The 225377-nt window shown below is 60.9% G+C and carries 225 protein-coding genes, 6 tRNA genes, 1 other RNA gene and 1 pseudogene (2 of these 233 only partly in view); 127 read left to right on the top strand and 106 right to left on the bottom strand.

The genetic code is table 11. The features are described from left to right. Window positions 1–225, bottom strand: the 5' end (the start) of a protein-coding gene (locus AB7828_RS06425; protein ID WP_441232200.1) for an alpha/beta hydrolase family protein. The gene continues 615 nt to the left of window position 1, outside the view; 225 of the gene's 840 nt are visible here — the first part of the coding sequence; the start codon lies at window positions 223–225; its stop codon lies beyond the left edge, outside the window. A gap of 215 nt (window positions 226–440) precedes the next feature. Here AB7828_RS06425 and AB7828_RS06420 point away from each other — a divergent pair, with 215 nt between their 5' ends. The 3 genes from AB7828_RS06420 to AB7828_RS06410 all read left to right on the top strand — a co-directional run bounded on the left by AB7828_RS06420 (window position 441) and on the right by AB7828_RS06410 (window position 3524). After that, window positions 441–1094, top strand: a complete 654-nt coding sequence (locus AB7828_RS06420) for a YoaK family protein (protein WP_441229713.1) — start codon at window positions 441–443, stop codon at window positions 1092–1094. 68 nt (window positions 1095–1162) lie between these two features. Beyond that, window positions 1163–2755 carry a SulP family inorganic anion transporter gene (locus AB7828_RS06415; protein WP_441229712.1) on the top strand — a complete coding sequence of 531 codons (1593 nt, stop codon included), beginning with the start codon at window positions 1163–1165 and terminating at the stop codon, window positions 2753–2755. 334 nt (window positions 2756–3089) lie between these two features. Continuing rightward, window positions 3090–3524: a hypothetical protein gene (locus tag AB7828_RS06410; RefSeq protein WP_089264210.1), complete on the top strand. Its 435-nt coding sequence runs from the start codon at window positions 3090–3092 to the stop codon at window positions 3522–3524. A 43-nt stretch (window positions 3525–3567) separates the two neighbouring features. On the opposite strand, the gene ppk2 is transcribed toward AB7828_RS06410, so the two are convergent. Both ppk2 and AB7828_RS06400 read right to left on the bottom strand, forming a co-directional pair. Continuing rightward, the gene (gene ppk2, locus AB7828_RS06405; protein ID WP_089264211.1) at window positions 3568–4368 is read right to left on the bottom strand and encodes a polyphosphate kinase 2; all 801 of its coding nucleotides are present in this window, start codon (window positions 4366–4368) and stop codon (window positions 3568–3570) included. 36 nt (window positions 4369–4404) lie between these two features. Then, on the bottom strand, window positions 4405–4860 hold the full coding sequence (locus AB7828_RS06400) for a hypothetical protein (RefSeq protein ID WP_089264212.1): 456 nt from the start codon (window positions 4858–4860) through the stop codon (window positions 4405–4407). A 158-nt stretch (window positions 4861–5018) separates the two neighbouring features. On the opposite strand from AB7828_RS06400, the gene AB7828_RS06395 reads away from it, so the two are divergent. The 9 genes from AB7828_RS06395 (at window position 5019) to AB7828_RS06355 (ending at window position 13401) form a co-directional block, all read left to right on the top strand. Beyond that, on the top strand, window positions 5019–5462 hold the full coding sequence (locus tag AB7828_RS06395; protein ID WP_441229711.1) for a hypothetical protein: 444 nt from the start codon (window positions 5019–5021) through the stop codon (window positions 5460–5462). Further along, window positions 5455–6687, top strand: coding sequence for an HlyD family secretion protein (locus AB7828_RS06390; protein WP_441229710.1), 1233 nt, complete (start codon window positions 5455–5457; stop codon window positions 6685–6687). The genes AB7828_RS06395 and AB7828_RS06390 overlap by 8 nt, the downstream gene beginning before the upstream one ends. Window positions 6688–6698: 11 nt before the next feature. Continuing rightward, entirely contained in the window at window positions 6699–7118 is a 420-nt protein-coding gene (locus AB7828_RS06385; protein WP_441229709.1) for a hypothetical protein, read from the top strand. Between the two features lie 87 nt (window positions 7119–7205). Next, on the top strand, window positions 7206–8009 hold the full coding sequence (locus AB7828_RS06380) for a DUF2092 domain-containing protein (protein WP_120289536.1): 804 nt from the start codon (window positions 7206–7208) through the stop codon (window positions 8007–8009). Window positions 8010–8047: 38 nt separating this feature from the next. Beyond that, complete coding sequence (locus AB7828_RS06375; protein WP_439073021.1) at window positions 8048–8287, top strand: hypothetical protein; 240 nt, start codon at window positions 8048–8050, stop codon at window positions 8285–8287. A 96-nt stretch (window positions 8288–8383) separates the two neighbouring features. Next, window positions 8384–10285 (top strand): sensor histidine kinase, encoded by a 1902-nt coding sequence (locus tag AB7828_RS06370; protein ID WP_441229708.1) that lies wholly within the window; start codon window positions 8384–8386, stop codon window positions 10283–10285. Between the two features lie 116 nt (window positions 10286–10401). After that, window positions 10402–12027: a DUF3300 domain-containing protein gene (locus AB7828_RS06365; RefSeq protein WP_441229707.1), complete on the top strand. Its 1626-nt coding sequence runs from the start codon at window positions 10402–10404 to the stop codon at window positions 12025–12027. Further along, window positions 12024–12947 carry a DUF2950 domain-containing protein gene (locus tag AB7828_RS06360; RefSeq protein ID WP_441229706.1) on the top strand — a complete coding sequence of 308 codons (924 nt, stop codon included), beginning with the start codon at window positions 12024–12026 and terminating at the stop codon, window positions 12945–12947. The genes AB7828_RS06365 and AB7828_RS06360 overlap by 4 nt, the downstream gene beginning before the upstream one ends. Continuing rightward, window positions 12931–13401 (top strand): hypothetical protein, encoded by a 471-nt coding sequence (locus AB7828_RS06355; RefSeq protein ID WP_441229705.1) that lies wholly within the window; start codon window positions 12931–12933, stop codon window positions 13399–13401. Before AB7828_RS06360 ends, AB7828_RS06355 begins: the two co-directional genes overlap by 17 nt. Window positions 13402–13886: 485 nt before the next feature. On the opposite strand, the gene AB7828_RS06350 is transcribed toward AB7828_RS06355, so the two are convergent. The 3 genes from AB7828_RS06350 to AB7828_RS06340 all read right to left on the bottom strand — a co-directional run bounded on the left by AB7828_RS06350 (window position 13887) and on the right by AB7828_RS06340 (window position 16006). Beyond that, on the bottom strand, window positions 13887–14747 hold the full coding sequence (locus AB7828_RS06350) for a DUF4344 domain-containing metallopeptidase (RefSeq protein WP_441229704.1): 861 nt from the start codon (window positions 14745–14747) through the stop codon (window positions 13887–13889). Window positions 14748–15167: 420 nt separating this feature from the next. After that, window positions 15168–15431 (bottom strand): hypothetical protein, encoded by a 264-nt coding sequence (locus AB7828_RS06345; RefSeq protein WP_120289550.1) that lies wholly within the window; start codon window positions 15429–15431, stop codon window positions 15168–15170. A gap of 374 nt (window positions 15432–15805) precedes the next feature. Further along, complete coding sequence (locus tag AB7828_RS06340) at window positions 15806–16006, bottom strand: hypothetical protein (protein ID WP_441229703.1); 201 nt, start codon at window positions 16004–16006, stop codon at window positions 15806–15808. On the opposite strand from AB7828_RS06340, the gene AB7828_RS06335 reads away from it, so the two are divergent. Then, window positions 15996–16391, top strand: a complete 396-nt coding sequence (locus AB7828_RS06335) for a hypothetical protein (RefSeq protein ID WP_441229702.1) — start codon at window positions 15996–15998, stop codon at window positions 16389–16391. The genes AB7828_RS06340 and AB7828_RS06335 overlap by 11 nt on opposite strands. 152 nt (window positions 16392–16543) lie before the next feature. Here the strand turns inward: AB7828_RS06335 and AB7828_RS06330 are convergent, their stop codons facing one another. Genes AB7828_RS06330 through pflB form a run of 4 tightly spaced genes read right to left on the bottom strand, consistent with a single transcriptional unit; the run spans window position 16544 to window position 22196 of the window. Further along, on the bottom strand, window positions 16544–17413 hold the full coding sequence (locus tag AB7828_RS06330; protein WP_441229701.1) for a formate/nitrite transporter family protein: 870 nt from the start codon (window positions 17411–17413) through the stop codon (window positions 16544–16546). A 31-nt stretch (window positions 17414–17444) separates the two neighbouring features. After that, window positions 17445–19049: a TrkA C-terminal domain-containing protein gene (locus AB7828_RS06325; protein ID WP_120289558.1), complete on the bottom strand. Its 1605-nt coding sequence runs from the start codon at window positions 19047–19049 to the stop codon at window positions 17445–17447. 36 nt (window positions 19050–19085) lie between these two features. Next, window positions 19086–19913 carry a pyruvate formate-lyase-activating protein gene (gene pflA / locus AB7828_RS06320; protein ID WP_441229700.1) on the bottom strand — a complete coding sequence of 276 codons (828 nt, stop codon included), beginning with the start codon at window positions 19911–19913 and terminating at the stop codon, window positions 19086–19088. Between the two features lie 12 nt (window positions 19914–19925). Further along, on the bottom strand, window positions 19926–22196 hold the full coding sequence (gene pflB / locus AB7828_RS06315; protein WP_441229699.1) for a formate C-acetyltransferase: 2271 nt from the start codon (window positions 22194–22196) through the stop codon (window positions 19926–19928). A gap of 294 nt (window positions 22197–22490) precedes the next feature. Here pflB and AB7828_RS06310 point away from each other — a divergent pair, with 294 nt between their 5' ends. The 3 genes from AB7828_RS06310 to AB7828_RS06300 all read left to right on the top strand — a co-directional run bounded on the left by AB7828_RS06310 (window position 22491) and on the right by AB7828_RS06300 (window position 23735). Then, on the top strand, window positions 22491–22664 hold the full coding sequence (locus AB7828_RS06310; protein WP_441229698.1) for a hypothetical protein: 174 nt from the start codon (window positions 22491–22493) through the stop codon (window positions 22662–22664). A 49-nt stretch (window positions 22665–22713) separates the two neighbouring features. Further along, complete coding sequence (locus AB7828_RS06305; RefSeq protein ID WP_441229697.1) at window positions 22714–23397, top strand: hypothetical protein; 684 nt, start codon at window positions 22714–22716, stop codon at window positions 23395–23397. Window positions 23398–23471: 74 nt separating this feature from the next. Beyond that, window positions 23472–23735 (top strand): hypothetical protein, encoded by a 264-nt coding sequence (locus tag AB7828_RS06300; protein WP_120290313.1) that lies wholly within the window; start codon window positions 23472–23474, stop codon window positions 23733–23735. 147 nt (window positions 23736–23882) lie between these two features. On the opposite strand, the gene AB7828_RS06295 is transcribed toward AB7828_RS06300, so the two are convergent. Beyond that, entirely contained in the window at window positions 23883–24197 is a 315-nt protein-coding gene (locus tag AB7828_RS06295) for an HdeA/HdeB family chaperone (RefSeq protein WP_441229696.1), read from the bottom strand. A 214-nt stretch (window positions 24198–24411) separates the two neighbouring features. Between AB7828_RS06295 and AB7828_RS06290 the strand changes: the two genes are divergently transcribed. After that, window positions 24412–25743 (top strand): TAXI family TRAP transporter solute-binding subunit, encoded by a 1332-nt coding sequence (locus AB7828_RS06290; RefSeq protein WP_441229695.1) that lies wholly within the window; start codon window positions 24412–24414, stop codon window positions 25741–25743. A gap of 376 nt (window positions 25744–26119) precedes the next feature. Next, complete coding sequence (locus AB7828_RS06285; protein WP_441229694.1) at window positions 26120–28045, top strand: HWE histidine kinase domain-containing protein; 1926 nt, start codon at window positions 26120–26122, stop codon at window positions 28043–28045. Between the two features lie 9 nt (window positions 28046–28054). On the opposite strand, the gene AB7828_RS06280 is transcribed toward AB7828_RS06285, so the two are convergent. From AB7828_RS06280 to AB7828_RS06260, 5 genes are all read right to left on the bottom strand, one after another. Beyond that, window positions 28055–28465, bottom strand: a complete 411-nt coding sequence (locus AB7828_RS06280) for a response regulator (RefSeq protein WP_439058434.1) — start codon at window positions 28463–28465, stop codon at window positions 28055–28057. 214 nt (window positions 28466–28679) lie between these two features. After that, on the bottom strand, window positions 28680–29294 hold the full coding sequence (locus AB7828_RS06275; protein WP_441229693.1) for a hypothetical protein: 615 nt from the start codon (window positions 29292–29294) through the stop codon (window positions 28680–28682). A 466-nt stretch (window positions 29295–29760) separates the two neighbouring features. Further along, the gene (locus AB7828_RS06270; RefSeq protein WP_441229692.1) at window positions 29761–30207 is read right to left on the bottom strand and encodes a DnaA N-terminal domain-containing protein; all 447 of its coding nucleotides are present in this window, start codon (window positions 30205–30207) and stop codon (window positions 29761–29763) included. Further along, window positions 30204–30908, bottom strand: coding sequence for a hypothetical protein (locus tag AB7828_RS06265; protein WP_441229691.1), 705 nt, complete (start codon window positions 30906–30908; stop codon window positions 30204–30206). Before AB7828_RS06265 ends, AB7828_RS06270 begins: the two co-directional genes overlap by 4 nt. A gap of 1311 nt (window positions 30909–32219) precedes the next feature. Next, a tRNA-Glu gene (locus AB7828_RS06260) sits at window positions 32220–32294 on the bottom strand. Between the two features lie 329 nt (window positions 32295–32623). Between AB7828_RS06260 and AB7828_RS06255 the strand changes: the two genes are divergently transcribed. Then, window positions 32624–32878: a PilZ domain-containing protein gene (locus tag AB7828_RS06255; protein ID WP_175368958.1), complete on the top strand. Its 255-nt coding sequence runs from the start codon at window positions 32624–32626 to the stop codon at window positions 32876–32878. A 12-nt stretch (window positions 32879–32890) separates the two neighbouring features. Continuing rightward, window positions 32891–33043, top strand: a complete 153-nt coding sequence (locus tag AB7828_RS06250) for a hypothetical protein (protein WP_158005731.1) — start codon at window positions 32891–32893, stop codon at window positions 33041–33043. A gap of 21 nt (window positions 33044–33064) precedes the next feature. Here AB7828_RS06250 and AB7828_RS06245 read toward each other — a convergent pair whose 3' ends face one another. The 4 genes from AB7828_RS06245 to AB7828_RS06230 all read right to left on the bottom strand — a co-directional run bounded on the left by AB7828_RS06245 (window position 33065) and on the right by AB7828_RS06230 (window position 35486). Next, the gene (locus AB7828_RS06245; RefSeq protein ID WP_441229690.1) at window positions 33065–33712 is read right to left on the bottom strand and encodes a glutathione S-transferase family protein; all 648 of its coding nucleotides are present in this window, start codon (window positions 33710–33712) and stop codon (window positions 33065–33067) included. Window positions 33713–34042: 330 nt separating this feature from the next. Beyond that, on the bottom strand, window positions 34043–34492 hold the full coding sequence (locus tag AB7828_RS06240) for a VOC family protein (RefSeq protein ID WP_089264233.1): 450 nt from the start codon (window positions 34490–34492) through the stop codon (window positions 34043–34045). Between the two features lie 138 nt (window positions 34493–34630). After that, complete coding sequence (locus AB7828_RS06235; RefSeq protein WP_244628521.1) at window positions 34631–34798, bottom strand: hypothetical protein; 168 nt, start codon at window positions 34796–34798, stop codon at window positions 34631–34633. A gap of 163 nt (window positions 34799–34961) precedes the next feature. After that, window positions 34962–35486: a PAS domain-containing protein gene (locus tag AB7828_RS06230; RefSeq protein WP_441229689.1), complete on the bottom strand. Its 525-nt coding sequence runs from the start codon at window positions 35484–35486 to the stop codon at window positions 34962–34964. A gap of 484 nt (window positions 35487–35970) precedes the next feature. Between AB7828_RS06230 and AB7828_RS06225 the strand changes: the two genes are divergently transcribed. Beyond that, window positions 35971–36156 carry a hypothetical protein gene (locus AB7828_RS06225; RefSeq protein ID WP_441229688.1) on the top strand — a complete coding sequence of 62 codons (186 nt, stop codon included), beginning with the start codon at window positions 35971–35973 and terminating at the stop codon, window positions 36154–36156. Between the two features lie 548 nt (window positions 36157–36704). On the opposite strand, the gene AB7828_RS06220 is transcribed toward AB7828_RS06225, so the two are convergent. Further along, window positions 36705–36872 carry a hypothetical protein gene (locus tag AB7828_RS06220; RefSeq protein ID WP_441229687.1) on the bottom strand — a complete coding sequence of 56 codons (168 nt, stop codon included), beginning with the start codon at window positions 36870–36872 and terminating at the stop codon, window positions 36705–36707. A gap of 255 nt (window positions 36873–37127) precedes the next feature. Here AB7828_RS06220 and AB7828_RS06215 point away from each other — a divergent pair, with 255 nt between their 5' ends. After that, window positions 37128–37301: a DUF3606 domain-containing protein gene (locus AB7828_RS06215; RefSeq protein WP_089264239.1), complete on the top strand. Its 174-nt coding sequence runs from the start codon at window positions 37128–37130 to the stop codon at window positions 37299–37301. 80 nt (window positions 37302–37381) lie between these two features. On the opposite strand, the gene AB7828_RS06210 is transcribed toward AB7828_RS06215, so the two are convergent. Both AB7828_RS06210 and AB7828_RS06205 read right to left on the bottom strand, forming a co-directional pair. Next, on the bottom strand, window positions 37382–37747 hold the full coding sequence (locus AB7828_RS06210) for a PRC-barrel domain-containing protein (RefSeq protein WP_089264240.1): 366 nt from the start codon (window positions 37745–37747) through the stop codon (window positions 37382–37384). 96 nt (window positions 37748–37843) lie between these two features. Further along, the gene (locus tag AB7828_RS06205; RefSeq protein WP_081422011.1) at window positions 37844–38089 is read right to left on the bottom strand and encodes a hypothetical protein; all 246 of its coding nucleotides are present in this window, start codon (window positions 38087–38089) and stop codon (window positions 37844–37846) included. A gap of 467 nt (window positions 38090–38556) precedes the next feature. Here AB7828_RS06205 and AB7828_RS06200 point away from each other — a divergent pair, with 467 nt between their 5' ends. Further along, a complete protein-coding gene (locus AB7828_RS06200) occupies window positions 38557–38886 on the top strand; it encodes a hypothetical protein (protein ID WP_184516805.1) in 330 nt (109 codons plus the stop codon). A gap of 133 nt (window positions 38887–39019) precedes the next feature. Here AB7828_RS06200 and AB7828_RS06195 read toward each other — a convergent pair whose 3' ends face one another. Continuing rightward, window positions 39020–39205 (bottom strand): hypothetical protein, encoded by a 186-nt coding sequence (locus AB7828_RS06195; RefSeq protein ID WP_184516802.1) that lies wholly within the window; start codon window positions 39203–39205, stop codon window positions 39020–39022. Between the two features lie 223 nt (window positions 39206–39428). Beyond that, on the bottom strand, window positions 39429–39596 hold the full coding sequence (locus AB7828_RS06190; RefSeq protein ID WP_158550333.1) for a hypothetical protein: 168 nt from the start codon (window positions 39594–39596) through the stop codon (window positions 39429–39431). A 282-nt stretch (window positions 39597–39878) separates the two neighbouring features. Here AB7828_RS06190 and AB7828_RS06185 point away from each other — a divergent pair, with 282 nt between their 5' ends. The 3 genes from AB7828_RS06185 (at window position 39879) to AB7828_RS06175 (ending at window position 40809) form a co-directional block, all read left to right on the top strand. After that, a complete protein-coding gene (locus tag AB7828_RS06185; RefSeq protein WP_089264246.1) occupies window positions 39879–40085 on the top strand; it encodes a hypothetical protein in 207 nt (68 codons plus the stop codon). 161 nt (window positions 40086–40246) lie between these two features. After that, entirely contained in the window at window positions 40247–40495 is a 249-nt protein-coding gene (locus AB7828_RS06180) for a DUF6719 family protein (RefSeq protein WP_139212548.1), read from the top strand. A gap of 116 nt (window positions 40496–40611) precedes the next feature. Next, on the top strand, window positions 40612–40809 hold the full coding sequence (locus tag AB7828_RS06175; RefSeq protein WP_089264248.1) for a DUF3606 domain-containing protein: 198 nt from the start codon (window positions 40612–40614) through the stop codon (window positions 40807–40809). A 123-nt stretch (window positions 40810–40932) separates the two neighbouring features. Here the strand turns inward: AB7828_RS06175 and AB7828_RS06170 are convergent, their stop codons facing one another. Beyond that, complete coding sequence (locus tag AB7828_RS06170) at window positions 40933–41421, bottom strand: hypothetical protein (RefSeq protein WP_441229686.1); 489 nt, start codon at window positions 41419–41421, stop codon at window positions 40933–40935. Between the two features lie 138 nt (window positions 41422–41559). Between AB7828_RS06170 and AB7828_RS06165 the strand changes: the two genes are divergently transcribed. The 5 genes from AB7828_RS06165 to AB7828_RS06145 all read left to right on the top strand — a co-directional run bounded on the left by AB7828_RS06165 (window position 41560) and on the right by AB7828_RS06145 (window position 44654). Then, entirely contained in the window at window positions 41560–41799 is a 240-nt protein-coding gene (locus AB7828_RS06165; RefSeq protein WP_093758515.1) for a hypothetical protein, read from the top strand. 129 nt (window positions 41800–41928) lie between these two features. Beyond that, window positions 41929–42291 carry an H-NS histone family protein gene (locus AB7828_RS06160; RefSeq protein ID WP_441229685.1) on the top strand — a complete coding sequence of 121 codons (363 nt, stop codon included), beginning with the start codon at window positions 41929–41931 and terminating at the stop codon, window positions 42289–42291. A gap of 104 nt (window positions 42292–42395) precedes the next feature. Next, window positions 42396–43157 carry an SIR2 family NAD-dependent protein deacylase gene (locus AB7828_RS06155; RefSeq protein ID WP_441229684.1) on the top strand — a complete coding sequence of 254 codons (762 nt, stop codon included), beginning with the start codon at window positions 42396–42398 and terminating at the stop codon, window positions 43155–43157. 193 nt (window positions 43158–43350) lie between these two features. Continuing rightward, entirely contained in the window at window positions 43351–44010 is a 660-nt protein-coding gene (locus tag AB7828_RS06150; protein WP_170849667.1) for a cold-shock protein, read from the top strand. A 164-nt stretch (window positions 44011–44174) separates the two neighbouring features. Beyond that, complete coding sequence (locus AB7828_RS06145) at window positions 44175–44654, top strand: DUF192 domain-containing protein (RefSeq protein WP_093758517.1); 480 nt, start codon at window positions 44175–44177, stop codon at window positions 44652–44654. A 21-nt stretch (window positions 44655–44675) separates the two neighbouring features. Here the strand turns inward: AB7828_RS06145 and AB7828_RS06140 are convergent. Beyond that, window positions 44676–44752, bottom strand: a tRNA-Pro gene (locus AB7828_RS06140). A gap of 91 nt (window positions 44753–44843) precedes the next feature. Then, window positions 44844–46028: an OpgC domain-containing protein gene (locus AB7828_RS06135; protein ID WP_093758518.1), complete on the bottom strand. Its 1185-nt coding sequence runs from the start codon at window positions 46026–46028 to the stop codon at window positions 44844–44846. Window positions 46029–46277: 249 nt separating this feature from the next. Here AB7828_RS06135 and AB7828_RS06130 point away from each other — a divergent pair, with 249 nt between their 5' ends. The 4 genes from AB7828_RS06130 to AB7828_RS06115 all read left to right on the top strand — a co-directional run bounded on the left by AB7828_RS06130 (window position 46278) and on the right by AB7828_RS06115 (window position 51297). Then, on the top strand, window positions 46278–46583 hold the full coding sequence (locus tag AB7828_RS06130) for an ETC complex I subunit (protein ID WP_089264254.1): 306 nt from the start codon (window positions 46278–46280) through the stop codon (window positions 46581–46583). A gap of 165 nt (window positions 46584–46748) precedes the next feature. After that, window positions 46749–48353, top strand: coding sequence for a carboxyl transferase domain-containing protein (locus tag AB7828_RS06125; protein WP_441229683.1), 1605 nt, complete (start codon window positions 46749–46751; stop codon window positions 48351–48353). Window positions 48354–48355: 2 nt separating this feature from the next. Beyond that, on the top strand, window positions 48356–50368 hold the full coding sequence (locus tag AB7828_RS06120) for an acetyl/propionyl/methylcrotonyl-CoA carboxylase subunit alpha (protein WP_441229682.1): 2013 nt from the start codon (window positions 48356–48358) through the stop codon (window positions 50366–50368). A gap of 32 nt (window positions 50369–50400) precedes the next feature. Continuing rightward, window positions 50401–51297, top strand: a complete 897-nt coding sequence (locus tag AB7828_RS06115; RefSeq protein WP_439058422.1) for a hydroxymethylglutaryl-CoA lyase — start codon at window positions 50401–50403, stop codon at window positions 51295–51297. Between the two features lie 27 nt (window positions 51298–51324). Here AB7828_RS06115 and dctP read toward each other — a convergent pair whose 3' ends face one another. Beyond that, window positions 51325–52347, bottom strand: a complete 1023-nt coding sequence (gene dctP / locus AB7828_RS06110) for a TRAP transporter substrate-binding protein DctP (RefSeq protein ID WP_093758520.1) — start codon at window positions 52345–52347, stop codon at window positions 51325–51327. 250 nt (window positions 52348–52597) lie between these two features. On the opposite strand from dctP, the gene AB7828_RS06105 reads away from it, so the two are divergent. Beyond that, window positions 52598–52840: a pentapeptide MXKDX repeat protein gene (locus tag AB7828_RS06105; protein ID WP_309946173.1), complete on the top strand. Its 243-nt coding sequence runs from the start codon at window positions 52598–52600 to the stop codon at window positions 52838–52840. A gap of 125 nt (window positions 52841–52965) precedes the next feature. Continuing rightward, on the top strand, window positions 52966–53454 hold the full coding sequence (locus AB7828_RS06100) for a cupin domain-containing protein (protein WP_175368972.1): 489 nt from the start codon (window positions 52966–52968) through the stop codon (window positions 53452–53454). A 57-nt stretch (window positions 53455–53511) separates the two neighbouring features. On the opposite strand, the gene AB7828_RS06095 is transcribed toward AB7828_RS06100, so the two are convergent. Next, complete coding sequence (locus AB7828_RS06095; RefSeq protein WP_093758522.1) at window positions 53512–53853, bottom strand: DUF6481 family protein; 342 nt, start codon at window positions 53851–53853, stop codon at window positions 53512–53514. A 309-nt stretch (window positions 53854–54162) separates the two neighbouring features. Here AB7828_RS06095 and AB7828_RS06090 point away from each other — a divergent pair, with 309 nt between their 5' ends. The 3 genes from AB7828_RS06090 (at window position 54163) to AB7828_RS06080 (ending at window position 55278) form a co-directional block, all read left to right on the top strand. After that, a complete protein-coding gene (locus AB7828_RS06090; protein WP_170849668.1) occupies window positions 54163–54324 on the top strand; it encodes a hypothetical protein in 162 nt (53 codons plus the stop codon). A 137-nt stretch (window positions 54325–54461) separates the two neighbouring features. Next, a complete protein-coding gene (locus AB7828_RS06085; RefSeq protein WP_441229681.1) occupies window positions 54462–54641 on the top strand; it encodes a hypothetical protein in 180 nt (59 codons plus the stop codon). Window positions 54642–54777: 136 nt separating this feature from the next. Further along, entirely contained in the window at window positions 54778–55278 is a 501-nt protein-coding gene (locus AB7828_RS06080) for an FKBP-type peptidyl-prolyl cis-trans isomerase (protein WP_244558298.1), read from the top strand. Window positions 55279–55293: 15 nt separating this feature from the next. Here the strand turns inward: AB7828_RS06080 and AB7828_RS06075 are convergent, their stop codons facing one another. Both AB7828_RS06075 and AB7828_RS06070 read right to left on the bottom strand, forming a co-directional pair. Beyond that, window positions 55294–56229 (bottom strand): TRAP transporter substrate-binding protein, encoded by a 936-nt coding sequence (locus AB7828_RS06075; protein WP_441229680.1) that lies wholly within the window; start codon window positions 56227–56229, stop codon window positions 55294–55296. Window positions 56230–56355: 126 nt separating this feature from the next. Then, window positions 56356–57186: an FkbM family methyltransferase gene (locus AB7828_RS06070; protein ID WP_441229679.1), complete on the bottom strand. Its 831-nt coding sequence runs from the start codon at window positions 57184–57186 to the stop codon at window positions 56356–56358. A 182-nt stretch (window positions 57187–57368) separates the two neighbouring features. Here AB7828_RS06070 and AB7828_RS06065 point away from each other — a divergent pair, with 182 nt between their 5' ends. Further along, entirely contained in the window at window positions 57369–57512 is a 144-nt protein-coding gene (locus tag AB7828_RS06065) for a hypothetical protein (RefSeq protein WP_309946185.1), read from the top strand. A 6-nt stretch (window positions 57513–57518) separates the two neighbouring features. Here the strand turns inward: AB7828_RS06065 and AB7828_RS06060 are convergent, their stop codons facing one another. Then, the gene (locus tag AB7828_RS06060; protein ID WP_441229678.1) at window positions 57519–57947 is read right to left on the bottom strand and encodes a DUF1801 domain-containing protein; all 429 of its coding nucleotides are present in this window, start codon (window positions 57945–57947) and stop codon (window positions 57519–57521) included. 386 nt (window positions 57948–58333) lie between these two features. Here AB7828_RS06060 and AB7828_RS06055 point away from each other — a divergent pair, with 386 nt between their 5' ends. The 6 genes from AB7828_RS06055 to AB7828_RS06030 all read left to right on the top strand — a co-directional run bounded on the left by AB7828_RS06055 (window position 58334) and on the right by AB7828_RS06030 (window position 64106). Next, on the top strand, window positions 58334–59422 hold the full coding sequence (locus AB7828_RS06055) for a hypothetical protein (RefSeq protein WP_441229677.1): 1089 nt from the start codon (window positions 58334–58336) through the stop codon (window positions 59420–59422). Between the two features lie 40 nt (window positions 59423–59462). Continuing rightward, window positions 59463–62237 carry a xanthine dehydrogenase family protein molybdopterin-binding subunit gene (locus tag AB7828_RS06050; RefSeq protein WP_441229676.1) on the top strand — a complete coding sequence of 925 codons (2775 nt, stop codon included), beginning with the start codon at window positions 59463–59465 and terminating at the stop codon, window positions 62235–62237. Then, the gene (locus AB7828_RS06045; RefSeq protein ID WP_184516750.1) at window positions 62234–62764 is read left to right on the top strand and encodes a (2Fe-2S)-binding protein; all 531 of its coding nucleotides are present in this window, start codon (window positions 62234–62236) and stop codon (window positions 62762–62764) included. The genes AB7828_RS06050 and AB7828_RS06045 overlap by 4 nt, the downstream gene beginning before the upstream one ends. Beyond that, window positions 62761–63375, top strand: a complete 615-nt coding sequence (locus AB7828_RS06040; RefSeq protein ID WP_231080643.1) for an Isoquinoline 1-oxidoreductase subunit — start codon at window positions 62761–62763, stop codon at window positions 63373–63375. The genes AB7828_RS06045 and AB7828_RS06040 overlap by 4 nt, the downstream gene beginning before the upstream one ends. Before the next feature lie 134 nt (window positions 63376–63509). Beyond that, a complete protein-coding gene (locus AB7828_RS06035; RefSeq protein WP_441229675.1) occupies window positions 63510–63686 on the top strand; it encodes a hypothetical protein in 177 nt (58 codons plus the stop codon). 66 nt (window positions 63687–63752) lie between these two features. Then, window positions 63753–64106, top strand: coding sequence for a response regulator (locus tag AB7828_RS06030; protein WP_175368981.1), 354 nt, complete (start codon window positions 63753–63755; stop codon window positions 64104–64106). 65 nt (window positions 64107–64171) lie between these two features. Here AB7828_RS06030 and AB7828_RS06025 read toward each other — a convergent pair whose 3' ends face one another. The 4 genes from AB7828_RS06025 to AB7828_RS06010 form a co-directional block, all read right to left on the bottom strand. Beyond that, the gene (locus AB7828_RS06025; protein ID WP_089264272.1) at window positions 64172–64366 is read right to left on the bottom strand and encodes a hypothetical protein; all 195 of its coding nucleotides are present in this window, start codon (window positions 64364–64366) and stop codon (window positions 64172–64174) included. Between the two features lie 1849 nt (window positions 64367–66215). Then, on the bottom strand, window positions 66216–68123 hold the full coding sequence (locus AB7828_RS06020) for a PAS domain S-box protein (RefSeq protein WP_441229674.1): 1908 nt from the start codon (window positions 68121–68123) through the stop codon (window positions 66216–66218). A gap of 402 nt (window positions 68124–68525) precedes the next feature. Further along, a tRNA-Arg gene (locus AB7828_RS06015) sits at window positions 68526–68602 on the bottom strand. A 270-nt stretch (window positions 68603–68872) separates the two neighbouring features. Continuing rightward, window positions 68873–69226, bottom strand: a complete 354-nt coding sequence (locus AB7828_RS06010) for a hypothetical protein (RefSeq protein WP_441229673.1) — start codon at window positions 69224–69226, stop codon at window positions 68873–68875. A gap of 509 nt (window positions 69227–69735) precedes the next feature. On the opposite strand from AB7828_RS06010, the gene AB7828_RS06005 reads away from it, so the two are divergent. The 6 genes from AB7828_RS06005 to AB7828_RS05980 all read left to right on the top strand — a co-directional run bounded on the left by AB7828_RS06005 (window position 69736) and on the right by AB7828_RS05980 (window position 80945). After that, window positions 69736–74955, top strand: coding sequence for an alpha-2-macroglobulin family protein (locus tag AB7828_RS06005; protein ID WP_441229672.1), 5220 nt, complete (start codon window positions 69736–69738; stop codon window positions 74953–74955). Beyond that, window positions 74952–77159, top strand: coding sequence for a penicillin-binding protein 1C (gene pbpC, locus AB7828_RS06000; RefSeq protein WP_441229671.1), 2208 nt, complete (start codon window positions 74952–74954; stop codon window positions 77157–77159). The genes AB7828_RS06005 and pbpC overlap by 4 nt, the downstream gene beginning before the upstream one ends. Before the next feature lie 50 nt (window positions 77160–77209). Continuing rightward, window positions 77210–78952, top strand: coding sequence for an ArnT family glycosyltransferase (locus AB7828_RS05995; protein ID WP_441229670.1), 1743 nt, complete (start codon window positions 77210–77212; stop codon window positions 78950–78952). Further along, window positions 78952–79794 carry a phosphatase PAP2 family protein gene (locus AB7828_RS05990; RefSeq protein WP_175368988.1) on the top strand — a complete coding sequence of 281 codons (843 nt, stop codon included), beginning with the start codon at window positions 78952–78954 and terminating at the stop codon, window positions 79792–79794. The genes AB7828_RS05995 and AB7828_RS05990 overlap by 1 nt, the downstream gene beginning before the upstream one ends. Before the next feature lie 68 nt (window positions 79795–79862). Then, window positions 79863–80606 carry a glycosyltransferase family 2 protein gene (locus AB7828_RS05985; protein WP_184516724.1) on the top strand — a complete coding sequence of 248 codons (744 nt, stop codon included), beginning with the start codon at window positions 79863–79865 and terminating at the stop codon, window positions 80604–80606. Then, window positions 80607–80945 carry a lipid-A-disaccharide synthase N-terminal domain-containing protein gene (locus AB7828_RS05980; RefSeq protein ID WP_089264280.1) on the top strand — a complete coding sequence of 113 codons (339 nt, stop codon included), beginning with the start codon at window positions 80607–80609 and terminating at the stop codon, window positions 80943–80945. A 26-nt stretch (window positions 80946–80971) separates the two neighbouring features. Here the strand turns inward: AB7828_RS05980 and metC are convergent, their stop codons facing one another. Continuing rightward, window positions 80972–82168 (bottom strand): cystathionine beta-lyase, encoded by a 1197-nt coding sequence (metC, locus tag AB7828_RS05975; protein WP_441232199.1) that lies wholly within the window; start codon window positions 82166–82168, stop codon window positions 80972–80974. A gap of 337 nt (window positions 82169–82505) precedes the next feature. On the opposite strand from metC, the gene AB7828_RS05970 reads away from it, so the two are divergent. The 4 genes from AB7828_RS05970 to AB7828_RS05955 are packed head-to-tail and all read left to right on the top strand — an operon-like array spanning window position 82506 to window position 87018. Beyond that, on the top strand, window positions 82506–83522 hold the full coding sequence (locus AB7828_RS05970) for an amino acid ABC transporter substrate-binding protein (RefSeq protein ID WP_093758538.1): 1017 nt from the start codon (window positions 82506–82508) through the stop codon (window positions 83520–83522). 14 nt (window positions 83523–83536) lie between these two features. Beyond that, window positions 83537–84748 carry an amino acid ABC transporter permease gene (locus AB7828_RS05965; protein ID WP_441229669.1) on the top strand — a complete coding sequence of 404 codons (1212 nt, stop codon included), beginning with the start codon at window positions 83537–83539 and terminating at the stop codon, window positions 84746–84748. Next, a complete protein-coding gene (locus tag AB7828_RS05960) occupies window positions 84745–86265 on the top strand; it encodes an amino acid ABC transporter permease (RefSeq protein WP_441229668.1) in 1521 nt (506 codons plus the stop codon). The genes AB7828_RS05965 and AB7828_RS05960 overlap by 4 nt, the downstream gene beginning before the upstream one ends. 6 nt (window positions 86266–86271) lie before the next feature. Further along, complete coding sequence (locus AB7828_RS05955) at window positions 86272–87018, top strand: amino acid ABC transporter ATP-binding protein (RefSeq protein WP_120289657.1); 747 nt, start codon at window positions 86272–86274, stop codon at window positions 87016–87018. A gap of 9 nt (window positions 87019–87027) precedes the next feature. Here the strand turns inward: AB7828_RS05955 and AB7828_RS05950 are convergent, their stop codons facing one another. From AB7828_RS05950 to AB7828_RS05940, 3 genes are all read right to left on the bottom strand, one after another. Beyond that, on the bottom strand, window positions 87028–88068 hold the full coding sequence (locus AB7828_RS05950) for a cysteine synthase A (protein ID WP_309949045.1): 1041 nt from the start codon (window positions 88066–88068) through the stop codon (window positions 87028–87030). Window positions 88069–88193: 125 nt separating this feature from the next. Then, window positions 88194–89423: an SAM-dependent methyltransferase gene (locus AB7828_RS05945; protein ID WP_093758543.1), complete on the bottom strand. Its 1230-nt coding sequence runs from the start codon at window positions 89421–89423 to the stop codon at window positions 88194–88196. A 128-nt stretch (window positions 89424–89551) separates the two neighbouring features. After that, window positions 89552–89773: a hypothetical protein gene (locus tag AB7828_RS05940; RefSeq protein WP_184516712.1), complete on the bottom strand. Its 222-nt coding sequence runs from the start codon at window positions 89771–89773 to the stop codon at window positions 89552–89554. 377 nt (window positions 89774–90150) lie between these two features. Between AB7828_RS05940 and AB7828_RS05935 the strand changes: the two genes are divergently transcribed. From AB7828_RS05935 to AB7828_RS05915, 5 genes are all read left to right on the top strand, one after another. Continuing rightward, window positions 90151–91587 (top strand): efflux transporter outer membrane subunit, encoded by a 1437-nt coding sequence (locus AB7828_RS05935; RefSeq protein WP_441229667.1) that lies wholly within the window; start codon window positions 90151–90153, stop codon window positions 91585–91587. Then, window positions 91577–92965 carry an efflux RND transporter periplasmic adaptor subunit gene (locus AB7828_RS05930; protein ID WP_184516709.1) on the top strand — a complete coding sequence of 463 codons (1389 nt, stop codon included), beginning with the start codon at window positions 91577–91579 and terminating at the stop codon, window positions 92963–92965. The genes AB7828_RS05935 and AB7828_RS05930 overlap by 11 nt, the downstream gene beginning before the upstream one ends. Window positions 92966–93027: 62 nt before the next feature. Continuing rightward, a complete protein-coding gene (locus tag AB7828_RS05925) occupies window positions 93028–96150 on the top strand; it encodes an efflux RND transporter permease subunit (RefSeq protein WP_175368995.1) in 3123 nt (1040 codons plus the stop codon). 32 nt (window positions 96151–96182) lie between these two features. Then, window positions 96183–99260, top strand: a complete 3078-nt coding sequence (locus tag AB7828_RS05920) for an efflux RND transporter permease subunit (protein WP_305801706.1) — start codon at window positions 96183–96185, stop codon at window positions 99258–99260. Window positions 99261–99317: 57 nt separating this feature from the next. After that, the gene (locus AB7828_RS05915) at window positions 99318–100052 is read left to right on the top strand and encodes a tRNA-uridine aminocarboxypropyltransferase (RefSeq protein ID WP_089264291.1); all 735 of its coding nucleotides are present in this window, start codon (window positions 99318–99320) and stop codon (window positions 100050–100052) included. Window positions 100053–100079: 27 nt separating this feature from the next. Here the strand turns inward: AB7828_RS05915 and AB7828_RS05910 are convergent, their stop codons facing one another. The 4 genes from AB7828_RS05910 to AB7828_RS05895 all read right to left on the bottom strand — a co-directional run bounded on the left by AB7828_RS05910 (window position 100080) and on the right by AB7828_RS05895 (window position 102020). After that, window positions 100080–100403, bottom strand: coding sequence for a hypothetical protein (locus tag AB7828_RS05910; RefSeq protein ID WP_441229666.1), 324 nt, complete (start codon window positions 100401–100403; stop codon window positions 100080–100082). Between the two features lie 131 nt (window positions 100404–100534). After that, window positions 100535–100608: transfer RNA gene (locus AB7828_RS05905), tRNA-Cys, on the bottom strand. An 85-nt stretch (window positions 100609–100693) separates the two neighbouring features. Further along, window positions 100694–100873 (bottom strand): hypothetical protein, encoded by a 180-nt coding sequence (locus tag AB7828_RS05900; protein ID WP_068736432.1) that lies wholly within the window; start codon window positions 100871–100873, stop codon window positions 100694–100696. 175 nt (window positions 100874–101048) lie between these two features. Beyond that, window positions 101049–102020, bottom strand: coding sequence for a LysR family transcriptional regulator (locus tag AB7828_RS05895; RefSeq protein ID WP_441229665.1), 972 nt, complete (start codon window positions 102018–102020; stop codon window positions 101049–101051). Between the two features lie 344 nt (window positions 102021–102364). On the opposite strand from AB7828_RS05895, the gene AB7828_RS05890 reads away from it, so the two are divergent. Genes AB7828_RS05890 through AB7828_RS05875 form a run of 4 tightly spaced genes read left to right on the top strand, consistent with a single transcriptional unit; the run spans window position 102365 to window position 107133 of the window. Further along, on the top strand, window positions 102365–103681 hold the full coding sequence (locus tag AB7828_RS05890; RefSeq protein ID WP_093759099.1) for an ABC transporter substrate-binding protein: 1317 nt from the start codon (window positions 102365–102367) through the stop codon (window positions 103679–103681). Window positions 103682–103689: 8 nt separating this feature from the next. Then, window positions 103690–104565 carry a branched-chain amino acid ABC transporter permease gene (locus tag AB7828_RS05885; RefSeq protein ID WP_175368999.1) on the top strand — a complete coding sequence of 292 codons (876 nt, stop codon included), beginning with the start codon at window positions 103690–103692 and terminating at the stop codon, window positions 104563–104565. Further along, the gene (locus AB7828_RS05880; protein ID WP_441229664.1) at window positions 104562–106442 is read left to right on the top strand and encodes a branched-chain amino acid ABC transporter ATP-binding protein/permease; all 1881 of its coding nucleotides are present in this window, start codon (window positions 104562–104564) and stop codon (window positions 106440–106442) included. Before AB7828_RS05885 ends, AB7828_RS05880 begins: the two co-directional genes overlap by 4 nt. Continuing rightward, window positions 106429–107133 carry an ABC transporter ATP-binding protein gene (locus AB7828_RS05875; RefSeq protein ID WP_441229663.1) on the top strand — a complete coding sequence of 235 codons (705 nt, stop codon included), beginning with the start codon at window positions 106429–106431 and terminating at the stop codon, window positions 107131–107133. The genes AB7828_RS05880 and AB7828_RS05875 overlap by 14 nt, the downstream gene beginning before the upstream one ends. Window positions 107134–107181: 48 nt before the next feature. On the opposite strand, the gene AB7828_RS05870 is transcribed toward AB7828_RS05875, so the two are convergent. Next, window positions 107182–107355, bottom strand: coding sequence for a hypothetical protein (locus tag AB7828_RS05870; protein WP_170849674.1), 174 nt, complete (start codon window positions 107353–107355; stop codon window positions 107182–107184). A 276-nt stretch (window positions 107356–107631) separates the two neighbouring features. Here AB7828_RS05870 and AB7828_RS05865 point away from each other — a divergent pair. From AB7828_RS05865 to AB7828_RS05845, 5 genes are all read left to right on the top strand, one after another. After that, window positions 107632–107706 (top strand) — tRNA-Asn (locus tag AB7828_RS05865). A gap of 151 nt (window positions 107707–107857) precedes the next feature. Continuing rightward, complete coding sequence (locus AB7828_RS05860; RefSeq protein WP_441229662.1) at window positions 107858–108436, top strand: protein-L-isoaspartate O-methyltransferase family protein; 579 nt, start codon at window positions 107858–107860, stop codon at window positions 108434–108436. A 232-nt stretch (window positions 108437–108668) separates the two neighbouring features. Beyond that, window positions 108669–110060, top strand: coding sequence for a TolC family outer membrane protein (locus AB7828_RS05855; protein WP_093758553.1), 1392 nt, complete (start codon window positions 108669–108671; stop codon window positions 110058–110060). Window positions 110061–110351: 291 nt separating this feature from the next. Next, window positions 110352–111095 carry a PopZ family protein gene (locus AB7828_RS05850; RefSeq protein WP_441229661.1) on the top strand — a complete coding sequence of 248 codons (744 nt, stop codon included), beginning with the start codon at window positions 110352–110354 and terminating at the stop codon, window positions 111093–111095. 176 nt (window positions 111096–111271) lie between these two features. After that, on the top strand, window positions 111272–114145 hold the full coding sequence (locus AB7828_RS05845) for a valine--tRNA ligase (RefSeq protein WP_441229660.1): 2874 nt from the start codon (window positions 111272–111274) through the stop codon (window positions 114143–114145). Window positions 114146–114284: 139 nt separating this feature from the next. Here the strand turns inward: AB7828_RS05845 and AB7828_RS05840 are convergent, their stop codons facing one another. Continuing rightward, a complete protein-coding gene (locus AB7828_RS05840) occupies window positions 114285–114887 on the bottom strand; it encodes a DNA-3-methyladenine glycosylase (protein ID WP_441229659.1) in 603 nt (200 codons plus the stop codon). 100 nt (window positions 114888–114987) lie between these two features. Here AB7828_RS05840 and lipA point away from each other — a divergent pair, with 100 nt between their 5' ends. Together lipA and AB7828_RS05830 are read left to right on the top strand one after the other, a co-directional pair. Further along, on the top strand, window positions 114988–115947 hold the full coding sequence (gene lipA / locus AB7828_RS05835) for a lipoyl synthase (RefSeq protein WP_231080670.1): 960 nt from the start codon (window positions 114988–114990) through the stop codon (window positions 115945–115947). Between the two features lie 10 nt (window positions 115948–115957). Continuing rightward, window positions 115958–116443 (top strand): type II toxin-antitoxin system RatA family toxin, encoded by a 486-nt coding sequence (locus tag AB7828_RS05830; protein WP_231080671.1) that lies wholly within the window; start codon window positions 115958–115960, stop codon window positions 116441–116443. Here AB7828_RS05830 and AB7828_RS05825 read toward each other — a convergent pair. Together AB7828_RS05825 and AB7828_RS05820 are read right to left on the bottom strand one after the other, a co-directional pair. Next, the gene (locus AB7828_RS05825) at window positions 116433–117056 is read right to left on the bottom strand and encodes a CinA family protein (RefSeq protein WP_093758557.1); all 624 of its coding nucleotides are present in this window, start codon (window positions 117054–117056) and stop codon (window positions 116433–116435) included. The two genes, AB7828_RS05830 and AB7828_RS05825, sit on opposite strands and share 11 nt — an antisense overlap. A 1-nt stretch (window position 117057) precedes the next feature. Continuing rightward, complete coding sequence (locus AB7828_RS05820; RefSeq protein WP_441229658.1) at window positions 117058–118254, bottom strand: bifunctional 2-C-methyl-D-erythritol 4-phosphate cytidylyltransferase/2-C-methyl-D-erythritol 2,4-cyclodiphosphate synthase; 1197 nt, start codon at window positions 118252–118254, stop codon at window positions 117058–117060. Between the two features lie 232 nt (window positions 118255–118486). Between AB7828_RS05820 and dusB the strand changes: the two genes are divergently transcribed. The 8 genes from dusB to hflX all read left to right on the top strand — a co-directional run bounded on the left by dusB (window position 118487) and on the right by hflX (window position 128785). Next, window positions 118487–119521 carry a tRNA dihydrouridine synthase DusB gene (gene dusB / locus AB7828_RS05815; RefSeq protein ID WP_441229657.1) on the top strand — a complete coding sequence of 345 codons (1035 nt, stop codon included), beginning with the start codon at window positions 118487–118489 and terminating at the stop codon, window positions 119519–119521. Beyond that, window positions 119518–120696 carry a two-component system sensor histidine kinase NtrB gene (locus AB7828_RS05810; RefSeq protein WP_231080673.1) on the top strand — a complete coding sequence of 393 codons (1179 nt, stop codon included), beginning with the start codon at window positions 119518–119520 and terminating at the stop codon, window positions 120694–120696. The genes dusB and AB7828_RS05810 overlap by 4 nt, the downstream gene beginning before the upstream one ends. Before the next feature lie 14 nt (window positions 120697–120710). Beyond that, window positions 120711–122153 (top strand): nitrogen regulation protein NR(I), encoded by a 1443-nt coding sequence (ntrC, locus tag AB7828_RS05805; RefSeq protein WP_068731842.1) that lies wholly within the window; start codon window positions 120711–120713, stop codon window positions 122151–122153. 192 nt (window positions 122154–122345) lie between these two features. Beyond that, complete coding sequence (locus AB7828_RS05800) at window positions 122346–124631, top strand: ATP-binding protein (protein ID WP_441229656.1); 2286 nt, start codon at window positions 122346–122348, stop codon at window positions 124629–124631. Between the two features lie 32 nt (window positions 124632–124663). Continuing rightward, window positions 124664–126034 (top strand): nitrogen assimilation response regulator NtrX, encoded by a 1371-nt coding sequence (ntrX, locus tag AB7828_RS05795; RefSeq protein ID WP_089264305.1) that lies wholly within the window; start codon window positions 124664–124666, stop codon window positions 126032–126034. A 45-nt stretch (window positions 126035–126079) separates the two neighbouring features. After that, window positions 126080–126937: a D-amino-acid transaminase gene (locus AB7828_RS05790; RefSeq protein ID WP_441229655.1), complete on the top strand. Its 858-nt coding sequence runs from the start codon at window positions 126080–126082 to the stop codon at window positions 126935–126937. A 187-nt stretch (window positions 126938–127124) separates the two neighbouring features. Next, a complete protein-coding gene (gene hfq, locus AB7828_RS05785; protein WP_068731834.1) occupies window positions 127125–127370 on the top strand; it encodes an RNA chaperone Hfq in 246 nt (81 codons plus the stop codon). Between the two features lie 23 nt (window positions 127371–127393). Next, the gene (gene hflX, locus AB7828_RS05780) at window positions 127394–128785 is read left to right on the top strand and encodes a GTPase HflX (protein ID WP_441229654.1); all 1392 of its coding nucleotides are present in this window, start codon (window positions 127394–127396) and stop codon (window positions 128783–128785) included. A 17-nt stretch (window positions 128786–128802) separates the two neighbouring features. Here hflX and AB7828_RS05775 read toward each other — a convergent pair whose 3' ends face one another. Further along, window positions 128803–129588, bottom strand: a complete 786-nt coding sequence (locus tag AB7828_RS05775) for a sulfite exporter TauE/SafE family protein (RefSeq protein WP_441229653.1) — start codon at window positions 129586–129588, stop codon at window positions 128803–128805. A 31-nt stretch (window positions 129589–129619) separates the two neighbouring features. Beyond that, window positions 129620–130444 (bottom strand): nucleoside triphosphate pyrophosphohydrolase, encoded by an 825-nt coding sequence (mazG, locus tag AB7828_RS05770; protein WP_441229652.1) that lies wholly within the window; start codon window positions 130442–130444, stop codon window positions 129620–129622. Between the two features lie 120 nt (window positions 130445–130564). On the opposite strand from mazG, the gene queC reads away from it, so the two are divergent. Continuing rightward, a complete protein-coding gene (gene queC, locus AB7828_RS05765; RefSeq protein ID WP_115028808.1) occupies window positions 130565–131281 on the top strand; it encodes a 7-cyano-7-deazaguanine synthase QueC in 717 nt (238 codons plus the stop codon). Here the strand turns inward: queC and AB7828_RS05760 are convergent. Both AB7828_RS05760 and AB7828_RS05755 read right to left on the bottom strand, forming a co-directional pair. Beyond that, window positions 131278–132177, bottom strand: a complete 900-nt coding sequence (locus AB7828_RS05760) for a dihydrodipicolinate synthase family protein (RefSeq protein ID WP_089264311.1) — start codon at window positions 132175–132177, stop codon at window positions 131278–131280. The genes queC and AB7828_RS05760 overlap by 4 nt on opposite strands. An 89-nt stretch (window positions 132178–132266) precedes the next feature. Then, window positions 132267–133031, bottom strand: coding sequence for an SDR family NAD(P)-dependent oxidoreductase (locus AB7828_RS05755; RefSeq protein ID WP_441229651.1), 765 nt, complete (start codon window positions 133029–133031; stop codon window positions 132267–132269). 305 nt (window positions 133032–133336) lie between these two features. Between AB7828_RS05755 and AB7828_RS05750 the strand changes: the two genes are divergently transcribed. From AB7828_RS05750 to AB7828_RS05735, 4 genes are all read left to right on the top strand, one after another. Beyond that, a complete protein-coding gene (locus tag AB7828_RS05750) occupies window positions 133337–134086 on the top strand; it encodes a FadR/GntR family transcriptional regulator (protein WP_441229650.1) in 750 nt (249 codons plus the stop codon). A gap of 13 nt (window positions 134087–134099) precedes the next feature. Then, complete coding sequence (locus AB7828_RS05745; protein WP_441229649.1) at window positions 134100–135533, top strand: FAD-binding oxidoreductase; 1434 nt, start codon at window positions 134100–134102, stop codon at window positions 135531–135533. Between the two features lie 53 nt (window positions 135534–135586). Beyond that, on the top strand, window positions 135587–136564 hold the full coding sequence (locus AB7828_RS05740) for a Bug family tripartite tricarboxylate transporter substrate binding protein (protein WP_439077143.1): 978 nt from the start codon (window positions 135587–135589) through the stop codon (window positions 136562–136564). 108 nt (window positions 136565–136672) lie between these two features. Beyond that, on the top strand, window positions 136673–137650 hold the full coding sequence (locus AB7828_RS05735) for a Bug family tripartite tricarboxylate transporter substrate binding protein (protein ID WP_441229648.1): 978 nt from the start codon (window positions 136673–136675) through the stop codon (window positions 137648–137650). 37 nt (window positions 137651–137687) lie between these two features. Here AB7828_RS05735 and AB7828_RS05730 read toward each other — a convergent pair whose 3' ends face one another. From AB7828_RS05730 to AB7828_RS05710, 5 genes are read right to left on the bottom strand one after another with little or no spacing between them, the layout of a single operon-like run. Continuing rightward, window positions 137688–138383 carry a NapC/NirT family cytochrome c gene (locus tag AB7828_RS05730; RefSeq protein ID WP_089264317.1) on the bottom strand — a complete coding sequence of 232 codons (696 nt, stop codon included), beginning with the start codon at window positions 138381–138383 and terminating at the stop codon, window positions 137688–137690. A gap of 5 nt (window positions 138384–138388) precedes the next feature. Further along, window positions 138389–138883: a nitrate reductase cytochrome c-type subunit gene (locus AB7828_RS05725; RefSeq protein WP_175369017.1), complete on the bottom strand. Its 495-nt coding sequence runs from the start codon at window positions 138881–138883 to the stop codon at window positions 138389–138391. Continuing rightward, on the bottom strand, window positions 138856–141351 hold the full coding sequence (gene napA / locus AB7828_RS05720) for a periplasmic nitrate reductase subunit alpha (protein WP_441229647.1): 2496 nt from the start codon (window positions 141349–141351) through the stop codon (window positions 138856–138858). The genes AB7828_RS05725 and napA overlap by 28 nt, the downstream gene beginning before the upstream one ends. 12 nt (window positions 141352–141363) lie before the next feature. Beyond that, window positions 141364–141660: a chaperone NapD gene (locus AB7828_RS05715; RefSeq protein WP_441229646.1), complete on the bottom strand. Its 297-nt coding sequence runs from the start codon at window positions 141658–141660 to the stop codon at window positions 141364–141366. Between the two features lie 9 nt (window positions 141661–141669). Then, window positions 141670–141867 carry a nitrate reductase gene (locus AB7828_RS05710; RefSeq protein ID WP_120289715.1) on the bottom strand — a complete coding sequence of 66 codons (198 nt, stop codon included), beginning with the start codon at window positions 141865–141867 and terminating at the stop codon, window positions 141670–141672. 68 nt (window positions 141868–141935) lie between these two features. Here AB7828_RS05710 and AB7828_RS05705 point away from each other — a divergent pair, with 68 nt between their 5' ends. Both AB7828_RS05705 and AB7828_RS05700 read left to right on the top strand, forming a co-directional pair. Continuing rightward, a complete protein-coding gene (locus tag AB7828_RS05705) occupies window positions 141936–142076 on the top strand; it encodes a hypothetical protein (RefSeq protein WP_441229645.1) in 141 nt (46 codons plus the stop codon). A 45-nt stretch (window positions 142077–142121) separates the two neighbouring features. Further along, entirely contained in the window at window positions 142122–142820 is a 699-nt protein-coding gene (locus tag AB7828_RS05700; protein WP_441229644.1) for a Crp/Fnr family transcriptional regulator, read from the top strand. A gap of 5 nt (window positions 142821–142825) precedes the next feature. Here the strand turns inward: AB7828_RS05700 and nthB are convergent, their stop codons facing one another. Continuing rightward, the gene (gene nthB, locus AB7828_RS05695) at window positions 142826–143485 is read right to left on the bottom strand and encodes a nitrile hydratase subunit beta (protein WP_441229643.1); all 660 of its coding nucleotides are present in this window, start codon (window positions 143483–143485) and stop codon (window positions 142826–142828) included. Continuing rightward, window positions 143482–144108, bottom strand: a complete 627-nt coding sequence (gene nthA, locus AB7828_RS05690) for a nitrile hydratase subunit alpha (RefSeq protein WP_439058383.1) — start codon at window positions 144106–144108, stop codon at window positions 143482–143484. Before nthA ends, nthB begins: the two co-directional genes overlap by 4 nt. 66 nt (window positions 144109–144174) lie before the next feature. On the opposite strand from nthA, the gene AB7828_RS05685 reads away from it, so the two are divergent. The 3 genes from AB7828_RS05685 to AB7828_RS05675 all read left to right on the top strand — a co-directional run bounded on the left by AB7828_RS05685 (window position 144175) and on the right by AB7828_RS05675 (window position 147421). After that, window positions 144175–144933, top strand: a complete 759-nt coding sequence (locus AB7828_RS05685) for a hypothetical protein (RefSeq protein ID WP_441229642.1) — start codon at window positions 144175–144177, stop codon at window positions 144931–144933. Window positions 144934–145057: 124 nt separating this feature from the next. Next, the gene (locus AB7828_RS05680; RefSeq protein WP_439075238.1) at window positions 145058–146344 is read left to right on the top strand and encodes a serine hydrolase domain-containing protein; all 1287 of its coding nucleotides are present in this window, start codon (window positions 145058–145060) and stop codon (window positions 146342–146344) included. Between the two features lie 351 nt (window positions 146345–146695). After that, window positions 146696–147421, top strand: coding sequence for a hypothetical protein (locus AB7828_RS05675; RefSeq protein WP_439085192.1), 726 nt, complete (start codon window positions 146696–146698; stop codon window positions 147419–147421). Here the strand turns inward: AB7828_RS05675 and AB7828_RS05670 are convergent. From AB7828_RS05670 to AB7828_RS05625, 10 genes are all read right to left on the bottom strand, one after another. Further along, on the bottom strand, window positions 147409–147786 hold the full coding sequence (locus tag AB7828_RS05670; RefSeq protein WP_439085193.1) for a hypothetical protein: 378 nt from the start codon (window positions 147784–147786) through the stop codon (window positions 147409–147411). The two genes, AB7828_RS05675 and AB7828_RS05670, sit on opposite strands and share 13 nt — an antisense overlap. Window positions 147787–147828: 42 nt before the next feature. Next, window positions 147829–148761: a tyrosine-type recombinase/integrase gene (locus AB7828_RS05665; protein ID WP_441229641.1), complete on the bottom strand. Its 933-nt coding sequence runs from the start codon at window positions 148759–148761 to the stop codon at window positions 147829–147831. Window positions 148762–148772: 11 nt separating this feature from the next. Continuing rightward, window positions 148773–149747, bottom strand: coding sequence for a TniQ family protein (locus AB7828_RS05660; protein WP_441229640.1), 975 nt, complete (start codon window positions 149745–149747; stop codon window positions 148773–148775). 2 nt (window positions 149748–149749) lie between these two features. After that, window positions 149750–150832, bottom strand: a complete 1083-nt coding sequence (locus AB7828_RS05655; RefSeq protein ID WP_441229639.1) for an ATP-binding protein — start codon at window positions 150830–150832, stop codon at window positions 149750–149752. Window positions 150833–150846: 14 nt separating this feature from the next. Then, window positions 150847–153078 carry an integrase catalytic domain-containing protein gene (locus tag AB7828_RS05650; protein ID WP_441229638.1) on the bottom strand — a complete coding sequence of 744 codons (2232 nt, stop codon included), beginning with the start codon at window positions 153076–153078 and terminating at the stop codon, window positions 150847–150849. 17 nt (window positions 153079–153095) lie between these two features. Next, the gene (locus tag AB7828_RS05645) at window positions 153096–153647 is read right to left on the bottom strand and encodes a hypothetical protein (protein ID WP_441229637.1); all 552 of its coding nucleotides are present in this window, start codon (window positions 153645–153647) and stop codon (window positions 153096–153098) included. A 332-nt stretch (window positions 153648–153979) separates the two neighbouring features. Beyond that, complete coding sequence (locus AB7828_RS05640) at window positions 153980–154117, bottom strand: hypothetical protein (protein WP_441229636.1); 138 nt, start codon at window positions 154115–154117, stop codon at window positions 153980–153982. 395 nt (window positions 154118–154512) lie between these two features. Next, a complete protein-coding gene (locus AB7828_RS05635) occupies window positions 154513–156408 on the bottom strand; it encodes an AAA family ATPase (RefSeq protein ID WP_441229635.1) in 1896 nt (631 codons plus the stop codon). 106 nt (window positions 156409–156514) lie between these two features. Next, window positions 156515–157159 carry a hypothetical protein gene (locus AB7828_RS05630; protein ID WP_441229634.1) on the bottom strand — a complete coding sequence of 215 codons (645 nt, stop codon included), beginning with the start codon at window positions 157157–157159 and terminating at the stop codon, window positions 156515–156517. Window positions 157160–157600: 441 nt separating this feature from the next. Next, window positions 157601–158593: a SphA family protein gene (locus AB7828_RS05625; RefSeq protein WP_441229633.1), complete on the bottom strand. Its 993-nt coding sequence runs from the start codon at window positions 158591–158593 to the stop codon at window positions 157601–157603. An 861-nt stretch (window positions 158594–159454) separates the two neighbouring features. Here AB7828_RS05625 and AB7828_RS05620 point away from each other — a divergent pair. The 11 genes and pseudogenes from AB7828_RS05620 to AB7828_RS05570 all read left to right on the top strand — a co-directional run bounded on the left by AB7828_RS05620 (window position 159455) and on the right by AB7828_RS05570 (window position 167511). Further along, window positions 159455–160429 (top strand): formylglycine-generating enzyme family protein, encoded by a 975-nt coding sequence (locus AB7828_RS05620; RefSeq protein WP_441229632.1) that lies wholly within the window; start codon window positions 159455–159457, stop codon window positions 160427–160429. Beyond that, entirely contained in the window at window positions 160426–160935 is a 510-nt protein-coding gene (locus AB7828_RS05615) for a hypothetical protein (protein ID WP_441229631.1), read from the top strand. Before AB7828_RS05620 ends, AB7828_RS05615 begins: the two co-directional genes overlap by 4 nt. 26 nt (window positions 160936–160961) lie before the next feature. Next, window positions 160962–161411, top strand: a complete 450-nt coding sequence (locus AB7828_RS05610) for a YidH family protein (RefSeq protein ID WP_441229630.1) — start codon at window positions 160962–160964, stop codon at window positions 161409–161411. Window positions 161412–161503: 92 nt separating this feature from the next. Next, window positions 161504–163048 carry an arylsulfatase gene (locus tag AB7828_RS05605; protein WP_441229629.1) on the top strand — a complete coding sequence of 515 codons (1545 nt, stop codon included), beginning with the start codon at window positions 161504–161506 and terminating at the stop codon, window positions 163046–163048. A 105-nt stretch (window positions 163049–163153) separates the two neighbouring features. Further along, window positions 163154–163531, top strand: coding sequence for a DUF1622 domain-containing protein (locus AB7828_RS05600; RefSeq protein WP_439065972.1), 378 nt, complete (start codon window positions 163154–163156; stop codon window positions 163529–163531). A gap of 2 nt (window positions 163532–163533) precedes the next feature. Continuing rightward, window positions 163534–164523 carry an HAD family hydrolase gene (locus AB7828_RS05595; protein WP_441229628.1) on the top strand — a complete coding sequence of 330 codons (990 nt, stop codon included), beginning with the start codon at window positions 163534–163536 and terminating at the stop codon, window positions 164521–164523. A gap of 30 nt (window positions 164524–164553) precedes the next feature. Then, window positions 164554–164871, top strand: coding sequence for a hypothetical protein (locus tag AB7828_RS05590; RefSeq protein ID WP_441229627.1), 318 nt, complete (start codon window positions 164554–164556; stop codon window positions 164869–164871). Window positions 164872–165005: 134 nt separating this feature from the next. Next, window positions 165006–165203: pseudogene (locus tag AB7828_RS05585) on the top strand (phenol degradation protein meta); the annotation flags it as partial. Between the two features lie 63 nt (window positions 165204–165266). Further along, a complete protein-coding gene (locus AB7828_RS05580; RefSeq protein WP_441229626.1) occupies window positions 165267–166298 on the top strand; it encodes a DUF1254 domain-containing protein in 1032 nt (343 codons plus the stop codon). A gap of 27 nt (window positions 166299–166325) precedes the next feature. Then, window positions 166326–167255 (top strand): HlyD family secretion protein, encoded by a 930-nt coding sequence (locus AB7828_RS05575; RefSeq protein ID WP_441229625.1) that lies wholly within the window; start codon window positions 166326–166328, stop codon window positions 167253–167255. 130 nt (window positions 167256–167385) lie between these two features. Further along, window positions 167386–167511, top strand: coding sequence for a hypothetical protein (locus AB7828_RS05570; protein ID WP_441229624.1), 126 nt, complete (start codon window positions 167386–167388; stop codon window positions 167509–167511). A 1063-nt stretch (window positions 167512–168574) separates the two neighbouring features. Here the strand turns inward: AB7828_RS05570 and AB7828_RS05565 are convergent. Both AB7828_RS05565 and AB7828_RS05560 read right to left on the bottom strand, forming a co-directional pair. Next, entirely contained in the window at window positions 168575–169024 is a 450-nt protein-coding gene (locus tag AB7828_RS05565) for a hypothetical protein (RefSeq protein ID WP_441229623.1), read from the bottom strand. Between the two features lie 78 nt (window positions 169025–169102). Then, window positions 169103–172708: a PIN domain-containing protein gene (locus tag AB7828_RS05560; protein ID WP_441229622.1), complete on the bottom strand. Its 3606-nt coding sequence runs from the start codon at window positions 172706–172708 to the stop codon at window positions 169103–169105. 72 nt (window positions 172709–172780) lie between these two features. Between AB7828_RS05560 and AB7828_RS05555 the strand changes: the two genes are divergently transcribed. From AB7828_RS05555 to AB7828_RS05545, 3 genes are all read left to right on the top strand, one after another. Next, the gene (locus tag AB7828_RS05555) at window positions 172781–173020 is read left to right on the top strand and encodes a hypothetical protein (RefSeq protein WP_441229621.1); all 240 of its coding nucleotides are present in this window, start codon (window positions 172781–172783) and stop codon (window positions 173018–173020) included. Between the two features lie 315 nt (window positions 173021–173335). Beyond that, window positions 173336–173776, top strand: coding sequence for an antitoxin Xre-like helix-turn-helix domain-containing protein (locus AB7828_RS05550; RefSeq protein WP_441229620.1), 441 nt, complete (start codon window positions 173336–173338; stop codon window positions 173774–173776). A gap of 3 nt (window positions 173777–173779) precedes the next feature. Beyond that, window positions 173780–174469 carry an RES family NAD+ phosphorylase gene (locus AB7828_RS05545; protein ID WP_441229619.1) on the top strand — a complete coding sequence of 230 codons (690 nt, stop codon included), beginning with the start codon at window positions 173780–173782 and terminating at the stop codon, window positions 174467–174469. Window positions 174470–174819: 350 nt separating this feature from the next. Here AB7828_RS05545 and AB7828_RS05540 read toward each other — a convergent pair whose 3' ends face one another. Next, complete coding sequence (locus AB7828_RS05540) at window positions 174820–175710, bottom strand: SDR family oxidoreductase (protein WP_441229618.1); 891 nt, start codon at window positions 175708–175710, stop codon at window positions 174820–174822. Window positions 175711–175806: 96 nt separating this feature from the next. Between AB7828_RS05540 and AB7828_RS05535 the strand changes: the two genes are divergently transcribed. After that, entirely contained in the window at window positions 175807–176655 is an 849-nt protein-coding gene (locus tag AB7828_RS05535; protein ID WP_441229617.1) for a helix-turn-helix transcriptional regulator, read from the top strand. A 128-nt stretch (window positions 176656–176783) separates the two neighbouring features. Here the strand turns inward: AB7828_RS05535 and AB7828_RS05530 are convergent, their stop codons facing one another. After that, the gene (locus AB7828_RS05530) at window positions 176784–177557 is read right to left on the bottom strand and encodes an SDR family NAD(P)-dependent oxidoreductase (protein ID WP_441229616.1); all 774 of its coding nucleotides are present in this window, start codon (window positions 177555–177557) and stop codon (window positions 176784–176786) included. Between the two features lie 230 nt (window positions 177558–177787). On the opposite strand from AB7828_RS05530, the gene AB7828_RS05525 reads away from it, so the two are divergent. The 4 genes from AB7828_RS05525 (at window position 177788) to AB7828_RS05510 (ending at window position 183356) form a co-directional block, all read left to right on the top strand. Beyond that, window positions 177788–178807, top strand: coding sequence for a TRAP transporter substrate-binding protein (locus AB7828_RS05525; RefSeq protein WP_175369049.1), 1020 nt, complete (start codon window positions 177788–177790; stop codon window positions 178805–178807). A gap of 11 nt (window positions 178808–178818) precedes the next feature. Beyond that, on the top strand, window positions 178819–180714 hold the full coding sequence (locus tag AB7828_RS05520) for a TRAP transporter large permease (protein ID WP_441229615.1): 1896 nt from the start codon (window positions 178819–178821) through the stop codon (window positions 180712–180714). Between the two features lie 121 nt (window positions 180715–180835). Next, window positions 180836–182485 carry an acyl-CoA synthetase gene (locus tag AB7828_RS05515; protein ID WP_441229614.1) on the top strand — a complete coding sequence of 550 codons (1650 nt, stop codon included), beginning with the start codon at window positions 180836–180838 and terminating at the stop codon, window positions 182483–182485. Window positions 182486–182669: 184 nt separating this feature from the next. Next, window positions 182670–183356 (top strand): hypothetical protein, encoded by a 687-nt coding sequence (locus AB7828_RS05510; RefSeq protein ID WP_441229613.1) that lies wholly within the window; start codon window positions 182670–182672, stop codon window positions 183354–183356. Here AB7828_RS05510 and AB7828_RS05505 read toward each other — a convergent pair. The 7 genes from AB7828_RS05505 to AB7828_RS05475 all read right to left on the bottom strand — a co-directional run bounded on the left by AB7828_RS05505 (window position 183337) and on the right by AB7828_RS05475 (window position 190632). Next, window positions 183337–184134: an MBL fold metallo-hydrolase gene (locus AB7828_RS05505; protein ID WP_441229612.1), complete on the bottom strand. Its 798-nt coding sequence runs from the start codon at window positions 184132–184134 to the stop codon at window positions 183337–183339. The genes AB7828_RS05510 and AB7828_RS05505 overlap by 20 nt on opposite strands. Next, window positions 184131–184937, bottom strand: coding sequence for a TatD family hydrolase (locus AB7828_RS05500; protein WP_441229611.1), 807 nt, complete (start codon window positions 184935–184937; stop codon window positions 184131–184133). The genes AB7828_RS05505 and AB7828_RS05500 overlap by 4 nt, the downstream gene beginning before the upstream one ends. A gap of 8 nt (window positions 184938–184945) precedes the next feature. Beyond that, the gene (gene metG / locus AB7828_RS05495) at window positions 184946–186511 is read right to left on the bottom strand and encodes a methionine--tRNA ligase (RefSeq protein WP_441229610.1); all 1566 of its coding nucleotides are present in this window, start codon (window positions 186509–186511) and stop codon (window positions 184946–184948) included. Between the two features lie 72 nt (window positions 186512–186583). Beyond that, window positions 186584–187630, bottom strand: coding sequence for a DNA polymerase III subunit delta' (locus tag AB7828_RS05490; protein WP_441229609.1), 1047 nt, complete (start codon window positions 187628–187630; stop codon window positions 186584–186586). Further along, on the bottom strand, window positions 187627–188313 hold the full coding sequence (gene tmk, locus AB7828_RS05485) for a dTMP kinase (RefSeq protein ID WP_441229608.1): 687 nt from the start codon (window positions 188311–188313) through the stop codon (window positions 187627–187629). Before tmk ends, AB7828_RS05490 begins: the two co-directional genes overlap by 4 nt. Before the next feature lies 1 nt (window position 188314). After that, a complete protein-coding gene (locus tag AB7828_RS05480) occupies window positions 188315–189574 on the bottom strand; it encodes a D-alanyl-D-alanine carboxypeptidase family protein (RefSeq protein ID WP_441229607.1) in 1260 nt (419 codons plus the stop codon). A 122-nt stretch (window positions 189575–189696) separates the two neighbouring features. Then, complete coding sequence (locus tag AB7828_RS05475; protein WP_231081137.1) at window positions 189697–190632, bottom strand: septal ring lytic transglycosylase RlpA family protein; 936 nt, start codon at window positions 190630–190632, stop codon at window positions 189697–189699. A gap of 337 nt (window positions 190633–190969) precedes the next feature. On the opposite strand from AB7828_RS05475, the gene AB7828_RS05470 reads away from it, so the two are divergent. After that, a complete protein-coding gene (locus tag AB7828_RS05470; protein WP_089264337.1) occupies window positions 190970–191134 on the top strand; it encodes a Flp family type IVb pilin in 165 nt (54 codons plus the stop codon). A gap of 75 nt (window positions 191135–191209) precedes the next feature. On the opposite strand, the gene AB7828_RS05465 is transcribed toward AB7828_RS05470, so the two are convergent. Beyond that, the gene (locus AB7828_RS05465) at window positions 191210–191332 is read right to left on the bottom strand and encodes a hypothetical protein (protein ID WP_441229606.1); all 123 of its coding nucleotides are present in this window, start codon (window positions 191330–191332) and stop codon (window positions 191210–191212) included. A gap of 230 nt (window positions 191333–191562) precedes the next feature. On the opposite strand from AB7828_RS05465, the gene AB7828_RS05460 reads away from it, so the two are divergent. Together AB7828_RS05460 and AB7828_RS05455 are read left to right on the top strand one after the other, a co-directional pair. Beyond that, window positions 191563–191823, top strand: coding sequence for a hypothetical protein (locus AB7828_RS05460; protein ID WP_441229605.1), 261 nt, complete (start codon window positions 191563–191565; stop codon window positions 191821–191823). A gap of 381 nt (window positions 191824–192204) precedes the next feature. Further along, the gene (locus AB7828_RS05455; RefSeq protein WP_068731765.1) at window positions 192205–192444 is read left to right on the top strand and encodes a hypothetical protein; all 240 of its coding nucleotides are present in this window, start codon (window positions 192205–192207) and stop codon (window positions 192442–192444) included. A gap of 43 nt (window positions 192445–192487) precedes the next feature. Here AB7828_RS05455 and ssrA read toward each other — a convergent pair. Both ssrA and AB7828_RS05445 read right to left on the bottom strand, forming a co-directional pair. After that, window positions 192488–192840, bottom strand: a transfer-messenger RNA (tmRNA) gene (ssrA, locus tag AB7828_RS05450). A gap of 38 nt (window positions 192841–192878) precedes the next feature. Beyond that, the gene (locus AB7828_RS05445; protein ID WP_441229604.1) at window positions 192879–193241 is read right to left on the bottom strand and encodes a histone; all 363 of its coding nucleotides are present in this window, start codon (window positions 193239–193241) and stop codon (window positions 192879–192881) included. Window positions 193242–193409: 168 nt separating this feature from the next. Between AB7828_RS05445 and AB7828_RS05440 the strand changes: the two genes are divergently transcribed. Beyond that, window positions 193410–193499 (top strand) — tRNA-Ser (locus AB7828_RS05440). A gap of 290 nt (window positions 193500–193789) precedes the next feature. On the opposite strand, the gene AB7828_RS05435 is transcribed toward AB7828_RS05440, so the two are convergent. Next, entirely contained in the window at window positions 193790–194380 is a 591-nt protein-coding gene (locus AB7828_RS05435) for a hypothetical protein (protein WP_441229603.1), read from the bottom strand. 692 nt (window positions 194381–195072) lie between these two features. Between AB7828_RS05435 and AB7828_RS05430 the strand changes: the two genes are divergently transcribed. Both AB7828_RS05430 and AB7828_RS05425 read left to right on the top strand, forming a co-directional pair. Beyond that, entirely contained in the window at window positions 195073–195327 is a 255-nt protein-coding gene (locus tag AB7828_RS05430; protein ID WP_175369082.1) for a hypothetical protein, read from the top strand. A gap of 167 nt (window positions 195328–195494) precedes the next feature. Further along, entirely contained in the window at window positions 195495–196298 is an 804-nt protein-coding gene (locus AB7828_RS05425) for an outer membrane protein (RefSeq protein WP_441229602.1), read from the top strand. Window positions 196299–196368: 70 nt separating this feature from the next. Here the strand turns inward: AB7828_RS05425 and AB7828_RS05420 are convergent, their stop codons facing one another. Then, a complete protein-coding gene (locus AB7828_RS05420; RefSeq protein WP_441229601.1) occupies window positions 196369–196593 on the bottom strand; it encodes a hypothetical protein in 225 nt (74 codons plus the stop codon). A gap of 201 nt (window positions 196594–196794) precedes the next feature. On the opposite strand from AB7828_RS05420, the gene AB7828_RS05415 reads away from it, so the two are divergent. After that, window positions 196795–196983 carry a hypothetical protein gene (locus AB7828_RS05415; protein WP_092142869.1) on the top strand — a complete coding sequence of 63 codons (189 nt, stop codon included), beginning with the start codon at window positions 196795–196797 and terminating at the stop codon, window positions 196981–196983. 8 nt (window positions 196984–196991) lie between these two features. Here the strand turns inward: AB7828_RS05415 and AB7828_RS05410 are convergent, their stop codons facing one another. Next, window positions 196992–197222: a hypothetical protein gene (locus tag AB7828_RS05410; protein WP_441229600.1), complete on the bottom strand. Its 231-nt coding sequence runs from the start codon at window positions 197220–197222 to the stop codon at window positions 196992–196994. Between the two features lie 287 nt (window positions 197223–197509). On the opposite strand from AB7828_RS05410, the gene AB7828_RS05405 reads away from it, so the two are divergent. Beyond that, complete coding sequence (locus tag AB7828_RS05405) at window positions 197510–198397, top strand: LysR family transcriptional regulator (RefSeq protein WP_441229599.1); 888 nt, start codon at window positions 197510–197512, stop codon at window positions 198395–198397. Window positions 198398–198428: 31 nt separating this feature from the next. On the opposite strand, the gene AB7828_RS05400 is transcribed toward AB7828_RS05405, so the two are convergent. The 4 genes from AB7828_RS05400 to AB7828_RS05385 all read right to left on the bottom strand — a co-directional run bounded on the left by AB7828_RS05400 (window position 198429) and on the right by AB7828_RS05385 (window position 200256). Further along, on the bottom strand, window positions 198429–198812 hold the full coding sequence (locus tag AB7828_RS05400) for a DUF930 domain-containing protein (RefSeq protein ID WP_244558305.1): 384 nt from the start codon (window positions 198810–198812) through the stop codon (window positions 198429–198431). A 128-nt stretch (window positions 198813–198940) separates the two neighbouring features. Beyond that, window positions 198941–199198, bottom strand: a complete 258-nt coding sequence (locus tag AB7828_RS05395) for a hypothetical protein (RefSeq protein ID WP_089264353.1) — start codon at window positions 199196–199198, stop codon at window positions 198941–198943. Window positions 199199–199279: 81 nt separating this feature from the next. Then, on the bottom strand, window positions 199280–199501 hold the full coding sequence (locus AB7828_RS05390; RefSeq protein ID WP_441229598.1) for a hypothetical protein: 222 nt from the start codon (window positions 199499–199501) through the stop codon (window positions 199280–199282). Between the two features lie 65 nt (window positions 199502–199566). Further along, a complete protein-coding gene (locus AB7828_RS05385; RefSeq protein ID WP_439063856.1) occupies window positions 199567–200256 on the bottom strand; it encodes a Spy/CpxP family protein refolding chaperone in 690 nt (229 codons plus the stop codon). Window positions 200257–200450: 194 nt separating this feature from the next. Between AB7828_RS05385 and AB7828_RS05380 the strand changes: the two genes are divergently transcribed. The 5 genes from AB7828_RS05380 to AB7828_RS05360 all read left to right on the top strand — a co-directional run bounded on the left by AB7828_RS05380 (window position 200451) and on the right by AB7828_RS05360 (window position 205393). After that, window positions 200451–201440, top strand: coding sequence for a hydroxyacid dehydrogenase (locus AB7828_RS05380; protein WP_441229597.1), 990 nt, complete (start codon window positions 200451–200453; stop codon window positions 201438–201440). 70 nt (window positions 201441–201510) lie between these two features. Continuing rightward, a complete protein-coding gene (locus AB7828_RS05375) occupies window positions 201511–202935 on the top strand; it encodes an amidase (RefSeq protein WP_441229596.1) in 1425 nt (474 codons plus the stop codon). 92 nt (window positions 202936–203027) lie between these two features. Next, on the top strand, window positions 203028–203513 hold the full coding sequence (locus AB7828_RS05370; RefSeq protein ID WP_231080703.1) for a hypothetical protein: 486 nt from the start codon (window positions 203028–203030) through the stop codon (window positions 203511–203513). A gap of 217 nt (window positions 203514–203730) precedes the next feature. Then, the gene (locus tag AB7828_RS05365) at window positions 203731–204489 is read left to right on the top strand and encodes a DUF2147 domain-containing protein (RefSeq protein ID WP_441229595.1); all 759 of its coding nucleotides are present in this window, start codon (window positions 203731–203733) and stop codon (window positions 204487–204489) included. 109 nt (window positions 204490–204598) lie between these two features. Further along, window positions 204599–205393 (top strand): transporter substrate-binding domain-containing protein, encoded by a 795-nt coding sequence (locus AB7828_RS05360; RefSeq protein ID WP_441229594.1) that lies wholly within the window; start codon window positions 204599–204601, stop codon window positions 205391–205393. A 54-nt stretch (window positions 205394–205447) separates the two neighbouring features. Here AB7828_RS05360 and AB7828_RS05355 read toward each other — a convergent pair whose 3' ends face one another. Further along, window positions 205448–206461 carry a 1-aminocyclopropane-1-carboxylate deaminase gene (locus tag AB7828_RS05355; RefSeq protein WP_231080706.1) on the bottom strand — a complete coding sequence of 338 codons (1014 nt, stop codon included), beginning with the start codon at window positions 206459–206461 and terminating at the stop codon, window positions 205448–205450. A gap of 156 nt (window positions 206462–206617) precedes the next feature. On the opposite strand from AB7828_RS05355, the gene AB7828_RS05350 reads away from it, so the two are divergent. Then, window positions 206618–207082 carry an Lrp/AsnC family transcriptional regulator gene (locus AB7828_RS05350; protein WP_320444130.1) on the top strand — a complete coding sequence of 155 codons (465 nt, stop codon included), beginning with the start codon at window positions 206618–206620 and terminating at the stop codon, window positions 207080–207082. A gap of 39 nt (window positions 207083–207121) precedes the next feature. On the opposite strand, the gene AB7828_RS05345 is transcribed toward AB7828_RS05350, so the two are convergent. Together AB7828_RS05345 and AB7828_RS05340 are read right to left on the bottom strand one after the other, a co-directional pair. Further along, window positions 207122–207526, bottom strand: a complete 405-nt coding sequence (locus tag AB7828_RS05345; protein WP_089264362.1) for a (R)-mandelonitrile lyase — start codon at window positions 207524–207526, stop codon at window positions 207122–207124. Window positions 207527–207664: 138 nt separating this feature from the next. Beyond that, entirely contained in the window at window positions 207665–208363 is a 699-nt protein-coding gene (locus AB7828_RS05340) for a ribonuclease activity regulator RraA (protein WP_089264363.1), read from the bottom strand. A 252-nt stretch (window positions 208364–208615) separates the two neighbouring features. Between AB7828_RS05340 and pxpB the strand changes: the two genes are divergently transcribed. Genes pxpB through AB7828_RS05325 form a run of 3 tightly spaced genes read left to right on the top strand, consistent with a single transcriptional unit; the run spans window position 208616 to window position 211192 of the window. Beyond that, complete coding sequence (gene pxpB, locus AB7828_RS05335) at window positions 208616–209347, top strand: 5-oxoprolinase subunit PxpB (protein ID WP_441229593.1); 732 nt, start codon at window positions 208616–208618, stop codon at window positions 209345–209347. After that, on the top strand, window positions 209344–210390 hold the full coding sequence (locus AB7828_RS05330) for a biotin-dependent carboxyltransferase family protein (protein ID WP_441229592.1): 1047 nt from the start codon (window positions 209344–209346) through the stop codon (window positions 210388–210390). The genes pxpB and AB7828_RS05330 overlap by 4 nt, the downstream gene beginning before the upstream one ends. A 31-nt stretch (window positions 210391–210421) precedes the next feature. Next, window positions 210422–211192 (top strand): LamB/YcsF family protein, encoded by a 771-nt coding sequence (locus tag AB7828_RS05325; protein WP_068731711.1) that lies wholly within the window; start codon window positions 210422–210424, stop codon window positions 211190–211192. 128 nt (window positions 211193–211320) lie between these two features. On the opposite strand, the gene AB7828_RS05320 is transcribed toward AB7828_RS05325, so the two are convergent. From AB7828_RS05320 to AB7828_RS05265, 12 genes are all read right to left on the bottom strand, one after another. Continuing rightward, window positions 211321–212361, bottom strand: coding sequence for an aliphatic amidase (locus tag AB7828_RS05320; protein WP_093758599.1), 1041 nt, complete (start codon window positions 212359–212361; stop codon window positions 211321–211323). 241 nt (window positions 212362–212602) lie between these two features. Next, entirely contained in the window at window positions 212603–213547 is a 945-nt protein-coding gene (locus AB7828_RS05315; protein WP_441229591.1) for an ABC transporter substrate-binding protein, read from the bottom strand. Next, window positions 213544–214638 (bottom strand): LLM class flavin-dependent oxidoreductase, encoded by a 1095-nt coding sequence (locus AB7828_RS05310; RefSeq protein ID WP_441229590.1) that lies wholly within the window; start codon window positions 214636–214638, stop codon window positions 213544–213546. Before AB7828_RS05310 ends, AB7828_RS05315 begins: the two co-directional genes overlap by 4 nt. 25 nt (window positions 214639–214663) lie before the next feature. Next, window positions 214664–215806 (bottom strand): acyl-CoA dehydrogenase family protein, encoded by a 1143-nt coding sequence (locus AB7828_RS05305; RefSeq protein ID WP_441229589.1) that lies wholly within the window; start codon window positions 215804–215806, stop codon window positions 214664–214666. A gap of 168 nt (window positions 215807–215974) precedes the next feature. Further along, window positions 215975–216781, bottom strand: coding sequence for an ABC transporter ATP-binding protein (locus AB7828_RS05300; protein ID WP_441229588.1), 807 nt, complete (start codon window positions 216779–216781; stop codon window positions 215975–215977). Next, complete coding sequence (locus AB7828_RS05295; protein WP_441229587.1) at window positions 216774–217643, bottom strand: ABC transporter permease; 870 nt, start codon at window positions 217641–217643, stop codon at window positions 216774–216776. The genes AB7828_RS05300 and AB7828_RS05295 overlap by 8 nt, the downstream gene beginning before the upstream one ends. Window positions 217644–217665: 22 nt before the next feature. Beyond that, on the bottom strand, window positions 217666–218622 hold the full coding sequence (locus AB7828_RS05290) for an ABC transporter substrate-binding protein (protein WP_441229586.1): 957 nt from the start codon (window positions 218620–218622) through the stop codon (window positions 217666–217668). 116 nt (window positions 218623–218738) lie between these two features. Then, window positions 218739–219530, bottom strand: coding sequence for an ABC transporter ATP-binding protein (locus AB7828_RS05285; RefSeq protein ID WP_441229585.1), 792 nt, complete (start codon window positions 219528–219530; stop codon window positions 218739–218741). Continuing rightward, a complete protein-coding gene (locus AB7828_RS05280; protein WP_441229584.1) occupies window positions 219524–220564 on the bottom strand; it encodes an ABC transporter permease in 1041 nt (346 codons plus the stop codon). Before AB7828_RS05280 ends, AB7828_RS05285 begins: the two co-directional genes overlap by 7 nt. After that, the gene (locus AB7828_RS05275; protein ID WP_441229583.1) at window positions 220542–221639 is read right to left on the bottom strand and encodes an ABC transporter substrate-binding protein; all 1098 of its coding nucleotides are present in this window, start codon (window positions 221637–221639) and stop codon (window positions 220542–220544) included. The genes AB7828_RS05280 and AB7828_RS05275 overlap by 23 nt, the downstream gene beginning before the upstream one ends. Before the next feature lie 438 nt (window positions 221640–222077). Next, the gene (locus AB7828_RS05270; RefSeq protein ID WP_441229582.1) at window positions 222078–223682 is read right to left on the bottom strand and encodes a sulfite reductase subunit alpha; all 1605 of its coding nucleotides are present in this window, start codon (window positions 223680–223682) and stop codon (window positions 222078–222080) included. After that, window positions 223679–225377, bottom strand: the 3' portion of a protein-coding gene (locus tag AB7828_RS05265; protein WP_441229581.1) for a NirA family protein. Its footprint extends 89 nt past the window's final position; only the last 1699 of its 1788 coding nucleotides appear in the window; the start codon falls outside the window, past its right edge; it ends in the stop codon at window positions 223679–223681. The genes AB7828_RS05270 and AB7828_RS05265 overlap by 4 nt, the downstream gene beginning before the upstream one ends.

Genomic DNA, 225377 nt, shown 5'->3' with positions numbered 1-225377 from the left:
AAACCATTTGGCCGCATCGCGGAATTCAACCAGGGGAAAGAAGCCGCGGTCAGTCGGATTGAGCGAGACGCCGTGGTTCATGATAACCAGCGGGAAGGGGCCGTTGCCTATCGGGCGCACCAGATAGGCAAACATTGGCAACGGCAGCGGCAGCACCCAGAGCTCTTCCTGGATGCGCGCAGCATCGGGCTTGTCGGCCGCTTGCATCGGCGCGGCAGGGGCCATGGATATAAGAAGCGCCGCCGTGACGAACGCGTGAATGGCATGCATGGTGGGTGCCTTTCCGGATCGCCTCATGTCGCGATCCGACAGCCAAAATTCTGAAGGCAGTTGATTCAGATCAATCCTCATTGCCGGAGCCAGCGCCTGTTGGCCCGATGAGCTCGAATATTTCTGCGATACGTGTGGTTAATGTGCCGATGCGCCACGAAGAGACCCTGATGGTCGCGTTGCTGCTGGGCTTCGCAGGCGGCTATCTCGATGCCTATACGTGGATTACGCATGGCGTTCTGGCGAATGCGCAGACCGCCAACTTGGTATTCTTATGGGTAAAAGCGACGGCCGGGAAGTGGACGGAGGCATTTCACTTCGTGCCATCGCTCTTCGCTTTCGTCGTCGGCGTGGTGATCGCCTCATGGCTGCGGCGTGCAGTCGGTGATCGAGTCGGCCCGATCAGCATTCTCGTAGAAGCTGGCGTTCTGATCCTTGTCGGTGTGCTGCACAATCGCGTGCCTGACGTTGCGGGCACGCTGGGCGTCTCGATGGTGGCCGCAATGCAGACTTCGATTTTCACCAAGGTTGAGGGTTCAAACTACAGCTCTGTGATGATCACAGGAAACTTTCGCCAGGCGATTGAGGGAGCGGTCGCACTGGTTGCTGGAGATATCCAGGTCGGTCTGTTGCGTAAGTCCTGTATATTCATGGGGGTTTGCGCCGCATTTGGCACAGGCGCCGCTGTCGGTGCTTTCATTACAGAGCGGGCGCCAGCACTCACTCTAACCGTTCCTGTCGGTGCGTTGCTGCTGGTTCTTCTATGCTGCGGCGGATTCCGCGGCGTGATGCGGGATCGCGTTGATCGAAGGGAGCAGGCATGAGGTCGCACGGGATCTTTCCGCCGACGCGCTGGCTTGCCGAATATCGCGCTGACTGGCTTCGCTGTGACATGATCGCTGGAGTCACGCTGGCCGCCTATGCGATCCCGGTGTCGTTGGCCTATGCTGCGCTCGCCGGCATGCCGCCCCAGATCGGGATCTATGGCTACATGCTGGGCGGCATTGGCTATGCCCTGTTGGGCTCTTCGCGGCAACTTGCTGTCGGCCCGACTTCGGCGATTTCGCTGATGATCGCCGCTTCGGTCGGGGGTCTAGCGGCAGGCGATGCGCTTCGCTATGCGCAGATTGCGAGTGCAGCAGCCCTTGGCGTTGCGGCTCTCTGCCTGATTGCCTGGATCTTTCGACTAAGCATGCTGGTACGCTTGATCAGCGACACCATTCTGGTTGGCTTCAAGGCTGGCGCGGGTCTCACCATTATCATGACGCAGCTGCCGAGCCTATTTGGCGTTGCTGGTGGCGGGCGAAATTTCTTCGATCGCCTTGTCGTGCTTGTTGGGCAGCTCGGTGGTGTTCACTGGATCGTGCTTGCGATCGGACTTGTTGCGATCATGCTGCTCCAGGGCGAGCGTCTATTGCCCGGCAGGCCGGTAGGACTTGCAGTCGTCATCCTATCGATCGTTGTCGCGACAGCGCTCGGCTTGCCGGCGCTTGGCATTCCCGTCACCGGCGAAATTCCGAAGGGCTTGCCGAGCATTGCCATGCCGACCTTCGGGCTTCTTGAGTTTGATGAACTATTTCCTCTCGCTGCCGGCATCATGTTGCTCGCCTATGTCGAAGGCGTCGCAGGTGCGCGAAGTTTTGCGGCGAGGCACGACTATCCCATCGACGTGCGGCAGGAGTTTCTGGGGTTGGGCGCCGCCAATCTGGCGGTAGCGCTCGGCCATGGTTACCCTGTTGCGGGAGGCTTGTCACAATCCGCCGTTAATGATCAGGCCGGCGCGAGAACGCCGCTCGCTCTGATCATTTGTTCAGCCACGTTGGCGATCTGTCTACTTTTCCTCACGGGGATATTGACCAATCTGCCTAAGGCAGTACTTGCTGCGATCGTTTGCACGGCTGTCTACAAACTAGTTGACATCGCCGCGCTCATGCGGATGTGGCGTATCAGTCGGATCGACTTCTATGCTGCAGCGATCGCCCTTGTCTCCGTGCTGATGCTGGGCATCCTTCAGGGCATCCTGCTGGCTACGCTAGCGTCCATATTTCTGTTACTGGCGCGTGCCTCGCAGCCAAACGTCGCGATTCTCGGGCGCTTACCAGGAACAGGCCGATATGCCGATAGTGCGCGATACCCTGACGTAGAGCCCCTTGCTGGTGTTCTCGCTTTCCGCCCAGAGGCCTCGTTACTTTACATCAATGCGGAAACGGCGATGGAGAATGTGATGGCAAAGGTTCGCGCATCACCGGACACCAAGGTTGTGGTCTGCGGGCTCTCTTCCTCACCCTTTATCGATCTTGCGGGCGTGAAAATGCTTCACGACCTCCATGGCGAACTTGTCTCGCGCGGCATCGTTTTTCAGATCGTCGGCGCCCGCGGGCAAGTCCGGGATGTTTTGCAGGCTGATGGCCTCGCGGAGAAGACCGACAGCGCCAACTGGACCCGAAGGATGGATAGTGTACTCGACGATCTGAGGAAAGGTTGACCGTGTTGCGGTGCCAAGCGAAGCGTCGTTCACAACATCACGTTGCATTGACTTGGATCAACAGGCGCCACTGGGAACGGCTTCAGCATTGGCTACACGCCATCAACATCCTGGATTTGTTACATGTCCAAGGACGGCAACGCCGCAACAACCGATCTGCTGACATTGGCCGCGGGAACGATTATCGGCTTCCTCGGCACGAGATCCAGAGTTCGGTACCGAGGATGGCTTCCCGGTCGGCCATGCCATGTCCGGCCTACTTTTCACCGTGTTCGGATAGTTCGCGATGATCTTGGCCCAAGAAGTCAGTTTCACAACCAGAAGGGAATTAACCATGCGAAAATTTAGCGTCTTTGCCGTTGCAGTCGCGGTGCTTGCTGGGGTCGTCGGCTTCGCCACGCCATCAAGCGCGGATATGGGCCAGGTTGCTGTGATATTTACCAAGGGTGGCTTTATTGTCGGGGTCGGCGGCGGCGAGGGCGTGTTGAGGTACCGCGGAAAAACCTATCCCTTTACCGTCTCGGGCATGAGCGTGGGTTTCACGATTGGTGCATCTACCACCAAGCTTATCGGTCGCGCGATCAATTTGAAGGGGCCCACATCAATTGAAGGCACCTATGGAGTGGTCGGAGCGGGTGGAGCGGTGGTGGGTGGCGCTGGAGGCGTGCAATTGCAGAATGGCAATGGCGTGATCCTGCAGCTCAGCGGCCCCAAAGTTGGTGCTGAACTATCCGCCGCTGTTGGCGGCGTCACGATACGGTTGAAGTAAGCCGGCGTCGAACGGGGCTGCGCACTGCGCGGCCTCGTTTCTTTTAGTAACGATTTTCGACGAACTTCATCCGACGGAGGCTGACCTGATCGTTGTAGCGGCCCTTGTTGGAACGCTTCGACAGCCTAATTTTCTTTCGCGCAATCTTCTTGTATGGGATCGTCTTGAGGATATGCGATATAATGTTGAGCCGAGCCCGCCGCTTGTCGTCGGAGCGGACCAATCGCCATGGCGCATGCCTTGTATCGGTCGCCTTGAACATCATGTCGCGCGCTCGGGAATAGTCATACCAGCGCCCAAATGACTCGGTGTCCATCGGGCTTAACTTCCATTGACGGAGAGGATCCTCGATGCGTGCCTTGAAGCGCAGCTCCTGCTCCTTCATACCGACTTCAAGCCACAGCTTGATTAGGATGATCCCAGCATCCACAGCGAATTTCTCGACCAGCGGGCACAATTCCAAGAAGCGTTTGTGTTCAGCCGGGCTGCAGAAACCCATCACATACTCGACGCCAGCGCGGTTGTACCAGCTTCGGTCGAAGATCACGATCTCGCCACTTGCCGGGAACTGCTCGATGTAGCGTTGAAGGAATAGCTGAGACTTTTGGCGGTCAGACGGTGCTGGCAGGGCGCAGACGCGGAAGACCCGCGGACTCACCTTTTCGGTGAGGGCTTTGATGGCGCCCCCCTTGCCAGCGGCATCGCGTCCTTCGAACAGAACGATGACTTTTAAATTATTGGCTTTAACCCAGTCCTGCAAATGGCAGAGTTCGACCTGGAGCTTTCCCAGCTCCTTCTCGTAGTCCTTGCGCTTTAATCGCTCCCTTGGCACGTCAGCTGACATCTCACAGCTCCAGCATGAATCCGATGCGAACCACGTTCAATCTCCCCAAGAAATTGTGATGGCAATGTCGCCGGGTATTCCTCCCGGATAATCGATGGTCTGGTAACCGATGCGATAGCCGCGTGGCTGCAAGTAGTCGCTCCAAAGCTGAAATATCTCACTTGGAATTCCCGTTAGTGTTTTCTCCCATCCCTTTTCCTGCTGATTGATCGCGCGACCCTTGTCGGTGCACAGCGAGTTGGGAAAGCGATAGACCTGAACTTCCGTCAAACCGTTTCGTACCGCCCGCTGGATTATGGTCGACGCAAGCTGGACCTTTTCGGCTTCGCTCTTGCCGGACGGTTGGCTGAGCCGCTCGATCAGCGCGCGCTTCTCGGCCTCAGCCGCCGCGGCAAGACGTGCGTACTTTTCCACCGCCTCGGCCTCCTTGAGGGCGGCCTCTTTACGGATCTGCGTGGCGTTGGGAATGAGATCATCGATGCTACGAGACATGATTGATGGCTCCTGGTGATTGTCGGCTTCGGCGCTGCCACAAGGTTATGTACGGCCGATCGTGTTTTATTGATCCAAATCAAGCAAACCGCACCGTGGGGAGGCACGGTACAGCGTATGGCTGCAGAGCGCCCGGGCGTCCGGAAGGGAGAGAAGACTTGAGCGAACAGTTGCACGCCGCAGCTCCTCATCATCTGCCATTCTTCGTTCCCGGTGCCGACGGAGCGGATACCCTGATGGTAGTGATGGGCGTTTTTCTCGTAGCGACGCTGCTATGGGCGGGTACGCTATACTGGAAACTGCACAGCCTGCCCGAACGCATGGCGCACAAAAGCCAGAAACTACAGATGGAGATCGTCGCTGTCCTCGGTCTGATCTCGCTGTTCACTCACATGCATATTTTTTGGATCGCGGGCTTGTTGCTCGCCATGATCGACCTGCCGGATTTCGGTACGCCGATGCGCAGCATTGCGGATTCCGTGGAGCGAATCGCAAATACGACGCCGGGCACGCTTTCCGCTGAAGCCAAGGTTGAGTCTGTAACTGGCGCCAAGGCCGATGTTCAGCCCTCGATAAGGCAAGGGGTGCACGACCATGCTTGAACTCATGATCTGTTCGCTGGTTACCATCCTTCCCGATTATCTCTATCGCCGCTATCGGCAGGGAAAACGGTTCGGCAAAGAGATTACTTTCTTCTCTGTCTGGTATGAACTGAGATGGGGGATCACCGGCTGCCTGATGCTGACGCTCGGGCTAATCACGATGATCTTCTATTTTCATCCGTCCACAACGTCGGCGGCCATCTACTTCCGGACGGTACCAATTTTGCCTGAAGGCTCGGGCCGTGTCGCGGAGGTGAATGTCGGATTCACGGCTGATGTTAAAAAGGGCGACGTTCTTTTCCGGCTGGATAGTTCGAAGCAGGACGCAGCGCTGGAGACCGCCAAGCGAAAGATCGCCGAGGTCGAGGCATCCCTCGTCTCGGCGCGAACCGACATTGCTAAGGCGGACGCCCAGATCGGAGAAGCGAGAGCATCTCACCAGCAGGCCAAGGATGAGCTGGAGGTCAAGACCGAACTGCAACGTCGGAATCCGGGGATCGTGCCGCAGCGCGATATCGAGAAGCTGCAAGTGCTGGTCGATCAGCGGCAGTCCGGTATCGATGTGGCGACCGCCACGAGGGAATCTTCGCTACTGCGTGTTTCTACGCTCTTGCCGGCCGAGAGAGCGAGCGCCGAGGCTGCGCGGGCGCAAGCGCAGGTGGATGTCGACAAGACCTATGTGCGTGCCGGCGTCGATGGCCGTGTTGAGCAATTTCTCATTCGCACCGGCGACGTCGTCAATCAACTTATGCGGCCGGCCGGAGTGTTGATACCCGACGGAGCAGGTCGGCGTAGCTTACAGGCCGGATTTGGCCAGATCGAAGCCCAGGTCATGAAGCCCGGCATGGTCGCGGAAGCAACCTGTATCTCGAAGCCGTGGACCATCATTCCGTTAGTCGTCACAAGCGTGCAGGATTTTATCGCCGCGGGGCAATTCCGTAGCGGCGAGCTGTTGATTGATCCGCAGAACCTGCAAAGACCCGGTTCGATTCTCGTCTTCCTGGAGCCGCTTTATAAAGGCGGCTTGGAGGGAGTCACGCCGGGCAGTGCGTGTATCGTTAATGCGTACACCAGCAACCATGACGTAATTGCCGATCCAAAAACTGGTGCGTTGAAGGGGTTTGCCCTGCATGCCGTAGATGCGACCGGACTTGTGCATGCATTGCTGCTGCGGATCCAGGCGCTGCTGTTGCCAATCAAGACACTGGTATTGAGCGGTCATTGAGAGGAAAGAATATGGCTATGCTTCAAAGATTTGTCGTTATTGCCCTGATTGCGGCTTCCTCTGCAATGTTGTCACCGCGGAGCGCAAAGGCGATCGATCTTGCTGGTGCGTGGGCGACAAGTGCGGACCAATGCAACAAAGTGTTTACCCGCAAGGGGCGTGCGAAACAGATCGCGTTTACGAATTTCTCCGGCGTATACGGCGGCGGTTTCATCGCCGAAGCAGATCGTCTGAGGGGAAAACACGAGATCTGCAAGATCAAGTCGAAGAAGGAAAGTAAGGAAACGATCAACCTGATCGCGGCCTGCGCATCGAGCATTATGCTTTCACACGTCCAGTTCATCCTGAACGTGGTTGATGAAAATACGATCTCTCGAGAGTTTCCGGGAATGGTGGATATGAAGGTGTCCTACCATCGTTGCGATATATAGCGGATTAGCATCCGATGATGCGATTGACCTGGATCACAGAAAGTGCGCGCGGGGTGGCTGGATAGAGTTGACCAAGGGAGTTACGCTATGAACGAGAGAAATTCAGTTAACAGTAAGCCAAAACACCTTGTAGATGTGGCGCTGGTCGCTGCCGCCATCGCATTTTCTGCACAGCCGGCGAGTGCGGACGATCCAGCGAAATTGCTCAAGGCGATGGCTGAATACACGGCCGCGCAAAAGTCGATCTCTGCGACATTCGAAAGTGATATCGAGGTCGTGACGCCTGAGCTGGAGAAGATCCAGTTTACGAGTTCCGGAAGAATGCAGCTCTCGCGACCGGACAAGCTTCGGATTAGCCGAACGGGAGGCTATACCGACGTCGACTTTATCTACGACGGAAAGACTGCGTCGATCTATGGCAACAATGCCAAGGCCTATGTGCAGGCCGACCTTGTGGGGTCCATCGATCAGCTTGTCGATCTGATCCAAGCGAAATCGGGCGCTGCGATGCCAGGCACGGACTTGCTGCTTACAAATACCTATGACGTGTTGATGTCCAATGTCGTCCAGGCTCAACACATTGGGCAAGGTATGATCGACGGCGTCGAATGCGAACATCTGGCGTTTCGTGGCGCGGATATCGATTGGCAGATCTGGATCGAGAGTGGAGCACGGCCTGTTCCTCGGAAATATGTGATCACCAGCAAGACGGTGACCGGGGCACCGCAATACACGCTCAGGATCAGGGACTGGAAGAATGACGCCGTCGTGGAGGCCGACACATTTGTATTCAAGCCACCGGCCGGTGCGACGAAGGTCGATCTGGATTCCGGCGCAATGGCAGAGTTCGACGAAATTCCCCCCGGTACGCCATCAGGAGCAAAAAAATGAAATCAGTGCGAAAGGTGATCATGGTAGCAGTCGCGCTCATGTCCTTTGTAGCGGGATGGTGCTGGAGCGGCGGAGACGTCACAATACATGGGGTGTTCTCCGTCGCTGAAGCGAGGGTTGGGCGGCCGCTGACACCGATGAGCTATGCCGGGGTAGCGCGCCGGACCACCCGCCGAGCCGTTGCAGTGGGTGCTGCGGCCGGCGCCGCGGGCGTCTATTATGGCTCATCGTGCAGGCAAGTCGTGGACGCCTATGGGCGAGTCACGACGGTCTGTTGACGTCAGCGCTGCCTAGCCCGGCTGTTGCGGAAATGCGCACACGCTGACACTGTGTCATAGCGACTGTTCGCGAGTCTCAGACGGTTGGGGAAGACGATGAACCGCTGCATCCCCGTTGCTGTCACGGATCGACTACGCCTAGTCGTACGTCTGTGTGTCTGCGCGCTGCTGTGGGCGTCCATTCCGTTCGACATTGCCGGAGCTACTGAGCGTAGTGACATTAAGCGCGTGCTGGTACTTCATTCATTCGGTCGGGAATTTCGCCCCTGGAGCGAGCATGCAAGGAGCATCAAGGCAACGCTCGAGCGGCTTTCGCCGTGGCCGCTGGACATCCAGGAACATGCGCTGCTCACGGCGAGGTTCAATAACCCAGGTCCGGAAGCACCGTTCGTTGACTATTTGAACTCGCTCTACCATGGCCGTCCACCTGATATCGTGTTGAGCATCGGAGCGCCGGCGGCAAGGTTCGTTCAGAAGTATCGCGAGCAGCTTTTTCCCGGAACGCCAATGGTTCTGACGGTGGTGGAGCAGCGGCTGGTGAACCGCGTGAACCTCACGGACAACGACACCGTCATTTCGGTCCGCAATGATTTTCTGGCCGCGTTCAAGAATATTCTTCAGGTCATGCCGGAAACTCAGACGATTGCCGTTGTGATCGGTGCCTCAGCATTGGAGAAATTTTGGCTTGAGGAGCTAAAAAGGGAATTGAAGCCGCTAGAGAACCGTGTCGCCTTTGTCTATTATACCGATCTTCCGTTTACGGAAATTCTCAAGAGAGCGTCTGCGCTTCCGCCGTACACCGTCCTGTTCTGGGGCTTGATGTCTATCGACGCTGCCGGTGTCAGCCATGAAGGCGACCTTGCCTTGCGTAGCCTTCATGCAGTCGCCAATGCGCCGATCTTCTCCTACCAGGAAGCCTTTTTCGATCCAGAAACCGTTGGTGGCCCGATGCATTCGATCGCCGAAACCAGCAAGCAGACTGTCAACGCAGCGGTTCGAATCCTTGGCGGCGAGAAGCCGGGGAACATCAAAGTCGAGCCGATTGAATTCGCTGCGCCGAAATTCGATTGGCGGCAAATGCAACGCTGGGGCATCAACCAGAGCAATCTGCCGCCGGGCAGCGAGATCCTGTTTCGCGAGCCCGATATTTGGGCGCAGTATCGCTGGCAGATTCAGCTGATTGCAGCCGTCATTCTGATCCAAACGGGGTTGATCAGCGGCTTATTGCACGAACGTCGCCGGCGACGCCTTGCCGAGATCGAGTCACGACAGCGGCTGGCGGAACTTGCGCACGTCAACCGCTATTCGGCCGCCGGAGAGTTGACGACCTCCATTGCGCATGAGCTGAATCAGCCGCTTGGCTCCATTCTTACGAATACAGAGACAGCGGAGCTTTTGCTGAAGGGGGCCTCTCCGGATCTCGCCGAAGTTAGGGAAATCCTTGCGGACATCAGGCGTGACGATCAACGGGCCAGCGAAGTGATCCGCCGACTTCGCAGCGTACTGAAGAAAACGCCGTTCGAGGTCCGGGACATCGATTTGAACAATACGGTGCGGGAGGCGATCGGGCTTGTAGAAGCAGTGACTGATCGACGCGGCATTGCGCTAAGGTTCGCTGCCGCTTCGGGCGATTTGTACGTCAAGGGCGATCCGGTTCAGCTGCAACAGGTCATTCTCAACCTGATCATTAATGCAATGGACGCAATCTCCGATGCCGACGATAAAGAGCGCGAAGTCAACATATCGACGGCCCGGCTGAACGCGCACGCCGAAATCAAGATTAGCGACACCGGTCCAGGAATCGTGGTCGCGGATATCCGGAGCATCTTCAACCCATTCTTCACGACCAAGGCGCAAGGCTTGGGTATGGGACTCGCCATCGCCCGTACTATCGTAGAGGCGCACCAAGGGGAGATTTCTGCTGCAAATCAAGTATCAGGCGGCGCGCTGTTCGTGATCAAAATCCCACTCGCTCTCGCGCAGTCGTCCACCGCATGAAGTCAGAGATCCTCCAACGTCGCGGTCATTGGAAATTTGGCTTTCCTTGATCTTGATCAAAGGACCTTCCTCCCTTCCGTCGATGCTTGCTGCAGGGAACCCCGAAGGAGGGTGTGATGTTCTGCTGCCGCAAGATTCTGTTCGCGCTTGCACTGGTGATGGCGATCCCTGTCGCTGTCTCGGCTCAGACGGTTGATAAGGCAGCCGCTCCAGACGTTCCGGCGAGCCGACCAACGCCGAGCGTCGAGCTGCTAAAGCCAGAGCAACTTGAGGCGCTGGTCGCACCCATTGCGCTTTATCCCGACGAACTGCTCGCGAATGTCCTGGCAGCATCGACCTACCCGCTGGAGGTAGTGCAGGCGGATCGTTGGGCCAAGGAACGCAAGTCGCTCAAGGGTGACGCGCTGAAGGATGCGGTCGACAAGCAGGCGTGGGACGACAGCGTCAAGGCTCTGGTCAGCACTCCGGACGTCCTGGCGATGATGAGCGACAAGGTCGATTGGACAAAGAGCCTCGGCGATGCGGTGCTCGCTCAACAGCCGGATGTCATGGATGCGATCCAGCGGCTGCGGGTGAAAGCCTATGACAACAAAAAGCTCGTGACCACCAAGCAGCAAAAGGTCAGCGTTAAGACCCAAGAAAGCAAGCAGGTGGTCGTGATCGAACAGGCGGATCCTGCGGCGGTTTATGTACCGTATTACGATCCGGCAACGGTGTACGGGACCTGGCCCTATGCGGAATATCCACCGTATTACTTCGGATACCCGTCCTATATCGGCGCGGGTGTTGTCGCGGCGGGTGTCGCCTTCGGCACCGCATGGGCAATCGGGCGTTGGGGCAACTACTGGGGCGGTGGCTTCAACTGGGGTAACCGCAACGTCTATGTCAACCATCGCACGACCAATGTTGGAAACGGTTGGCAGCACAATCCGGCCCACCGCCAGGGCGTGCGCTACAACAACGCCAACGTTCAGCAGCGCTTCAGCAACAACAATCTAAAGGCGGGCGCCTCCAACCGGATGGATTTCCGTGGTCGCGACGGGCAGCAGGTGCTGCGTCCGAACCAGGGCGCTGGCGATCGCGCGGGAGATCGAGGCGGCGTTGGCGCCGGCACACGGGATCGGCCGGGAGGTGGAGATCGTGCCGGCGTTGCGGACCGGACCAAAGGCGGCGCCGATCGCGCGAAGGCTGGCAATCGCGCCAAAGGCGGCGGTGATCGTGCGAAGACCGCCAACCGCGCGGGGGCCGGCGCGGCCGGGCGTGGCGGTGGAAATCGTGGCGGCGCAATGAATGTGTCGTCCGGCCGCGCGGCGGCGGCAGCGTCTGCACGCGGGCGGGCCAGCATGGCGAGCATGCCGCGCGCCGGCGGCACAAGCTTCGCTGGTGCCCGCGGAGGCGGCGGCTTTCATGGTGGTGGCGGTGGTGGTTTCCGTGGTGGTGGCGGCGGTGGTTTCCGTGGCGGTGGCGGCGGGCGGCGGTCTGACATCGCTCTGAAACATGACGTTGTCCTGCTCGGCCATCTCGCCAACGGTCTTGGCTACTATCGCTTCAGCTATCTCGGCGGCCAGAAGGCCTATGTCGGCGTGATCGCGCAGGAAGTCGAAAACGTGGTGCCAGATGCCGTGAGGCGGGGCAGCGACGGCTACCTACGGGTGAAGTACGAGGCGCTCGGTCTGACGTTCCGCACCTATCGGGATTGGCTTGCAAATGGCGCAAAAATCCCTTCGGAGGTGTCGCCATGATCGTTTGGACGTCAATCCATCGCGCTGCATCGACAACTGCGGCGGCTGTCGTGGCACTGGCTCTTATGGGCTCGGTGTCGGAAGCGCAGCAATCCTTTCCAACACCGGAGGCTGCTGCAGGGGCGCTCGCCGTCGCGGTCAAGGGTGGCGCTAGCGATATTCTAAAGGTCCTCGGCAAGGCAGCCGATGACATCGTGTTGTCCGGTGACGAGGTGGCCGACGCTGACACGCGTCTGCGCTTCACGTCCATGTATGACGCCAAGCATGCGATCAAGACGGAGGGCAACAAGAGAGCTACCTTGATGCTCGGCACGGACGACTTTCCGTTCCCGATTCCACTCATCAACACCAAGACAGGTTGGGAGTTCGATACTGAAGAGGGCCGCATCGAGGTCCTGTATCGCCGGATCGGCCGTAACGAACTTGATGCGATCCAGACCAGCCTCGCCTTTGTCGACGCCCAGAACGAATATGCCGAGAAGGATCGCGGCGAGGGCGCTGGCGTTTATGCACAGCGGATTGTATCGACGCCGGGCAAGAAGGACGGGCTGTTTTGGCGTGATGATGGCGATCCGAGCCCGATGGGTGCGTTGGTCGCAGAAGCTTCAACTGAAGGCTACCAGGTCGGTGAAAAGCCGCAGCCGTATCACGGCTACTACTTCCGCATACTGAAAGGACAGGGGGCCAATGCTCCCGGCGGCGCGCTGATCTATTTGATGAAAGGCAAGATGATCGGCGGCTATGGACTAATCGCCTGGCCTGCCGAATACGGAAATTCCGGCGTCAAGACGTTCGTGGTCAATCATGCCGGGACGGTTTACGAAAAGGATCTCGGACCGCAGACCGACCGGATCGTGAAGCGCATGTCCTTGTTCGATCCGGACCAGACCTGGAAGAAAGTCGATGCAGAAAAGCCCTGAGCACAGGTGGTCTGCGCTGCGTCTGTTCGCAATGCACATGACGGCGGTTGTACTGCTCACATTGACCGTTCCGGTGACGCCTTCCCGGGCTCAGGCATCTGGCTATGTTCGGGTGAAGTTGGTGAAGGCGGGACTGATCCTGGGAGCCGGCGGGGGAAATGGCATCGTGACATATCGCGGCCGCGACTATCCATTCAGGGTATTCGGCCTGAGTCTCGGCTTTGCAGCGGGAGTGTCCGTAATTCGACTGACAGGATGGGCCTCGGGCATAAGGCAGATCAGGGACTTTGCCGGCACCTATAGCTCTGTTGGGGGCGGGGGCGCCTTCGTTGGTGGGATGGGCGGCGTTCAACTAACGAATGGGCAGGGTGTAAGGATTGCCTTGCGCGGCCCCCGCGCGGGAGTGGAGCTTGCTGGAAATATCGGCCAGATCACGATTTCCCTGAAGGAGTGACGAGCGGATAGTCACGACGTAATCGGTTTGATTTCGTATGAGGTGCGCACTCAGCATGAATTTATCGAAAGCGCCTGAAAGGCCTTATCCATTCTTGGGGTGGTCCGCAGAAATTGGCTGGGGATTAGTGCGGTCACGTAAACTATCCACTATTCGCGGCAAGGCCTTGATCTGCCGACAGTGCCCCTGGGTGTTCGCATTTCTGCTGTTCGCGCCGTCTGCTGTCACTGCTCTCCCGCTTACTTCGTTTCGCTATGAGACGCAGGCGCGGGAGCATTGCCATGAAGATACTGTTGTTTGGCTCGATTATCGCGACGAGGTCTATTACCTCAAGCGGCAGAAAAAATACGGGCGAGGCATGACGGGAAGTTTCGGTTGCGAGAAAGAAGCTCGGGGTAGTGGTTTTCGACGATCGCTTCTTGGGAGACGGTGAACGCCGATGCGCCGGGATGACCGACTACAGCGGGACGAGGATAAAATCTATCCTACTGGCGATTCAGACGCGTACGGCGGGCGCTGACGGTTCTCGTCCAAACCTCATGAAATTTCCTGGCTGAAGTCTTGTCGATATGCGGACCGATCAAGGCCGTCATAGCGAATGTGAGATCGTCGTAGTCGATCTCGCAGGTTTCGGCTCGCTGCTTGGGCAAGATGTCGTTCGCGACGATATCGGCAAACAGCTTCTTGTCCGCGCCGTAAGCGATACACAAAACATTGAAAGCTCGCTGGGCCGGCATCGAATGCTCGTCCGAGAACTTATCGCGAGAGGACAGGGGCTCCGCTTCCGGAAGCTCCTTTGCGCGAAGATAGGCTGCGCCGAGGATCATTCTGCGGGCCTCGGCTTTGCTGAGCCGGAGCATGACGTAAGCGGAGAACTGGTCGGCCGCATCCTCCTCCCGGCCGAGGACAGGGATTTGCAGCATGTCGAAAACGGCATGTCCGGTCTCGTGGAGGAAAACGTCGAGTGCTGGACCGAGAATTGTGTCGGCTTTGGAGACCCCAGCAGGGAGATCGCGCGTCGTCGCATTCTTCAGAATCTCTGCCAGCAGTTCGTAGCACAACGTGACAACCTCATCTCCGTACCAGGCATCGGGAACGCCGTCGCAACTCGCGACTTTGAGTGTGAGCGGATGGGGAAGGCGGAGAGGGCTCAGCAATTGCTGCAGGAGTTCAAGGGCTCGGCCTTGCTTGATCTGATCGTAGATCGCTTGGTGCGACGGATCTGTTGGCCGAACATACTTGTATCGGATCTGGTCAGGCTTGGCTCGCGGCGCAGCATCTACGCTGCCGATGGCGGCCATGGCGCCGAGGAGTATTGCGGTCACTGCGGCAAGCGATCGGCTCAACAAGCCGCTCCGTACTACATCCGAAACGGTCGTCCGATGAGATTGCCGATGGTCGAGCTGTGGCGACATGTTCGACCTGCTTTTAAGGGGTCTCTTCGCTCTTCGAGCAGCTCTCTCGTTCGCTTGATGCGGGCGGAGACGTTCGCCAGCCTTGCATACGACTTACGGCTTGCGAGTACAGGACTATCCGCAGGGCTCGGGCAACAGGGATTTGATTTTCAAGAATGGCGCGTTGAATTTGATCTATCATCTCAGTCGTTAGAAGTGCGCCCGCGAGCAAGCGGCAGCCGCAAGCGCTTTACTTGCCGGCCCGCCGGGTGCCAGCGCGTGCTGGCATGCAGGTCGCGGTGGCCTGGAAGCTCCGCGACCGCAATTATGAGAATGGCGACAACGAGCCGGGCAGCCGCGGCATACCGACCTCTACCGTCTCACCCCGACGCGATTGACGCCTCCATTCATGTTGCCACCGGCGTTATGACGAACCGCAGCGCGCGCCACCGGACGTGCCCTAAGCGCGACGCCCGCGCGGGCAACACAACCTGAAGGATAGCTGACGTACTGGCAATAAACGACCGCGTTGGCTGGCGCCGGATTGAGAGTGAGACCTGCAGACCCCAACAGGGCGCTCGCAATAATACCGGCAATAGTCGCCGACTTGATTGATGGACTTTTCCTCGGGTGCATGGCCGCACTCCCTCTTTCGCGCTTGCGTCACCGAAGGGTGACTGGTGGAGACGCCTGTGGGGCGCGTTACTATAGCGTGAATGCTTGAAGCTCGCAGACGTTGACCTAGATCAAAGGTTTTGTCTCCGACCCGACCGGCGGCACCGTTGCCAAAGATGACGCGCTGTGGCGCTACTGCTGAGAGTCGGGAACGCGATTTATCGTCATGGGTCCGCAGGTTCTGTGGAGTGGACTGAGTTGGGACTGTGCGACCGCAACTGTTGACGATATCTGGTTTGAGAAAGGCCGTGGTTTTAATGCAAGGATAATACGCTGCCATGGCGACTGATCCAGCAGCCAAGCAAAATGACATGTACAGCAAACATGGAAAGCGGTCACTGATTTTTCCATGACTTCGGTGCTTCTGCGCGAAGCGCCGGCGGCACGCTCAGACCGAGTTGCTTGGCGCTATTGACGTCGATGGATAATTCATACTTCGGTGCTAACGGGTTTGCGGATGCTGGCGCCGAGCAGTAGCTGAGTTTTTCGACCGCCGTAGGGAGGACCGAGACGATGAAAATCACTTTGGCGACCATCGTACTGCTCCCGATAATCGTGACGGTGCAGATGCAGACGCTGACGGACGCCGAATCGACGTTCCTAGACCAACTTGCTACCGCAGCCGCGGTGCTCGAACAACGGTGCACCGGCTACGAGGCCAATGGCGTCGGCGGCGTCCAACGAGGGGCCAAGCTTCTCGGGAGCGCTGATGCGGCGATGGCAATGATCGAGGCTTATGACGCTGCTATAAAGGCCCACGATGGCAAGGATTACGACCGAAGTAAATTCCGTCCTGAAGTATCAGAGGCGGCTGGAAAAACGACCAATCGAGTGCTCGCGGCCTTGAGGAGAAGTCCTAAAGCGGCGTGCGCTGATTACGGCGACATAAGCGTGGAACACGGCATGCTAAGGAGGTATTGAACTGCCGCGCCGACGCCGTGACAAGAATTGTGTCGGCTTTGGAGACCCCAGCAGAGAGATCGCGCGTCCGAGGCGGTCGTCCGATAGGATTGCCGATGGTTGGGCTGTGGCGACATGTTGGTAAGCCGATTCGAGCGTGGAGATTGCGCCTGTTATTTCTGATCTCGGTCCGATGGGCCGAACGCCGCACGATAGATTGCCCAGTAGGCAGCACCGACAAAGCCGGCGCCGCCTATGATGTTGCCGAGCGTTACCGGCAACAGATTGTGGAATATCCCGGACATTGTGATGGATGAAGTGTCGAAATTCGCTGGCGCGTGACCGGTCTGGACTAGCAGCCACGCCAGGGGGAGGAAATACATATTGGCAACGCAGTGTTCGAACCCGGCTGCTATGAAAGCAGACACCGGCAGGATGACTGCAACGATCTTGTCGGTAACTGACCGGCCAGCATAAGCAAGCCACACCGCCGCGCAAACGAGCACGTTGCAAAGGATGCCTTTGAAGAACAGTGTCATCATATCGGGGCGAGTTTTTCCGGCGGCCGTATTCAGTATCGAAAGGCCGATGCGGCCATCATTCATGTCCGGGTGATGAGAGAGAAAGACCAGCACAACCAGTCCAAGTGATCCGAGGAAATTTCCGAGATAGACGGTGGCCCAGTTGCGGAGCATCGCCGCCGTAGATACCTTTCCGCTCGCCCACGCCATCACGATAAGGTTGTTGCCCGTGAACAACTCGGCGCCTCCAACTAGAACAAGCGCAAGTCCGAGGGAGAACACTAACCCGCCGACGACGCGCACAGTGGCGAAGCTGAGATCTGCGTCGCTGGCAATGATCGTGTAGTAAAGGGCGCCGAAGCCGACGCTACCGCCCGCGATGACCGCCAGCATGAAGGAGGCCAGGAACGGTAGCGTTGCCTTCTTTATACCGACCTTTTCTACAGCTTCCTTGATTTCTGCGGGGCTGTAAGCCTGCAGATTGAAGATAGCCGGTTGCGGCGCGGGGATCCGATCGGGCATTCCTGCTTCTCCTCGATCGTCGTCACTGGCGCTATTGCCCGCCTGTACTGCCTATCGTCAAAAGCCCGACGATCTGCGCCGCGATCACTTTCAAAAGTGTCATCGATGGGAAGATCATGGCGTAGCCGATGTCTGGGCGTTCGGTCGGCGCCATTTTCGTTGAATAGACCAGGATGGCGGGGTTTCCAGTTGCGCCGGATGCCACGCCGACCAGGTCATCGTATGGGATCTTCAGAATGTAGTGGCCGACAACGAGGACGATGAACACTGTCGTCAGAAGTATGGCAACGCCAATGAACAGCATTGTGAATCCCGATTCCGCTACGGTGCGGACGAAGGGCTGTCCGGAATTCACCCCAACAGTTGCGAGAAAAATCGCGAGACCGAAATTCCGAAGAACGATGTTCGCTGGCAGAGGCATGGTCCAAAGCATCGGTCCGGTGCGGCGGAGCTTGCCGAGAACGAGCGCAACGATTAGCGGGCCGCCGCCGATGCCGAGCGTCACAGTACCCACGCCCGGAATCGGAATAGGGATCAGACCGAGAAGGACGCCCATCACCATGCCGAGACCGAGCGAAACATAGCTGAAGTCAGCAGTCGCCTTGATGGAGTCACCAAAATGTTTGCGGATGTCTTCTTTCTTGTCCGGCGGCGTCAGCACTCCGACGCGGTCGCCAAACTCTAGCATGAGGTCGGGAGATGGAACGAGGTCAGCATCGTAGCGCCGCACGTGCAAGATGTGCGCTGGCACGCCGGGCGGCATCGGCAGCTTCGAAAGCGGTACGCCGACCGTGCTGGCTTTGCCAACGAAGACCCGGATGTAATCGAGGTCGGCGCGGTCGCTCGCGAGCCGGCCCGGTTCGAGTCGGCCAAGACGTTCAGCCGCCAGTGCGATTTCCTCTTTGCGATCGGCGACGACGAGCAGGGCGTCTCCCGCATTCAGGATGGTGCCGTCGGTCGGAACGACGTTGCGGCCGTTCTGGCGGACCATCGTGATCTGCAGCTCGGCGAGAGAGTCAGTGGCGAGGTCTCCAAGCGTGACACCGGAAAAGTTCTCGCCGATAGTGATTTCGCCCATATGAAAATGCTGGGCCTTGGCCGGGAACTTGGGCTTAACGAGCCTGGTCATGAAATAGATGCAGAGAATTGGACCGATGACGCCAAACGGATATGCGATTGAATATCCGATCGACGGGTCCTTGTTCTTCATGACGTCGAGCGCGGCTTGTAGTGATGCCGTGCTTGTCATCGATCCCGCATAAAGCCCAAGGGTATGACCAATTTTGATGTTAAATATGTGCCCGAGCCCGAGCGCTACGGCCAAGCCGGTCAGGCACGCAACGAGGGCGAGCAGATTGTATTTCTGCCCAACTCCGCTCATGCCTTCGAAAAACTGACGGCCGTAGAGGATGCCGATCCCGTAGAGGAACATGATTAGACCGGTCAGTCCGATCGGACCAATGATCTGGGCTTTTGGCGCAAAGGCCCCGATCCCGAGGCCGACAAAAAGAACGGCTCCGACGCCCATGGAAAATCCGGCGATGCTGATCTGGCCGACGAGGTAGCCTAATCCAATCGCCAGAAAAGCCGTCAAGATTGGCTGGCTGCCGATGATGTCGCGCGCAAAATCCATCATGTGTCTCACTCCCAAATCTGCCGAACAATTGTTTGATCAGCGTGCTTGACATCCCGCAGCACGGAACTGTCCGAGCACCCGGTTCACCAGATCCGGACTGGGCGGTAGCGTGTCAGCAAGTTTGTATTCGAGACCCATCGCTTTCCACTTGAACGCGCCCATCTGGTGGAAAGGTTGTACTTCCACCCATTCGACATTCTTCATCGGCGCGACAAATTGCGCGATGCCATCGACATTCGCCGGATCGTCATTCTCGCCGGGAACGAGGGTGAAGCGGACCCAGACCGGCTTCGACATCGACGCCAAGCGCTCGGCAAAACGAAGCGTTGGCGCGATGTCGCGGCCGGTAGTTCGACGATATGTTTCGGGATCCGAACTCTTGATGTCGAGAAGAACGAGGTCGATCTCGGACAGATAGGTATCGTCCGCGTGATCGCCGAGGAAGCCGGAGGTCTGCACAGCCGTGTGCAGGCCCATCTTCTTGGCGCCGGCAAATATTTGCTGGGTAAACGCGCGCTGTACCATCGGCTCGCCACCCGAGATGGTTAGCCCGCCGCCAAGTGCCCGAAGGGAGGGCGCGAAATCGGCAAGGCGGCGGAGCACGTGGGCGGCCGAGACGTAGGTGCCGTCCTTAAGGTGCCAAGTGTCCGGATTGTGACAATAGGTGCATCGCAGAAGGCAGCCCGAGACGAACAGCACGGTGCGCAAGCCGGGCCCGTCGTAGCGAGAGGACGTCTCATAGGAATGGCAGTATCCGAACGTGCCTTCCTGGTCCTTGAATTTGTCCTCATCGGGCGCGTCGGGTGAAATCCCGACCCGAAGGTCATGACGACTTCCCGGCTCCAGTGTCTGCACCGTTGACATGGTGCACCTCGCTCAGATCTGGCCGTGGAAGGTGCGGCTGATCACGTCGCGTTGCTGCTCTGGCGTCAGTCGGACGAAATTCACGGCATAACCCGAGACCCGGATCGTAAGTTGTGGATACTTGTCGGGGTTTTTCATCGCGTCCTCGAGCGTTTCCCTGTCGATGACGTTCAGGTTCATATGGAACCCGCCTCGATCGAAGTACACGTCGAATGCCTTGACTGCTTCATCCACGAGTTGGTCTTCCGACAGATGAGCCTTCTGGGGAGCGACCGAAACTGTGTAGCTGATGCCGTCCTGCGCATCCTTGTAGGGTAGCTTTGCGACCGAGAGGCAGGACGCGAGCCAACCGTGGCTATCGCGTCCATGCATTGGGTTCGCGCCAGGTCCGAACGGCTCTCCTTTCCGCCGTCCGTCCGGGGTGTTTCCGGTGGCTTTGCCGTAGACGACGTTGGACGTAATCGTGAGCACGCTCTGGGTGTGTGTCGCGTTCCGGTAGGTCGGATGCTTACGGATTTTCTCCATGAAACGCGTGACGAGGCTAGAGGCGATCTGATCGACCCGGTCGTCGTTGTTACCGAACTGCGGCGTCGACTTGTTACCCTCGTTCTGGTAGTCAACCACAAGTCCCGTCGCGTCTCGCACGACGCGTACTTTCCCGTACTTCATAGCGCTGAGACTGTCGGCAACCACCGAGAGGCCTGCTATGCCGAACGCCATCGTCCGCAGGATGTCGCGGTCGTGAAGCGCCATCTCCAGACGCTCATAGAAGTACTTGTCGTGCATATAGTGGATGCAGTTCATGGCGTGGACGTAAATCTTGGCGAGCCACTCCATCGTCGTATCGAACTTGCCCATCACATCGTCGTAGTCGAGGAAATCACCCGCAACGGGCTGCGACTGAGGCGCGACCTGCTCGCCAGATACTTCGTCTCGGCCGCCGTTGATGGCATAGAGCAGTGCTTTCGCCAGATTGACCCGCGCTCCAAAGAACTGCATCTGCTTTCCGAGGCGCATTGCCGAAACACAGCAGGCAATGCCGTAATCGTCCCCCCAGAAAGGTCGCATCAAATCGTCATTCTCGTACTGAAGTGAAGAGGTGTCCTTGCTGACTCTCACGCAGTATCGCTTGAAGGGCGCGGGCATCTTGGTCGACCAGAGCACCGTAATATTCGGCTCGGGCGCCGGACCGAGATTGTAGAGCGTGTGCAGCATCCGGTAGCTGCTTCGGGTCACCAGAGCCCGCCCGTCCAAATCCATGCCGCCAACGCATTCGGTCGCCCAGTAGGGGTCGCCGCTGAACAACGCATCATAGTCAGGGGTACGGAGGAAGCGGACGATGCGGAGCTTCTGGACAAGCTGGTCCCAGAGCTCCTGGGCCCCGGTTTCGTCCAGAATGCCGCCTTTCAGGTCGCGCTCGATGAAGATATCGAGGAAGCTCGATATACGGCCGATCGACATCGCGGCGCCGTTTGCCTCCTTGATCGCGCCAAGATAGGCGAAATACGTCCACTGGAATGCTTCATGTGCATTCGCTGCTGGCTTGGATACGTCGCTCCCGTAGAGCTTCGCCATGGCAGCCAGATCGCCGAGCGCACGCATCTGCTCCGAGAGTTCTTCGCGCATCCGAATGATTTCGTCGGTTGGCCACATGTCGTCGATCTGGGCGCGTTCTGCCTGCTTGACCTCAACGAGACGGTCGATCCCGTAAAGAGCCAAACGGCGATAATCACCAATGATGCGGCCGCGCCCGTAAGAGTCGGGCAGACCGGTAACGATCCCGGATCTCCGACAGTTCATGATCTCGGGCGTATAGGCGTCGAACACGCCGTCATTGTGCGACTTACGATATTTCGTGAATGCCTCGTGCACGCGCGCGTCAGGTTCGAAGCCGGCAGCTTGCAAACCGTTCTCAACCATCCTCAAGCCGCCAAACGGGAAGATCGCTCGCTTGAAGGGCTCATCCGTCTGCAGGCCGACAATGACTTCGTTGTCGCGATCGATATAGCCAGCTTTGTGTGCCAGCATAGTGGAAGGAGAGGCCGCATCTACCGCAAGCACGCCCTTCTTTCTCTCATCCGAAAAGTAAGGCTGCAGTTTCGCCCATACCGCCTTTGTGCGCTGCGATGGAGCTGCCAGGAAAGTCTCGCTACCGGTATAAGGCGTAACGTTCCGGACAATAAAATCGCGCACATTGATCGAAGTCTGCCAGTCTCCTGTCCGGAACCCCTTCCAGCAATCTTTGGTGTCAGCTTCCTTCCTGAGTGCAGCACTTGCTTTCATGGTTTCCTCCGGTGCTTCCTCGGTCGCTGTGCCGATGGGGTGATTTTGCGCGAGCAAGTGTCTCGGATGTTGGTCCAGCCGAACTACCGATGCTTGATCTAGATCAAGCCAACGCTGAGCCAAGCGCAGTTGTATCCACAGAGTTCTTGCCTCTCCGTCGTCTTACCCGCCCGAGCGGTCACTCAGTTTAGGGGGGCTGGTCTTGCAGCGATGCGGCGGGACCGCCTGATATGTGCTGCGAACTTGTAGGGGAGAAAGGCTCTTGGCGTTGTGTGAATTGAAAGAGGGTTCCGAATGGCTGAAACACCCAAACTCTCCGTAGAGAAAGCGTTGAGTAAACTGCGTGAGAACGATGCAAAATCGGATAGCGCAGTACGCGACGAAAAGAGCGATGCGCTGAATGAAGAAATAAAACGAATGAGAGCGCAGCGCATGCGGCTAGGTCAGCAGCCGCCCAAGCGCGACTAGTGCCTGCGAGACAAAGACTTTCGATCTCTTCCTTCTCGGGAGCTTCGCTGTGATTCCGAGCGAGCCGCCTTTAACGGACGCCTATCTGAGAACGCCAAAGGCCGCGGCGTTCGCCGGGATCATATTCTCGGTCCTGTTGTTTGCAGTGTTTGGGCTCATGCGGCTCTCAGTCCCCTCCGATCCTTTCGAGCGGGGAGCTTGGCTTGCGGGAGACACCGGTTATGTCACGCTGGCCATGAACCTAGTGCCATTCGCCGGGATAGCTTTTCTATGGTTCGTGGGAGTTCTTCGCGATCGACTCGGGGCACGGGAAGATCGTTTTTTTGCTACGGTCTTCTTAGGAAGCGGATTTTTGATGTTGGCCATGCTCTTCGCCGCGGCCGCGGTTGTTGGTGCGATCATCATTGCGTTCCACGCGGCGCCCGAGTTGCTCATTCACTCTGCGACGTTTCACTTCGGGCGCGGCTTAGCCTACGGGATGGTCAACATCTATTTGGCGAAGACGGCGGCCGTCTTCATGATCACGACATCGACTATTGCTATCTATACCCGTTTGACGCCGCGTTGGCTGGCGGTCGGCGGATATGTCATCGCAGCTGTTCTTCTGCTTGGAAGCAATTACTTCGATGGAAGCTTGCTCGTTTTCCCACTGTGGGTCTTGGTCGTCAGCGCGTCGGTCTTGTACGACAGGCGGCCCGTTCCTAGTTCGGAGGCGCTGCCGCCGCAAAATTAAGGCGTATTGGGTTTATTGATGGTAGCACAGACGCAAGGTCATCATCGCTATCACATCATAGATGGAGCATGTCGATGTGGATTCTGATGTACGTCTTTTCCTACTCGGTGAGCCCTGCGGTGACAAACGACAGATCGGAATGGAGACTTCTTCCAACTGTCGTGTTTCAGGAGTTCTCCAACGAGGAACGATGCAAGAAGGCCAAGCTGATGCTTGAAGGCAGCTTAAAGGAGGCGGGAGCCAAGTTGAAAAGTGGGCTTGAAGACCTTAAGAGTGTCGGTAAGGCCGACCCTGCGCAGATCATCATTGCATTTAATGTGGAATGCCTTCCGAAATAGATTGTGCCGCTACGATATCGCTATTGTCTTACTCGACAGCCAGCACCGGCGATGAATAGATGACAGCTCCACGAAATCCCAACGTGCCTAAAGTGGTCACTCGATGCTGACTTCTTGTCCGTGCATAGCTGTTAGCAGCGATACTCTCTACCGCGGTCGTGGCATCTTGATGCCGAGCGCCCGTTCAACGCCGGACACCACCGTTGCGCGCGGGTTTGCCGAACAGTAATCTTTCACCACCTTAGCGGCCTGCGCGAATTGATAGAGGTCGATGGTGGTATTTCGAACGCTCGCATTGTGGTAGCCACTCAGCCACATGGCGATGCCGGAGAAATCCTGGAAGCCGAGCTTGGTCAATTCATTGCAGCTCATCTTGCTCATGTCGACGACCATCTTGTCTTCTGCAGCGGCTGGCGCCGCCAATGATGATATGACCGTGGTCGCAACGAGTAATTTATGCATGCCGCCCTCTGCGTTGTTTCATACGCAACCAAGCGGCCGCGCTATGCCTCGGCGGGCAGATTCCGCTGGTTGCGGCTACCCGGACTTGATCTGAATCAATGGGCGGTCTGGTCAGGAGTCCATTAGTGTCGGTCATTTCCTGGCAGCAGGCTGACGCTCCTCTTTTTACGGTCACAGAGCCGCAGCGGAGGAGTTTTTGTGCGAGACACGCAGCATGGACGCGATCAAGCTACCCATCTGGCTGCGGATCACGTTGGTCGCAGGCGCTGTCGTTCTGATGACGAGCGCCGGGCTATTTGCCTGGCACTGGCATGCCCGGCCTACAACCCTCTCCATCGCGGCGGGGTCACTGGATGGCGAGGCGAGCAGGTTGGTCGCTGCATTGGCTAGCAGGCTGGCGCAGCAGAAGGCGCCGGTGCGGCTCAACATCGTTGAGGCAGCAGGCGCTACCGAAGCGGCCGATGCATTTTCTTCCGGCACGGTGGATCTTGCCGTGGTCAGGGGTGACGTTGGCGACCTCTCGCAGGCGCAAGCGGTCGCCGTTGTGACGTATACGGTGGCTCTGCTGGTCGCTCCACCGGGCTCTCCTATTACTGATATTGCAAGCCTGAAGCGCGCCAACGTTGGCGTAGTCGGCGGCGATATCAATCAGCGGCTCGTAAAAGTCTTGATCGACGAGTATGACCTCACGCGATCTGGGGTCGTCTTCAAGAATATTGGGCTGGCTGACACGCGACGCATGATCGACTCCAAGGAAGTGCGCGCGATACTGATCGTGATGCCACTTGCGGAAAAGTATCTGTCGCTTCTGCGCAGTCTGTTCCCGCAGGCCGGGAAATCCGGCCCAACACTGATCCCGATCGAATCGGCTCCGGCTATTGCCCAGAAGGAGCGGGCGTATGAGTCCTTCGAAATCCCAAAAGGTACGTTGCGAGGCTCTCCGCCCAATCCGGCGGAGGACGTCACTACGCTGCGGACCGCATTCTATCTGGTTGCCCAAAAGACGTTGAGCAGCGATCTCGTGGCGGACCTCACGGAATCCGTGATGAAAGCGCGGCGCGACTTATTGGCCGAATTGCCGATCTTGGCTCAGGTCTCGGCGGCCGATACAGACGCGTCTGCCTATCTGCCGGCGCACCCGGGGGCGGCGGTATTCTACAACGGCACGCAGGTGAGTTTTCTGGACAAATGGGGCAACATAATCTTTTTGGTGCCTATGATCGTGGGCGCGCTTGCGTCCGTGTTCGCTGCATCCTGGAAGTTCCTGTGGGCGAAGCCGCCGCTGACCCAAGAGGAGGCGCTGGATGTACTCTATGCACTCGGACGGCGTATCCGTGGCAGCAGCGATGAGGCTGAACTCGACGAAATCGAGCGCGAGATCGACGGAGTGCTTCAGACGCAACAATTAAAGCGCGCGTCGAGCGATGAGGAGGCCCGCGATGTTGTTGCGCTAAACGTGGCAGCCCATCGGCTGGAAAACCTGATCCATGATCGCAAGCTGTTGGTTGGGGCGCAGCGAACTGGCGCGTCTGGAAAACAGGCTTAATGCAATTCCTCCCGCGTTGCCCGAGCGCACGCCGCTCTGGAGGTTGCCTGCCGTGTGCGGCGTACCGCTCGTAGCTTCGGTCGACCGAACGCAATCGGGCAAAATTGCTAGTAGGGCGAAAGGTAGTCGACTTCCATCGTTTCAAGAACAGGACAATGCGGGGTGTTGCTGGCATCACCTCAGCCAGACCCCGTGGGATTTCGTGGCTCCGGTTTCAGAATTCGGGAACGTCTCGGGCAGCGCCGTAACTGCCCTCGGCCCGGTCGAGAATGATCCAGAACGAATGTCGCAACGTATTTGTAACTGCCGCTCTAGCTGGGGATTGCCTCCCATGCTTTGATGTTGGGGCAGGGATCATTCCAGGGCGGAGGCACTCTTGACTGGCAATGGCGTGGGGCGGCTAGGGGCAGTTGATCCGACCCGGCAATGGGTCACCGCGATTGGCGTGACCGTGGCGGTTGGCTTCGCGTTTTTTCTAGCGGCGCGGCTCGGTCTTACTCTGCTGACAAAGCCTGATGGCGTGGCCGTGTTCTGGCCGGCTTCCGGTGTTGCCACCGGAGCCCTGATAGCGCTTGGTCCCCGTGCCAAATTGCCAGTTGCGATCGGGACCGCCGCGGCAACGATTGCAGCCAATATGTCAGGAGACAGAACCTTGGCAGGCTCTGTCATCTTCGCTCTGTGCAATGCCGGTGAGGCATTGCTTGCCGCTGGCCTTATTGAGCACAGATTTGGTCCGGGTTTCGCTCTCGACCGGTTGCGACATGTCCTCGAATTGCTCGCGGCAGCGGTTTTCGCGAGCGCTATCTCGGGGATCGGCGGGATCTTGGGGTTCAAATTATTCCAGGGTTCGACAGCACCGATCTTGACCATTTGGGAGCACTGGTTCGCGTCAGCCGCGCTTGGCATCGTAACCTTTGCGCCGTTGCTGATCGGAACTGGCGCGGCCGTGCGCAACCCGCCGTCGGCAAACGAGGCTGTGGAAGGATCATTACTGCTCTTGGCAATAACTGTGCTGGGCGCCCTTGTTGTCTTTCCGCCGCACGGATCATGGACGCATGTGGTTCCCATCGCGCTGCTGTTCCCGCTATTGCTGCTGCTGACGGCCCGTTGCCAACCGATGTTCGCCGCGGCAGCAGCATTCATCTTTGCGCTGACAATCGTGTGGACTATAGCCTTTGACATTGGGTATTTCGGCACCCCTTATCTGCCGATAGACGAACGCGTCGTGGGCGCGCAAGCCGCCATCCTGACAACGTCGCTCTGCGCGCTGGTTCTTGCCTCTCTGTTCGCAGAGCGGCGTGAGCACGAGGCAGCGGTTAGCGAGGTTGCGGCCCGGTTGGAAGAGGCGTTGGAGGCCGGTGCGGTAATGGCCTTCGAATGGGACGCTCGCACCGGCTTGTCGCGACATAGTGAAAACGCTGCGAACGTACTTGGCTGCGACACACTAGTTCCGTTAACAACAATTCGCTTTTTTGCGCTGGTTCACCCTGATGACCGCGCTAGCTTCAAGTCGCAGGTGAAAAATGTCCGGCCGGACAAACCTTCGTATGCAATCACCTTTCGAGTGATGCACCCCGACGGTCGGGAAATGTGGCTTGAAGAAACGGCAACGGCCGAGTTCGACCAAGCCGGGGAATGCATATGCATCAGGGGCCTGACCCGCGATATAACGGAACGCAAGCGAGCTGAGGAGCATCAACGGTTGCTGGTGGCAGAGCTTGATCACCGCGTCAAAAATGTGCTTGCGCGGGTCGGGGCGGTCGCCATGTGCACGAGACAGGGCAGCAGTACGATGGACGAATTTGTCCAATCCCTCGATCAGCGCATTCAAAGCATGGCAATTGCCCATGAGTTGTTAAGCCAGAATAAGTGGGAGCGAGTTCGCGTCGCGGATATTGTCCGCCTCCAGTTGGCGCCCTATGCGACGAAAGCAAACACGACGACTTGCGGACCCGATATCGCGCTCAACGCCGTGGCAGTTGAGGCGCTGGGGATGGTGTTGCACGAGCTTGTGACGAATGCATCCAAATATGGCGCACTGTCGATCCCGGAAGGCCGGGTGTCCGTAAGCTGGGGCTCCCGCAGTAATGGAGGCGCCGCGAAAGTTTTGAACATCGTGTGGCGCGAGACAGGGGGTCCACCGGTAGAGGCGGCTCCGCCTCAGCAAGGATACGGAACAAGCCTCATTTGCAGTCTCATCCCGCATGAGCTCGGTGGTACGGTCAACCTTGCATTTTCGTCTGAGGGTATATCCTGTACAATCGAGATACCACTCAAAACAGGCATAGCCGATGCCACGTGAAAGGACCTCTCATCGTTCCTTCTGTCTGTTAAGGATAGGGCGCAACATCGCGAGAAGTGTTTCCGCTCTTACGGGTTTCGTCAGAATGGCCTCGGCCTTGCCGGGAGGTAGAGAGACGGACGAGTAACCTGTGACGACGAGAACGGGAATACAAAGTTCGTGCAGGCGATCAATCAAGTCGTTAGACCGCTCGCCGTCTCGGAGATTGATATCGATGATGCCTACATCGGGGGCATCTTCGGCAATCAGGCGCTCGGCGTCGGCTATGGTAGCAGCTGGACCGGATACATCCGCTCCCAATAAGCGAAGCAGTCGTTTCATAGCATTGCCGAGTTGCCAAGAGTCTTCAACCAATAGGATATGTGTGCCTTTCAGTTCCGATGGTCCGCTTGCAATGGGTTGGTGACCGATCAGCGCCATGTTGGATCCCTGCGCAATGGTATCTGTTGTGACCTGTCTTCATTGCTGCCACGCCAGCGATTATCGGAACGCTAACGCTCAAATCCGTGCCTGTTCCGGAAGCGGGAAAGCCTATGCCGACGAATGCCCTTTCTGAGGCCCACAACCTTGTCGCTGCAATCGTAAAGTGGAAAATCCCCGCCAGTTTCAACTGTTCACCAGCAGATTTCCGAGTTCAGAGCCTCGTGGAAGGAACGCTATTCAGTGTCATGTTCCTTACAATGTATAACGGTGTTCTGAAGGTCAATTGATAAGAAGGCTTCGGCACCCAGGAGACCTGTAACGAGGCGCCGAACAAATGGTTATCACTGTCATCTAACTGGTCTAGGTCTATACGGAGTAGTGGCTGAGTGAACGATGCAATTGGATTAAAATTGAGGAGCCGTGCGCCTCCGAAAGACTGAACCCCGACGCGACCGGTGAGCTTCCAATTGTTGTCCCACTGGTAGTAGCCGCCGACGTAGCCGATCAGGTTTGCATTGACGGTGGCCAAGACAGTACCGGCTGCCACCTTTGTGTATTGAAAGGCGGCCAGCATTCCACACGTCTCGTCATCGTTCAGAGCGTAATCCGCTTCGATGACGTTGTTGAAAGATGTCGTCGCCAGTGAAGCGTCGGGCACGGAGCGCGTTAAAGTCTCCTGTATCGTAATCGTCGGGATCAGGCCGCCGTTCTGGCGGTATATGTCAGCCTGGAGCCCGACGTTCCAGCTATTGTTCGTGAATGCGCTCCAGGCGTCAGCGCCTGCATGGATGGCGGCCGCGCACCGCACCAGGCGCTTCCGAGTCACGTCACGGTCACGAACAAGAGAAGCGGGCGATCGGCCCGAGCCCGGATCACGGACTGGGGGCAGTTTATGAAGGGGCGCTGCATTTATCTGTCTCGAGCAGCCGCCAGCGCAAATCGGCTGGCGGCATCGCCAAGGTGACCGTCCTGCGGGAGGTCACGGGGAGGCTCGGCCAGAGTTATACGTGGAAACACACGTGTGAATGCGTGCACGCGTGTACCGCTTGCGAGGTGATCTACTGACAAAATGCTAGGGGCTGCGACCCCGTGTAACACGAAAAACCGGGCATACGGTCCCTACACCGGGGGGGCGTCTGCGCAACATGCTGGCAGGCTCTGTCCAGTCGCGCGATGCGGGAGCGGTGGAAGCCCACGTTCGACATCAGAAGGGGTGTGGAACCGACCAGTTCGCTGATGCGCTAGCGCTCATGTTCCGCCCAATCGCCTACTTCGTCAGCGCCCGTCGGTCGCTACGGATCGGGTCGGGCAGGACGAACCACCACCCGCATGACGGTTGACTTTTCCGCTTGCCACGCATCGAGCAGCGTCAGACCGAACTGAGCATTGACGTGGTCAGCGATGAAGCTGGTCGGTGCAGTCAGCGTGACAACATCCGCCCTCTCGCCTTGGAAATTCAGCTTCGCGATCCACGCGCGGCACACCTCATCGCCAAGCCTCTTCCGTAGACGCGCCACCACTGCGGCCAGCAGTGGATGCATGTCCGGCCGATGGAAAGGATTGGGTTGAGCGGCGGGCGCCGCGTCTGACTGGGCCGGGTTGGATGAGCGCACGGCATCGTCGATGACGTGCACGAAACCCTTGATCAACCTCGCCAAGAACTTCGCATCGGCATCATCGACCTTGTGAAGCGTGTCTGCCAGGCGCGATAGTCGATCCATTGAAATGCTACCCTTCATGCCGGTGTCCGACTCATCAGTTCGAGACGCACCCTTGCGAGGCTTTCTTCGGAAAGGCTGCCAGATCGCTGTTGTGCGGTCAGTTGGTCCAACCGGCTTGGAGCGAGTTCGCCGAGCAATTCCCAGCCAAGGGCAACGTCACCGCGACCCAGACGGCCAGCAATTTGAGACTGCAGCGCCTCAGATCGGACAGGAGGCGGTGTTGAAGGAGGTCGCGCGCGCGCAGCAGTAGAGCTCTCGGTATGAGAAGAAGGTTTAGTATAATCAGTATTTAGTATCTTCATTCCTTTATATGCAGCCGCCCTAGCCGGCGCCGGGTCGGCCGGAGCCGGGTATTCAGGCTGCGGTAGAAATGCCACAGCGTGTCTTGCAATATCGCCTGCGTCATCATCGGCGTCCGTCACGGGTGCGGGCTCGTCACGGATCACATACTCGAGGGCGACGAACGAACCATTTTCATTGCGGATCGTTTCGCGCGTGACGTAACCGGCAGCAATCAGGGTGCGAAAGATTCGCTGCATGCGATCCTTGCCAACACCCATGACCCGTCCGACCTGCGACAGATGCACACTCCAATTCGGAGGTCGTGACAGCAGATATCCCAGGACGCCTTTTTCATCGACGCCGATCCTGCCGTCTTCCCAGATCGAATTTGGAAACGACGCGTAGCGGGAACTGTGCTTTCTTCTGATTATAGTCATCGACGCTCGTTCCGATTGAGCAGTTTTTTGGGATTTCCGGCCGTTGCGTGACGCATTCAGAGGCGGCGCTCGTAATAGGGGCCGCGACGTCCACGCAGGAATGACCGAGAAGCGTGGAACAGAGCCCACACACCATGCTCTAGAAACGCGAAAGCCCGGCGATGAGCCGGGCTTGAGCGAAATGCATTTTGTTTCGCCAAGCTCATGGAGCCTTGGCGTTGCGCCTGGATCTTTATCTGATCCACGTTGACCTGTCCTTCGTACCGGTCGGCACGTCTTCCAGCTCAACCTGACTCTCTTCCAGTTGGAAAAGGCGTCTCGCGCGAGAATGCGTGGATGAAAATACTGAGTCCGTCCTTCGTGTCAACGCTGTTGATGCTGCCATTGAACGGGGCGAATTTGCCGCCTGTTGATAGCAGCAGCTGAACGACATGCGTGACCAGCACGCTTCACAATGAAGTTGCATTCTGCAGGAGAATTCACGGCGCGCTTCGCGCGTCTCATTGCCTCCGCGAGGCCGATGAGTGCGCCGAAGCCGTATGGCTCCTCACGATCCGTTCCGACATCCGTGGGATGTAAGACCGGATAGATCTGCTCCTCGGTGACGATGACCGGTTGCAGGCGTCCGAAGTCGGATGAAAACACTGATTCGGCGCTTTTTGTCGAGCGCCGTAATACCTAAAGGTTCATTGGCAGATTGCCGTCATGCGCATCGAAAGGGCCGCCCGAGATGCTCGCTAATGAATTTTGGCAGCTAGTCCTGGCCGGAGAAAAGAATTGTTCAATTGAGGAACATTTCTTCGAGCGATAGCGAGCGACATCGGCAGAAACTGTTCCGGGAGGAGTTTTATTGCGTGAATCCGGGCAGGGCGGCGGTTCAGTAGTGTGCTCTATTCTAAGCTGCAAAACCAATGCGGCCTGTCACCTCTGCGGGAAAGCAAAAGGCCCGGCACGAAGAGGCGCACGGATCATCCCGGTCGGCCGTTCACTCGGACCTAGAGAAGGGCAATTATGACAGGCCGTTGTCGTGCTTCGAATAACGCGAAGAACTGATCGGGGGTGCAGGAACTGCGCGGCCATCGCCACCCTGCATTACGACAAGATCGGCTTTTACCCGTTCCGCAACGGAACAGGTAACTTAGGAAATCGAGAGGGCGGCGAGCTGCGACCTGGCCGTCACTCGACCATAATAGACCGTGAACGGATCAAGAACAAAGTTCGCTGAAAACGTCCAACAAAACGTCCAACATGGCAAACGGGTGTCAGCTGCGTGCTTGATTTTGTTGGGGAATTTCTTAGGAACAAGAGCTTTGGCGCTCCCTAGCGGAATCGAACCGCTCTCTCCACCGTGAAAGGGTGGCGTCCTAACCGATAGACGAAGGGAGCAAAAAACCCCGGCCGATCCAGCGGCCCGAAATCAGGCCAAGGATACCGCGGTTCTGCACGGCTATTTCTAAAATCGCCGCAACATCAAAGCTTTAGGGCTGATCTATCGCGGGCGGCACCGACCGAAAGCAAATCAGTTTGGTGCCAGCGGCCGAACGTATAGTGACGTTTGTTCGGGTCGGCAAGTGGGCGGTGAGGGATCAGGTGGATGATCCCCATGCGCGGCGCACGGACCTTGTGCACAGGACATTTCGAACTCTTCTGCACCTCTCAACGGTTCTTAAAGCATGCGGGCTTAAGGCTCTCTCCCGGGGGCGTGGAGTGATGCGATGGCAGTGACGAAAAAACGCGACACACGCCGGTCCGTACACCAGGCCGCATGGATCACGCTGGACGGTGGATTCGCGGCCCGGCAATGCAATGTACTGGATCTCTCGGCCTCCGGCGCGAAAGTCGTCGTCGACGATCCCACGTCGGTCCCCAACAAGATGAAGCTGGCCTTCTCGCGCGACGCACGCACCGGGCGTACGTGTGAAGTGGTCTGGCGCCGCGGCAAGACGCTGGGCGTTCGCTTCATCGCGTAGGGCCCCACGATCGTGCGCCCCGATATCGTCATTCCCGTATTGATGGGCTGCGCGCTGCTGTGGTGGATCGGCCGCGGCATGAACTGGACCATGCGCCTGGTCGTGGCCGCGATCACGCTGGTGGTGATCATGGGCATCCTGCTGCTCGAACGTTCGTTGAACTAACGTTCAAGCGAACGCCTGCGTTCAGGAGAGCGGTGGCGCGACATAGGTCTGGAAGCCCGGCCGCGCGGAAATCGCCTGATACCAGCGTTGCAGATGCGGAAGTGCAGGGCGGATGACGCCCTCGACGCCGAACCATCGCCGCGCATAGCAACCGATGGCGATATCGGCGAGGCTGAAATCGTCGCCTTCCATCCAGGTCTGACGGGAAAGTTGCCGGTCGACCATCTCCCACAGCGCCGCATTGGCATCCGCGGCCTTCTGCAGCGCGGCCATGTCGCGGTCGGCAACGGGCGTCCGCACCAGTCCCCAGAACAACGGGCGTTCGGCCGGCTGCAATGTCGTCAGTGTCCAGTCGAGCCAGCGCTCTATCCCGGCGCGCACCTTTGGCGTGGATGGGTAGAGGCGCGATGTAGCGCCATAGGCCAGGGCGACATAGCGCATGATGGAATTGGATTCCCACAGCACGAAATCGCCTTGCACCAAGGTGGGCACGCGGCCGTTGGGATTCATCGCCAGATAGTCGGCCTCGCTGTTGCGGCCAAATTGCATGCCGGCATCGATGCGCTCATAGGCGACGTCGAGTTCATGGCAGCACCACAGAACCTTTTGCACATTGACCGAATTGGCGCGGCCCCAGATCTGCAGGGATGGAGTGGGAGTCTGCGGCACGATGAACCTCGCTGGTGGATAAGCGCCGCAGGTTTAGCCAGCAACGCGCCGCCATCGCAAGGCCGGTCTCGCGCCGACCTCTCACAAAGAAGCGAGCCCGCAAACGAAACAGGCCCCGCGTGAGCGAGGCCTGTTCATGGGTTCAGCTTGGGAGGCGTCAGCGACCGAAGAAGAGCCACAGCAGAATGATCACCGGAATCGGTACACCCAGCAGCCAGAGCAGAATTCCACGTCCCATTGTCTCAGCCTCCATGAAATCAGTATCGCATCAACAACGCGGCACTGCTCATGGCGTTCCACCGCTGCACCTGCAGCGATGCGTTTTCTGAGTTACCAATGTCCGGTGTTGGGCATTGACGACCATGGCTCCTGCGGCGGCAGTGCGTCGCCTTTCTGCAGAAGCTCGATGGAATGCAGATCGGGCGATCGCACGAAGGCCATCTGGCCATCGCGCGGCGGACGATTGATGGTGATACCGAGCTTCATCAACCGGTCGCAGGTCGCATAGATGTCGTCGACCTCATAAGCGAGATGACCGAAATAGCGATCCTCGCCATATTTCTCTTCGTCCCAGTTGTAAGTGAGTTCGACCAGCGGCGCGCCTCGTCCCTTGGTCTTGGCAAGTAACGCCTCGTCTTCGGCGGCGCACAAGAACACCAGAGTGAATTTCGCCTTGTCGTTGTCGACCCGGCGGACTTCCTTGAGCCCGAGCGCATCGGCATAGAATTTCAGGGCCGCATCCAGATTGCGGACGCGCAGCATGGTGTGAAGGTAGCGCATTGGGATTGTCTCCATGGGATCGACACAAGCGTGCAACCACTAGGGCAGCGGCGCTTGCCATAGCAGCTAAACAAGACAAATGGCAGATGTCGTCTTGAGAAAGAGGGCGCACCATCTGAATTGTGAAGAGCGTTGCCCTCAGGCGCTGACATCCACGATGGCGGGCGTATCGATTTCCCGCTTGTGCCAGACGGTCAAATCCTTGCGCGGCTTCTCCCACGCATATTCGTCACCGCTTTTTTGCAAATGCTGAATGGCCGCCACATGGGCGTCATCGGCGCTCTTGGCCTCCACGACGATCTCCACGGATTCCTCGACGGAGCGAACGACGACGACGCTAAAAAATTTCCTTGCCATGCGGGCATAACCGGCAGCACAAGGCTACGTTCCCGGCGACGATGTATTAAGCCGTGACCGCAGCATTTTATCGGCAACGCTGTCGTAAAGGGCAATCTCGAACCGTACGGGACTAGGTCGGGACGATGCTGAAATGATGGTCATCGATCTTCTCCCGCGTGATGTCGACGATGGCGCCGGGAAACCGAACCGCCTTGCCCGACGAATCGAGCGTGCACTTGCCGCGCGCATAGACCCAATGCGTGTCGCCGTGAGAGACGACGCGATATTCACGGGAGAACACCTGACCGGTCGTCAGTGAGCGATTGATAGCGGCGGCGACATCATCGATGTCGTCCGGATGAATGGCATCCAGCCAGTCTTGTAATGGCGTGCCCCGCGAGGCCAAATCCGCATTGACGCCGAACAGACGGGCGAATTTGCTGTCTGCATAGACGCGGTCATTGGCGATGTCCCAGTCCCAGGTGCCGACCAATCGATCCTGGATACTGGAATCGCCTTCATGATGACGCACGCCGCTCTGGGCGGCTTCGAGCGAAGCCATCCGCAGGATCTGCGCGAGAACTGTGTGATGGCCCGCCTGCGCCGAGACGGCGAGCTCCCTGCAGATCTCCGAGATGGGCCGACCGACAATCATCACCGCTCCCGGAACTTATTGGCCAACTGACCGTAATATTGCGTATATTGATGGGCATTCAATTCAACGTACAGGGAAAAGGTTCCGAAACCTTTCTGTACAACTTGGGAGTGTTACTCGTGTGGCGGTTTGGAAGGGCTTCGGACGAGGAGGCCTTAAAAATGGTTGTGACTTACCTCACCATTAACGAGCCGGAGCGCCGTCGCGAAATATTCGAACTCGCTGAGAAGTATGCGAAGGAGACTTGCACTCCGCCGATTTCGCAGGACAACGTCGATAAGAAGTAACAGGCCGAGGAAGTAACGAACCAGGTAGGATGCGGTTCTGTAGTTTAGTTTGATCGCGGGAGCGCCGGAAATTAACAGTCCACAACGGCTTCGTTAAAATCCGATCGGCCAAGTAACCTTCATCGGTTAGGTTAAAACCAGAGTATGATTGCGCGGAAATAAGAGTGAGCTATTCATTTCCCATCGAGGGAGTGACCATGTCCGCTTCGTTTCACAATGCCGACAAGCCGACGCATCGACGGGTGATGCTGGTAGGATTTTTGTTCTGCGCAGCCTTTATCGCCGTGAGCTTCTTTGCACGGCCGCAGCCGGCAACGGACCATGTCCTGCTGAAAGCTGACAAGCTCACTCGCACCGCCGGCCAGCCCGTGACTGCCAACTAGCCAAGCAAACCGTCAACGCTGGCTTGGCGTGGTGTTTGGGGTGAAGGGTACGATCACGCGTACAGGCTCTGGCAATGCGGGTCGCTCATAGGCGACATGCTGGGCGCCTTTATCGGCAACAGCGGGTGTCGGCTTGAGGAGCCACGGTACGAAGGCGATCATTCCGCAGACAAGCGCGACCGCGCTGAGCAGGAATACACTATTATCTTCTTCTCTCGGTCCCATGCCATGGAAACACCGCGCTGCGGCGTTCGTTCCAATGAGCTATGCGACCGCATGCAAGCGGCGAGGGAAGACCATGAGAATTGTCGCTGTTGGACTGCTGATCGCTGTCATACCGCTGCAGGCCTTCGCTGCGGCGTCGAAGAAGCCAGTGGCAACGAAGCAGAGCATGACGCCGGCACCACGAAAACCAGATCCGTGTAAGCAATACGGCGCGGGCTTCGTCCAGGTTGAGGGGACGTCGACCTGCATCAGGGTCGGCGGGAGCGTCGGCATTGGTGGGGGCGTTTCGCAATAGCGTGGATCGCCGCGGACTGGTGGCTACCTCAGACCTTCTTGTCGAGCTCGACCGGCGCCTCGGGCAGCTCGTGATGGTCGTCATAGGCCCGTTTCGCCTGCAACTGGTCCCATGCCCCCTTGCGCAATGACAGCCGACCGTAAGGCGGCGGGTTCGGCCTCAGTTCGACGGTTTGAACGACAAGGGCTGTGGACATCATCTCCCATAATGCCGCGGGTGCGATTGGGTTCTCCGAGCTCTGGAAGTGCAGTTAAAGCCGGGTTGGCGGAATCTCCGGCATTTGAACGATTGCTTGTGTGGCAGGTGAGCGGCGCCCGGAACAAGTCACAGTCGTGCATGTTTTGCACTCACCAAACGGCATATGGGACACCTTGCGTGGACGAAGATTTCAATGACGCCGGCGAGCAGCTCGCCATTTATATCAACCAGTTAATTGAAGAGGCCGACGACGATGGACGACCGGAAGAACAAGGGTCAGCCGGATCGCAGCAAGATCAACATGCACGAGGCGCATGAGGTGAAATACTGGACCCATCAGCTCGGTGTGTCCCGCGAGAAGCTGCAGGCAACAGTAGAGAAAGTCGGCAATGCGGCTGCGGCAGTGCGCAAGGAACTGGCGCACTAGAGCCGATGCATCGGACTGGGTGAACAAACAAGAACGGCACCCGATCGGGTGCCGTTCTGCTGTGTGGTATATCCCGGGCGTCAGATGCCCATGGGAACGCCGTAGTAATCGTTCACCGCGCGGGCCCGCGATGTGTCTGCCCAATTCCAACTATTGTCGTTGCCGTATTTGGGAGCGTTCTCCAGCTGCTGCTGCGTTACGCCAGTGCGATAACCGCCCAGTGCGGTATCATATTTCAGTGACTGCCAGGGCAGGGGATAGTGATCGTCGCCGATGCCGAGAAAGCCGCCAAAGCTGAGCACAGCGTAGGACACTCGGCCACTCTTCTTGTCGATCATCACGCGTTCGATTGAACCGATCTTCTGGTCGTCAGCGCCGAACACTGCGGTGCCTTCGACCTTGTCGCTGCCAATCAGGTTACCTTGTTCACTTGCTTCGATGGGCATGTAGAGCCTCCCTTTTGGTTGTGTCTGGCCAACAGGTAAAAGGGAGAAACGTTCCTACGTCGTTGCCCCGCAAATGTTTTGGGACGCCCAGCGTCGTCAGCGACTGGCCACGAGACGCAGGCGCGGCTTCAGCGTATTTTGCAAGTCGTCAGCAAGCTTGAGGACCCGCGGATCGCTGGAGCGGGCTGCGCAGGTTGAGAACTGATTGACTGAGCGGACAAGAGCCTCGCGTTCCTCGCGCGTACGCGTGACATGCGGACTCGATAGGCGCAGCACCATCTGGCCAAGGCCGACGAGCAATTCATCGAGCGCCTTGTCGATCTTTGCGATCTGTTCAATCATCGCCATTACTCCACTGCTCGCACGTGTGTCCGTGCGACACCGCGTACATTCATGGAGAGGAAAGCGTCGGCTTTGCGAGCCGTTCCGATAACCGGCCCCTCATGGTGAATGAAACGTGAAGGCGATATGGGGCGCGTTAAGGCTTCACCCCGAGCTAATCGGCGCCTTGTCGCGGGGGAGCGCAGCCAAGCGACGCGTATAGGGTGACGGTTTCATTTTGCGATGCGTCACGGGAATCATCTTGTCGCGTCCGTTGTGTTCGTCGAAAGCGCGAAGCCGCTCTCGGATGAATTCGGGGTGCGCCGCGTGAAAGGCCTGAAGCTGGCGTGCGAGCTGCGCACGGCGATAGCGAATGGGCATCATGACGCACCTCCGGTCTGGAACCCGAGCGGTGAAATCTTACAGGCCCTGAAACCAACAAAAAAGCTTGGCGTTATTTGGCCGGTGGTGAACAGAAAGGGTATCACATGAAAAAAGCAGCATTGATCCTGGCCACTGTCGCAGCCATCGGCACGACCGCCATGACGGCGCCGGCTGAAGCGCGCGGATGGGGTAGAGGTTGGGGACCGGGTCCCGCAATCGGCTTTGGTATTGCCGCAGGTGCGCTGGCCGCGGGGGCCTATGGTGCGTACGGACCGTACGGATACGGATATGGCCCACGCTATTATGGCTACGGTCCCGGCTACGGCTATTACCGACCGCGCTATTACCGTCCGGCCTATTATGGCGGTTACTATGGTCCCGGCCCCTATGCCTATGGTGGGCCGCGCTACTATCGTAGCTACGGCTATTGGTAGAGGCTGAACAATATCAGGGCCCGGAGCATTGCTTCGGGCCTTGTGCGTTGCACTCGCTGTGACTCCCGACCAATAAAAAGCCCGCCAGATAATGGCGGGCTTTTTATTGGTCGCTGCTGCGAGCAGATCGTAGCTAGTGCCGCACGCGGCGGTCCTGACGGGGCGTCACGAACTCGTTCCAGTCGGTGGCCCGTACCTTTTCGATCGTGGTCTCGTAATAGTCTTCACGTTCGCGCTGAAACTTCGCCTGTTTCTCGCGAAATTCTGCCACCCGGCGTTCCATGTCGGCGCGTGCCGCTGAAATTCTTTCTTCGTTCATTCTCTTCTCTTCGTTTCGCTCCCCAAGGAGAGCATCGATGCCGAATGCGGCATCAATCCGATCTTTGCAAGGCGACCGGTGGATAAGTCGCAGCGCGCGACACTCACGCAAGCTTAGATCTCCTGCACCGAATCGCCGGCAAAACAAAACCTCGCATCACCGCTGTGAAGCGAGGTTGGGTATTCCAGCGCAGACGTAACGCCGTCGACGCCAAAGGGTTCCGTTATTCAGCACTCTCCAACGCAAGCGCCTGTTCGAAATCCCGCATCCGGGCGTTGACCCAGTCTTCGTCCTGACAACTCAACAGCAACATTTCTCGTTCTGCCTTGCGGCAGAATTCCGGATCCGGATCGATGCTTTTCCAAAGGTCGATACGTGCCTGCAAATCCATGTCAGTCTCCCTGTTTTCCAGCCGCGTATGCCCCGCCAACCCGGCGATTCCTGTGACATCCCGATAAAACATTGGCGAATGATGTTCTCTATTTGTTCTAGTTCAGGTCAGCCATTCTGTCCATCGGGATCTCGCTGCGGCAGATTGGAATGCACGGAAATTCTGCAGGGGAATGGTGCGATCCGGGGTCCCGATTTTGATCGCGATGGAGAGTGTCATCGTCATCGGCTATAAGGCCGCTCGCTCGGGGCCTTTTGCTTCGGCGTCTGTCAGGAGAGCTGCATGAGCAAGCAGGCAATGCGCGAAGAGGCCGAGCGTCTGATCCGCGAGACCATGGAGCGCAAGGCGTTGGTAGTGAAGCAGGGCGACACACGGATTATGACGACCTGCGGCAAGTGCGGCGCGGCGAACAAGGTCTCGGCGCCAAAGGGTGTCGCGCGGGTGTCTTTCACCTGCAAGGAGTGCGGTCACGAGCAGGTCACGCTCTGACCCTATGCTGAAACCGGAAATCGGCGCGAAAATTGCTTTGTGTTTCGCGGTGGTCCGGGGCAATAATTGCGGTAACGGCTCGGGGAGAGCCGGCTGCAAAAATTGAAGGGCGTGAACGATTACCCTTGGACCGGTGCGTATTTGCTGTGTTGGGGACGACCATGCGTTTTTGGGTTTTGGGGACTTTCGGAATTTCTCTGGTGGCGTTGGCCACACCTTCCGCAGCTCAGTCCATTCGGACAGCTGAACCGCTCATCCTGGCGCCTTACGAGAGCGCGCTGGTCCAGGACGGGTCATGTGCCGCTGGCAAGATCTTGAAGGTCACCGGCGCCATTCGTGGCCTGCGCCGCAAGAAGCTGTGCATCCCGCTCAATGAGATCCAGGCCTCGCTGGGCTCGGTGGTTCAGTAACCGCTCGCGGCAAGGCTTGCTTGGGCTGGACGACTTTCCGAGATCGCATCAATCGCCTGTTAACGTTGGAGCGAGCGCTCGCTTGGGCTGTACGGGCGACGTGTTACCCTGCCGGCATGATCAGTCTCGTCCCAGTCGCCGTCGTCCTGGCGTCCGAACGCGGCGTCCGGCCGGCGCCGGTGATCGATTCCAGTGACGCTACCCAGCGCGACTATTGGGCCTATCGGCTAAGCGTCTCGCCGACCGAATTGAACGCCGCGATCGAAAAGGTCGGCTCTTCGGTTGCCGCCGTGCGGCGACACCTCGGCAAATAACCCGAACCGACAGGTCGTCCCCTCGCGTTGAAGCTCCAGCAAGTTGAAGCCCGCAAGGTGAAAGCCCCGCCGGGGGAGGACGGGGCTTTCTGAAAACAGAGCATCGGGGAAACTGCTCCGGCTTTACAACCGGTCGCGCCCGGAATCGTTCCGCAGCGTTGTTCGGATACGCGTCTGCATGGCTTCGTAGTAGACGTCGCGCTCATGGATCATCTGGGCCTGGCGAGCCTTGAACGACGCAACGCGCTTGAGGATCTCGGCCCGTTCAGATGGGCCCGAATAGAGCGGATCTTTCCGGACAGGAGATGGCACGTTGGTTGGACCTGCAACAGGAAGGTCCTGCGAACTACGCTCCGAGGTTTCAATTGCTGCGTTCGCCGCATGTACAATCAGAGCAGGAGCCATCAAACGATCTGCGTCCACGGTGGCAGGCGAGGTGACGGTTTGCGTTGAAACGGACGCTTGCGATGGCGCGTGGCTCGGCGGTTGCCAGATGTTCAGTCGCTGGGCCGCGACCGGATGCGCGGCGGCGACCTCCTGTACGAATGCGAGCGTCTGCGCGACCAGTCGGTCACGCTCTTCTTTCCAAGATGCCATGACGCGTTTCCCCAATCCCGCATCCATTCTCTGCGAAGCGTGAGCTCGACGTCAATTGAATTGCATCCATCATGATGTCTTCGGTGGATGATCGCTCTGCCGCGCTTGCGGCGCATGGATGTTACCGCTAGTTCGGAACAAACGGAGATTTCCATGGCCAAGATCGATCTGGACTCACTGAGCATCGAGGAACTTGCGGCACTGCGCGATCATGCATCCGACAAGCTGGCGGAAAAAGTTGCTGCGCGTCAGGCTGAGCTCGAAGCCGAGCTGGATAAGCTCGCGCAGTACGGCAAGTCCGTGAAAAAGTCTCAGGCGACACCAGTGGCAAAGCCGAAGAAGGACGATCTGCCGAAGAGCGAGCTCTCCGCCGATGTCTCGCGGGCTGCATAAAGATTTCGCAAATCGGTATTTGATTACTTAAGGGCGGAGCTCATTTCAGCTTCGCCCCGATATTTGATTTTGATGTGGTGTTTTGACACCGCCCGCATTTCATTTAATTGACGCACGCTGGCGCGTATTTTGCGCGCCTTGGGAAGGAGTGCGGACGTATTTGATCGGAGCTTGTTTATGCCGGCCCTTGATATCAAATCTCTTTCGGTTCCCGAACTCCTCGCATTGCGGGAGGATATCGACAAGCAGCTGCAAGCGCACCGCGCCGAATTGCAGGCGCAACTCGCACAGATCAGAAATGTCGACGGCAGAACCAGCCACGTCAAAGGCATCAAGGTTCCGGCGAAGTATCGCCATCCCAAAACGGGAGAGACCTGGACCGGGCGCGGCGGTGTTGCGGGCTGGCTCGCGAAGGAGATCGCCGCCGGTCGCAAGCGGGAAGACTTTTTGATCGACAAGCCCGCCAGGAACGGACGCGCCAAAGCGAAATAGATCCAGGAAACGTGGCGACGAAGCAAAACATGCGTTGATCCCGGCATGGCACCGGATCCCGGTCTGCGGCATTGTCGTCGGATCACTTCCTCTCGGACCTTCCAATGATTGCAACTGACCTTCGCACTGGCGTGGATCGTCTTGGCGAGATGATCGCCGAAGCCAGAACCATCGTGCCGTTCACCGGCGCGGGGATCTCGACCGAAACGGGCATTCCCGATTTCCGTTCGCCTGCTGGTTTGTGGACCCGCAATCAACCAATCCCGTTCGACGAATTCGTCGCCAGCCAGGACGCGCGCGATGAAGCCTGGCGCCGGCGCTTTGCGATGGAAGAGACATTCGCTGCGGCCAAGCCTGGTCGCGGGCATCGCGCACTCGCCTCGCTCTACAAGGCCGGCAAGATTCCCGCTGTGATCACCCAGAACATCGACAACCTGCATCAGGCGTCCGGCTTCAAGGCTGACGCTGTGATCGAGCTGCACGGCAATACGACCTATGCGCGCTGCATCGGTTGCGCGAGGCGCTATGAGCTCGATTGGGTGAAGAGCAGATTCGATTCCGAAAGACAGGCGCCAGACTGCACGGTATGCGGCGCGCCCGTGAAGGCTGCGACGATCTCATTCGGCCAAGCGATGCCTGAAGACGAGATGCGTCGCGCAGCCGAGCTATCGCAGCACTGCGATCTGTTCATTGCGATTGGATCGTCGCTCGTCGTGTGGCCCGCAGCGGGATTCCCGATGATGGCGAAACATGCCGGTGCACGTCTTGTCATCATCAACAATGAGGCGACCGAGCAGGACGATCACGCTGACCTTGTCATTCGCCATGATATCGGCGAAACGCTCGGACCATTCGTCGGAAATTGATGCGCATCTGATTCGTTTGAGCGCAAGCTGTTCATAGCTGTCACTGTGTTCGTTTTTTGTCTTTGCTGATCAGGCGACAGTGTTATCTTCGAATCGAAAGATTCGCACCGCGCCATCGTGAATTAGCTTCGATGGGGCATGTGAGATGGCGCTGACAGGGCTGACAGCGCAAATGATAGTGGGATCCGGGGCCATGGGGTCGGACGCATTTGAGTCCAAGCGGTTGGGGGGACTGATTCCCGGAGCGGGTGGTCCGCGACCAGGGAATGAGCTTTCAGGCAACGCAAGCCGCGACGCACTCGACCCCTTTGCGGGTGTCGGCGAAGGCAACGCCGTCGATCTCGTCGAGATCAGCGGTGTTATCAAGTGGTTCGATGCTTCCAAGGGTTATGGCTTCATCATTCCTGACAATGGCGCAGCCGACGTGCTCCTGCATGTGACCGTGCTTCGCCGCGACGGCTACCAGACGGCCTATGAAGGTGCCCGTGTGGTCGTTGAATGCACCCAGCGGTCCAAGGGCTATCAGGCTTTCCGCGTTGTCTCGATGGACGAGTCGACTGCCATCCATCCGGCGCAGATGTTGCCGCCGCGCACCCATGTCAGCGTGACGCCCACCAGTGGCCTCGAGCGGGCGCAGGTGAAGTGGTTCAACCGGCTGCGTGGCTTCGGCTTCCTCAGCTGCGGCGAAGGCACGCCGGATATCTTCGTCCACATGGAAACCCTGCGCCGCTTCGGCATGACCGAGCTGCGTCCCGGCCAGTATGTGCTGGTGCGCTTCGGGCCCGGCTCCAAGGGCATGATGGCTGCCGAGATCCAGCCCGAAGGCGGTACGCCGGGTCTTTCGTCGCACTAAGCCGTCTACGGTTTTCCAAGTTTCTTGCGGGTTTCCTGCCAGCCTTACGGTCTGAGGGCTATCACGCGGCTGTGCATCACGACCGTCTGGCGCTGGCACGCGTCGTCAGGCTAGGGTCGCGCCGCCCGGCGTCCTGACCGGGCTCTTTGCGTGGATTGCCCTTCATGAGTCTGTTTCGCTTCGCCGCCCGCTGCCGCCTCTCGATGCTGGCGGTGATCGCCGCTCTGGCCCTTGTCGGCCCTTACAAGCCAGCCGCAGCCGCCGAATTCCAGCCGCTCGAAATCGTCACCAAGTCAGGTGTGCGGATGTTCTCCGTCGAAATCGCCAAGACCGACGAGGAGCGGGCGACCGGTCTGATGTACCGCAAGGAGCTCGCGGACGGCCGCGGCATGCTGTTCGACTTCACGCCGGAGCAGCAGGTCTCCATGTGGATGAAGAACACCTTCGTTTCGCTCGACATGGTCTTCATTACCGGCGACGGCCGGGTGCTCCGGATCGCGGAGAATACCGAGCCACAATCCCTCAAGATCATTTCATCGGGAGGCCCCGCACGGGCTGTTCTCGAAGTGGTTGCAGGCACCGCCAAAAAATACGGAATCGCGCCGGGAGACCAAGTGGTCCATCCGCTGTTCAAGAAGCGCTAAGTCATTGAATATTATGGGGGATGGTCGGGGCACTAGGATTCGAACCTAGGACCTGCGGTACCCAAAACCGCCGCGCTACCAGGCTGCGCTATACCCCGACGATGCGGTGTCGATACACGCTTAGGCCGGGGGCAGCAAGGCATCTGCCGGCGATTTCTCGCCTGTCCCGCACCATGTTCGACAACGGGTCTATTCTGCGGCTTTCGACGGCGATGCCTGCTGTTCTGACGTTGCGGGAGCTGCCGGCTTCGGCAACGGCTTGTCCTGCTTCTTCGACCACGAGATGTAATAGGCCACGCCGGTCATGATGCCGATGCCGGCGGCGCTGACGAATATTTGCGCCAGCAGCGAGCCCGACGACATCATCAGCTGGAAGTGGCCGACGAAGGACAGGAACACGCCGACGCAGAATACGGCGAGCGACTGCTGGCCGCATTTGATGAGCGGCTGAAACACCGGCCACTCCAGGCCTTTCCATTCCTTCGGCACGAAGCGGGTGACGAAGAAGGCGATGATCACGAAATGCAGCACGCGATAGGGCGCAAGGTTGGTCTTGTCGTTCGGATTGAACGCGTCGAACAACCAGTCCGGCATGATCATGTGGCCGGTGTCCGGGAAGCGACCGGCCATGGTCATGACAAGCGAGAACAAGAGATAGGCGATACCGAAATACAGCAGCACCTTGGAGCGGATCACCGAGCGTGACTCGAGGGCGCCGCCGAGCGCGAACCAGGCGCCGAACACAAACAGTAATTGCCAGGTGAACGGGTTAAAGTACCAGACGCCGTAGGGATAGGCGGGCAGATTCCAGCCGAACTGGCGTGCCGCGAAATACAGCGCCAGCGACGCCAGCATCGTCAGATCCGGCTTGCGCAGCATCATCCACAGCACCGGCGGGAACAGGCCCATCAGCACAATATAGAGTGGCAGCACGTCGAGATTGAGCGGCTTGAACTTGAGCAGCAGACCTTGCGTCAGTGTCTGGATCGGATTGTCGACCAGACCGGCAACGTTGAACTCGTTGATGATGTCGGGGTCGTTATAGCGCTGCGCCACATAGCCGATGGCGGCGATGTAGATCACGAACAGGATAACGTGGGCGACATAGAGCTGCCAGACCCGCTTGGTGAGGCGCGTAGCGCCGACGATAAAGCCGCGCTCCAGCATCATCTTGGCGTAGACGAAGGACGCCGTGTAGCCGGAGATGAAGACGAACAGGTCGGCGGCGTCGGAGAAGCCATAGTTCCGGGTGGTGACCCAGTTCACCACATTGTCGGGGATGTGATCGAGGTAGATCGCCCAGTTGGCGATGCCGCGGAACAGGTCCAGCCGAAGGTCTCGGCCTTTGGGGGGAAGGATGGCGTGAATATCCATGGGTGCCGCTTCAGGAGCCCTTCATGATGCCGAATTGCGAGATCAGATAGACCGCTTCGTGCCCCGATTGTCACGACGCCGTGGAACGAATATACACAATAACGAAGCCGCCAAACGACGGAATCACGGATCAAATTCGTGACAAATGGATATACCAGCCCCGCCGTTTTCACCAATTTGTCGCAGTGTCGCAGCTGACCAAGGCCGATCCCGAGACGAAGGCCCATCCTTAAAAGGCTATCGCATTCCATGACCGCACGTATCTTCAAAGCCCCCAAGAATGCCATGCAGGCAGGCCTCGCGAAGACCAAGGACTGGCAGCTCGATTATGAGCCGGAGCAGGCGCGGGTGATCGAGCCCCTGATGGGCTGGACGTCGTCCGGTGACATGAAGCAGCAGCTGTCCATCCACTTCGACAGTAAGGAAGAGGCGGTCGCCTACTGCGAGCGCGAAGGCATTGCCTATCAGGTGATCGAGCCCAAGGTGCGTGCGCCCCGGACCATTGCCTATGCCGACAATTTTGCGTTCCGCCGCTCGGAGCCATGGTCGCACTGACGACCGGTTTGCGGGCAAATCAGCCCCGTAACGCTTCAAATCTCACCCTGACCAGCACCGAAAGTTAGGGTTGCGTCCCGCCACGACGGGGTGACACCATCATGGCAGGCCCGTTGCCGGGCCGCCGTGCAAACAAGAAACAGACCCTGCAGGAAACGGAAGCCGATGTCGCTTCGCTCCACGATCGATCCCACCTCGGCCGAGTTCAAACGCAATGTCGATGTGATGAAGGCGCAGGTTGCCGAGCTCAAGGACAAGCTCGGTGCGGTCGCCGGGGGCGGCGGCAAGGCGTCCCGCGCCAAGCACACCGCGCGCGGCAAGATGCTGGCCCGCGAGCGTGTCGATCTGATGATCGATCCCGGCACGGCCTTCCTCGAACTCTCGCCATTGGCCGCCAACGGCCTCTATGGCGGCGATGTCCATTCCGCCAGCGTTATCACTGGCGTCGGCCGGGTGTCGGGCAGGGAGTGCATGATCGTCGCCAATGATGCGACCATCAAGGGCGGCACTTACTATCCGATGACGGTGAAGAAGCATCTGCGCGCGCAGGACATCGCACGGCAGAACAATCTGCCGTGTATCTATATGGTGGACTCCGGCGGTGCGTTCTTGCCGCAGCAGGACGACATCTTTCCGGATGAGCGCCATTTCGGCCGCATCTTCTACAATCAGGCGCAGATGTCGGCGCAGGGCATTCCGCAGATTGCTGTCGTGATGGGCTCTTGCACCGCCGGCGGCGCCTATATGCCGGCGATGTCCGACGAGAGCATCATCGTGCGCAATCAGGGCACGATCTTTCTCGGTGGTCCGCCGTTGGTGAAAGCAGCAACCGGGGAGGTGGTCACCGCGGAAGAGCTCGGCGGTGCCGACGTCCATTCACGACAATCGGGCGTCACCGATCACTATGCGCAGAACGATGGTCACGCCATCGGCATCGCGCGAAAAATCGTCGCGACGCTGAAGCCACCACAGCGGGCCACACTGAACATGCAGGCGCCCCGCGATCCTGTATACGCGGCTGAAGAACTCTACGGCGTCATTCCAGCCGACGCGCGCAAGCCGTTCGACATGCACGACATCATCGCGCGCATTGTCGACGGCTCCGAATTCGACGAATTCAAGAAGCTCTACGGCACGACGCTAATCTGCGGCTTCGCGCATATCTGGGGCTTCCCGGTCGGCATCATCGCTAACAACGGCATCCTGTTCAGCGAGAGCTCGCTGAAGGGCGCGCATTTCATCGAGCTCTGCTGCCAGCGCAACATCCCGCTGGTGTTCCTGCAGAACATCACCGGCTTCATGGTCGGCAAGAAATACGAAGCCGGCGGCATTGCGCGCGATGGCGCCAAGCTGGTGACAGCTGTCGCCACGGCCAACGTCCCGAAATTCACTGTGGTGGTCGGCGGCTCCTACGGCGCCGGCAATTACGGCATGTGCGGCCGCGCCTACAGCCCGCGCTTTCTGTGGATGTGGCCCAATGCCCGTATCTCGGTGATGGGCGGCGAGCAGGCAGCGATGGTGCTGAGTCAGCTGCGCCGCGACAATATCGAAGCCAAGGGCGGCACCTGGTCGACCGAAGAGGAGGAAGCGTTTCGTAAGCCGACACGCGAACAGTTCGAGACCCAGGGCAGCCCATATTACGCAACGGCGCGCCTCTGGGATGATGGCGTGATCGATCCCGCAGATACGCGCCTGGTGCTCGGACTTGGTTTGTCAGCGTCGGCCAATGCGCCGATCGAGCCGACGCGCTTCGGCCTGTTCAGGATGTGATGATGGCCAAAGCCGAAATCTCAAAAGCTTTATATCGCCGCTTTCGCACGCTCTTGATCGCCAATCGCGGCGAGATAGCCTGCCGCGTCATCCGTACCGCGCGGGCCATGGGCTTGCGCACCGTCGCGGTCTATTCCGAGGCAGATGCCAATGCGCTGCATGTCGCGGAAGCCGACGAGGCCGTGTTGATCGGCCCGGCGCGTGCGCGCGACAGCTATCTCAATATCGAGCGCATTCTCGAAGCTGCAAAGAAGACCGGCGCCGAGGCGATCCATCCCGGCTACGGCTTTCTCTCCGAGAGCGCCGAGTTCGCGCAGGCTTGTGCCGATGCCGGCCTGATCTTCGTTGGACCTACTGCGGAGATGATCACTGCGATGGGCTCGAAGTCGGGCTCCAAGGCGCTGATGGAGAAGGCTGGCGTGCCGCTGGTGCCGGGCTTCCATGGCGAAGCGCAGGACGACGCGACATTGGCCAAGGCAGCCGACAAGATCGGCTTCCCGGTTCTGGTGAAGGCCTCAGCGGGCGGCGGCGGGCGTGGCATGCGCGTGGTGCGCTCGGCTGTTGAACTGGCTCCGGCCATCGTCAGCGCCAAGCGCGAAGCCAAAGCAGCGTTCGGCGACGACCGCATGCTGATCGAGAAGTATGTCGACAATCCCCGCCACATCGAGGTGCAGATCGTCGGCGACAGCCACGGCAATCTGGTCTCGCTGTTCGAGCGCGAATGTACGTTGCAGCGACGGCATCAGAAGGTGATCGAAGAGGCGCCGTCGCCGACGTTGAACGGCGCGCAGCGTGAGGCGGTTTGCGCGGCTGCACGCAAGGCCGCAGGCGCGGTGAACTATGTCGGCGCCGGCACTATCGAATTCGTCTCTGACGGCAAGGACGTGTTCTTCATTGAGATGAACACGCGCCTGCAGGTCGAGCATCCCGTCACTGAACTGATCACCGGCGTTGATCTGGTCGAATGGCAGCTCCGCGTGGCGTTCGGCGAAAAGCTGCCGCTGTCGCAGGACCAGATCAAACTCAACGGCCACGCCATCGAGGCGCGGGTGTACGCCGAGAACCCGCACAAGAATTTCATGCCGTCGGTCGGCAGGATCCGCACCTGGCGCACGCCCGCTGAGACGAATGGCTTGCGCATCGATGCTGGCTATCGCGAGGGTGATGCGGTGTCGCCGAACTACGACGCCATGCTCGCCAAGGTAATCGCCTGGGCGCCGACGCGCGATGCAGCGATCAACCGGCTCAACCGTGGGCTGGAAGAGACCGATATTCGGGGTATCGTCACCAACACGCCGTTCCTGTCGGCGCTTGTGACGCATCCGGATGTGCGTGCCAACACCATCGACACCGGCTTTATCGAGCGTGAATTAAAAGTGTTGACGCCGGACTCGGCGGCGCCTGGCGATCTCGAACTATGCGCGGCCGTCGCCGCCATCGTCGCAAGCGAAGAGCAGGCAGCACGGGCTACCGGTACCTCGCCCTGGCTGACGGCTGGTTGGATGCCGGTCGGGCGTCGCCAGCGGGTGTTCAAATTCAAGCATGGTTCGGACGAGCAGCGCGTGACGTTGAATTACGGCAGCGGTCCTGCAACGATTTCGATCGGCACTCGCGAACTGGGGTTTGAGACGGCTGCGGCCGATGACGGGCATTTCGATCTGACGCTGGACGGAGCGCGCTCGCACATTGTTTCGGTGATCGAGGGCCACGAACTCTACCTGCGTACGCGTCACGGCCGTTTCGACATGCATTGGGTCGATCCGTTCGGCGGCGACGATGAAGAGCAAGTCGGCGAGGACAAGATCGTTGCGCCGTTGCCCGGCACCGTGGTGGCGCTGCTGGCCGAGGAGGGCGCGACCCTTGAGAAGGGCGCTGCTATCCTGACCTTGGAAGTCATGAAGATGGAGCAGACCCTGCGCGCGCCGTTCGCCGGCGTACTCAAGCGCATCAAGTGCAAGGTCGGCGATATCGTTGGAGAAGGCGTCGAGCTTGCGGAAGTCGAGCCGAGCGCCTGATCTTCTGAAAGACACGTGAGATTGAAACAAGCATGAGTGATCAGGTTCGTATCGTCGAGGTCGGCCCGCGCGACGGTTTGCAGAATGAAAAGACGCCGGTGTCGGTCGAAGACCGCATCGCCTTCGTGAAGGCGTTGGTCGGGGCTGGCCTGCATACGGTTGAGGTCGGCTCGTTCGTGTCGCCCAAGGCGATCCCGAAAATGATGGGTTCGGATCAGGTATTTCTCGGCGTGCGCGATTTGCCCGGTGAATTCCATGTGCTGGTGCCGAACGAGAAGGGCTATGAGGGCGCGAAGGCGGTCGGCGCGAAAGTCATCGCGGTGTTCGCCTCGGCCTCGGAAGGCTTTTCGCGTGCCAACATCAATTGCTCGGTCGCCGAATCCATCGAGCGCTTCAAGCCGGTGATCGAGCGCGCCAAGGCCGACGGCATCCGCGTGCGGGGTTACGTGTCCTGCGTTCTCGGTTGTCCCTATGACGGCGACGTCGCGCCGCAGGCGGTCGTCGATGTCTCAAAGACGCTGTTTGATCTCGGCTGCTACGAAGTCTCACTCGGCGACACGATCGGTGTCGGGACGCCGTCGAAGGCGCGGCAGATGCTGCGCGCCGTTGCTGGCTCGGTTCCCATGCCGAAGCTCGCGATGCACTTCCACGACACTTATGGTCAGGCGCTGGCCAATCTCTATGCCGGGATGGAAGAAGGCTGTCGCGTTGTCGACAGCGCTGCCGGCGGTCTCGGCGGCTGTCCCTACGCGCCTGGTGCGACCGGCAATGTCGGTACCGAAGATGTGGTCTACATGCTGGAAGGCATGGGGATTGCCACAGGCGTCGATATGAACAAGCTGCTCGCTGCGACTAACACCATCAGTGCTCTGATCGGCCGCCCGCCGGTCAGCCGTGTCGCTTCGGCACTCAACGCGAAGACGCGCTGAGAGCCAGCTGGCGGACGACAGGATAGGTCAGGCCGGAACGTCCAGCGCGAGCTTGAGGAGGTTCGCGGTGAGCGGCGTCTTGGCGACATAGTCCTTCCACGCCGTATCGCGCGCGATATCGCGCCACTTGCCGACGGTCGCAGCGTCGAGCGCGCTGACCTGGGCGCCGGCCTTCTCATAGACCCTGGACACTTCGACATCGTCTTGCTGCGCGCCCGCCTTGCCGAAGGCTTCCATCTCGGCGCCGACCGAGACCAGAATATCCTGGTGTGCTTTCGGCAATTTGTCGAACACAGCCTTGGACATCATCAGCGGCTCAAGCATGAACCAGTAGGACGCACCCGCGCCGGAGGTCAGATGCTTGGCGACTTCGCTCAGCTTGAATGAGATGAGGCTGGTCGATGAGGTGATGCCGGCATCGCAGGCGCCGCTCTTCATCGCCGCGTAAATTTCGTTGGACGGCATTGAGAGCACGCGTGCGCCGGCAGTCTGCAGCATCATGTTCATCTCGCGCGAACCGCCGCGTACCGTGAGACCCTTGGCGTCCTCAGGAACAACCAGCGGGCGCGAGCGGCTAGCCACACCGCCGGCCTGCCAGACCCAGGTCAGCAGCACGATGCCCTTGTCGGCGAGAATGTCGCTCAGTGCCTTGCCGATCGGCAGGTTCTTCCAGCGCAAGCCCTGATCGTAGGTCGAGACCAGACCGGGCATTAGACCGATATTCGCTTCCGGCAATTCATTGCCGGCATAAGGCAAGGGATAAAGGCTGAGATCGAGAGTCCCTTTGCGCATGGCGGAAAATTGCGCATCTGCCTTGATCAGCGACGAATCCGGATAAACCTCGGCAACGAGGTCGCCGCCACTCTGCTTGGCGATGGCGGCGGCGAAAGTCCGGACCAGACGGTCGCGGAAGTCGCCGTTATCGATGGTGCCGCCGGGAAACTGGTGCGAGATCTTCAATGTAGTCGCTGCCTGCGCCGTACCGATACCGCAACGAAGGATCGCAGGCACGGCGAGGGCCGATCCAAGGATGTGGCGGCGAGTCAGCATGCGTAACTCCTGAAAGTGTTCGTCTGGTGCCGGGCGGGACAAAATGCGCCCGCGTCCTGTTGCTCCGTCACCGCGCGTCCCTTCGTTTATACAATCCGAACCGGCGGGCAAGTGATGTTGCGTCGCACGCAATGGCTATCGGATGCATCATCAAGACTTTTTTGATGCGACGTAACAAACCGCGACCTCCGTACGTCTGGTTCATAGCGACAGACGTCGCGCTTCAGAAATGGATCCGAGGAAAAACATCATGACCATCTCCACCAGGTTTGCGCTCGGCGTGTCCGCCGCGCTCGTCTCGCTCAGCCTCGCGCTGGCACCTGCTGCGTTCGCTCAGGACAAGATGAGCAAGGATGACGGCATGAAAAAGGACACTATGTCGAAGGGCGACGGTATGAAGAAGGATGCCATGTCTCACGACGGTATGAAGAAGGACGATGGCATGAAGAAAGACGGCATGATGAAGAAGGAAGACGGAATGATGAAGAAGTAACGTCTTCACACGCATCGCTGTGACGGGCCCGTCCGCGCGACGGGCTTGTCATGTTGCGCTGCTCGTTGCTGGACCTGAAAACTCGGCATAGCCTCCGCGCACAAGAAAATGCTTGGGAGGCCATGATGAAAAAAGAACGACGCGTCGTCGTTGCGGCGACTTGTCTGATCGCAGCAACACTGTTTCCAAGCGTGACGACATGGAGCGCCACCGATGAGATGGGCTTCGTGCGCATTAATCAGGGCGAGGAAGTCTGGAAGAACCCGTTCGGTGTTGGCGTCGAAGTCGCGACACTTTACGGAGATCCCTCAAAGCAAGGCATCTATGTTCTGCGGATCAAGTGGCCGCCCGGCATCATGAGCAAGCCGCACAAGCATCCGGAAGATCGTCACGTCGTGGTGCTGTCGGGCACCTGGTACACCGGCACGGGCGAAGCCTTCGTGCCCGAGAAATCGATCCCGATGAAGACCGGCGGCTACATGGTGCATCCCGCTGGCGCGGTGCATTGGGACGGCACACGGGAAGAGGGCGCCGTGATTCAGATCACCGGTTACGGCCCGAGCGGCAACAATTTCGTCAAACCCGACGAGCCGCAATTCGGCAAAACGAACTGACCTCGGACAATCAATTCAGGCAGCGTGCCATCAGATGATGGCACGCTGATTTCGTGCTTATTTACGCTTCTTGCGGGCGGCGTAGCGGGCGTCGCGGGCAGCTTTCTGCTGGGCTTCCAGCGCGGCCTGGGCAAGCGCGGCTTCTTCCTTCTCGCGCGCAGCCTGGACTAGAGCAGCGGCGGCTTCCTCGGCTTCGCGGGCCTTCTGGACGGCCTTCTCAGCGTCGCGGATGGCCTTGGCTTCCGCGCGTGCGACGGCAGCGGCTTCGCGCTCGGCGGCGCGCGCCTTCACGGCAGGATCATCGGGCCCCGGTGCTGCCTTGAATTTGTTCAGAATGTTCTTCTTGGCTTCGATCGCAGCCTTCTGGCGATCCGCGAAGCTGGGTTCCTTAAATGACATGAACGAGGCCTTGTCGCTTTCTTTGGTTTGGGGTGGGTCATCGTCGGGTGCGGCAGCCGGGCAAACACCCAGGCAATGGCCGAAACTCCGCTGCGGTTTACAGCCGACAGCGCGGCAACGCATCAACTATCTGCGATTTACGGCAATCTTACGCATGATTTGCCGGCAAGGAGGCCTGCGCGAGGCTGGGGCGGAGCTTGGGCCGGGGTGATCCGCGTATATCCGCAAATCCCGGGAATCGGGCATGTTTTGGTCATCCGGCGATTTGGAGCGCGCGGAGCAAGCCGCCTGTGCGGCGCGAGGACCGATATGGATGCCCAGAAGACAGCCGTCGATGCCGTGGTCATTCTGACCGGCTGTGATCGCGACATGGTGACCCACTTCATTCGCGGCCTGTATCTGGCGGGCGTTCGCGACCCCAAGCGACTGACTTTCAAAGGGCTGCAATTCGCAGCAGAAGCAGGCGCTTAGCAACATTTGTAGCCAAAATGGCCATGTTGCGGCTTTGCAGCGGCCGTGCTGCTGCCTTGAACCTGCGGTGCCCTCCGGCTGACTGATCAGGAACTTTCCGCGAAACGCGGAGTTCCTGTCGCCATCGGGAGTTATCCATGCAAGCAGCCATTGATCGCGTCATCCGCTCGTTCAGCTTCAAACATCCGGCCTCGCTCGTAGAGCCGATGTCGGACAGACGCTCAATCCAGGCAAGCGATGAGGCGACAGAGTTGGCGACCCGGTTGCTTGAAAATTACAAGGGTCAGCTGGCCCGACGCAGCTCCAAGCCTGACTGAGGACCGATTCAAGCATCCTCATTGACCGATCTTCATGGATCGCGGCTTCGGGATTCGGCATTGCCAGGACTTGCGTTGCGGTGCGATGACGGGGCATGACTGCGCCGCTCGCAGACCCAACCATCCAGGAGACATGATGCGAAACTCCCAGCGTGCCGTTAGAGCCACGGCCGTCGCGCTCAGCGCGGCCATGATCGTGGCCGTGTCCGACGTCTCCCTTTCTTCCGCCATGGCGCAAGCGCCTCAAAAACAAGCGCCTCAGAAAATGGCGCCAGCCGCAGGAAAAACCATGACCACAGCTTCAGGCCTCCAGATCGAAGACACCACCGTTGGCACCGGCGCAACGCCGGCCAAGGGACAGACCTGCGTGATGCATTACACCGGCTGGCTCTATGAGAACGGCGTCAAGGGCAAGAAATTCGACTCGTCAGTCGATCGCAACGAGCCGTTCGAATTCCCGATCGGCATGTCGCGCGTCATCAAGGGCTGGGACGAAGGCGTTGCCACCATGAAGGTGGGCGGCAAGCGCACGCTGATCATTCCGCCGGATCTCGGCTATGGCGCGCGTGGTGCCGGCGGCGTGATCCCGCCAAATGCGACGTTGATCTTCGACGTCGAACTGCTCGGCGTCAAATAAGCCCGATCAAACGACCTATGCCTGCGCGATTCTGCGCAGCAACGTCCGTGACGCTTCCTCGCCGGCATAGATGTCGGCGAGGGGCGCTGCCTTTGCGATGAAGGGGGCCTTGTCCGGCGTGACAAATGTCACGCCCATCGCTTCGACCTGCAGGCGTGTTTGCGCCTCGAATGCGGTCCACAGCTTGTTCATGTGATGATAGGACAGGGCGGCGGCTTCGCGGATGATCTCCCGCTGTTTCGCCGTCATGCTGTTGAGCCGGCCGGCGCCAACCAGCAGTACATCCGGGATCATGGTGTGTTCGTCGAACGAGTAGTGCGTCGCGACTTCGGCATGTTTGCCGACGATCAGCGCCACCACGCTGTTCTCCGCGCCATCAACGAGTCCCGACTTCAGCGCGACATAGACATTGCTCCATGACAGCTCGATGCCTTCGGCGCCGAACAGCTGCATCAGCTTGACCATGGTCTCCGACGGTTGGATGCGGATCTTCATGCCCTTGAGATCGTCGGGATGCAGAATCGGTTTTCGGCCATAGAAGCTGCGCGCGCCGGCATCGTAGAAGGTCAGGCCGGTGAGACCCGCCGATGTGGTTGAGGCCAGAACGTCGCTGCCGATCTCGTTGCTCGTCACTTTCAGCCAATGGGAGCGATCGCGGAACGTGAAAGGCAGGTTGAGAACCTTGTAGGCCGGATGGACGCGTTCGAGCACGCTGGCGCTGACTTTCAGGAAATCCAGCTTGCCGGCCTGCACCTGCGACAGCAGGTCGACTTCCTGACCGAGCTGCCCGTCCGCAAACAGCGCGATGTCGAGTTCGCCCTGCGAACGCTCGCGCGCCAGATCGGCAAAGTGCTGCATGGCCGGGTGGACGGGATGGGTGGTCGGCAGGCTATGAGCGAGGCGCATCTTCAGCGGTTCGGCGCGCAGGACTGCAGGGCAGGCGATCGCCATTCCCGCAGTCAGCAAAAGGCGGCGCCGTGAAAGCATGGTCTGACCCGTGGTTCTGGCTGGAAAGATGATGCACGCATCGGCGCGGTCTCTGCGCCGGACGCCATGTTACGTCGGAACCGGAGAAGTTTAAAGTCTGCCGCCAGCTACTTTGGGGCGATTGGCCTGGAGCAGGGCGACATAGCGGTTCTTGGCATCGGGCGCGACGGCACCGCGGCTGGCGAGATGATGCACGCAATTCAGCGCCAGATCGAACGAGCCGTAGCAATGATGCGCGATCAGTGCGAGGTGCTTGAGCTGCTCGCTATCCATCGCCTCGGCCTGGATGAAATCCCGGACATAGACGACGTCGGCCTCGACGAGTTGATTGATGGCAGCAGCAGGATTCGGCCCCATCATGGGCGCGATCATCTTCTTGTTGATGGCCGCGAACATGTGCGGAATGAAGCCGAGGCTGCGCAGTTCGAGATCGATGTCGCCGAACACCGGCTGCTTCTCATAGAGCGGCACGAAGGAGACTTCGGTCTGAATGGCGACGGCCTTTGCCAGTTTGCTGCGACCGTTCCTGAACACCGACAGTTCGCCACCCTGAATGTCGATCTTCAAGAGATCGATGTGGTCGATCTCGGCGATATCGTCGAGCCGCTGTGTATCGAGCGGGAGCCTGTCGACGACACGTCCGAGCTCGGTAAAATTCGGAAAGTGCGTGAGTGTTTTCGGCTCAGGCTGCAGCAGGCTGGCAAAGCCGATGCCGCGGCAGATGTTCAGCGTATGGCTGCCGCCATCGCCGACGGCATAGGGAAGATAGGTCTCAAACGCGCCCTTGCGTGCCTGCAGTTGCGCCAATGCCTGCGGATGCGGATCGAAACCGGTAACGCGGCAAAGTCCGCTTTGCAGCATCGGCTTATAGGGCGGATCGCCATCGATGGGATTGGCGCCAATGTCGACGACATCGGTCATCCGTGCTGGCTGGAGCAGCGCGGATAAACCATCATCGTTGCGTCGAATCGCGCCGTGCCGCATGCGTACCTTTCCTGCGAATGGTGCGACAATGCGTGCTTCAGTGGGCGTAGGCAGCGTGTCAGAGTGTCGCGCGACAATTCGAGCGATTGAGGTACTTGGCGCCGAAAATGGGGGACGGAATGAAGCACGAACAGAGAGACGACGCCGCGCGCCGCCGCCCCATTCATCATTCGCCACTGTTCTGGATTGGCGTGGTTCTGTGCCTGGCTGCGATCGTCATCTACGTGATGTCCTACGACCTGTCGTGGCCGGTCGCCAGATAACGACGCTCACGCTTTCTTTGGCTTCTTCTTTGTCGAGGTGTTCAGCGCCACCGCAGCGCGGATGAGCGCCTTCAGCGCCTTTTCGTCCAGCTTATCGCCTTCGTGAATATCGATGGCGCGGCGGGTGTTGCCGTCGAGGCTGGAGTTGAACAGGCCTGACGGATCATCGAGCGATGCGCCCTTCGCGAAGGTCATCTTGACGACCGCTTTATAGGTCTCGCCGGTGCAGATGATGCCCGCGTATTCCCAGACCGGAACGCCGCGCCACTTCCATTCCTCGACCACGTCGGGGACGGCCTGCCTGATGATCTTTCGGACGGAAGCGAGCATCTCACCGCGCCAGTCACCCAGCTCCTTGATCTTCGTGTCGATCTGCGCGGAGGGAGAACCTGCCTCGTTGATCTCCGTCGATTTGCTGGACGTCTTTTTTGCCATGCGCTCCCCCTCAGACGTCCGGCGCCATATAGCCGTGTTGGTGGTGCTTATCTACGTGTCGTGAAAATAACCCCGGCCTGTTTCCGGCGTCCAGCCTTCCACCACAGGCGGACGAGAAATCGCTGCGTATTGCGTATTCCGGATCGCGAACCAATTCCGGTGTCACGAAATTGCGTATAGCCTTGAGTCACCGGCGCTTTGCGTGATTCGTAGCGTTTTTCTTTATCCAGTTCAGTCGCGTTCGAGAGCATTCCGCCCGTCACGGCGTGTTTGCTGTCGTCAACTATGTCGCGACCATTTCTGCTGAATGGAAAGGCAGATTTTTAAGATGTGCTGCGTTAGTCGTGACAGTAGCAGTCGCCAAGATGACGCGGAGGAGTCCGGATATGACGTATCGCCACGCTGTCGCTCTCGCAGCTGTCCTGTTGGGGGGCGTCGGCGCCGCCCATGCCCAGACGCTGCCATCCTATATGGCGCCGATTTCCGGGCTCACCGCGACAACGCCTGCCGAGACCGCCACCAAGGACATGCTCGCGCTCAACACCGGCATGTTCGAACTCTACGGCGATGCAGCGAAAGTCTTCCGCACCAATATTCTAGCCAAGCATCCCGTGATCCTCGGTCTGTTCTCCGGCGCCGGCGGCAAGTTCACGCTGTACCAGCCCGGCAAACCGCCGCTCGACGCGCCCTCGGTGCCGATGGTCTATCAGCTGCTCAAGTCGGTCGGGCACAGCACCATGGCGCTGGCCGAGGTGGTCGGCCCCTATGTGAACAATCCCGATAACAAATCCTGGCTCGGTTCGATGAAGGCCTATCGCAGCCGCATGCAGTCGGCGCTGGATAGCCTCGATCTCACGCCGATGCAGGCCGACTGGCGCGACAACAACCGTACCATCCTGCAGAACAACCTGGCTTTCATGGACGAGTGCATCGCCAAGGGCGTCATCCCCTTCGATGTGCTGGAGACATTTGGCAAGAAACAGGCGCCGTTCCTTGCGAAGAACGTGACTTGGGCCGCGCAGACCCAGGTCAATCACTGGATGACCGTGCTGGGCGACTGGAAGAAGATGCTGGGTCCCGATTGGGACAAGGCCTATGCCGCGAGCAACACGATTTACGTGGCACGGCAGAACAACGTGCTGTTCAGCGTGCTGGCGCAGTTCTTCCCGCCGGAGGCCATCAACGATCGTCTGCTGCTGATCGAGACCGTGTCGTTCACCACCACGCAAGCCGACATGCTGGAGTCGCTGACCCGCATCATCGCCGATCGCTCGGTGGGCTCGCTGTTCTTCGGCAACTATCACCTGATGGATTATGAATTGATGGGGGGCGACGCCCGCGCTGCCATCATCGCCGAGAGCGCCAAGCGCGGCATGACGCCGTTCCTGCCGCCCGTGGTGCCGTTCGGCTCCAACCAGTGGCCGACGCTGATCACCACTGGACCGGGGCCGGCCACCATCGCCGATCTCAAGTAATCGGCGCGGCGGCGGACGACTGTCGATCAGGGGTGGAAGTATGCGGACTTCGCGTCGCGAGTTTATGAAGTGGGTATCGGCTGGCGGTATTTCGCTCAGCCTGTCGCATCTGGCTGCGGCGGAGCCGGTGGCGTTCCCGGCACGCGAGACACTGCCGGGGCGGGGCAAGCTCAATCCCGCTATCGGCGGTGCCGGTCGTGTCGATGGCGTTGCCAAGGTCACCGGCTCGAAACTCTATGCGTCGGATTTCCGGGCGAATGACCTGCCGGGCTGGCCGGAAAAGACTTCGCACGCGATTTTGGTGCGCGCGCCTGATGCCACTCATGTCTATCTTGGCATGGACCTCGCGCGGCTGAGCGGGGCGCTGAAGCCTACGGTGATCGTCACCGCGGCGGATCTCGCCAGGATCAACGCCCGCGTTCCCGCCTACTATGAAGGCGATCTGTTCTGTCCCGTCGGCAAGACGCCGCTCTATATGGGCCAGCCCGTTGCGCTGCTGATCTTTGAGCAGTTCGACACCTATGACCGCGCGCGGATCGCCTTGCGCGACGGCACCTTCGTGCAGTTTGGCGAGGAGACCGGCCCGATCGTAATGCCGAATTATGCGGCGTATCGTTTCACCCGCGTTGCCGGCGCCACGCCCGATGCGCCCGATGTCTACTCGCCGGTCCTTGCCGGCTGGGTCACGCCCGGCCGTACCCAGGCGTCCGCGCTGCCGGTATGGTCCTCGACCGCGCACAAGAACGAGGCCGGTTACGAGAAGGCTGCGGTCTATGGCGACCAGATCCGTGCCGAGATCGCCGCCAGCGAGTCTTCGGCTCTGGTGCTGGACCGCACCTTCGATACGCAGTCTGTCGATCCGATGTTTATGGAGCCGGAATGCGGGCTGGGCTGGTACAGCGCAAAAGACAAGGCGCTCGAACTGGTGCTGGGCGTGCAGTCGCCCTATGAAGCGGCGGAATCAATCGCGTTTCTGCTTGGCGAAACCAAGGCGCCGTTCAGGCCGAGTGCGATCAACGCGCAATTCGCCTATGTGGGGGGCGGTTTCGGCGGCCGCGACCATACGCCATTCATTTTCTATGTGACGCTGGCGGCGATATTCTTCCCGGACCGTCCGGTGCGGCTGGCGCACGATCGGTATCAGCAATTTCAGGCTGGCATCAAACGCCACGCCATCAAGATGCGCTCGCGCATGTCTGTCGATCGCGCCTCTGGCAAGATCACGGCCTTCGCCGCCGATCACGTGCTCGATGGCGGTGGTCTCGCCAATTTCTCGGCCAATGTCGCCACCTGCGCCGCAACGGCCGCGATTGGTATCTATGACGTGCCGAAGGTCGATGTGACGACTGTGGCAGAGCATACCCGCGGCGTGACCGCGGGCTCGATGCGCGGCTACGGTTCGCTGCAGACCATGACCGCGCTGGAAGTTCTGATCGACGAGGCGGCGCTTGCGTTGAAGCTCGATCCCATCGACTTCCGGCGACGCAATGCCCTGAAGCAGGATGGCCGCACCATGACCGGCAATCCCTATATCGTCTCGGTGCGGAGCTTAGAGGTTCTCGACAAGCTCGAGCAGCACGCGATCTGGAAGCAACGAGCTGCAGAGAAGGCGCGCGCGACCAGTGGCATACTGGTCGGCACCGGCGTCGCCTGCGTGACCAAGGACTACGGCACCGGCGGCGATAGTTCGAACGGTCGCGTTGAACTCAGCCCCGACGGCAGGATCGCGATCTTCTGCGACCATGTGGAGATGGGCAATGGTATCGGCACGGCGCTGGCCAATCGCGTCGCATTGCACCTCGGCAGCATTGCTGACGAAGTGGCGGTGTCGCAGGTCGGCGTGTTCGATGCGCTGGAGCTGGTGACCTCCGGCGATTGCTACACCATGGACCAGAAGACCCAGGACAAGGCCGAGAAGGATCCGCGCTGGGTGCCGTCGATCAGTTCGGCCACGTCAGCCTCCATCGGCGCCCATGTCGGTACCCATGCCGCGGCGGAAGCTGCGCGGGTGATCTTCCGCTTCGGTCTGTGGCCGGCGGCGCTGGCGCTATGGAATATCGGCCCGCGCGATCCACGCGCCAAGGATTTCGCCAAGGCGCAGTGGAAGGACGGGCAGCTCACAATGGTGGGCTTGCCGTCGCTGCCCCTAGCGAAACTCGCCGCGACCGCCCATGCGCGCAATCTTGTCACCGGCGCCGTGGCGCACGGGTTCTCGCGCTGGTCGTGGGCACGCGCACGTTTCCCCATTAACGGCGAGCAGTATCGCGCCGAGATCGACGGGCTCGCGCTGCGTCGTGGCGCCGGCAAATTCACGCGCATCAACCGTGCCAGCGTGTTGTTCCCGCCAACCGATAACAACCGGATGGGCACGGCCTATACAGCGGCATGCGGTGCAACAGTCCGGGTCGAGATCGAGAAAGCGACCGGCGTGCTGCGCATCGCCAAAGCCTATACCGCATTCGAATGCGGGCAGGCGCTGGTGCCGGAGGTCGTGATTGGCCAGGCACAAGGCGGCTTCGCCATGGGCGTCGGTTACGCACTTTTGGAAACGCTGCCGCCGTTTGAGGGCGGACCCGGCAACGGGCAATGGAATCTCGGTCAATATCTGGTGGCGCGAGGATCGGATCTGTCGCTGCGCGACGTCGAGATTGAGCTGATGCCGCCGCTGACACCGGACGAATTGCCGAAGGGCATGGCCGAGGTAGTGATGATCCCCATCGTGCCGGCATTGCTCAACGCCATCCATGACGCCATCGGACACCGCTTCGCGGCGCTGCCGGTGACACAGGCCATGCTCAAGGGAGCGCTCGCGTGACGACACTGGGCATCACCATCAACGGACAGGTCCATGCGCCCACGGAGGTCCGCGACGATCTCTCCATGAACGACTTCCTGCGTGAATATTTGGGCATGACCGGCACCAAGTTCGGCTGCGGTGCCGCCCAGTGCCTGAGCTGTGTCGTGATCGTCGACGAGCCCGACGGCACCTGCCACACCAATCCGACCTGCGTGACCTCGGCGGCAAGCTTCCACGGCAAGACCATCCGCACGGTCGAGGGCCACGCCAAGAACGGCGAGCTGTCGCCGTTGCAGAAGGCCTTCATCAGGCATTTCGCGTTCCAGTGCGGTTACTGTACCGCCGGTTTTCTCAATGAAGGGCAGGTGCTGCTCGAGCAGATGGCCAGGACGCCTGTGCCGCGCGCGGGCCTTGAAGAGAGGATCGCCGAGGCGCTTGACGGGCATCTGTGTCGCTGCACCGGCTACTTCAAGTATCATGAGGCCGTGCTCGATGTGATCCTCAGCGACGCGAAGCGCTATCTCATTCAGGAGCCGCGCGGATGAGAGCCGAGACACGCGTCAAAACTCTGGTTGTCGTCGCGACGCTCGGGATGAGCATGCTCACGGCCTATGCGGCCGGGCAGGGCGCGTCAAAAGGGCTGGCGAGCCCGGAGAGTTTCAATGGCATCGCCGATACCAGTGCGCGCTCCGCGGCGATCTTCACCGAACTCGGCAAGGTGTTGACGCATCCGCGCTGCGTGAACTGCCATCCCGCCGGCGACATGCCGCGGCAGGGCGATGCGCGCCGTTTGCATCAGCCGCCGGTGACGCGTGGGTCCGATGGCCACGGCACCGCGGCGATGCGCTGCAACTCCTGTCACAAGGATGCCAATTTCGAACCCGGCCGCATCCCCGGTCATCACGAATGGCATCTCGCGCCGCGAGAGATGGCATGGGAAGGCAAGACCGTCGCCGAGATATGCGCGCAGATCAAAGACCCCGCGCGCAATGGCGGCCGCAAGGTCGAGGATCTCATCGATCATATCGGCAAGGACACGCTGGTCGGCTGGGCCTGGGCGCCGGGTTACGGACGTGCGCCTGCGCCGGGTACGCAGGCCGAGGCGGGCGCTCTCGTCGAAGCCTGGGCGAAAACAGGCGCAGCCTGTCCGGGCTGATGCCACGACGCCATTTCTGACCAGTCCCGTTTGTCTCTGTAGACTGGCCCGGCGCCAACAGATTGTATGTTCGTTACGCGGGAACTCTCTCAACAGAAATCCATTATCCGGTCTGAAAAAACCGGAGGTGTGTCATGAAGCAAGTGCCCGACGCTGAAGAAAGCCGCCGGCTGGGGAAAATCCAGTCTGACAAGGCCGGCAAGCTCCCCGAGGGCGATGCCAAGCAGGCTCACTTGAAGAAAGCTCGAGACTACGATGCGGATGCTCGTTCGAGGGCTTGGCGGGACTCCAATCTCAAGTCTCCGAAGTAATGATCGGGAACGATTGTACGCTGACTAACTTAGGAGGAGTGCCATGTTGGCTCTCGAGGTTTCGGAATGCCGACAGTGCTGGTTGTTGAGGATGAAGCCCTCATTCGGGATTTGATCAGCGAAGAATTGGTCGAAGCAGGATTCGACGTTTTGCAGGTCGGCGACGCCAATCAGGCAATTGCCGTCCTAGAGGCCCGCCAGGATATCCACCTCGTATTCACGGATATCGATATGCCCGGCTCCATGGATGGCCTCAAGCTAGCTGCTGCTGTTCGTGACAGGTGGCCACCGATCCACATCATTATCACAACTGGGAAAGCGAGGCCCATGACGATTCCGGCCAACGCGCTTTTCATTCCGAAGCCCTACCTGACCACGGCGGTGATATCTGCGATGCGGACGTTCGAGAACATGCGCTAGGTGGTTGGCGTCGGCAATTTCGATTCCGGTACCGCAGCGTCTGCTGCGCTGGTGGAAGCCTCTGCCTAGATCATACGGATAACCTTCTCGGCATCCGTATAAGCCTCTTCTTCTGATGGGAAATCCTCAGACGTGACAACGCTTTTCAATGCAACGCCATTCATGGTCAGGACGGCTCCATCTTTGCGGGAAATAGCTGCACGCCAGAATCCTGGCCGTCGCTGGTAAGCGAGAATGGAGAACTGAGCTTTATTTGCCATTGCAATGTTCGGCGCCTCAAAGGCGGCCGTGTCAAGGCCGGCAAATTTGGCGAAGTCGCGCGCGCCGCAGCTGGGCTTGATGTGAGCTAAGTGAACTCTCTTAAGGGATACGATCGTGCGGAAAAGCGACGCATCTGGCGCGTCAAGAAGGTATCCGCGGCCTCAGTTTCCGAGCGAGTTCGGAACTTGGCGTCATCGGGCCGGTTAAGGCAAAGGCCGGCATCCTCGCGAGGGCGTGGCTATGCCGGCCTTACCCAAGGGAGAGGCAGATGAAAGTAACACGCCAAGTTGTACTAGTTTGTGCAGCCACGCTGGGTCTCGGTAGCGCGTCGGTCCAAGCGGGTCCATGCAACACCAGCAAAACGACTGAAATGCGCGACGCTGGTTCCGGCCCGACTCCAGGCAACACCGGCTCGACTGTCGGTGCAAATTCCAAAACTGATCAGCACCCGCCGACGAGCGCCATGAACCAGCAGTCCGGGAATATTCCTGCTTCATCTGAGGACGCCCAGAAGCAAATGCAAGGGAAGCCAACTGCGGCGCAGCAGGCCGACGGGGCGAAGGCTCAAGGGAGCGACTGCTGATGTTCATGACGAACCGGCCTTCAGCACGCGGGACATTCATCGCTTAGGCTGTCGAGGACGTTCTACTCTTGCCTAAGAACGTGCGGTGTTCCGCGAGCGACAGAGCGTAATCTACTGCATGGTGCTGTATCGCGGCCGCGTATACCGGCTCGTCGCATGGCGCGATCGCTTGGGCTTCCATCAGTAAATCGGCGGCCGGCATTCCAGGCCATGGTCAGACCTTCTTAGCGCGCTTTGGCTTCGGAGCAAGCGCCGCAGGCGTTGATCGAAATATCACATCGCCGATGACGCGCCTGAAACTTATCGGCTCGAGGGCTCGTCGGGATCCCCTCCGTTCAAGTGCAGTCCAGCGCGTTCCTCAACCTGCCAAGCTTCTTCCTGGTATTTCGCCGCCAAAGCATTCAGCCGATCTGATACTGACCGAAATCCGACGAATTTGGCGAACTCTTTGCACCTTCGAGACATGGCCCTCAGTTGAACTGCTGTTGCGATCGCTTTTCGTTGGAGCTTTGTGGGAGCCATCGACGTCCTAGGTTTCACCGCGCGACAAACACTCCACCATTTCGCAAAACAGCGGGCGCGTTGAACCAACGACAAGAAGATGAGTGTAGTTCCATGAGACAAAGTATCGCAAGGCCGGCGAAGAGCGGGCCTATCGATATCGGGCCATCAGCTTTCGCGTGCTAGTTCGAAAGATGCGGCGCAGCTCGCATCGCGAATAAAAGTTCCAGCGTTGCCGAAATGAAAAGACCTAGCGTGACGCGTGAATGTGAGAAGGTTCAGCAGCATCTGGCAGAGTTGGCTGGTTACAGTCAACGTGATGGTCGCTGATCAAATCAAGCGCCCGATGCTTCCACCTTTCGGCTTCGGCTAGAAATTTCCAACTTTCCTCGGGAAAAAACGAGGCGCGCTGTCGACACATGCTCTCCATTGCTCGTGCATGTAGAAGCTCTTTCATCGCTTCCTCCCCACTTCAGAACAGACCTCATTCTGCGCTCAACAAATCAGACGTAAAGAGCCTCGGAGAAATAAATCGCCCGAAATACCGTAGGGATCTGCATCGGGAGCGCTGCTTCCGTGCGGGTATGCGATCAATCTCAGTCATCGAATATCGTTCCGAGCCGATTCCGGCGCCATAGGTCGCTCTGCGGCGCAACAAATTCGCGGTTGTGAAGGTGGTCACCTCCGAAACCGGTTTGGCACAGAAAGCGGTGCCAGAGCCGGTCCGACCGGCGCGCTTCAAGATGGATGGTCAGAGGATGCTGTCAAGCGACACTGCTGCGAGCGGTCTCTAATGCATTGCTGAGCTCGTGAAGCTCATAGGGTTTGCGCAATAGCAGAAACTCTGAACCTGATTTCCGGGAGGCGTCACTATAGCCCGTCGCAAGCACCACCGGCATGTGCGGGTGACTCCGTCTGAGATTGCGAGCGAGGCCGAGACCATCCAACTTTCCGGGCATCACAATATCACTAAATACAATGTCGATGCCGTCGCGTTCAATCTCGCGCATTGCGGATTCTGCGTCCGTTACCCATTTCACGCGATATCCCAGCTCTTCCAAAAGAACGGTGCTGGAGGTTGCGACATCTGGATTGTCTTCAACGAGAAGAACGGTGCCGGCACCTTCGGCCAGAACCTCTGCTTCATGCACGCCAGCATGGCCCTCTCCGCGCGGGAGCCGAATGACGATTTCCGTGCCTGCGCCGAGCTTGCTTTTGATTTCTACACTGCCGCCAGCCTGGTTGACAAAGCCATGGACTTGCGAGAGCCCCAATCCCGTTCCCTTGCCGACAGGCTTGGTCGTGAAAAAGGGATCGAACACCTTCGCAATGACATCCTCAGGAATACCAGCGCCGGTATCGATCACTTTGATATTCACATGCTCGCCTATATCTTCTCCGTCCGCGACACGATGATTTTCTGCTGTGATCGTCAACGTGCCCCCGTCGGGCATGGCATCACGAGAGTTGATGCCGAGATTGATGATTGCGGTCTCGAGCTCGGTTGGATCCGCGAAGACCGGCCAGACTCCGGCGGGTACGGAGATTTCGAGCTTTATCGCGCTGCCTAGGACTGTGGCCAAGACTTCGCGTACAGCTTGCACAGTCTCTCCAACGTCAAGCAGCACCGGGTCGACTTGTTGGCGCCGCGCAAAAGTCAGCAGTTGGCGCGTCAGTGCTGCCCCGCGGCGAACGCTTGCCTCAATCGCTTCTGCTGCCTTGACCACGCGATGGTCAATGGCGTGGCGCTTGATAAGCCGAGCGTTACCGGTAACCGCCATAAGCAGGTTATTAAAGTCATGTGCCACTCCACCGGTCAGCTGACCGAGCGCATCCATCTTCTGTGATTCAGCCAGCTGCCTTTGCATATTTTCAAGTTGCTGCACCGCCAGGCGTCGTTCTGTGATGTCGCGCGTAATCTTGGCAAAGCCGATCAACTCGCCTACATCATTGCGGACGGGATCGATGACCACACTCGCCCAGAAAAACGTGCCGTCTTTGCGAACGCGTAAGCCTTCCTCCTCGTAACGGCCGTTCTTACGGGCAGTCTCCAGAGCACGCGCCGGCTTTCCCGCTTCGCGATCACCAGGGGTGTAAAATCGCGAGAAGTGCTGTCCGATAATTTCTTCGGGAAGATAGCCCTTGATTCGCTGGCCGCCCAAGTTCCAGCTGGTGATCCGACCTTCCGGATCAAGCATATACAAAGCGTAGTCGGTGACATTTCCCACCAGCAGGCGAAAATGGTTCTCGCTCTCGTTTAATGCGAAGCGCGCCTGCATCCGCTCGGTGATGTCCCGCGTGATTTTCGCGAAACCGACAAGCACACCATCTTCATAAATGGCATCAATGACGACGGAAGCGAAAAATCGCGAACCGTCCTTACGCATCCGCCAGCCTTCCGCTTCGAAGCGCTTGTCCCGCCGCGCGGCCTCTAGCGCAGCAGCGGGAAGTCCGGCTTCGCGATCCTCCGGGGGGTAGAAAACCGAAAAATGCTGACCCACGATTTCATCTGCGGAATATCCTTTGATCTTCTCGGCGCCTGTATTCCAATTTGATACAATGCCGTTCAGGTCCAGCAGATAGATCGCATAATCTGTGACGCCTTGAACGAGGAGCCGAAAGGCGCGCTCGCTTTCGAAAAGACCGCGTCCAGCGTTATTTGTCTCTGCCATCGTTCACTTCCCGCGAAACTACTAACGCGTGTCCAGTTTGGCGGTGCCCACAAGGCTGCACCGCTGTCGGCACGGCGACGGAGAGATCCGCAAGGTCTTCAGCGTAAGCCGTCATGCGCGGGACACAAGAAGACAGTTTTTGGCGGAGGCGGAACTAACGAAGTGCCAAGGAGTTAAGCGTTGTTTAGGCGAAGTCGACGCGGCGCCGAAGAAGGCCGCAGCTTTGAAAAATTCGTCGCGATCTGTCCAATCCACGATCCGTATATGATCAGTGCGATCACAACCGCCAATCCTGCAAAGACCCACGACTGCGCCTCTGATTGAGGCACGTTGACCGTGAAAAAAGTTACCGCGTTATAATGTACGTCAAGTCGTTGAAAGTATTGGAATCGGAAAATGACGTGGCGATCCCAGCAGGATTCGAACCTGCAACCCACGGAGTAGAAATCCGTTACTCTATCCAGTTGAGCTATGGGACCGGCGCGTCGTCATATCATCGTCGGTATGGCTTGGACAGACCGGGTAAATTGGCCGGATTCGGACACGGTTTTCAAGCGTTTGGGCGGTTGGTGAGCTGGCCTTTCTCTTGCTGATTGAGCGGTGAACCCGCGATTTCAGCCAGAAAGTGTGCCGACTTGACCCGCTTTTCGTCCCAAAACCGAACGTCCGTCTGTGCCTTTGACGTCGCTTCGATTCCTGTCCCATTCGGGGATGCCTACGCAGCTTCGGGGCTGGCAGACTGGCGGGCCCTAAGGCTCCGACGGCGGGGGCCGCGATGGTGGCTTGCCGTCCTTGTTATTGTCACTGGAGATGCCGCGCTGGCCGGGATCGCCTGGTTCGCCGTCGATGTCGTCCTCAAATAGCTGTTCCGGGAAGCCGTATTGCCTGGTCACGAAACGGCCGGCCATATAGGAGATCTGGCACGCGATCAGACATCCCGTCGTGACCGCGACGCCGCCCAGCGCCGAAAATCCCTGGCCCCATGTCACGGCGGCGGACAGGACAGCGACCAGCACGGTCGTCACGACAATGACCCAGACGGGGCCGACGAGTCCGACGGCGAGGCCCGCCAGTGAACTTGTCGCCAAAAGAAGTTCGATCATGATGCGATGCGCCCAGAACGACCGAACGGTCGGGCGATCGCCGTGATCGTCCTATGCCGCAAGGCGCACCCATCTGACCGCAGCTGGAAGACTTGGGTACCCGTGATCTCCGGTCGTCCCCAACAGGCTGCTTTTAGTCTTAACGTGTCGCGTTTGATTAAAACGCGTAGGGGGCGATCGCGGGCCGGGCCGGTCGTTCATGCGCGTATGACCCGTTGTAAAACTGTCACCAAAATCGTCGGCGCGTGCTCGAACCGTTTCCCACACAGGGGCGACCAATCGGCGGTGACGTGGCTTTGCTTTCGGCAGGGCCCGCCGCCATGATGCCCGCGGCTTGCGCGTGGGGCTGCGATTTGAGTTACCCGGGTTCGTCACATGATGTTGCCAGCAATCGTCGTGTCTCGCGTTGCGCCGGTCGAGAGACTCGCGAACAAGCTGGCCATGAGTCCGTCACCGTTTTTACGCACATTTGAATCCAGGCGGCATTCGTCCGTGCAGGGGAGTTGTCCATGATTGGTCTGGTTCGCGCCGTCACTGTCTGCGCCACGCTGGCGTTCGGCTTCGTCTCGGCTCACGCGGCCGACAAGGCTTTCCGACGGGATGAGCTGGCGGATTCCGCGATCAAGCTCGAGGCGCAGATCAAGAGCGAGGCAGGGCCTGTCGCCAAGAGCGCGGCAACTTTGCGCACCGACGCGGACGCCGCGTTCAAACGCTCGGATTTCCGGGCCGGTCTGCAGACGCTGGGCCAGATCGTGGCGATTGCGCCCGATGACAGCGCCAACTGGCTGCGGCTCGCCAAGACGATCTTCCAGATCCGTCCGGCAACCTCGTCCGAAACCACCTTCCTGCGCGAGCGCGCTGCGACAGCGGCCTATATCGCCTATCAGCGCGCCGGCAATGCCGGCGAGGAGGCCGAGGCGCTGGCCGTGCTCGGCCGGGCCATGGAAGAACGCAAGCTGTGGCGCCCGGCACTGGACGCGCTGCGCCTGTCGCTCGAGATGCGCGAGGTCGCCGACGTCCGTGGCCAGTATGAAAAACTACGCGACGATCACGGCTTCCGGTTGCTCGATTACACCGTGGACTCGGATTCCGCTTCGCCGCGCGCCTGTTTCCAGTTCTCGGAAGAACTCGCCAAGCGGGTCGATTTCGCGCCGTTCCTAGCGCTCGCCGGCAGCGACAAGCCGGCATTGACCTCCGAGGAGAAGCAGCTCTGCGTCGAGGGCCTCAAGCATGGCGAGCGCTACAATATCAACCTGCGCGCCGGTCTGCCGTCGACGGTGAAAGAGAGCCTGCCGAAATCGGCCGAGTTCAACATCTATGTGCGCGACCGCAAGCCGTTCGTGCGTTTCACCGGCCGCGCCTATGTGCTGCCGCGCACCGGCCAGCAGGGCATCCCCGTGGTCTCGGTCAATACCCAGGCGGTCACCGTCAATGTGTTCCGGATCGGCGACCGCAATCTGATCAACACCGTCATCGGCAGCGACTTCCAGACGGCACTGAGCAAGTACCAGCTCGAGAGCCTCGGCGACGAGCGCGGCATGAAGGTCTGGACCGGCGAGCTGGCCACGGCGTCGACGCTCAATGCCGACGTCACCACGGCATTCCCTGTCGATCAGGCCATCGGCGAGCTGCAGCCAGGCGTCTATGTGATGACCGCGGCGGCCAAGGGGCCGGGCTCGGGCGGTGGCGATGACGACGGCTCGCTGGCGACCCAGTGGTTCATCGTGTCGGATCTTGGTCTCACCGCCTTCTCGGGCAATGACGGCATCCATGTCTTCGTCAATTCGCTCGCTTCGACCGATCCGATGGCCAAGGCCGACGTCCGGCTGGTCGCGCGCAACAACGAGATTCTTGCGACCAGGAAGACCGACGACTCCGGCCATGTGCTGTTCGAGGCGGGGCTCGCCAAGGGCGAGGGCGGTCTGTCGCCGGCACTGCTGACGGTGACATCAGACAAGAACGACTATGCGTTCCTGAGTCTCAAATCGAACGCCTTCGATCTCAGCGATCGTGGCGTCTCCGGCCGTGCGGTTCCTGCCGGTGCCGATGCCTTCGTCTATGCCGAGCGCGGCGTCTATCGTTCCGGCGAGACGGTCTATCTCACCGCGCTGTTACGTGACGGACAGGGCAATGCCGTCACCTCGGGCCCAATGACCCTTGTCGTCGAGCGTCCGGATGGCGTCGAGTTTCGCCGCGCTGTCCTGCAGGACCAAGGCGCAGGCGGTCGCAGCCTGACGCTGCCGCTGAACTCCGCGGTCCCGACCGGCACCTGGCGTGTCCGTGCCTTCACCGATCCGAAGGCGTCATCGGTCGGCGAGACCACTTTCATGGTCGAAGATTACGTCCCGGATCGGATTGAATTTGATATATCTTCCAGGGACAAGCTGATCAAAGCTGATGCTCCTGTAGAACTTAAAGTGGATGGTCGCTTCCTCTATGGCGCGCCCGCGTCGGGCCTGCAGCTCGAAGGCGATATGCTTGTCACGTCCGCGGCGAACCGTCCGGGATTCGTCGGCTATCAGTTCGGCGTTGCCGATGAGGAAAGCGCCAGCAACGAACGCACGCCGATCGAAGGCCTGCCGGAAGCCGATGCCAATGGCGTCGCGACGTTCCCGGTCAGCCTCGCCAAGCCGCCGTCCTCGACCCGGCCGCAGGAAGCCCAGATCTTCATCCGCATGACCGAAGCCGGCGGCCGCGCCGTCGAGCGCAAGTTCGTGCTGCCGGTTGCCCCCAGTGCACCAATGATCGGCGTGAAGCCGCTGTTCAAGGACAAGAACGTCGCCGAGGGGGATAACGCCGCCTTCGACGTCGTGGTCGTATCGCCGGAGGGAACCTCGCTGGCCCGCAGCGGGCTGCGTTACGAATTGCTGAAGATGGAATCCCGCTACCAGTGGTACCGGCAAAATTCGTCCTGGGATTACGAGCCGGTCAAGTCGACCAAGCGCGTTGCCGATGGCGATCTCACCGTTGCCGCCAATGCTCCGGCCCGTATCTCGCTGCAGCCGCAGCCCGGCCGCTATCGGCTCGACGTGAAATCGAATGAAGCCGATGGTCCGATCACCTCGGTGCAGTTCGATGTCGGCTGGTATTCCGACGGCAGCGCCGATACGCCGGACCTGCTGGAGACCTCTATCGACAAGCCGGAATATCTGTCGGGCGACACCATGACCGTTTCGGTGAATGCACGCACCGGCGGCCTTCTGACAATCAATGTGCTCGGCGACCGCCTGCTGACGACCCAGAGCATCGCCGTCAAGGAAGGCCAGTCGCAGATCAAGATCCCGGTCGGCAAGGACTGGGGCACAGGCGCCTATGTGGTGGCCACGCTGCGCCGACCTCTCGACGCCGCCGCCAAGCGGATGCCCGGCCGCGCCATCGGGTTGAAGTGGTTCGGTATCGACAAAAAAGCACGCACGCTCGACGTCGCACTGTCGCCGCCGGCGCTGATCCGGCCCAGCACGACGCTGAAGCTGCCGGTGAAACTCGGCGGCCTCAATCCCGGCGAGGACGCCAAGATCGTGGTGGCCGCGGTCGATGTCGGCATTCTCAACTTGACCAATTACAAGCCGCCGGCGCCGGATGACTATTATCTCGGCCAGCGCCGCATGACATCGGAAATTCGCGACATCTACGGGCAGTTGATCGACGGCATGCAGGGCACCCGCGGCCAGTTGCGCACTGGTGGCGATAGTGCCGGCGCTCAGATCGAGGGCTCGCCGCCCACGCAGAAACCGATGGCGCTGTATTCTGGCATCGTCACTGTGGCAGCCGATGGCACCGCGCAGATCGAATTCGAGATTCCCGAATTCGCCGGCACCGCCCGCGTGATGGCCGTGGCCTGGACCGCGACAAAGCTCGGCCGCGCCACAGTGGATGTCACGGTGCGCGATCCCGTGGTGCTGACGGCGACGCTGCCACGGTTCCTGTTGTCCGGCGACAAGGGCACCATGAGCTTTGACCTCGACAATGTCGAAGGCGCACCGGGCGACTACACCATCGCTGTAAAGACCTCCGGCCCCGTCAAGGTGACCGGCAATCCGGCGACGACGATCAAGCTCGCGGCCAAACAGCGGACCTCGATGGCGCTGGCCATCGATGCATCCGGTGCGGGCACGGCCCAGTTCGATGTCGATATCAAGGGACCGAACGGGCTGACGCTGGCACGGCACTATGTGCTCGACGTCAAGGCGGCCACGCAGGTCTTGGCGCGGCGCTCGATCCGCACGCTGGCGAAGGGCGAGAGCCTGACGCTGACATCGGACATGTTCTCCGATCTCGTATCGGGCACCGGCGGCGTCTCGCTGTCGGTCAGCCTGTCCACAGCGCTCGATGCAGCGACCATCCTGAAGGCGCTGGATCGCTATCCCTATGGCTGCTCCGAGCAGATCACCAGCCGCGCGATGCCGCTCCTCTATGTGAACGATCTCGCGGCCGGCGCGCATCTGGCGATGGATACCGGTGTCGATCAGCGCATCAAGGACTCGATCGACAGACTGCTGGCGCGTCAGGGCTCGAACGGCTCGTTCGGCCTGTGGTCGGCGGGCGGCGACGATGCCTGGCTCGACGCTTACGTGACGGACTTCCTGACCCGCGCCCGCGAAAAAGGTTTTGTGGTGCCGGACGTGCTGTTCCGTGCCGCGCTCGACCGCGTGCGCAATTCGGTCGTCAATGCTGACGAACCGGAGAAGGATGGCGGCCGCGATCTTGCTTACGGGCTTTACGTGCTGGCCAAGAACGGCACTGCGCCAATCGGCGATCTGCGCTATCTCGCCGACACCAAGCTGAAGAACCTGGCGACGCCCATCGCCAAGTCACAGCTGGCGGCGGCACTGGCGCTGGTCGGTGACCGTGCCCGTGCAGAACGCGTCTACGCGGCAGCGGTTGAGAGCCTCGCGCCGAAGCCGATCATCGAGTTCGGCCGCGTCGACTACGGCTCCGCGCTGCGCGATGCTGCGGCGCTGGTCTCGCTTGCCAGCGAAGGCAATGCGCCGCGTGCAACGCTGACGCAGGCGGTCCAGCGTGTCGAGGCCGCGCGCGGCCTGACGCCCTTCACCTCGACGCAAGAGAATGCGTGGCTGGTGCTTGCATCGCGTGCGCTGGCCAAGGAAGCCAACACGCTGGCGCTGGACGTCAACGGCTCGGCTGTGAAGACCGCTCTCTATCGCAGCTACAAGGCGGCGGAGATGTCCGGGCAACCGATCAAGATCACCAACACTGGCGATACGCCAGTGCAGGCGGTCGTCTCGGTGTCCGGTTCACCGATCACGCCGGAGCCCGCTGCGTCCAACGGCTTCAAGATCGAGCGCAATTATTTCACGCTCGACGGCAAGCCCGCAGATGTCACCAAGGCGAAACAGAATGATCGCTTCGCCGTGGTGCTGAAGATTACCGAAGCCAAGCCGGAGTATGGGCACATCATGGTGGCCGACTATCTGCCGGCCGGTTTCGAGATCGACAATCCGCATCTGGTGTCGTCGGGCGACAGCGGCACGCTGGACTGGATCGAGGATGGCGAAGAACCTGAGAACACCGAATTCCGCGACGACCGCTTCACAGCGGCGATCGACCGGAAGAGCGACGACAAGGCGGTGTTCACCGTCGCCTATATCGTGCGTGCGGTGTCGCCCGGCAAATACGTGCTGCCGCAAGCCTATGTGGAAGACATGTATAATCCGTCGCGCTACGGGCGGACGGGGACGGGCAGTGTCGAGGTCGCGAAGGCGAAATGAGCGAGGGCACGTCCACACCACACACTCCGTCATCCCCGGGCTTGTCCCGGGGATCCATGTATTCTTGTGTGGATCGTGGGCAAGACGTGGATGGCCGGGACAAGCCCGGCCACGACGTGAGGAGAGGCTGGTGGCTTATCCGAAAGGCTGTCGCCGCTGCCACCGTAGTTGTGGTCCTGACTGGTGCAGCGACCGCCGCGTGGGTGGCCTCCCTCGGCCCTTTGCCGCTCGACCAGGCTCGCAAAATCTCCACCACCGTCATCGACCGCAACGGCAAACTCTTGCGCGCCTATGCCATGACAGACGGACGCTGGCGGCTGCCGGTCGACGCGAAGACATCCGTCGACCCCGGTTATCTCAACATACTACTCGGCTATGAGGACAAGCGCTTCTACAACCATCACGGCGTCGATCCGCTGGCGCTCGGCCGCGCGGCACTACAGCTCGTCACCCGCGGCGAGATCGTGTCGGGCGGCTCGACCATCACCATGCAACTCGCACGGCTGATCGAGCCGCGGCAGCAACGCTCGATATCGGCTAAAATCAGGCAAGCCGTCCGTGCGCTGCAGATCGAGCGGCAGATGAGCAAGGATCAGATCCTCGCTCTCTATCTGGCGCTGGCGCCGTTCGGCGGCAATCTCGAAGGTCTTCGCGCCGCCTCGATCGCCTATTTCGGCAAGGAGCCCAAACGGCTGTCGCTGGCGGAATCTGCATTGCTCGTAGCGCTGCCGCAATCGCCGGAACACCGCCGGCTTGATCGCCGTCCCGGCAATGCCCGCGTGGCGCGCGACCGCGTGCTCGAACGTATGGTCGGCGAGGGCAGGGTGTCGGCTGCCGATGCCATGCAGGCAAAATCCGTCAGCGTGCCGAAGCTGCGCAAGCCGATGCCGATCCTGGCGCCGCATTCCGCGGATCAGGCCATGTCGCTGCACAGAGATCGCCCCATCATCAAGCTGGCGCTCGATGCCGGGATCCAGCGTGCGCTTGAAGGCCTCGCGCGTGATCGCGCGGCGACGCTGGGCAACACTATCTCCATCGGCCTCATCGCTGTCGATAACGAGAGCGGCGACGTGCTCGCCCATGTCGGTTCGCCCGACTATTTCGACGATCGCCGCGCCGGGCAGGTCGATATGACCCGCGCGGTGCGCTCGCCCGGCTCGACGTTGAAGCCGTTCATCTATGGCCTCGCCTTTGAAGATGGCTTCGTGCATCCGGAAAGCCTGATCGAGGATCGGCCGGTGCGCTTCGGCAGCTACGCGCCGGAGAATTTCGACATGAGCTTTCAGGGCACCGTGCCGGTGCGCAAGGCGCTGCAGCTTTCGTTGAATGTCCCAGCCATTGCGCTGCTCGATCGCGTAGGGGCATCGCGGCTGTCGTCGCGTCTGAAACAGGCGGGCGGCAATCTGGTGCTGCCACCGGGTGAGGCGCCCGGTCTCGCCATGGGCCTCGGCGGCGTCGGCATTACGCTGCAGGATCTCGTCCAGCTCTATACAGGCGTGGCGCGGCTCGGCAGTTCCAAGCCGCTGCGGGAGATCATGCAGGCCAATGGCGGCGACGATCGCGAGCCGTTGCGGTTGATGGACCCGGTTGCAGCCTGGCAGGTTGGCAATGTTCTGATCGGCACACCGCCGCCGGAGAATGCCGCGCATAACCGGATCGCCTTCAAGACCGGTACCAGCTACGGCTATCGCGACGCCTGGTCGGTCGGTTTCGACGGACGGATGACCATCGGCGTCTGGGTCGGCCGGCCCGATGGCGCGCCGGTGCCCGGCCTGGTCGGTCGCACGGCCGCGGCTCCGATCCTGTTCGATGCCTTTGCCCGCACCGGCAAGCTGCCGGCTTCGTTGCCGAAGGCGCCCAAGGGCGTGCTGATGGCCAGTAATGCAAAATTGCCGCTGCCGCTGCGCCGGTTCCGCCCGGTCGGCGAGTTGATCCGTACCGGCAGCGATCAGGCCCTGCACATCCAGTTCCCGCTGAACGGTTCCCGGATCGATGCCAGTGGCGGCGAGGGGCAGCTTTCGGCCGTACCGGTCAAGGTGGCCGGCGGGGTGCTGCCCATGACCGTTCTGGTCAACGGCATGGCCGCCGGGGAACTCGACAGCCGGCGCCAGCGGCTGGTCGATCCGCCTGGTCCGGGTTTCGTCCGGCTGACGGTCATGGACGCCATGGGCACCGCAGACACAGTTGTGGTCAGAATCCAATAAGCACGGGCTAACTGGTTGTCCGGTCGGCGGTTTCAGCGTATGCGACAGGCATGGCCGAGACCTATCCAAGACCCCGATTTGGCGCCCCGCGCGAGCCGAAAACCCGTGTCGATCCAGGCAGCAGACTGGTGCGCGTGCTTGATTTCGTCAGCTCCGGCCATGCCCGCGCGGTCGCGTTCCTGACCATTTGCGGGTTCCTGTTCTTCCTGCCGGGCTTCTTCACCATCCCGCCGATCGACCGCGACGAAGCGCGTTTTGCGCAGGCGACCAAGCAGATGGTCGAGACCGGCGATTTCGTCGACATCCGGTTCCAGGACGAGGTCCGCTACAAGAAGCCGGTCGGCATCTACTGGATGCAGGCGGCCGTGGTCGAGACCGCCGAGGCGCTGGGCTTGCAGAACGCCGAAGTCCGCATCTGGCTCTATCGGGTGCCATCGCTGTTCGGTGCCATTGGTGCAGTGCTGCTGACCTATTGGACCGCGCTGGCCTTCCTGGCGCGGCGCGGCGCTGTGCTGGCTGCGTTGATCATGTGCAGTTCGGTCTTGCTCAACGTCGAGGCGCGGCTCGCCAAGACCGATGCCATGCTGCTGCTGACCGTCATTGCCGTGATGGGTGCGATGGCGCGGATTTACCTGGCGTGGCAGCGCGGCGAGGAGGCCGACAAGTCACGCTGGCAGGAGCCGGCGGTGTTCTGGACGGCCATGGCGATCAGCATTCTGGTAAAGGGCCCGCTGATCCTGATGTTCGTCGGGCTGACGATCATTGCGCTGGCGATCATGGATCGCTCGGTCGCATGGCTGTGGCGATTACGGCCGCTGGTCGGCGTCGTCTGGATGCTGTTCCTGGTGCTGCCGTGGTTCGTCGCCATCTTCCTGAAGTCGGGGCAAGCGTTCTTCTCCAATTCGCTCGGTGGCGACATGCTGAGCAAACTGGCTGCACAAGAATCCCACGGCGCGCCTCCGGGCATGTATTTCCTGCTGTTCTGGATTACCTTCTGGCCCGGGGCACCGCTGGCCGGTATGGCCACGCCGGCGATCTGGCGCGCGCGCCGCGAGCCCGGCGCACAATATCTGCTGGCCTGGCTGATCCCATCCTGGATCGTGTTCGAAGTCGTGATGACCAAGCTGCCGCATTACGTGCTGCCGCTCTATCCGGCGATCGCCATCCTCGTCATCGGCGCGCTTGAACGCCAGGTGCTGGCGCGCAATTGGCTGGCGCGCGGCGCGGCTTGGTGGTTCGCGATCCCGGCGCTAACCGCTGTGGTCGCCGAGATCGGTGCCGTCGCGATCGTCCGCCACCCGGTGTTTCTGGCCTGGCCATTTGCCGCCGCAGCACTGGTGTTCGGCCTGTTTGCCTGGTGGCTGTATGATAACGCCCGCGCAGAACGCTCGTTGCTGAATGCGGTTGTGGCCTCATTGTTCATGAGCGCCGCCTTTTATGGCGTGCTGCTGCCGTCGCTCCGACCGCTGTTTCCGAGTGTGCAGATCGCACGTGCGCTGCGTAACGTGGTCTGCGTCGGTCCCAAGGCTGCGGCAGCGGGATATCACGAGCCGAGCCTGGTGTTCATGACCGGCACATCCACACAACTCACTGATGGTGCCGGCGCGGCGGATTTCCTCGGGCAGGGCAGCTGTCGCTTCGCGCTTGTCGAATTGCGTTCAGAACGCCAGTTCGCGATGCGCGCCGAGGCCATCGGCTTGCGTTACAACATGGCAACCCGCATCGACGGCTATAACTTCTCGCAGGGTAAAGCGATTTCGGTGGCGATCTATCGCTCCGAAGGGACCGAGTAATGGTAGCCCCGGACAAATCGCAGCCACAGACCTATCTGTCGCAACTCGTTGCGCTTGTCTGGCAGTCATTCGCACAGCTTGTTCGCGCACCGTCGCATTCGCGGCGTGCCGAAGCTGCTCGTTATTGGGCGCGCCGTTCGCTGGCGCTTGGCGCCGTGACAGCCGTGATCATCATCGCGCTCATGTTCATCGTCGATGCCACCGAGATCGGACTGATGCCGGCGCGGGGCACGGCCGGCCTGTGGCCGCTGCGTATCTTCACTGACTTCGGCAAGGACGAATATGTCCTGCTGGCGTTGTTCGCGTTTATGATCGTTCTGGCCCTGCTGGCGCCGCTGCGGCACGGCACGTCGCGCGCCGTACTTGTCAGCTTCGGCACGCGCATTCAGTACATCTTCCTGTCGGTCGCGCTGTCGGTCTTCGTGGCTGAAATCATCAAAGGTATGCTCGGCCGTGGCCGGCCTTTCGTCAGTGGCGCGGCAGACCCCTTTCACTTTTCGCATTTCGCCTGGACGCCGGCCTATGCCAGTTTCCCGTCGGGTCATGCGACCACGAGTTTCGCATTGGCTTTCGCGGTCGCCGCGCTTTGGCCGCGGCTGCGCACGGTGATGATCGTCTACGCCGTCGCCATCTGTGCCAGTCGGCTCGTCCTGCTGGCGCATCATGCCAGTGACGTGGTCGGCGGCGGGCTGGTCGGCTGGATTGGCGCCATGACGGTGCGATACTGGTTTGCGGCCCGGCATCTGGCTTTCACCATCCACCAGGACGGCACGATCGACCCGCTGCCAGGGCCGTCCGCAGGCCATCTCAAAAGGGTTGCCCGCGGGACCGCGGCCCCATAATAAGCGGTCTTCGCCGGGCCGGCTGCGACAAGTTCCCGCAGGACCGTCCTCCAACCAAGAGCTCCGATTTGTCCGCTCCCGAAGCTGCCCCCGTCGATGTCTCCATTGTCGTGCCCGTGCGCAACGAGCAGGACAATGTCGCGCCTTTGATCGCCGAGATCACCGCTGCGCTCGACGGCCGCTGGCCCTATGAGATTATCTACGTCAATGACGGCTCGACCGACGCCACGCCGGCTCGGCTGGCCGAGCTGATGCAGACGCGCAGCAATCTGCGCCGTATCGACCACGCCGCATCATCGGGCCAGTCGGCCGCCGTGCGTACTGGCGTGCGCAACGCCCGTGGCGCCATCGTGGCCACGCTGGATGGCGATGGTCAGAACAATCCGGCATTCCTGCCCAACTTGATTTCGGCCATTCAGGATGGCGGCGGCCGTGTTGGTCTCGCCGCCGGGCAGCGCGTTGGCCGCAAGGATACCGGCTTCAAGAAAGCGCAATCGAAGATCGCCAATGCTGTCCGCAACGCGATCCTGAAGGACGGCACCCGCGATACCGGCTGCGGCCTGAAGGCGTTCCGCCGAGATGTATTCTTGTCGATGCCTTATTTCGATGGTCTGCATCGCTTCCTTCCGGCCCTGGTGCGCCGCGAGGGCTTCGACATCGCCTATGTCGATGTCACCGATCGGCCGCGCCATTCCGGTGTGTCCAATTACGGATTTTTCGATCGACTCTGGATAGGCATCATGGATCTTGCCGGCGTCTGGTGGCTGATCCGCCGCAAGCGTACGACGCCGGTCGCAACCGAGTTCAAATAAATGCTGATTCAATACGGTCAGGCGCTTGGCGACTATATCTACGACGTCTTCGTCGCGAAGTTCGATTTCTGGCTCGCCTTTGGTTTGATCGCCCAGCTGCTGTTTACCGCGCGCTTTCTCGTGCAATGGATTTCCAGCGAACGCGCCGGACAGAGCGTGGTGCCGATGGCCTTCTGGTTCTTCTCCATGGCCGGCGGGTTCATGACACTGATCTACGGCATAGCCAAGCGCGAGCCGGTGATCATCCTCGGCCAGGCCTTCGCCACGGTGATCTATGTCCGCAACATCATGCTGATCATCAAGAACCGCGGCAGCGGATCGAAGACGCTCGAGAGCTGAGCGTCTTCGTCTGGCGTCCTCACCGATCAAAGCGCCGCATTGAACGCCGCCAGGCCTCGCTCCAGATCGGCCTTCAGATCATCGACACTTTCCAGCCCGATATGAAACCGCAGGGCCGGACCGCCGGGTGCCCATGTCGTCGCGCTCCGATAATCCGAGCAGTCGAACGGGATGACGAGACTCTCGAAGCCACCCCAGGAGTAGCCCATGCCGAACAGCTTGACGGTATCGAGCAGGGCATCGACGGCTTTTTGCGAAGACGGCTTCAGGATGATGCTGAACAGGCCGGATGCGCCTGTAAAGTCGCGCTTCCAGATGGCGTGGCCGGGATGGCTGGGCAAAGCGGGATGCAGCACCTTCAGCACTTCGGGGCGGGTCTCCAGCCACCGGGCCATCTCCAGCGCCGAGCGCTGATGATGCGCGAGCCGGACGGACATTGTGCGTAGCCCGCGCAGCGCGAGGAAGACGTCGTCCGGGCCGGCGCATGTCCCGAGCAGCCTGATGCCTTCGCTGATCAGCGGCCAGGCTGCGTCATTGGCGGAGATGGTGCCGAACATGATGTCCGAGTGGCCGCCGATATATTTGGTCGCCGCCTGGATACTGATATCGACGCCCTGTTCGAGCGAGCGATGATAGAGCGGCGTGGCCCAGGTGTTGTCGTCGAGCACCAGCGCGCCGCGCGCATGCGCAATGCCGGCAATGAGAGGCACATCCGGCATTTCGAAGGATTGTGAGCCCGGCGCTTCGACCAGGACGGCGCGGGTATTCGATTTGAACAGCGCTTCAATGCCGGCGCCGATCAGCGGATCGAAATAGGTGGTCTCGATGCCGTAGCGTGCCAGCATGCCGTTGCAGAAATTGCGTGTCGGCCGATAGGCGCTGTCGCTAACGAGGAGATGATCGCCGGCCTTGAGCACCGAGAGCAGGGCGGTCGAGATCGCGGCGAGGCCCGATGGCACGAGCCCCACGCCGGCACATTTCGGGCCTTCCAGTGCCATCAGCGCTTCCTGCAAAGCCCTGGTGGTCGGCGTGCCGTGGCGGCCATACTGAAACTCGCCGCGATGCGCGTGGAGGTCGTCGGCGGTCGGATACAGCACCGTGGAGCCGCGCACGACCGGTGGATTGACGAAGCCCCGCTGCGATTTGGTGTCGCGGCCGGCGGTGACGATCACGGTGTCCGTGTCGAGCGAGGTGGTGCCGTGATTATCGTTCGAAGCTGTCATAATGGGGCCGCCGGTCTGCAGGTGTTGCAAGGCCATTGGCATCTGGGTTGCCGAATGGCTGGTTCCGTCACTAAGAGGACACGGCGGATGGCCGTCAACCCCTTGACCCGGCTGGCTGATCGTTCTCTGTTGCGGACCTCGCGATCCCCCCGCGGCACGTTGAGGGGCCTGCCGCGAAATCTGCGATTTCCTGCTGATTCGTACGGTCTTTTTAGATCGTCTCTGCTGTCGTTCGCCTTTCCGGTCGGCCCATTCACGGCTATGGAACTGATCCGTAGGCTCGTCATTCAATTCTTTGCGTCGACCGAGCGTCCTGACGTCCCCAAAGAGGCCTTACATGAAACGCGCAACCTTGATGTTCTCTCTCGCTCTTGCCGCCAGTCTGACCGCGCAAGGCGCATCTGCGCAGACGCTCAAGACCGTGAAGGACCGCGGCATGCTGTCCTGCGGCGTCACCCAGGGCCTGCCGGGTTTCTCGGCGCCGGATGACAAGGGCAACTGGGTGGGCTTCGACGTCGACCTGTGCCGCGGCATTGCGGCGGCGATCTTCAATGATGCCACCAAGGTGAAATATGTGCCGCTCTCGGCGAAGGATCGCTTTACTGCCTTGCAGTCCGGCGAGATCGACGTGCTGTCGCGCAATACGACCTGGACGCTGTCGCGCGATACGTCGCTTGGCGTGAACTTCGCCGGCATCAACTACTATGACGGCCAGGGCTTCCTGGTTCGCAAGGCGCTCAAGGTGAACTCGGCGCTCGAACTCAACAGCGCCTCGATCTGCCTGCAGACCGGCACCACCAACGAGCAGAATGTTGCCGACTACTTCAAGGGCAACAACATGAAGTATGAAGTCATCGCGTTCTCGACTGCAGACGAGACCATCAAGGCCTATGAATCCGGCCGTTGCGACGTGTTCACGGCTGATCTCTCGCAACTTTATGCAGAACGCCTGAAGCTCACAGTGCCTGCAGATCATGCCGTGCTCCCTGAGGTGATTTCCAAGGAGCCGCTTGGCCCATTGGTGCGTCATGGCGACGATCAGTGGCTCGATGTGGTGCGCTGGACGCTGTTCGCGATGGTCAATGCCGAAGAGCTCGGGATTACCCAGAAGAACGTCGACGACCAGGCGAAATCCGACAAGCCGGAGCTGAAGCGTATCTTTGGCACCGACGGCAATCTCGGCGAAACGCTGGGCCTCACCAAGGACTGGTTCGCGCGCATCATCAAGGCGACCGGCAATTACGGCGAGGTATTCGACCGTAATGTCGGCGCAGGCTCCAAGCTCGGGATCTCGCGCGGACTGAACCAGCTCTGGAACAAGGGCGGCATCCAATACGCGCCGCCGATCCGCTGAGCGCATCATCGCCTGTGGCGACATCGACCGAAGCCAGAAAACCGCCGCTGCAACTCGCTGCAAAATTGCGGCGCGCGCTGGGCGGGCAGGCGGGCTGGAGCGGCTTTGTGCTCCAGATCGTGTTTGTCGCGGCGCTGGTCTGGATCGGCTATGAGATCGTCGAGAATGCACGCAGCAATCTGGCCGCGCAGAAGATCGCATCCGGCTTCGGATTCCTGTCAAACACTGCGGGCTTTGCGGTCAGTCAGGCGCTGATCCCGTATTCGGAGTCCGACACCTATCTGCAGGTGTTCTTTGTCGGCCTCGTGAACACGCTGGTCGTGTCGCTGATTGGCATATTCTTTGCGACCATCATCGGCTTCATCGTCGGGCTCGGCCGGATGTCGCCGAACTGGCTGCTGGCGCGGATCGCAGGCAGCTATGTTGAACTGATCCGTAACCTGCCGCTGCTGTTCCAGATCCTGTTCTGGTATCTCGCCGTGCTCGCGACACTGCCGCAGCCGCGGCAGAGCATCTCGTTGCTGGACAGTTTTTTTCTCAGCAATCGCGGCTTTGGATTGCCGAAGCCGATCGGGACGGAGGCTTTCACGGCGTTCGCGGTCGCTGTGATCGTTGCGATCATCGCCGCGCTGGTGTTGCGCGTTTATGCGCGACAGCAGCTCTTCGCCAAGGGGCGTGTAATAGCCGTCTGGCCGATCACCTTGGGCTTGCTGATCGGTTTGCCGTTGCTGACGGTGCTCGTGCTCGGCAAGCCCGTGACATTCGAGTATCCGGTATTGAGAGGTTTTAATTTTTCGGGCGGCCTGCGTGTGCTGCCGGAATTCGTCGCGCTGACACTAGCGCTCTCGACCTACACCGCCGCCTTCATCGCCGAGATCGTGCGCGCGGGCGTCCAGTCGGTGCATAAGGGACAGGCCGAAGCGGGCGCATCGCTTGGACTTAGCCGGGGTGCAACGCTCCGACTGATCGTGGTGCCGCAGGCGATGCGCGTGATCCTGCCACCGCTGACCAACCAGTATCTCAACCTCACCAAGAATTCGTCGCTGGCTGTTGCCATCGGCTATCCCGATCTGGTCTCGGTCTTTGCCGGGACGACCATGAGCCAGACCGGGCAGGCCATCGAGATCATCGCCATCACCATGGCGGTCTATCTCGTGATCTCGCTGGTCACGAGCGCGCTCATGAGCGTCTATGGCTGGCGGATCTCGCGGAGCATGGGCGCATGAGCGATACCAGCTTCGTTGCAAGAGAACTGGTTGCAGAGCGCGCCGCTCCGGTGCGCAGCACGGGTTTCGTCGGCTTTGTGCAGACACGGCTGCTGAATTCACCGACCAATATTCTGCTGACTGTCATCAGCCTGTTGCTGCTGTGGTTCACCATTGCCCCCACGGTCAAATTCCTGCTGATCGACGCCGTCTGGCAGGGGCAAGACCGCACAGCGTGCCTGCCGGAAAACGTTGGCCACGCCGTTGGCGCCTGCTGGCCGTTCGTGCAGGCCAAGTTCACGCAGTTTATCTACGGCTTTTATCCTGAGTCGGAACGCTGGCGCGTCAATCTCACTTTCCTGCTGGGCGCGCTATTGCTGTTGCCGCTGCTGATCCCGCGTCTGCCCGCGAAGAGCGTGAATGCCGGACTGTTCTTCCTTGCCTTCCCTGTCGTGGCGTTCTTCCTGCTGTATGGCGGTGGCATCAATGGCTTCGGAATCAATTGGGCCACGGATTTTCTGTCGACCGTCGCGGTCCACATCACGGATGTCGGTCGCCGGCTCAGGGGCATCGGCCTTCTGTCCGATATTGCTGTCATCGGTTATCCGCTTACGCTGATAGGCGACGGCGTCGTAGCATTCGGCGACGGCCTGCAACTCGTCGCGCTGCCGTTTGAGTGGTTACGCAACGAAGGCGTCAATCATGGCAAACCTGTCTGGTTCGAACTGACGACAACCGCCATCATTGTCTCGCTGCTTATGTTCTTGTTGAACGGCCACTTCCGCAGCGGCTGGCGTGCGCTGGCCAACAGTATCTCCGTCTTCGCTGGCATCGCCGTCGTCATCGCCCTGCTGCGGCTTGATCGTGGCGGATTGCCGATCGTCGATACGCGGCTCTGGGGCGGATTGCTGGTGACGCTGGTGGTGTCGATCACAGGCATCGTCACGTCGATGCCGGTTGGCATCGCGCTGGCACTTGGCCGACGCTCGACCATTCCGTTGATCCGGCTGTTCTCGATTGCCTTCATCGAATTCTGGCGCGGCGTGCCGCTGATCACCGTATTGTTCTTTGCGACCTATATGCTGCCGCTGTTCCTGCCGGGCAATTTCACTGTTGATGGGCTGGTGCGCGCGCTGATCGGCATAGCGCTATTCGCTGGTGCCTATAATGCCGAGGTGATCCGCGGCGGGTTGCAGGCGATCCCGCGCGGTCAGGCGGAGGCGGCAAGTGCGCTAGGCCTGTCCTGGTGGAAGACCACGCGTCTGGTGGTGATGCCGCAGGCGCTGCGCCATGTTATTCCCGGCCTCGTCAATAGCTTCATCGCGCTTTTGAAGGATACGTCACTGGTGTCGATCGTGGCGCTGTTCGATTTGCTCGGCCAACTCCGCGCGGCGTTCGCAGATCCGAACTGGTCGACGCCGACGACCTTGTTCACCGGTTTTGCCTTTACCGGCATCATGTATTTCGTGATGTGCTTCGGCATCTCGCGCTATTCGCTATTCGTGGAGCACCGGCTCAATGTGCATCGACGGAGTTGAGGTGACATGTCCGTATCCGTGAATCCCATCGTCTCGGTTGCCGGCCTCAACAAATGGTTCGGCGATTTCCACGTGCTGCGCGACATCGATCTTGCGGTCGGCCGCAGCGAGCGCATCGTGATCTGCGGGCCGTCGGGCTCGGGCAAATCGACGCTGATCCGCTGCATCAATGCGCTGGAGGAGTTTCAGGAAGGCCGCATCACGGTCGACGGCATCGAACTCGGTCCCAACCTGCGCCGCGTCGACGATATCAGGCGTGATGTCGGGATGGTGTTCCAGAGCTTCAACCTGTTTCCGCATCTGACGGTGCTTGAGAACTGCACGTTGGCGCCGATCTGGGTACGGCATATGCCGAAGAAGGACGCCGATGCTGCGGCGATGAAGTATCTGGAGCGGGTGCGCATTCCAGACAAGGCCAATGCCTATCCCGGTCAGCTCTCCGGCGGCCAGCAGCAGCGTGTGGCGATCGCCCGGGCGCTGACGATGACGCCGAAGGTGATGCTGTTCGACGAGCCGACATCGGCGCTGGACCCGGAAATGGTCAAGGAAGTGCTCGACACCATGGTCGATCTTGCCGGCGAGGGCATGACCATGCTTGTGGTCACGCACGAGATGGGCTTTGCCAGGGAAGTCGCCAGCCGCGTCGTATTCATGGATGCCGGGCAAATCATCGAGGCGAATACACCGGACAAGTTCTTCGCCAATCCGCAGCATGCGCGGACGAAGCTGTTTCTGAGCCAGATTCTCCGCTGAGGCTTTGCCTCAGACTTTCTCGAACGGCACCGAGATATTGTTCTTCGTCTCCAGCCATGCCGGCACCGGCAGGTTCTTGCTGCGCATGAAGTCGGGATTGAACAGCTTCGACTGATAGCGGCCGCCGGAGTCGCAGAGAAGGGTGACGATGGTCTTGCCTGGGCCCAAGTCCTTCGCGAGACGGATCGCGCCGGCGATGTTAATTCCGGTCGAGCCGCCGAGACAGAGGCCTTCGTGCTGGAGCAGGTCGTAGATGACGGCGACGGCTTCCTCGTCAGGGATCAAGAAGGCGGTATCGACCTTCGCGGTCTCGATGACCGGCGTCACGCGGCCAATCCCGATGCCTTCCGTGATGGAATCGCCGGGCGTGGACTTGGCTTCGCCATGCTTGAACCAGTTATACATCGCAAAGCCATTTGGATCGGCGCAGGCCGTAACAATGTTGTTGTTCTTTTCCTTCAGGTAGCGGGTCGTGCCGGCTAGCGTGCCGCCGGTACCGACTGCCGAAATGAAGCCGTCCACCTTGCCGGCAGTCTGCTCCCAGATCTCGGGGCCCGTCGATTCATAATGGGCTTTGGCATTGTCGAGATTGTTCCACTGGTCGGCAAACAGAACGCCGTTCGGTTCGGTCTTGCGCAGCTGATCTGCGAGCCGTCGTCCGACATGTTGATAGTTGTTCGGATTGGCGAACGGCAGCGCGGGCACTTCGATCAGCTCGGCGCCGTTGAGCCGCAGCATATCTTTCTTTTCCTGGCTCTGCGTCTCCGGGATCACGATCAGCGTGCGATAGCCGCGCGCGCTCGCCACCACGGCGAGACCGATACCGGTATTGCCCGCAGTCGACTCGACAATGAGACCGCCGGGCTTCAGATCGCCGCGCTTCTCGGCTTCAAGGATCATCCATTTGCCCGCGCGGTCCTTCACCGACTGGCCGGGATTCATGAATTCGGCCTTGCCGAGAATGGTGCAGCCGGTCAGTTCGGATGCGCGCTTCAGCTTGATCAGAGGCGTGTTGCCGATCGCCTCGACGACGTCTTTGTTGAAGGTCATGGTGCTGAAATTCTTCGCTCGGGTTGTCGATCTCGCGGCGACCCTAGTGGAGGCCGCCGGGCCAGACAAGGGAAGGGTCTGGCCTCAAGATCTGGTGCCGCAGTGCGGAAAGTCCAGAGCGCGGACTATGGGGCTTTTGCGAATACGACCTGGCGAACGTCGATATTCCCCGACAGGAAACCGGCCTCGCAATAGGCCAGGTAGTATTCCCAGAGCCGCCGGAACCGGTCGTCGAAACCGAGCGGCGTCAGGCTTGGCCAGGCCGCGCGGAAACTATCTCTCCAGGTCGCCAGCGTCTTGGCATAATCCAGTCCGAATATGCGTTCCTTGATGACAGGAACGCCGTATCTGGCCCCGAGGGATTTCAGGATTTCCGGCGACGGCAGCATGCCGCCGGGAAAGACGTAGCGCTGAATGAAGTCGACCTCGCGCCGATAGGTCTGGAAGAACTTGTCTTGGATCGTGATGGCCTGGATACCGATCAATCCGCCGGGCAGCAGCCGGTCGCGCAATTGTGAGAAATACTGCGGCCAGAACTGTTCGCCGACGGCCTCGATCATCTCGATCGAAGCGATGCGGTCATACTGTCCACGTTCGTCGCGATAGTCCTGAAACTTGATCTCGACCTTGTCGCCAAGGCCCGCGTCCTGCATCCGCTTACGTGCGAAATCGCGCTGCTCGGTCGAGATGGTGAGACCGGTGACATGCGCGCCGTAGTTTTTCGCGGCATATTCGGCAAAGCCACCCCAGCCGCAGCCGATCTCCAACACCTTCTGGCCGGGCTTCAGATCGATTGCTTCTGCAAGCCGGCGATATTTGTTGTTTTGCGCGGCCGTGAGATCCTGCGTACCGTCTTCGAAAATCGCGGACGAATAGGTCATGCTCGGATCGAGCCACGCAGAATAGAACGCGTTGCCGATGTCGTAGTGCGCGTAGATGTTCTTGCGAGCTTGCCGCTTGGTGTTGCGATTGAACCAGTGACGAACGATCTGCACGAAGCGCATCAGCGGATTGTTGCCGAGCATCACCTGAATGAGATCGTGATTGACGCAGAACAGATAAAGGAATTGCGTGAGATCCGGCGTGTCCCATTCGCGGTGTAGATAGGCTTCCGCGATGCCGATATCGCCGCCATTCACAAGACGCGACGCGAACGCATAGCTGGTGATCGTCATCTCTGCGGCGGGACCAGGTTCCATGCCGCCGAGGCGGACACGCCGGCCATCGGGGAGTGTCACATCAAGTGTACCGCGGCGCAGACGTGAGCCGAAGCCCAATGCCAGCCGGACGATGCGCGGCAGATCGGGCAGCGCCTTGTCGACATTTTCCGGAGTGAGAACGATCAAGTCAGACATGCGCAGATCCAGGGGAGTTCGTGGTTCTGTGTTCGCATTCAAGTCGCATGGATAGATGTGGCCGCCGTTCTTTTGTCGGACAGGACCGCCCTTGTGCGTTGCAAAATCCGATCAACGCGCGGGCGATTTTACGGGAGTATAAGCGCGGCTTTGTTTGCTCGCCAAGCCGGTATTTCTCGCATGGCTTGCTTCACGCGACACCAGGCGTATGCACCCTTGATCCAATAACCAGTCCATGCGTCGCAGAACCTGGTGCGGTGCTCGCCCTGAATCTGGTCGAGGCGCTTTCGCGCCGCGAGCGCCCTGGCGTCATCGTCGGCAATGCCCTGCAAACGGTTCATCCAGGTCACGGTTGGCATCCCCAGCGGTTTTCAAAATGGCGCCGACGGCGCAGGTGAACGCAATCCGGATGTCAGCAACAAATGAACACATGAAATCTTCGTAAGCCTGACCTGCCGGCGCTTCTGTGAGGGACCAAAAAACCCCACAAAATCGGGAGAATCTGTGCAAATCCACTCATTTGCGGGCATCTAGCATTCGTGTCGCTTGCACGTTGCGATACGTAAGAACACTGTCCGCAGGATGATTGAGCCGCTAGAATGCGGGCTCGCTTCATTGACCAGCATCACCCGGTGAACGTGTCTCAGGCTGCATACTCCAACGCCCCGAATCTCGGCGCAAAGCGCGCGCGGCGGAGCCTTGTCCGGATGTTCGTGCGGTGAATCTCGTGTTCGCGAAAAAGATTGGGCGTTCGGTCGTCGCCTTTGCCGTTGCTGCCAGTTCGGCAGGCTGCATTTTGACCAAGGATCTGCCTGATCCGGCCCTCGATATTCCCGAGGGCTATAAGGCGGCACGGCTGGCCAATCCGAACGGCGCCACGCCGACACTGGACTGGTGGCGCGGCTTTCGCTCCAGGGAACTGACGCAGCTGATGGAGGAGGCCCAGACGGTCAACCTCGATATCGCTGCGGCAACATCGCGAATCATGCAGGCCGATGCGCAGGCACGAATCACCGGCGCAGCGCTGCTGCCCAGCGTGAGCGGCGGCGGGCAGGAGACCTATTCGCGGACCTCGGGCTCAAGCTCTAGCGGCCTAACCAATGGCGGCCGCGAGGTGGTGACCTATTCTGCCTCGCTCTCGGCCAGCTATGAGATCGACTTCTGGGGCAAGAACCGCGACGCGGCGCTGGCTGCGGAAGAAACCTCGACGGCCAATCGCTTTGACCGCGACGTGGTGGCGCTAACCACTATGGCGGCTGTCGCCAATGCCTATTTCCAGGTGCTGACCTCGCAGGACCGCATTCGCACAGCGGAGCGCAACATCGCCAGCGCGCAGCGTATCCTTGATGCGATCAAACAGCGCTTCAGTGCCGGCACCGGCACCGATCTCGATGTCGCGCAGCAGGAAAGCGTGCTGGCCAATCAGCGCGCTGCGGTGCCGCCGCTGCGGACCACGCTGGCGCAGAACGTCAATGCGCTCGCGACGCTAGTGTCCCGCCCCCCTGAAAGCGTGCTCGTGGCCGGCGGGTCGCTGAACAATATCGCAGCCCCGCGCGTCACGCCCGGCCTGCCGTCAGAGCTGTTAACCCAGCGGCCGGATATCCGCCGGCAGGAGGCGCAATTGGCCTCGGCCACGGCCAATGTCGGCAGCGCCCGGGCGCAGTTCTTTCCGAGTATCCAGTTGACCGGCTCGGGCGGTTATCAGAGCGCAGCGCTGGCCTCGCTGTTCCAACCCAATGCCGCCTTCTTCAGCCTCGTCGGCGGCCTGACACAGCCGATCTTCGATGGCGGGCGCATCCAGGGCAATTTCGAGCTGACCCAGGCACGGCAGGACGAGCTCCTGCAGACCTATCGCAAGACGGTCGTGCAGTCCTTTGCCGACGTGGACAACGCGCTGGTCGCGATTCGCCAGACCACCGAGCGGCTGCGGCTGCAGCGTGAGGTGGTCCGGGCGTCCCGGCGGGCCTTCGAGCTGTCCGAGCAGCAATTGCGCGCCGGAACCGCTGACATCGTAACTGTGCTAAACACCCAGCTGACGCTGTTCCAGGCGGAAGATGTCCTGTCGCAGGCGCAACTGGCGCGACTGCAGGCGATCATCAGCCTCTATCAGGCGCTGGGGGGCGGCTGGGAGCCGAAAATGGAAAGACCGGTCAATGCTCTTTAAGCCGGAGTTGAAAGAGGCCGCGAAAGCGACGGGCGATGGTGTCGCCAAGGTCGCCGGCAAGGCGCGCCGCCGTACTGTGTCGATCGCCGTGACGCTGCTGATCCTCGGCGGGCTCGGCTATATCGGCTGGAACGCCTTCCAGCAGCGTCAGACCGCCAACCGCGGCGGTTTCCGGCCGGACATGATGACGGTGCCGGTGCTTGCGGCGATGCCGAAGATCCAGGACGTGCCGGTCTATCTCGATGGCGTCGGCTCGGTGAAGGCCTTGAACAACGTCACCGTGCGCGCGCAGGTCGACGGCAAACTGATCAAGGTCAATTTCAAGGAAGGTCAGGACGTCAAGGCTGGCGATGTGCTCGGCGAGATTGACCCGGTGCTCTACAAGGCACTGTACGATCAGGCTGTTGCGAAGAAGGCGCAGGACGAGGCGACGCTTGCCAATGCGCGGCTCGACCTGATCCGCTACCAGCAGCTCGCAACGTCAAACGCCGGCTCCAAGCAGCAGGCCGACACCCAGAAGTCTCTCGTTGCCCAGCAGGAGGCTCTGGTGAATGCCGATCAGGCTGCCATCGACAATGCCGCCGCAACGCTGAGCTACACCAAGATCATCGCGCCGCTCTCTGGCCGGGCCGGCCTGCGTCAGGTCGATCAGGGCAACATCATCCACGCGTCCGATACCACGGGCCTCGTGGTGATCACGCAACTGCAGCCTATCGCAGTACTGTTCAGCCTGCCGCAGCAGCAAATCGTTCGCGCCAACGCCGCTGCTGCCAAGGGCACGCTGATGGTCGATGTGTTCGGCAATGACGGCGTGACCGTCATCGACACCGGTACGCTCACCGGCATCGACAATCAGGTCGATACAACCACCGGCACAGTGAAGCTGAAGGCCGAATTCCCGAACCCGAATTATCAGCTCTGGCCCGGTCAGTTCGTCAATGTGCGGCTGAAGGTCGAGACCCTGAAGGATGCGATGGTGGTGCCGACCTCGGCCGTACAACGCGGTCCCGCCGGTACGTTCAGTTACGTGATCGAGGAGGGCGACATCGTCAAGGCGGTGCCGGTCACCGTAACGCAGCAGAACGAGACCACGGCCGTCATCGCCAAGGGCCTGTCGGCGACCGAGCGTGTTGTCACCACGGGCTTTGCCAATCTCGCAGAAGGATCGAAGGTGTCTGTCGGCACCAACGATCAGGAGCCGACCGCCGACTTGGCACCACGTAAGCGTGGCGGGGGCAAGGGCAATGATGCTGGCGAGCGTCGTGGCAAGCGCGGCCAGAATTCAGGTGGTGCGGGTGGCCAAGGCAATCCGCAGGCACCGATTGGCCAGACGCCGCCTCCAGCCAGCCCGAGCGCTGCGCCATCGGGAGCGAAGTAGCCATGATGTTCGCACGATCGATCGCCTGAGTTGATGACTTCTATACCAAAGAGCGCACAGTCATGAGCGTCTCGGAACCCTTCATCCGCCGGCCCATCGCGACGTCGTTGCTTGGCATCGCGTTGTTGATCGGTGGCGCGCTTGGCTATTTCGGGCTTCCGGTGTCGGCGCTGCCGCAGGTCGATTTCCCGACCGTGCAGGTCTCGACGCAATTGCCGGGCGCGAGCCCCGAAGTGACAGCGTCGCTGATCACCGCGCCTCTGGAGCGTCAGCTCGGACAGATTCCGTCGCTGTCATCGATGACCTCGACGAGCTCGTTCGGCGTCAGCCAGATATCACTGCAATTCGATCTCAACCGCGATATCGATGGCGCGACCCAGGACGTGCAGGCGGCGATTAATGCCGCCGCCGGTGTGCTGCCGAAGAACCTGCCATACCCGCCGGTCTACGCGAAGGTCAATCCGGCCGACGCGCCGGTGATGACATTGGCGCTGACCTCGGACACCATCTCGCTGCGATCGATGAGCGACCTGTCCGATACATTGCTGGCGCAGCGGCTCAGCCAGATTTCGGGTGTCGGCAAGGTTGCCGTGCTTGGCGGCTTGAAGCCAGCGGTGCGGGTGCAGGCGGATCTGGCGCGGCTCGCTGCCTACGGCATCGCGATGGAAGATCTGCGCGCAGCGATCGCCGGCGCCAATGTGTCGGGTCCCAAGGGCTCGCTCGACGGAGCGCAGCAAGCTTACACCATCGCAGCGAACGACCAGATCGCGGCGGCGGATCAGTATCGGCCGATCATTATCGCTTATCGCAACGGATCCCCTGTCACCATCGGCGACATTGCGCAGATCGTCGACGGGCTGGAAAACGACCGTACTGGCGGTTGGTATCAAGGCACGCCAGCGGTGATCATCGAGATCCAGCGCCAGCCCGGCGCCAATGTTATCGAGGTCGTTCGCCAGATCCGCGAGGAAATTCCGAAGGTTCAGCGGTCCATGCCCGCCGGCGTCAAGCTAACCATTGTCAGCGATCGCACTGTGACGATCCGCGCCTCCGTGCATGACGTGCAATTCACGCTGGTCCTGTCCGTCATCTTGGTGACGCTGGTGGTGCTGCTGTTCCTCCGGTCGCTGCGTGCAACGCTGATTGCCGGCGTGGCGCTGCCGCTGTCGCTGATCACCTCCTTCGGCGTGATGTATTTCGCCGGCTTCAGTCTCGACAATCTCAGCCTGATGGCGCTGACCATCGGCACCGGCTTTGTCGTCGACGACGCCATCGTGATGATCGAGAACATCGTCCGCCACATGGAAGAGGGCGAAAGCCCGATGGAAGCGGCGCTGGCGGGCGCGAAGGAAATCGGCTTCACGGTGATCTCGCTGACGGTGTCGCTGATCGCTGTCTTCATCCCGCTGCTATTCATGTCCGGCCTCGTTGGCCGCATGTTCCGCGAATTCGCGATGACGCTGACCATTGCCGTGGTGATGTCCGCCGTGGTCTCGCTGACGTTGACGCCGATGATGTGCTCGCGGCTTTTGAAGCACACCAAGGATGAATGGCAGGTGCCCGGTCTCGGCGCCGTCAGCCGCGGTATCGACCGGATGGTGGCGTTTTATCATCGCACGCTGCTGTGGGTGCTGCAGCATCAGCCGGCGACGCTGGTCGTCACGTTCCTGACCATCGTCGCAACGCTGGGTCTCTATGTCATCGCCCCCAAGGGCTTCCTGCCGCTGCAGGACACGGCCTCGATTACTGCGGTGACAGAAGCCGGCGCCGACGTGTCCTTCACGGAAATGCAGAGCCGGCAGGGCGCGGCAGCCGCAGCAATCCAGAGCGATCCGGATGTTACCGGCATCATCTCTGTGATCGGCGGCGGCTCGGTCAATCCGACCACCAATGTCGGCCGGCTGGTGATGACCCTGAAGCCGCGCGGCGAGCGCAAGGACGACATGAACGCCGTGATCGCGCGGCTCAAGGATCGCGTCGCCGCGATCCCTGGCATGACCGTGTATTTCCAGCCCGTCCAGGACATCCAGATCAGTACGCAGAGTAGTCGCTCGCAATATCAATATACGTTGACCGGGACTGATGCGGCCCAGGTGACCGAGTGGTCACAGAAGCTGGTTGCTGAATTGCGCCGCGATCCGATGTTTCGAGACGTATCCTCGGAAGCCCAGACCGGTGGATTGCGAGCCTCGCTCGACATCAACCGGCAGCGTGCCGGTCAGCTCGGCGTCAATCTACAGGGCGTCACCGACACGCTGAATGACGCCTTCGCGCAGCGCCAGATTTCGACCATCTACGGTCAGGCCAATCAGTACCGCGTTGTGCTGGAAGCATTGCCGTCGCAGCAGCGCGATCCCGATGTGCTGTCGAAACTGTATCTGCCCGGTGCGGCAGGCGCGCAGGTGCCGCTGTCTGCCGTAGCCACATTGACGCGTACCACGGCGCCACTGGCGATCTCGCATCAGGCGCAATTCCCCGCGATCTCGCTCAGCTTCAACCTCGGGCCTAACGAGGCGCTCGGCGATGCGGTCGACGAAGTGAAGAAGATCGAGACCCGGATCGGCATGCCGACCAGCATTGTCGGGATGTTCTCCGGCGATGCTGCGGAATTCTCCAAGTCGCTGTCAGGGCAGCCCTGGCTGATCCTCGCGGCGCTGGTGACGATCTATATTGTGCTCGGTGTGCTCTATGAGAGCTACATTCATCCGATCACCATTCTCTCGACGCTGCCGTCCGCCGGTGTCGGTGCGATCCTGGCCCTGATGCTGACCGGGCAGGACCTGTCGGTGATCGGCCTGATCGGCATCATCCTCCTGATGGGCATCGTCAAGAAGAACGCGATCATGATGATCGACTTCGCACTGGATGCCGAGCGGAATCGTGGCATGGCGCCCGAAGCCGCCATCGTGGAAGCCTGCCTGCTGCGATTCAGGCCTATCATGATGACGACGCTGGCGGCGCTGTTCGGCGCATTGCCGCTGGCGATCGAAAGTGGCACCGGCGCAGAGCTGCGCTTCCCGCTCGGTGTCTCGATCATCGGCGGTCTGCTGCTCAGCCAGATCCTGACGCTCTACACCACGCCGGTGATCTATCTGGCGCTGGATCGCATCAACCGCCGGTTCGAGAAGAGTGTGCCGCCCGTTGCGGGTGCAGCCGGAACGGCGGGAGCAGGGGGGCCGCCCTAGTGGCTTCCATCTCCATCTCAGCGCCATTCATCATGCGGCCGGTCGGCACCACGTTGCTGGCGATCGGACTGTTTCTTCTCGGCGTCGTCGCTTATCATTTCCTGCCGGTCGCTGCGACGCCCAATGTCGATTTCCCGATGATCCGCGTGCAGGCGTCGCGTCCCGGCGCCGATCCGTCAATCATGGCGGCGACCGTTGCTGCGCCGCTGGAACGACGTCTGGGCATCATCGCCGGCCTCGATCAGATCACCTCGACGAGTTCGCTAGGCTCGACCAGTATTCAGTTGCAATTCGCCATCGGCCGCGATGTCGATCGCGCCGCGCGTGACGTGCAGGCCGCAATCAACGCGTCCATGGCGGATCTGCCAACCGATCTTCCGACACTGCCTACGTTCCGCAAGGCCAACCCGTCCGCCGCGCCTGTCTTCATTCTCGCTTTGACGTCGCCAACGATGTCCGCGTCCGCGATCTACGACGTCGCCGACACCGTGATCGTACAGCGGCTGTCGCAGGTGCCGGGGGTCGGCGAAGTCACTGCCAGTGGCGCCGACCAGCCCGCGGTGCGCATCCAGCTCAATCCGGTCGCGCTGTCGAATGCCGGGATTGCCACCGACGACGTGCGCACCGCCATCGTCAATGCGAATCCACTTGGCCCAGTCGGCATCTTCCAGGGATCGCGGCAGAGCGAGACGATCTCGATGAATCCGCAGATGCGTACGGCGGAAGAGTTTCGCGAGATCATCGTCAAGAGTTCGAACGGCAATTATCTGCGGCTGTCCGATGTCGCCGATGTTCAGGATGCGACGCGCAACAGTCGCTCGGTTGCCTGGTTCAACAAGCAGCCGGCGGTGCTTATCCAGATCACCAAACAGGGCGACGCCAATGTCATCGACACCGTCGATCGCGTAAAAGCGCTGATCCCCGATCTGAAACAATGGATTCCTGCCGGGATCGAGATTTCGGTTCTGACCGACCGCACCGGTACCATTCGCGCCTCGGTCGAGGACATGGAGTGGACGCTGTTTGCCACGGCCGTACTGGTGATGGCCGTGGTGTTCCTGTTCCTGCGTCGTGGCACCCCCACCATCGCGGCCGGCGTCTCGGTGCCGCTGGCGCTGGCCGGCACCTGCGTCGGCATGTGGCTGGCCGGCTTCTCGATCAACAACCTGTCGCTGATGGCGCTGGCGATCTCTGTCGGCTTTGTGGTCGATGACGCCATCGTCATGATCGAGAACATGTACCGCAATCTCGAAGAGGGTATGGCGCCGATGCAGGCGGCGCTCGCAGGCGCCAGGCAGATCGGCTTCACGGTGCTGTCGATCAGCCTGTCGCTGATCGCCGCCTTCATCCCGCTGATTTTCATGGATGGTCTGGTCGGCCGATTGCTGCGCGAATTCTCGTTGACGCTGACATTCTCGATTGTCGTCTCGACGCTGGTGTCACTGACGGTGACACCGATGATCTGCGCGCAATATATCAAGAGCGGCCTGTCGAGCACCGAGACCCGTTTCGACCGTATCGTCGAAGGCACGCTGTCACGCGTCGTGGCGTTCTATGAACGCACGCTGCATGTGGTTCTGGGTTTTCCACTCCTGACGCTGTTGGTGTTCTTCGCCACCATCGCGCTGACGGTCACACTCTACATCAAGACGCCGAAAGGTTTTTTTCCGAACGACGACAGTGGCTTCGTGATCGGTGCAACGCGCGCATCGGCCGATGTCTCGTTTCAGGCGATGCTCGGATTGCAGCAGCATATGGCTGATCTGGTGCTGAGCGATCCCGGCGTGGCCAGTATCGGTTCGTCGCTTGGCGGCACTGGCGGGCCGGGCGGCGGCGGCGCCAACCGGGGCACCATGTTTATCGCCTTGAAACCACCAGAGGAGCGCAACGGAGCGTCGACCGAAGACGTCATCAACCGGTTGCGTCCGAAGCTCAGCGCGGTCCCCGGTATCCGTCTCTTCATGTTTGCTGCCCAGGATCTGCGTGCCGGCGGGCGCCAGAGCGACTCCAACTATCAATACACGCTGACCTCGACCAATCTCGATCTCCTGCAGAAATGGGCACCGCTGGTCGGCAAGCGGCTGGAGAGCGTCGAGGGCATCACCGATGTGTCGAGCGACCGCGATCCCGGCGGATTACAATTGACGCTAACCATCGACCGCAAGATGGCATCAAGCCTCGGCGTCAAGGTGCAGGACATCGACAACGCCTTGAACAACGCATTCTCGCAGCGGCAGATCTCGACGATCTACACCCAGCGCAACCAGTACAAGGTGGTGCTGGAAATCGATCCGAAATTCCAGAACGATCCGTCCGATCTCGACCGCATCTATGTCGCCGGCCTGAATGGGGCGCAGGTGCCGCTGTCGGCGGTTGTGCGCATGTCGCGCACACTGTCCGCGCTGGCGGTGTTCCACTCGCAGGGATTCCCGTCGACGACGGTGTCGTTCAACACGCTGCCTGGCGTGCAGCTCGATGCCGTAACCGGCAACATCCAGCGCGCGGTCGACGAACTGCATATGCCCGAAGGAATCCGGGGCGGATTCGATGGCAATGCCGGTGACTTCAGCAAGACCACGGGGCGGCAGCCGCTGCTGATCCTCGGCGCGCTCATCGCAATGTATATCGTGCTCGGGGTGCTCTATGAGAGCCTCGTGCATCCTTTGACCATCATCTCGACGTTGCCCTCGGCGGGGCTCGGCGCATTGCTGGCGTTGCAGATCACCAACACGCCGCTGACCGTGATCGCCTTCGTCGGGATCATTCTCCTCATCGGCATCGTCAAGAAGAACGGAATCATGATGGTCGATTTCGCCATCGAGGCGGAGCGGCATCGCGGACTGTCGCCCGCCGAGGCGATCTTCGAGGCCTGCACCGTGCGCTTCCGCCCAATCCTGATGACCTCGCTGGCGGCGGTATTCGCGGCGATCCCGCTGGTCATCGCGACCGGGCCGGGCACCGAGCTGCGCCGCCCGCTGGGCATCACCATCATCGGCGGGTTGTTCGTCTCGCAGGTGCTGACGCTTTACACCACGCCGGTGATCTATCTCCTGATCGACCGGCTGCGTAACCGCTTCCGCCCGGCACCGCTGCCTGCGCCTGCCGAATAGCAAAAATCCGGGCGTCACGGCGGTTGAAGCCTCGGGCTGCGCGGCGTATAGCGGGCAATGTCCAAGAAATCAGATCTGCAAGCCGCTGAGGTCGCTGAAGCGATCCCGGAATGTCCGCATTGCCACAAGCCGATGCCGCTGTGCATCTGCGACAGCATTACGCCCATCGACAACAAGATCGAGCTCCTGATCCTGCAGCATCCGCAGGAGCAGGACAGGGCGCTGGGCACCGCCCGCGTCGCGGCGCTTCATTTCAAGAAGGCCACGGTCAAGATCGGCCTGTCCTGGCCGAGCCTCGCCAAGGCGCTGGGCAAGCCGGTCGCCGATCCCGCCCGCTGGGCGATCCTCTACCTTGGCTCGGCCAAGGTCACCGATTACGAGACCGACCGGGATATCCTCGCCATCGACCGCAAGGGTCAGGCCGAGGAAAACCAGCGCGCACTGCTCAAGGACATTCAGGGCATCGTGCTGCTCGACGGCACCTGGAGCCAGGCCAAGGCGTTGTGGTGGCGCAACGCATGGATGCTGAAATGCCAGCGCGTCATTCTCGGACCGGCGAAACCATCACTCTACGGCAAGCTGCGCCGCGAACCGCGCAAGGACGGCCTGTCGACCATCGAAGCCGCGGGGATGCTGCTCGCCAGCCTCGAACGGAAACCGGATATCGAAGCGACACTGAACGAGGCCTTCGAGCGGATGCTGGCGAAATATCGCGAAGCCCAGACCGTCATGCCGGAACTGGCGCCAAAGCCCAAACCTAAGCGCGACTGGCGGCGTAAGAAGCACGCCTGATCGCGTTCGGTTTTGATTGATCCCGGCCTATCGGCTGCTGGGCGGCGGACCGACGCCGGCTTCACGCTCGTCACTCGATGATGACGGTCTGACGAGCGACGGAAACGGATTGCGGAACAGTCCGCCGCGAGCTTCTTCCACGACGGGTGCGGGAGGCGGTGCCGGGGCTGCAGCCTGCGGCGGCACCACTGGAACCGGCAGCTTCTCGCACTTCATGGAATAGACCAACTGGCCGTCGGCGGTCCGGCCGATCGGCGCACAGGGATCGGTGCGAACCGGAACGGGCGGTTTGGCCTGGGCCCAGCCTGGCGAGGTCATCAGCAATGTGGCGATCAAGACCCGGATGTTCATCGTGCCCCCTAGGGTTGGCAAGATGCTACGATCAATAGTCCAATCCTGCCAAGCGAAGTGTTGCAGCGCACCACTCATAGCAGTCGCGCCCCGATCACGGGTCTGGCAGGCTAAGTTATTGATTGGATTGATGGAGGCCACGTCGGGAATCGAACCCGAATAAACGGTTTTGCAGACCGGCGCGTAACCATTCCGCCACATGGCCCCATAGCGGGTTAGTTACAGACCGTTCGCCATTTAGGCAATGCCCGGCTGAAATCTTTCATGGGGTCCGACATACCGACACAAGATCAGCAGGAGGCCTGCCAGCCATCCGGAAACGGAATCAGCGGCCAGGGGCCGTCATTGTCGTTCGCAGCGGTCGGAATCGGGGCGAAGAACATTTCCTGGCTGCGCAGATCGTCCCGCACATCGGCCTCGATTTCGGCCCGGACCGTCTCCAGCAGATAGTCAAATTCGGCTTCGCTCATCTTTTAGCTCCCTCTCTTGGGAGCAATCTGACGCAAAGCCTTTGTTGGGCTGTTGAATGGATCGTTCAAGTTGTACCGATCCACACGGGAGACCCGTCATGGTTACCGAGACGTTTACCTCACTGGATCAATAGCGTGGCTCGCGAACGCCGATCACGCATCGTCGACGGTAACATTAAACTGTATGGGCTGTAACGGGTGTGTCTGTCTCCAGCAGCGTATCCAGCATTTTCCGGCCCCTAGTGCTGGCCTGCATCAGGGGATCCGCCTTGAAGGTCGACTTCAGGAAGCTCGATACCGCGCGGATGCGCGGCACGAATTGCAGATCGTTATGGACGTTGATCCACAGCTCGCGCGTGGTCGACAGCTTGTCGTGCAGCACCGGGATCAGGTCGGGGCGACGCGCAGTCGCAAAACTCGGCAGCAGCACGAGCCCGACACCGCCGGCCGCAGCATTCATCTGTGCGCACATGCTGTTGGAATGGAACGAGACCGGCGGGCTCTTGATGATGTCATCGAGCCAGCGCACGGAGTCGAGCTGGATCTGGTCGTCGATATAGGTGACGAAGCTGTGCTTTGTGAGTTCGGATGGGCTCTTCGGCACGCCATGCGCGTCGAGATACTCTTGCGACGCATAGAGCCCAAGTTGGAAGCAGCCGATACGCTCCGAGACCATGCCCTGACCGGTCGGACGGAAGAAGCTCAGAAACAGATCGGCCTCGCGCCGGTTCACCGAGACGCTTTGTGGTGATGTCAGCAATTCGACGGTCAGGTCGGGATGCAGTTTGCGCAGTTCGACGAAGCGATAGGCGAGGTAGAGCGAGGCGATGCCCTCCATCGTGGCAAGGCGGACCCGGCCAGCCATACGGCTGCCGCCGCATTGCACGTCTTCCCGCATGGCGATCACGGCGCTCTCGATCCGCTCGGCATGGCAGAGCAGGCGGTCGCCGGTCTCGTTGACCTTCAGTCCGGACGGCAATCGCTCGAACAACGCCACCCCCAGCGTGCTCTCCAGATGCGCGATGCGGCGGCTGATGGTAGATTGATCGACCCGGAGGCGCTTGGCCGCACTGCCTAGGCTGCCGCCGCGTGCCGCGTGAATGAAGACCTTGAGGTCATCCCAATCGAGCGATTTGAAGTTTTCCATGCAGAGTTAACAGCAAGAGCTGTGCCAGCACGCGCTACTGGGACGCCTTGTCGCGGTGGAAAAGCCAGTCTGCAAGGCCCTTTGCAGGATTGTCTATACCCCGTGCGATCCGAAGCAACCTAGCCTGACGGGAACAAAGAACGATCCGTCTCTCTCGCTTTGCGGACGCGGCGCTGCCGGTATTTCGGGTTCAGCGAGTGACCATGAATGAGGCTCTTGCGATGATCTCGCAGGCACCGAGAGTTGCGGCGGCATGCCGTTCAAGAAACTCAATTTCGCCGGGGCCAGCCCCCATCGCAGCTCACTGGCCAATGGCGGCGGTGATCGAACCAGAAGGGTGTGTCATGCAGTTTGACCGTCGACAGCTTTTGCTCGGAGGAGCCGGCACTGCCGCCGGCCTCATGCTTCCAGGCAGCGCCTTCGCACAATCGCCGGCCACTATCGGTACTTTCCCGGAAGGCGTCACGGCGGATTCGGTTTTCGTCGGTCTGACCATCCCGCTCACCGGCGTCTTTTCGGGTGACGGCGGCGACCTCAAACTCGGCTATGAACTGGCTATCGCGCAGATCAATGCCGGCGGTGATATCGCGCAGAAGTGGGGCCTCAAGGGCAAGGGCGTGCTCGGACGGCAGATCAAGTACAAGGTCTCCGACACCGAAGGTAAACCCAACCTCGACGTGCAGAGCGCCACCCAGTTCATCCAGCGCGACAAGGCGATCATGGTGTCGGGCTCGGTATCGAGCGCCAGCGCCATTGCACTCGAAGAACTCGGTTCGCGCGAGAAGGTGCTGTACATGGTCGGCATCGCCGGCTCCAACGACATCACCGGCAAGAACTGCCAGCGCTATGGCTTCCGCTCCCAGCAGAACGCTTACATGGCCGCGAAGGCGATGGCGCCCGTCGTCGCCAAGGCGCTCGGCAAGAACGTGAAGTCGGCCTTCCTCGTGCCTGACTACACCTATGGCCACACCGTCTATGACAGCTTCGCCAAGTTCTCGGCGGAGCAGGGCTGGAAGCAGGTCGCCAAGGAGGTCGTGCCGCTCGGCACCACCGACTATTCGTCGGCGCTCCTGAACATCGCCAATAGCGGCGCGGATGTCTTCGTCAACATCGCCTTCGGCGGCGATGCGGTTGCCTCGACCAAGCAGGCCGAGCAGTTCGGTGTACTGAAGCGCATGAAGCTCGTGGTGCCGAACCTGTCCTCGTTCCAGGACAAGGAGCTCGGCGCCGAACTGATGCAGGGCGTCTATGGCAGCTGCGATTTCTGGTGGGGCCTGCAGGACACCTATCCGCTCGCCAAGACCTTCGTTGAGAGTTTCGTGGCGCAGAACAAGTACTATCCGCGCTGGGGCGCGCATATCGGCTACATGCAGACCTATCTGTGGGCGATGTCGGTCGAACGCGCCGGTACGTTCAATCCGGTCGATGTGATCAAGGCGATGGAGAGCTCCAAGGCGCAGCCTTACGAGACGACCATCGGCAAGGTCTATTTCCGCGCCGAGGATCACCAGATGGTACGCCCGATCCCGATCCTGCGCGGCAAGAAGCCGTCAGAGATGAAGAACAAGGAAGACTTCTACGAGATCGTCGATATCGCCGACGGCGAAAGCGTAATGAATGCTCCCGACTTCTTCGGCTGCAAGCTCGGCCCCTACACCTAAGGATCACCATGCCAAGCTGGCCCGTCCTCATCTCGCAGGCCTTCAACGGCCTGGCCCTCGGCACATTGTTGGCCCTCGTCAGCAGTGGTTTGACGATCATCCTGGGCACGCTTGGGGTCCTCAATTTCGCTCACGGCGCGCTGTTCGCCGTGGGTGCCTATGCCGCTTTCGTGCTGCTGCAATACACCTCGTCCTTCGTGCTCGCGATCGTCGTCGGCTGCGGTTTCATGCTGGTGCTCGGCTTCCTGCTGGAACGCATCATCATCCGCTATTTCTACGACCGTCCGCATGAGGATCAGATCCTCGTCACCTACGGTGTCGGCATCGTGCTCGTCGAATGCGTGCGTGCAGCCTTCGGCGGCAATGCGCAGCGTGTGCCGGTGCCGTCCTGGGGGCAGGGCGCGACCCAGATGGGCTTCCTGATCTATCCGACTTATCGCCTGCAACTGATCGCCATCATCGCCGGGCTGCTGCTCAGTCTCTATCTCGTGCTCTATCGCACCTCGATGGGCCTTGTGGTTCGCGCCGGCATCGAGAATCCCGGCATGGTCGGCATCCTCGGCATCAATGTGCGCCGCGCCTTCCTGCTGGTCTTCGCCATCGGCGTTGTCGCCGTCGGTCTCGCCGGCATGCTCTATGCGCCGGTCGTGGCCGTGACGCCGGACATGGGCGCCAATTTCATGGCGCAGTCTTTCGTGGTCATCGTGCTCGGCGGCCTCGGCTCGTTCCCGGGCGCAGTCATCGGCGGACTGATCGCGGGCGAGATCATCAGCCTGACCAGTGCTTTCAACTCGTCCTATTCGGAAGTGATGCTCTACGCGCTGATGGCGGTGCTGCTGATCATGCGCCCGCAAGGCCTGTTCGGTTCGGAAGGCCGCGCATGATGCGTCCTCGTTCCGGCGGCTTGCGGGGCTGGCTTCCCGAACTCGCGGTGCTGTGCACGCTGATCGTGGCACCCATCGTGTTTCCGCATCTCGGTTTCTCGACCGATCTGCTGACACGTGTGTTGAACTGGGGCCTGATCGGCCTCGGCTTCGATATCCTGTTCGGCCTGACGGGCCTGCTGTCCTTTGGACAGGCCGCATTTTTCGGCGTCGGCGGCTTTGTCAGCGCCTATCTGCTGGTGTCCCACACCATCGATAGCGTCTGGCTGGCGCTGGCGATCGGCACCGTTGCAGCCGGCCTGTTCGGCCTCCTGGTCGGCTGGTTCGCCGTGCGCCGGGTTGGCATCTATTTCACGATGATCACGCTGGCCTTCGGCCAGATGGCCTATTTCATCGAGAATTCCCCGCTGTCGGACTACACCGGCGGCGAGAACGGTATCCCCGGTGTGCCGGTGCCGGTGCTTGGCTTCGGCGCCAGTGCGATCCGCATCAGCGCGGGCATGCCGATGTATATCCTGATCGCGGTGATCTTCTTCCTCGGCTATGTGCTGGCGCGGCGCATCGTGGGCTCGCCGGTCGGCGCGATCCTGCTGGCGATCAAGGAGAACACCGGCCGCGTCGCGATGCTTGGCCATAACGTACCAGCCTACAAGCTGACGGCCTTCGTCATCGCCGCGCTCTATGCGGGCCTTGCCGGCGGTCTGCTCGGTTCGTTCCAGAGCTACATGCCGCCGGATGCGTTCTCGCTGGAGACGTCGGGACAACTCGTAGTTCAGACCATCGTCGGCGGCGCCGGCACGCTGATCGGTCCGCTGGTCGGCGCGGCCGTCTGGCTGTGGCTGCGCGACAATCTGCAGCTCATTCCGGGCTTTGCGATTCTGTGGAAGCTGGTGCTCGGGATCGCTTTCATCGTTCTGGTCATCGGGCTGCGCCGCGGCATCTGCGGCGAGATCGCCCATTGGTGGAACGAACGCCGTAATCTGGCTGCCGCACGGGCGGCCGAGGCCAAAACCGAAGCCATCGAAGCCCACAATATAGACCCAATCACCAAACCTGTGGCACCGCCCAAGGATGTCAGGCTGACCCTTGCCGAGCCCATGACAAGTGATAGCGACATTGCACTCGAAGCCCGATCTCTGGCGCGGCACTATGGTGGCCTCAAAGCCGTCGATGGCGTCTCGTTCAAGGTCCGCCGTGGCTCGATCCATGCGGTGATCGGCCCGAATGGCGCCGGCAAGAGTACGCTGTTCAAGATGCTGCTCGACGAAGTCAGCCCGTCCTCCGGTGAAGTCCTGTTGTTCGGCGAGAAGGTTACGGGCGTCGGCGTCAGCCGCGCGGCGCAGCTCGGCATCGCCAAGAGCAATCAGCTCAATCAGCTGTTTCCCAATCTGACGGTGCGCAAGAACCTGCGTATCGCGGCACTGGCACGCCGTCGCGGCCCGATGCGCTTCGATCTGTTGCGCGGAGCCGGCAGCATTCCCGACGTCGAGGAGCAGATCGCCTCGATCCTGAACCTGCTCCATCTCGTCGAACGCGCCGATACGCCGGCACATATTCTGGCCTACGGCGAAAAACGCCGGCTCGAAATCGGGATGGCGCTGGCCACCAGCCCGAACGTATTGCTGCTGGACGAGCCGCTGGCCGGCATGAGCCCGGCAGAACGCATCGCGACCTGCGCTTTCATTCGCGACATCGGGCGCTCGCGCACTGTCGTGATCGTCGAGCACGATCTCGACGCCATCTTCGAACTCGCCGAGCGCATCACCGTGCTCTATGAGGGCCGGCTGCTGGCGGACGGCACCGCCGACGAAATCCGGCGCAATCCGGCCGTGCAAGACGCCTATCTGGGAGGGCTGCACGCGCATGAGCCTGCTTGAAGTCGACAAGATCAATACGCTGTATGGCGATTCCCACGTGCTGTTCGACCTGTCGATCCGGGTCGAGCAGGGCGAGGTCGTGGCACTGCTCGGCCGCAACGGCGCCGGGAAGACCACGACGCTGCGCTCGATCATGGGCGTGCTGTCGCCGCGCAGCGGCAACATCCGCCTTGACGGCAAATCCATCGAGGGCCTGCCGCCGTCGGCCATTGCCGGCATGGGCGTGCAACTGGTGCCGGAAGAGCGCGCCATTTTTGGCGGCCTGACGGTCGAGGAAAACCTGCGCATTGCGGCACTGACGGCACCGAATGCGTGGTCCTACGATCGCATCTACGACGTGTTTCCGCGCCTCAAGGAGCGCCGCAAATCGGCGGGCCGTACGCTGTCGGGCGGCGAGCAGCAGATGCTGGCGATTGCGCGCGCGTTGATCCGTGATGCGCGCATCATCCTGCTGGATGAGCCGTTCGAGGGCCTCGCGCCGCTGATCGTGCGCGATCTCGTCGAGGTCTCACGCAATCTGGCTGCTGAAGGCCGCACCATGATCGTGGTCGAGCAAAACGTTGCGGCGGCATTGAGTTTCGCCAACCGCGTCTATGGGCTCAATAACGGCCACGTGGTGTTCGAAGGCACGCCGGCCGACCTCAACGCCAGTCCCGACCTGATGCGGGACTTTCTCGGCGTCGGGATGTGATTCCCGGGATCTCATCTCCGGGGGACGGGGTCCCGGCTACTTGATTCCCTAGATTTCAATCGGCACCGCAAGGCGCCCGATCAGGAGCGCCACCTCATCGAGGTGATCGCTGTCATGCGCCTCGACGGCTTCGGCGAGCCGGGTGACGCATTCGTCGTCACTGATAAAGGGCAGGGAGTTGAGGTCGGTCGGAAGCGCGCGGTCGGTGTGCGTGGCTGGCATCGGTCACCTCGTTCGATTCGGAACTTGTTCAACGTCGCGAAGGGCAGTCTTGCGGTGCAATAAGACTAAATAGCGACACGGTTGGAAAGATTATTCTTCGCCCGCATGCGACATGGGCCCGGTGAGAACGGGTCAAGCATCAAGAAAACCCCATAACATGAGGCTTTTTCGGAGTTTTCCCCGATTGGCGGCCTCTGTGGGAAGAGGTGCATTTCCTGCTTTCCAAGCGCGGATCGCTTTGTTATACGCTGCGGCCTGCGAACAAGCTTCGCACGTTCCCTGGTAGCTCAGCGGTAGAGCATTCGACTGTTAATCGAATGGTCGCTGGTTCGAATCCAGCCCGGGGAGCCAAACATCCTTCCGCAATAATGGCTGCCAGAAACCGCGCTCGGGACCGCCTCGATGGTGCGTTGGCTGCTGTGTTTTTACGAACCTTGCATCCCGCTGTGCGCTGCCGTAATTCCTGCAAAAGGAACTTCCAGCCGTTTGCAAGGGATTGCTCATGTCCGACTTTTCGACCGCACGCCAGAAGATGGTTGATGGTCAGGTGCGTCCCAGCGACGTCACCGATTTGCGCATCATTGATGCCATGCTCGCGGTGCCGCGCGAGGAGTTCGTTCCTGCCAGCCAGCGCGCCATGGCCTATCTCGACCTCGACCTCGAAGTCGCCCCGAATCGCTTTCTGATCAAGCCGGTGGTGCTGGCGCGGATGCTGCAGGCCTCCGACGTAAAGGCGACCGACAAGGTTCTGGTGGTCGGTTGCCCCACGGGCTATGCGGCCGCCGTGATCGTCCAGTTTGCCGGGCAGGTCACCAGCGCGGTCGAGATGCCGGCCGATGGCGATGCCGCGAACGGCCCCTATGATCTGATCGTTCTGGCCGGCGCGACGGAAGTCGTCCCGACCGGGCTTTACAAGCAGCTGGCCCCCAATGGTCAGCTAGTGGGCGTATTCGCCCTGACCAAGCCCGCCCGCGCCGTGATCGTGACCCATTCCCACGAGGATTTTGGCTGCCGCCCCCTGTTCGATGCTACCGCGCCGGTTCTGCCGGGCATGGAAAAGCTCCCGGCATTCGTTTTCTAGGGCCGACTGTCCGCCTTATCGGGCATCGGGGCACCGCTAATATCGCCAGCGGTAATTACAAGTGTGGCTTGGATGTCCCATTCGCCAAGTTTTCACTGTCAAGTTTCCACGAGAGGTTCCGTCTCGCCGATGCGCGGAATATGGTGAGTGGAGACTCGCTAACGGACATCATCTGTTCGGTCGCCATAAGTGTGCGTCCGGATCAGTGAACGGCATGAATGGATTACCAAGAATGGGCGGCGTAAAAGCTCTCACCGGTGCTGCAGCTGCGGCCCTTTTGCTGGCATTTGCCGGAGCGTCACCCGTTCTGGCTGACACGATCGAAGCGGCGTTGGTTCGCGCTTATCAGAACAATCCTCAATTGAATGCCCAGCGCGCTTCGGTGCGCGTCACTGACGAGAACGTGCCGCAGGCTTTGTCGGGTTATCGGCCGAGGGTCGCTATCACCGCGAGCGGCGGTTATCAGTACACGGACGCGGTCAACAGCATTGCAGGTACTGCGACCGCAATTCACGGCGTGCAGGTTCCCCGCGCCGTTGGCGCGACCATCACTCAGAATGTGTACAACGGCCAGCAGACGGCGAATCGCACACGTGCCGCCGAGGGACAGGTGTCGGCTGCGCGCGAAGGTCTGCGCGTACTCGAACAGTCAGTGATCCTCTCCGCCGCGACCATCTACATGGACTATCTGCGCGACTCGGCCGTGGTCGAGGTGCAGAAGAGCAACGTGCGTGTGCTCGAGCAGACGCTGAAGCAGACCCGCGATCGCTTCAATGTCGGCGAAGTCACCCGTACCGACGTGGCGCAGTCCGAAGCCCAGCTCGCTGCCGGCCGCACCCAGTTGCTGACCGCCGAGTCGAATCTCACCACCACGCGCTCGAACTTCCGCCGTATCATCGGCAACGAACCGAGCAACCTGCAGGCGGGTTCGCCCGTTGATCGCTTCCTTCCGAATACGCTGCCCGGCGCCGTCGATCTCGGCCTCGTCGAAAACCCCAACGTCACCGCGGCGATGTTCGGTATCGACGTCAGCTTCCTCAATGTGAAGGTCAACGAAGGCGCTCTGTTCCCGAGCGTGACCTTGCAGGCCAACATCCAGCAGGGTTGGGAACAGTCGATTTCGCAGCCGCGCGGTTTGACGGCATCAGGCATAGCGCAAGTGTCGATCCCGGTTTACCAGGGCGGCGCGGAATATTCGCTGATCCGGCAGTCCAAGGAAACGCTGGCCCAGCAGCGTCTAGCACTGGAGCAGGTGCGCGATCAGACCCGCGCGAGCGTCGTACAGGCCTGGGGTCAGTTGCTGGCGGGCAGGGCGCAGGTCTCGTCCGCGCAGGCGCAGGTGCAGGCTTCCGAAATCGCGCTGAACGGCGTTCGCGAAGAAGCCAAAGCCGGCCAGCGCACCACGCTCGACGTGTTGAACGCCCAGCAGGCGCTGGTGAACGCGCGCGTCGCGCTTGTCACTGCGCAGCATGATCGTGTGGTGGCATCATACTCGGTGCTCAACGCAGTCGGTCGTCTGTCACCGACGGTGATGAAGCTGAACACCAATGTGTATGACCCCAGCGTGCACTATCATCAGGTGCGCGATAGCTGGGTCGGCGTGCGTACGCCCGACGGGCGCTAACGCGCTCAGATATCACCGGATATCGTATCGAAAGGGCCGCTTGTGCGGCCCTTTGCTTGCAATCAATTTGTCCGATGACGTACCGTTTGCATTGCTGGCTTAGCGATTCGGAATGCCTCTCCTAGTTCCTTGGGCATTTCCCGCGCGACAGCTGGTGGTCAGGCGTCGCTTGATCTTGGGGACAAGTCAGGCTTGCGCGCTGAATCGAACGGTCGTCAAAACGACAACCCGCAAATTCAGCCTCGTCTGGTGTAAAATATTGACGAGAGCGTTGATGATGCGGAGTCGGACATGACGCAACCTGCAAAGGTCCAGGAGCCCTCGATGGAGGAGATTCTGGCGTCGATCCGACGTATCATCGCCGACGACGAAGCGAAGCCGGCCGTCGCCGAAGTTGCTCCTCCGCCGCCGCCCAAGCCAGCCCCTGCACCCAAGCCTGCTGCGATGACAGACATCCCGCCGTCGGCGATTCCTGCCGCGCAGGGTGCTGCCGCCAAAGCACCGCCGCCAGCCCCGAAGCCCGCGCCACCGCCGCCGGAGCCTGCTGCCTCCAACAGCCAGGACGACATCGACGCGATGTTGGCCAGCTTGGAAGCCGCGACCACCGAGGAAGAGGTGCGCCCGGCGCAGCCCGACGGTGATGTGTTCGAACTGACCGACGAGATGGTGGTCGCCGACCCCGAGCCGGAACCCGCATTCCAGCATGTCGAGCCGGATGACGACCTCGAATTCGCCGAAGCTGTCGCCGCCAGCAGCCAACGACCCGCACCGCGCTTCGACCCGCCGTCCTATGATCCGCCCCCGGTCGCACCGCAGCAGCAGATCCTGTCACACAGCACCGTGTCGTCCGTGGAGTCGGCCTTCAATGCGCTGGCCAATACGGTCCTGAGCAACAACGCGCGGACCCTTGAGGATCTCGTCAAGGAGATGCTGCGTCCGATGCTGAAGTCCTGGCTGGACGACAACCTGCCGGGCCTCGTCGAGCGCATCGTCAAGGCTGAGATCGAGCGCGTCTCACGCGGCGGCGGCCGCTAGGCCCGCGAGACAAGCAACGACGGCCTTTCGGGGCCTTCGTTTGGCCCTCCGGGGTGGCTAAACAGCCCTATATGTTGACTTGAGCCGCGCTGGCGGGTTTCTAGCGCCATCGGCTTCCTGCGTTCGCCCCAGGCCGCAAAACCGTGGCCAAAAACCCCTGATTTGATTGAATTGTCATGATCGAAAAGACCTATCAGCCCGCCGATATCGAGACCCGCATCGCCGCTGCCTGGGAAGCCGAAGGCGCGTTCAAGGCGGGTCGCGCGGACCGGGTGGATGCCGAGCCCTATACGATCGTGATCCCGCCCCCGAACGTCACCGGTTCGCTGCATATGGGCCACGCCCTCAACAACACGCTGCAGGACGTGCTCTGTCGTTTCGAGCGCATGCGCGGCCGCGACGTGCTGTGGCAGCCCGGCACTGACCATGCCGGCATCGCGACCCAGATGGTGGTCGAGCGCCAGTTGATGGAGCGCCAGGAGCCCGGCCGCCGCGACATGGGCCGCGAGGCATTTCTCGAACGCGTCTGGAAGTGGAAGGCCGAGAGCGGCGGCGTGATCGTCAATCAGTTGAAGCGCCTCGGCGCCTCCTGCGACTGGTCGCGCGAGCGCTTCACCATGGACGAGGGCCTGTCCGAGGCGGTCATCAAGGTGTTCGTGCAGTTGCACCGCGAGGGCCTGATCTACAAGGACAAGCGCCTTGTGAACTGGGATCCAAAGCTGCTGACGGCGATTTCCGATCTCGAAGTGCAGCAGGTCGAGGTCAAGGGTAACCTCTGGCATCTGCGCTATCCGCTCGAAGGCAAGAATTTCGATCCGGAAGATCCGACCTCGTTCATCACCGTTGCCACCACGCGTCCCGAGACGATGCTCGGCGACAGCGGCGTCGCCGTGAATCCGGATGACGAACGCTACACCCATCTGATCGGCAAGAACGTGGTTCTGCCGCTGGTCGGCCGTCTGATCCCGATCGTCGCCGACGAATATTCCGACCCGGAGAAGGGTTCTGGCGCGGTGAAGATCACGCCGGCGCATGACTTCAACGACTTCGAAGTCGGCAACCGCCACGGCCTTGCACGCATCAGCATCCTCGATATCGAAGGCAAGCTCGCACTCGCCGACAACGAGGACTATCTGCGCGGACTGCCTGTCGCAGCGTCAGAGCTGGTCGAAGAATTGCACGGCATGGAGCGCTTCAAGGCGCGCAAGACTATCGTGCAGCGGCTGGAAGATTTCGGCTTCCTGGAGAAGATCGAGCCCAACACGCATATGGTGCCGCATGGCGATCGCTCCGGCGTCGTCATCGAGCCCTATCTGACCGACCAGTGGTATGTCGACGCCAAGACCATGGCGCAGCCGGCGATCGCCGCTGTGCGCACCGGCGCGACCGAGTTCGTGCCGAAGAACTGGGAAAAGACCTATTACGAGTGGATGGAGAACATCCAGCCATGGTGCATCTCGCGCCAGCTCTGGTGGGGCCATCAGATCCCGGCCTGGTATGGCCCGGATGGCAAAGTGTTCGTCGCCGAGACCGAGGAAGAAGCGGTCGGCAACGCGCTCGGCTATTATGTCGAGCAGGAGGTAATCACGGAAGAGCAGGGCCACGATATGGCGCTCGATCCGGCGAAGCGCGAGGGCTTCATCACGCGCGATGAAGACGTGCTCGACACCTGGTTCTCGTCGGCGCTGTGGCCGTTCTCGACGCTGGGCTGGCCGCAGAGCTCGGTCGATGTGGATCGCTACTATCCCACCAATGTGCTGGTCACCGGCTTCGACATCATCTTCTTCTGGGTCGCCCGGATGATGATGATGGGCATGCACTTCAAGAAGGACGTGCCGTTCCCGACCGTCTACATCCACGCCCTCGTCCGCGACGAGAAGGGCGCCAAGATGTCGAAGTCGAAGGGCAACGTCATCGATCCCCTGAACCTGATCGACCAGTACGGCGCCGACGCGCTACGCTTTACGCTGGCTGCGATGGCCGCACAGGGCCGCGACATCAAGCTCGCGACCCAGCGCGTCGAGGGCTATCGCAATTTCGCGACCAAGCTCTGGAATGCCTGCCGCTTCGCCGAGATGAACGAGTGCGTGCTGCCGGCGGCTTTCGATCCGACCAAGGCCAAGGAAGTGCTCAACCGCTGGATCGCGCATGAGACCGTGAAGGCGACGCGCGAAGTCACCGAGGCCATCGAAGCCTATCGCTTCAACGATGCCGCGGGCGCGGCCTATCGCTTCGTCTGGAACGTGTATTGCGACTGGTATCTCGAACTCGCCAAGCCCTTCATGATGGGCGAGGACGGTCCGGCCAAGACCGAAACCCGCGCAATGGTCGCTTGGGCCCGCGATGAGATCCTGAAGCTGCTGCATCCATTCATGCCGTTCATCACGGAAGAACTCTGGGCCGTGACGGCGCCGCGCGACGGTCTGCTGGCGCTGGCGCCGTGGTCGCGCAAGGCGAGCGGCCTGACGCGCGAGCAGGAAGCGCTGATCATCGCGACTGCCGCGAGCGATCCGATCGTCGCACCGATCCTGATGGGCGATCCCGAACCAGTCGCCGACTTCAAGGATGACGCCGCCGAAGCCGAAATCGGCTGGGTCATCGATCTGGTGACGGAGGTTCGTTCGGTGCGTGCCGAAATGAACATCGTGCCGGCCACATTGACGCCACTGGTGCTGGCCGGCGCTTCTGTGGAAACTCAAGCCCGTGCCCAGCGCTGGAGCGATGTCGTCAAGCGCCTCGCTCGTCTCGGCGACATATCCTTCGCCGATGTCGCCCCGCAGGGTGCCGTGCAGCTTCTGATCCGCGGTGAAGTCGCAGCGCTGCCGTTGAAGGGCGTCATTGATTTCGGCGCCGAGAAGACGCGTCTCGACAAGGAGCTCGTGAAAGCCGAAGCCGACATCAAGCGCGCCGACGCCAAACTCTCCAACGAGAAATTTGTCGCCAACGCCGCGGAAGAGATCGTCGAGGAAGAACGCGAAAAGCGCGAGGCAGCCGAGGCCCGCAAGGCCAAGACGCTGGAAGCGCTGGAGCGGCTCAAGAACGCGGTGTGATGCGCCGCAATTCCGCGACTGCCACAAGTCTCAATGTTCGTCATGGCCGGGCTTGTCCCGGCCATCCACGTCTTCCGTGCTAGTAGTAGTGGCCAAGGCGTGGATACCCGGGACAAGCCCGGGCATGACGGCGCTATAATTACCTCGCAAACGGCTTGCTGAGATAACGCGAGCCTCTCACCCCGTATCGCCACGGCAATTCCACGGCCTTGGTGATGCCGATGCGGATGCCTGCGACAATGTCCGGCACTTCTGTCCTTGCGTGAATCGCAATCGGCGGCTTGTCCAAAGCCAGCCCGTTATGCGCGATGCTGATGCCGAGCGCCTTGCACACCTTGCCAGGCCCGGAGCACAGCATACGCTCATCCTGTAGCCCGCGTCGCAGCTGCATCTCGCCAATCCCGAAGGTCGGCTGCAGGGCCCGGATCAGCACCGCGCTGGCCGAACCCTCGGCCTCGCAGACGAAATTCACGCACCAGTGGATGCCGTAGGAGCGGTAGACATAGGCAAAGCCGGGCGGCCCGAACATGATCTGGTTGCGCGGCGTCTGCCCGTTGAAGGAATGGGCCGCGGGCTCGGTGTGATGATAGGCCTCGACCTCGACGATCTCGCCGCCGACGCCGTCCACCAGCAGCGTCGCACCGATCAGTTCGGGAGCCACATCGTGCACGCTCCGCGCGAAAAAGCTGCGTTTGAGTGCCTTGCCGAGCTTTTGAGGGATTTGGTGAGGTTTTGGAGCCATTCTGCCTGCTATGTTACGATGCAGGGCCTGGCAAGGCGAGGGCGGGTTGCAGGACAGGGCCCGGCGGATTACCTAAGGCTTCACTCAGAACGGACAGTTCATGGTCGTCGTCCTCGATACCGTATCCACCACGCAGCTCCGCCCACGTCACCCTGAAAAAGTGAATCGGCCGGATTCGTTCTCGCCGCCGAAGCCGGACTGGATCCGTGTCCGCGCGCCAACCAGCCGTGGCTACGGCGACACCCGCAAGATCGTCAAGGAAAACGGCCTTGTTACCGTGTGCGAGGAAGCCGGCTGCCCGAATATCGGCGAGTGCTGGCAGAAGAAGCACGCCACCTTCATGATCATGGGTGACACCTGCACCCGCGCCTGTGCGTTCTGCAACGTGAAAACGGGGATGCCCAACGCTCTCGACGGCATGGAGCCCGAGCATGTCGCCGAAGCCGTCCGCAAGCTCGGCCTGCATCACGTGGTCATCACCTCGGTGGACCGCGACGATCTCGCCGATGGCGGCGCCGAGCATTTTGCGCAGACGATTCGTGCGATCCGCGTGGCATGTCCCACGACCACCATCGAAATCCTGACGCCTGACTTCCTGCGCAAGCCGGGCGCCCTCGAAGTCGTCGTCGCGGCGAAGCCCGACGTATTCAATCACAATCTCGAAACCGTGCCGTCGCGCTATCTGACGGTGCGGCCGGGCGCGCGTTATTTCCATTCGCTGCGCCTGCTGCAGAAGGTCAAGGAACTCGACCCGACCATCTTCACCAAGTCCGGCATCATGGTTGGCCTCGGCGAGGAGCGCCACGAGGTGCTGCAGGTGATGGACGACATGCGTTCCGCCGATATCGACTTCCTCACGATCGGCCAGTATCTGCAGCCGACGCGCAAGCATCACGTGGTGTCGCGCTATGTCACGCCGGATGAATTCGCAGGCTATGAGAAGGTCGCCTACACCAAGGGCTTCCTGATGGTGTCGGCGAGCCCGCTAACGCGCTCGTCGCATCATGCCGGCGAGGATTTCGCCAAGCTGCAGGCTGCGCGCGCCGCCCTCGCGCGCTGAGAACGCGACAATGCCGAGATTTGCCAACAAGCGCCGCGTGCGCCACAGCGCCTCCCAGATGTTCGATCTGGTTGCCGATGTCGAGCGCTATCCGGAATTCGTGCCGTTGTGCAAGTCGTTGAAGATTCGCCAGCGCACGCCGCAGGAGAATGGCACCGAGGTCATCGTTGCCGACATGACCGTGTCGTTCAAGCTGGTGCAGGAATCCTTCACCAGCCGCGTGACGCTGGATCGGCCGAACCTGAAGATCATGGTCGAATATCTGCGCGGTCCGTTCAGCAATCTCGAAAACCGCTGGACCTTCGAGCCGAAGGCTGAAGATCAGGAATGCGACGTCGGCTTCTTCATTGCCTATGAGTTCAAGAGCCGCATGTTGGCGATGCTGATGGGAACGATGTTCGACGCGGCATTCCAGCGCTTTGCGGTAGCCTTCGAAAAGCGCGCGGATGAAGTCTATCGTGTGCCGCGCGTATCGAGCGTTCCGTCTACTTCTTAGTCGTCGGCTTCTTCAGCGGCGCGGTCGGCCTGCGTCGTTTGACGGCGGTCCGCCGCGGCGACCGTGCCACGCGCGGGCGCGCCAGGCTCGCAGCTTCGCGCTTCTTGGCCGGCGGCTGTGGTCCGCGTGCCAGTTCCATCAGCATCCGCAGAGCTTCAAGCACGGAGCGCTGACGCACCGCGCTGCGGCCGATGGCTCCGAAACGGCATTCCTTGTTGACGATGCGGCCGTCACGCGACGCCACAGCAAAATGCACGAGGCCGACCGGCTTGCCCGGCGTTGCGCCTCCGGGGCCTGCGATCCCGGTGATCGAGACCGCGAGATCGACATCCGCTTCTTCGAGCGCACCGACCGCCATCTGGATCGCGGTCTCCTTGCTGACCGCACCAAAGCTGTCGAGCGTCGCCGTCTTGACGCCGAGCATCGCGTGTTTGGCCGCATTGGAATAGGTGACGAAGCCGCGATCGATCACGTCGGACGAGCCGGGAATTTCGGTCAGCGCGCCAGCGACGAGGCCGCCGGTGCAGGACTCAGCGGTCGCGATCGTCAGCTTGCGGCTGCGGCAGAGATCGAGCAGCGCGCGGGAGAGGGCTCGTGCGTCGCTCGCTGCCATGTCAGTCCATCCAGGGAAGGCGAATGGTAGCAGCCGCAGTCGCGGCGATACCTTCTTCACGGCCGGTGAAGCCGAGACGTTCGCTGGTGGTCGCCTTCACCGCGACGCGTGACAATGCCACACCGGAGATCTCGCTGATCTTCGCGCGCATCGCATCGCGCAGCGGACCGATTTTGGGTCGCTCGCAGATCATCGTCACTTCAAGATTGGCTATACGGCCGCCACGCGCGGTCACGCGCTCCACGGCGTATTTCAGGAACTTGTCCGACGCGGCGCCCTTCCATTTGTCATCACTCGGCGGGAAGTGCGAACCGATATCGCCATCGGCCAGCGCGCCCAGGATCGCATCGACCAGCGCATGTAGACCGACGTCGCCATCGGAATGCGCTAGAAAGCCCCGCGTATGCGGCACGCGCACGCCGCAGATCATCAGGTGATCGCCATCGCCGAAGGCGTGGACGTCATAGCCCGTGCCCATGCGGATATCGCCGAGCGAGGCTGCGAGACGCGCTTCTTCGCGAATGAAATCTTCGGGAGTCGTGAGCTTCATATTTGCAAGATCGCCTTCAAAGGTTGCCACGGTCAATCCCGCCCATTCGGCGAGCGCGGCATCGTCGGTGAAATCATCGCGGCCTTCCTTTGCAGCACGACGATGCGCTTCAAGGATGACATCAAAACGAAATGCCTGTGGCGTTTGCGCGCTGCGCAAGCGTGCACGGTCCGGCGTCGCTTGCACGTGTCCGGCCTCGTTGACCTGTTTGATCGTATCGGTAACGGCGACGCCGGGCACCGCAGCGCCGGTGATCTGTGCCGCGGCGATCGCGCGCTCGATCAAAGCAGGGGTCACGAACGGGCGGGCTGCATCGTGAATCAGCACGATGTCCGGCGCGTGATCTGCCAATGCTTCCAGTCCGGCATGTACCGACGCCTGACGCGTCGCACCGCCATTGGCAGGAACATGATACCTCAGATCGCTGACCGCCTCGTTGAAGATCGCGATGTCGTCGGGATTTGTAATCGGCTGGACCGCAAAGACCTGGGGATGGTTGCAGAACGGCTCCATAGCCCGCGAAATAACGCTGCGGCCTCCGATCATGCGATATTGCTTCGGTCCACCGGCACCGGCGCGGAGGCCGCGGCCGGCGGCAACGATAATGGCGGCTGTCTTCAAACCGGCAGGATTAGGTGATTTTGTCATCAGGGTCAGGTGATTAAGGGGTAAGCGGTGATCGCACAGCCCTTAGCACGGCCGCGGGCAAAAACAGTATGATTACATTCTCGTGGCTGCATAAGAGTGCATTGCTGCACTGCACTTGCAAAATGAGCGCATCTGTCTAATGTGTAGGCATGACGGTTGACTGCACAACAAATGTGCGCATTATGCGCCCTATGCCCGCAATGCAGCGGACGAGAGAACGACGAGCAGGTCTGTGACCACCCCGGACTCAGTATACAGCAAGCCATTACAAATCGGTGGCATCGAGATCGCCAACCGGGTCGTTCTGGCACCGATGTCGGGCATTACCGATGCGCCATTCCGGCGGCTCACCGCCGAACTCGGGGCCGGCCTCGTCGTGTCAGAAATGACCGCCAGCAACGATCTCGTCAATGGTCGTCCCATGTCGGTATTGCGCTGCGAAGCCACCGGGATCGGCCCACACGTGGTCCAACTGGCCGGCTGTGAGACCCACTGGATGGCCGAGGGGGCCCGTGTGGCCGAAGCCGCCGGCGCCGACATCATCGATATCAATATGGGCTGCCCGGCGCGGCATGTGACTGGTGGTCAGTCCGGCTCCGCGCTGATGCGCGACCTCGATCATGCGTTGAAGCTGATCGAGGCGACCATCGCTGCCGTGAAAGTACCCGTGACCCTGAAGATGCGTCTCGGCTGGGACGATCGCACGCTGAATGCGCCTGAGCTTGCACAGCGCGCAGAGCAAGCGGGTGTGCAGCTCATCACCGTGCATGGCCGCACGCGCTGCCAGTTCTACAGGGGCGAAGCAGACTGGAGCGCCGTGCGCCCGGTCAAGGACGCGGTGAGCATCCCAGTGATCGTCAATGGTGACATCACCTCCTACGACAAGGCGGTGAGTGCGCTGAAGATGTCCGGCGCCGATGCCGTGATGATGGGTCGGGGCGCGCAGGGGATGCCATGGCTGCCCGGCCAGATCGGCCGACGTCTTGAAACCGGCATCGCGGAAGCCGCGCCGTCGCTGCAGCAGCAACTCGCTTATATCTGCGCCCTCTACGACGATGTGGTCCGTCACTACGGCATGCGCATCGGCCTGCGCCACGCGCGCAAACATCTCGGCTGGGCACTCGATGCGGCCGCGGCTACGAGCTGCGCGCCGACCGAGACCCTGAAGACCTGGCGACAGAAGATCCTTACATCCGAAGATCCCTCCGGTGTGCAGCGGTCTCTGAATGACGCTTTTGATGATTTCGCATGGAGTGCTGCCGCATGAACGCCGCAGAGCACCGTCGCCCTGTCCCGACCGACAGTGAGGCCATTCTCAACGCGCTACCTAATCCGGTGATCCTGATCGCGCCCGATGGCAAGATTGTCGACGCCAATATGGCTGCGGAATCCTTTTTCGAGATTTCTACGCAGTTCCTGCGCAGGCAGTCTCTGAAAGAACTGGTGCCATTCGGCAGTCCGCTGCTGGCGCTGATCGATCAGGTTCGCGCCGCCGGTTCGCCGGTTAACGAATACAAGGTCGATCTCGGCACGCCGCGCATCGGCGGCGATCGTCAGGTCGATCTGCATGTCGCGCCGCTCACCGAGCGTCCCGGCCATATTGTGGTGATGCTGCAGGAGCGCACCATCGCCGACAAGATGGACCGTCAGCTCACCCATCGCAGCGCTGCGCGTTCGGTGATCGCGCTGGCGGCCATGCTGGCGCATGAGATCAAGAATCCGCTGTCGGGCATTCGCGGAGCCGCTCAGCTACTTGAGCAGTCGGCATCGTCGGAAGACCGCATGCTGACACGCCTGATCATGGACGAAGCCGATCGCATCGTGACGCTGGTCGATCGCATGGAAGTGTTCGGCGACGACCGCCCGGTGGCGCGTGGCCCGGTCAACATTCACTCCGTCCTCGATCACGTGAAGCGCCTCGCGCAGTCCGGCTTCGCCCGCAACATCCGCTTCATCGAGGATTACGACCCGTCGCTGCCGCCGGTGCTGGCCAATCAGGACCAGCTGATCCAGGTGTTCCTGAATCTGGTGAAGAACGCCGCGGAAGCCATCGTCGATCTCGGCTCCGATGGCGAGATCCAGCTCACCACCGCGTTCCGGCCGGGCGTCCGCCTGTCTGTGCCGGGCAAGAAATCGCGCGTCTCGCTGCCGCTGGAGTTTTGCGTCAAGGACAACGGCCCTGGCGTTCCCGAAGATCTGCTGCCCAACCTGTTCGATCCCTTCGTCACCACCAAGCCCACCGGAAGCGGCCTGGGTCTTGCATTGGTTGCGAAGATTGTCGGCGATCACGGTGGGATCATCGAATGTGAATCTCAGCCACGAAAGACGACTTTTCGCGTGCTGTTGCCGATGTTCAACCCCGCCAAGAAATTGGACGACAAGACCCTTGATCCGAGCAGCGCCGATGCCCCCGCGGCACCGACGCACACCTCACAGACGTAAGACGAGGACTAACGATGGCTGCAGGTAGCATTCTGGTTGCGGACGATGATACGGCGATCCGCACCGTCCTCAATCAGGCGCTATCGCGCGCCGGATATGAGGTTCGCCTGACCGGGAACGCAGCCACGCTGTGGCGCTGGGTCAGCCAGGGCGAGGGCGACCTTGTGATCACCGACGTGGTGATGCCCGACGAGAACGCGTTCGATCTGCTGCCGCGTATCAAGAAGATGCGCCCCAATCTGCCGGTTATCGTGATGAGCGCGCAGAACACCTTCATGACCGCGATCCGCGCGTCGGAACGCGGCGCCTATGAGTATCTGCCGAAGCCGTTCGATCTGAAGGAATTGATCGCGATCGTCGGTCGCGCGCTGTCCGAGCCGAAGGAGCGTGTCGCCAGCCACGCCGATGACGGTGAGTTCGACTCGATCCCGCTGGTCGGCCGTTCACCGGCGATGCAGGAAATCTACCGCGTCCTCGCCCGCCTGATGCAGACCGATCTGACAGTGATGATCTCCGGCGAGTCCGGCACCGGCAAGGAACTGGTGGCCCGCGCGCTGCACGACTACGGCAAGCGCCGCAATGGCCCGTTCGTTGCGGTCAACATGGCGGCGATCCCGCGCGATCTTATCGAATCCGAATTGTTCGGCCACGAGCGCGGCGCCTTCACCGGCGCCAATGCCCGCGCCACCGGTCGCTTCGAGCAGGCTGAAGGCGGCACACTGTTCCTAGACGAAATCGGCGATATGCCGATGGAAGCCCAGACCCGTTTGCTGCGCGTGTTGCAGCAGGGCGAATACACGACGGTTGGCGGCCGCACGCCGATCAAGACCGACGTGCGTATCGTCGCCGCCTCCAACAAGGATCTACGCATCCTGATCCAGCAGGGCCTGTTCCGCGAGGATCTGTTTTTCCGCCTCAACGTCGTGCCATTGCGCCTGCCGCCGCTGCGCGAGCGCATCGAGGATCTGCCCGATCTGATCCGCCACTTCTTTGCACTCGCGGAGAAGGACGGCCTGCCGCCGAAGAAGCTCGACGCTTTGGCGCTCGAGCGCATGAAGCAGCATCGCTGGCCCGGCAATGTTCGCGAACTGGAAAACCTCGCGCGCCGTCTGGCAGCACTCTATCCGCAGGACGTCATTACCGGCTCGGTGATCGACGGCGAATTGGCGCCGCCCGCTGTGGCCTCGGGTGGTAGCGCGCCGACCGGCGTGGATAATCTCGGTGGTGCCGTCGAGGTCTATCTGTCCTCGCACTTCTCCGGCTTCCCGAACGGCGTGCCGCCGCCGGGCCTCTATCACCGCATTCTCCGCGAGATCGAGGTACCGCTGCTGACCGCAGCACTGGCCGCGACCCGTGGCAACCAGATTCGCGCTGCTGATCTGCTTGGCCTCAACCGCAACACGCTGCGGAAGAAAATTCGCGATCTCGACATTCAGGTCTATCGAACCGGCGGCTGATCTCGGTAGCGGGATCGAGCAATTCCAGGGTTTGAGACGCAAAAACATACGAAAACGCAGGGTATGTGTTTTCGTTGGCTGGTCTGCGCCGTGGATTTGTCGTAATTGGGCAACATTGTTGTATGATTGCATCAGTGCGGTCCGGGCTGTCTCCGGTAGCCGCACGGCGTCCACGCTCACCACATTGTCGGAATGACCAGCGCAGACACGTCGGCTACAGCCTATGAACCGTCGATGGCGGAGCCGCGCAGGTGGACCCTGCGGCGGCTGTTTGTGCCATTGGCTGTCGGCCTGGCACTCCTGTCGTCATGCCTGACCTTCCTCGTCCTGAATGGCCTCACGCCGATCGCGCCGACCCATCAGGTCGTCGTTACCTTCCTGCTGATCAATGCCGCCAGCGTCTTGCTGCTGGTCCTGATCATTGCGCGGGAGATCTGGAAGGTTGTCCAGGCGCGCCGCAGGGGCAGGGCGGCGGCCCGGCTGCATGTCCAGATCGTCAGCCTGTTCTCGGTGATCGCCGTGCTGCCGGCGGTGCTGGTCTCGATCGTTGCCAATGTGACCCTCGACCGCGGCCTCGACCGGCTGTTCTCCGGCCCGACCAAGGCGGTGATCAACAATTCGCTCGTGATTGCCAGTGCCTATCTGCACGAGCACGGCCAATTGATTGGCGGCGATATCCTCGGCATGGCCGACGATCTCGCGCGCATCCAGCCGCTCTTCTATCAGGACCGCGGCACGTTCCGTTCGTTGATGCTGGCAAATGCAACCGCGCGCAATCTGCCGGGCGCCATGTTGATCGACAAGGATCGCAACGTCATCGAACCCGACCAACCCGGCATCAAACAGGAATTCTCGCCGCCGCCGGCAGACTTCCTCGTCAATGTCAGCGCGTCCGAGCCGGCCATCGCTGTGATCCCCGAGGGAAATTACGTCGCCGCTGTGATCCGATTGCGAGCGTTCGACAATATGTTCCTCTATGTCGCCCGCAAGCTCGATCCGCGCGTGGTCGCGCAGATGAACCAGAGCCAGGCCGGCGCGGCCGAATATGCCGAACTGGAATCGCGCAGACTCGGCATTCAGGTCGCCTTCGCGCTGATGTTCACCGTGATCGCACTGACGGTGCTGATGTCCGCCGTGCTGATCGGACTGAATTTCGCCAACTGGCTGGTGGCGCCAATCCGCCGCCTGATGGGCGCTGCGAACATGGTCTCGACCGGAGATCTTCATGTCCAGGTACCGGTGATCCAGTCCGAGGGCGATCTCGCTCATCTCGGCGAGACTTTCAACAAGATGACGCAGGAGCTGCGCACCCAGCGTGACGAACTGGTCAGCGCCAGCGACGTCATCGACAGTCGCCGCCGTTTCATCGAGGCCGTGTTGTCATCGGCCAGCGCCGGCATCATCGGCGTCGATGGCTCGAACGTGATCGGCATTCTCAACCGCTCGGCCGAGAAGCTGGTCGGACATTCGGAGTCCGAGACGCTGGGCCACCCGCTGCACGAGATCATTCCCGAGCTCGATGAATTGATGCAGACCGCACGCGAGGGATCGCAGCGGCTGGTGCAGGGCCAGGTGACGATCACCCGCGACGGGCAGGAGCGCAATCTGTCGGTGCGCGTCAGCGCCGAACAGACCAGCCAGTCGCGCGACAGCTACATCATCACCCTCGACGACATCACCGAACTCGTCTCGGCTCAGCGCACCTCGGCCTGGGCCGACGTGGCGCGCCGCATCGCGCATGAGATCAAGAATCCGCTGACGCCGATCCAGCTCTCGGCCGAGCGCATCAAGCGCAAGTTCGGCAAGGTGATCGTCGACGACAAGGCGATCTTCGAACAATGCACCGACACTATCGTCCGGCAGGTCGATGACATCAGGCGCATGGTCGACGAATTTTCGCGCTTTGCGCGCATGCCCAAACCCGTGATCGAGGGTGAGGATGTTGCCGACACTGTGCGTCAGGCCGTATTCCTCATGCGGGTCGGTCACCCCGACCTCGACATCTCCGCCGAGATCAAGGAAGAGCCGATGCGCGCGCGGTTCGACCGCCGGCTGATCTCGCAGGCGCTCACCAATATCATCAAGAATGCGACAGAGGCGATCGAGGCCGTGCCGCCAGAAGAACTCGGCAAAGGTCGTATTGATGTCACAGCGTCGCGCGAGAACGACATGATCTTGATCGACGTGATCGACAACGGCATCGGTCTGCCGACCGTCAACAGGTCGCGTTTGCTCGAACCCTATGTCACGACTCGGGAGAAGGGCACTGGCCTCGGCCTCGCGATCGTCGGCAAGGTGCTCGAGGATCATGGCGGAGGCATCGAACTTGGCGACGCATCGAGCGTTCGTCCAGGACAGCGCGGCGCCTGGATGCGACTGCGGTTTTCTATCTCTGGTCAGAAGGCTGACGCGGACAAGAGTGAACCGGAAGCCCCGCCTGATGACGAACCGAAGATCAAAACTGCTACCGGCAACTGACAAGAATAAACGTGACCAGGATATTTTGACCCATGGCAAATGACATTCTGATCGTCGACGACGAAGCCGATATTCGCGATCTTGTTGCGGGCATTCTGGACGATGAGGGCTTCACCACCCGCACCGCACGAGACAGCGATTCCGCGCTCGCGGAAATCGCCAATCGCCGCCCCAACATGGTGTTTCTCGACATCTGGCTGCAGGGCAGCAAGCTCGACGGCCTGCAACTGCTTGAGCAGGTAAAACGCGACAATCCCGAATTGCCTGTGGTGATGATCTCGGGCCACGGCAATATCGAAACCGCCGTCGCGGCGATCAAGCGCGGCGCCTATGACTTCATCGAGAAGCCATTCAAGGCTGACCGGCTGATCCTTGTCGCGACGCGCGCGCTGGAAACCTCGCGGCTGAAACGCGAAGTCAAGGAACTGAAGCAACTCGCACCGGTCGCCAATTCGCTGACGGGGCGCTCGGCCGCCATGAACCAGCTACGCCAGACCATCGATCGCGCCGCGAAGGCCAATAGCCGCATTCTGATCGTCGGCCCGTCGGGCGCCGGCAAGGAGCTCGCCGCGCGCACGCTGCACACGGCCTCTGCCCGCTCCACGGGGCCGTTCGTCGTCATCAACGCTGCGGCGATTACACCGGAGCGCATGGAAGTCGAACTGTTCGGCATCGAACAGTCCAATGGCGAACAGGCGCGCAAGGCTGGCGCTCTGGAAGAAGCCCATGGCGGCACGCTGTTCATCGACGAGATCGGCGATCTGCCGCGCGAGACCCAGAACAAGATCCTGCGCGTGCTGGTCGATCAGACTTTCATGCGGGCAGGGGGCACCACCAAGGTCAATGTCGACGTCCGCATCATCTCGTCGACCGCGCGTAATCTCGAAGAGGAAATCGCCGAAGGTCGTTTCCGTGAGGATCTTTATCATCGCCTCTCGGTGGTGCCGATCCGCGTGCCGCCGCTGTCCGAGCATCGCGAGGATATTCCAGAGCTCATCGAATATTTCATGGAGCAGATCTCCATCGCGACGGGCCTGCCGAAGCGACAGATCGGCGAGGACGCCATGGCGGTCCTGCAGTCCCACGTCTGGCCCGGCAATATCCGCCAGCTTCGCAACAACGTCGAACGCGTCATGATCCTCGCCGGCGGCGGGCCGGAAGTGATCATCACCGCCGACATGCTGCCGCAGGATGTCGGCTCAATGGTGCCGTCGATGCCCACCAGCAACAATGGCGAGCACATCATGGGTCTGCCGCTGCGCGAAGCCCGCGAAGTGTTCGAGCGCGATTATCTGATTGCGCAGATCAGCCGTTTTTCGGGTAATATCTCGCGCACCGCCGAATTCGTCGGCATGGAGCGCTCCGCCTTGCACCGCAAGCTCAAGGCGCTCGGCGTCGGCTAAATCACTCACCTCACCTCAAGCTTCAACTCAAGCCTCGGAACGAACATGTCGCGCATCGCCTATGTGAATGGTCAATACGTCAACCTGCGCGATGCCGCCGTGAACGTCGAGGACCGCGGCTATCAGTTCGCCGATGGCATTTACGAGGTTTGCGAGATCATCGGCGGCAAGATGGTCGATTTTCCCCGTCATATTGCGCGCATGCAGCGCTCGTTGCGGGAGCTGCGCATCGCCGAAGCCATGCCGCTGACATCGCTCAAGGTGGTGATGCAGGAAGTCATTCGTCGCAACCGCATCAATTACGGCATCGTCTATCTGCAGATCAGCCGCGGCGTCGCCCATCGCGATCACGGATTTCCGTCGCCGGACGTGAAGCCAAGTGTGGTCGTGACGGCGAAATCGCTCAACTTCGCCAAGAACCAGGCGACTGCTGCCAAGGGCGTGAAGGTCATCACCACGGCCGAGAATCGCTGGCCGCGCGTCGACATCAAGACTGTCGGCCTGCTGCCCAATGTGCTGGCGCGACAGGAAGCCCGCGACAAGGGCGCCTATGAAGCCTGGTATGTCGACGCCGACGGTTTCGTCACCGAGGGCGCGTCGTGCAACGCCTGGATCGTCACCAAGGACGGCAGGGTGGTGACGCGCACGGCCGCGTCAGGCATTCTCGCGGGCATCACCCGCGCCGTACTGATCGAGGTCCTGGCCTCGATGCAGCTCAAGCTGGAAGAGCGGAACTTCACACCAGCCGAGGCTTATGACGCCGCAGAAGCCTTCGTCTCGTCGGCGAGTCAGATCGTGATGCCGGTCATCAATATCGATGGCAAACCGATCGGCGACGGCAAGCCTGGTGGTATCGCGACGCGCCTGAGGCAGGAATTCCATAAATTCGCAGCGATTTCATAAAATTTGCCGGGCTTTTAGGCACCAATTCCGCGTTCCGGCTTGCCTAAAAAGCGCGCCTGCCGTCTAATCACGTCGTCGCGCTCCCGGAGGGGGATCTCAGGGGAAAGTGCGGCAGCTTGGTAAGGCCCCGGAGAGGGCTGCGCCGGGTTCAAAAAAAGCAACAAAACAGACTGCGGGATTAAAAAAAATGGCGGCAGACCGCGCACAAAATCTACAGGACACCTTCCTCAACCACGTACGCAAGACCAAGACTCCGCTCACGATCTTTCTGGTGAACGGCGTCAAATTGCAGGGCATTGTCACCTGGTTCGACAATTTCTGTCTTCTGCTCCGGCGCGACGGACACTCGCAGCTGGTGTATAAGCATGCGATCTCGACCATCATGCCGGGCGCACCGATTCAGCTTTTTGAGGGTGGCGAGGATCCGGCTTGAGCGAACTCCTGAGAGACGCTTGATTGGAATTTCGTAGCTTCGAAGGCAATGCTGCTGACCGGCCCTCGGCCAGCAGCGAATCGACCGGCCGCGTTCTCGTGGTCGGTCCTTACCTGCGCGAACGGCGGGGCGACGCCGACGCGCAAGCCTATTCTCATGTCCGCGATACGGAAGCCCGGCTCGAAGAGGCGGTCGGTCTCGCACGCGCCATCGACCTCACCGTGGTCGAGGCCGTCGCCGCGCCGCTGAGCCAGATCCGCCCGGCCACCTATCTCGGCAAGGGCAAGGTCGAGGAGATCGCCGGCCTGATCGCGGCGAACGAGATCGGCATCGTGGTGATGGACTGCGCGCTGTCGCCGATCCAGCAGCGCAATCTCGAAAAGGAATTGAAGGCCAAGGTGCTCGACCGTACCGGTCTCATCCTTGAAATCTTCGGCCGCCGTGCCAAGACCAAAGAAGGCACGCTGCAGGTCGAGCTCGCGCATCTCAATTATCAGCGCAGCCGTCTCGTCCGCTCATGGACCCATCTGGAACGCCAGCGCGGCGGTTTCGGCTTCATGGGCGGCCCCGGCGAAACCCAGATCGAGGCGGATCGCCGCATGATCGGCGACCGCATCGCGCGGCTCGAAGCCGATCTGAAGAAGGTGCAGGCGACGCGGCGCCTGCATCGCGCCGGCCGCCAGCGCGTGCCGTATCGCGTTGTTGCGCTGGTCGGTTACACCAATGCCGGCAAGTCGACGCTGTTCAACCGGCTGACGCGCGCCGACGTGCAGGCCGAGGACATGCTGTTCGCGACCCTCGATCCGACGCTGCGCGCGCTGACGCTGCCGCATGGCGGCAAGGCCATGCTGTCGGACACGGTGGGCTTCATCTCCAACCTGCCGACCCAGCTCGTAGCCGCGTTTCGCGCGACGCTGGAAGAGGTACTGGAAGCCGACATCATTCTCCATGTCCGCGACATCTCGCATGAGGATGCGGAAGCGCAGCAAAGCGATGTCGACAACGTGCTGCGCAAGCTCGGCATCGATACCGATGCAACAGCGCGCATTCTCGAAGTTTGGAACAAGACCGATCGTTTCCCTCCGGAGGAGCGCGAGAACCTCGCCAATATCGCGGCGCGGCGGCCGCTGGACAAGCCGTGCTTCATGGTCTCAGCCGAAACCGGCGAGGGCATCGACGATCTGCTCGCTGCCATCGAAACACGGCTCGCCGCCAGCCGCATCACGCTGGATCTGTCGATCGACGCTGCGGACGGCGCTGGCGTGAGCTGGCTGCATCGTAATGCGGAAGTACTGGTGAAAGAACTGCACGACGGCCATTTCGACATGGTGGTGCGTGTCGATGAGACCAAACGCGATATCGTCATGAGTCGGTTCAGTGCGGTGCTGCATCCGGTCGTGGATCTGAGTGCCTGACGAAACTCCGTTGTTGTTCAAGTGGCAGCTTTAAACGCCATGAACACTGCCATGCCGGCGATGACAGCGATGAGTGTCATCCGCAAAGCTCTCTGACTCATGCGATTCGCCAGCCGTGATCCAAGACCGGTACCGATCCACAGCCCAATGATCAGACTTGCAATCGTGAGCCACGGCAGTTCTGTGCCCTGCTGCACATAGAGCAGGGCGGCCGGTAAAGTGACGGGCAGTGCTGTGACGGCAAGGCTAAGGGCCTGGGATTGATGCTGGGACACCTTCAGCAGGCCCGTCATCAAGGCGGTGATCGCAAGCCCGCCGCCGATCCCCAGAAATCCCGACGACCAGCCCGCGACCGCGCCGATGGCGACGAGCGCTGACCCGCGTAACGGCACCTCTTTCGCTTCGTCTGCAGTGCCTTCGAGCTTGGGATGTGACGGCCGACGGATGACGATCACTTCGAGAACCAGCAGATAGCCGACAAAAGTCCATTGCAGCGCGCGAGCAGAAACGGTTGTTGCGAGCAAGGCGCCAACGCACCCGCCCACTGCAAATCCGATGGCCAGCCAGGCAAGCCAGCGCGGCGGCACGTGATGGCCGCTGCGTTGATAGTTGCGGACGCCGGAAAGACTGGTGGGCACGACCTGCACGACGAGAGAGACGCCCTGGGCGACGTGCTGATCTTTGCCAAGCAGGAGCACCAGCAGCGGGACGAGGATTCCGCCACTGGTAATACCGAGCAAGCCGGACGCCATGCCGCCGACACCGCCCGCCAGAAGACCGCCGAGGACGTCAGTCAGTGTCATCGTCGGTTGTTCCTTGGCGGTTGCGAGTCATTCAATCCGCGATTTCGTTACCCTTCGCCTCATTCCACAGCGCATCCATCTCCTCGAGCGACGCCTCCTGCAGGGTCCGTCCCTTCGCCGCCAGCGCCTGTTCGATATAGCCAAAACGTCGCTCGAACTTCACGTTGGTGCCGCGTAATGCGAGTTCGGGATCGGCGTCCACATGGCGCGCCAGATTGACCAGCGCGAACATCAGGTCGCCGGTCTCGGCCGCCACCTCGGCGCGGTCGCCGCGATCGAGTGCGGCTTCGATCTCGTCGGCTTCCTCGCGGATTTTCGCGAGCACCGCGCGCGGATCATTCCAGTCGAAGCCGACGCTGGAGGCTTTTGTTTGCAGCTCCATGGCCTGGCTCAACGCAGGTTGCCCGGCCTTGACGCTGGCAAGGAACGAGGAGGGCGGCGTGGCCTCAACGCCGCGCCGGGCGGCGCGTTCAGCCTTTTCCTCGGCCTTGATACGCCCCCACGTCCCCTTCACATCCGTCGGCGCGATCTTGCCATCCTTGCCGGGAAACACATGCGGATGCCGGCGGATCATCTTGCGGGTGATCGCCTCAACGACGTCGCCGAAAGCGAAGGCGTTCTGCTCCTCGGCCATCCGCGCATGGAACACCACCTGCAGCAGGAGATCGCCGAGTTCGTCGCAGAGGTCGTGGAGATCGTGCCTGACGATGGCATCGGCGACCTCATAGGCCTCCTCGATCGTATAGGGCGCGATACTCGCGAAGTCCTGCTCCAGATCCCACGGGCAGCCGGTCACGGGCGTGCGCAACTGGGCCATGATCTCGATCAGGCCGGCGATATCGCGGGAAGGGGTCATGAGGGCACCACGGTTCACAGCAGGAGCCTTTGCTATGCCGCAGGACGGCGGCGTGGCCCAGCGAAAATGCCCGGTTTTGCCTGTCTTTCACACAGGGCTACAGAGTGCTATCTGCAGCCGATGAGCGACACTTTCCCAGATCAAACCGCGCTGGTGCTGTTCTCCGGCGGCCAGGATTCCGCAACCTGTCTGGCCTGGGCGCTGGCGCGCTTCAAGCGCGTCGAGATGCTCGGCTTCGCTTACGGCCAGCGCCACGCCATCGAACTCGACAGCCGCGACAAGCTGCTGGCGGGCGTGAAGGCCTTGAATGCTGATTGGGCCACGAAACTCGGTGACAGCCACACGCTGGATATCCCGACGCTATCAGCGATCTCCGATACCGCGCTGACGCGTGACGTCGCCATCGAGATGGGGGCCGACGGCCTGCCCAATACATTTGTGCCCGGCCGCAATCTGGTGTTCCTGACATTCGCGGCAGCGCTGGCCTATCGACGCGGCATCACCCACATCATCGGCGGCATGTGCGAGACGGATTACTCCGGCTATCCCGATTGTCGCGACGACACCATCAAGGCGCTGCAGCAGGCGCTCAATCTCGGCATGGCCAAGAATTTCACGCTGCACACGCCGCTGATGTGGCGCGACAAGGCGGCGACCTGGGCGCTGGCGCATGAGCTCGGCGGGCAGGGCCTCGTCGACCTGATCCGCGAACACTCGCACACCTGCTATCTCGGTGAGCGCGGCGCGTTACACGACTGGGGCTATGGCTGCGGCAAGTGCCCGGCCTGCGAACTACGCGCCAAAGGCTGGCGCGCGTTCGCAGCCACGGCTGTCTAGACCGACAGCGACTCGCGGACCTTGGCCGCTTCAGTAGCGCTGAGGCCCGTCAGCGGCGGACGCACCCGCAGCCAATTGTCATTGTTGTCGCGCTTCGCCAGCAGCACCTTCAGCGAGGGAAGCTGCGCATAGCTGGACACCGCATTGCGCGCCGCGACGATACGCTCCTGCGCAGTCGCAACCTCGGCCGCCTTGGCCGGATCCTTGTAACCATTGAACACGGTAGCGAGCTCGCGGCTCACGAGGTTGGAGGTCGCCGTGATGCAGCCGGCGCCGCCCATCGGCAGCAGCTTCAGCATCAGGGGATCGGCGCCGACCAGCACCGAGAAACCCGGGAAGCGATCGACGATGGCGCTCATATTGGCGAACTCGCCCGCGGAATCCTTGATGCCGACGACGATTTCCGGGAAGCGCTTGCGCAACCGATCGATGACGTCGAGCGAGATCGGCACCGCCGACATCTGCGGGATGTGATAGAGCACGACGCGCAGGCGCGGATCGGCGACGCGCTCGATCACAGCCGTATAGGCATCGACGATGCCATCATCGGACACGCCCTTGTAGTAGAACGGCGGCAGCATCACGACGGCCCCGACGCCACTGGCGACAGCGTGCTTTGTGAGTTCAACCGTTTCCATGATCGACGCAACACCGGTGCCCGGCAGCAGCTTCGACGGCGCGATCCCGGATTTCACCACGGCTTCCAGCAGTGCCATGCGCTCGCGTGATGACAGCGAATTGGCTTCGCCTGTCGTGCCGAGCATGGCGATGCCGGTGCAGCCGTCATCGAGCAGACGCTGGCAGTGGGAGGTGAACAGGCCCTGATCCACCGACAGGTCGGCGTTGAAGGGGGTGGTCGCGGCGCAGTAGACGCCGGTCGGGAAGGGAGCTGTCATCGTTGTGCTCTTTCGGGTGCGTGTTGCAGGAGTTCTTCTAACGAAGCGCTTTTTTTACCTCTCCCCGCAAGCAGGGAGAGGTAAATACGTTACGGCATGATCTGGCCGCCATTCACCTCGATGACCTGACCGGTGATGTAGCTGCTCATGGTCTCGTCGGCGAGGAACTGATAGGCGCCGACGCAATCCTCGGGCGTGCCGATCCGGCCCAGCGGAATGCCCTGGCGGGCGCCTTCGAGCTGCTCCGCGGTCGAATAGCGCTGGTGGAACGGCGTCATGATCACGCCCGGCGCCACTGCATTGGCGCGCACGTTGAACGGAGCCAGTTCCTTCGCCAGCACACGCGTGATGGTCGAGACAAAACCCTTGGCCGAACCATAGAGGCCGGCGCCGCCGCTGCCGCCATTGCGGGCCGCAACCGACGTCGTGTTGATGATTGAGCCTGAACGCTGCGTCTCCATGATCTTCGCTGCCCTGCGGCAGGCGAAAAACACCGAGCCGATATTGAGATCGACCACGTCGTCATACTGTTCGTCGGTGGCATTGGCGATTGAGGTGCGGCCGAACATGGCGCCGGCATTGTTGATCAGCACGTCGATGCGGCCGAGCTTGGCATGGGCTTCGTCGATCACGCGCGCGGCCTCAGCGCGCTCCGACACGTCGCCGCGCACAAGGTCGGCGGTGCCACCACTCGCGCGGATATTGGCGACCACTTCCTCGGCGCCTTCCGGATTGCCGTTGTAGTGCACGATCAGCTTGGCACCGAGGGCGCCGAATTTCTTCGCCACGGCAGCGCCGATGCCGGAGCTTGCGCCGATGATCACGATAGCCTTGCCGTTCAGTCCGTTGGTCACGCCTGGTCCTTTCCGATTGAGCGAGCGTTCGACCACGATTTCAGCAACCTGACAAGTTGTCAGAGATTGTGCGTTGCAGCACGGTATTTGATCAGATCATGCGATTTAACCTTTAAGTATCAATGATATAAAACCATGGCAGCCGATCTGCGCGACATTGACATGTTGACAAGTTTGCCGCCGCCTCGCATGGTCTCCGAAATTTTTTGGGCGAGGAAGTGTTTCCATGCGACGGCGCTCCCGAGCGATCGGGCTGTCACACGAAACCTCCGCCGCCATCCCTGTGAGCCGCGGTTTGACTGATCATGAAGCCGATTGATCCCTCTGAATTGCCTGAAGCGCCGCGTCCGCGCGGTGCCGCTGGTTCGCTGGTCGACAAGGTTTATGGCGAACTCGCGCAGCGCATCGCCAATGGCGACTACGCACCGGACCAGAAGCTGCCTGGCGAGCACGAACTTTCCGATATGTTCGACGTCTCCCGCCCCGTGCTGCGCGAAGCGCTCGGCCGGTTGCGCGAAGACGGCCTGATCACGTCGCGACAGGGTGCAGGCAGTTTCGTCCAGATGCGTGCGCAGCCACAGCCACTCGGCTTCGCGCGGGTGGAGACCATCGCCGACATCCAGCGCTGCTTCGAATTCCGCATCACCATGGAAGCCGATGCCGCGCATTTTGCAGCGCTCCGACGCAGCGACGACAATCTCGGCAAGATGGAAGCCGCGCTCGGCCTGCTGCGCGAGGCGACGAAGAAGCGCAAGCATCGCGAAGACGCTGACTATGCTTTTCATCTCGCCGTGTCCGAGGCGACCAACAACCACTATTTCGCGACCTCGCTGAACGCCCTCAAGGACCACGTCGCTGTCGGTATGAAGCTGCACGGCCTGTCGCTGATGGGCCCGCGGCCCGGCCTTGAACAGGTGTTCGAGGAACACAGCAGTATTTTTGAAGCGATCCGTGATCGCGACGCCGAAGCGGCGCGCACGGCCATGCGTCTCCATCTCGAAAGCTCGCGCGATCGCCTGTTCGAAGGCCGGTTGCTCGACCTCTCGTTCCGGTGACGGGGAGAGTGAATTGACCGACCATACCGCATTTCTCGCAACCCTCGCCGGCATTGTCGGCGACCCCCGTCACGTCATCGGCCCCGGCGGCGATTTCGAACCCTATGTGGTGGACTGGCGCGGCCGCTATCACGGCAAGGCGCTGGCCGTGGTCAAGCCTGGCTCGACGCAGGAAGTCTCTGATGTCGTGAAGGCCTGTGCGGCTGCCGGCATCGCGATTGTCCCGCAGGGCGGCAACACCGGCATGTGCGGCGCTGCGACGCCGCTCGGCGAGCGCGACATGATCGTGTTGCGTCTTGATCGCCTCAACAAGATCCGCAGCATCAGCCGTCTCGGTGACTCCATCGCCGTAGATGCCGGCTGCATCCTTGCCGACATCCAGAAAGCGGCCGACGATATCGACCGCCTGTTTCCGCTCAGCCTTGGCGCTGAAGGTTCGTGCCAGATCGGCGGCAATCTTTCCACCAATGCCGGTGGCACCGCCGTGTTGCGCTACGGCACCACACGCGAACTCACGCTTGGCCTCGAAGTCGTGCTGCCCGATGGCGAGATCCTCGACGGCATGACGGCGCTGCGCAAGGACTCCACGGGCTTCGATACCAAGCAGCTCTTCATCGGCGCCGAAGGCACGCTCGGCATCATCACTGGTGCTGTACTGAAGCTGTTTCCGAAGCCAAGGGCGAGGGCGGTGTCCTTCGCCAAGCTGAACAGCATCGATGCGGTGCTCGACCTGCTCGCGCAGGCACGTACCGAACTCGGTGATCGCATCGGCGCCTTCGAGGTGATGTCGCGTGGCCAGATCGAGGTGATCGCCGAAAACCTGCCGCTGGTGAACATCCCGTTCGAGCTGGATACGCCGTGGTATCTGCTGATCGAACTCGTCGATACGCTGGTGTCGGTGGATCTGAATGCAGCGCTCGAAGCGTTGCTCAGCAATGCCTATGAGCGCGAGCTGGTCACCGATGCGCTGGTGGCCTCCAGCGAGACGCAGGCCGCAGCGTTCTGGAAAATCCGCCACAGCGTGTCGGAGGGCAGCAAGAAGGCCGGTTACGTCATCTCGCACGATAGCGCCGTGCCCTTGTCGCAGCAGGCAACGTTCGTCACGCAGGTGGAGAAGCGCATCGCTGCCTATCGGCCCGACGCTCGCATCGTGATGCATGGCCATATCGGCGACGGCAACATCCACATCCTCGCGATCATTCCAGGCCTCGAACAGAACCAGAAGGATCAGATTCAGGACACGATCCGCGGCATCAACACCATCGTCGATGAAGAGACCGTTGCGCTCGGCGGCAGCATCAGTGCCGAACACGGCATCGGCATTGCCAATCGCGAGCGGCTTGCACGCGTTACCAAGCCGACCGAGTTGCGGCTGCTGCGTAGCGTCAAGCAGATGCTCGATCCGAACGACATCATGAATCCCGGAAAAGTGCTGCCTGCGCAATAGGCGAGGCGGCCGCAAGCATTCAGCAGAACACTCATTCGAGAAGAGGAACACGCATGAAGATCAAATCCATCCTGATGGCCGCCTGCGTCGCCTTGGGCGCCGTCGGGCAGGCGAGCGCGCAAGATGCGAAATACCCCACCAAGCCGATCACCATCGTCGTGCCCTTCGCGGCCGGTGGCACCGTGGACATCATCGCGCGCATGGTCTCGGAGAATTTGCAGAAGAAACTCGGCGCTACCGTGCTGGTCGAAAATATGGGCGGCGCCGGCGGCAATATCGGCGTCAACCGTGTCGCCAAGGCGCAGCCTGATGGCTACACGATCGGCCTCGCCAGCACATCGCCGCTGGCGATCGCGCCCTCGCTCTATGGCAGCAAGCTTCAGTTCCAGCCGGAGAAGGACCTGGTGGCCTTCGCGCAAGTGAGCATCGTGCCTAACGTGCTGGTGGTGAATCCCGATCGCATCAAGGCCCGCACGGTGCCAGAGTTGATCGAATATATGAAGGCCAATCCAGACAAAGTGACGTTCGGCTCGGCCGGACCGGGCACGTCGCAGCATCTTGCCGGCGAGCTGTTCCAGCAGATGACCGGCACCAAGATGGTCCACGTGCCCTACAAAGGCTCAAGCCAGATGGTCACCGACCTGATCTCAGGCCAGATCGACATCGCTTTCGACAACGTCCCGCTGCTGCTGCCGCATGTGGCCGGTGGCAAGCTGGCGATGCTCGCCACGGCAACGCCGAAGCGCGCCGAGTTCGACGCGAATGTGCCGGCCGTCGCCGAATTCCTGCCGGGCTTCGAGGCTGTCGCATGGCACGGCTTCATCGCGCCGGCGGCAACGCCGAAGCCGATCGTCGACAAGCTCTCGGCGGAAATCCGCGAATTCATGAGCCTGCCGGAAACCAAGAAGAAGATGGCTGAACTCGGCGCAGTCGCCGTGGCGATCCCGCAGGATGAGTTCACCAAATACATCGCCAGCGAGACCTTGCGCTGGAAGGGTGTGATGGAGAAGGCCAACGTCACGATGAACTAGGTGACCACGCCGGTGGTGACGACGTCACTTTCGTCACCACCGGCGATATCGAGCGTCCACCAAAGGACGCCGACGATCAAAATAGAAAAACACATGGAGGAATGTTCAATGAGACTTCGGTCAATCCTGATGGCTGCCTGCCTGACGCTTGGAACGCTCACGCAAGCGACGGCCCAGGACACGAATTACCCGAGCCGCCCGATCACCAGCATCGTTCCGTTCGCCGCCGGCGGCACGGCCGATATCTTTGCGCGCATGGTGTCGGAACATCTGCAGAAGAAGATGGGCGCGACGGTCATCATCGAGAATGTCGGCGGTGCCGGCAGCATCATCGGCGTCACCCGCGTCGCGCGCGCTACGCCCGATGGCTACACGATCGGCCTTGCCAGCACCTCGGCGCTGTCGATCAATCCGACGCTGTATGGCGCAAAACTGTCCTACAATCCTGAAAAGGATCTCGTGCCGATCGCGCAGATCAGCATGGTGCCGAATGTGCTGGTGGTGAACCCGACCAGGATTGCGGCGCGCACGGTGCCGGACCTGATCGCCTATATCAAAGCCAATCCCGACAAGGTGACATTCGGCTCGGCCGGCGTCGGCACCACGCAGCATCTTGCCGGCGAACTGTTCCAGCAGATGACCGGCACCAAGATGGTGCACGTGCCTTACAAAGGTTCAAGCCAGATGGTCACGGACTTGCTGAGCGGCCAAATCGATATCGCCTTCGACAACGTGCCATTGCTGCTGCCGCATGCGGCGGCCGGCAAGCTCGCGATGCTGGCGACGGCCTCGCCGAAACGCGCCGAGTTCGATCCGAACCTGCCGGCGGTGTCCGAATTCCTGCCGGGTTTTGAGGCCGTCGCCTGGCACGGCTTCATGGCACCGGCCGGAACGCCGAAAGCCATCACCGACAAGCTGTCAGTCTCGATCCGCGAATTCATGCAGTTGCCCGAGACGAAGAAAAAGATGTCCGAACTCGGGGCCGTCGCCGTGGCGGTCCGGCCGGACGAGTTCGCCAAATACATCGCCAGCGAAACGCAGCGCTGGAAGAGTGTGATCGAGAAGGCCAACATCACGATGAACTGAGGCGTGCCGTAGGGTGGGTCAGCTTCGCTCATTCACCCTACGGCTGCGTCTCCTTCACCGATGCCAGATAGCGCGACAACCGATCCGCATCGGGCGTGTGGTGGCTATGGCGGTCGCGAAGTTCGGCCGGGGCGCTCCAGCCGGGCTCGATGCCGGACATGTCAGGCAATTCATGCGCGATGCCCTTGTGGCAATCGATACAGGTGCGCTCGCCGGTGACGAGGAACTTGGCATGGATCGCCGCCGCGCGGGGCGCCTGTTTGGTGAAATCCATTGCGATCGCCGAGTGGCAGTTGCGGCACTCCAGCGAGTCATTGGCCTTCAGGCGCGCCCATTCATGTTTGGCAAGCTCCAGACGCATGTCGAGGAACTTCTCGCGCGTCGAGATCGTGCCGAAAATCTTGCCCCACACTTCCTTCGACGCCTGCATCTTGCGCGCGATCTTGTCGGTCCAGTTATGCGGCACATGGCAATCCGGACAGGTGGCACGCACGCCGGATCGATTGGCGAAATGCGGCGTTCGCTGCAGCTCCTGATACACGTTGTCACGCATCTCATGACAGCCGGTGCAGAATTTCTCGGTATTGGTGACTTCCAGCGCCGTATTGAAACCGCCCCAAAAGATCACGCCACCGAGGAAGCCGCCCAGCGCCAGCACGCCGAGACTGATATGCGTGGCCGGTCGGCTGGCGATGCGCCAGAACCACAGAAACTTGGATATCAACCACTTCATGGCGCTCACCTGCCGGATGCCTTCATGTCGGTGAAGGTGTTCGGGACGAGCGGACGCGCATCGGTTTGCGGCACGTGGCAGGCCGTGCAGAAATAGCGTCGCGGTGTCACATCGGCGAGCATCTGGCCATCGCGATCCATGAAATGCGTGATGCTGATCATCGGCGCACCGGAGCCTTCGGTATATTCGCGGCGATGGCATTCAAGACAGCGATTGGCTCGCAGCGTGAGCTGATAGTTCTCGATCGAATGCGGAATGACCGGAGGCTGCTCCGGATAGTTCCGCATCACGCGCTTGTCGTCGGTGACGGGCCGCGGGAAGGGCGGCGCAGGAACGTCGCCCATCGGCTGCGCTGCGCCGGTGACGCGCGGCACGATCCGTGGCGTTGTCTGGACAGACTGCGCGTAGATCGCACCGGACACCAGCACCATGGCGCCGGCGATGATTGCCGCGATGACCGTCTTCATCGCACTTAAACGGAAACGATCTTGACCGCGCATTTCTTGAAGTCCGCCTGTTTGGAGATCGGGTCGGTTGCGTCGAGCGTGACCTTGTTGATCAGCTGGCTGGCATCGAACCACGGCACGAACACCACGCCGCGGGGCATGCGGTTACGTCCGGTCGTATCGACGCGCGTGCGGATCTCACCGCGCCGCGACATCAGCCGGATTTCGGCGCCCTGATTGAGGCCGCGGGCCCGTGCGTCTTCCGCATGCATGAAGCAGCGCGCACCGGGAAACGCCTTGTAGAGCTCGGGCACGCGCATGGTCATCGAGCCGGAGTGCCAATGCTCCAGCACGCGGCCGGTCACCAGCCACAGATCGAACTCAGCATCGGGCGACTCGGCCGGCGGCTCGTAGGGCACCGCGATGATGCGCGCGCGTCCGTCCGGATTGCCGTAGAATTCGATCTTCTTGCCCGGCTTCACGTAGGGATCGAGACCTTCGCGGTAGCGCCACTTGGTCTCCTTGCCATTGACCACCGGCCAGCGAAGGCCGCGCACCTCGTGATAGACGTCCCAGGGCGCAAGGTCGTGGCCATGGCCGCGGCCGAACGTGGCATATTCCTCGAACAGCCCCTTCTGCACATAAAAACCGAAGTCCTTGGACTCGTGGTTTTCGTAGTCAGCTGGGATTTCGCCGACGGGGAATTTGTCGACCTCGCCGTTGCGATACAGCACATCGAACAGCGTCTTGCCCTTGTAGTTCGGATTGGCCTCGAGGAGGGCGGCGGGCCACACTTCGTCCGTCGTGAACCGCTTGGAGAACTCCATCAGCTGCCAGAGATCCGAGCGCGCCTGGCCGGGCGCATCGACCAGCTGGCGCCAGACATGGGTGCGTCGTTCGGCATTGCCGTAGGCGCCTTCCTTCTCGACCCACATCGCCGCTGGCAACACACAATCGGCGGACATCGCCGTCACCGTCGGATAGGCATCCGATACGACGATGAAGTTGGCGGGGTTGCGATAGCCCGGATATGTCTCACCCGAACTGTTGGGCGCCGCCTGCACATTGTTGTTCACCTGAACCCAGTAGAAGTTCAGCTTGCCGTCATGCAACATGCGGTCCTGCTCGACGGCGTGATAACCGATCTTGTCGGGCAGGAGGCCATGCGGCACGCGCCAGATTTCTTCAGCGTGCTTGCGGTGCTCCGGGTTGGTTACCACCATGTCGGCGGGGAGGCGGTGCGCGAAGGTGCCGACCTCGCGCGCCGTACCGCAGGCCGATGGCTGCCCCGTCAGCGAGAACGGCGAGTTGCCGGGCTCAGAGATTTTGCCGGTCAGCAGATGGATGTTGTAGACGAGCTGGTTGGCCCAGACGCCGCGGACGTGCTGGTTGAAACCCATGGTCCAGAGCGACATCACCTTGCGCTTCGGATCGGCGTAGAGCTCGGCGAGCTCCAGCAGAAAGCCGGGCTCGACACCGGTCAGCTTCGACACCTTCTCGAGCGAATAGTCCTTCACGAATTCGGCGTAGGCCGCGAAATCGATTGGCGTCGTCGCTGCGGCCGTGGCTGCGCCCTTGGCTTTCTTCTCCAGTGGATGTTCGGGACGCAACCCGTAGCCGATATCCGTCGTGCCCTTCACGAACGTCGTATGGTTGTTGACGAATTCGGTGTTCACGCGACCAGTCGAGATAATGTGGTTGGCGATGAAGTTGAGAATGGCAAGATCAGTGCCCGGCTTGAACACGATCGGGATGTCGGCAAGGTCAGAGCTGCGATGCGTGAAGGTCGAGAGCACCGCGACTTTCACATGCGGATGACCAAGGCGGCGATCGGTGAGGCGCGTCCACAGGATCGGATGCATCTCGGCCATGTTCGAGCCCCACAGCACGAAGGCATCGGCGGCCTCGAAGTCATCATAGCATCCCATCGGCTCGTCCATGCCGAAGGTGCGCATGAAAGCCACGGCCGCAGACGCCATGCAATGCCGTGCATTGGGATCGAGATTGTTGGAGCGGAAACCCGCGCGCATCAGCTTGGTCGCGGCATAACCTTCGAGGATCGTCCATTGGCCCGATCCGAACATGCCGATTGCAGTCGGTCCTTTTTCTTTCAGCGTCGCTTTGGCGCGCTGCGCCATGGTGTCGAATGCTTCGTCCCAGCTCACCGGCGTGAGTTCGCCGTTCTTGTCGAACACGCCGTTTTTCTTGCGGAGGAGGGGCGTGGTCAGGCGGTCGGCGCCGTACATGATCTTGGAGAGGAAGTAGCCCTTGATGCAGTTCAGGCCGCGGTTTACTTCCGCCAGCGTGTCGCCATGGGTGGCGACGACCTTGTTGTCCTTGACGCCGACCATGACGCCACAACCGGTGCCGCAGAACCGGCACGGCGCCTTCGACCATTTGATGGACAGCGACCCGACGCCGCCGGCAATCGACTGAGCGGCCGCCGGAACGTTGATGCCAGCCGCCGCTGCAGCGATGGCTGCTGCCTGAGCCTTGAGTAGATCACGCCGCGAAAGGGGCATTTCGTCGTTCTCCTAGTCGAGACGCTGTTCGAAGACCATGTTGGCCGAGAGCACGCCCGGCCACGATGAGATGTCTGCGAGCATCGCACCTAGTGCGCCGCTGCCTGGCCCTTCGAGGACCGCCACGAGTTTGGAGGCCGTGCGGTGATGTATCTCGACACCGGGAAGGCTCGACAACCGCGCAGATACCGCGTCGCTATGGGCCGGAAGCACCGACACGACGGCGCTGGAGATGTGCTCATTGTCGTGCGCGAACGCGCCGGCGGTCGCGCCGGTCAACAGAGCGCGTCTGGTGAGTTTGTCTGTCATGTGAAAGTCCTAGTGAAGCAGAGGCGGGCCGGGCGGGCCGAAAATCATCTGGGTCATCCAGACCAGAAAGCCGTAACCGCCGACCACGCCCACCGCGACGACGGGCCAGATGAGAACGACGATCGTGAGAAAGACGAGCAACTCCGACATGCGGCTGTTGCGTCTTTGAGCCTCTGCAGGCTGAGCGATATTCTGGTCCGTCACCATACGCTCCCCCTTCGGTTTGCGGCCATATGCCTGGAGAAGAGGCGAGATTCGCCTAGAGCGAGGGCAATATGCCTGCTGCAGCGCCCACCTTCTTTGCGCTGGATCAAACAACAAACTCTGCGGAGGATTTATTTGATATCGTTGTTCTGATCGCGATGTCGTCGTGCGGAGCCGCTCGCATCAGAATCTTTGATGACAGTTTTATTTGATTGCGACAGCTGCTCGGCGAAATCGCTCGTTCCGGAAGGCGAGCAATGGATCGTGAGATGTGCAATTCGTTTGGTCAAACGCCGCTTTTTGCGGGCCTGGACGAGGGCGCACGCGGCATCGTCATCGAAGCTGGCAGAAAGCACGTTCTGGATTGCGGTTGTTCGCTCTGGCAACAGGGCGACGTACCGGCGATAATCGCTGTGGTCATCGATGGTCAGCTCAAGAAGACAATGATCGATGCGCATGGCGCGCAGAAAACGCTGCAATTCATGCGACGCGGCGATCTCGCCGGAGCCGCATCGATGTTCGGCAATTTTTCTCGCCCGACAACCCTGCGCGCGACAGTCGCGACCGAACTGCTGTGCTGGTCCGCCGATCGCTTCAGCGGACTGATGCATGTTGTCCCGCAGCTCGCGATCAATGTCCTCGGTATCGTCGGACGGCAAACCGATCATCTGCTGCGCCGTCTTCACGAGGCAACGAGTGAGAATGCCGATCGACGTATCGCACGGATCGTTCTGCGCCTGGTGCGGGAAGGAGATCCGGATGGTGAGTGCGTTCCGATCGAACTGAGGATCTCGCGCCAGGAACTGGCCGAACTCAGCGACACCACGCTCTTCACGGTCAGCCGCACCGTTTCGGCCTGGAACCGGATGCTGATCCTGAAAGCCGGTCGCGGCCGCTTGACGGTCGTCGATCCCGCCAGACTCGCGGGCCTGGCGGGCGACGTGCGGGCGCACTGAGGCAATTACGCCGGATCGAGATATGGCTCGAACGCCTCGACCGACACCTTCAGCGTCGGATCGCCATCGGGTCCCCACAGCTCGGCACCGTCGAACACGACGGTGTAAAGCCATTGCGGGTTTTCGCCCTGCTCATGCGCCGCAGTGTCGGGATAGACATGGGCGCCGTGTATGCGTTCGATCACGCCGACATGACCGCGGACATAGCGCGGCAGGCGCGTATGGGTGGTCGGATGGATGTTCTTCATCCGCACGCGATCGCCGATCGCGAATGCGGCAGGCGCCGAAGCAGGGCGCGTGAATGAGCCGCGGGTCAACACGCGTTCGACACTATCAACGGTGAAGTTGCCGCGCTTCAGCGGCTTCGGCGGCACAGATGCGTGGCCGGCCTTGATCTCATCGGCAGCGAGGAAGCCACGCTCGACCAGCATATCCTCAAGGCCGAGAAACCATTTCTTGTAGTAGCTGCTGGAGAGATAGACCTCCGGCGGCAGCGTTTCGCGGTAGAAGCGCGACGCGTCGATGTTGAAGGCGCCTGCCGCGCCCATGGCGCGCACCATGGCCAGCACGCGGGATTCCCACTCCGCGTGAAACATCGGCTCGTTCGGTTCCGGTTCGACCTTGCCGAAACCGTCCATGCCGCCCATGTCGTGGACGCCGTTCATGACGGCGCTCCCGGCGCTGTCACCAGACCCGTGCCGATCATCGAGTCGCGCGTGACCAGTTCGGCCAGTTGTTCTTCGCTCCAGCCCTCGGTGCCGGCAGGTCGCATCGGCAACACGAGAAAACGTGTCTCTGCCGTCGAATCCCAAACGCGGATCTCGGTGTCATTCGGAATCGTGAAGCCGAAATCCGCCAGCACGCCGCGCGGATCCTTCACGGCGCGCGAGCGATAGGGCGCCGCCTTGTACCAGACCGGGGGGAGGCCGAGCATTTCCCAGGGGTAACAGGAGCACAGCGTGCACACGACCATGTTATGGCGCTCGGGCGTGTTCTCGACCACCACGAGATGATCGCCGGTGCGGCTGACATGGCCAAGCGTGCCGACTGCCGCTGAGCCATCGGCCAGTAGCGCCGCCTTGAAGGCCGGATCGGTCCAGGCTTTCGCGACCACCAGGGCGCCGTTGTGCGGCCCGATCTTGGTCTCATAGGCCTGGATCATCGCGTCCAGCGCTGCCGGATCGATATAGCCTTTCTCGGTCAGAATGGTCTCGAGTGCACGGACGCGCAGCTCGGTGTCCGACAATTCGGAATGATCGTGATCGTGGTCATGATGGTGTTCGCTCATGCCAAGCAGGATAAGCGAGGCGCGATTGTTCTGTCGAGGATTTCGGGACTCAGCTAGGTCTACAGCATGGCTGCTCCTCGTTATCGCGCGCTGACGCTGTTCGGCTTCGTTCTGGTCGCGCTGCTGGTGGCTTCGGGCCATGCGGAGGCGGCCAATGGCGCCTATGCGGTCGATGCGGCGGATATCTCGGACCTCGGCTCCTGCAAGGTCGAGAGCTGGTATTCGATGGCCACCAATAGCGACTTTGCGGCGATGGCCAATCCGTCCTGCGTGGTCGAGATCACGCGTCCGGTCGAACTCAGCGTCCTCACCAATCACAGCCGCTCCGATGGCGAGTTCAGCACCACGCTGGCGCCGAAAGCGAAGATCAATATCGAGCCGACCGGGATCGGCAAATTCGGCGTATCGGCGCTGGCCAGCGGCACATTCGACGCCATGACCGGCCAGAACACCGCCGTCTTCGCCGAGATTCCGGCGACCTATCGCTTCAACGAAACCATGCGCATCAATCTCAATGCCGGCTGGCTGTGGGATCGCGTGATCGATCGCCACTACTTCACCTATGGCGTCGGCTTCGACTGGAAATTCACCGACGTGCTGCAATACACAGTGGAACTGTACGGGCAGGCGGGTCACGCCGAATTCGCCAGCGTCATCCAGCCACGCATCCAGACCGGCTTGCGCTATCGGCCCAACGACATCTTCTCGGTCGACGTGATCTATGGCCGCAACATCACCGGGGAGAATTCCAACTGGATCACCTTGGGCACCACGATCCGGTTTCCGCCGCCGGGAAGCGTGAGCAAACCCGACGCGCATTTGTGATTCACCTGGGGCCGGCAATCGCTGTAAAACCGCGATATCGGCAAATTGCGTGATTTTCCGACAAGCATCTGAAATATCTCGATGTTAACGTCCGGCCGTGTTCAAGCCGGCTTGCGGAAATCCAGTGTCAATCTTGCGACGATCTTGCGACTTCCTATCCGTCCTCACCATCGCCGCAGCGCTGGTCACGCCCGCATTGGCAGGCACCAGCCTGCTGACGGACAAGCCTGATCTCAGCAGCTTTTCCCAGGACGGCCTGAACCGCGTCTCCGACATGCTCGACCGCGAAGTCGGCCAAGGCCATCTCGCCGGCGCGATCATGTTGATTCAGCACCGCGGCAAGCCGGTCTATTATGAGGGCTTTGGCGTCCGCGATCCCGCGACCATGGCGCCGATGACGACGGATACGATCTTCCGGCTGTATTCGATGTCGAAGCCTGTGACATCGGTCGCGGCGATGATTTTGGTGGAGCAGGGCAAGCTCAGGCTCGACGATCCCATCGCCAAGTTCATTCCGTCTTTCGCCCATCCGCAGGTCGCGACCGAACGCGCGGATGCCAGCGGCAAACCCTATCTGGACTTTGCGCCGGCCGAGAAACCGATCACCGTGCTCGACCTGATGCGGCAATCGTCCGGCATCAGTTCGGCCTTCACCAATCTTGGCCTGATCACGCAGCTTTATCTCGACGCAGGCCTGTTCGACGGCGATTTCGACAATGCCGATTTCGCGGCCCGGCTTGCGAAACTGCCGCTGGCCTATCAGCCGGCCACGGTGTGGGATTACGGCCATTCGACCGATCTTCTCGGGCGCGTCATCGAGATCGCCTCGGGCCAGTCGCTGTACGATTTCCAGAGGCGATATCTATTCGATCCGCTGGGCATGACCGACACCGGCTACTACGTGCTCGATCCCGCCAAGGCGCCGCGGATTGCGCAGCCGATGCCAACCGACCGCATCATCGGCAACGAGACCATCAGCGATCCCACGGTGAAGCGAAGATGGGAGTCAGGAGGAGGCGGCCTCGTCTCCACCACGGGCGATTACGCGCGCTTCCTGCAGATGCTGATCAATGGCGGCACGCTCGACGGCGTCCAAATCCTGAAGCCCGAGTCGGTTCAACTGATGCGCCAGAACCAGGTCGCGCCGGCCAGCGATGTGAAGCCCTGGGCCTATTACTATCCCGGTGCCGGCTTCGGCTACGGTCTTGGCTTCGGCGTCCGCACAGGACCCGGCGAGGACGGCGTGCCCGGCTTTATTGGTGAGATGGCCTGGGGCGGCGCCGCCGGAACTTACTTCTGGACCTATCCGGACCAGGACATGGTGATGATCCTGATGGTGCAGACGCCGACCCAGCGCGGCCGCATCCAGCCGATCCTGAAGACGCTGGTCTACGACGCGATCAGGAAATAGCGGGAGCGTGGCCGTGGTGCGGCTTTAAGAGATGTAGATCCCCACATAAGATCGACAAGATAACCGAAATTCCTCAATGTTTTCGGTGGATTGTCCCCACATAAGACAACGCCAATCCCCTCATAAGACCGACATAGTTCGCACTTTCCCCACATAAGATCGACACGGCTCGTGCGGAAATTTCCTCGGACCGTTTCGGCGAGGGATTCGCTGACCTCAGGTTGTAGGCAAGAATGACGTGTTGACCCGGACACGGACCTTATGACCGACCTGCCGCGACTCCTGCAGGTTTGCGCCGGTGATTGCGGACCCTCACCCTTTCTGAGGGGACCACCGAGGATCGGCCATCGAATGAGTGCAAGTTCAGATTACCAGCAGACTGATATGGACTTGGAGTATGGCCGAGAGGAAACGGCCAATGCCAGGGCACACGTCACGCCGTCAGATGAGCAAGCCAAAGCGATCCTGATCGAGTGGGGGAGGGAACGCCGGGAATTATTCCGAAGCTTTCAACCACTGCACATAATGGCCACTTCATCAGCCGATGAAGCCGTGGTGCGCGCCCGGAATTTCATCACGGATTACAAGGTCGAGGATACGCGCCTGAAGCTGTTGCGACAGTCCGTCGAGATCGGAGCGGTTAGGCAACTGCGCGCCAGAATCGCTAACTGGCATGCGTTTCTGTCGGCGTCACCACGTGAGGACGTCAGATCAGAACTGCTCGCACTTCATACAACTTTGGTTTCAATGTCGAAGATAGAAGATCAATCCAATAAGGTAGATTTCGACAAGCAGCCATTTGCCCGGATAGAATTTCTTCTTGAGCTTCTTACCGTGGCCTATGAGATCGGACGACCGGCCAACGTGGCGTTTTACATTCGACGCATCGGTGAGACCCTGATCGGCCCGATGGACGCAGCGCTTCACAATAAACTGGCGGCGGCGAATGAATGGCTACACTGGGCCACAAAGTACGAAGAAATCAACGGGAGTGACAGCCTTCTGAATCGCAATCATCCCGTCTACATAAGGGTTCAAAAGACCCCTCAGTGGCCTAAACAAGATCAAATACTGTAACCCGCGCCTGGATGCTGCGCCATGATTGCGTTCACGAGCACCTGCAAGTCTCCGATTGAATGGGCAGCGGTCGCCCCGTAGCGAAGAAGCTCGCCCCAAAGGCAATCGTTTTCCTCATTTCCGAGCAATACGAGCGATTCATCGTCCGGCGTCAGCACAAGGTACGGCATGAACGGATCCGCTCGAAGATCGAGGGCCAATTCCTCTACTTCGTCCGCTTCGTCACCTGCTGCCAGCGCGGCAGCCAGAGTCGCGAAAAGGCGTTTGAGGAACCGGCCATTTCGCGATCGTCCAACCCAGTATTTTTTGCCGTCAACAAGAACCGGCGCGGCCCTCTCGCCTGCTTCAAGGTAGATGAAAGCCATCGAAAATTCTTCCCGGTTTTATTGGCCTCTATGAGGTCAAAATTACGATTCGCCTAGCGGATGGATCCCACACATTTTTTGTACATCGTTCGACATAGACTCCGCATACATCTCCATTGTCCACATCTCGGCGTGACCGAGGATCGCCTGAACCGCACTCAAATCGGCACCGTTCTTCAGCAGATGCGCGCCAAAGGCATGGCGCAGCGCTTTCGGTGAGATTTTCTCGGCGTCTGCAAGGTTGGCAGTTGCCGCGATCTCCCTGATTTCCAGCCATGCTGACCCTCGGCTCATATGCCGATCGACATGCTTGAGTGAGTGAAACACCCATTCGGATGTCGGAAGACCGGCCATCGTGGCCATCCGTTTCCAATTGATGATGCTCTCGATCGCCTTCGCATTCAGCGGTACCCATCGGCGCTTGCCACTACGACCAACGATCACGACGCCACAGCCGTCCGCCTGGATGGCATCGGCAGGTAGGGCGACCGCTTCACTGACCCTCATTCCGGAAGCGTACATCGTCTCGAGCAGGGCTGCGCGACGCATGAACCCTGCCTGTCGGAGCATTCCAAAGCGGGTCTCGGCTGTCAGAGCGTGGGCGGCATCCAAAATGCGTTCGACGTCGGACATCGACATGAGATAGGGCGTCATGGCTAAGCGCGGCAATCGCTCGAACCCCTTTGTGGGGTCAGCATCGGAATGGCCCTCAGCCACCAAGAATGAATGAACTTGTCTGATCGTCGTTCTGAGACGCCTCAGCGTGGATTCTGCCGAGCCATTGCGCTCCAGAGAGTCGAGGAATTCGACAACGTCGGGTTCCTCGACCGTGGCAAGCGTCAGTTTCCGGCATGTCAACCATCCCAGATATTTCTCAAGGTCCGCCCCGTAGGCGGCCATGGTGTTGGTTGAAAGTCCCTTTTCTACGAACAACACGTCGAGCCACGATTTGGCCAACGTCTGGTCGTCCATCATGGACGCCCTCATCACAGCGTGCTCGCAATGGGATGTGCTGCAAATCGCATCTGACGAAAAGCACCGCGCCTCACGTCGAACTTCCGCTCTGCGTTCGCCAGCACAAGATCGCTGATTTCGCTCGGGTAGTTCTCCGGCCTCAGGAAGGAGAACCAATGACCGTACCAGCCATACGCGGTATGCATTTTCGCGACGCCGTTGTGGCCAGACCGTAGAAACTGGTCATAGACGTTGTCGAGCAAGCCATCGAGGCGTCGATGCTTTAGGATTTCGAAGCCCCGCGCTCGCACCTGGACCTCGGGCATATCCAACTCGCGTGCCTCGACCCAGTGGTCGCGATATCCTCCGATATCGAGGGCGCCGATCTGCCCAATGGTGTCGATCGCTTGCTTCAACGGCATCTTGTCGAGAACGGGCAGGCCGACCGTTTTCCCGACGCCAAGTCGGCCGAGCGCCCAGCGATCCATCTCAATGACATCCGGGCTTCCAGAAGACGGGATAACGACGGCGACACTGCCGCCTGCGCAGCGGACGCAACGTTCAACGCTGACATCTTGCCAGGAAAGGGGGCTCCCGCAGGCACATGTCGAGATCAGACCCACCTCGTGTTTGGGACATGTGGTGATGAATTCGAGGTCGAACCAGAACCGCTGATGCGGCCCTTCGGCGATGCAATGCGGACACAAACGGCGTGCGGAAACCCTAAAGTCGCAATAGCGCCCGAGACGCTCGCCGCGAACCACAAGATGATCTCGCATGTCCGCAACAGGGGTCGATCCCATGAAGGCCGCGGGTTCGCATCCAAGAATGGAGGCGAGCCGCAACGCGCCGTTGCCTTCGCGCAGGCGAGACGGCGTCAAGTCGGTCATGGACGGGATAAGGCCGGGCATTAGAATTCCGTTACGCTCGGCGAGGCGGAGGAGAATTCCGTGGGCGGGTTCGTCCTCGGCGGGGACGACGACAAGTGGGAGAATGCGTGCGGCCATTGTCAGGCCAGCTTCTTGCTGAGAGTGTTTCGTTTACGCGCCGCTCGTTCGTTCTGCCCCCTGGCAACCTCATTTAGCTGCGTGCGGCGACGCTCCGCCTTGGCGGCACGGAAGCCCTGAATGTCGAGGGTCTGGTTCTCGAACGGATTTTCCCAAGTCGGCGCATTGGTTTTGCGTGCATAAGCAATCGCCAGATGCTCCATCGTCATCATGTCGGCGCCACTATCGATCGCGACTTCAGCCGCTTTGGTGACGAATTTCGTCAGCGTGCCGACATAACCGTCGGACGCCTTGAAGAGACCCATCGCGACCGCGTCGTCATCGAACGCCATCTTTCGATCAAAAGGCATCCAGTCCGACAGCGAGCGGAGAAAATCCATGTATTCGCTTTCCTCTCCGAGATCGAGGTCGAACGGCCGCATAGTGTGGTTCTCGTCTTTCAGGGACTCCAGTTCGTCGTTGACGAGCGGAAGATCGCCGGCGTGGAGCACTCCCATGCAAGCGACCTGAACACGCGCCTGTTTGATCAGGCACTTGATTACGTTGGCCGCATGGAGAGCCTTCGTCATGTCTCCTTCGGCGATATGATGGCAGTCGTCGAAAATGATCAGACGAATGTCCTGTTCATTGATCTGGTGACGAGCGATTGCCATCATCTGGCCGAAGGTCGTTCGGCTGCCGACCCTCATTCCGATGGCAAGAAGAACGTCCCTGAACAAGTCTCGGCGGGTGCTCGCCTGAACTTCGACTTTAAGAACCGGGCGGACAAGGCCATGACCGGGCTTCTCGAAGGTGACACTCATCGTGTGCGAATAGTCCTGGTGTGCCGCGATCTGGAGATCGTCACCATTCTTCAACGTACCGCGATACATCTCTCGGATATCCTCCAGAAAGTCGTTCGCGACCGTGGATTTTCCGGCTCCGGTTCTCCCGACGATGAATGCGCAACCTGCCTGCTGCGAGACGCGGAAATTGCGATACAAGCGCTGAAGGACGGCCTTGGCTTCCAACAGGTTTGAGGTTTGTACGACGAACCGCCCGATGTGGGTCAGGCGATCGTGGGTCGATTTGTCATTCCAGGTCATTTCGTATTCATTCCTCAATCAAGATGGCTGCGCGGCCTCACGGCAAGCTTCGGCCGTGACCTGTTTTCCGCAGGAGACGGCGCAGTTAGACGCGCCGGTGCGACGGAGCGGGCGGTTTCGTTGAAGGCGGCCGGATCGAGCCGTGTCAGGTTGGGTTCGATCTGTGTGGGGCCGGACGGGAGGGGCTGGCGACCGCGGAACGGACCCCGTTCGCCGGGGGGAGGCGACAGGAGCTTGGGATCTTGGTGGTCGTGATACCCGATGGTAGTGGTACTTTCGTCGCGCCCAAGGCGGGATCCGCGGACGTGTTCGCCCGCGTTGCGGCCATCGGTCATCAAACGGGCGAGCTTGGAAGGCATCTTCTTCGTGGGCCGCAGCTTGCTTTTCACGAGATGAGACATCTCGCGACTTGATCTGGCCTGCTTGAGATGCGTGTCCTTGTCATATGCCGGACGTGCATTGCGCTCGCACTCGAGATAGTGCTCGTACTGATAAAGCGTCATGCCCGCGATATTGGGATCGTCGGTTTCCAGCTCCCCTTGAATCCATGCATCGCGTTCCCCGATGCGAGTTTCGTCCAGGATGTAGATGAAATTCAGATCCATGGGATCGATCCGGACGGTCACTTCGATCGAGCGCTTCCCTTCTAAATGCTTTGACCGACCGATGAGCACCGACCATGCGTTCGATTGCCATCGCAGGTGTTTGTAGAAGATGCCGTTGGGAGACAGTTTGCGCCGGATGACCTTGCCCGTGAGCGGAACAAGAAGTTCGTCGGGAGGCGGGGCCGGTTGTCCGTGTTCGCTAATTCCGCGCTCCCACATCACCAACGGCGCTTCGCCGGTTTCCGAGTGCTCCGTGGAGTGGTGGTGGTCGACGATGAATTTAGTGATGAGCCAATTCGCGTCGTGGAGACTCAACTCGACGTGCTTCATCGGTTTGTAATTGCGCAGGGCTCTCGGGTTCGACTTCGTCGTTCCCGGCAACAGATGTACAAGCCCTGTGTTCAGCGAGTGGAACCATCGCTCGATCCGGCCCTTGAGCCATCCAGCGGCACGGGGAAGGTCGATGATCTGCATATTGATCGCGCGCTCGGTTTCCTTCATCGAAGCCGAGCGAAACTCCGGACCGTTGTCGCAAAACAAGCGTTCGATCGAGCCGAAGCACGGATAGGTGAATTCGAAGGCGACGTCCTTTCCGATGGCGCGGCAGACCGACTCGAGCAAGTGCTCCTTCGGCTGAAGCGCGATGCGCAAAGCCTCCATGACGCTGACCCACGATGGTGGGGTGAAGGTAAGAGAGAAGCCGAGGATCATGCGCGAATAGCGGTCGATAATGACCGTGAGCCAAGGCCGCCCCAGAATGCGTCCTTCGTTGTCGCAAACCAGAAGATCGAGCTGAGTATGGTCGACCTCGGCTTCCTCGAGTGGTCTTGTGACGATGGGGCCGACGCGATTTGCCTTAGCCAATTTGGCGGCTTCCTGAGGACCGTGACGTTTCGCCGTCAGCTCGTACTGGTCCATGCCGTTGATGGTGCGAGAAACCAGATGCTTTCCGATGAGCTTCTTCGCGCCGAGCGTCGGCAATGCCGAACCGACCTCGTTGTTGTGGAGTTCGATGATGAAGCGCGCTTCCTTCAGGGCGGCCGCCATCGTTCCCGGCGGACAGCCATTTTCCGGCGCATACTTGTCGGCGATAGCGAGGTGAACGGCATGCCGCACCTTCGGATCGACGCGGTCCGTCCTGTAGCCTTTTCGACTGTGGTTGTCGATGAGCGCGCGGATGTCACGTCCGGCGGCGATCCAGCGCTTGTACCAATCGCTCACAAGCCTAGCGCGCGGCGTCCCGTCGTATGGGTATTGACGAGCCCCATTCTCTTCGACGCATTCGATCACTTTATCGATATGCTTGCTTTTGTTTCGCCACGGTTCCGGAAGTGCATGTAGCTTTTTGACGTACGGCTGCTTCTGCAAAGCCGAAGTCCGCTCGATGTCCGAGAAAGAACCCCAATCAACCTGGAGGTTCTCCATCACGTTTGCATCGAGGGCGCGATAGGCCGCGTCCGTCGTGATCCGGCCCGTCTTGACCATGTCCAGAAGACCATGACCGGCAAGGAGCATCTCCTTGCCGGTCTCTTTCTCCGTGAAGATCCTGTACTGTTCGCGCTCCGAACCGACGATGTACTGCCGGGAGTCGATCCGGATTACATCGCCGATATGGAAGCGAACGGGGACGATACCGCGCATGTGCAATGTCCTCCCGCTCAAGTCTTCACGAAGTTGGACGTACGGCTGAACCGCGATTTGCGGTCGAGTACCACGCGTCCAAGCCAGTCGAGACGCAAAGCCACGACGAAAGCGTCGATCCTGGCGCCCAGCAATTCCTGCAAAGCCGGAACCGAAGATTCCTTCGGCAACTCCTGCAAAGCCTCGATGCCTACCCATTCATCGTGATCGGTCCGATAGGGGGCGAGGTGACGGCGCATCATCCGCGCGTTCCAGAAACGCGGCTCGACATAGACCTGCTCCTCCGTGGCGAGGCGGAAGCCGTACCCGGCGAGGTGTGCGGCGGACTTGACCGCATCGACGTAGTCGCGGCGGTAGGCACCCTGTTCGGGAGTTTTCCCGTGCAGCCATCCGACGGTGCGCACGATCGCAAGTTCGCGATACCCGTCCTTGTGATCGAGCATGTACTGGGTCCGGGCGAGCTTCATCTCGCCACGCACGTTCACCGCAAGCGGCTCGGGATCCGCGACGATGTCGGTGATGTCGGGCGAGAACGCGTCGACGACCGTGAGGAAGTTGAGGGCGAGCATCGAGTGTGCTCCGACCAGCTTTCGTCCAATTCGCATCATTGGTGTCTCTCCAACGTAATGGTCTTCCTGCCCGGACCGGATTTTCCCGGGCTGGGTGCCGACGCGACGACCGCGCCGTTTGTCGCTGGCCCGCGGCTTTGCGCGCGCAGGTTCGCTGTCCTCCAGAAGGTGCGGAGGGGGATCGTCATCGTGGTCGGGCTTGGCAGCCGCGGCTCGACGTTGCCGCACTTCGAGGCGCGACTTGCGTGGAGGAGGGGTGGTTTCGTCTGCCTCCCGGCTGGCAACAGGACGCGTGGCGTCCTCGGTGTTTCCGGAATGCGCCGGATCGACCGTTAGCCCGCTATGTGGCAGCTCCTGGAGATGTCAGGGCCGAGAGCACCGAACATGGTTGCGCTATCGCCGCAGGGCGCGGCGTTGTCGGCATCGATGGTGGTGTTGAAGATCGACTTCTTCTTGTCTTCGTTCGTCATTGCACACGACTCCTCATCTCAACGCCTGCAAAGCGTAGAGCGTCTTTGTCGTTGCCGGATTTCCGGCACGTGTCAGCGGTGCGAAAGGGTCTCCGCAGGTTTGGGGTTGAACGCTGACATTGAAGACTTCGATGATTGGATCATCGGGCGCGAAAGAGAGAACGAGTTGATGAGCGTTTGCATCGCGTTTCTCCTCCAGTTGCGACCGTGACTTGTGGGTCGTGGTTGAATTCCCCGCCGGAATGACGAGGACCCGAGCTGAACAGGACTTCGTCCTGCCAAGCGCGGGCAGCCAACAAAGCAGATCTCCAACCGCAGATCCAGATCCTCGAAGGATCGAATCCATCGTGAACTTGCGCGACGGTTACCGAGCGGCTCTTCGATAGTTCAAAAAATCATGACAACTTGTTCGCATCGAACAGCCCTTCGATCTCTGCAGCGCTGATTGTCCCTCGCTCCTGAAGAGTTCGCGTAACGCCGCCCAAGAATTCCGAATGCTTCCCGACCATGTCCTTCGCGCGCTGCAAGCAAGCATCCAGCACGGCAGCAACCTGACGACGAAGGATTGGATCGACACGAATTCTTGCGAACACTTGGTCAGGCTTGCTCGCCGCGACGTAGACGAGATCGTCGCCGAGGCCGTAGGAGACTTGCATCGCTGCGGCGATCAGGGTGGCATGCCGGAGGTCGCATTCATCACCGCCTCCGCCGCTGTCACCGTATTCACCGTAGACGTGGACCTCGGCGGCGATGCCCGAAAGAAGCACCGTGATCTGCGCGAGGTACGCCTTCTTGGTGAAATTGACGCTGGGGATTTGATGGAAGACGGTCCAGCCTCCGTCGCCGTTTTGAGTTACTTCCCGGAACGCACGAGCTTCGACCACGTTCCGACGTGTATCCGCAGCCAGAAGACTACCGACGACGACGTGGCCAGCCTCATGGACGCATGCTTTGCGGAAGGCATCATCGGACAGCCTGACGCGTGGGGGAAGCCCATGCTCGAGATCGGCAGTCGTCAGCGGACGGCGCTCCGCCCGAGCCTTCCGGCGAGCATCGCGCACGGTCTGCTCGATCACGGCGCCGGACGCTCCTTCGAGACGGATGGCGATGTCCATCAGGCCGCTGAGATGTCGATCCTCGCGCAGATGATGCCTCAGGATGCCAAGCCTTGCGGTCGCGTCCGGAAGCCTGATGCGGATGTGTTTGCCGAGACGACCGGGACGCAGGATTGCGCTGTCGATTTTGTTCGGCATGTTCGTAGCGCCGACGGCCACGACGCCCTCGCGTCCATCGACACCGTCGAGACACTCCAGGAAGGCGTTGATGACCTCGCGCTCGTAAGTCTCATTTTTTCCGTTCAGCGTTTCACGATCCCCGAAGCTGTCCAGCTCGTCGATGAACAGGATGCAGGGAGCGTCACGGCGTGCCGCATCGAATGCCCCGCGCATCGCCTTCAAGAGGTCGTTCAGGTACCCCTTGGCCTGCCAGCGGGCGAGAGAATGGATGTGGATGGGCACGCCGCATGTGTTGGCCAATGCCTGCGCAAAAGTCGTCTTTCCCGTTCCCGTGGGACCGCTGAGGAGGACGCCGCGGTCAACGTCCGCCCAAGGCAGGTCTCCAGCCAGATAGGCTTTCAGGTCCTCAGCAAGTTCGCCCCCCCAGACTGCCGCATCGCCCAGACCATGCAGGTCCTCAAGGCGGGTCTCATTGGGCGGACCGGATTCCAGGCTTTTCTGGGAGGCATTCTTCAGTTGCTCGAGGCTGCGAACGACAAGATTCACGTTGCGCCCCTGCCTGATCACCGCACCAAGCAGGGAAAGGGGCGTGTCTACGACAGCCTGAAGGAGGTCCGTCGAAATACCATGGAAGCCCACGGCATGACTTGCCGCTAGAATGGCGCTCACGTCGGTCGCCGGGATCGTCACGATACCATCGGCTGCGAGCCTGAAGGTTGCAGGGAAAGCGTCGATGTCCGTAGTAATCCCAAAGACGTGGCTGTTCGCCGCGATATTTTCTGCGGTATCCGCTTCGTCGTCGTGGGGACGCTTTGGTTTGCCGTTGTCGGTCCACTGCAGAACCTTGTAACCGTGAACGGCGGTCTCGCGGTGCATCCTCTGCAACATCAGCCGTCCGACCTTGGCTACGATGTCGATGTCGCTGGAATTTTTGACGACGACCCCTACAACAAACGGGGTGCCGGCGATGGCGTGATGCATGCCGCCGTGACGGAGAGCGCGAACGAGCATACACCGGGCAATGGCGATTCCGACGTCCAGAATGGGACGCTTCATTACCCGCCGTCTCGATTTCCTGTTCATCCGTGACATAGACGTGCTCCGTCGCATTCGGCGACGCATTGCGTCGCCGGCGAACCGTTATTCGTAAGGGAGAGGGCGATCAGCCTCGGAAGGCGGACACTCTGGTGTCGGGGCCGATACGGGCCTCGTCGAGGTCCATTTCGATGAAACGGCGCAGGACCAGCGCGGCGACGACGCCTATGGCATCGTGTCCATTCCGGACGACTTGAAGACAGGTCGAGAGAGGCACAGAGCCGTATTCCTCCAGCAGACCGAGAATCCGGATTCGGTCACCGAGGGATGCTCTGTAGGCGGCGTATTGGACGAGATCGCGTGCGTTCTCGAGCCTGACGTCGCCACGCAAGTCAGCTTCACGACGGGTCTCATAGCCGTAGCCGAGAGCCTGGGCGGCTGAGTTCGCCCACTCAGGAGGAATACGGCTGCGCAGGTTCGGGATCACATCGATCAGGCTTTGGCCTGTAGCCCGTGTGACCACGAAGTCTGGAACGTGCCTTCGAGTTCGATGGCTCAGCACGAGAGGAAGGCACGACCAGGAAGTGACCGCCGGGTCGAGATCGAGGAGGACGCCGACGTCGCGCGCAGCCTGCGTCCGGAAGACCGGATAGGCCGCGCACCGAACGACATTCCTCGGCGGGAAGGAAAGGGCGGACGCTTCCTCTCGAATGCTTGTTAGCAACTTCGAGAGGGAGTCTTGCCGATCAAGATTACGCTGGGCGTTGGGCATGAATACGCTTGTCCCGAAGCGGATGAAATCATCCGGGAATCCTTGGAATGCTCAGATCAAAGGAGTCAGCGTATTCGTATGAGCGATGCACGCGTTTCCGCGGTGCGCAGAGGGCGCATCCGGGCGGTCCAGCAGTGGAAGATCGCGTTCATCATGAGAGAACAAATAGCGAACTTTACTCGAGTGTCAATGGGTTCTTTCGATCAGACACCAGCGCAAAACACTTGAGTTGATGCAGCACAATTCACTTGTAATAGCGCAGCACAATAAACGTGTAATCGCACAGTCTTCACCATCATTCGTGTCGGCGCGCGTCGATTGATGAAAAGCACACTAATCGAAAAGTCTTGAATCGATTGGATTTACACGGCCTTTGAGAGGTCGAGACGAGCGGACAACTTTTCCGCCGTCTCCTTCCTTTTTGCCTTCGTCAGAAGACCATCAAAATTTGGATTTGACCGCTCCGGCGCGAACGTTCGCGTCCATCGCGATCGGTAGGGACACCGTGAGAAAGCCAGCAGTTCCCTCCATCCGATTCTCCGCAGCAAATTCGCGGAAGACCTTGAGGCGCGTTGAAATGGGAAGCTTGCCGACTTCAAATGTATAGCCAAGCGACCCGCCCAGAGCGACGACGCGTCCTTCAAAAGATCCGAGGCGAGCGCCGCTTCCCGAATCGGCGGTCAACTGCTGATAATAATAGCCGACCAGGCCAAGTGTGAATTCCTTGGTAATGTACTTCGTGGCCGCCCATTCAAGGTGAAATTCGTCGCCGCTCTTGTAGTCCGTAGCGGTGTTGGCCTGATTGAACGTGAAGCCCGCGCTCGCGGACAGATCCCAGCCCAGTGTCGGATCGAGCCACGTCAGCGCCGTGAAGACGTCAATGGCCGGGCGATTCAGCGACGCGTTCGAGAGCTGCCCAGGTACGTAAGTCCCGGACGGGATCACGCCGCCGACACCCACTTGCCAGTGGAAATTTCCGGAATGCCAGCCGACGAAGGAGTTGATAAAGAAGTCGCTCAGAGCCAGTTCGGAATCTACTGCGTTGACGCCGATCGGTCCGAAGCGCGGCGAATTCACCAAGAGATTAGCGCTAACGCGTGGCTCACCGAATGGTGTGGTCAGCGAGAATGCCAGGTCGCCACCAAGGATCTTGGCAGGCGTCACCCAGATCGTTGTCGGGAGGTTGATCCACGTCTGCTGCGACACATTTGCGACCAACAGGCCGCCCGTGGGCAAGGTTCTGCCTCCGCCCAGTTTTCCGCTGTAGAAGTATGTGTCGTCCTGAAAATAGACGCCGGGCGGAGGCGTGAATCCGGCCCCGGGGCCTCGCGTCCCCAGTAGATAAGCGCCTGTTCCGCCTTCAGCGGCTATCGATGTCCTGGGGAAGATCGAGATTGCGACTAACGCAAGAGCCGCACCAATCGCACGTCGCATCTGTCACCCCGCAGCACGAAAAGCGAACCGTTCATTGGTCAGATTGTGTTTGTGCAATCTATTCACAGCCCCATCGCTATTACAACAGATGTCGGTGAAGCGATCATCAGTTCGATCGCATACAAACACCGAGGACAATTGATTAGAATTGCGTAACCGATCAGTTCTCCGACAGAGCATAAAAGTTACAAATGTTCACGCAGGCGGCCGTCTTCTGGAGAATGAAACATCATTGTCCCATTGACGCCTGATGTAATCTGCGCAGACTGCAGCAACCCGAAGATGTCCGCGAGCGATCGCGGGAAAGTCGATGTTCCTGGAATAGCTTTGCCGAGAGCTTGAAAGGGTCCAACATGCAGTCGTTCGTGGTGAACTATATTCGTGGAATGGGCCGCAGCCCCGCATTTTTCCGTATATCGACATGTGCGGCTGCGATCTTTTGCGCTTGCGTTGTCTGGAACGGCGCATCCGCAGCGCCGTTCAGTACAGGCATCGATCTCCAGCAGCACCTCCGCAAAGACCGGGACATCACGGAAGTGCGCGCGCGAGGGCGTGTTGCGGTGCGCACGAGGACGGCGGTCGGTCCGAGAGGCGGCGTGTATCACAGTAGAACGGTTGTTCGCGCAGGAGCCGTGGGACGCCCGGGATATGCTGGCGGGGGAGTTCGATGGGCTCGTCCCTACGGCTGGCCCAGGGGCGGTGCAATAGCGGCAGGAGCGGCGATTGGCGTCGTGACGGCGGCGACTGCTGCGGCCTGGGCGGGCACTCCTCCGGCGCCTGGCATGTGTTGGTACTACACGGACCCATCGCGCACCCAAGGTTTCTGGGACTATTGCCGATAGATGCCGGGAGCAGCCTGTCATGACACTGTCGGACGCCCCTCCGGAACAGATTAGACGGCCGGTCGACGTCTCGGATATGGTCCAGATTCCGGGCGGCATATTCCGAATGGGATCCGATGACCATTATCCGGAAGAAGCACCTGTTCACCGAGTAAAGGTGGAGGGCTTCTGGATCGACCGGACGCCAGTGACGAACCGCCAGTTCAAGGCGTTTGTCAGAGCGACCGGCTACAAGACGTTTGCCGAACTTCCGCCGGACCCGAAGGACTATCCGGGTGCGCTGCCGAACATGCTGTACGCCGGTTCATTGGTGTTTGCGCCGCAGCAGAATGTGACCAATCTGCGGGACTGGAGCCAATGGTGGCAATTCATGAAGGGGGCCGATTGGCGTCATCCCTACGGACCGAAGAGCAACATCAACGTCCTCGATCATCATCCGGTCGTGCATGTGTCGTTCGCCGATGCCTTGGCCTACGCGCAGTGGGCAGGCAAAGACCTGCCGACCGAGGCCGAATGGGAATTCGCGGCGCGCGGCGGTCTCGAGGGTGCTGAATTCGCATGGGGCGACGAGTTCACGCCGGGCGGCGTCCATATGGCCAACACCTGGCAAGGTGAGTTCCCCCGTCAGAACGTGAACACGGACGGATATGAGCGCACCTCGCCGGTGACGGCGTTTCCGCCGAACGGCTACGGCGTACATGACCTGGTCGGCAACGTTTGGGAATGGACGACAGACTGGTATGCGCCGAAGCACGAAGCTGATGCGCCCAAGGCTTGCTGCATTCCAGAAAACCCGCGCGGCGCTCGGGAAGAGGGCAGCTACGACCCGGCCCAGCCCGACATCAGGATCCCACGCAAGGTCATCAAGGGCGGGTCGCATTTGTGCGCGCCGAATTATTGCCGACGCTACCGGCCGGCGGCGCGCCATGCGGAGCAGGTGGACACATCGACCAGCCATCTGGGATTTCGCTGTGTCGTGCGGGGCATGACATGACGGCTGCTCCTACTTCAGCGTTCGCGCGCCGCCTAACCTCAGCCGCCATCGTACTGTCCGTCGTCCTCCTGTTGCTCGGCGCCTACCGATATGGGTGGTCGATGGAAATCCATCGTCGGTTCTGGGTGGACATCTTCGAGCGCCTCCACGGACCGATGACGTTCCGCTTCTATCTGCAGCCGATGATGGCGCTGCTGGCGGCACTCCCCGACGGCATCCGGGATGCACGGCTCGGCCACCGCTCGTTCTTCTGGTCGGCTTGGTGGGACCGTAACGCGTCCACGGGGCGGCTGCGGGAAGGTGTAACATCCGTCGCGCGCATCGTGCTGCTCGGCATCAGCATGGACGTGATCTACCAATTTAAAGTGCTCGACCGTTTCTACCCGGTGGAAGCGCTGATGATGGCGATCATGCTCGCTGTCATTCCGTATTTTGTCTTCCGGTGGATCGTCGAGTTGATTGCTCGTTGGTGGTTCGCGCGAACGGGCACGGGCACGGCTATGTAACACAAGGACGTTCGATGATTGAAAGCGTGTCCTCCAAGTCCCCCGCCGACCAGATATCGGTCGAACTGTCGTCGCGTCGGACCGGGATGTCGTTTCAAAGGACGCGCATGAGCGCGGACCGCACCCTGATGTCTGTGATCCGGACGTCGCTGTCGCTGATCTCGTTCGGCTTCACGATCTCCCAGGTGTTCGAAAAGCTGCGCGACCAGAACGTGATCACACACGGCGCCCCCGCGCGCAATTTTGGCGTGACGCTGGTGGCGCTCGGCATCCTGATGCTGATCGGCGGCCTGATCTATCACCTGCAGTTCATGGTCCAACTGCGTGAAGAGAGGAAGATGATGGCTGCCGACGGGCTGATCCACGCCCAGAGCGGCTTTCCGGTGTCGCTGACACTGATCACCGCGGTAATCCTGCTGTTCATCGGCATCGCCGCCATCGTCAGCATGATGTTCCAGGTCGGGCCGTTCGGTTGAGTGGAGCGCCGACGCGTCCCGTCGAGAGGACAATCAGTTTGAGACCAGAAGCGACCTCGAATTCGACAGATGTAGGAATGGGAGTTGATCGAATGGCCAAAAGCAGCAAGCCGAACATCATCATGATCATGGCCGACGACGTCGGCATCTGGAACATCAGCGCCTATCACCGGGGCATGATGGGTGGCAGCACTCCGAACCTCGACCGTATCGCGCGCGAGGGCGCGCTCTTCACCGACTACTACGGACAGCAGTCATGCACTGCGGGACGCGCGGCATTCATCACGGGGCAGACGCCGTTCCGGACGGGACTATTGAAAGTCGGATTGCCAGCGGCGAAACAGGGCCTGCAGGATTCCGATCCGACCATCGCCGAATTCCTCAAGCCGCTTGGCTATGCGACAGCGCAGATCGGCAAGAACCATCTGGGGGATCGCAACGAATACCTGCCGACGGTCCATGGCTTCGACGAGTTCCACGGTATCCTCTACCACTTGAATGCAATGGAAGAACCCTACTACCCGGATTATCCGAAAGACGAGAAATTCCACACAAAGTTTGGCCCGCGTAACATTATCAGTACCGTTGCCACAGACGTCGATGATGCAACGGAGGATCCGCGTTGGGGCCGCGTTGGCAAACAGAAGATCACCGACGCCGGTCCACTGCCGCCGCATCCCGGCATGGATCCGGCCGCAAAGGTGAGCATGGAAGACATCGACGCCGATCTGGTGAAGCGCTCCTGCGACTTCATCGAGCGCTCGGTGAAGGCCGAGAAGCCGTTTTTCCTCTGGCACAACTCTACGCGCTGCCATTCCTGGACGCATCTGTCCAAGCAATGGGACGGCAAAACCGGCTATGGCTTGTTTGCCGACGCAATGGCCGAGTTGGACTGGGTCGTAGGCGAACTGCTCGCCAAGCTGGACGAACTCGGCATCGCCGACGATACGATCGTGATGTTCACCAGCGACAATGGTGCGGAAATCTTCAGTTGGCCCGATGGCGGCAATCATCCGTTCCGCGGCGAGAAAGGCACTGTCTACGAAGGGGGGTTCCGTGTCCCCATGCTCGTCAAGTGGCCTGGGGTCATCAAGCCGGGCACCATTATCAACGAAATCGTGTCGGCCGAAGACTGGATGCCGACCCTCGTCGCGGCTGCCGGCGGCGATCCAGATCTGAAGCAGAAGCTGCTCACTGGCTACAAGGCGGGAACGAAAACCTTCAAAAACCATCTCGACGGCTACAACTTCATGCCGTTCTTGCAAGGCAAGGTCACCGAGAGTCCGCGAAGGGAGTTTTTCTATTTCAGCGACAACGCCGACCTGATGGCGGTGCGTTATAACCAGTGGAAAATCACCTTTAAGACCATTGTCGGCAACTTATTCAGCGGCAAGGAGGACTCTACCAACGTCCCGCTTGTAACCAACCTGCGCGTTGACCCGTGGGAGCGATACCAGACCGAGTCGACGTCCTACGGCGAATGGTGGGGGAAGGCACTGTGGGTCATGATGCCCGCCATGGGTATCATGGGTCAGTTCCTAGCTACCTTCAAAGATTATCCGCCCAGCCAAGCTTCCGGATCACTCAGCATTGAGAAGGCATTGCAGGCGTTGCAGGAGGGGGGCCGGAAGAACTGAACAGCGCGCAGCAATCGTGGAGCGACAGCGGACGATGACGGCATAGACATCGTCCGCTCGAAACCGGTCGGGGCGACGTTCAGTCCGAAGCGGGAATGAAGATGCATGAAAGAGTGGCTGATCTATGCGACCGAGAACGCCATCGTCGTCATTGATGCGCTGGCGCTCGTCATCATCGTCGTGGGCACGGTGGAGGCCTTCTTCAGCGGCATGCGTGCGATGCTGGGGTCGCCGTCCGGGCATGAGCGGCGCGACGTCTGGCTGCGCTATGCACGCTGGCTGGTGGCGGGGCTGACGTTCCAGCTTGCCGCTGACATCGTCGAGACTTCAATCACGACCGATTGGAACGCGACAGGGCGGATCGCCGCGGTCGCGCTGATCCGTACCTTCCTCAACTACTTCCTCGATCGCGATCTGGAGGAAGTGCGCGGGCGGCAGCGCGAGACAGGCGCAGCGCCGGCGAAGCCGGTAGGAGGGAATTGACGATGCCCACCAGACGACGCCTGTTGGCCCTCCTGTTCGCGTTGTCGGTCATTGACCTGGCCGCCGCGCAGCCGTCGACGGATCCGCTGCAGTCGTGGAACGATGGTGCGGTCAAGAAGTCCATTACGGATTTCGTCTCGCGGGTGACGACGGAGGGCGGTCCGGACTTCGTGCCCGTCGCCGAGCGTATCGCCACCTTCGACAATGACGGTACGCTGTGGTCCGAACAGCCCGCTTATTTCCAGGCCGCCTTCGCGATCGACCGTGTCAAGGCGATGGCCCCGCAGCATCCGGAATGGAAGAAGCAACAGCCCTTCAAGGCATTGCTCGACGGAGATATGAAAGCGCTCGCGGCCTCGGGGCAAAGGGGCATGCTGCAGATCGTCGCCGCCGCCCATAGCGGCATGACTACGGATGAATTTTCGAAGTCGGTCGTCGAATGGATCTCGACCGCGCGGCATCCGCGCTTCGGCCGTCCCTACACGCAGCTTGTGTACCAGCCTATGCTGGAGCTTTTGGCCTACCTTCGGGCAAACGGCTTCAAGACCTTCGTCGTTTCGGGCGGCGGCGTCGAATTCATGCGGCCATGGATGGAAAAGGTCTACGGCATTCCGCCCGAACAGGTGATCGGCTCCAGTGGCGTCGTCAAATTCGAGATGGGCGCGGATGGGAAACCGTCGCTGCGCAAGACACCCAAAATCGAGTTCGTAGACGACAATCAAGGAAAGCCTGTCGGCATCAACCGCTTCATCGGTCGCCGTCCAATCTTCGCATTCGGGAATTCCGATGGTGATCTCCAGATGCTCAATTGGACGGCTGCCGGTAAAGGCGCTCGTTTTATGGGGATCGTGCATCATACCGACGCCGAGCGAGAGTACGCGTATGATCGTCAGTCGAAGGTCGGCAAGCTCGACAAGGCGCTGGATGAAGGCGTCGCGAAAGGCTGGACAGTGGTCAACATGAAGCAGGACTGGAAGACGGTTTTTCCTTGATCTCGAAGGCGCAACCTGAGGAGCAAACGAATGTATAGACCGATGCTTGCTGCTATCGTATGCCTTGTCTCTTTTGCCGCAGTAGCAGAGGAAGACTCGAAACCTGCGATCAAGAAGTGGCGGGCCTGTGCCGACGCCACTGCAACCCGATACGCAAAAAGTGCGGAAAGCGCACTCGTTGTCTCGCGCTTGGCAATATTGTCGTGCCGCGCTGAGAAACAAGCAGCTTGGCAAGCGCTGTCACAGGAAAGCGGGGCACACTTTGCGGATGATTACGTCGAAACGGTCGAGCGTCGTTACACCGATTTGCTTGCGATCGATGTCATAGAAATGCGGCTGAAACATTGAATTGACACGCAAAGCATCTATGAAAACGTGCAACTGCACGAGGCCGCCAGAACGGGCGTGCGGAGATATATCCCGCATGGTCGCTGGCGTTTACCAAGCAAAGCGCATTCCTACTTTGCCATCCTATGCGGATCGCGTACCAGCAGGTGACGGACGATTTCGGCCAGCCGGCGGTGCTCGGCGGATTCCGATCCCGCGTTCTCGGCGTGAAGGCCTACGGAGAGTTCGCTCAGGCCAACAGGCCGGCAGGTTGGAACACGTGGTTGACCTTCTCGATCTCGGAAGAAGCGCCAAAAGCCGTGACGCCGACGAAACATCTGGTGACGAAGTAAGCATGAAGATTCCGCGCCGAAATTCTCGCCGTATCCGTTCTTAACGCCTCAGGAGCTATCACGATGATTTCCAACGCCAGACTGTCACTAGCCGTCTTGTTGAGCCTTTCCGGACAGGCGTTCGCGCAGTCGCAAACGGGCAATCCCGTTTCGGTCACGGTAGAGAATTTCACCCGCGCCGAGAGCGACGTCTATTTCGCAAAGCTGGTCAAGGAAAGCGGCGGACTGAGCAAGTATCACCATGCCCGCGAGGCGGCCTCGATCGATAACCAGACCGTGATCCGGATGAACCGCGACACGCTGTATTCGACCGCGGTGTTCGACCTCGATGCAGGACCGGTAACGATCACGCTGCCTAATGCGGGCAAGCGCTTCATGTCGATGCAGGTGGTCAATGAGGATCAGTACACGGTAGAGGTCGTATATGGCGCCGGGGCCTACACACTAACCAGGCAGAAGGTCGGCACGCGCTACGCCGCGACCTTCCTTCGAACTCTGGTCGATCCTGCCAACCCCAAGGATGTGGAACAGGTCCAGGCCCTGCAGGACAGCGTCAAGATCAGTCAAAAGGGCGTGGGCAAATTTGAAATTCCCAACTGGGAGCCTGACAGCCACAAGAAGGTGCGCGAGGCCTTGCTGGTACTTGCCGCGACCCTGCCTGATTACAAAAGGGCTTTCGGCACCAAGCAGGCCGTGGACCCGATCCGCTTCATACTCGGAGCCGCCTCGGGGTGGGGAGGTAATCCTGACAAGGACGCAACCTATGTCTCGATCATACCACCCAAGAACGACGGCGAGGGTGTCTATAAGCTCACTGTCAAGGACGTCCCGGTGAACGGCTTCTGGTCCGTCAGCGTCTATAACGGCCAAGGCTACTTCGAGAAAAACCCTTACAACGCCTATTCGATCAACAACATCACCGGACAGAAAAACCCTGACGGCTCGATAACCATTCAGTTCGGCGGTTGTGACGGCAAGGTTCCAAACTGCTTGCCGATCATGAAAGGCTGGAATACCGCCGCGCGGCTCTACCGGCCGCGCGACGAGATATTGAAGGGAACGTGGAAGTTTCCAGAGATGAAGCCGGCGAGCTAGAGGGAGACCGGGACCGGGAGATCCAGCATGGCCATCATTGCGATCGTGTATGCACTGATCGTCTGGCTCGTCTTTGCCAAGCTGAAATGGCTTCGCTGGGGATGGGGGACCGGAACGGCGACCGTGCTGGTAGGGCTGTTCATTGCGGCGCTCTTCGCGGGCTTTTTGAACTACCTGGCACCCACCGGGCGGGTCGTCGTGATCAGCCGCGTGGTCGAGGTGACGCCGAACGTCACCGGCCAAATCACGGAAATCTCGGTGAAGCCGAACGCGCCCGTGAAGGCCGGGGCGGTGCTGTTCAGGATCGACCCGGCTCCCTACGAAGCCCAGGTCCGTCTCGTCGAGGCCCAGCTCGGATTTCAGGAGCTTCGGCTCTCCCAGATGAAGGAGCTTCAGGCCAGCAGCTCCGGCCGCGCGTTCGACGTGCAGGAGCGTCAGTCAGAAGTTGACCAGCTAAAGGCGCAACTGGACAAGGCGAAGTACGACCTCGCGCAGACGACTGTCAGCGCACCCGCCGACGGCTCCGTCGCCAACCTCGCCTTGAGCAAGGGCGACCGAGCGACTTCTTCGAAGGCGGTCCTTTCTTTCCTCGTCGCCGACGCCGTGCAATTGGTCGGCATCTTCTCGCAAAATGGGTACCAAGCGATCCGGCCCGGCACGCGCGTGCAGTTCGCCCTCTCCAACAATCCCGGCCATCTGTACACCTCGACCATCGGCGCGGTCGTCAGCGGCGTTGGCGAGGGTCAGATCGCGTCATCCGGCGAGCTCACCCGCGTTACGTCGCTCCCGATGACGGCCGAGTATCCCGCCCTGATCAATCGGCCCAAGGAGATCGATGCGGCGGCGCTGCGGCCCGGGATGTCCGGCACCGCAACCGCATACGCGCCAAATTCCGCGCCGTTCGACTTCTTCGGCTGGGCGCTGCTCTACGGCCGGGCGCTGGCGCTCTACCTCTAGGAAACACGCGTTTCGAGCTCGTGGCTTCGGTTATCTATATGAGAGTCGAGCCAAGCGGCAGCAGAAAGACATCTCATCTCTCCAAAAGGCCGGCATCAGTACCGCGTCCGCCGTCGCCCTATTGGAGCGGATGCAGGACAAGGTCGATGCCTTGTGCCAGGAGCGTGACCGGCTGAACGGCGAGGAGCGGCTGAAGGAGCGGACCTATCCCAATGGCAAAGCCATTCGGGGCGTACCAGATCATCGCAGGATGTGATGGACAACCTCCCGCGGTTTCCGGCGCCTTGGGTGGCCGAGGAGGATAGGGACTGCTTCCGCGTGAAGGATGCCAATGGCTTTATGATTTGCGTCATCCTTCACCGGGAAGACCTTCACGCTCGTAACTACCAATATGCGAACGAGTCCCTGTCACGTGATGAGGCGCGGCGGATTGCTAAGGGTATTTCCCGGTTGCCGGACCTCTTGAAGCGACCGCCTTATTAGGGAACCCGCGAGGGCGCCAAGATCGCTCCAGCTCAAGCTTTGGAAGGTGGCTGCGCGGAACGAATCCAATTCGTGCCATTTGAATAGGCGTGAGAAACAACCCTAGCCAACTGGTTCACCTCGCCGTCCTCATGGAGGAGGCGATTCAGATTGCATCGGATTATCTGGAACGGGCAGGCGAGATCGAGGACGCCGAATTCTGTAGCCACGTACTGCTGCACTCCGTGGAGACGATGGTGCGGCAGGGCGTACGGAGCCGCCTGCTGCTCTCAAACAGAGCCATTGCTCAATACATGGAAGCTCTCGAAGCTCGCACGCTTCAAGCGGCCTCGTAGAGGGGTAACAACGATGGTGATGGGTGGAAGTCAAATATATCTCAGGCGCCAGCAGACGGGTGTTGGATGGCTCGTCGAGAAGTGGCTGGCTTATTGTCAGGCTGAAAAATGTCGACGGACGAACCGACGACCCCAAAAGAAATAAAGGGCGACGATAACCTCGGACTTGGCGTCCTCGTCATTTTCCTGCTGGTGCTAGGCTTGCCCGTATTGCTTTTGTGATGCTTAGAGCCACGCAACGGACATCAAACATACTGCGGTCGCATTGAGCACTACAGCCGTCGCCGCCGCCAGCGTCATTGAAAGCACGCGCATACCGCAAGCGAGCGGATGCCCCCGATCATCAAGCGCGTATTGCCAGGACAGATATGCAAAGCAGAATCGGTCAATGGTGGACAGACATGCGCGACCAGAGGCAAGAGGCGGAACTCGCCGGTACGCTGGCCGTCCATCTGGCAGCGGTTGCTACGGTGAGCCTAGCGTATCATTCTTCCAGTCGCGCTAACCGATGGGCAACGCGGATGCGTCGGGATCCCAGCGTCCGTCGGGTTCATGTTCCGGCGGAAGCGAGTCCGTTTGACCGGCCTCTCGCAGGAGACGATGCCGACAACGGTCGCGCCAACGTATCGCTTCCTTATTGTCCGTAGGAGACAGCAGTTCGAGAATCCGCTGCGGGCAGAAATCTGACACTGGACCTTCGTCTTCATAAATGCCGCTGAGCTCGTACATGTTCTCGCCCGATGCAGGCTTGGGCATGACCAGAAGAACGCGACCATCGACGACGTCGCCGGTCTGCAACGCAACGGCTACGCTGTGTTCGCCGCGGTCGTTGTAGTAAATCTGGAAATCGAGGACGTCGTCGCCGAACTCCTCATCCAGATGGGCCTCGATGGCCTCGCTGATGTCCCCAGTTATCTCGACGGTTTCGCGCATGTCGAATGCGTTGCTCATCGGAAGTCCTCCCTTTCTCGTGGAGGCTGACAAAGCCGCTTGCAAGGAACCATGCGTGGCATCGATCCGCCAAGCACGTCATCGATCAATACGAAGGAAATGCCCAGTCAGCCAAACCGACATGTATTCGATGAACTCAGAGATATCCTTCAAGCGAACTGCAACAGTTCGCAATATTCTTCCGTAATCGCCCGTCCTTTCCCGGATCAGTTGCTCCAGAAGATGCCCACTGGTGCCCGCGCGATAGGGCCGGGCGGCGTCGGTCGTCCAGACATAGCGCAGGAATTCGAGGGCGACATTGATGTGCGAGTTCGGCTCGGCGACGGTGCCACCGATCATCTTTCCGATTTCCTTGAAGAAGTACCCGGGGCATTGCCCGGCGTCATGATCGATCTTGGCTGCCATCATCAGGTTGCCGCTCGAGATCCCGATGTAACCGTGTCCAGCACCGATGAGGTGGCTCATCCATTCAGTGTAGGTCTCGAAGTCGATCTTCCGCCTGTTGAACGCGACGAGGAATACGGGTTGCAACCATGAGCTCTGACCGAATCCAAAGAATTGTCCAATCTCTCGTGTCGGAAGGTCGTCGGTGACGAGTAGGCAGTTCTTGTCGAACGCGATCATGAGCGCATCAAAGATGCCCCTTGCTGGAGACCGCAAGAACTGGCGAAGCTCGTCGGGGAGCTTCTCGGAGGCGATCAGGGGGCAAATTATCGCGTGCTGCTTTGCCCAATCGATCGCAGAGTCGAGGTCTTTCAGCCAAACCTGAATAACGTCTGCGGCAATTTCCGTCATAGCCAATCCGCCATCACGGTACGCCGCGCTCTTGAGGCCGGATTGAGAATGCTGGTTGATTTGCTCTCGGCGGCCGTAAAGTTGATCCATCGTGCTTTGGGGCAGGTGGATCGGACCGCAAACATCGGAGACCGCTCCCAGCGCCTCCAGCTTCCAGCAAGTCCAGAAGGCAAGCACATCCATCACGCATCCGAATGATCCGTTGCTTGCAATCGCGTTCACCGCGCTCTGTCGCTCAAGCTCGTTGCCGCGAGACACCTTCAGCCGCAACCCCTGTCCCGCGATGCCGCTGGCAACGTCGATGACGTCGCTTCCTATCCGATGACCCAAAATGGCCAGCGGCGAGATACCGTTCAGATAGGATGATTGTTCTTGCTCGACCCAATCCCGTCGGGCCTTCAGTTCGTCCAAAATCGGCGCAATACCTTCGGGAGTCGATACGTCGATCGACATCGACCTGATTGCGCCAACCGTGGGAAAACGAGACTCGTGATGTGCTAGAACGAAGTGATACTTCGCGACATACTTGTGCCTGATCTCCTTGACCGTTCCGGATTTCGAATTGGACGGATTCGTAAAACGATCGCCGACCTTGAGGCCCATGATCGCACGTGAGAGCTGATGGTCCGGCTCCCATGAATCGGCATCTAACCTGCGGATCGCGGCGTTCGGCTCGATGATGATGAAGCTTTTCTCGCCATCCTCGTATTCCATGTCCACTGCTGCGTTTTCGGCAACCGCTGACAGTTTCCAGTCGTCCTCCGCCGCCTTGATGTCCGTGCTTTCCCGGAGAACGAGTCCGGAGAAGCACATCCACGCCTGTGACATGCCCTTGTTCTCTTGATAAAGGCGATAGGCGTAGGCGACGGCTCGGTCCATGTGGCCGAAATGTCCGAGGAGCGCGGCAACCCGGAACCTGTCCGTCAGTCGATGGAAACGAAGCTGCTCGATCGGACGGTCGAGTTCCGGCAATAGGCTGTCGAGATCATCCGAGCGGAGCAACAACTCGAATTTGAGCAGGCGCGCCGAACCGTCGTCCGGCTGGATCGCAAGCAGCTTGTCGAGCGCACGACGGGATTCCGGAAGGTCACCAATATTCCAGGAATGCGTTGCGACCAGCCAAAGTGTCTCTGGATCATTGACAACCGCTGAACTGGCCGACGAGAGCGCGTTCCGCAGGGCCTCATCGCGCCGTGCGTCGGCGAGGCAGCCGAGATACAGCCTCGTCGCAGGTGAGAGGTGCTGAAGGTCGGCAATCGGCTCGATCAACCGCGCGGCTTCGTCCCAGAGACCTTGTTCTCTCATCTCCTCGGCTACGAGATAACGAAACAAGTTGCTTTCGAGCGTGGCTTCGCGCTTCGCCATCTCCCGCAAGCGAGCCCATCGGTCCTCTTCATCGACGCCGCGCCTCGCATCGAGTCTCAAACGCAGGATGTCGGCCAAAATCGTACCGGAAGGCAGTTCAGCAAGACCCGTTATGGCGGCTTGGACCCTTGGGAAGTCGCGCGCGCGGAGTGCAATGTCCCCCAGTATCCGCCATTTCAACTCGAGGAGGCGATGATTTTCACCTGCATCGATTGCCTCGATGATGCCTATGGCTTCCTTCGGATCGCGACGCGCGGCCATCTCGGCGGCGAGTAGACAACTCTCCGGATCGGTTTCGTGACGAAGCGTCGCTTCCGCATCTTCGAACTTGTCCTGCGCCAATTGGGAGAGCGCAAGCATCTGCTTCAAAGACGGGCGATCGGGCAGGACCGGCAGCGCGCGGAGGAGGAGGGCTTCGCACTCCGCCGGGCGGCCAGACAGTCGCAATAGCGATGATGCGTTACTTACATATGCGAAGAGATCGTAGAGATCGGCGTAGCCAGTATCCAAACTGGATTTGGCAACTTCCAACATGGCGTTCGTCGCGCGCTCGAGGTCTTCGCGTGCGATGATCCCCGGTCGACCGAAGAACGCATCGCCGCCGATCGCGAGCTCAAGAATGGCCAACGCGAAGACCCGCTTGAATTCTGGCAGGTCCGGATGCTTGGCGGCGATCTCGCGAGTTCTTTCCGCCCATCCTGGGACTTCCCGCTTCCGCAAGAATTCGACGAGGCCGAGGTCAGCGTGAACGGATCCAACGAGATCGGTCGGGATCAAGCTCTCGGGATCGCCTTGCCAGCTCGATCTGGCGGCTGCTTGGAGCAGAAACGAGACGGCTTGGTCTGACTTCGGAGCGGCAGCAAGCGCTGATCGCGCGAGCGCCATTGCCTCTTCAGGACGCCCTTGAATGGTGCGGGCGACGGCGAGGTTCGCTACGGCATTCGCATCCGTTGGCCGGATTTCGTAAGCCTTCTCGAACAGTCCAGCGGCTTCCTCATGATTGCCCAACGACAGCGCGATCGAGCCGAGATTGGTTTCGATGCGAAATCTGGCCCAAGGCTTTGCAGACAGGTCCTCGGTGGACTTGAGCTTGACGAGGCCGTCCCTGGCGGCTGGTGAAAGATTCATGTTCCGGAAAAGGTCGCGCAACAGGTCGATCTTCCCGTGGAGAGCAGGGTCTTCCGAGTTGTCAGATGGCGAAGCGACATCGGCCGGTATCACCGGCTGAAACAAAGGCTGACGGCGGGCGAATGCGTCGGCAAGTGCATTGATGGTGTCGTTGTCGAGTTTGACGGGTGACTGCGCAGAAGACGATGCGACGGTGGCCGGATTGAAGAACGCCAGCGCCGCAGAATGTTGGGATATCTTCAGTTCCAGATCGGACCACGAAAGAACCACGACCCGGAGATCGTGCCCCTCGGCCCTGAGCTCACGCTCGACCTCATGTGCGGCGTCAGTCATGCCGGTGTCGCTTGGGCATGTGGTCGCGAAGATGATCTCCCTCAGCCCGGCTTTAATCGTCAAAGCTTCTCGGCTGTCTGCAAGGATCTTCGCCTTTGGAATCGGTTTATCGATACGACGGCACTGGATTCCTACATGGTGATCTGGATTGCCGTCTCGTCGGCCGAGGACGTCAATGCCATGCTGCTTCTGGCCGTTTCGTCCGTATTCCTGAGCATGCGGATCCTTGAGGTCTTGCTGAAAAAGGATCACGCATCCACGCTGAAATGCCTGCCAATCCTTTGGCTTCGGAATTTCCTGGGCGGCATTCCAACTGAACAACGGACCGGGGCCTCGATCGCCAAGATATTCAGCATCAGCTTTGTCAGCTTTTGACCTATGACTTGCCATAAGGGCAGGGTTCCTTGGGGCGATTGTTCTCGTTGCTGAACGCTCTAACGGCGGTTCGCCCTCATTTATTCACGGTTCGTTCGATTTACCAGCATATCATCCGCATTCGGAATCCTGACGTGGAAAACCGGGAATATTACGCGCAAGCAATTGAAATACATATCTTTTACTGTTCGCCGCGTTCGGGCAGCAAACGCGAAAAAACTCTTAGATCTGTGCAGTCAGACCTCAATCCCGTCATTTGGTGCTTGACATCGCGTCAAATGACAATATCTCTGTCTGGTATCGAGGGAGGTGATCATGGCTCAAATCGCATCATTCGGAGCACCGGCCGCCGTAACGCCTGTCGATGTGCAGACGTTCACGAAAGGTCCAGATCGCGAGCGATTGTCTCCGGTCGCCATCAAGGCATTCCGGAAGATCGTCGAACATTGGAAGCTGACCAATGCCGAGGCTGCCATGCTTCTCGGCGTGTCCGAAAGCACTTGGGACCGGATCAAGCGCGGTGCGTGGGATCAACCGCTTTCGCAAGATCAGCTCACGCGGGCCTCTGCCGCGATCGGCATCCACAAGGGTCTACGGCTTCTCTTCGCCGACGACATGGCCGTGCGCTGGCCGAAGCTCACAAACTCCGGTCCCATCTTCCAGCGCCGATCTCCGGTCGATGCTATGATCGAAGGCGGCATCCCGCTGATGCTCGAGACGCGTCGTTACGTGGACGCGGTGCGCGGCGGCCTCTGATCGATGCTCGATGGGTTGAAGATCAGTCGCGAAGCCATCGAGCGGACCGTGCGCCTTGTAACGACCGCCCGGCTTCGCGATTCCGTATTGCTCGATCTAGTCGATGAATCCGAACTGGAGGCGTTGAGCGAGATCGAGGGTGCCACGAGCACCAGACGGATTGCCCAGGCTCGTGGGGCAGGCGAGGTGCAATCGCATGAACTGCTCTACGGGGTCCCGCACGCGCATTTCATCAACGCCTCCTTCGCCTATGCCAAACCCCGCGAACCCAATCGGTTCAACGGTGCCGACCGCGGCGCCTGGTATGCAGGGTTCGACGTCGAGACCAGCCTGGCCGAAGTCAAATTCCACCTGACTGAGTTTCTGGCCACGGCGGGCGATTACAACGCGACGGTCGAATACGCTGAGATGTTCGCGAGCTTCGCTGGCGAATTCGTGGACCTCCGAGCCCATCCCACGCACGAATCCTTGAACCCGGAAAAGGCGATCGGATACCCGGTTGGGAACGCACTGGCGGACGCCGCCCGAGTACGTGGCCTGAACGGGATCATCTATCCATCCGTCCGGAACCCGGGCGGAACGTGTCTGGTCGCGCTTTTCCCGCACGCGGTCCAATCGGTGGCTCAAGGCGACGTCTACCGGATGGTCTGGAGCGGCAAGCCCGAACCAACGGTCAGCTTGGTCAGGGACTGAACTAGGCTTTCTTTCGCCTGTATCGTCCTCGCTCATCATTTGAAGTCGACAGCGGGATCGCCAGTCGCCACCTTAAGTTGATGGCGGAAGAGTGCGGACGATCAATCCATGTCGGCCTTATGCGGGGACTGCGCCGATCTTATGGGGTGGATGCCGATCTTATGTGGGGATCAACAAGAGAACTGAAACTGGGACCACACGCCAATATCTCGGATTCGCATAAGGTATATTATGGAATATATTATCCCATAGCGATCCCAGAGACTTAGCTCAAATTGTTGCGATATCCGGTTGACCGACCAGCCATTCGAACCAATTTGTTGCCCCACGTCATTGCGGCCCATACGGCCTCAGCCGCCGAAATATCTGACGTGATCGAGGTCCGAGATCAATCCTGACTGCGTTGGTCGCCACCCCAACTGCTGCTGCGTCCAGTCGCTGGATGCCGGCGCATCCATCGACGCGAAGCCTGCGAACCAGCCGAAGTGATCGGCGGCTTCGGCCGGCGATTTCGAGACGACTGGCAGGTTCAGGTGCCGGCCGATGACCTCGGCAATCTCACGGAATGCGACGCCTTGTTCGGCGTTGGCGTGATACCGAATGTCGGCGGAACCGTGCTCGAGGACGAGCCTGTAGAGCCGGGCGACGTCCAGCCGATGTGCGGCGGGCCAGCGGTTGAGACCGTCGCCGAAGTAGGCCGAGGCGCCCTTCTCCCGCGCGATATTGATCAGCATCGGCACGAAGCCATGGTCGCCATCGCCATGAACCGATGGCGGCAGCCGGACCGACGAACTACGCACGCCGCGTGCCGCCAGACGTTCGGCGACCTGTTCCGATACGCGCGGGCTTGGCGACGCGCTCGACGGGCCCATGTCTTCGGTGGCCATGCGTCCGGGCGCGATGAAGGCCATGCCGGAAGTTACGATCAAGGGCCGCTCGGAGCCCGCCAACACATCGCCAAGCGTCTCGATGGCGCGTGCGTCGATTTCACTGTTCTCCTTGAACTTCGAGAAGTCGTGAATGAAGGCGGTATGGATGACGCCGTCCGAATTGGCGGCGCCGGAGCGCAGGCTGTCCAGATCTTCGAGATCGCCGCGATGGACTTGCGCACCAGCGTCGGCCAGCGCCTTGGCGGATGCGTCCGAGCGCGCAAGACCGAGCACCTGATGACCGGCGCCGATCAGTTCCTGAACGACCGCAGATCCGACAAAGCCCGAAGCACCGGTAACGAAAACACGCATGTGATATTCCTCTCGTGACGACGCGGATGTATCGGTCCTGCGGTACGATGCGTGAAGCCGTGACGTTATACGGGTATGGCGACTAACAGGCTGAGCATGACGATCACCGAAACAACTTCCAGCCCAGGCTCCAATCCGCTGGGCGCTTATCTCCGGGATCGCCGCGCCCGCCTCGATCCCATGGCGTTCGGCTTCTCATCGGAACGACGCCGCACGCCGGGCCTGCGGCGCGAGGAAGTCGCGCAGCGCGCCAATGTCAGCGCCACCTGGTACACTTGGCTCGAACAAGGCCGCGGCGGCGCGCCGTCGGCCGATGTGCTCGACCGGATTTCACGCGCACTGGAATTATCGACAGTCGAGCGCGAGCATCTGTTTCTGCTGGCGCAGCACCGGCTACCCGAGGTGCGCTTTGCGCCGTCCGATATCGTCACGCCGACCCTGCAGCGCGTGTTGGATTCGATGGAGTTCAGCGCCGCCGTCGTCCGCAACGCAACCTGGGACATCGTAGCCTGGAATCGCGCCGCGCTGGCCGTGCTTGGCGACTATCCGAACATCGCGCCCGAAGACCGCAACGTCCTGCGCATCCTGTTCTGTCGTCCGAATATCCGCGCCAAGATGCCGGACTGGGAGAACGATGCACGTTTCGCCGTGGCGGCATTTCGTGCGGATATCACACGCAGCGGCGCATCAGAACGCGCCCAGACATTGATCGATGAATTGTGCCGGATCAGCCCTGACTTCGCAGCCATGTGGCATGACAACGACGTCAGCAGCTACGGTGAAGGCCGCAAGCATGTGAACCATCCCGTCGTCGGGCCATTCACGATGAGCTATTCGACATTTTCGGTCGATGGCCAGCCGAATTTGGGCATGGTGGTCTATACGCCGGAGACGGCTGCAGATGCCGAGCGGATGAAGGCGCTGATCGCGGCGAAGGGCCCATAACTCGTCGTTCCGGGGCGCATGCGGCGACAGCCGCGGGCGAACCCGGAACCTCGAAGTGTGACTCACAATGAGATTCCAGGTTCGCGTGCGCGAAAGTACGCCCGCGCCCCGGAATGACGAGTTTCTTGCTACGGATATTTCGGCAGCAGTCCATGCGCAGCGAAGCCGCCATCGACATTGAGAATGTGGCCGGTGACGAAGCTCGACTTGCTGTCATCCAGCAGGAACATCGCGGCACCAGCGACCTCCTCCGGTTCGGCATAACGCCGCTGCGGCACCACCTGCATCCAGCCTTCCCGCGTTGCCACCGTATGCATCTCCTGCACCATGGGCGTCTCGAACGGGCCCGGCGCAATGGCGTTGACGCGGATCTTCAATGGCGCCAGTTCGCAGGCCATCACCTGGGTCAGCGTGACGACGCCGCCTTTGGATGCGCCATAGGCCGAGCGCTCGATATTGCCGCGCAGCCCCGACACCGACGCCACATTCACGATGGCGCCGCCGCCATGCGCCTTCATCAGCCGCGCAGCTTCCTTGGCAACGGCAAAGGTGCCGACCAGATTGATGTCGAGGATCTCGCGAAACAGTTTCACCGAGGTCTCGAAGAACGGCGCCTGACGGCCGATACCCGCAGAATTCACCAGACCGCGCACCGGGCCGAAACCGGCTTCGCAGTCCTTCAGGCCGGCAATCACGGCGTCTTCATTGGCCACATCCATCACGACGGTTTTGGTCACACCGGCTTTGATGGCGTCGACCTGGGCCTTGGCGGCATCCAGAGCAGGCTGGGTGAGGTCGGCGAGCAGCACTTTCCAGCCCTCGCCCACGGCGGCCTTAGCGATCGCCAAACCGATTCCCGATGCGCCGCCGGTGATGATCGCTACGCCGTGATCCCTATTCATATGCTGTCCTTGCGTTTCCTCCACCGGTCCTGGCTGCCGGCGGCTTCAGTCGCGCGATGCTTCCCACAAATTCGCGCGGTGCAAAAGCCGTGCGCAGGCGTCCTCTAGTGGGTCTTGGCCTTTGGTCGCACGGCGAAAAGGCTTGACCGGGCAGCCCGGGCATGATGACCAGACGGCAAGGGCCCTTGGGCCTCACAAAGGCAAACAAAGAAGTGGTTGGGAGAAACAAAATGACGATTTCACGCCGGACTCTGTTGAAGGCATCGGCCGCTGCGACCGCATTTGGCGGCGTCAGCATGCCGTTCATCGCGCGCGCGCAGCAGGCGGAATACGTCTACAAATACGCGAATAACCTGCCCGATACGCATCCGATGAACATCCGCGCCCGCGAGATGTCGGCGGCGATCAAGACCGAGACCAACGGCAAGGTCGACCTGCAGGTATTCCCCAACAACCAGCTCGGCTCCGACACCGACATGTTGAGCCAGATCCGCTCCGGCGGCGTCGAGTTCTTCACGCTCTCCGGCCTGATCCTGGCCACTTTGGTGCCGGCCGCCTCGATCAACGGCATCGGCTTCGCTTTCCCGAATTACGACACGGTCTGGAAGGCCATGGATGGCGATCTCGGCGCCTATATCCGCAAGGAAATCACCAAGGCCAATCTCGTGGTCATGGACAAGATCTGGGACAACGGTTTTCGCGAAATCACCTCGTCCACGAAGCCGATCAAGAGCCCGGATGACCTGAAGGGCTTCAAGATTCGCGTGCCGGTGTCGCCACTATGGACCTCGATGTTCAAGGCGTTCGACAGTGCGCCCGCGTCGATCAATATCAGTGAAGTCTATTCGGCGATGCAGACCAAGGTCGTCGAAGGTCAGGAAAACCCGCTGGCAATCATCTCGACGGCGAAGTTCTACGAAGTGCAGAAGTTCTGCTCGCTGACCAACCACATGTGGGACGGCTACTGGTTCCTGGCCAACCGCCGCGCCTGGGAGAAGCTGCCGGCCGATCTGCGCGATATCGTCGCCAAGAACATCAATGCCGCCGGCATGAAGGAGCGCGAGGACGTCGCCAAGCTCAACGCCAATCTGCGCGGCGAACTGGAATCCAAGGGCCTCGCCTTCAATGAGCTCGAACCCGGCCCGTTCCGCGACAAGTTGAAGTCGGCCGGCTTCTACAAGGAATGGCAGGGCAAGTATGGCGACGAAGCCTGGGCCATCCTTGAGAAGGCCGTCGGCAAGCTCGGCTGATCGGAACCATTATGGCCGTGCATGACATCTCCGCCCTTGAAAGCGGGGCGTCCAGCGTGGAGGGGGTGCCCCTCTCCCGCCGCGACGCCATCCTGACCTCCATCGACCGCGCGCTCGGCCATCTGGTCGAGATTCCCGCGGCGCTGCTGGTGGTGGCGGAGGTGATCATCCTGTTCATCGGCGTGGTGGCCCGTTACGGCTTCCACCGTCCGCTGATCTGGTCGGACGAGCTGTCCTCGATCCTGTTCCTGTGGCTGGCGATGCTGGGCTCCGCCGTGGCGTTCCGGCGCGGCGAGCATATGCGGATGACCGCGCTGGTGGCGTCGGTCGGTCCCCGAATGTGGGCCTTTCTCGACGTCGTCGGGACCTGCGCCGCACTCGCCTTCCTCTTGATGATCGTCGCGCCGTCCTTCGAATACGCCTATGAGGAAAGCTACATCACGACACCGGCGCTGCAGATCGCCAACAGCTTTCGCGCGGCCGCGCTGCCGGTCGGCATCTCGCTGATGATCGTCTTCGCGCTGCTGCGGCTGGTGCGCTACGGCCAGGTTCGCACCCTGCTGACGGCGCTCGGCACCGTCGTGGCGATCATCGGCCTGTTCTGGCTCGCCGAGCCGCTGCTGCGGACCCTCGGCAATCTCAACCTGATCATCTTCTTCGTCGGCGTCGTGGCGCTGTGCGTGTTCGCCGGCGTGCCCATTGCCTTCGGTTTTGGCCTCGCGATCTTCGGCTATATGGCGCTGACCACACGGACGCCGATGATGGTGCTGGTCGGCCGCATGGACGAGGGCATGAGCCATCTCATCCTGCTGTCGGTGCCGCTGTTCGTGTTCCTGGGCTTGCTGATTGAGATGACAGGCATGGCCCGCGCCATGGTGGCGTTCCTCGCCAGCCTGCTCGGCCATGTCCGCGGCGGGCTGCATTATGTCCTGATCGGCGCCATGTACCTCGTCTCCGGCATTTCCGGCTCCAAGGCCGCCGACATGGCGGCGGTGGCGCCGGTGCTGTTCCCTGAAATGAAGGCGCGCGGCGCCAAGCCGGGCGATCTGGTCGCCCTGCTCTCGGCGACCGGCGCGCAGACCGAAACCATTCCTCCGAGCCTGGTGCTGATCACCATCGGCTCAGTGACTGGCGTCTCGATCTCGGCGCTGTTCACCGGCGGCCTGCTGCCGGGTGTCGTGCTGGCGATCACACTCGGCGCATTGGTGTGGTGGCGCTATCGCGGCGAGGACCTCAACCACGTCAAACGGGCTTCCGGGCGCGACATCTTCAAGGCTTTCATAATCTCGGTGCCGGCCATAGCGCTGCCCTTCGTGATCCGCGCTGCCGTGGTCGAGGGTGTGGCGACCGCCACGGAGGTCTCCACCATCGGCATCGTCTATGCCGTGCTCGCGGGCCTGTTGATCTATCGTCAGTTCGACTGGAACCGGCTGAAGCCGATGCTGGTCGATACGGCCTGCCTCTCCGGCGCAATCCTGCTGATCATCGGAACCGCGACCGGCATGGCCTGGGGCCTGACCCAGTCCGGCTTCTCGCGCTCGCTGGCGGCGGCCATGACGGGCCTGCCGGGCGGCGGTGCGACCTTCATCGCGGTCTCCATCGTGGCCTTTGTCATCCTTGGCAGCGTACTGGAAGGCATCCCCGCCATCGTGCTGTTCGGCCCGCTGCTGTTCCCGATCGCGCGGCTGGTCGGCGTCCACGAGGTCCACTATGCGATGGTCGTCATCCTCGCCATGGGCATCGGACTGTTCGCGCCGCCCTTCGGCGTGGGCTACTATGCCGCCTGCGCTATCGGCCGTGTCGATCCCGCGGAAGGCATCCGGCCGATCCTCGGCTATCTGCTGGCGTTGCTGATCGGCCTGATCATCGTGGCAATCTTCCCATGGATATCAATCGGGTTCCTTTAAGATACGATCTTTCAGAAGGTTATGGTCATTACCTCGCGTAATTTTGGAAGATCATTTCTGTGATAACCTGATAGATGAGATATCGTACGTAAGATACTGAACTAAATATAGGAGTCTTAAAATGATCCCAGATCAGGGCGCCTATAGCGTCGGCCTCGACCAGACTCCGGCCAACTTCGTGCCGCTGTCGCCACTGAGCTTTCTCAAACGCAGCGCGGCTGTTTATCCAGACCTCACCAGCACCGTCTATGAGGGACGCCGTTTCACCTGGGCGCAAACCTATGAACGCTGCCGGCGCTTTGCCTCGTTCCTGACCGGGCGGGGCATTGGGCGCGGTGACACCGTCGCGGCGATGCTGCCGAACCTGCCGGCGATGAACGAAGCCCACTTCGCAGTCCCCATGGCCGGTGCCGTCCTCAACGCGCTCAACATCCGGCTCGACGCCGCGGCCATCGCGTTCCAGCTCGACCATGGCGGCGCCAGGCTGCTGCTGGTCGATCCGGAATTCTCCGGCGTGATCACCGAGGCCCTCGGCCTCATGACCGGACCGAAGCCGACCGTGATCGATGTCGACGACGTCTCCTTCGCCGGCGGCCAGCGGATCGGCGAACTCGAATATGAGGCCGCCCTCGCCGAAGGCAGTCCCGATTTCTCCAGCGCCTTCCCGCTCGATGAATGGGACGCCATCGCGCTTGGCTACACCTCGGGGACCACAGGCAATCCGAAGGGCGTGGTGACACATCATCGCGGCGCTTACCTGAACGCAGTCTCCAATATTCTTGCCGCCGGTCTCGGCCAGCATCCGGTCTATCTCTGGACCCTGCCGATGTTCCACTGCAATGGCTGGTGCTTCCCCTGGACGGTCGCGGCGAGTGCCGGCGTCAATGTCTGCCTGCGCAAGGTTGACCCGACCAAGATCTTCGCGCTGATGCGCGAGCATGGCGTCACCCACATGTCAGGCGCGCCGATCGTCTACAACACGCTGATCAATGCGCCCGATGCGCCGGTTTATTCCGGCGGACCTCTGGTGCAAGGCTCGATCGCCGGCGCGCCGCCGCCGATGGCCGTTTTGTCGGGCGCCGAGAAGATCGGCATCAAGCTGACCCATGTTTACGGCCTGACCGAGGTCTATGGCCCCGCCTCGGTCTGCGCCGAGCAGCCCGGCTGGGACGCCCTGCCCGCGGATGAACGTGCCAACCTGAAGCGCCGCCAGGGCGTGCCCTATCACCTGCAGGAAGCCGTGACGGTGATCGATCCCGAAACGATGCTGGAAGTGCCGCGCGACGGCGAGACCATTGGCGAGGTCATGTTCCGGGGCAATATCGTGATGAAGGGCTATCTGAAGAACGAGAAGGCCACCAAGGAGGCCTTCGAAGGCGGCTGGTTCCACACCGGCGATCTCGGCGTGCTCGACGCTGCCGGCTACGTGACCATCAAGGACCGCTCCAAGGACATCATCATCTCCGGCGGCGAGAACATCTCGTCGGTGGAAGTCGAGGACGTACTCTACAAACACCCGGCTGTGCTGTTCGCGGCCGTGGTCGCCAAGCCCGATGCGAAATGGGGCGAAGTGCCGTGCGCGTTCGTGGAGCTGAAGTCGAATGCCGAGGCGACGGAAGCCGACATCATCGCGTTCTGCCGCGCGCAGATGCCCGGCTTCAAGACGCCGAAGGCCGTGGTGTTCGGCGTGATCCCGAAAACGTCGACAGGCAAGATCCAGAAGTTCCTGCTGCGGGATCAGGTGAAGTCGACGGGATCGTTTAGTAGCTGATTGCAGCAAACTCGTCATTCCGGGGCGGGGTCTCGGCGAAGCCGAGAGCACGAGCCCGGAATCCCGTTATGTTCAAAACACTTCTGGATTCCGGGTTCGCCCGCGCAAGATGCGCGAGCGCCCCGGAATGACGAGATTGGTGTAAGGGTCTCGTCGTCCCCTTGCCGACGCAGAGGTCCCACATATGACGCAGAACTTCGCCGCAATCATTCTCGGCGGTACCGGGCAAGTCGGTGGTGCAGCCGTCGCGGAGCTGCTGGCGGTTCCGGAATGCCGGGAAGTGGTGATGATCACCAGACAGCCCATTGCCGCGCGATCACGCGTGCGCAACGTCGTTCTTGATACCGGCGCTGCTGACCTTGCTGAGCGCACCGCCGCCCTTGCCCGTGAAGTCTTAAGCCAGGGTCCGGTTAGCGCCGTGAGCTGCGTGGGTGTCGGTTCCGGATCGATGCGCTGGAGCGAAGAGGAACTGAAGCGCCTTGAAATCGGCGTCGTCGGCGCCTTTGCGCGTGGCTGCCACAACGCCGGCATCGCCCAGTTCTGCCTGCTGTCAGCAGTAGGAAGCACAGCCCAAAGCCGGTTTCGCTATGTCCGAGTCATGGGTATGAAGGAAGACAATTTGCGCAGCATCGGCTTCAGCCGCCTCGCTATCTTTCGCCCCGGCATTATTGTCGGCAACGCGCATACCCCGGCCTGGGTCGGTTGGCTGGGACGTCTTGTGCCTGGTCGATTTGGCAATATCGATCAGCGAATTATCGGTCGCTCAATCGCCGCAGAGATAGCTTTGCATAGTCGAGAGGCCGGCGAAGTGACCTTTGAAAATGCAGCAATGAAAAAACTCGCTGCTCAAATTACTCCGCCGTCAGTCTGATCCCGTCATAGGCGGGGACCACGCCCTCCGGCAGCATCGGCTTTACCGCCTCGTAATCCACGTCCGCCGTCATATTGGTGATCACCGTCCGCTTCGGCTTGAAGCGGTCGCGCCAGCGCAGCGCATCACTGATGCTGAAATGGCTGGGATGCTGCGTATAGCGCAGCCCATCGACGATCCAGAGATCGAGACCTTCGAGCGCCGGCCAGCTCTCTTCCGGGATGTCGTTGAGATCAGGCGTATAGGCGGTGTTGTCGATCCGGTAGCCCAGCGCCGGGATGTTGCCATGCTGGACCAGGAACGGCGTCAGCGTCAGGTCGCCGCCCTTCCCGGTGATGGTTCGGCTCTCACCAGCCTCGATGCTGAGGCGGTCGAGGATCGGCGGATAGTCGCTGCCGGGAGGCGACTGAAAGCAGTAGCCGAAGCGCAGCATGATATCCGTCGCCGTCGAGGCGTTCATATAGACCGGGATACGCTTGCGGCGCTTCAGCACCACTGAGCGGAGGTCGTCCATGCCGTGGGTCTGGTCCGCATGCTCATGCGTCAGGAAGACCGCATCGATGTCATCGACATCGGCGTCGATCAATTGCTCGCGCAGGTCCGGCGAGGTGTCGATGACAACGCGCGTGACGCCCTCGGGCCCGATCCGCTCCGCCATCATCGAACAACGACGGCGACGGTTTTTTGGATTGGCGGGATCGCAGGCGCCCCAGCCCAGCGCCGGGCGCGGCACACCCGCCGAGGATCCCGAGCCGAGAATGGTGAGCACCAGCGTCATGCCGGCACGCCAGTGCCAGGGCCGCTCCCGGCGGACGCCTTGCTGAACAGGCGAAAGAAGTTCTCTGTGGTCTGCCGCGACAGTTCTTCGAGCGACACGCCTCGCGTTTCCGCGAGCACCTTCGCCGTCTCGACCACATAAGATGGCTCGTTGCGCTTGCCGCGCCATTTGCCGGGCGCCAGATACGGCGCATCGGTTTCGACCATGATGCGGTCGGCGGGCAGCTCTGCCGCGAGATCGCGCAGCTCCTGCGACTTCTTGAAGGTGATGATGCCGGTGAAGGAGATCGACAGACCCATGTCGATGGCCTTCATCGCCAACTCCCGTCCGCCGGTGTAGCAATGCAGCACCGCATTGAACGCGCCCTTCGCCATCTCCTCTGCGAGAATGGCGCCGCACTGCTCATCCGCCTCGCGGGTATGGATCACCAGCGGCAGACCGGTCGCACGCGCCGCGGCGATATGGGCGCGAAAGCCGCGCTCCTGCGCGCCGGACGATTCATGCTCGTAGAAATTATCGAGCCCGGCTTCGCCAAGCGCAATGACCTTCGGATGCTTCGTCAGTTCGATCAGTTCTTCGGCGGGAATGCCGTCTTCCTCGTCCGCATTGTGCGGATGGGTGCCGACCGAGCAATAGACATTCGGAAAGCGCTCCGCGATCGCGAGCAGCGCCGGCAGCCGCCGCACCCGCGTCGAGATGGTCACGAGCTTGCCGACGCCTGCGGCTTCAGCACGCGCGACGATACCGTCGAGATCTTCGGCGAAATCGGGGAAATCGAGATGACAGTGACTATCGACAAGCATCGTTGAACTCAGGTCGCGGCGGCGGGCTCGACATAGCGCGGGAATACGCCGGTGGGTGTCGGCAGCTGCGTGCCCGGCCTAATGCGGGTCGCAATTGCCGTGAAGTCGCGCTCGCTTTCGGGGATCCCGAGCACGTCGAGCAGCTTCGCACATGACGCCGGCATTACCGGCTGCGCCAGGATCGCGACCTGCCGCACGACTTCGGCGGTCACGTAGAGCACCGTGGCCTGCTTCTTCGGATCGGTCTTGGCGAGCGCCCACGGCGCCTCGCCCGCGAAATAGCGGTTGGCCTCGGCCACCACGGCCCAGATCGCGTTCAGCGCCTGATGGATCTGCTGCGTCGCCATGGCGGTGCGTGCGAGTTCCAGCATGCCATCGGCCTGCGCCAGGATGGCCTTGTCGTTGTCGCTGTAGTCACCGGGCTCCGGCAACACGCCGCCATATTGCTTGGCGATCATCGACAGCGAACGCTGCGCGAGATTGCCAAGATCGTTGGCGAGATCGGCATTGGTGCGATTGACGATGGCTTCGTGATTGTAGCTGCCGTCCTGTCCGAACGAGACTTCGCGCATGAAGAAATAGCGCATCTGATCGACGCCATATTGCTGGGCCATGCCGATCGGATCGACCACGTTGCCGACCGACTTCGACATCTTCTCACCACGGTTGAGAAGAAATCCGTGACTGAAGACGCGATGCGGGACGTCGACGCCAGCAGCCATCAGGAATGCAGGCCAGTATACCGCGTGAAAGCGAACGATATCCTTGCCGATCACATGCAGATTGGCAGGCCAATAGCGTTTGAAGTCGTCGCCATCGACATCCGGATAGCCGGCTGCCGTGATGTAGTTGGTCAGCGCATCGATCCAGACATACATCACATGACCGGGCGCACCCGGCACCTTGATGCCCCAGTCGAACGTGGTCCGCGAAATCGACAGATCCTGCAGGCCGCCCTTCACGAAACTCGTCACTTCGTTGAGACGCTCGCGCGGCAACACAAAGTCCGGAACGCGCGCGTACAGATCGAGCAGCTTGTCCTGGTAGGCGGACAGACGGAAGAAATAGGTTTCCTCCTCGGTCCACTCGACCGGCGAGCCGAGCGGCTCACGCCGGACACCATCGTCGCCGAGCGTCGTTTCCGCTTCGTCGAAATAGGCTTCCTGGCGAACGGAATACCAGCCGGCATATTTGTCGAGATAGATGGCGCCCGCCTTCTCCAGGGCGACCCACAGCGCCTGAACGGAGCGCTCATGGCGCTTCTCGGTGGTGCGAATGTAGTCGTCATAGGAAATGTTGAGCGCAGCATCCATCTCGCGAAAACGCGCAGAATTCCGGTCGGCCAGTTCGAGCGGCGTCAGGCCTTCCTTGACGGCGGTCTGCTGCATCTTGAGACCATGCTCATCCGTTCCGGTCAGGAAACGAACGTCGTAGCCGTCGAGCCTCTGGAAGCGGGCAATCGTGTCGGTCGCCATGACCGTATAGGCATGACCGATATGCGGCACGCCATTGGGATAGAAGATCGGCGTTGTCAGAAAATACGCCGGTCGGGTTGCATCGGTTGCAGATGTCATGGCTGACTTTACGGACCTTGAATAAGACGATCTTGGTGAAGCGCGGATCGGCTGAAACCAGTCTCGCAGCGATCAGCGCGTTGCTTCCGCGAGCAGTCCAAACACCGAGAAAACCAGCGGTTTTCGCTCGAGATTGTAGGATTCGGTCTCGCGCGCGGCTCGGTTGATCTTTTCCCATACCTCCGCCAGCCGCGCAAGGCGGGGCAAATTGGCGTTGGCATTGGCATCGTCGGCCCGCATGCGCTCGCCGATCCAGCGGTCGACACTGTCGACAAAGGCGCCGAGCGCGACACGGTCGCTGGTCCCCAGCGCATCCCCCAGCGCATGCAGCTCGCGTGGATCGACATGGGGCAGCGTATTCAGCAGCGAGGCGGTGCGCTGGTGCAGTTTCAGCGCGCCGCCGCCGAGTAGATTCAGAGCGCGCGACACGCTGCCTTCGGAGGCTTCAGCGACCTCTTTGAGCAAGGGATCGCTGGTTTCGATCTCGGCGGCCTGCGACGTGGCGCGGGTCACGTCGGCAACGGAAAGCGGACGCAGCGCCAGCTTGCGACAACGCGACTGGATGGTCGGCAACACGCGCGCCTGCGCATGTGTCACCAGCAGGAACAGCGAACGCAACGGCGGCTCTTCAAGCACCTTCAGCAGCGCGTTCGCGGCATTGGCGTTCAGCTCATCGACGGTGTCGACGATGCAGACGCGCCAGCCGTCGATAGCAGCGGTCGAGCCGAAGAACGATACGGTCTGCCGGGTCTCATCGACAGTGATGACCGTGCGCATCACGCCCTTGTCGTTGAGCGAACGTTCCAGCGTCAGCAGCCCGCCATGGGATTCGGCGGCGACCTGGCGCACGATCGGATGCATCGGATCGAGACCGAGCGATGTTGCGAATTGCACTTGCGGTGATGCGGGATCGCGATGCGCCAGCACGAAACGCGCCATGCGATAGGCCAAAGTCGCCTTGCCGATGCCCTGCGGGCCGCCGATCAGCCAGGCATGCGGAATGCGGCCGCCGCGATAGGCGTTGAGCAGCGTGGCCTCGGCATCCTGATGACCGAACAGCGCGGTCGTCTCGCGCGGATGCGGAACCGAGATCGTTTGCTCGGACGACTTTGCGCTCATGCCGAAGTGACCTCGTGGTTCGACGGCGTTAGAAGGCGTCGGCGCAACACGCCCCAGATATTGTTCGATACGATCTTTGGATCTGCATTGGCGTCGATCAGTACGCAGCGTTGCGGTTCATCGGCTGCGATCTGCCGGAACGCGTCACGCAGCCCCTGATGAAAGGCGATGCCCTCGGCCTCGAATCTATCGGGCACATCATTGCCACGCCGCGCTGCTGCGCGTCGCATGCCGATCGAGACCGGGATATCGAGAATGACGGTGAGATCCGGTTTGAGCCGTCCGATGGTGACGCGCTCCATCGCATTGAGCAGTTCCGGCGAGACATGTCCGAGCCGGCCCTGATAAGCCCGCGTCGAATCCGAGAAGCGGTCGCACAGCACCCAGATGCCCTGCTCCAGCGCCGGCGCAATCACCGCATGGACATGGTCGTCGCGCGCGGCGGCAAACAGCAGCGTCTCGGCTTCGGGCCCCAGCAGTTTGCCCATGCCCGAGAGCACCACATGGCGGATGATCTCGGCACCGGGCGAACCGCCGGGCTCGCGGGTGACGATGACGCGCTTGCCTTCGGCCTCCAGCCGGTCGGCCAGAATCTTGATCTGGGTCGATTTGCCGGCGCCCTCGCCGCCCTCGAAACTGACGAAGCGACCGCGCAGCGGCGGTGTCGTGGGCGTGTCCGTCATGTCAGAGCTTCTCGGCGCCGGCGCGGAACAGTCCGATCACCAGCTCACCGGCGCCGTCGACGGCGCGCCGCATGGTCGATCCCGTGCCGACGGCGGCCGCCGTATAGAGCGGCGTTTCGACGGCGATATTGGCGCCGCGCCAGACCTTGATCACGCCGACCGGCTGACCGGGCTCGATGGGTGCACGCACGGGACCTTTATAGACGACGCGGGCGATCAGCTTGTCGCTGCCGTTCTTCTGCACCATCACCTTGACCGGTTCTTTGGCCGAAAGCGCGACGGAGCGGCTCTCGCCCCCGAACACCTTGGCGAAGCCGACGGTCTGGTCGGCCGCGAACAGCGTGCGCGCCTCGAAATTCTTGAAACCCCACTCCAGCAGCTTCTTCGCCTCGGTCGCGCGATCGTCCGGATCGTCCAGACCGTTGATCACCACGATCAGCCGCATGCCGTCGCGGATGGCCGAGCCGACCATGCCGTAGCCGCCGTCCTTGGTGTAGCCGGTCTTGAAACCGTCAGCCCCGTCCAGCGTCGCCAGCAACGGATTGCGGTTCTGCTGACGGATCTTATTCCAGGTGAATTCGCGCTCGCCGAACAGCTTGTAGAATTCCGGATAGGTGCGAACGATGTGGCGGGCGAGAACGCCCAACTCGCGCACCGTCATCTTGTTGCCGGGGTCCGGCAAACCGTTGGAATTGGCGAAGGTGGATTTCGGCATGCCCAGCGCACGCGCCCGTGCCGTCATCTTCTCGGCAAAGGCCGTTTCGCCGCCTGCGATGCCCTCCGCCAGGATCATGCAAGAGTCGTTGCCGCTCTGGATGATGGCGCCGCGCAAGAGATCGGCGACGGGCACGCGGCTGTTGATGGCAGCGAACATGGTCGATGCGCCTGCCGGCGCGCCGCCCTTGCGCCAGGAATTCTCGCTGACGCGATATTCATCCGTGAGCTTGATGTCGCCCCGGGTCAGCGCGTCGAACACCAGTTCGACGGTCATCAGCTTCATCATGCTGGAGGGCGCGCGGAGCTCATCGGCATTTTTCTCGAACAGCACACTGCCGGAGCCGGCCTCGATCAGGATCGCGGTCGGCGCATCGGCGTCGTAGCCACCGTCCTCGACGACCTTCTTGGCACCCTGAACGCTCTGGTTCGCAGCCTGCGCTGTTGGGCCGAGGGCGACGCCAAACGTCACCAGGGCAGCCAGCAGCGTTCGCCAGCTCCGCGCGGCGAATTGCGGTCGTTTCAAGGGGATAGAGCCAGATGCCATGTGCTGTCCTGAGTGCTCAGGTCTTAACAGGATCGCCGATGGCAAACAACGCGGCAAGGTGCAACGCGGATCAGGGCGCTATGCTGCGCCCGTCTGGTGTCGGTCGTGAACGACGAACCGGCTTAGTAGAGACCGCGACCGGACAGGATCGCCTGGGCGCCACGCGCATCGACCGTGCCGTCATCCGGCTCGGCAGGCGCAGCATAAGCGGCGTTGCTCTCATAGGACACCGCGCGATGGTTCTCGGTCATCCGCGGTGCCGATGCCGTGCGCATGCGGCTCGACGCCGACATTTCCGACGTCGAACGGATCGAGGCCACGTCGGCCGAGGTATTGCCTAGCGAATACGGGCGCCCCTCCGGCAGAGGAACATCGCGCGAGACAACACGACCACCCTGCATGTCGGGCACGAAAGAGCGCGCCGAGGCGACACGCACCAGCGATGGCGACGGTGCCGGCTCACCGGTGCGCAGCGTGGCAACGAGCTGGCGATCGTCCGACCCTTCCAGCGGCGCACGCCCGACATATTCGACGCGAACCTTGGCGGTGCCGTTACCCTTGAATTCGAGCAGTTCGGCGGCTTTGTTCGAGACGTCGATCAGGCGGTTGCCGTGATACGGGCCACGATCGTTGACGCGCACGATCAGCGACTTGCCGTTATAGACGTTGGTTACACGGGCATAGCTCGGGATCGGCAGCGTCGGATGGGCCGCGGTGAGCGAGGCCATGTCGAACACTTCGCCATTGGCCGTCAGACGGCCATGGAACGCGTCGCCATACCAGGAGGCGATGCCTTCAGCGCGGTAATTGATGTTTTCTTCCGGCACATAGAGCTTGCCGGCGACGGTGTAGGGCTTGCCGATACGGTAGGTGCCGCCGCCTTTGGGAACCGGCTCGCCCATCCCGACGACCCGAGGACTGCTCGATACGCCATATTTCGGATCGAGGCGGCTGAAGCTGGTGGTGGAGGAGGAACAATTGGCCAGCGCCAGACAGGCGCTGATGGCCGCTGCTGCCTGAACAGCCTGGCCGAGTCGGTTTGACCCACGAATCCCCATACGCCCCAATACCATTCCAGCGGCCGCCTGCCCATCTCCGGGCATCCCCACGGCCAAAATCCCGATGCGGCCCACTTCCGCATCAAGTGGTGAATATATCGCAGCCGGATCGCGGCGGAAATGGGGAGAGCCCCCGTATGGTAAACAGAGGATGTGGGTTTTCAGCCCGCACGCCGGGTGTCGCTCGCACCGCACACGTCGTGCTAGAAGTTCGTCCTGCGATCGGTGAGATGGCACCGTGATTGTGTTCAACCACTTCAGAACACGCGCATTTTTTCCGGGATCGACGCTTACATATTTACCCCGGATTCAGACGAGCTTCGTAGCGTGCACCACTATGAAAAACCTCATCAAGCGATTTATCGCAGACGAAACCGGCGCCACGGCCATCGAATATGGACTGATTGCTGCCGGCATTGCCCTCGCCATCATTGCCGTCATCAACGGTATGGGCACCAAGCTCAATGGCAAGTTTACATCGATCAACTCGTCACTGAAGTGACGACCTGACGATCCATTATCACTCCCCGCGCCGCCACCGCGCGCGGAGTTCTCCCTCAAGTTACGTCTCGCACGATCAATCCCGCCACTCGCGGCGAATATACGGGCCGTGCAATACGTCCTGACGCCAGCGATAGACCTGCACCAGCAGGCCGCCAACACCGGCAACAACACTCAACAACAACAAGGTCTCGATCACCACAAAGCCCCCCGGCATTCTCGTTGGGCACAGCAATACCAAGTGATTTTTAAAATCCCCGCCGCCGTTTGGTTTGAATTTGTGGCCCGCCGCTAACGGAGATTAATTTCCGCGACCCACCCTGGCCGATTTCAACTTTTTGTTAGTTGAACGATCGCGCACGATCTTGATCTGATAGCAGAACGCGCCGACGAGATTCCTGGTGGGATTCTTGCGGCAGGATTTTGGGGATGGAGATGGACGTTTCAAGGACGGACTGCGGCGGAATCACCGGTGCGGGAGAGTACAGGTTTCGCGATGGCCACCTGATCGTGACGCTCTACCAGATCGCCATCTGGGCCGAATATCCCCAAGCGATCTTTACCGCCGTCACATCGCGCTTCCGCAACAGCATGAAGCTTTATGTGCTCGCGTCGTGGCGCCTGCCGAATGCAGCGCCGAGTGATCAGCCACCTGCTCCCGCTAGTGAGGAAGGAATGTCGCTGCATTGATCACGGCGACGACTGCGAAAGCCATCACCCATAGCGGCCAGGCGGACGCCTGTGCCCGCGGGCGGAACTGTCGGGGAACGCCGAAATTGCGGGCCATTGCCTGCTCCATTGCATCGACCGAACGACACTGAATGTGAGCATGCATTCTGTTAAAATTGCGTCGTGGCTTCGGCTATAATTTGTGCGTCCACGGCAAGCATAGCCTCGGCGCGCGGCGCTTCGTAATGACGCGGAGTGAGCTGGCAGCCAAGCGGGGCACCATCGCATCGTGACGATGGATACCTGCCGACGATCAGACGCACATGCTGCCGGTAAGGTTGATTGGTTAGGTTAAACCGGTAATTGCATTGACCGCACCTGCAGCCTTGCTCAATTGCCGGCATGATCGACGATGACGACAGCTATGAGTTGAATGACCAGGGCATCCGGGTGCTGATCGGGCTGACCGTGGAAGAGACTGCGGAATTCACCCGCCTTGACGGCACCATCGGTCACGGCCGCCCGCCTGGGATCTCGCTCGAACAATGGGCCCATGCCGAAGACCGGCGCTGGCTCGAACTCTATCAGAAACACGAAAATGCGCGGCAGCCGTTCTTGCAGGCAGGCAAGACCAGGCACTGAAGCCTGGGCAAATTAAAAGCCGCGCCAACCCGAAGGTTGACGCGGCCATGGCCGTTCTGTTGCAAGGTGGACCTACCCCGAACGGTTACGCCGCGAGGCGCACTTCGTTCATGCGAACGTTATCGTTTGCATTTAGGTTTTGACCCGATAACGGCGGTATCATGCCGAGCACAATTCACAACTTCTTCGCGGCCATCGATCCTGTTTCGCCCCCGCCTGAGCAGCCCGTGCATTTCACCATCCGGCGAAATCGACCTCACCTGGATGAGATCGCGAGCTGCTGAGGTGGAGGCGCCGGGTACTGCCCCCGGGTCTGCCCGCAGTCCATTGAGAGGTTCAGCGCCATCGTCTTGCGACGAACCAGATATAGGCGCGATCTCAGGCGAAATCTAGGCTCGGTCCGCCCTGCATTCCGGGCGGAATGCCGCTGGCCGCTAGCCCTTCTTGGCGGAACTCTTTTTGGTAGCGGTCTTTTTGGCGGCGCCCTTGGCCGCCTCTGCCTTGGCCGGCTTTCCTTTAGGTGCTTTGATCTTTGCAGGTTTGGCTTCGGCAACCGGAGCTTCGACCGGCGGCAATTCCGCAGCCTGAGGCCCTGAACCCTGTGTCTCGACGGTCAGAAGCTCGACCGCCGGCTTCCCGGCAGGCTTCGCAGCAGCCACCTTCTTCGCCGCAGGCGCAGGCTTGCTCTCCGCGGGCGCGGCAGCCTTGCCGGCCTCCTTGATCAGCCGCTGCGCGGCTTCGAATTTGGCCTCGCGCATCGCACGCAAGGCGTCGGCGCGCGGTGTCGGGTTTGCCATGTTGGTCTCCGTCCTCAGAATCGTCAGGCTTTGCTTAGCACGCCCGGCGCCCGGCACCGACCGGCCCAAGGGAATCCCCGTGTTTGATGATTTCAGCCCCGGACAGCTGCCCCGGCGCAATCCTCTCTTTCCCTCGGCAGGCCGCTTTGCTAAGCGCTGTCCCACGACGGAAAGGTGGCCGAGTGGTTTAAGGCAGCGGTCTTGAAAACCGCCGTGCCTGCAAGGGTACCGTGGGTTCGAATCCCACCCTTTCCGCCATTTGCCGCATCATCCTCTGTCGGACGACATGATCGATCAATCCGAGCCAACGACGCCCGCTGAAACACTCGGCGCTCTCAAGCCGCCGCGCTGCGCGATGTGCCGGGCGCGAATGGCGTTGCTGCGAAGCGAGCCGGATCCCGGCGGCGGCGACAAGTGCACCTTCGCCTGTCCGAAATGCGAATTCGTGAAGACCAAGGTCATCGGCGGACCGCCCGATCTCAGCCGCCATCGTCCGCCGAGGAGGGCACGGCGACCCGGGACGCGCTAGGCAACTTTGAGGATCGGGACTAACGCGGTGGCTGCGCCGCCGCCGGGAGCGGAGCGCCGCCGACCGAGATGGCACCGGCGGGACGATCGGCGGGTCGCTTGCGCGGCGCCGTGGGTGCCGGGCGCGCGGCCACTGGCGCAGCCGGAGCTGCGGCCATGGGCGCTGGCGCCGCAGCGGCTGGAGCCGGCGGGGCGAGAACGCCCCTGCCCTGCAGCGTATCGATCTTGGCGGTTAGGCCAACGACCTGGGTCGTGAGGCCCTGGATCTGATCGGACAGGCGCTTCAACTCTGTCTGCTGCGCCGTCAGCAGTTCGGTAGCAGCCTGGATCGCGCTTCCGGTCTGCTGTTGGAACGCTGCGAAATCAGTCGCGCTGACGCTGCCCTCCGCCGCGCTCGCCAACACCGGGGCGCTCTCTCTGGGGCCAGTGCTTCCTGTCACCGCCTGTGCCATGTCGGTCAGTGTGTCGTGGTAGTTCAGCCAGAGATATCCACCGCCGCCAGCGAGGATCAACAGCACGGCGACAACCCCGAACGGGCCGAACGACCTGCGTTTGCGCAGCGGCACAGGGGGCGGCCCGACATTGATCTCGTTGTTGAACGTATCGGCCACTGGAGATCCTCACTTGCGACGTCCGATCCTGCGGCTCGGGGAGCGAGACAACCGGCGCGATTCCTTGAAGCGTATGTAAGCAAAAAATCCACTGAGGTGAACTGCTGCGACTCGGTCATCCCCCATGTTGCCTCATCATGCCCGCGCAGATACGCCTTCAGCGCCCGTTAACCCTGCGCCGGGCTGGCGTCGCCTCGCCGGCGCCGCATTGTCATCGCCGTTGCGCCGCGATCGCTCCGCGCAACCGCGTAAAATGTTGCAACGACGCATCACTACAGCTCCGAATGAAAAGCCGACCGCGAATCTCTTTGACTGTGCGGCCCCCCGTGCCGTCTGTAGTTCGCGGGGGAATAAGGACCACCACGATGATTGAGACCGTCACTGCACTCTTCGGATTTCTCAGCGCCGGCATTCTGGCCGCTCACGCCTATGACGGTTACCGCGCCCGCTTCTAAGCGCGCGACGATTTTTGCGACACCGCCGCTCAGCCATCTCGCAACTCAGCTAGTCGGTGCGCCTGCAGCCACTGCGCTGCCCTGATCGAGAGACACGGCTTCGATGAAAGCTGTCTCCGACGAAACAAGACTGAAACACGATTCTCCAGAACCGCTTTGAACGCGCCCGACGAGGGCAGCGACTGATGGGCAGGGACACAGCAAAGCGCTCGCGCGCCCACCCAATGGAGAAGATCTATGTTTCGCAAAGTTACCCTCGGACTGATCGCTGCAGCCTCGCTCGGTGCGGCCGCCCTCGCCCCCAGCGCCGCGTCGGCCCATGGCTGGCACGTTGGCGGCTGGCACGGCGGATGGGGCGGCTATGGTCACCACGCCTTCTACGGCGGGCCCACCTTCTATGTCGGCGGCCTGACCGATGGCTGCTTGCAGCGCCGCGTCGTGGAAACCCGCCGTGGGCCGCGCGTCCGGACGGTCAACGTCTGCGCCTACTGATCCCACAAAGTTACGGAAAGCCCGGCCGCCCAACGGCCGGGCTTTTTGCTGCCGTACTCAGGTATTGTTCTGCTTCTGTTGCCCACCGGTGACAGCCAAGGTCAGCGTTTCCAGCTAAAGCTTGTGTCGAATTCGCTCAATATCTTCAGAGCGATGGAAGGTCCTGGATGCGAACGCTTTGGCTGGCCGCGATCATCGCAGCGTCGGGCGCGGTGAATGCCGCTGCCGCCGACCTGCAGTCGCGCGTCTGGACCAAGACGCCCGGGGCGACCGAGGCAGGTTATAGCTGGGGCGGCTGGTATGTCGGCGGCAACGCCGGCGGTTCCTGGGGCCAGAGCAACGTCTCCAATGCTTTCGTCAATGGCACCGCGCCGATCGCAAACCAGCAGGCGATTGCGGCTGCCTCGCCGCGGCTCAATCCCGATGGCTTCACCGGCGGCGGTCAGGTCGGCTATAATCATCAGGTGGACCGCTGGTTGTTTGGCGTCGAGGCCGACGCGAACTATTTCGGCCTGAAGCAGTCGCGCGGTTTCACCGCGCCCTTCCCGGCCGGCGGTTCGTTCACCACTACAAATTCGGTCACGAGTGATTGGCTGGTCACGCTGCGCCCGCGCGTTGGCTACACGGTCGATCGTACGCTGTTTTATGCGACCGGCGGTCTCGCACTGACCGAGTTGAATTTTGCGTCGTCGCTCACCGACACGACCGGCCAGAACGAAACCGCGTCACTGTCAAAGACCGTAGCGGGATGGACGGTCGGCGCCGGTATCGAACACGCGTTCACCAAAAACTGGTCGGCGAAGGTCGAATATCTCCATACCGATTTCGGCAAGCAATCGGTCTCGGCTCCGACCTTCACCGGACCAGGCGCTGCAACCGGTATCATTGCCCACGATATCGACCTGAAGACCAATACGGTACGCGGCGGACTGAACTATCATTTCGGCGGCCCGTCGGTCGCGCGCTACTGATCGCTGCAAAGACCTCCAAACAAAAAGCCCTCGCTAGCGAGGGCTTTTTGTTTGGAGGTGCGCGCGCCGGTCAGCCGGTCATCGCCAGAATGCGACTTTCGACCGGATACGGCTCCACGGTGATCGTCCAGCGCAGTGGCCAGCAGGTCAGATCCGGACGAACGGCGTGAACATAGCCGTTGACGAAAACGCTGTCGGCATCGTCGCTGAATCGCTCGTCGATCAACTCGCCATGAAGATGCGCCATCCGGCAGCGGCGCATCTGCGCGTATTTCGTCGTTTCGTATTTGGCCAAATCGGGCCTCCCCAACGTCGCAATGTCCCCATCGGGAACTTTGGGCGACTCGCGGTTAACAAAGCCTCAAGCGGATCCGCGACGGTATCGGGCTGGAGTGCGCGTATCAAAAATGCGCAAAGCCCCCGACTTTCGTCGATTCGATTCACGGCTGCTTCAAGAATGCAGAACAGTGTGGCGCCAATATTATTGGAGCGTCCCATGTTCATGATCGCGAGCATTCTGACGGTCGCTGCCGGTGTGTTTTACGCAGCGAGTATCAACAACAGCAGATGGGCGATGCAGGTGTGCCACTACGGCGACATATTCTGCATGAACCCGTCATGGCTTGTCATCGCCGCCGTCCTGTCCATCATCTGGGCGTTCTTTTTGCGCGTCGACCGACTGTAGTCGTTCGATCAGCAGACGACCTGGTCCGCAACGAGTTCAGCGGGCTTGAGGTGTTGCCGGCGCGGCGCCAAACGCAGCGATTTCGACGCGGCACAATGTGGACAGCCAAAGGTGCGAATTTCACCGCCCTCGTCGTCCGACTCGATCTTGATCAAATAAACTTGGGTCCTGCAGCCCGAACATTTCAGATGTTCGGTGCGAATGTTATCGTTCAGATGAACTCTGCGGGTGCCGGACATCTGCAGTCTCCGAAAACCGATGACAGCCTGCCCAGACTATCGCGTTTTCACGCGTGCCGAGCGCCGAAACAGACAGCCTGTAATTGCTTAAAAGAAGCTCTGCACCCTTAAGGAATCGCCGCCGTATTGAGCTACCTTGTTCCGGCAGGATTATCCAGATTGCGAGTTCCACGCGATACGTCTTTTCACGCAGTTTAGAGTATATCTAAATTCTTCGATTGCGGTTCATCATCACACAACTATAGATGTTGATGGATCGATCTGCTCGACGACCCTGGAATGTCGCAATGCACAAGCGATATCAGCCGCTCAATATCCCCATCGAGATCGTTCGCACCGTGGTGGCGATCGCGGAAACCGGCAGCCTGACCAAGGCCGCCGAACGGCTGGGCCTGAGCCAACCCGCTGTCAGTTCTCAGATCAAGCGCATTCAGACCATGGTGGGAGGCAACCTCTTCACCAAAACGGTCAACGGCACGACGGCTACCCAGCTCGGCAAGCTGGTGCTGCATCAGGCCAGACGGATTCTGGAAGCCAACGACCAGATGTTACGGATTGGCGGCGTGGCGCATCTTCCGCAACCGATCCGGTTTGGACTGAGCACCCTGTTCGTGCAGGATTTCTTCAGCCATCAGACCTCCCAAAGCCTGGCCGATCTGGTCATTCACACTGACAACTCGGTGGGCATCACCAAAGGCCTGATCGATGGCTATATCGATATCGCCTACATTCTCGAAAATCCGGAAATGAGCAGCGAGATATCGCACCTGATCGTCAACGAGGCCGATGAGGAGTTCGTGTGGGTGCGCGCAAAGGACTTCGTCCTCAGTTCGGGCGCGCCGATCCCCATTCTGACATGGCCGGGCGACGATCTGATGATCCGAACCCTGACGCGCCACGGTCTGTCCTACAAGATCGTATTCAACAGTCCCGACTATCACGCCAAGTTGGCGGCTGTGGAAAGCGGCATCGGCATCACCGCGATCCCGAAGCGGATGATTCCGCCTACACTTGTCTGGGCGCAGGAATATTATCTGCCACACCTGCCGCCCGTCAAAGCGTTGCTGTGTGCGCGCTCGAACCTGGAAACAATGCAGAGCACGGAATTGCTCAACGCGATCTCGTCGCGCTTTTTCAAACCGCCGGCCATGGTGAACCCTGTAGTTCAGCCATGACCGTGAGGCCGGCCGCAATCTCCATCGGCAGTCAGCGTGGCACGAGATAGTGTTCGTCCCATTCGCTACGCGGCACCTCGGTGCCGAGCTGATAGGCGAAGGATTTGACGTCGAGCCCGTCAGGAGTGGTCTCGCAGACGTAGGACAGCCTGTACCACTTGCCCCCGCTGCGGATGGCACCGCCCGGCGCTTTGATCTGGTTGCCTCGAATGACCGGATCGGCAAACGCGTAGGCCACGAACTCGTCCGGCTTGTATCCCTTGTGCTCGCGGCCCACGGAGCCCATCGCACGCGCATCGCAACGCTGCTCCAAACGGGTTTCCGGCGACAGTTTGAGCATCTGATCGGTCCGGGACGACGCTGCATGTAGGGGAGATTGGGCAGCGATGCCGATAAAGGCAATAACTGCGAACACTAGTTTTCTCATTGCCTTAGGCCAATTACCTTATTTGACTTGCGAGGATTTTGTGGCGCGAACCTACCATGTTCGCACATGCAAAAAACCCCGCTCGTGTTACCGGCGGGGTTTCAAATTCGGGATCGTCAGCCGATCCGTTTGAATGTCAGCAACTGATGAAATTCCGAGGGCGAGAACCGGCGGCCGCCGAGACCGGAGATACTGACCCGCCAACCCGCATCGTTGAGCGTCCGGGCCTGCGCGACGGCGACGTCCGGAATGATCCGATGCGTAACCATGCTCTGGTCATTGCGCGTCGCGTGGATGGTGAAGATATCGCCCCGCCGCGAAGCCGCAGGGATATCGGCTGCTTCAAGATCACTGTCAGAGAACACGGTCGCCAACGCCAGCCTCCATCATCAGTCAAAGCCCGATGTGATTGTGCAGCGCGCATGGTTAACTAATTATTACAGCAGCGCGCGCCATCAGGATTTGAAGACGCCCCTGATCTTGTTCCAGAGCGATGAGCCGTCGTCGTTATCGTGTTTCGACCGGTTCGGCTGCGTAGCACTCACGGGATCCGAAGCCGGGAAACTGTCCTTCAGGCCGGTCCTGAGCTCCTCAGACGTTTTGCGATCAGCACGCGCTGCCTCCTTCACGCCAACAGCGTATTTGTCGTGGGGTGCGGGATCGAATTTCTCAGCCATGATCGTCTCCTTCATCTGATGAAGGAAAAACGTCCCCGTGGCCAAGAGGTTCCTCTCTGCGGCGATTAGTCGAGACCACGCTCGCGGCTGAGGCCAACCATCTCCTGGATGAACAGCGCCTTCTGCTTGTCATCCAGCGTGGCGAATAGCGGCTCCGCGGCATCGGCTACGGCGCGCTGATCGACGGCCCGGTCGTTGAGGAACTGAGCCTCGTTGCGCATCTGCTCGATGATGTCATCCGGCGGATCGCGCTTGGCGCGGGCAATACGCAGTTTCAGGCGCTCCGCGCCGTTATTGCCGAGCGTATGCATGGCGTTGCTAAAACCGGCCCAGTTCTTTTCCTGCTCCGGCGTCAGGTTGAGCGACGTCTTGATACGGCTAGTGTTGGCGTCGCTACTCGCGACGATCTGCTCGGCGGTCAGTTCCGGCTCCGCCGCGGGTTGAGAGCCCTTCTTGCCCTTCTTGGCCGCCTTGGTTTGTTTGGCGCTCGACTGCCCGCCCACGGGACCGCGAACATTGTTCGAGGGCACGCCCAGGACGCCGCCAACAACGCCCACGACGCCGCCGATCGCACCACCCAAAACACCGCCGATCGGCCCAGCCGCACGATTGCCGTCTCTTGCACCCTGCTGCACGCCCTGCACCAGCCCCTGCGCATGGACCGCTGCGGAATTTCCGAGCAGCAGAACGGCGGCGACGCACAGCACATGGCGCAGCGGTCGATGCGTCCGCTTGGGCAAATTCATTCTGGTCATCATCGTCTCCTCACCGCAATTTCGCGGCGCAGCAAATCACTTGTGATCATCAGCAACCATAGTGGCTTCAACACGGCCAAGTCCACACACCACGTCTCCGCCAATGGTAGACCTCATCGAGCCAAGCCTGTTAGATAACGCCCGCGCGGCCATTGGCAGGTGCGCAACAACGTAGAATGCTTCAAGGGGTGGAAATGGCGACCAACAAGAAGAAACTTCTGATCACCGAGTCGATGTCGACCCAGGGAATGGACCTGTTCAATGCACGCGATGACATCGAAGTGGTCAAGTTCAGCAATCTGATTTCCGCTGCCGACTACATCAAGCTGATTGAGCAACACGCACCGGTGCACGGCACCGCGCTCGGCGCCACGCGGTTCGGCGAGTCCGAACTCGAAGCCTGCAAGGACATGAAGGTCGTGGCGCGCATCGGCGTCGGCTACGACGCGGTCGATGTGCTGGCGCTGTCCAAGCGCAAGGTGCCGCTGATGATCGCTGGCACCGCCAACTCGCCTTCGGTTGCGGAACAGGCGCTGTTCATGATGCTGACGCTCGCCAAGCGCGCAGTCGAACTGCACGCCATGGTCAAGGAAGGCAAATGGGCGTCGCGTTTCGGAGCGCTGCCATTCGACCTGTTCGGCAAGACCGTGCTGGTGGTCGGCTTCGGCCGCATCGGCACCCGCACCGCCAAGCGCTGCCAGGCGATGGAAATGAACGTGCTGGTCTATGACCCCTATGTCTCGGCCGATACAATCAAGGCTGCCGGCTGCGAGCCTGTCGGCGATCTCGACACGGCCCTGCCGCGCGCCGACTTTGTCAGCCTGCATTGCCCGAAGACTCCGGAGACGACCGGCCTGTTTAACGCTGCGCGGATCGCCCGCATGAAGCCGTCGGCCTATCTCATCAACACCGCGCGTGGTGGCATCATCGTCGAGGCCGCGCTGCATGATGCGCTGGTCTCGGGCAAGCTCGCCGGCGCCGGCCTCGACGTGTTCGAGGCGGAACCGCCGCCGCTCGGTCACGCGCTGTTCGAACTGCCGAATGTGATCATCGCGCCGCATGTCGCCGGCGTGACCCGCGAGGCACTCGACCGCATGGGCGCGCAGACCGCGCGCAACATGCTCAGCGTGCTCGACGGCGAGCCGATCAAGCAAAATGCCGTCAACGCGGACGTGTTCGGCTGAACCGTCGATTGCTGGCGCGGATGATTGATCCGCGCTAGCACTGCCGCAGTCCTCACCAGAGTACCCCGCGATGGCATTCAAGGAATACGGCGATCACGACGCGCTCGGCCTTGCCGGGCTGGTGCGCAGCAAGCAGATCACCCCGCGCCAACTGCTCGATGAGGCGGTGGCGCGCACCGAACGCGTCAATCCCCGGATCAACCCTGTCGTGGTGCGCCATGAGGACTATGCGCAGCGCCAGATCGACGAGGGGTTGCCCGACGGGCCGTTCACCGGCGTGCCATTCCTGCTGAAGGATCTCGAACTCCTCGATGGCACGCGCACGACCTTCGGGGCCAGTCTCTACAAGGACTTCGTCGCCGATCATACCGGCACCCTCGCCCAACGCTTCCTCAAGGCCGGCCTGACGATATTCGGCAAGAGCGCGAGCCCCGAATTCGGGCTCATGCCGACGACCGAATGCCGGCTGCACGGGCCGACGCGCAATCCGTGGAATACCGATCATGCATCGGGCGGCTCGTCCGGGGGCGCAGCCGCTGCCGTCGCTGCGCGGATCCTGCCGGTCGCCCATGCCAGCGACGGCGGAGGTTCGATCCGTATTCCAGCCTCGGCCTGCGGCGTGTTCGGTCTGAAGCCGACCCGCGCTCGCAATCCGACGGGTCCTGACAAGGCCGAAGGCTGGGGCGGCTTTTCCTGCGGCCACGTCGTCAGCATCAGCGTGCGCGACAGCGCCGCAATGCTCGATGCTGTTCACGGACCCGAACTGACCAGCCCCTATATGGCGCCCGCGCCGGAACGTCCCTTCCTCGATGAAGTCAGTCGTGGTCCCGGCAGGCTGCGCATCTTCTTCACCGACAAGTCGCCCTATGGCGATGCGATCGATCCCGAAGTCGCCGCTGCCGTCCGCGATGTCGCCAGGTTGCTCGAAGCACAGGGGCATCATGTCGAAGAACGCGCGCCGGTGTTGCCGCTGGACCCTGCGCAAGTGATTGCGGCGATCGTGTCGGCCAATACGGCGGTGACCGTGCAGTTCGCGGAGAAGAAGTTCGGCCGCCCGATGACCTCGGATGATTTCGAGAAACTCACACTCGGCAGCGCACACAATGCCCGCAAGGCAAGCGCAGTCGACTACGTGACAGCACTGCAGAACGCATTCCAGATCTCCCGCAGCGTCACCGAATTCTTTACCGGCTGCGACATCTTCCTGTCGCCGACGCTCTGCACGCCGCCGATCAGGATCGGTGAGATCGACACGATGTCGGACGATCTCAGCCATGTCGCGCCTTTGCTGCGCCGCTACATGCCAGGCACCAGCATGGCCAATATGACCGGCCAGCCGTCCATGTCGGTGCCCCTGGCCTGGAGCAGCAAGGGCCTGCCGATCGGTATGATGTTCACGGCGCATTTCGGCGACGAGGCCATGCTGTTCCGTCTGGCCGGGCAACTCGAGCAGATCCGGCCCTGGAAAGACAGGCGTCCGCCGATCTCTGCCTAAAAACAGCCACAGCGATTACCAAAATGAAACCACAGCCGATTAGATTATCGGCGGTATGTGGACGTTGCGTAATTACGGGGAGGCGCATTTCAATGACCCAGAACGATCCGACCGATCACGCCCTCGCGGCCATTGCGAGCATTCTCGACCGCAAGGAAGCGGAATCGCAAGTGGCCGAACACGGCGACGCCGAGCCCGCTTCGATCACCGTCGTCACCGAAACCGTGGTCACCGAGACTGTGTCTGTCATGGTCGCCGCCGAACCCGAAGCGCCGCTCGTCGAACACGAGTCGCCCTCCACGGTTCCAGAGGCCCTTGAGGTCGATGGCTACTCTCGTCTCGGCCCCGGTCCGCTCGATGCCATCCGCTTTCGCTGGACCGCTCGCCGCGACGACGATGGCCAGTATTTCGTCGATGAAACCATCGGCAGTTCACGGCCGATTTCGTCAGGCCCGATGCCGCGAGACGAAATCATCGATTTCATCGATGGGCGCGAGCGCGCCGCCCGCGATCGTTTCGAGACGCTGAAGAGCCAGATGACCGTGGGCAGCAGCGTCTCGCGTTATAGCGACTACTGACGAAAGCCGGTTTCAGGCGACGCCGCCGTCCAGCGGCGGCGTTGGGGCCTGTCAGGCTGCCTCAAGCAGCATATGTCCGGCGCATGATTGAACCACTTCTTCAGTCGGCGCCACACACCAAAGCAATTGCAATTCCCCCTGAGTGACGCGGATCACAGTGTTCGAGCGCATCCGCGGCTCGGTTCAGGGTCAGGATTTCAACCGCTTTGGAGGACACATGAAGCCGCTCTTCGCCCTCGCCGCTATCCTGCTGACCAGCACCGCCGCTCAGGCCGGCGACAGCTACTCGTTCGACATCGGTGGCCGCACCATTACCATCGAAGCGCCAAGCGACTGCAATTCGACGGACTGCATCTCGGTTTCCATTCCCGGCGTCTACGAATATGGCACCAAGCGCAGCAAGCGCGAGCGTGACCGCGAGACGCGCGAGCAGGCCCCCAACAATCCGCGATCCGAACAGACGGCCAAGCCTGTGGAGACGCAGAAGCCTGTTGCCGCCCCAAAGGAGGCGGCCGCTCCGGCGACACCTGTCACGCCATCCGTCGCGGTAGCCCCGCAGCCTGCCCCGGCACCCGCGCCTGCCGAGAAATCTGCGCCCTCTACGGTCGTCGCCAACGCACCGCCCACAGATCCAGTCGACAAGCAGGATGCGCCCGCACCGGTTACGCCTGCCGCCGCGGCAACGCCGCTCGGCATCTGGATGACCGAGAAGAAGGAGGGCAAGGTTCGCATCGAACAATGCGGAGCCAATCTGTGCGGTTATTCGATGAATGCCAAGACCGAGGCCAATGGGGAGAAGGTGCTGATCAACATGAAGCCCGGCAACAACAAATGGGCGGGAAAGATCTTCGATCCGAACAGCGGCAGCACCTACGAATCGACCATCGCCCTGAAGGGCAGTGACACGCTGCGTGTTCAGGGCTGTGCCTTCGGTGGCATGTTCTGCGGCGGACAGACCTGGACGCGGGTGAACTGATCCCAGCAGACGCGCTCGTCGATTGAAAGGTTCGACATCCCCTGTAAGCTGATCGTAACGCGGTGCGCCCCTGAACGGTGAGCTCCGCGATACAAACGGGGGAGACGTCATGATCCGGATCATCGCCGCCTGGCTGGCGGCCTGTCTGCTGCTTGCCGCGCCCTTGCAGGCACAGACGCCGACCCCTGCGCCCTCACCGTCCCGCCTCGACGATATCATTGCCCGGGGGACGCTGCGTATTGGATTGACCGGCGACTACATGCCGTTCAGCGCGTTCGATCCTGTCACGACATCGTTCAAGGGCTTCGACGTCGAGATGGCGGAGGCGCTCGGAAAAGCACTCGGCGTCAAGGTCGACTATGTGAAGACCAGCTGGCCAAAACTGTCAGCAGACTTTGCGGCAGACCAGTTCGATGTGGTGATGGGCGGCGTGTCGATCACCCTCGACCGGCAGAAGAAGGGCGTGTTCTCGACCCCGATCATGCGCGAGGGCAAGACGCCGATCGCGCGCTGTGCCGATACAGGGAAATTCGGCACGCTCGCGGAGATAGATCGGCCGGGTATCAAGGTGATCGTGAATCCGGGCGGCACCAATGAGCGCTTTGCACGGACGCATATCAAGTCAGCCGAGATCACCGTCTTCAACGACAATACCCGTATCTTCGACGAGATCGCACAAGGCCGTGCCGACCTGATGATGACCGATGCGTCAGAGACCCGCTATCAGCAGAAGCTGCATCACGGCGTGCTCTGCGCTGTGCACCCGGACACGCCGTTCGATTTTGCCGAGAAGGCCTATTGGCTCCAGCGCGATGTGGCGCTGAAGGCCTTCGTCGATCAGTGGCTGCACATCATGCAGGAAGACGGCAGTTTCCGTGCGACCGTCAACCGCTGGTTCGAGTGACCGGAGGCAATCGGCGCGCCGGCTGCAAAGCCGGCGCACGCGATGTGACAGCCTCTATCCATTACGGAACGCGTAGCCGTATCCATTCAGCGCCGGCGCGCCGCCGAGATGTGCATAGAGCACCTTGGATCCTTCAGGGAAGTAACCCTTCTGCACGAGGTCGATCATCCCCTGCATCGATTTCCCTTCATAGACAGGGTCGGTGATCATGCCCTCGAGGCGCGCGCAGAGACGGATGGCGTCCTTGGTCTCTTCCGACGGCACGCCGTAAACGGGATAGGCGTAGTCCTCGATCAGCACCACATCATCCTCGACGAGGTCTTTGCCTAATTTGACCAGCTTGGCGGTGTCCTGCGCGATCTGCAAAACCTGCGCCTTGGTCTGGGCCGGTGTGAAAGATGCGTCGATACCAATGACCCTGCGCTGGCGGTCGTCCTTGGCGAAGCCTACCAGCATGCCGGCATGGGTTGAACCGGTCACGGTGCAAACGACAATGTAGTCGAATGCAAAGCCGAGCTCCTTCTCCTGCGCCCGGACTTCTTCGGCAAAGCCGACATAACCGAGACCGCCGAATTTGTGCACGGACGCACCGGCCGGAATGGCGTAGGGTTTGCCGCCCTTGGCCTTCACATCCTCGATCGCCTCTTCCCAGCTATGGCGGATGCCAATGTCGAAGCCTTCGTCGACGAGCTGCACATCCGCGCCCATGATCCGGCTGAGCATGATGTTGCCGACACGGTCGTAGACGGCATCCTCATGCGGCACCCAGCTCTCCTGCACCAGCCGGCACTTCATACCGATCTTGGCCGCAACGGCCGCGACCATGCGTGTATGATTGGACTGGACACCGCCGATCGATACCAGCGTATCGGCGTTCGAGGCGATGGCATCGGGGATGATGTATTCGAGCTTGCGCAGCTTGTTGCCGCCATAGGCCAGACCGGAATTGCAGTCCTCGCGCTTGGCGTAGAGTTCGACCTTGCCGCCGAGATGGGCCGAGAGCTTCTCCAGCTTCTCGATATAGGTGGGTCCAAAGGTGAGCGGATAGCGTTCGAAGCCTTCGAGCATGTGACACCTGTTGTCGTGAAAACTGGCGCTACAGCTAGCATTTTCGGTGCGGAAGGTGCTTTCAAATATATGGCTATGATCTGCTATATATCGTACCATATCCATTCAAACTGGAAGTAAGACGCATTAAATTCCAAAAATTCGGAAGATTCTTTCATGGCAGAAGATCTGGATAAAATCGGACTTCGCATGCTCCATTTGCTGCAGAAAGACGGGCGTCTGAGCAATGCCGATCTGGCGGCGAAGGTGAATGTCAGTCCCGCCACCTGTCATCGCCGCACGCAGCAGCTGTTTGACGAGGGCTATATCAGGAATACGCGCGCCATCATTGCGCCCGAGAAGGTCAACCGCGGCGCGCTGGTCATGGTCGGTGTCGTGCTCGATCGCTCGACGCCGGAAAGCTTTGCAGTGTTTGAAAAGGCGGTGGCCAAACTGAAATTTGTTCTCGATTGCCACCTGGTCGCCGGCGACTTCGACTATTTCCTAAAAATCCGCGTCGGCGACATGGCCGATTTCAATCGTATCCACGGCACGCAACTCATCGCACTGCCCGGCGTCCGTCAGACCCGAACCTTTTTCGTTATGAAAGAGGTGGTGGACAATGCGCCGCTAGACTTTTGAACCCGGCGTCGTCCTCGTACCCGGCAACGCCTGGCCGTCCTAGCCGACCGGCTTCGCATATTGTTCGTCGCTGACCTTTTCCATCCAGTCTGCCGTCTTGCCGTCGAGCGCTTCCTGCATGGCGATATGGGTCATACCCGTCGTTGGCGCCGCGCCGTGCCAGTGCTTCTCGCCCGGTGGAATCCAGACGGTGTCGCCCGGCTTGATCTCGACAACCGGCTCGCCCTCGGTCTGGAAACGTCCGACGCCGGCGATGACATAGAGCGTCTGCCCGAACGGGTGGGTATGCCAAGCCGTGCGTGCGCCGGGCTCGAAGCTGACGCGGAATGTCACAAGCCGCGCCGGCGCTTCGGCGACAATGACCGGGTCCTGCCAGACCGTGCCCGTGAAGTATTCCTCTGGCGCCCTTTTGGTCGGGCGCGAACCTGCGGGGAAAAGCTTCATGGCACGGTCTCCAATCTCTGGCCCTCATGGTGAGGAGGCGCGCAGCGCCGTCTCGAACCATGAGGGATGAACACTCCCTCGCCCTTCGAGACGCGGCCAAGCGGCCGCTCCTCAGGATGAGGGTATTGAGTTGGTTGATTACTTCTTCGACGCGGCGTAGCGCGCCTTGGTCTCGGCATTCATCGGATACAGGCCGGGCAGCGTGGCGCCGTTGTTCACCTCATTGACGATCCAGGCTTCCATGCGCTCCTGCTCGGCGCCTTCGGCGAGGATGAGATCGAGGAACGCCTTCGGAATCACGACAGCACCGTCCTGGTCGGCGACGATGACGTCGTCCGGGAAGATGGCAACGCCGCCGCAGCCGATCGGTTCACCCCAGCCGACAAAGGTCAAGCCGGCAACCGACGGCGGGGCGGCATAACCGTCGCACCACACCGGCAGATTGGTGCCGAGTACGCCTTCGATGTCGCGCACCACGCCATCGGTGATCAGCGCCGCCACGCCGCGCTTCTGCATGCGGGCGCACAGAATGTCGCCGAAGATGCCGGCGTCGGTGATGCCCATGGCATCGACCACTGCGATGCAGCCTTCCGGCATGGCTTCGATGGCGGTGCGGGTCGAGATCGGCGACGACCACGATTCCGGGGTAGCGAGATCCTCGCGCGCCGGCACAAAACGGAGAGTGAAGGCCGGACCGACGAGACGGGGCTGACCGGGGCGCAGCGGCTTGGCGCCGCGCAGCCAGACATTGCGCAGGCCCTTCTTCAGGAGAACGGTGGTGATGGTCGCGGTGGTGACCTTCGACAGGGTGGCAATGGCTTCGGGTGTCAGGGACATACGCAGGGCTCTTCAGGTCAGAGGGTGCAGGACGTTGGACTTACGGCGGCGCATCTTGCGGTGGAATGCCAGCGCGTCAAGGGCTGCCGTCTCAAAGCGCCATGCAATGTGACGAAACCTCTGCGATCAGCACGGCTTATCGCCAACATGCGTATTAATTTATTGAAGATGCACGGCTATTTTCAGATTGCGAATTCCACTCGCTGGTAAAACGCGCTATGCATGATTGTCCAATACTGACGTTGTGAGGCCATGGTCGCAGCTCTCTCCCCGCCCCGCATCCTCCCCAGTGGCGATGCTGCCATCACCGTCGAATTCAGCCGCACCATCGACGAGGAAGCCAACCGCCGGGTGCTGGCGCTCGACAAATTCGTCGCGTCCGCCGGCCTTGCTGCCGTCACCGAAACCGTGCCGACCTATCGCTCCCTGCTGGTGCATTACGATCCGCTGCAGATCGGCTTCGACGCTTTGGGTGAGAAACTGACCGAACTGGCGCTGCAGCCGCTGCCCGAGGCCAAGGCGGCACGGCGTTGGCGCATCCCCGTCGCCTATGGCGGCGAAAACGGCATCGATCTCGAAGACGTCGCAAAGGCGCTCAACATCACGCCGGACGAAGTGGTCGCACGCCATGTGGGCGGCGACTACAAAGTGGCGATGATCGGCTTCACGCCGGGCTGGTCCTATCTCAGCGGGCTGCCGAGCTCGATGCAGATGTCGCGCCGGCAGAATCCCCGGCTGCTGACGCCGCCCGGCACGATCTCCATCGGCGGCATCCAGACCGGCGTGCAATGCCTCGCCGGCCCGAGCGGCTGGCATCTCTTAGGGCGGACCGCCGTGCGCACTTATCAGCTTGGCCGCGATCCGACATTTCTTCTGGAGCCTGGCGATGCCATCACCTTCGCCGCCGTCGACGAGAAGACCTTTGCCGAGCAGGGCCGCGCAGCCGAAGCCGGTGCATTCGTCGCGGAGCTGATCGCGTCATGAGCAAGCTCATCGTCACATCAGTCAGTCCCGGCACGTCGGTGCAGGATGTCGGTCGCTTCGGCGCGCAGCGCTATGGTCTGGTGCCATCGGGCGCCGTCGATCGACTGGCAATGGCCGCCGCCAATGCCCTGCTCGGCAACACGCTGTTCGCAGCCACCATCGAACTCGGCCCGCTCAATTCAGTCTTCACCGCCAAAGGCGGCGCCGTGCGTGTTGCACTCACCGGCGCGACGCGGCCGGCCGATATCGCGGGCACGCCCTTCAACGTCAATACCTCCGTCACGCTGGCCGATGGCGAGAGCCTCAATCTCGGCGTCGCCCGCGCCGGCACCTTCGGCTATCTCGCGATCGAAGGCGGCGTGCGCGGCGAGCCGATGTTCGGCAGCCTGGCCGTGAACGCCCGCGCCGGTCTCGGCAGTCCCTATCCGCGCCCGCTGCAGGCCGGTGACGAATTGCTGGTGGCGGCTGCAAGCAGCGCCAACGAGAAGCGCATCGACCTACCCGCGCCGGTCGAGGGTCCGATCCGCGTGGTGCTTGGACCGCAAGACGATGAATTCGGTGACGCCAAAGAATTGTTCCTCAGCAGCGAGTGGAAGATCTCGGCGACCAGCGACCGCATGGGCTATCGCCTTGAAGGCCCCGTCATCAAACATCTGCACGGGCACAACATCGTTTCCGACGGCACCGTGAACGGCTCGATCCAGGTACCTGGCAACGGCCAGCCCATCGTGCTGATGCCCGACCGTGGCACATCAGGCGGCTATCCGAAAATCGCGACCGTGATCTCGACGGATATCGGCCGGTTCGGCCAGACCCAGCCGGGCCGCGCTTTCCGCTTTAAAGCCATCACCATGGCCGAGGCGCAGGCGGAATATCGCGCCTTCGCCGAACTGCTGCAGAGCCTGCCCGGCCGTGTCCATGATTCCAACATCCTGATGCTGGACATCAAGGCGCTGCTATCGGCCAATGTCGCTGGCACCGCAGTCAGCGCGATCGACGTCGAGACGTGGCAGGCGCCGCAGCCGGCAGACGCGCAAGACTGATTTCGAACCCTATTTACGAAAGAGCACGACCATGGCCACCATCGATCTGAACTGCGACCTCGGCGAAAGCTTCGGCATGTGGGAGATGGGCAACGACGCCGCGATGATCGACCTCGCGTCCTCGGTGAACATCGCCTGCGGTTATCACGCGGGCGACGCCGACGTGATGCGCAAGACCGTGCAGCTTGCGAAAGCGCGCAATGTCAGGATCGGTGCCCATCCCGGCTATCGCGATCTGCATGGTTTCGGCCGCCGCCCTATTGTCGGCCTCACCGCACTCGAGATCGAGAACCTGATCGCCTATCAGATCGGTGCATTGCAGGCGATTGCCGCCATGGAAGGCTACAAGGTCACTCATGTGAAAGCGCACGGCGCGATCTCCAACGTCGCCTGCGAGGACGACATGACCGCCCGCGCCATCGCCGCCGGCATCAAGGCCGTCGACCGCAACCTAACCTTCGTGGTGCTGGCGAATTCCAAGCTCGTGACCGCAGGCGAAGCCGCCGGACTCCCGTTGGCACATGAAGTGTTCGCCGACCGCGCCTATGAGGACAACGGCAATCTCGTCTCGCGCAAGAAGCCCGGTGCGGTACTGCATGATCCGGTGATGGTTGCCGATCGTGTGGTGAAGATGGCACAGACCGGCGAAGTCATCTCGATCACTGGCAAGGTGATCAAGATGAAGATGGACACGGTGTGCATTCACGGCGACACGCCTGGTGCGGTGGAGCTGGGACGGCACGTGCGCGATGGACTGAAGGCGGCGGGAATCGACGTGGCGCCGTTCAAGACGGCGCTTTAAGCCCACTCGTCATTCTGGGGCGCGTGCATCTTCGCACGCGAACCCGGAATCCCGACATGTTCATCACTTCCAGATTCCGGGTTCGCCCGCGCAAGGTGCGCGGCCGCCCCGGAATGACGAGGTTGGGGCTACCGATCGTTCAACATCCCCTCATGTGGCAGTCCCTCGATCGGACATTCCTCGACACCGACCGTCGGCCGCGTGAAGGCCTCGACATTCTCCCGCGCCTTGTCGGGATTGTTGACCCAGTTCGCGTAGAAATCGAACGGACACGCCGCGACGCCTTTGTTGCTTTCGCCGGAATTGATCGTGCCGGTGTAGCCGCGATGCAAGAGCTTGAAGAGATGGTTCTCCGACTGCCCGGTGCGTCGCGCGTCGCGGATCAATGATTTCGACAGTGCCGCATATTGAATGCCGTAATCTTCCTCGCCGCATTCGCCGAGCGTGCGGCCATCGAAACCGATGATCGCCGAATGGCCGAAATACGAATAGACGCCGTCGAAGCCTGAGGCATTGGCAACGGCAACATAAGTATTGTTGGCCCAGGCCATCGCCTTGGCCATCAGCACCTGCTGATCCTTGGCGGGATACATGTAGCCCTGACAGCGCACGATCAATTCGGCGCCCTTCATGGCGCAATCGCGCCAGATCTCGGGATAGTTGCCGTCGTCGCAGATGATCAGCGAGATCTTCAGTCCCTTCGGCCCCTCCGACACATAAGTGCAATTGCCGGGATACCAGCCTTCAATGGGCACCCATGGCATGATTTTGCGATATTTCTGAACGATCTCGCCCTTGTCGTTCATCAGGATCAGCGTGTTGTACGGCGCCTTGTGCGGATGCTGCTCGTGCCGCTCGCCGGTCAGCGAGAACACGCCCCAGACCTTGGCCTTGCGGCAGGCCTCCGCGAAAATCTCGGTTTCCTCGCCGGGTACGATCGAGGCGGTCTCGTACATTTCCTTGGAGTCGTACATGATGCCCTGGGTCGAATATTCCGGGAACACCACCAGATCCATGCCGGGCAGACCGATCTTCATGCCGACGATCATATCGGCGATCTTCTGCGCATTGGCGAGCACCTCGGCCTTCGTGTGAAGCCGCGGCATCTTGTAATTCACGACGGCGACGCCGACCGCGTCCTTGCTGGATGAAATATCGCCGTGATGCATCTGCGCTGGTCTCCGTTGCCGGGCGATGGTGGGCCGACGGAGGGAGACCGGGAATACGTGGATTTACGGATGTGCGGGTTGTGGCTCTGGCGACAGCGAGACGTCCTCGATGCAAACACCGTCATGGCCGGGCTTGTCCCGGCCATCCACGCCTTTACTGCTTGCGGCACAGACGTGGATGCCCGGGACAAGCCCGGGCATGACAGAGTTTAAGTAGCAATTGCCGGTCCGGATCGAGAGTCTACAGGCCCGCACCCTTCCCGATGGCATCGTTGAACGATCGATCCACGATCGCATTGGCATCGAGCTTCTGCTTGATCAGTCCGCTGCGCAAATAGAGATCGATGGTCTTCTGCTCATCCGCGGCGACGCCATCGTCGATCGGTGCAATGCGGATTTTTGCGCGTGTCAGCCAGTTCAGCGGCACCGACGGCGCCACGTTCATCAGCTTGCCCCAGGTCTGCGCATAGGCGTCCGCGTTCTTCAGCGCCCAGGCGCGGGCTGCGGTAAGGCGGCGGAGGTAGTCCTCGAGTTCGGCGTGCTTGTCGCGGATCGCATTCGGCGTCGCCACGACAAAGCTCAGCCCCGATGTCAGGCCCTCGGCATTGAGCAGGACGCGCGATTGGAACAGCACCTCTTCCTGACTCACGTAAGGCTCCCAGGTCGACCACGCATCGACTGAGCCGCGGGTATAAGCGACCTTGGCGTCCGACGGAGCGAGGAACACGATCTGCACATCGTTCGCAGTCCAGCCCTTCTGCTCCAGCGCGGCGAGAATGAGTTGATGCCCGATCGAGCCGCGGCCGGTGGCGATCTTCTTGCCCTTCAGATCGTCGAAGCTCTTGATCGTCGAGTCCTTTGGCACCAGCACGGCAAGACCGTCGCCAGTCTGCCGGATCGCGCCGATTGCCTTGACCGGCACATTGGCCGCCGCGGCAAAGGTGAAAGGCGCATCGCCGACCAGCCCGCTATCGAGCGCGCCGGCACCGAGCGCCTCCAGCAGCGGCGCTGCCGCGGCGAATTCCTTCCACTCGATCTTGTAGGGCACATCCTTGAGCACGCCGGATGCTTCCATCACGGCGCGCGCATTGCCCTTCTGGTCGCCGACGATCAGCGTGGTCTCGGCGTGGGCGGAAGTGGCAAACGCCGCGAGGATCAGGCCGGCGGCGAGGACAAGCCGTTTCATGCTGCGACAACTCCCTTGGCGGCGTCACGCGCCGCAATCAGTTCGCGGGTGCGCGGGATCAGTTCGCGGCCGTAATCGATGGCGTCGATCAGGGGATCGAATCCGCGGATCAGGAAATGGCTGACGCCAAGATCGTAATAGTCGGCGAAGACTTCGGCGACCTGTTCGGGCGTTCCGACCAGCGCGGTGGTGTTGCTGTTCGCGCCGGTGAGCGCCGCCATCTCAGTCCACAGCCGCTTGTCGATGCGGGTGCCCTGCTCGGCCAGCGCCAGCAGACGCTTCGCGCCGGCGGTAGCGTGGCCATCGGCCGGCTTGCGATAGCCGGTCTTGTCCTGCAGCGCGGTGGCGCGGGCGAGAATGTCATCGGCCTTGGCCCAGGCTTTCTCCTCGGTCTCGGCAATGATCGGGCGCACCGACAGGCTGAAGCGCGGCACCGGGCGGCCATACTTGGCCGCAGCGGCACGCACACGGCCGGTGACGTCGCGCACCTGCGCATAGGATTCACCCCACAGCGCAAAGGTGTCGGCATGCTTGCCCGACACGTCGATGGCCGCATCTGACGCGCCGCCGACGAAAACGTGGATCGGTGCCGTTGGCTTCACCTGCGAGAACCCGCCCTCAACCTGATAATACTTGCCGGCATAGTCGAATGGTTTCTCGCTCGTCCATTCCTGCTTGATGATGTCGAGCCATTCGCTGGTGCGCGCGTAACGCTCGTCCTTGTCGTCGAGCGTATTGCCGTCCTGCCGCAGCTCCTTGGCATTGCCGCCGGTGATGACATGCAGCGAGACGCGGCCATGGTGGAAATTCTCGATGGTAGCGAGCTGGCGCGCCAGCACCGTCGGTGCGGTGAAACCCGGACGCTGCGCGATCATCACCTTCAGCTTTTCGGTGACGCCGAGCGCATGCTGGGCGACCTGAAGGCCGTCCGGCGAGGTCGAATGGAAGGCGAGCAGCGCGCGATCGAAGCCGGCGAGTTCATGCGCCTTCGCGACGGTTTCGATATAGCTCGGATCGAGCACCGGGCCGGAGCGGACGCGGGTTTCGGATGCGTCATTGTTGGTGATGAAGCCGATGAATTCGACGGACATGGGTCTCTCCACTTCCTGCTGTTGTTCAGATGCCGAGCGCGATGCGTCCGGCGGAAATCCTGGTGCTGTCGTCCTGCGGCGTGTGCACGCGGCCACACAGCACGTCGCGATAATGCCGCTCCAGCGGATTGGCGCGGGTCAGTCCGTGATTGCTGGTCAGCGACAGCGCATCTTCGACGACAGCCACGGCATTGTTGGTAACCGTCAGTTTGAGGATATTCGCCTCGACCGGCGTCAGCGTAACACCGTCATCGATGTCGCGTGCAAAGGTCTCGAGCAGGCGCGCATTCACCGCGAGCTTCGCCTCGATGCCGCCCACGATCTCTTGCGCCCGCGGCAGCGTCGCGAGCGGTGCGCCGAGGCTCGACGGCGTGCGGGTGTTCAGAAAGTCGATCAGCCAGTCACGCGCCGCCCGCGCAACGCCGTCATAGACGGCCCCGACGAGCACGGCCTGGATGGTCGCCTGCGACACATCCGGCGCGCCCCACTCGCCGGGACGGCGAACGTCCACTTCATGGTCGAGCGGAACGAGTACGTCGCCGAACACGACGTCATGGCTGCCGCTGGCGCGCAGACCGAGATGATCCCAGGTCTCGACGATCTCGGTGCCCGGCAGACCCGCCGGCACCAGAAAGACGCCGACCCGTACGTCGGGCTCGTCCGTCTTGGCCCATACAGTGTACCATTTGAGGATCGGCGCACCGGTCGAATAGATCTTGCGGCCGGTCATGCGCCAGCCTTCGGCCGTGCGCTTCGCTGTGGTTTGAGGCAGACCGCCCCGCGATGGCGATCCCTGATCGGGCTCGACGCGCAATGCGTTGATCAGCGCCAGACCATTCACGGCGTCGCGCGACACGCGCTGCGCCAGATGCGCAGGCCAGTTGCCGTTCCGCGTAATGACCAGATGGTGGATATAGTGCATCGCCAATACAAGCGCGGTCGCGGCATCGGCCTTGCCGACCGCGTTCACGACGCGCGTAGCCTCGCGCACCCCGGCGCCCGCGCCGCCCAGCGCCTTTGGCACCGGTAGCGCCAGCAGGCCCGCCTCGGACAGTTCCTGAAAATTCTCGAATGGAAAACTTGCCGCACGATCATGCGATGGCGCGCGTTCCGCAAAGCCCGGAACGAGCAAATTAACTCTGTCGATAATGCTGGGAACCGCGTCCATATCGTATTGCTTTCGGCTTCTCTAACCCTAGAGAATGCCGTTCGGCAGGCGTTACAAGCGGTACCCGGAAATAACGACAGCGGGACTGATGAGCCTCAGACCCACAGGTGAAAATTCTCTCCGGTGACCTCAGGCGAGAATTTTATTCGCGCGTTTTTGAAGCCCGATTCAGGAATCTGCCGCCCTGCCCCGACTGCCGGCGATATGGCTCGTGAGCTTCTGCGTGACCTCGCGCCGCAACGCGTTGAATTCGGGCGATGCGACGTCGCGCGGGCGCGGCAGGTCGATCTCGATTTCGCAATCGATCCGGCCCGGCCCCGCCGACATCACGATCACGCGATCTGCCAGCATCACGGCCTCCTCGACCGAATGCGTCACGAAAATCACCGTGAGACCGGTGGTGCGCCAGATCTCGACGAGTTCCTCCTGCAGCTTGCTGCGCGTCAGCGCATCCAGCGCACCGAACGGCTCATCCATCAGCAGCACGTCGGTGTCATTGCTCAGCACCCGCGCGATGGCGACGCGTTGTTTCATGCCGCCGGAGAGCTGGTGCGGATAGCGATCGGCGAAGGCGGTCAATCCGACCATGGCCATGAATTTGTCAGTGAGCTCGCTCACGAGTTTGGTGGCAAGACGACGATGCTTCGGGCCGAAGCCGATATTGTCGCGCACAGTCAGCCACGGAAACAATGCGTAATCCTGAAACACCATGCCGCGATCCGGGCCCGGCTTGTCGACCGGAAAGCCGTACATAGTCACGGAACCCTGCGTCGCCTTCTCGAAGCCGGCGACGATGCGCAGCAATGTGGATTTGCCACAGCCGGACGCGCCGAGCAGGCAGACGAATTCGCCCTTGCGGATGGTGAGATTGACGCCACCAAGCGCTTCGACCGGGCCGTTGGAAGCCTGATAGATTTTCCCGACGTCGCTGACCTCGAGGATATCAGGCGCAATTGTGGTTGGTCGATCAAGCATGATGCTGTGGGCTCCAGCGAAGGAAGTAGTTGCTGAGCATCAGCAGGACGCGATCCGACACGAAGCCGGTGATGCCGATGATGATCATGCCGGTGATCACGAGATCGGTGCGCGACAGTGTGCGGCCATCCATGATGACGGCGCCGAGGCCTTCGGGCACACCGGTCATCTCGCCGACTACGATCAGAATCCAGGCGAAACCGGCACCGAGACGAAGGCCGTTGAAGATGCTCGGTAGCGCTGCCGGTAAAACGACGGAGCGGAACTGCTGCGCGCCGCTGCAGCCGAGCATCTCCGCGGCTTCAAACAGCCTGATATCGACGGAGCGTACGCCGAACACCGTATTGAGCAGGATCGGGAAGAACGCGCCGAGGAACACCAGGAAGATCGCCGCGCGCGGACCGAGACCAAAGAAGATCATCGACAGCGGCAGCCATGCCGTCACCGGGATCGGTCGCAGCAGCGACAGCGTAGGGTCGAGTAGCTTGCGTAGCAACGGCATGCGTCCGATCATCAGCCCGAGCGGAATGCCGACCGCCGCCGCACAGAGAAAGCCGCCATAGACACGCTGCACGCTTTTCCAGAAATGGATCGGCAGGCTGGCGCTGTAGGCGTCGTCATAGATTCCGCCGAAAGCGAAATCCCACATCATCACGGCGACGCCATAGGGCGACGGCACCAGCCGCGTGCCGGTCCAGCGCACCATGACATCCCAGACCACCATCAGGCAGACCGGCACGATCAGCGCGAGCGCGACTGCGCGCGCACGCTGCACGCCCTGCCCGCGCTTCCCAGCCGCAGCCACCGGCGGGATTTCCGCTGCCGGCGTAAGCTGGACCCTGTTGGACGTGTCGTCCGTCATGCTTTGCAGGCTCACGACGCGCTCACGTGGCCGCCAGTGCCTTCACGAAGCTCGCATCGATGAAGGTTTTATAGTCCGGCAACTGCCGGATCTGCTTCTTGGACAGCATCTGGCCGCCGTAATATTCCGCCTGCTTCATGAACTGGTCGTCGATATTCCAGGTCAGCTCCACATTCGGTGCGGCCTTCTCGATCGACGGCTTCTGCTGGCCGAGCTTCTGCATGGCGATGGCGATGAAGGCCTCGCGGTCCTTCATCGCATATTCGCTGGCCAGGCGGTGGGTCTTGAGCAGCGCCTTGACGAGCTCGGGGTCTTTCTCGATCAGTTCGCGGCGAGTGGCCAGCACCATGTTCAGCGAACCGGTCGGCGTGGTGTAGGGATATTCGACGATCTGGCCGACGCCATTGGCGAGGCTGATGCCCGGGCCGGGCTCGGCGCCCACATAGGCGTCGATGTCGCCGCGGGCGAGCGCCGGCGCCATGTCGCTGAACGACAGACGCACGGACTCGACGTCCTTCACCGTCATGCCTTCGGCGGAGAGACGATCGAGGATCACGACTTCCTGGGTCGAGCCCGGCAGGATCGCGACTTTCTTGCCCTTCAGGTCCTTGATCGTATTAATCCCGGAATCCTTCTTGGCGACGACCGCCATGCCACGATTGCAGGCAGACGCGATCACCACGATCGGCTCGCCATTGGCGCCGCCGAGCGTCGCCGCGGCAAAACCGAAGATGCCGAAATCGACAGTGCCGGTCACGACGGCGTTCTTGCCGTCGGTCGGGGTTTCGAACGGGATCACCTCGAACTTGACGCCATCCGGCGCGAATTTCTCGTAGAAATACGGCGTGACGCCGTGAATGAGCTTCAGCGTTCCGATCTTGACCACGCGGTCGGCGGCGAAGGCCTTGATGCTGGTCGTGGACAGCGCCGCGGCAATGGCCGTCAGGCGGATGAAATCACGTCGGTTGGTGCTGTACATGTCATTCCCTTGGGCTGAACCGTGTGCCAGCCCAAAAGGAATGCAATAACCATGCCTCGTATACAGCTATCGGTGGAGCGTGCCCTCGCCCGCAACGGACCATATTCGGGACGAGCTCACCACGTCGCGTCCAGCCCGAGCAGTCCCAGGATCTGCCGTCGCAGCTCGGCCAGATGCGGATCGCCGCGATGGCGCGGATAGGGCCGGTCGACCGTGATATCCGCCGTTACCCGCGCGGGACGATCGCTGAACACGATGACGCGGTTGGCGAGAAACAGCGCCTCCTCCACGTCATGGGTTACCAGCAGTGCCGTGAAGCCGTTGCGCTGCCACAGCGAGACCAGCTCGGCCTGCATGGTGATGCGTGTCAGCGAATCCAGTTTGCCAAGCGGCTCATCCAGTACGAGGATACGCGGATCGTTGACCAACGCCCTTGCAAGCGCGACACGCTGTGCCATGCCGCCCGAGAGCTGATGCGGATAGGCTTGCTTGAATGCGCCGAGGCCTACGAGATCGATCGCGGCATCGACGCGGTGACGCTGCGTCTTGAGTACGCCCTGCGCTTCCAGCCCGAGCGCGACATTGTCCCACACCGTCCGCCACGGAAATAGCGTCGGATCCTGAAACACCACGACGCGGGACGGATAAGGTCCGGTGATGGCAACGCCATCTTCTTCCAGCGCGCCGGCACGCGGCGGCTCGAGACCCGCCACCAATCGCAGCAACGTGGACTTGCCGCAACCGGAGGGGCCAAGCAGCGCTACGAACTCGCCGGGCGAGACACTGATGCTGACGTCGTCGAGCACCGGCAGCACGCTGCCGTCGATATCGAAGGCGTGGCTGACACCCTTGATGTCGAGCGACGCGCCGGTCGCTACGGGCTGAAACGGCTTTGCCAGAGCTACCATTTGACGACACCCTTCTGCCAGACCAGCAGGCGGTCGCGCACCTTGAACAGCAGCGTGATCGCGCCGGAGCAAAGCAACGACATCACGATCAGCGCCGCATACATGTTGTTGTAGGACGCCCAGCCCTGCGCCCATTGCAGATAGAAGCCAAGCCCGGCCTTGACGCCGATCATCTCGGCCACGACCAGCACCGCGAAGGATGCGCCGAGCCCCATGAACAGACCGACGAACACATGCGGCAGCGCCGCCGGGATCGCGACCTTGGTCACCAGGAAAGACGGTTTTGCGCCAAGCGTTCGTGCGACGTCGTAATAGGCGGTGCTGACGCTGGCCACGCCCGACCAGGTCAGCACTGTCACCGGAAAGCCGGTGGCCAGCGCGATCAGAAACGTGCTGGCGCTCCAGGCGGACGGGAACGTGAAGAACGCAATCGGCAGCCAGGCAGTCGCCGGCAATGGTCCGATGAAGCGCAGGATTGGATGCACCCAGTAGCCCGCGAGCCGCGACCAGCCGATGGAGACGCCGGTGAGGAAGCCTACGACCGCGCCGATGAAGTAGCCGCCAAGCTGCAGCTTCACCGAGGCGAAGGCGCTGTCGAGCAGTTTCGGCAGGTCGTCGGTATAGACCTCGACGATGGACTGCGGTGGCGGAAAGAACGGCAGCGGCAGCCAGCCGAATTTCGCCGTCGCAAGCTCCCACAGCGTCAGGAACGCTCCCAAGGCAAACAGCCAGGGCGCGCGTCGCTGCACGCCGTCGCCGAACTTGCCGAGCGCTGCCTGCGCTGTGGTTGCAATCGCGATGCCGCCAGCAATCGCGAATGCCGTATAGGCCACTGCTTCGGTGCGTGGCCAGTCGCCGATATCCGGCCATCGCAGGCACGACAGGCCGAAAGCCAGCCAGGCGAGCCCTGCCCCGATCCCCGTGATGCTGAAACGAAGCTTGTTGACGAATTGAAGTCCACCATCGCCAGCAATAAGCGCGGTCTCGCGGTCACCGCCAAGCGATGAGATCTCAGACGCGGAATACGTCGGCATAGATGCGCTCCGCGAATTTGGTGGTGTCGGTTGACGGCTTGAACACGGAAACCGTCTTGAGATCGTCGGCGTAGGATTTCAGCTCGCGCTTCAGCGCATCGCCGACGGGATGGTGATGATGGGTGTGATACTTCACCATGCCCAGCAGATCTTCGATGGTCGCATTCTTCGGCGCATAGGGCTGGAACGACTTCGCCGCCTTCTCCGGATTTTGCGACGCGAACATCGCCGCATCGAGCAGCGCCTGCGTCAGGCCGCGTGCGACCAGAGGATCGTCACGCAGCAGGCTGCCACGCACGCCAACGATGCAGCAACTGATATCCTTGTAGGGGCCATCGAGATTGGAGCCGACTTCCTTCAGTTCGCCGTCCTTGAGCCAGAGATAGGCCAGCGGATCGGAGGCGAGCCCGATCTGTGCCTCGCCCTTCTCCACAGCGAGCCGCACCAGGTTGCCGGGATATTGCCGCCACTCGATGTCCTTATCCGGATTGAGTCCGGCCTTGGCGAGCTGGATCGAGAAGAAGTTCTTGTCGGGCCCGGCCATATCGCCGACGGCGATCGTCTTGCCCTTGAAATCCGCAACGCTCTTCACCTCCGACTTCGCCGGCGCCAGCGCGCGCAGGCAGCCGCCATGGGTCCCGGCGACGATCTTGACGTCGAAGCCCTGCTCCAAGGGCTTCAGCCAGCGCAGTGCCATACCCAGGCCCGCATCGGATTTTCCGGTGGCGATGGCTTCGAGCAATTGATCCGTCGAGCCACTGTAGTTGACCAGCTCGACATCGAGATTCTGCTTCTGGAAAAAACCGTGATCGATGGCGACCGGCAGCGGCGCAAGGCAGACCGCGCCGGCATTCCAGGAGAGCTTCAATTTGCGCGGTGCACCGGTGAGTGCGGGCGCCTCCGATGCGGTCCTGCAGATCGGAAACTCGGAAAAATCGATGGGTGACGCCTGCCGGAACGGAAAGGCCTGCGCGCCCCATACGCCGAGTGGCGCCGCCAATGCGGCTGCAGCGCCGCCGCGCAGCAGCGACCGGCGATCCATCAGCGGCTTGCGGTTGTGATCATCGTTCGACATCTGGTCTCCTTGCGATCGGCACAGCGCTGCCCATGGCCACAACGCATGGTGTTGCGGCTCGCGCTGATGCGATGGTCAATGTGTTGAGTGGAAGCTCAGCCGTGAGAGTCCGACGACTCCCGCCCCTGTGATTTCAATGGTACGAGGATGCGCAGCGCGGCGGCTTCGGTCAATAAAATGGAATTTTGAATGTCGCGCAGGATGGAGAGATTATCTCCAATATCCAGGGCCGTTGAGGAGCAAGCTATTTCGCAGCGAAGAAGCATTCTCTGCTTACTGGCTAATACAGAACAGACCTTCTCGATATCGCCCCGAGCGCCCTCTCTCACAGCCGTCATTGCGAGCGCAGCGAAGCAATCCAGTCTTCCTTCGCTTGTAGCTCCTGGATTGCCGCGACGCTTCGCTCCTCGCAATGACGACTGAGGGGGCAGCGTACCTTCAATATACGTCGAGCTGAAACCGCCCCTTCTTCTTCAACTCGCTGACGAACATCACCGCTTCATCAGTCGAACGCACGCCATGCTGGGCGGCGATGTCGACGAGCGCTCGTTCGACATCCTTCGCCATCCGCTTGGCATCGCCGCAGACATAGACATGGGCGCCTTCGGCGAGCCAAGTCCAGACGTCGCGGCCGACCTCGCGCATGCGATCCTGCACGTAGAACTTCTCGCCGGCGTCACGCGACCAGGCGAGCGACAACCGTGTGAGGAAGCCTTCGGTCTTCATGCCATTGAGTTCGTCGGCATAGAAGAAATCCGAGGCGCTGCGCTGATGGCCGAAGAACAGCCAGTTCTTGCCCGGCGCCCTGGTGGCCTTGCGGTCGTGCAGGAACGCCCTGAACGGCGCGATGCCGGTGCCCGGCCCGACCATGATGATCGGCGTCTCCGGATTTTCCGGCAGCGCAAAGCCATGCGCCTTCTGGACATAGACCTTGAGCTCGTCGCCGGGCTGGATGCGATCGGCGAGGAAGCTCGAGGCCAGACCATGGCGCTTACGCTTGCCGACCATATAGCGAACGATATCGACGGTGAGCGACAACCGGCCCGGCGTCGCATTGTGCGATGACGAGATCGAGTAGAGCCGCGGCTGCAGCGGTTCCAGCGCTTCGATGAAAGCTTCCGGATGCGGACGCACGCCGGAGAATTTCTGCAGCGCAGCCATCACGTCGAGTGTCGCGGCATCGCCATCTGGGTCCTCGCCCTGTGCCAGTGCGCGTGCCTTGGCGCGCTGCGCCCCGCCGGTGAGATAGGACATCAGCTCGAACAGGCTGTCCGGCGCCGGGGCCAGCGAGACGTCGTATTGCAGCACCTCGCGCAGCGTCTTGCCGCGCACTTCCGTCATATGCGACGCGCCGAGCAGAGCGATGATCTGGTCGACGTGACCGAGATCGTTCGATGCAAAGATGCCGAAACTGTCGCCGACGACGTAATCGAGCCCGCAGCCCGACAGATCGAAATCGATATGCCAGGTCTCCTTCTCGGAGCCTTTGCCGTTGAGCAGGCGGCGGCCGAGAAACACCGCGGGTGCGGGATTGTCGCGCGAGCGTCCGAGCGTCGACGGATCCGGTACAGCAACTTCGGCCGGCTCCGCAGCAGTCGTCGCTGCTGCCGCGGGCGCAGCACCGGCCGGTGCTTTGTCGAGCTCTTCATAGAGCGACTTCAGCATCCGCGCGGTTTCCTTGCCGCCCGGCACGCACAGGTTCAGCCGCGCCTCGGCTTTCGAGGCAATCGCGTCGGAATAGTCGTTGCAGTTATAGCCGCACTGGCCGCAGTCCTGCTGCGCCATCGCCGCCATCATCTTGCGACGAACCGGCTTGCCTTCGGCGAGCTTCATGCGATCGGCGATCGGCATGGTCTGGTCATGCCACGGCGCGCCGTCGTCTTCCTCCATGATCGCGGCGCCCTGCTCGGCAGAGAGCGGCGTCGCCGGCGCATCGGACAGCAGGCCGGCGAAGAAGCCGTTCAGCCAGGAGCGTTGCGCTTCCGAGAACGGCGCAGACGCAGGAATGATCTCGAGTTTGGGCGGCGGCGTCATCTGGTTCATGCGGACACCTGTTCATCAGCGAGCTTACGCAACGAAGTCGCGTCGTGACGGCGCGAGAAAGTGAGGAACGTCTCGTCCGGCGACGCGCGGTGGGCGAGATAGGCTTTCAGCAGCCGCTCGACGACGACAGGCGCGTCCTCGGACTTCACGTTCTGATAGACCTCCTGCCCGACATCGGCCTGCGGGCCGAAGCCGCCGCCGGTGAAGATATGGAAGCCATCCACGGTGTCGTCGCTATCGTCCAGCGCCACGCGCGCGCCGATCATGCCGATGTCGCTGATGTAATGCTGCGCGCAGGAATGATGGCAGCCGGTGAGATGGATGTTGATCGGCGTATCGACCTCGACGCGCGTATCGCACCATTCGGCGATGTTTGTTGCCGTGCGTTTGGTATCCGCATTGCCGAACTTGCAACCGGCGCGACCGGTACAGGCGATCAGGCCGGCGCGGATCTCGGTGGTCTTGATGGCAAGGCCAAGGGCTTCGATGGCCGCAGTCGCCAGCGCGACATTCGCGTCTTTCACACCAGGAATGAGCAGGTTCTGCCACACCGTGAGGCGGATATCGCCGTCGCCGAGATCGGCCGCAATCTTCGAAAGCCCCCGCATCTGATCGGTCGTCACCTTGCCCAGCGGCAACACGACGCCGATCCAGTTCAACCCATCCTGCTTCTGCTTGTGCACGCCGATATGCGCCGTGCGGTCGAAGCTTGGGCGCGGCAGCAACGCGTCCTCCGGAACGCGGGTAAACGGCGCGCCGAGCTTCTCCTCGACGATGGTCAGAAACTTCTCCATGCCCATGCCGTCGATCACGTATTTCAGCCGCGCCTTGAGACGATTGGTGCGGTCGCCGAGATCGATGAAGACGCGCACGATGGCGTCGGAGACCTTGGTGGCGTCCTCCGGTCTCACGATGATGCCGGTATCGGTGGCGAAATCCTTGTGGCCGGTGATGCCGCCGATGCCGAGTTTGAACCAGACGCCGGGCGCGACGCCGAAGCCATCCTTCACTTCGACGGCCTGAAAGGCGATGTCGTTGGTGTCCTCCAGCACGGCGATCTTGCCGGCGCCGTCGAAGGCAACGTTGAATTTGCGCGGCAGGCCGGTCAGCGTGCGGTCATTGAGGATGTGATAGTGCCACTCGCGCGCACAGGGCCGCGTGTCCAGCAGTTCCTGCGGGTCGATGCCGGCGGTCGGCGTGCCCGTGACGTTGCGGATGTTGTCGGCCCCGGAGCCGCGTGAGCACAGACCGAGATCCTGGATACCCTCGATCAGTTTCACCGCATTTTTCGGCGGAATCTCGCGCACCTGCAGATTGGCGCGCGTGGTCACATGCGAGAACGGACCGCACAACTCGTCACTGAGATCGGCAAGACCCGCAAGCTGCCAGTGCTTCATGATGCCGTTCGGGATCCGAAGCCGGCACATATAGGAGTCCTGCGTTGGACCCACATAGAAGATGCCGTAATAGCGCCAGCGGAAATTGTCGGCCGGCGATGGCCGCGCATCGATGGCGGCCTGATCGCGCAGCCGCGGATAGGCGTCGAAGGGATGTTCCTCGCGCTTCCATTTCTCCTGCTCGACCAGCTTCTTGCCTGACGCGATGGTGCGATCCTGCGCCTTGATATGCGGCGCATCCGGTCCGGTCGGCTCCGCATTGGCCTTGGCTGACGCGCCGCCGCCGAGGCCCTTGCCG

Origin of the sequence: Tardiphaga sp. 215_C5_N2_1 (assembly GCF_052076055.1) — a bacterium.
GTDB classification, from domain to species: Bacteria; Pseudomonadota; Alphaproteobacteria; order Rhizobiales; family Xanthobacteraceae; genus Tardiphaga; species Tardiphaga robiniae.
This window is presented reverse-complemented; position numbering and strand designations above follow the sequence as displayed.

Excerpts from the sequence above, each read along its gene's own strand:
- AB7828_RS06420 (WP_441229713.1), top strand. The coding sequence starts at position 441 with ATGGTCGCGTTGCTGCTGGGCTTCGCAGGCGGCTATCTCGATGCCTAT.
- AB7828_RS06415 (WP_441229712.1), top strand. The coding sequence starts at position 1,163 with ATGATCGCTGGAGTCACGCTGGCCGCCTATGCGATCCCGGTGTCGTTG.
- AB7828_RS06410 (WP_089264210.1), top strand. The coding sequence starts at position 3,090 with ATGCGAAAATTTAGCGTCTTTGCCGTTGCAGTCGCGGTGCTTGCTGGG.
- ppk2 (WP_089264211.1), bottom strand. The coding sequence starts at position 4,368 with ATGTCAGCTGACGTGCCAAGGGAGCGATTAAAGCGCAAGGACTACGAG.
- AB7828_RS06400 (WP_089264212.1), bottom strand. The coding sequence starts at position 4,860 with ATGTCTCGTAGCATCGATGATCTCATTCCCAACGCCACGCAGATCCGT.
- AB7828_RS06390 (WP_441229710.1), top strand. The coding sequence starts at position 5,455 with ATGCTTGAACTCATGATCTGTTCGCTGGTTACCATCCTTCCCGATTAT.
- AB7828_RS06385 (WP_441229709.1), top strand. The coding sequence starts at position 6,699 with ATGGCTATGCTTCAAAGATTTGTCGTTATTGCCCTGATTGCGGCTTCC.
- AB7828_RS06380 (WP_120289536.1), top strand. The coding sequence starts at position 7,206 with ATGAACGAGAGAAATTCAGTTAACAGTAAGCCAAAACACCTTGTAGAT.
- AB7828_RS06375 (WP_439073021.1), top strand. The coding sequence starts at position 8,048 with ATGTCCTTTGTAGCGGGATGGTGCTGGAGCGGCGGAGACGTCACAATA.
- AB7828_RS06370 (WP_441229708.1), top strand. The coding sequence starts at position 8,384 with ATGAACCGCTGCATCCCCGTTGCTGTCACGGATCGACTACGCCTAGTC.
- AB7828_RS06365 (WP_441229707.1), top strand. The coding sequence starts at position 10,402 with ATGTTCTGCTGCCGCAAGATTCTGTTCGCGCTTGCACTGGTGATGGCG.
- AB7828_RS06360 (WP_441229706.1), top strand. The coding sequence starts at position 12,024 with ATGATCGTTTGGACGTCAATCCATCGCGCTGCATCGACAACTGCGGCG.
- AB7828_RS06355 (WP_441229705.1), top strand. The coding sequence starts at position 12,931 with ATGCAGAAAAGCCCTGAGCACAGGTGGTCTGCGCTGCGTCTGTTCGCA.
- AB7828_RS06345 (WP_120289550.1), bottom strand. The coding sequence starts at position 15,431 with ATGCACCCGAGGAAAAGTCCATCAATCAAGTCGGCGACTATTGCCGGT.
- AB7828_RS06340 (WP_441229703.1), bottom strand. The coding sequence starts at position 16,006 with ATGGTCGCCAAAGTGATTTTCATCGTCTCGGTCCTCCCTACGGCGGTC.
- AB7828_RS06330 (WP_441229701.1), bottom strand. The coding sequence starts at position 17,413 with ATGCCCGATCGGATCCCCGCGCCGCAACCGGCTATCTTCAATCTGCAG.
- AB7828_RS06325 (WP_120289558.1), bottom strand. The coding sequence starts at position 19,049 with ATGATGGATTTTGCGCGCGACATCATCGGCAGCCAGCCAATCTTGACG.
- pflA (WP_441229700.1), bottom strand. The coding sequence starts at position 19,913 with ATGTCAACGGTGCAGACACTGGAGCCGGGAAGTCGTCATGACCTTCGG.
- pflB (WP_441229699.1), bottom strand. The coding sequence starts at position 22,196 with ATGAAAGCAAGTGCTGCACTCAGGAAGGAAGCTGACACCAAAGATTGC.
- AB7828_RS06310 (WP_441229698.1), top strand. The coding sequence starts at position 22,491 with ATGGCTGAAACACCCAAACTCTCCGTAGAGAAAGCGTTGAGTAAACTG.
- AB7828_RS06300 (WP_120290313.1), top strand. The coding sequence starts at position 23,472 with ATGTGGATTCTGATGTACGTCTTTTCCTACTCGGTGAGCCCTGCGGTG.
- AB7828_RS06295 (WP_441229696.1), bottom strand. The coding sequence starts at position 24,197 with ATGCATAAATTACTCGTTGCGACCACGGTCATATCATCATTGGCGGCG.
- AB7828_RS06290 (WP_441229695.1), top strand. The coding sequence starts at position 24,412 with ATGGACGCGATCAAGCTACCCATCTGGCTGCGGATCACGTTGGTCGCA.
- AB7828_RS06280 (WP_439058434.1), bottom strand. The coding sequence starts at position 28,465 with ATGGCGCTGATCGGTCACCAACCCATTGCAAGCGGACCATCGGAACTG.
- AB7828_RS06270 (WP_441229692.1), bottom strand. The coding sequence starts at position 30,207 with ATGAAGGGTAGCATTTCAATGGATCGACTATCGCGCCTGGCAGACACG.
- AB7828_RS06265 (WP_441229691.1), bottom strand. The coding sequence starts at position 30,908 with ATGACTATAATCAGAAGAAAGCACAGTTCCCGCTACGCGTCGTTTCCA.
- AB7828_RS06255 (WP_175368958.1), top strand. The coding sequence starts at position 32,624 with ATGGCAGTGACGAAAAAACGCGACACACGCCGGTCCGTACACCAGGCC.
- AB7828_RS06240 (WP_089264233.1), bottom strand. The coding sequence starts at position 34,492 with ATGCGCTACCTTCACACCATGCTGCGCGTCCGCAATCTGGATGCGGCC.
- AB7828_RS06230 (WP_441229689.1), bottom strand. The coding sequence starts at position 35,486 with ATGATTGTCGGTCGGCCCATCTCGGAGATCTGCAGGGAGCTCGCCGTC.
- AB7828_RS06225 (WP_441229688.1), top strand. The coding sequence starts at position 35,971 with ATGTCCGCTTCGTTTCACAATGCCGACAAGCCGACGCATCGACGGGTG.
- AB7828_RS06220 (WP_441229687.1), bottom strand. The coding sequence starts at position 36,872 with ATGTCCACAGCCCTTGTCGTTCAAACCGTCGAACTGAGGCCGAACCCG.
- AB7828_RS06215 (WP_089264239.1), top strand. The coding sequence starts at position 37,128 with ATGGACGACCGGAAGAACAAGGGTCAGCCGGATCGCAGCAAGATCAAC.
- AB7828_RS06210 (WP_089264240.1), bottom strand. The coding sequence starts at position 37,747 with ATGCCCATCGAAGCAAGTGAACAAGGTAACCTGATTGGCAGCGACAAG.
- AB7828_RS06205 (WP_081422011.1), bottom strand. The coding sequence starts at position 38,089 with ATGATTGAACAGATCGCAAAGATCGACAAGGCGCTCGATGAATTGCTC.
- AB7828_RS06200 (WP_184516805.1), top strand. The coding sequence starts at position 38,557 with ATGAAAAAAGCAGCATTGATCCTGGCCACTGTCGCAGCCATCGGCACG.
- AB7828_RS06195 (WP_184516802.1), bottom strand. The coding sequence starts at position 39,205 with ATGAACGAAGAAAGAATTTCAGCGGCACGCGCCGACATGGAACGCCGG.
- AB7828_RS06190 (WP_158550333.1), bottom strand. The coding sequence starts at position 39,596 with ATGGATTTGCAGGCACGTATCGACCTTTGGAAAAGCATCGATCCGGAT.
- AB7828_RS06185 (WP_089264246.1), top strand. The coding sequence starts at position 39,879 with ATGAGCAAGCAGGCAATGCGCGAAGAGGCCGAGCGTCTGATCCGCGAG.
- AB7828_RS06180 (WP_139212548.1), top strand. The coding sequence starts at position 40,247 with ATGCGTTTTTGGGTTTTGGGGACTTTCGGAATTTCTCTGGTGGCGTTG.
- AB7828_RS06175 (WP_089264248.1), top strand. The coding sequence starts at position 40,612 with ATGATCAGTCTCGTCCCAGTCGCCGTCGTCCTGGCGTCCGAACGCGGC.
- AB7828_RS06165 (WP_093758515.1), top strand. The coding sequence starts at position 41,560 with ATGGCCAAGATCGATCTGGACTCACTGAGCATCGAGGAACTTGCGGCA.
- AB7828_RS06155 (WP_441229684.1), top strand. The coding sequence starts at position 42,396 with ATGATTGCAACTGACCTTCGCACTGGCGTGGATCGTCTTGGCGAGATG.
- AB7828_RS06150 (WP_170849667.1), top strand. The coding sequence starts at position 43,351 with ATGGGGTCGGACGCATTTGAGTCCAAGCGGTTGGGGGGACTGATTCCC.
- AB7828_RS06145 (WP_093758517.1), top strand. The coding sequence starts at position 44,175 with ATGAGTCTGTTTCGCTTCGCCGCCCGCTGCCGCCTCTCGATGCTGGCG.
- AB7828_RS06135 (WP_093758518.1), bottom strand. The coding sequence starts at position 46,028 with ATGGATATTCACGCCATCCTTCCCCCCAAAGGCCGAGACCTTCGGCTG.
- AB7828_RS06130 (WP_089264254.1), top strand. The coding sequence starts at position 46,278 with ATGACCGCACGTATCTTCAAAGCCCCCAAGAATGCCATGCAGGCAGGC.
- AB7828_RS06125 (WP_441229683.1), top strand. The coding sequence starts at position 46,749 with ATGTCGCTTCGCTCCACGATCGATCCCACCTCGGCCGAGTTCAAACGC.
- AB7828_RS06120 (WP_441229682.1), top strand. The coding sequence starts at position 48,356 with ATGGCCAAAGCCGAAATCTCAAAAGCTTTATATCGCCGCTTTCGCACG.
- AB7828_RS06115 (WP_439058422.1), top strand. The coding sequence starts at position 50,401 with ATGAGTGATCAGGTTCGTATCGTCGAGGTCGGCCCGCGCGACGGTTTG.
- dctP (WP_093758520.1), bottom strand. The coding sequence starts at position 52,347 with ATGCTGACTCGCCGCCACATCCTTGGATCGGCCCTCGCCGTGCCTGCG.
- AB7828_RS06105 (WP_309946173.1), top strand. The coding sequence starts at position 52,598 with ATGACCATCTCCACCAGGTTTGCGCTCGGCGTGTCCGCCGCGCTCGTC.
- AB7828_RS06100 (WP_175368972.1), top strand. The coding sequence starts at position 52,966 with ATGAAAAAAGAACGACGCGTCGTCGTTGCGGCGACTTGTCTGATCGCA.
- AB7828_RS06095 (WP_093758522.1), bottom strand. The coding sequence starts at position 53,853 with ATGTCATTTAAGGAACCCAGCTTCGCGGATCGCCAGAAGGCTGCGATC.
- AB7828_RS06090 (WP_170849668.1), top strand. The coding sequence starts at position 54,163 with ATGGATGCCCAGAAGACAGCCGTCGATGCCGTGGTCATTCTGACCGGC.
- AB7828_RS06085 (WP_441229681.1), top strand. The coding sequence starts at position 54,462 with ATGCAAGCAGCCATTGATCGCGTCATCCGCTCGTTCAGCTTCAAACAT.
- AB7828_RS06080 (WP_244558298.1), top strand. The coding sequence starts at position 54,778 with ATGCGAAACTCCCAGCGTGCCGTTAGAGCCACGGCCGTCGCGCTCAGC.
- AB7828_RS06075 (WP_441229680.1), bottom strand. The coding sequence starts at position 56,229 with ATGGCGATCGCCTGCCCTGCAGTCCTGCGCGCCGAACCGCTGAAGATG.
- AB7828_RS06070 (WP_441229679.1), bottom strand. The coding sequence starts at position 57,186 with ATGACCGATGTCGTCGACATTGGCGCCAATCCCATCGATGGCGATCCG.
- AB7828_RS06065 (WP_309946185.1), top strand. The coding sequence starts at position 57,369 with ATGAAGCACGAACAGAGAGACGACGCCGCGCGCCGCCGCCCCATTCAT.
- AB7828_RS06060 (WP_441229678.1), bottom strand. The coding sequence starts at position 57,947 with ATGGCAAAAAAGACGTCCAGCAAATCGACGGAGATCAACGAGGCAGGT.
- AB7828_RS06055 (WP_441229677.1), top strand. The coding sequence starts at position 58,334 with ATGACGTATCGCCACGCTGTCGCTCTCGCAGCTGTCCTGTTGGGGGGC.
- AB7828_RS06050 (WP_441229676.1), top strand. The coding sequence starts at position 59,463 with ATGCGGACTTCGCGTCGCGAGTTTATGAAGTGGGTATCGGCTGGCGGT.
- AB7828_RS06040 (WP_231080643.1), top strand. The coding sequence starts at position 62,761 with ATGAGAGCCGAGACACGCGTCAAAACTCTGGTTGTCGTCGCGACGCTC.
- AB7828_RS06035 (WP_441229675.1), top strand. The coding sequence starts at position 63,510 with ATGAAGCAAGTGCCCGACGCTGAAGAAAGCCGCCGGCTGGGGAAAATC.
- AB7828_RS06030 (WP_175368981.1), top strand. The coding sequence starts at position 63,753 with ATGCCGACAGTGCTGGTTGTTGAGGATGAAGCCCTCATTCGGGATTTG.
- AB7828_RS06025 (WP_089264272.1), bottom strand. The coding sequence starts at position 64,366 with ATGGCAAATAAAGCTCAGTTCTCCATTCTCGCTTACCAGCGACGGCCA.
- AB7828_RS06020 (WP_441229674.1), bottom strand. The coding sequence starts at position 68,123 with ATGGCAGAGACAAATAACGCTGGACGCGGTCTTTTCGAAAGCGAGCGC.
- AB7828_RS06010 (WP_441229673.1), bottom strand. The coding sequence starts at position 69,226 with ATGATCGAACTTCTTTTGGCGACAAGTTCACTGGCGGGCCTCGCCGTC.
- AB7828_RS06005 (WP_441229672.1), top strand. The coding sequence starts at position 69,736 with ATGATTGGTCTGGTTCGCGCCGTCACTGTCTGCGCCACGCTGGCGTTC.
- pbpC (WP_441229671.1), top strand. The coding sequence starts at position 74,952 with ATGAGCGAGGGCACGTCCACACCACACACTCCGTCATCCCCGGGCTTG.
- AB7828_RS05995 (WP_441229670.1), top strand. The coding sequence starts at position 77,210 with ATGGCCGAGACCTATCCAAGACCCCGATTTGGCGCCCCGCGCGAGCCG.
- AB7828_RS05990 (WP_175368988.1), top strand. The coding sequence starts at position 78,952 with ATGGTAGCCCCGGACAAATCGCAGCCACAGACCTATCTGTCGCAACTC.
- AB7828_RS05980 (WP_089264280.1), top strand. The coding sequence starts at position 80,607 with ATGCTGATTCAATACGGTCAGGCGCTTGGCGACTATATCTACGACGTC.
- metC (WP_441232199.1), bottom strand. The coding sequence starts at position 82,168 with ATGACAGCTTCGAACGATAATCACGGCACCACCTCGCTCGACACGGAC.
- AB7828_RS05970 (WP_093758538.1), top strand. The coding sequence starts at position 82,506 with ATGAAACGCGCAACCTTGATGTTCTCTCTCGCTCTTGCCGCCAGTCTG.
- AB7828_RS05960 (WP_441229668.1), top strand. The coding sequence starts at position 84,745 with ATGAGCGATACCAGCTTCGTTGCAAGAGAACTGGTTGCAGAGCGCGCC.
- AB7828_RS05955 (WP_120289657.1), top strand. The coding sequence starts at position 86,272 with ATGTCCGTATCCGTGAATCCCATCGTCTCGGTTGCCGGCCTCAACAAA.
- AB7828_RS05950 (WP_309949045.1), bottom strand. The coding sequence starts at position 88,068 with ATGACCTTCAACAAAGACGTCGTCGAGGCGATCGGCAACACGCCTCTG.
- AB7828_RS05945 (WP_093758543.1), bottom strand. The coding sequence starts at position 89,423 with ATGTCTGACTTGATCGTTCTCACTCCGGAAAATGTCGACAAGGCGCTG.
- AB7828_RS05930 (WP_184516709.1), top strand. The coding sequence starts at position 91,577 with ATGCTCTTTAAGCCGGAGTTGAAAGAGGCCGCGAAAGCGACGGGCGAT.
- AB7828_RS05925 (WP_175368995.1), top strand. The coding sequence starts at position 93,028 with ATGAGCGTCTCGGAACCCTTCATCCGCCGGCCCATCGCGACGTCGTTG.
- AB7828_RS05920 (WP_305801706.1), top strand. The coding sequence starts at position 96,183 with ATGCGGCCGGTCGGCACCACGTTGCTGGCGATCGGACTGTTTCTTCTC.
- AB7828_RS05915 (WP_089264291.1), top strand. The coding sequence starts at position 99,318 with ATGTCCAAGAAATCAGATCTGCAAGCCGCTGAGGTCGCTGAAGCGATC.
- AB7828_RS05910 (WP_441229666.1), bottom strand. The coding sequence starts at position 100,403 with ATGAACATCCGGGTCTTGATCGCCACATTGCTGATGACCTCGCCAGGC.
- AB7828_RS05900 (WP_068736432.1), bottom strand. The coding sequence starts at position 100,873 with ATGAGCGAAGCCGAATTTGACTATCTGCTGGAGACGGTCCGGGCCGAA.
- AB7828_RS05895 (WP_441229665.1), bottom strand. The coding sequence starts at position 102,020 with ATGGAAAACTTCAAATCGCTCGATTGGGATGACCTCAAGGTCTTCATT.
- AB7828_RS05890 (WP_093759099.1), top strand. The coding sequence starts at position 102,365 with ATGCAGTTTGACCGTCGACAGCTTTTGCTCGGAGGAGCCGGCACTGCC.
- AB7828_RS05885 (WP_175368999.1), top strand. The coding sequence starts at position 103,690 with ATGCCAAGCTGGCCCGTCCTCATCTCGCAGGCCTTCAACGGCCTGGCC.
- AB7828_RS05880 (WP_441229664.1), top strand. The coding sequence starts at position 104,562 with ATGATGCGTCCTCGTTCCGGCGGCTTGCGGGGCTGGCTTCCCGAACTC.
- AB7828_RS05875 (WP_441229663.1), top strand. The coding sequence starts at position 106,429 with ATGAGCCTGCTTGAAGTCGACAAGATCAATACGCTGTATGGCGATTCC.
- AB7828_RS05870 (WP_170849674.1), bottom strand. The coding sequence starts at position 107,355 with ATGCCAGCCACGCACACCGACCGCGCGCTTCCGACCGACCTCAACTCC.
- AB7828_RS05860 (WP_441229662.1), top strand. The coding sequence starts at position 107,858 with ATGTCCGACTTTTCGACCGCACGCCAGAAGATGGTTGATGGTCAGGTG.
- AB7828_RS05855 (WP_093758553.1), top strand. The coding sequence starts at position 108,669 with ATGGGCGGCGTAAAAGCTCTCACCGGTGCTGCAGCTGCGGCCCTTTTG.
- AB7828_RS05850 (WP_441229661.1), top strand. The coding sequence starts at position 110,352 with ATGACGCAACCTGCAAAGGTCCAGGAGCCCTCGATGGAGGAGATTCTG.
- AB7828_RS05845 (WP_441229660.1), top strand. The coding sequence starts at position 111,272 with ATGATCGAAAAGACCTATCAGCCCGCCGATATCGAGACCCGCATCGCC.
- AB7828_RS05840 (WP_441229659.1), bottom strand. The coding sequence starts at position 114,887 with ATGGCTCCAAAACCTCACCAAATCCCTCAAAAGCTCGGCAAGGCACTC.
- lipA (WP_231080670.1), top strand. The coding sequence starts at position 114,988 with ATGGTCGTCGTCCTCGATACCGTATCCACCACGCAGCTCCGCCCACGT.
- AB7828_RS05830 (WP_231080671.1), top strand. The coding sequence starts at position 115,958 with ATGCCGAGATTTGCCAACAAGCGCCGCGTGCGCCACAGCGCCTCCCAG.
- AB7828_RS05825 (WP_093758557.1), bottom strand. The coding sequence starts at position 117,056 with ATGGCAGCGAGCGACGCACGAGCCCTCTCCCGCGCGCTGCTCGATCTC.
- AB7828_RS05820 (WP_441229658.1), bottom strand. The coding sequence starts at position 118,254 with ATGACAAAATCACCTAATCCTGCCGGTTTGAAGACAGCCGCCATTATC.
- AB7828_RS05810 (WP_231080673.1), top strand. The coding sequence starts at position 119,518 with ATGAACGCCGCAGAGCACCGTCGCCCTGTCCCGACCGACAGTGAGGCC.
- ntrC (WP_068731842.1), top strand. The coding sequence starts at position 120,711 with ATGGCTGCAGGTAGCATTCTGGTTGCGGACGATGATACGGCGATCCGC.
- AB7828_RS05800 (WP_441229656.1), top strand. The coding sequence starts at position 122,346 with ATGACCAGCGCAGACACGTCGGCTACAGCCTATGAACCGTCGATGGCG.
- ntrX (WP_089264305.1), top strand. The coding sequence starts at position 124,664 with ATGGCAAATGACATTCTGATCGTCGACGACGAAGCCGATATTCGCGAT.
- AB7828_RS05790 (WP_441229655.1), top strand. The coding sequence starts at position 126,080 with ATGTCGCGCATCGCCTATGTGAATGGTCAATACGTCAACCTGCGCGAT.
- hfq (WP_068731834.1), top strand. The coding sequence starts at position 127,125 with ATGGCGGCAGACCGCGCACAAAATCTACAGGACACCTTCCTCAACCAC.
- AB7828_RS05775 (WP_441229653.1), bottom strand. The coding sequence starts at position 129,588 with ATGACACTGACTGACGTCCTCGGCGGTCTTCTGGCGGGCGGTGTCGGC.
- mazG (WP_441229652.1), bottom strand. The coding sequence starts at position 130,444 with ATGACCCCTTCCCGCGATATCGCCGGCCTGATCGAGATCATGGCCCAG.
- queC (WP_115028808.1), top strand. The coding sequence starts at position 130,565 with ATGAGCGACACTTTCCCAGATCAAACCGCGCTGGTGCTGTTCTCCGGC.
- AB7828_RS05760 (WP_089264311.1), bottom strand. The coding sequence starts at position 132,177 with ATGACAGCTCCCTTCCCGACCGGCGTCTACTGCGCCGCGACCACCCCC.
- AB7828_RS05750 (WP_441229650.1), top strand. The coding sequence starts at position 133,337 with ATGAAGCCGATTGATCCCTCTGAATTGCCTGAAGCGCCGCGTCCGCGC.
- AB7828_RS05740 (WP_439077143.1), top strand. The coding sequence starts at position 135,587 with ATGAAGATCAAATCCATCCTGATGGCCGCCTGCGTCGCCTTGGGCGCC.
- AB7828_RS05735 (WP_441229648.1), top strand. The coding sequence starts at position 136,673 with ATGAGACTTCGGTCAATCCTGATGGCTGCCTGCCTGACGCTTGGAACG.
- AB7828_RS05730 (WP_089264317.1), bottom strand. The coding sequence starts at position 138,383 with ATGAAGTGGTTGATATCCAAGTTTCTGTGGTTCTGGCGCATCGCCAGC.
- AB7828_RS05725 (WP_175369017.1), bottom strand. The coding sequence starts at position 138,883 with ATGCGCGGTCAAGATCGTTTCCGTTTAAGTGCGATGAAGACGGTCATC.
- napA (WP_441229647.1), bottom strand. The coding sequence starts at position 141,351 with ATGCCCCTTTCGCGGCGTGATCTACTCAAGGCTCAGGCAGCAGCCATC.
- AB7828_RS05715 (WP_441229646.1), bottom strand. The coding sequence starts at position 141,660 with ATGACAGACAAACTCACCAGACGCGCTCTGTTGACCGGCGCGACCGCC.
- AB7828_RS05710 (WP_120289715.1), bottom strand. The coding sequence starts at position 141,867 with ATGGTGACGGACCAGAATATCGCTCAGCCTGCAGAGGCTCAAAGACGC.
- AB7828_RS05705 (WP_441229645.1), top strand. The coding sequence starts at position 141,936 with ATGCCTGCTGCAGCGCCCACCTTCTTTGCGCTGGATCAAACAACAAAC.
- AB7828_RS05700 (WP_441229644.1), top strand. The coding sequence starts at position 142,122 with ATGGATCGTGAGATGTGCAATTCGTTTGGTCAAACGCCGCTTTTTGCG.
- nthB (WP_441229643.1), bottom strand. The coding sequence starts at position 143,485 with ATGAACGGCGTCCACGACATGGGCGGCATGGACGGTTTCGGCAAGGTC.
- nthA (WP_439058383.1), bottom strand. The coding sequence starts at position 144,108 with ATGAGCGAACACCATCATGACCACGATCACGATCATTCCGAATTGTCG.
- AB7828_RS05685 (WP_441229642.1), top strand. The coding sequence starts at position 144,175 with ATGGCTGCTCCTCGTTATCGCGCGCTGACGCTGTTCGGCTTCGTTCTG.
- AB7828_RS05675 (WP_439085192.1), top strand. The coding sequence starts at position 146,696 with ATGAGTGCAAGTTCAGATTACCAGCAGACTGATATGGACTTGGAGTAT.
- AB7828_RS05670 (WP_439085193.1), bottom strand. The coding sequence starts at position 147,786 with ATGGCTTTCATCTACCTTGAAGCAGGCGAGAGGGCCGCGCCGGTTCTT.
- AB7828_RS05665 (WP_441229641.1), bottom strand. The coding sequence starts at position 148,761 with ATGATGGACGACCAGACGTTGGCCAAATCGTGGCTCGACGTGTTGTTC.
- AB7828_RS05660 (WP_441229640.1), bottom strand. The coding sequence starts at position 149,747 with ATGGCCGCACGCATTCTCCCACTTGTCGTCGTCCCCGCCGAGGACGAA.
- AB7828_RS05655 (WP_441229639.1), bottom strand. The coding sequence starts at position 150,832 with ATGACCTGGAATGACAAATCGACCCACGATCGCCTGACCCACATCGGG.
- AB7828_RS05650 (WP_441229638.1), bottom strand. The coding sequence starts at position 153,078 with ATGCGCGGTATCGTCCCCGTTCGCTTCCATATCGGCGATGTAATCCGG.
- AB7828_RS05645 (WP_441229637.1), bottom strand. The coding sequence starts at position 153,647 with ATGCTCGCCCTCAACTTCCTCACGGTCGTCGACGCGTTCTCGCCCGAC.
- AB7828_RS05640 (WP_441229636.1), bottom strand. The coding sequence starts at position 154,117 with ATGACGAACGAAGACAAGAAGAAGTCGATCTTCAACACCACCATCGAT.
- AB7828_RS05635 (WP_441229635.1), bottom strand. The coding sequence starts at position 156,408 with ATGAAGCGTCCCATTCTGGACGTCGGAATCGCCATTGCCCGGTGTATG.
- AB7828_RS05630 (WP_441229634.1), bottom strand. The coding sequence starts at position 157,159 with ATGCCCAACGCCCAGCGTAATCTTGATCGGCAAGACTCCCTCTCGAAG.
- AB7828_RS05625 (WP_441229633.1), bottom strand. The coding sequence starts at position 158,593 with ATGCGACGTGCGATTGGTGCGGCTCTTGCGTTAGTCGCAATCTCGATC.
- AB7828_RS05620 (WP_441229632.1), top strand. The coding sequence starts at position 159,455 with ATGACACTGTCGGACGCCCCTCCGGAACAGATTAGACGGCCGGTCGAC.
- AB7828_RS05615 (WP_441229631.1), top strand. The coding sequence starts at position 160,426 with ATGACGGCTGCTCCTACTTCAGCGTTCGCGCGCCGCCTAACCTCAGCC.
- AB7828_RS05605 (WP_441229629.1), top strand. The coding sequence starts at position 161,504 with ATGGCCAAAAGCAGCAAGCCGAACATCATCATGATCATGGCCGACGAC.
- AB7828_RS05600 (WP_439065972.1), top strand. The coding sequence starts at position 163,154 with ATGAAAGAGTGGCTGATCTATGCGACCGAGAACGCCATCGTCGTCATT.
- AB7828_RS05595 (WP_441229628.1), top strand. The coding sequence starts at position 163,534 with ATGCCCACCAGACGACGCCTGTTGGCCCTCCTGTTCGCGTTGTCGGTC.
- AB7828_RS05590 (WP_441229627.1), top strand. The coding sequence starts at position 164,554 with ATGTATAGACCGATGCTTGCTGCTATCGTATGCCTTGTCTCTTTTGCC.
- AB7828_RS05580 (WP_441229626.1), top strand. The coding sequence starts at position 165,267 with ATGATTTCCAACGCCAGACTGTCACTAGCCGTCTTGTTGAGCCTTTCC.
- AB7828_RS05575 (WP_441229625.1), top strand. The coding sequence starts at position 166,326 with ATGGCCATCATTGCGATCGTGTATGCACTGATCGTCTGGCTCGTCTTT.
- AB7828_RS05570 (WP_441229624.1), top strand. The coding sequence starts at position 167,386 with ATGCAGGACAAGGTCGATGCCTTGTGCCAGGAGCGTGACCGGCTGAAC.
- AB7828_RS05565 (WP_441229623.1), bottom strand. The coding sequence starts at position 169,024 with ATGAGCAACGCATTCGACATGCGCGAAACCGTCGAGATAACTGGGGAC.
- AB7828_RS05555 (WP_441229621.1), top strand. The coding sequence starts at position 172,781 with ATGGTGATCTGGATTGCCGTCTCGTCGGCCGAGGACGTCAATGCCATG.
- AB7828_RS05550 (WP_441229620.1), top strand. The coding sequence starts at position 173,336 with ATGGCTCAAATCGCATCATTCGGAGCACCGGCCGCCGTAACGCCTGTC.
- AB7828_RS05545 (WP_441229619.1), top strand. The coding sequence starts at position 173,780 with ATGCTCGATGGGTTGAAGATCAGTCGCGAAGCCATCGAGCGGACCGTG.
- AB7828_RS05540 (WP_441229618.1), bottom strand. The coding sequence starts at position 175,710 with ATGCGTGTTTTCGTTACCGGTGCTTCGGGCTTTGTCGGATCTGCGGTC.
- AB7828_RS05535 (WP_441229617.1), top strand. The coding sequence starts at position 175,807 with ATGACGATCACCGAAACAACTTCCAGCCCAGGCTCCAATCCGCTGGGC.
- AB7828_RS05530 (WP_441229616.1), bottom strand. The coding sequence starts at position 177,557 with ATGAATAGGGATCACGGCGTAGCGATCATCACCGGCGGCGCATCGGGA.
- AB7828_RS05525 (WP_175369049.1), top strand. The coding sequence starts at position 177,788 with ATGACGATTTCACGCCGGACTCTGTTGAAGGCATCGGCCGCTGCGACC.
- AB7828_RS05520 (WP_441229615.1), top strand. The coding sequence starts at position 178,819 with ATGGCCGTGCATGACATCTCCGCCCTTGAAAGCGGGGCGTCCAGCGTG.
- AB7828_RS05515 (WP_441229614.1), top strand. The coding sequence starts at position 180,836 with ATGATCCCAGATCAGGGCGCCTATAGCGTCGGCCTCGACCAGACTCCG.
- AB7828_RS05510 (WP_441229613.1), top strand. The coding sequence starts at position 182,670 with ATGACGCAGAACTTCGCCGCAATCATTCTCGGCGGTACCGGGCAAGTC.
- AB7828_RS05505 (WP_441229612.1), bottom strand. The coding sequence starts at position 184,134 with ATGACGCTGGTGCTCACCATTCTCGGCTCGGGATCCTCGGCGGGTGTG.
- AB7828_RS05500 (WP_441229611.1), bottom strand. The coding sequence starts at position 184,937 with ATGCTTGTCGATAGTCACTGTCATCTCGATTTCCCCGATTTCGCCGAA.
- metG (WP_441229610.1), bottom strand. The coding sequence starts at position 186,511 with ATGACATCTGCAACCGATGCAACCCGACCGGCGTATTTTCTGACAACG.
- AB7828_RS05490 (WP_441229609.1), bottom strand. The coding sequence starts at position 187,630 with ATGAGCGCAAAGTCGTCCGAGCAAACGATCTCGGTTCCGCATCCGCGC.
- tmk (WP_441229608.1), bottom strand. The coding sequence starts at position 188,313 with ATGACGGACACGCCCACGACACCGCCGCTGCGCGGTCGCTTCGTCAGT.
- AB7828_RS05480 (WP_441229607.1), bottom strand. The coding sequence starts at position 189,574 with ATGGCATCTGGCTCTATCCCCTTGAAACGACCGCAATTCGCCGCGCGG.
- AB7828_RS05475 (WP_231081137.1), bottom strand. The coding sequence starts at position 190,632 with ATGGGGATTCGTGGGTCAAACCGACTCGGCCAGGCTGTTCAGGCAGCA.
- AB7828_RS05470 (WP_089264337.1), top strand. The coding sequence starts at position 190,970 with ATGAAAAACCTCATCAAGCGATTTATCGCAGACGAAACCGGCGCCACG.
- AB7828_RS05460 (WP_441229605.1), top strand. The coding sequence starts at position 191,563 with ATGGAGATGGACGTTTCAAGGACGGACTGCGGCGGAATCACCGGTGCG.
- AB7828_RS05455 (WP_068731765.1), top strand. The coding sequence starts at position 192,205 with ATGATCGACGATGACGACAGCTATGAGTTGAATGACCAGGGCATCCGG.
- AB7828_RS05445 (WP_441229604.1), bottom strand. The coding sequence starts at position 193,241 with ATGGCAAACCCGACACCGCGCGCCGACGCCTTGCGTGCGATGCGCGAG.
- AB7828_RS05430 (WP_175369082.1), top strand. The coding sequence starts at position 195,073 with ATGTTTCGCAAAGTTACCCTCGGACTGATCGCTGCAGCCTCGCTCGGT.
- AB7828_RS05425 (WP_441229602.1), top strand. The coding sequence starts at position 195,495 with ATGCGAACGCTTTGGCTGGCCGCGATCATCGCAGCGTCGGGCGCGGTG.
- AB7828_RS05415 (WP_092142869.1), top strand. The coding sequence starts at position 196,795 with ATGTTCATGATCGCGAGCATTCTGACGGTCGCTGCCGGTGTGTTTTAC.
- AB7828_RS05410 (WP_441229600.1), bottom strand. The coding sequence starts at position 197,222 with ATGTCCGGCACCCGCAGAGTTCATCTGAACGATAACATTCGCACCGAA.
- AB7828_RS05405 (WP_441229599.1), top strand. The coding sequence starts at position 197,510 with ATGCACAAGCGATATCAGCCGCTCAATATCCCCATCGAGATCGTTCGC.
- AB7828_RS05390 (WP_441229598.1), bottom strand. The coding sequence starts at position 199,501 with ATGGCTGAGAAATTCGATCCCGCACCCCACGACAAATACGCTGTTGGC.
- AB7828_RS05385 (WP_439063856.1), bottom strand. The coding sequence starts at position 200,256 with ATGACCAGAATGAATTTGCCCAAGCGGACGCATCGACCGCTGCGCCAT.
- AB7828_RS05380 (WP_441229597.1), top strand. The coding sequence starts at position 200,451 with ATGGCGACCAACAAGAAGAAACTTCTGATCACCGAGTCGATGTCGACC.
- AB7828_RS05375 (WP_441229596.1), top strand. The coding sequence starts at position 201,511 with ATGGCATTCAAGGAATACGGCGATCACGACGCGCTCGGCCTTGCCGGG.
- AB7828_RS05370 (WP_231080703.1), top strand. The coding sequence starts at position 203,028 with ATGACCCAGAACGATCCGACCGATCACGCCCTCGCGGCCATTGCGAGC.
- AB7828_RS05365 (WP_441229595.1), top strand. The coding sequence starts at position 203,731 with ATGAAGCCGCTCTTCGCCCTCGCCGCTATCCTGCTGACCAGCACCGCC.
- AB7828_RS05360 (WP_441229594.1), top strand. The coding sequence starts at position 204,599 with ATGATCCGGATCATCGCCGCCTGGCTGGCGGCCTGTCTGCTGCTTGCC.
- AB7828_RS05355 (WP_231080706.1), bottom strand. The coding sequence starts at position 206,461 with ATGCTCGAAGGCTTCGAACGCTATCCGCTCACCTTTGGACCCACCTAT.
- AB7828_RS05350 (WP_320444130.1), top strand. The coding sequence starts at position 206,618 with ATGGCAGAAGATCTGGATAAAATCGGACTTCGCATGCTCCATTTGCTG.
- AB7828_RS05345 (WP_089264362.1), bottom strand. The coding sequence starts at position 207,526 with ATGAAGCTTTTCCCCGCAGGTTCGCGCCCGACCAAAAGGGCGCCAGAG.
- AB7828_RS05340 (WP_089264363.1), bottom strand. The coding sequence starts at position 208,363 with ATGTCCCTGACACCCGAAGCCATTGCCACCCTGTCGAAGGTCACCACC.
- pxpB (WP_441229593.1), top strand. The coding sequence starts at position 208,616 with ATGGTCGCAGCTCTCTCCCCGCCCCGCATCCTCCCCAGTGGCGATGCT.
- AB7828_RS05330 (WP_441229592.1), top strand. The coding sequence starts at position 209,344 with ATGAGCAAGCTCATCGTCACATCAGTCAGTCCCGGCACGTCGGTGCAG.
- AB7828_RS05325 (WP_068731711.1), top strand. The coding sequence starts at position 210,422 with ATGGCCACCATCGATCTGAACTGCGACCTCGGCGAAAGCTTCGGCATG.
- AB7828_RS05320 (WP_093758599.1), bottom strand. The coding sequence starts at position 212,361 with ATGCATCACGGCGATATTTCATCCAGCAAGGACGCGGTCGGCGTCGCC.
- AB7828_RS05315 (WP_441229591.1), bottom strand. The coding sequence starts at position 213,547 with ATGAAACGGCTTGTCCTCGCCGCCGGCCTGATCCTCGCGGCGTTTGCC.
- AB7828_RS05310 (WP_441229590.1), bottom strand. The coding sequence starts at position 214,638 with ATGTCCGTCGAATTCATCGGCTTCATCACCAACAATGACGCATCCGAA.
- AB7828_RS05305 (WP_441229589.1), bottom strand. The coding sequence starts at position 215,806 with ATGGACGCGGTTCCCAGCATTATCGACAGAGTTAATTTGCTCGTTCCG.
- AB7828_RS05300 (WP_441229588.1), bottom strand. The coding sequence starts at position 216,781 with ATGCTTGATCGACCAACCACAATTGCGCCTGATATCCTCGAGGTCAGC.
- AB7828_RS05295 (WP_441229587.1), bottom strand. The coding sequence starts at position 217,643 with ATGACGGACGACACGTCCAACAGGGTCCAGCTTACGCCGGCAGCGGAA.
- AB7828_RS05290 (WP_441229586.1), bottom strand. The coding sequence starts at position 218,622 with ATGTACAGCACCAACCGACGTGATTTCATCCGCCTGACGGCCATTGCC.
- AB7828_RS05285 (WP_441229585.1), bottom strand. The coding sequence starts at position 219,530 with ATGGTAGCTCTGGCAAAGCCGTTTCAGCCCGTAGCGACCGGCGCGTCG.
- AB7828_RS05280 (WP_441229584.1), bottom strand. The coding sequence starts at position 220,564 with ATGCCGACGTATTCCGCGTCTGAGATCTCATCGCTTGGCGGTGACCGC.
- AB7828_RS05275 (WP_441229583.1), bottom strand. The coding sequence starts at position 221,639 with ATGTCGAACGATGATCACAACCGCAAGCCGCTGATGGATCGCCGGTCG.
- AB7828_RS05270 (WP_441229582.1), bottom strand. The coding sequence starts at position 223,682 with ATGAACCAGATGACGCCGCCGCCCAAACTCGAGATCATTCCTGCGTCT.